General features: G+C 70.2%; 196 protein-coding genes and 14 pseudogenes (2 of these 210 cut by a window edge). 99 read left to right on the top strand and 111 right to left on the bottom strand.

The features are described from left to right. Positions 1-152: the end of an ADP-ribosylglycohydrolase family protein gene (locus tag AB5J50_RS41900; RefSeq protein ID WP_369263839.1), read on the top strand. It extends 922 nt beyond the left edge of the window; the window shows 152 of its 1,074 coding nt (coding positions 923-1,074); the start codon falls outside the window, past its left edge; the stop codon is at positions 150-152. Between the two features lie 14 nt (positions 153-166). Here the strand turns inward: AB5J50_RS41900 and AB5J50_RS41895 are convergent, their stop codons facing one another. Beyond that, positions 167-1,036 carry an SDR family NAD(P)-dependent oxidoreductase gene (locus AB5J50_RS41895; protein WP_369263838.1) on the bottom strand — a complete coding sequence of 290 codons (870 nt, stop codon included), beginning with the start codon at positions 1,034-1,036 and terminating at the stop codon, positions 167-169. 83 nt (positions 1,037-1,119) lie between these two features. Here AB5J50_RS41895 and AB5J50_RS41890 point away from each other — a divergent pair, with 83 nt between their 5' ends. Beyond that, positions 1,120-2,019 (top strand): helix-turn-helix transcriptional regulator, encoded by a 900-nt coding sequence (locus AB5J50_RS41890; protein ID WP_369263837.1) that lies wholly within the window; start codon positions 1,120-1,122, stop codon positions 2,017-2,019. A gap of 47 nt (positions 2,020-2,066) precedes the next feature. Next, positions 2,067-2,558, top strand: coding sequence for an NUDIX domain-containing protein (locus AB5J50_RS41885; RefSeq protein WP_369263836.1), 492 nt, complete (start codon positions 2,067-2,069; stop codon positions 2,556-2,558). Positions 2,559-2,593: 35 nt separating this feature from the next. Here AB5J50_RS41885 and AB5J50_RS41880 read toward each other — a convergent pair whose 3' ends face one another. Then, a complete protein-coding gene (locus AB5J50_RS41880) occupies positions 2,594-2,869 on the bottom strand; it encodes an SHOCT domain-containing protein (protein WP_369263835.1) in 276 nt (91 codons plus the stop codon). Between the two features lie 255 nt (positions 2,870-3,124). Between AB5J50_RS41880 and AB5J50_RS41875 the strand changes: the two genes are divergently transcribed. The 5 genes from AB5J50_RS41875 to AB5J50_RS41855 all read left to right on the top strand — a co-directional run bounded on the left by AB5J50_RS41875 (position 3,125) and on the right by AB5J50_RS41855 (position 7,643). After that, the gene (locus AB5J50_RS41875) at positions 3,125-3,541 is read left to right on the top strand and encodes a hypothetical protein (RefSeq protein WP_369263834.1); all 417 of its coding nucleotides are present in this window, start codon (positions 3,125-3,127) and stop codon (positions 3,539-3,541) included. Between the two features lie 174 nt (positions 3,542-3,715). Then, entirely contained in the window at positions 3,716-4,555 is an 840-nt protein-coding gene (locus tag AB5J50_RS41870) for an SDR family oxidoreductase (RefSeq protein ID WP_369263833.1), read from the top strand. 111 nt (positions 4,556-4,666) lie between these two features. Further along, positions 4,667-6,058, top strand: a complete 1,392-nt coding sequence (locus AB5J50_RS41865; protein WP_369265660.1) for a cytochrome ubiquinol oxidase subunit I — start codon at positions 4,667-4,669, stop codon at positions 6,056-6,058. Further along, positions 6,055-7,104 carry a cytochrome d ubiquinol oxidase subunit II gene (locus tag AB5J50_RS41860; RefSeq protein ID WP_369263832.1) on the top strand — a complete coding sequence of 350 codons (1,050 nt, stop codon included), beginning with the start codon at positions 6,055-6,057 and terminating at the stop codon, positions 7,102-7,104. Before AB5J50_RS41865 ends, AB5J50_RS41860 begins: the two co-directional genes overlap by 4 nt. Further along, positions 7,101-7,643: a gluconokinase gene (locus AB5J50_RS41855; RefSeq protein WP_369263831.1), complete on the top strand. Its 543-nt coding sequence runs from the start codon at positions 7,101-7,103 to the stop codon at positions 7,641-7,643. Before AB5J50_RS41860 ends, AB5J50_RS41855 begins: the two co-directional genes overlap by 4 nt. 4 nt (positions 7,644-7,647) lie before the next feature. Here AB5J50_RS41855 and AB5J50_RS41850 read toward each other — a convergent pair whose 3' ends face one another. Both AB5J50_RS41850 and AB5J50_RS41845 read right to left on the bottom strand, forming a co-directional pair. Further along, entirely contained in the window at positions 7,648-9,396 is a 1,749-nt protein-coding gene (locus tag AB5J50_RS41850; protein WP_369263830.1) for a cation:proton antiporter, read from the bottom strand. Between the two features lie 133 nt (positions 9,397-9,529). Continuing rightward, a complete protein-coding gene (locus AB5J50_RS41845) occupies positions 9,530-9,943 on the bottom strand; it encodes a DUF6325 family protein (RefSeq protein WP_369263829.1) in 414 nt (137 codons plus the stop codon). 191 nt (positions 9,944-10,134) lie between these two features. On the opposite strand from AB5J50_RS41845, the gene AB5J50_RS41840 reads away from it, so the two are divergent. Next, positions 10,135-11,523 (top strand): hypothetical protein, encoded by a 1,389-nt coding sequence (locus AB5J50_RS41840; protein WP_369263828.1) that lies wholly within the window; start codon positions 10,135-10,137, stop codon positions 11,521-11,523. Here the strand turns inward: AB5J50_RS41840 and AB5J50_RS41835 are convergent. Then, positions 11,507-12,469 carry a DUF389 domain-containing protein gene (locus AB5J50_RS41835; RefSeq protein WP_369263827.1) on the bottom strand — a complete coding sequence of 321 codons (963 nt, stop codon included), beginning with the start codon at positions 12,467-12,469 and terminating at the stop codon, positions 11,507-11,509. The two genes, AB5J50_RS41840 and AB5J50_RS41835, sit on opposite strands and share 17 nt — an antisense overlap. A 131-nt stretch (positions 12,470-12,600) precedes the next feature. Here AB5J50_RS41835 and AB5J50_RS41830 point away from each other — a divergent pair, with 131 nt between their 5' ends. Continuing rightward, positions 12,601-13,533 (top strand): cyclase family protein, encoded by a 933-nt coding sequence (locus tag AB5J50_RS41830; protein WP_369263826.1) that lies wholly within the window; start codon positions 12,601-12,603, stop codon positions 13,531-13,533. 13 nt (positions 13,534-13,546) lie between these two features. Here AB5J50_RS41830 and AB5J50_RS41825 read toward each other — a convergent pair whose 3' ends face one another. Next, entirely contained in the window at positions 13,547-14,191 is a 645-nt protein-coding gene (locus AB5J50_RS41825) for a GAP family protein (protein WP_369263825.1), read from the bottom strand. Between the two features lie 238 nt (positions 14,192-14,429). On the opposite strand from AB5J50_RS41825, the gene AB5J50_RS41820 reads away from it, so the two are divergent. The 5 genes from AB5J50_RS41820 (at position 14,430) to AB5J50_RS41800 (ending at position 21,076) form a co-directional block, all read left to right on the top strand. Next, complete coding sequence (locus tag AB5J50_RS41820) at positions 14,430-15,323, top strand: YhjD/YihY/BrkB family envelope integrity protein (RefSeq protein WP_369263824.1); 894 nt, start codon at positions 14,430-14,432, stop codon at positions 15,321-15,323. A gap of 101 nt (positions 15,324-15,424) precedes the next feature. Next, positions 15,425-17,011: a GMC oxidoreductase gene (locus tag AB5J50_RS41815; RefSeq protein WP_369263823.1), complete on the top strand. Its 1,587-nt coding sequence runs from the start codon at positions 15,425-15,427 to the stop codon at positions 17,009-17,011. Beyond that, entirely contained in the window at positions 17,008-18,426 is a 1,419-nt protein-coding gene (locus AB5J50_RS41810; RefSeq protein WP_369263822.1) for a DUF2252 domain-containing protein, read from the top strand. Before AB5J50_RS41815 ends, AB5J50_RS41810 begins: the two co-directional genes overlap by 4 nt. A 13-nt stretch (positions 18,427-18,439) precedes the next feature. Next, positions 18,440-20,269 (top strand): glycoside hydrolase family 15 protein, encoded by a 1,830-nt coding sequence (locus AB5J50_RS41805; RefSeq protein ID WP_369263821.1) that lies wholly within the window; start codon positions 18,440-18,442, stop codon positions 20,267-20,269. A gap of 78 nt (positions 20,270-20,347) precedes the next feature. Further along, positions 20,348-21,076: an NAD-dependent deacetylase gene (locus AB5J50_RS41800; RefSeq protein ID WP_369263820.1), complete on the top strand. Its 729-nt coding sequence runs from the start codon at positions 20,348-20,350 to the stop codon at positions 21,074-21,076. On the opposite strand, the gene AB5J50_RS41795 is transcribed toward AB5J50_RS41800, so the two are convergent. The 3 genes from AB5J50_RS41795 to AB5J50_RS41785 all read right to left on the bottom strand — a co-directional run bounded on the left by AB5J50_RS41795 (position 21,073) and on the right by AB5J50_RS41785 (position 25,082). After that, a complete protein-coding gene (locus tag AB5J50_RS41795) occupies positions 21,073-21,555 on the bottom strand; it encodes a methylated-DNA--[protein]-cysteine S-methyltransferase (RefSeq protein WP_369263819.1) in 483 nt (160 codons plus the stop codon). The two genes, AB5J50_RS41800 and AB5J50_RS41795, sit on opposite strands and share 4 nt — an antisense overlap. A 34-nt stretch (positions 21,556-21,589) precedes the next feature. Then, positions 21,590-23,086: an AlkA N-terminal domain-containing protein gene (locus tag AB5J50_RS41790; RefSeq protein ID WP_369263818.1), complete on the bottom strand. Its 1,497-nt coding sequence runs from the start codon at positions 23,084-23,086 to the stop codon at positions 21,590-21,592. A 70-nt stretch (positions 23,087-23,156) separates the two neighbouring features. Then, positions 23,157-25,082 carry a heavy metal translocating P-type ATPase gene (locus AB5J50_RS41785; RefSeq protein WP_369265659.1) on the bottom strand — a complete coding sequence of 642 codons (1,926 nt, stop codon included), beginning with the start codon at positions 25,080-25,082 and terminating at the stop codon, positions 23,157-23,159. Positions 25,083-25,139: 57 nt separating this feature from the next. Here AB5J50_RS41785 and AB5J50_RS41780 point away from each other — a divergent pair, with 57 nt between their 5' ends. Both AB5J50_RS41780 and AB5J50_RS41775 read left to right on the top strand, forming a co-directional pair. Beyond that, a complete protein-coding gene (locus AB5J50_RS41780; protein WP_327433226.1) occupies positions 25,140-25,502 on the top strand; it encodes a metalloregulator ArsR/SmtB family transcription factor in 363 nt (120 codons plus the stop codon). Positions 25,503-25,527: 25 nt separating this feature from the next. Next, complete coding sequence (locus AB5J50_RS41775) at positions 25,528-26,682, top strand: MFS transporter (protein WP_369265658.1); 1,155 nt, start codon at positions 25,528-25,530, stop codon at positions 26,680-26,682. Between the two features lie 234 nt (positions 26,683-26,916). Here AB5J50_RS41775 and AB5J50_RS41770 read toward each other — a convergent pair whose 3' ends face one another. Together AB5J50_RS41770 and AB5J50_RS41765 are read right to left on the bottom strand one after the other, a co-directional pair. Continuing rightward, entirely contained in the window at positions 26,917-27,849 is a 933-nt protein-coding gene (locus AB5J50_RS41770) for a M48 family metalloprotease (protein ID WP_369263817.1), read from the bottom strand. Then, positions 27,846-28,217, bottom strand: a complete 372-nt coding sequence (locus tag AB5J50_RS41765) for a BlaI/MecI/CopY family transcriptional regulator (RefSeq protein ID WP_327433224.1) — start codon at positions 28,215-28,217, stop codon at positions 27,846-27,848. The genes AB5J50_RS41770 and AB5J50_RS41765 overlap by 4 nt, the downstream gene beginning before the upstream one ends. A gap of 127 nt (positions 28,218-28,344) precedes the next feature. Between AB5J50_RS41765 and AB5J50_RS41760 the strand changes: the two genes are divergently transcribed. Genes AB5J50_RS41760 through AB5J50_RS41745 form a run of 4 tightly spaced genes read left to right on the top strand, consistent with a single transcriptional unit; the run spans position 28,345 to position 31,678 of the window. Then, positions 28,345-29,004 (top strand): DedA family protein, encoded by a 660-nt coding sequence (locus AB5J50_RS41760; RefSeq protein ID WP_369263816.1) that lies wholly within the window; start codon positions 28,345-28,347, stop codon positions 29,002-29,004. Next, the gene (locus AB5J50_RS41755; RefSeq protein WP_369263815.1) at positions 29,001-29,639 is read left to right on the top strand and encodes a phosphatase PAP2 family protein; all 639 of its coding nucleotides are present in this window, start codon (positions 29,001-29,003) and stop codon (positions 29,637-29,639) included. The genes AB5J50_RS41760 and AB5J50_RS41755 overlap by 4 nt, the downstream gene beginning before the upstream one ends. A 9-nt stretch (positions 29,640-29,648) precedes the next feature. Next, positions 29,649-30,311: a response regulator transcription factor gene (locus AB5J50_RS41750; protein ID WP_327433221.1), complete on the top strand. Its 663-nt coding sequence runs from the start codon at positions 29,649-29,651 to the stop codon at positions 30,309-30,311. Continuing rightward, positions 30,308-31,678 (top strand): sensor histidine kinase, encoded by a 1,371-nt coding sequence (locus AB5J50_RS41745; RefSeq protein WP_369263814.1) that lies wholly within the window; start codon positions 30,308-30,310, stop codon positions 31,676-31,678. Before AB5J50_RS41750 ends, AB5J50_RS41745 begins: the two co-directional genes overlap by 4 nt. Here AB5J50_RS41745 and AB5J50_RS41740 read toward each other — a convergent pair. From AB5J50_RS41740 to AB5J50_RS41730, 3 genes are all read right to left on the bottom strand, one after another. Continuing rightward, positions 31,659-32,489, bottom strand: coding sequence for a hypothetical protein (locus AB5J50_RS41740; protein ID WP_369263813.1), 831 nt, complete (start codon positions 32,487-32,489; stop codon positions 31,659-31,661). The two genes, AB5J50_RS41745 and AB5J50_RS41740, sit on opposite strands and share 20 nt — an antisense overlap. A gap of 121 nt (positions 32,490-32,610) precedes the next feature. Next, positions 32,611-33,582, bottom strand: coding sequence for a lysylphosphatidylglycerol synthase domain-containing protein (locus AB5J50_RS41735; protein WP_369263812.1), 972 nt, complete (start codon positions 33,580-33,582; stop codon positions 32,611-32,613). Continuing rightward, positions 33,579-35,081 (bottom strand): hypothetical protein, encoded by a 1,503-nt coding sequence (locus tag AB5J50_RS41730; RefSeq protein ID WP_369263811.1) that lies wholly within the window; start codon positions 35,079-35,081, stop codon positions 33,579-33,581. The genes AB5J50_RS41735 and AB5J50_RS41730 overlap by 4 nt, the downstream gene beginning before the upstream one ends. A 179-nt stretch (positions 35,082-35,260) precedes the next feature. Here AB5J50_RS41730 and AB5J50_RS41725 point away from each other — a divergent pair, with 179 nt between their 5' ends. Both AB5J50_RS41725 and AB5J50_RS41720 read left to right on the top strand, forming a co-directional pair. Continuing rightward, positions 35,261-35,644, top strand: a complete 384-nt coding sequence (locus AB5J50_RS41725; protein ID WP_369263810.1) for a BlaI/MecI/CopY family transcriptional regulator — start codon at positions 35,261-35,263, stop codon at positions 35,642-35,644. Beyond that, entirely contained in the window at positions 35,641-36,540 is a 900-nt protein-coding gene (locus tag AB5J50_RS41720) for a M48 family metalloprotease (RefSeq protein WP_369263809.1), read from the top strand. The genes AB5J50_RS41725 and AB5J50_RS41720 overlap by 4 nt, the downstream gene beginning before the upstream one ends. Before the next feature lie 7 nt (positions 36,541-36,547). Here the strand turns inward: AB5J50_RS41720 and AB5J50_RS41715 are convergent, their stop codons facing one another. Then, positions 36,548-37,405 (bottom strand): hypothetical protein, encoded by an 858-nt coding sequence (locus tag AB5J50_RS41715; protein ID WP_369263808.1) that lies wholly within the window; start codon positions 37,403-37,405, stop codon positions 36,548-36,550. Positions 37,406-37,558: 153 nt separating this feature from the next. Here AB5J50_RS41715 and AB5J50_RS41710 point away from each other — a divergent pair, with 153 nt between their 5' ends. Then, positions 37,559-38,179: a TetR/AcrR family transcriptional regulator gene (locus tag AB5J50_RS41710; protein WP_327433214.1), complete on the top strand. Its 621-nt coding sequence runs from the start codon at positions 37,559-37,561 to the stop codon at positions 38,177-38,179. Between the two features lie 100 nt (positions 38,180-38,279). On the opposite strand, the gene AB5J50_RS41705 is transcribed toward AB5J50_RS41710, so the two are convergent. The 3 genes and pseudogenes from AB5J50_RS41705 to AB5J50_RS41695 all read right to left on the bottom strand — a co-directional run bounded on the left by AB5J50_RS41705 (position 38,280) and on the right by AB5J50_RS41695 (position 39,638). Next, entirely contained in the window at positions 38,280-38,921 is a 642-nt protein-coding gene (locus tag AB5J50_RS41705) for a GPP34 family phosphoprotein (protein WP_369263807.1), read from the bottom strand. A 105-nt stretch (positions 38,922-39,026) separates the two neighbouring features. Further along, positions 39,027-39,314, bottom strand: a pseudogene (locus AB5J50_RS41700) (MFS transporter); the annotation flags it as partial. Positions 39,315-39,335: 21 nt separating this feature from the next. Then, complete coding sequence (locus AB5J50_RS41695) at positions 39,336-39,638, bottom strand: muconolactone Delta-isomerase family protein (RefSeq protein ID WP_327433212.1); 303 nt, start codon at positions 39,636-39,638, stop codon at positions 39,336-39,338. Positions 39,639-39,863: 225 nt separating this feature from the next. On the opposite strand from AB5J50_RS41695, the gene AB5J50_RS41690 reads away from it, so the two are divergent. The 3 genes from AB5J50_RS41690 to AB5J50_RS41680 all read left to right on the top strand — a co-directional run bounded on the left by AB5J50_RS41690 (position 39,864) and on the right by AB5J50_RS41680 (position 42,097). Next, entirely contained in the window at positions 39,864-40,790 is a 927-nt protein-coding gene (locus tag AB5J50_RS41690; RefSeq protein ID WP_369263806.1) for a LysR family transcriptional regulator, read from the top strand. A 195-nt stretch (positions 40,791-40,985) separates the two neighbouring features. Beyond that, positions 40,986-41,699 (top strand): SDR family oxidoreductase, encoded by a 714-nt coding sequence (locus tag AB5J50_RS41685; protein ID WP_327433210.1) that lies wholly within the window; start codon positions 40,986-40,988, stop codon positions 41,697-41,699. Between the two features lie 26 nt (positions 41,700-41,725). Then, positions 41,726-42,097 (top strand): SgcJ/EcaC family oxidoreductase, encoded by a 372-nt coding sequence (locus tag AB5J50_RS41680; RefSeq protein ID WP_369263805.1) that lies wholly within the window; start codon positions 41,726-41,728, stop codon positions 42,095-42,097. Positions 42,098-42,141: 44 nt separating this feature from the next. On the opposite strand, the gene AB5J50_RS41675 is transcribed toward AB5J50_RS41680, so the two are convergent. From AB5J50_RS41675 to AB5J50_RS41665, 3 genes are all read right to left on the bottom strand, one after another. Then, positions 42,142-43,662, bottom strand: a complete 1,521-nt coding sequence (locus AB5J50_RS41675; protein WP_369263804.1) for a hypothetical protein — start codon at positions 43,660-43,662, stop codon at positions 42,142-42,144. An 82-nt stretch (positions 43,663-43,744) separates the two neighbouring features. Next, positions 43,745-45,331, bottom strand: coding sequence for a serine/threonine-protein kinase (locus AB5J50_RS41670; RefSeq protein ID WP_369263803.1), 1,587 nt, complete (start codon positions 45,329-45,331; stop codon positions 43,745-43,747). Further along, entirely contained in the window at positions 45,328-47,073 is a 1,746-nt protein-coding gene (locus AB5J50_RS41665; RefSeq protein WP_369263802.1) for an FHA domain-containing protein, read from the bottom strand. The genes AB5J50_RS41670 and AB5J50_RS41665 overlap by 4 nt, the downstream gene beginning before the upstream one ends. Positions 47,074-47,174: 101 nt before the next feature. Between AB5J50_RS41665 and AB5J50_RS41660 the strand changes: the two genes are divergently transcribed. Continuing rightward, the gene (locus tag AB5J50_RS41660; protein ID WP_369263801.1) at positions 47,175-48,464 is read left to right on the top strand and encodes a hypothetical protein; all 1,290 of its coding nucleotides are present in this window, start codon (positions 47,175-47,177) and stop codon (positions 48,462-48,464) included. Positions 48,465-48,824: 360 nt separating this feature from the next. Here the strand turns inward: AB5J50_RS41660 and AB5J50_RS41655 are convergent, their stop codons facing one another. The 4 genes from AB5J50_RS41655 to AB5J50_RS41640 form a co-directional block, all read right to left on the bottom strand. Continuing rightward, entirely contained in the window at positions 48,825-49,334 is a 510-nt protein-coding gene (locus AB5J50_RS41655; protein ID WP_369263800.1) for an O-acetyl-ADP-ribose deacetylase, read from the bottom strand. Further along, complete coding sequence (locus AB5J50_RS41650) at positions 49,331-50,740, bottom strand: phytoene desaturase family protein (RefSeq protein ID WP_369263799.1); 1,410 nt, start codon at positions 50,738-50,740, stop codon at positions 49,331-49,333. The genes AB5J50_RS41655 and AB5J50_RS41650 overlap by 4 nt, the downstream gene beginning before the upstream one ends. Before the next feature lie 161 nt (positions 50,741-50,901). Continuing rightward, on the bottom strand, positions 50,902-51,747 hold the full coding sequence (locus tag AB5J50_RS41645; protein WP_327433202.1) for an inositol monophosphatase family protein: 846 nt from the start codon (positions 51,745-51,747) through the stop codon (positions 50,902-50,904). Between the two features lie 87 nt (positions 51,748-51,834). Beyond that, positions 51,835-53,655: a gamma-glutamyltransferase family protein gene (locus AB5J50_RS41640; RefSeq protein WP_369263798.1), complete on the bottom strand. Its 1,821-nt coding sequence runs from the start codon at positions 53,653-53,655 to the stop codon at positions 51,835-51,837. A 365-nt stretch (positions 53,656-54,020) separates the two neighbouring features. Between AB5J50_RS41640 and AB5J50_RS41635 the strand changes: the two genes are divergently transcribed. The 8 genes from AB5J50_RS41635 (at position 54,021) to AB5J50_RS41600 (ending at position 63,384) form a co-directional block, all read left to right on the top strand. Then, positions 54,021-55,283, top strand: a complete 1,263-nt coding sequence (locus AB5J50_RS41635) for an ATP-grasp domain-containing protein (RefSeq protein WP_369263797.1) — start codon at positions 54,021-54,023, stop codon at positions 55,281-55,283. 16 nt (positions 55,284-55,299) lie between these two features. Next, the gene (locus AB5J50_RS41630) at positions 55,300-56,538 is read left to right on the top strand and encodes a lysine N(6)-hydroxylase/L-ornithine N(5)-oxygenase family protein (protein ID WP_369263796.1); all 1,239 of its coding nucleotides are present in this window, start codon (positions 55,300-55,302) and stop codon (positions 56,536-56,538) included. Beyond that, positions 56,535-56,903: a cupin domain-containing protein gene (locus AB5J50_RS41625; protein WP_369263795.1), complete on the top strand. Its 369-nt coding sequence runs from the start codon at positions 56,535-56,537 to the stop codon at positions 56,901-56,903. The genes AB5J50_RS41630 and AB5J50_RS41625 overlap by 4 nt, the downstream gene beginning before the upstream one ends. Then, positions 56,896-57,990 (top strand): NAD(P)/FAD-dependent oxidoreductase, encoded by a 1,095-nt coding sequence (locus tag AB5J50_RS41620; RefSeq protein ID WP_369263794.1) that lies wholly within the window; start codon positions 56,896-56,898, stop codon positions 57,988-57,990. Before AB5J50_RS41625 ends, AB5J50_RS41620 begins: the two co-directional genes overlap by 8 nt. Continuing rightward, positions 57,987-59,621 carry a class I tRNA ligase family protein gene (locus AB5J50_RS41615; protein ID WP_369263793.1) on the top strand — a complete coding sequence of 545 codons (1,635 nt, stop codon included), beginning with the start codon at positions 57,987-57,989 and terminating at the stop codon, positions 59,619-59,621. Before AB5J50_RS41620 ends, AB5J50_RS41615 begins: the two co-directional genes overlap by 4 nt. Then, a complete protein-coding gene (locus AB5J50_RS41610) occupies positions 59,618-60,931 on the top strand; it encodes an acetyl-CoA carboxylase biotin carboxylase subunit family protein (RefSeq protein WP_369263792.1) in 1,314 nt (437 codons plus the stop codon). Before AB5J50_RS41615 ends, AB5J50_RS41610 begins: the two co-directional genes overlap by 4 nt. Next, positions 60,924-62,243: an MFS transporter gene (locus AB5J50_RS41605; RefSeq protein ID WP_369263791.1), complete on the top strand. Its 1,320-nt coding sequence runs from the start codon at positions 60,924-60,926 to the stop codon at positions 62,241-62,243. The genes AB5J50_RS41610 and AB5J50_RS41605 overlap by 8 nt, the downstream gene beginning before the upstream one ends. 85 nt (positions 62,244-62,328) lie before the next feature. Next, complete coding sequence (locus tag AB5J50_RS41600; protein ID WP_369263790.1) at positions 62,329-63,384, top strand: low specificity L-threonine aldolase; 1,056 nt, start codon at positions 62,329-62,331, stop codon at positions 63,382-63,384. Between the two features lies 1 nt (position 63,385). Here the strand turns inward: AB5J50_RS41600 and AB5J50_RS41595 are convergent, their stop codons facing one another. Both AB5J50_RS41595 and AB5J50_RS41590 read right to left on the bottom strand, forming a co-directional pair. Next, positions 63,386-64,099 (bottom strand): response regulator, encoded by a 714-nt coding sequence (locus tag AB5J50_RS41595; RefSeq protein ID WP_369263789.1) that lies wholly within the window; start codon positions 64,097-64,099, stop codon positions 63,386-63,388. After that, positions 64,096-65,208, bottom strand: a complete 1,113-nt coding sequence (locus AB5J50_RS41590) for a sensor histidine kinase (protein ID WP_369263788.1) — start codon at positions 65,206-65,208, stop codon at positions 64,096-64,098. The genes AB5J50_RS41595 and AB5J50_RS41590 overlap by 4 nt, the downstream gene beginning before the upstream one ends. A gap of 276 nt (positions 65,209-65,484) precedes the next feature. On the opposite strand from AB5J50_RS41590, the gene AB5J50_RS41585 reads away from it, so the two are divergent. Next, positions 65,485-66,480, top strand: coding sequence for a carboxymuconolactone decarboxylase family protein (locus tag AB5J50_RS41585; RefSeq protein ID WP_369263787.1), 996 nt, complete (start codon positions 65,485-65,487; stop codon positions 66,478-66,480). 195 nt (positions 66,481-66,675) lie between these two features. After that, positions 66,676-67,335, top strand: coding sequence for a hypothetical protein (locus AB5J50_RS41580; RefSeq protein WP_327433183.1), 660 nt, complete (start codon positions 66,676-66,678; stop codon positions 67,333-67,335). A gap of 98 nt (positions 67,336-67,433) precedes the next feature. Here AB5J50_RS41580 and AB5J50_RS41575 read toward each other — a convergent pair whose 3' ends face one another. The 15 genes and pseudogenes from AB5J50_RS41575 to AB5J50_RS41505 form a co-directional block, all read right to left on the bottom strand. After that, the gene (locus tag AB5J50_RS41575; protein ID WP_369263786.1) at positions 67,434-68,960 is read right to left on the bottom strand and encodes an NCS1 family nucleobase:cation symporter-1; all 1,527 of its coding nucleotides are present in this window, start codon (positions 68,958-68,960) and stop codon (positions 67,434-67,436) included. 176 nt (positions 68,961-69,136) lie between these two features. Beyond that, a complete protein-coding gene (locus AB5J50_RS41570; protein ID WP_327433181.1) occupies positions 69,137-70,156 on the bottom strand; it encodes a TIGR03842 family LLM class F420-dependent oxidoreductase in 1,020 nt (339 codons plus the stop codon). 18 nt (positions 70,157-70,174) lie between these two features. Continuing rightward, positions 70,175-71,575: a dihydropyrimidinase gene (hydA, locus tag AB5J50_RS41565; RefSeq protein ID WP_327433180.1), complete on the bottom strand. Its 1,401-nt coding sequence runs from the start codon at positions 71,573-71,575 to the stop codon at positions 70,175-70,177. 139 nt (positions 71,576-71,714) lie between these two features. Then, positions 71,715-72,557, bottom strand: a complete 843-nt coding sequence (locus AB5J50_RS41560) for a nitrilase-related carbon-nitrogen hydrolase (RefSeq protein ID WP_327433179.1) — start codon at positions 72,555-72,557, stop codon at positions 71,715-71,717. A 145-nt stretch (positions 72,558-72,702) separates the two neighbouring features. Further along, positions 72,703-74,259, bottom strand: a complete 1,557-nt coding sequence (locus AB5J50_RS41555; protein ID WP_369263785.1) for a PucR family transcriptional regulator — start codon at positions 74,257-74,259, stop codon at positions 72,703-72,705. A 24-nt stretch (positions 74,260-74,283) separates the two neighbouring features. Next, positions 74,284-75,567: an aspartate aminotransferase family protein gene (locus AB5J50_RS41550; RefSeq protein WP_369263784.1), complete on the bottom strand. Its 1,284-nt coding sequence runs from the start codon at positions 75,565-75,567 to the stop codon at positions 74,284-74,286. Further along, a complete protein-coding gene (locus tag AB5J50_RS41545; RefSeq protein ID WP_327433176.1) occupies positions 75,564-76,406 on the bottom strand; it encodes a nitrilase-related carbon-nitrogen hydrolase in 843 nt (280 codons plus the stop codon). Before AB5J50_RS41545 ends, AB5J50_RS41550 begins: the two co-directional genes overlap by 4 nt. Before the next feature lie 193 nt (positions 76,407-76,599). Beyond that, positions 76,600-78,390, bottom strand: coding sequence for a hypothetical protein (locus tag AB5J50_RS41540; protein ID WP_369263783.1), 1,791 nt, complete (start codon positions 78,388-78,390; stop codon positions 76,600-76,602). Between the two features lie 146 nt (positions 78,391-78,536). Next, entirely contained in the window at positions 78,537-79,730 is a 1,194-nt protein-coding gene (locus AB5J50_RS41535) for an MFS transporter (protein WP_369263782.1), read from the bottom strand. After that, positions 79,718-80,617 carry an HAD hydrolase family protein gene (locus AB5J50_RS41530; RefSeq protein ID WP_369263781.1) on the bottom strand — a complete coding sequence of 300 codons (900 nt, stop codon included), beginning with the start codon at positions 80,615-80,617 and terminating at the stop codon, positions 79,718-79,720. The genes AB5J50_RS41535 and AB5J50_RS41530 overlap by 13 nt, the downstream gene beginning before the upstream one ends. After that, positions 80,614-81,069 carry a hypothetical protein gene (locus AB5J50_RS41525; protein WP_369263780.1) on the bottom strand — a complete coding sequence of 152 codons (456 nt, stop codon included), beginning with the start codon at positions 81,067-81,069 and terminating at the stop codon, positions 80,614-80,616. Before AB5J50_RS41525 ends, AB5J50_RS41530 begins: the two co-directional genes overlap by 4 nt. Then, on the bottom strand, positions 81,070-81,777 hold the full coding sequence (locus AB5J50_RS41520; RefSeq protein WP_369263779.1) for an SDR family NAD(P)-dependent oxidoreductase: 708 nt from the start codon (positions 81,775-81,777) through the stop codon (positions 81,070-81,072). Further along, complete coding sequence (locus AB5J50_RS41515; protein WP_369265657.1) at positions 81,774-82,325, bottom strand: phosphoribosylaminoimidazolesuccinocarboxamide synthase; 552 nt, start codon at positions 82,323-82,325, stop codon at positions 81,774-81,776. The genes AB5J50_RS41520 and AB5J50_RS41515 overlap by 4 nt, the downstream gene beginning before the upstream one ends. Before the next feature lie 135 nt (positions 82,326-82,460). Further along, positions 82,461-83,591, bottom strand: a pseudogene (locus tag AB5J50_RS41510) (adenosine deaminase); the annotation flags it as partial. 74 nt (positions 83,592-83,665) lie between these two features. Further along, positions 83,666-83,920: a helix-turn-helix domain-containing protein gene (locus AB5J50_RS41505; protein WP_369263778.1), complete on the bottom strand. Its 255-nt coding sequence runs from the start codon at positions 83,918-83,920 to the stop codon at positions 83,666-83,668. 32 nt (positions 83,921-83,952) lie between these two features. Here AB5J50_RS41505 and map point away from each other — a divergent pair, with 32 nt between their 5' ends. Next, positions 83,953-84,720 (top strand): type I methionyl aminopeptidase, encoded by a 768-nt coding sequence (gene map / locus AB5J50_RS41500; RefSeq protein ID WP_369263777.1) that lies wholly within the window; start codon positions 83,953-83,955, stop codon positions 84,718-84,720. Positions 84,721-85,034: 314 nt separating this feature from the next. Here map and ggt read toward each other — a convergent pair whose 3' ends face one another. Next, entirely contained in the window at positions 85,035-86,837 is a 1,803-nt protein-coding gene (gene ggt, locus AB5J50_RS41495; protein WP_369263776.1) for a gamma-glutamyltransferase, read from the bottom strand. A gap of 104 nt (positions 86,838-86,941) precedes the next feature. On the opposite strand from ggt, the gene AB5J50_RS41490 reads away from it, so the two are divergent. From AB5J50_RS41490 to AB5J50_RS41480, 3 genes are all read left to right on the top strand, one after another. Beyond that, positions 86,942-87,703, top strand: coding sequence for a hypothetical protein (locus AB5J50_RS41490; RefSeq protein WP_369263775.1), 762 nt, complete (start codon positions 86,942-86,944; stop codon positions 87,701-87,703). Positions 87,704-87,802: 99 nt separating this feature from the next. Further along, entirely contained in the window at positions 87,803-88,762 is a 960-nt protein-coding gene (locus tag AB5J50_RS41485; protein ID WP_369263774.1) for an Ig-like domain-containing protein, read from the top strand. 225 nt (positions 88,763-88,987) lie between these two features. Then, positions 88,988-90,562: an alpha/beta fold hydrolase gene (locus tag AB5J50_RS41480; RefSeq protein WP_369263773.1), complete on the top strand. Its 1,575-nt coding sequence runs from the start codon at positions 88,988-88,990 to the stop codon at positions 90,560-90,562. Between the two features lie 48 nt (positions 90,563-90,610). Here AB5J50_RS41480 and AB5J50_RS41475 read toward each other — a convergent pair whose 3' ends face one another. The 5 genes from AB5J50_RS41475 to AB5J50_RS41455 form a co-directional block, all read right to left on the bottom strand. Beyond that, on the bottom strand, positions 90,611-91,501 hold the full coding sequence (locus tag AB5J50_RS41475) for an amino acid ABC transporter permease (protein ID WP_369263772.1): 891 nt from the start codon (positions 91,499-91,501) through the stop codon (positions 90,611-90,613). Then, the gene (locus tag AB5J50_RS41470) at positions 91,498-92,142 is read right to left on the bottom strand and encodes an amino acid ABC transporter permease (protein ID WP_369263771.1); all 645 of its coding nucleotides are present in this window, start codon (positions 92,140-92,142) and stop codon (positions 91,498-91,500) included. The genes AB5J50_RS41475 and AB5J50_RS41470 overlap by 4 nt, the downstream gene beginning before the upstream one ends. A 16-nt stretch (positions 92,143-92,158) precedes the next feature. Beyond that, positions 92,159-93,082 carry a glutamate ABC transporter substrate-binding protein gene (locus tag AB5J50_RS41465; protein ID WP_369263770.1) on the bottom strand — a complete coding sequence of 308 codons (924 nt, stop codon included), beginning with the start codon at positions 93,080-93,082 and terminating at the stop codon, positions 92,159-92,161. Between the two features lie 17 nt (positions 93,083-93,099). Next, positions 93,100-93,843, bottom strand: a complete 744-nt coding sequence (locus AB5J50_RS41460) for an amino acid ABC transporter ATP-binding protein (protein ID WP_369263769.1) — start codon at positions 93,841-93,843, stop codon at positions 93,100-93,102. Between the two features lie 134 nt (positions 93,844-93,977). Next, positions 93,978-94,418 (bottom strand): DUF6278 family protein, encoded by a 441-nt coding sequence (locus tag AB5J50_RS41455; RefSeq protein WP_327433162.1) that lies wholly within the window; start codon positions 94,416-94,418, stop codon positions 93,978-93,980. Positions 94,419-94,647: 229 nt separating this feature from the next. On the opposite strand from AB5J50_RS41455, the gene AB5J50_RS41450 reads away from it, so the two are divergent. The 9 genes from AB5J50_RS41450 to AB5J50_RS41410 all read left to right on the top strand — a co-directional run bounded on the left by AB5J50_RS41450 (position 94,648) and on the right by AB5J50_RS41410 (position 104,067). Then, positions 94,648-96,027: a radical SAM/SPASM domain-containing protein gene (locus AB5J50_RS41450; protein ID WP_369263768.1), complete on the top strand. Its 1,380-nt coding sequence runs from the start codon at positions 94,648-94,650 to the stop codon at positions 96,025-96,027. A 59-nt stretch (positions 96,028-96,086) separates the two neighbouring features. Beyond that, positions 96,087-96,245 (top strand): hypothetical protein, encoded by a 159-nt coding sequence (locus AB5J50_RS41445; RefSeq protein ID WP_327433160.1) that lies wholly within the window; start codon positions 96,087-96,089, stop codon positions 96,243-96,245. Between the two features lie 133 nt (positions 96,246-96,378). Continuing rightward, on the top strand, positions 96,379-97,899 hold the full coding sequence (locus AB5J50_RS41440; protein WP_369263767.1) for a coproporphyrinogen-III oxidase family protein: 1,521 nt from the start codon (positions 96,379-96,381) through the stop codon (positions 97,897-97,899). Positions 97,900-97,903: 4 nt separating this feature from the next. After that, positions 97,904-98,620, top strand: coding sequence for a hypothetical protein (locus AB5J50_RS41435; RefSeq protein WP_369263766.1), 717 nt, complete (start codon positions 97,904-97,906; stop codon positions 98,618-98,620). A 21-nt stretch (positions 98,621-98,641) separates the two neighbouring features. Continuing rightward, positions 98,642-99,460 carry a methyltransferase domain-containing protein gene (locus AB5J50_RS41430; protein WP_369263765.1) on the top strand — a complete coding sequence of 273 codons (819 nt, stop codon included), beginning with the start codon at positions 98,642-98,644 and terminating at the stop codon, positions 99,458-99,460. A gap of 1 nt (position 99,461) precedes the next feature. Then, a complete protein-coding gene (locus tag AB5J50_RS41425; protein WP_369263764.1) occupies positions 99,462-100,352 on the top strand; it encodes an SAM-dependent methyltransferase in 891 nt (296 codons plus the stop codon). A gap of 22 nt (positions 100,353-100,374) precedes the next feature. Next, a complete protein-coding gene (locus AB5J50_RS41420) occupies positions 100,375-101,688 on the top strand; it encodes an MFS transporter (protein ID WP_369263763.1) in 1,314 nt (437 codons plus the stop codon). After that, positions 101,672-103,237, top strand: coding sequence for an FAD-dependent oxidoreductase (locus AB5J50_RS41415; RefSeq protein WP_369263762.1), 1,566 nt, complete (start codon positions 101,672-101,674; stop codon positions 103,235-103,237). Before AB5J50_RS41420 ends, AB5J50_RS41415 begins: the two co-directional genes overlap by 17 nt. Positions 103,238-103,500: 263 nt before the next feature. Beyond that, entirely contained in the window at positions 103,501-104,067 is a 567-nt protein-coding gene (locus AB5J50_RS41410) for a TetR family transcriptional regulator (protein ID WP_369263761.1), read from the top strand. 57 nt (positions 104,068-104,124) lie between these two features. Here AB5J50_RS41410 and AB5J50_RS41405 read toward each other — a convergent pair whose 3' ends face one another. Genes AB5J50_RS41405 through AB5J50_RS41395 form a run of 3 tightly spaced genes read right to left on the bottom strand, consistent with a single transcriptional unit; the run spans position 104,125 to position 107,006 of the window. Then, on the bottom strand, positions 104,125-104,340 hold the full coding sequence (locus AB5J50_RS41405) for an acyl-CoA carboxylase subunit epsilon (RefSeq protein WP_369263760.1): 216 nt from the start codon (positions 104,338-104,340) through the stop codon (positions 104,125-104,127). Between the two features lie 15 nt (positions 104,341-104,355). After that, on the bottom strand, positions 104,356-105,930 hold the full coding sequence (locus tag AB5J50_RS41400) for an acyl-CoA carboxylase subunit beta (protein ID WP_327433151.1): 1,575 nt from the start codon (positions 105,928-105,930) through the stop codon (positions 104,356-104,358). Beyond that, a complete protein-coding gene (locus AB5J50_RS41395) occupies positions 105,927-107,006 on the bottom strand; it encodes a ketoacyl-ACP synthase III (RefSeq protein ID WP_327433150.1) in 1,080 nt (359 codons plus the stop codon). Before AB5J50_RS41395 ends, AB5J50_RS41400 begins: the two co-directional genes overlap by 4 nt. Positions 107,007-107,188: 182 nt before the next feature. On the opposite strand from AB5J50_RS41395, the gene AB5J50_RS41390 reads away from it, so the two are divergent. Further along, positions 107,189-107,794, top strand: coding sequence for a hypothetical protein (locus AB5J50_RS41390; RefSeq protein WP_369263759.1), 606 nt, complete (start codon positions 107,189-107,191; stop codon positions 107,792-107,794). A 336-nt stretch (positions 107,795-108,130) separates the two neighbouring features. Next, complete coding sequence (locus AB5J50_RS41385) at positions 108,131-108,703, top strand: TetR family transcriptional regulator (RefSeq protein ID WP_369263758.1); 573 nt, start codon at positions 108,131-108,133, stop codon at positions 108,701-108,703. A 117-nt stretch (positions 108,704-108,820) separates the two neighbouring features. On the opposite strand, the gene AB5J50_RS41380 is transcribed toward AB5J50_RS41385, so the two are convergent. Then, on the bottom strand, positions 108,821-109,885 hold the full coding sequence (locus AB5J50_RS41380; protein ID WP_369263757.1) for a PhlD: 1,065 nt from the start codon (positions 109,883-109,885) through the stop codon (positions 108,821-108,823). 577 nt (positions 109,886-110,462) lie between these two features. Between AB5J50_RS41380 and AB5J50_RS41375 the strand changes: the two are divergent. From AB5J50_RS41375 to AB5J50_RS41360, 4 genes and pseudogenes are all read left to right on the top strand, one after another. Further along, a pseudogene (locus tag AB5J50_RS41375) lies at positions 110,463-110,717 on the top strand (WhiB family transcriptional regulator); the annotation flags it as partial. A 302-nt stretch (positions 110,718-111,019) separates the two neighbouring features. Next, the gene (locus tag AB5J50_RS41370) at positions 111,020-112,021 is read left to right on the top strand and encodes an alpha/beta fold hydrolase (RefSeq protein WP_369263756.1); all 1,002 of its coding nucleotides are present in this window, start codon (positions 111,020-111,022) and stop codon (positions 112,019-112,021) included. Between the two features lie 14 nt (positions 112,022-112,035). After that, entirely contained in the window at positions 112,036-113,250 is a 1,215-nt protein-coding gene (gene proB, locus AB5J50_RS41365) for a glutamate 5-kinase (RefSeq protein ID WP_369265656.1), read from the top strand. A 235-nt stretch (positions 113,251-113,485) separates the two neighbouring features. Continuing rightward, positions 113,486-113,722: an FAD-dependent monooxygenase gene (locus AB5J50_RS41360; RefSeq protein WP_369263755.1), complete on the top strand. Its 237-nt coding sequence runs from the start codon at positions 113,486-113,488 to the stop codon at positions 113,720-113,722. 143 nt (positions 113,723-113,865) lie between these two features. Here AB5J50_RS41360 and AB5J50_RS41355 read toward each other — a convergent pair whose 3' ends face one another. Genes AB5J50_RS41355 through ccrA form a run of 5 tightly spaced genes read right to left on the bottom strand, consistent with a single transcriptional unit; the run spans position 113,866 to position 118,868 of the window. Beyond that, positions 113,866-114,030: a hypothetical protein gene (locus AB5J50_RS41355; protein WP_327433144.1), complete on the bottom strand. Its 165-nt coding sequence runs from the start codon at positions 114,028-114,030 to the stop codon at positions 113,866-113,868. A 16-nt stretch (positions 114,031-114,046) separates the two neighbouring features. Next, entirely contained in the window at positions 114,047-115,600 is a 1,554-nt protein-coding gene (locus tag AB5J50_RS41350; protein WP_369263754.1) for a glutamate-5-semialdehyde dehydrogenase, read from the bottom strand. Next, complete coding sequence (locus AB5J50_RS41345) at positions 115,597-115,761, bottom strand: hypothetical protein (RefSeq protein ID WP_369263753.1); 165 nt, start codon at positions 115,759-115,761, stop codon at positions 115,597-115,599. The genes AB5J50_RS41350 and AB5J50_RS41345 overlap by 4 nt, the downstream gene beginning before the upstream one ends. A 27-nt stretch (positions 115,762-115,788) precedes the next feature. After that, positions 115,789-117,492 (bottom strand): 3-hydroxyacyl-CoA dehydrogenase family protein, encoded by a 1,704-nt coding sequence (locus AB5J50_RS41340; protein WP_369263752.1) that lies wholly within the window; start codon positions 117,490-117,492, stop codon positions 115,789-115,791. Beyond that, positions 117,489-118,868, bottom strand: a complete 1,380-nt coding sequence (ccrA, locus tag AB5J50_RS41335; protein ID WP_369263751.1) for a crotonyl-CoA carboxylase/reductase — start codon at positions 118,866-118,868, stop codon at positions 117,489-117,491. Before ccrA ends, AB5J50_RS41340 begins: the two co-directional genes overlap by 4 nt. Before the next feature lie 242 nt (positions 118,869-119,110). On the opposite strand from ccrA, the gene AB5J50_RS41330 reads away from it, so the two are divergent. The 5 genes from AB5J50_RS41330 (at position 119,111) to AB5J50_RS41310 (ending at position 125,424) form a co-directional block, all read left to right on the top strand. Continuing rightward, a complete protein-coding gene (locus tag AB5J50_RS41330) occupies positions 119,111-120,463 on the top strand; it encodes a cation:proton antiporter (RefSeq protein ID WP_369263750.1) in 1,353 nt (450 codons plus the stop codon). Between the two features lie 151 nt (positions 120,464-120,614). Further along, positions 120,615-122,021: a citrate/2-methylcitrate synthase gene (locus AB5J50_RS41325; RefSeq protein WP_369263749.1), complete on the top strand. Its 1,407-nt coding sequence runs from the start codon at positions 120,615-120,617 to the stop codon at positions 122,019-122,021. 53 nt (positions 122,022-122,074) lie between these two features. Continuing rightward, complete coding sequence (locus tag AB5J50_RS41320) at positions 122,075-123,214, top strand: acyl-CoA dehydrogenase family protein (protein ID WP_327433138.1); 1,140 nt, start codon at positions 122,075-122,077, stop codon at positions 123,212-123,214. Beyond that, positions 123,211-124,686 carry an amino acid adenylation domain-containing protein gene (locus tag AB5J50_RS41315; protein ID WP_369263748.1) on the top strand — a complete coding sequence of 492 codons (1,476 nt, stop codon included), beginning with the start codon at positions 123,211-123,213 and terminating at the stop codon, positions 124,684-124,686. The genes AB5J50_RS41320 and AB5J50_RS41315 overlap by 4 nt, the downstream gene beginning before the upstream one ends. 207 nt (positions 124,687-124,893) lie before the next feature. Further along, positions 124,894-125,424, top strand: a complete 531-nt coding sequence (locus AB5J50_RS41310) for a flavin reductase family protein (protein ID WP_369263747.1) — start codon at positions 124,894-124,896, stop codon at positions 125,422-125,424. 291 nt (positions 125,425-125,715) lie between these two features. Here AB5J50_RS41310 and AB5J50_RS41305 read toward each other — a convergent pair whose 3' ends face one another. Continuing rightward, positions 125,716-126,531, bottom strand: coding sequence for a thioesterase II family protein (locus tag AB5J50_RS41305; RefSeq protein ID WP_369263746.1), 816 nt, complete (start codon positions 126,529-126,531; stop codon positions 125,716-125,718). Continuing rightward, positions 126,519-127,379 carry a 4'-phosphopantetheinyl transferase superfamily protein gene (locus tag AB5J50_RS41300; RefSeq protein ID WP_369263745.1) on the bottom strand — a complete coding sequence of 287 codons (861 nt, stop codon included), beginning with the start codon at positions 127,377-127,379 and terminating at the stop codon, positions 126,519-126,521. Before AB5J50_RS41300 ends, AB5J50_RS41305 begins: the two co-directional genes overlap by 13 nt. 183 nt (positions 127,380-127,562) lie before the next feature. Here AB5J50_RS41300 and AB5J50_RS41295 point away from each other — a divergent pair, with 183 nt between their 5' ends. The 7 genes from AB5J50_RS41295 (at position 127,563) to AB5J50_RS41265 (ending at position 148,193) form a co-directional block, all read left to right on the top strand. Beyond that, positions 127,563-127,832, top strand: a complete 270-nt coding sequence (locus AB5J50_RS41295) for an acyl carrier protein (RefSeq protein WP_327433133.1) — start codon at positions 127,563-127,565, stop codon at positions 127,830-127,832. A 76-nt stretch (positions 127,833-127,908) separates the two neighbouring features. Further along, a complete protein-coding gene (locus AB5J50_RS41290) occupies positions 127,909-129,267 on the top strand; it encodes an NAD(P)/FAD-dependent oxidoreductase (protein WP_327433132.1) in 1,359 nt (452 codons plus the stop codon). Between the two features lie 151 nt (positions 129,268-129,418). Continuing rightward, positions 129,419-138,124, top strand: a complete 8,706-nt coding sequence (locus tag AB5J50_RS41285; RefSeq protein ID WP_369263744.1) for a beta-ketoacyl synthase N-terminal-like domain-containing protein — start codon at positions 129,419-129,421, stop codon at positions 138,122-138,124. After that, positions 138,124-143,562 carry a beta-ketoacyl synthase N-terminal-like domain-containing protein gene (locus AB5J50_RS41280; protein WP_369263743.1) on the top strand — a complete coding sequence of 1,813 codons (5,439 nt, stop codon included), beginning with the start codon at positions 138,124-138,126 and terminating at the stop codon, positions 143,560-143,562. The genes AB5J50_RS41285 and AB5J50_RS41280 overlap by 1 nt, the downstream gene beginning before the upstream one ends. 92 nt (positions 143,563-143,654) lie before the next feature. Further along, positions 143,655-145,322 (top strand): NAD(P)/FAD-dependent oxidoreductase, encoded by a 1,668-nt coding sequence (locus tag AB5J50_RS41275; RefSeq protein ID WP_369263742.1) that lies wholly within the window; start codon positions 143,655-143,657, stop codon positions 145,320-145,322. A 14-nt stretch (positions 145,323-145,336) separates the two neighbouring features. Beyond that, positions 145,337-147,214 (top strand): NAD(P)/FAD-dependent oxidoreductase, encoded by a 1,878-nt coding sequence (locus AB5J50_RS41270; RefSeq protein ID WP_369263741.1) that lies wholly within the window; start codon positions 145,337-145,339, stop codon positions 147,212-147,214. Positions 147,215-147,503: 289 nt separating this feature from the next. Further along, a complete protein-coding gene (locus tag AB5J50_RS41265; protein ID WP_369263740.1) occupies positions 147,504-148,193 on the top strand; it encodes a TetR family transcriptional regulator in 690 nt (229 codons plus the stop codon). Between the two features lie 105 nt (positions 148,194-148,298). Here AB5J50_RS41265 and AB5J50_RS41260 read toward each other — a convergent pair. The 3 genes and pseudogenes from AB5J50_RS41260 to AB5J50_RS41250 form a co-directional block, all read right to left on the bottom strand. Next, positions 148,299-148,967, bottom strand: a pseudogene (locus AB5J50_RS41260) (DMT family transporter); the annotation flags it as partial. A gap of 383 nt (positions 148,968-149,350) precedes the next feature. Further along, on the bottom strand, positions 149,351-151,099 hold the full coding sequence (locus tag AB5J50_RS41255; RefSeq protein WP_369263739.1) for an MFS transporter: 1,749 nt from the start codon (positions 151,097-151,099) through the stop codon (positions 149,351-149,353). 650 nt (positions 151,100-151,749) lie between these two features. Continuing rightward, positions 151,750-152,337: a TetR family transcriptional regulator gene (locus tag AB5J50_RS41250; RefSeq protein ID WP_327433125.1), complete on the bottom strand. Its 588-nt coding sequence runs from the start codon at positions 152,335-152,337 to the stop codon at positions 151,750-151,752. A gap of 412 nt (positions 152,338-152,749) precedes the next feature. Between AB5J50_RS41250 and AB5J50_RS41245 the strand changes: the two genes are divergently transcribed. The 3 genes from AB5J50_RS41245 to fdxA are packed head-to-tail and all read left to right on the top strand — an operon-like array spanning position 152,750 to position 155,976. Continuing rightward, positions 152,750-154,612, top strand: a complete 1,863-nt coding sequence (locus AB5J50_RS41245) for a 2-oxoacid:acceptor oxidoreductase subunit alpha (protein WP_369263738.1) — start codon at positions 152,750-152,752, stop codon at positions 154,610-154,612. Continuing rightward, on the top strand, positions 154,602-155,687 hold the full coding sequence (locus AB5J50_RS41240; RefSeq protein WP_369263737.1) for a 2-oxoacid:ferredoxin oxidoreductase subunit beta: 1,086 nt from the start codon (positions 154,602-154,604) through the stop codon (positions 155,685-155,687). Before AB5J50_RS41245 ends, AB5J50_RS41240 begins: the two co-directional genes overlap by 11 nt. Next, the gene (gene fdxA, locus AB5J50_RS41235; protein ID WP_327433122.1) at positions 155,656-155,976 is read left to right on the top strand and encodes a ferredoxin; all 321 of its coding nucleotides are present in this window, start codon (positions 155,656-155,658) and stop codon (positions 155,974-155,976) included. Before AB5J50_RS41240 ends, fdxA begins: the two co-directional genes overlap by 32 nt. A 64-nt stretch (positions 155,977-156,040) precedes the next feature. On the opposite strand, the gene AB5J50_RS41230 is transcribed toward fdxA, so the two are convergent. From AB5J50_RS41230 to pcaC, 3 genes are all read right to left on the bottom strand, one after another. Continuing rightward, positions 156,041-156,820: an exodeoxyribonuclease III gene (locus AB5J50_RS41230; RefSeq protein WP_369263736.1), complete on the bottom strand. Its 780-nt coding sequence runs from the start codon at positions 156,818-156,820 to the stop codon at positions 156,041-156,043. A gap of 119 nt (positions 156,821-156,939) precedes the next feature. Next, a complete protein-coding gene (locus tag AB5J50_RS41225; protein ID WP_369263735.1) occupies positions 156,940-157,575 on the bottom strand; it encodes an MBL fold metallo-hydrolase in 636 nt (211 codons plus the stop codon). A 37-nt stretch (positions 157,576-157,612) separates the two neighbouring features. Further along, entirely contained in the window at positions 157,613-158,914 is a 1,302-nt protein-coding gene (gene pcaC / locus AB5J50_RS41220; protein WP_369263734.1) for a 4-carboxymuconolactone decarboxylase, read from the bottom strand. A gap of 795 nt (positions 158,915-159,709) precedes the next feature. On the opposite strand from pcaC, the gene AB5J50_RS41215 reads away from it, so the two are divergent. Further along, a complete protein-coding gene (locus AB5J50_RS41215; protein ID WP_369263733.1) occupies positions 159,710-160,177 on the top strand; it encodes a hypothetical protein in 468 nt (155 codons plus the stop codon). Between the two features lie 122 nt (positions 160,178-160,299). Here the strand turns inward: AB5J50_RS41215 and AB5J50_RS41210 are convergent, their stop codons facing one another. From AB5J50_RS41210 to AB5J50_RS41160, 11 genes are all read right to left on the bottom strand, one after another. After that, positions 160,300-160,998 carry an SDR family oxidoreductase gene (locus tag AB5J50_RS41210; protein WP_369263732.1) on the bottom strand — a complete coding sequence of 233 codons (699 nt, stop codon included), beginning with the start codon at positions 160,996-160,998 and terminating at the stop codon, positions 160,300-160,302. 91 nt (positions 160,999-161,089) lie between these two features. Beyond that, positions 161,090-161,377, bottom strand: coding sequence for a PaaI family thioesterase (locus AB5J50_RS41205; RefSeq protein ID WP_369265655.1), 288 nt, complete (start codon positions 161,375-161,377; stop codon positions 161,090-161,092). A gap of 7 nt (positions 161,378-161,384) precedes the next feature. After that, complete coding sequence (locus tag AB5J50_RS41200; protein ID WP_369263731.1) at positions 161,385-161,597, bottom strand: hypothetical protein; 213 nt, start codon at positions 161,595-161,597, stop codon at positions 161,385-161,387. Next, entirely contained in the window at positions 161,594-163,165 is a 1,572-nt protein-coding gene (locus tag AB5J50_RS41195; protein ID WP_369263730.1) for an MFS transporter, read from the bottom strand. The genes AB5J50_RS41200 and AB5J50_RS41195 overlap by 4 nt, the downstream gene beginning before the upstream one ends. A gap of 24 nt (positions 163,166-163,189) precedes the next feature. Further along, positions 163,190-164,023: an enoyl-CoA hydratase/isomerase family protein gene (locus tag AB5J50_RS41190; RefSeq protein WP_369263729.1), complete on the bottom strand. Its 834-nt coding sequence runs from the start codon at positions 164,021-164,023 to the stop codon at positions 163,190-163,192. Next, on the bottom strand, positions 164,020-164,637 hold the full coding sequence (locus AB5J50_RS41185; protein WP_369263728.1) for a class I SAM-dependent methyltransferase: 618 nt from the start codon (positions 164,635-164,637) through the stop codon (positions 164,020-164,022). Before AB5J50_RS41185 ends, AB5J50_RS41190 begins: the two co-directional genes overlap by 4 nt. A gap of 57 nt (positions 164,638-164,694) precedes the next feature. Next, entirely contained in the window at positions 164,695-165,354 is a 660-nt protein-coding gene (locus AB5J50_RS41180) for a response regulator transcription factor (RefSeq protein ID WP_351696696.1), read from the bottom strand. Between the two features lie 116 nt (positions 165,355-165,470). Beyond that, the gene (locus tag AB5J50_RS41175; protein ID WP_369263727.1) at positions 165,471-166,286 is read right to left on the bottom strand and encodes a low temperature requirement protein A; all 816 of its coding nucleotides are present in this window, start codon (positions 166,284-166,286) and stop codon (positions 165,471-165,473) included. Then, positions 166,187-166,633 (bottom strand): low temperature requirement protein A, encoded by a 447-nt coding sequence (locus tag AB5J50_RS41170; RefSeq protein ID WP_369263726.1) that lies wholly within the window; start codon positions 166,631-166,633, stop codon positions 166,187-166,189. The genes AB5J50_RS41175 and AB5J50_RS41170 overlap by 100 nt, the downstream gene beginning before the upstream one ends. A 32-nt stretch (positions 166,634-166,665) precedes the next feature. Next, positions 166,666-167,517, bottom strand: coding sequence for an alpha/beta fold hydrolase (locus tag AB5J50_RS41165; protein WP_369263725.1), 852 nt, complete (start codon positions 167,515-167,517; stop codon positions 166,666-166,668). 53 nt (positions 167,518-167,570) lie between these two features. Continuing rightward, the gene (locus AB5J50_RS41160) at positions 167,571-168,389 is read right to left on the bottom strand and encodes an oxidoreductase (protein WP_369263724.1); all 819 of its coding nucleotides are present in this window, start codon (positions 168,387-168,389) and stop codon (positions 167,571-167,573) included. Positions 168,390-168,876: 487 nt separating this feature from the next. On the opposite strand from AB5J50_RS41160, the gene AB5J50_RS41155 reads away from it, so the two are divergent. Further along, a complete protein-coding gene (locus AB5J50_RS41155) occupies positions 168,877-169,194 on the top strand; it encodes a hypothetical protein (protein WP_351696686.1) in 318 nt (105 codons plus the stop codon). Positions 169,195-169,697: 503 nt separating this feature from the next. Here the strand turns inward: AB5J50_RS41155 and AB5J50_RS41150 are convergent. Continuing rightward, positions 169,698-170,708 (bottom strand): alpha/beta fold hydrolase, encoded by a 1,011-nt coding sequence (locus AB5J50_RS41150; RefSeq protein ID WP_369263723.1) that lies wholly within the window; start codon positions 170,706-170,708, stop codon positions 169,698-169,700. Between the two features lie 235 nt (positions 170,709-170,943). On the opposite strand from AB5J50_RS41150, the gene AB5J50_RS41145 reads away from it, so the two are divergent. Both AB5J50_RS41145 and AB5J50_RS41140 read left to right on the top strand, forming a co-directional pair. After that, a complete protein-coding gene (locus AB5J50_RS41145; RefSeq protein ID WP_351696680.1) occupies positions 170,944-171,522 on the top strand; it encodes a helix-turn-helix domain-containing protein in 579 nt (192 codons plus the stop codon). Positions 171,523-171,763: 241 nt separating this feature from the next. Continuing rightward, positions 171,764-172,645 (top strand): NmrA/HSCARG family protein, encoded by an 882-nt coding sequence (locus AB5J50_RS41140; RefSeq protein WP_369263722.1) that lies wholly within the window; start codon positions 171,764-171,766, stop codon positions 172,643-172,645. A 78-nt stretch (positions 172,646-172,723) separates the two neighbouring features. Here AB5J50_RS41140 and AB5J50_RS41135 read toward each other — a convergent pair whose 3' ends face one another. After that, positions 172,724-173,893 (bottom strand): IS630 family transposase, encoded by a 1,170-nt coding sequence (locus AB5J50_RS41135; RefSeq protein ID WP_369263721.1) that lies wholly within the window; start codon positions 173,891-173,893, stop codon positions 172,724-172,726. A 72-nt stretch (positions 173,894-173,965) separates the two neighbouring features. On the opposite strand from AB5J50_RS41135, the gene AB5J50_RS41130 reads away from it, so the two are divergent. Continuing rightward, entirely contained in the window at positions 173,966-174,592 is a 627-nt protein-coding gene (locus AB5J50_RS41130; protein ID WP_369263720.1) for a hypothetical protein, read from the top strand. A gap of 14 nt (positions 174,593-174,606) precedes the next feature. Continuing rightward, positions 174,607-174,960: a hypothetical protein gene (locus AB5J50_RS41125; protein WP_369263719.1), complete on the top strand. Its 354-nt coding sequence runs from the start codon at positions 174,607-174,609 to the stop codon at positions 174,958-174,960. Positions 174,961-175,087: 127 nt separating this feature from the next. On the opposite strand, the gene AB5J50_RS41120 is transcribed toward AB5J50_RS41125, so the two are convergent. Further along, positions 175,088-176,098, bottom strand: a complete 1,011-nt coding sequence (locus AB5J50_RS41120; protein WP_369263718.1) for an IS110 family transposase — start codon at positions 176,096-176,098, stop codon at positions 175,088-175,090. A 701-nt stretch (positions 176,099-176,799) separates the two neighbouring features. Further along, complete coding sequence (locus AB5J50_RS41115) at positions 176,800-177,837, bottom strand: IS110 family transposase (RefSeq protein WP_369263717.1); 1,038 nt, start codon at positions 177,835-177,837, stop codon at positions 176,800-176,802. Here AB5J50_RS41115 and AB5J50_RS41110 point away from each other — a divergent pair. Continuing rightward, positions 177,830-177,973, top strand: a complete 144-nt coding sequence (locus AB5J50_RS41110) for a hypothetical protein (protein WP_369263716.1) — start codon at positions 177,830-177,832, stop codon at positions 177,971-177,973. The two genes, AB5J50_RS41115 and AB5J50_RS41110, sit on opposite strands and share 8 nt — an antisense overlap. A gap of 378 nt (positions 177,974-178,351) precedes the next feature. Here AB5J50_RS41110 and AB5J50_RS41105 read toward each other — a convergent pair whose 3' ends face one another. Beyond that, on the bottom strand, positions 178,352-178,510 hold the full coding sequence (locus AB5J50_RS41105; RefSeq protein ID WP_369263715.1) for a hypothetical protein: 159 nt from the start codon (positions 178,508-178,510) through the stop codon (positions 178,352-178,354). 169 nt (positions 178,511-178,679) lie between these two features. Here AB5J50_RS41105 and AB5J50_RS41100 point away from each other — a divergent pair, with 169 nt between their 5' ends. Together AB5J50_RS41100 and AB5J50_RS41095 are read left to right on the top strand one after the other, a co-directional pair. Next, entirely contained in the window at positions 178,680-179,087 is a 408-nt protein-coding gene (locus tag AB5J50_RS41100) for a hypothetical protein (RefSeq protein WP_369263714.1), read from the top strand. Between the two features lie 44 nt (positions 179,088-179,131). Then, positions 179,132-179,731, top strand: a complete 600-nt coding sequence (locus AB5J50_RS41095; protein WP_369263713.1) for an SMI1/KNR4 family protein — start codon at positions 179,132-179,134, stop codon at positions 179,729-179,731. A 72-nt stretch (positions 179,732-179,803) separates the two neighbouring features. On the opposite strand, the gene AB5J50_RS41090 is transcribed toward AB5J50_RS41095, so the two are convergent. The 4 genes from AB5J50_RS41090 to AB5J50_RS41075 are packed head-to-tail and all read right to left on the bottom strand — an operon-like array spanning position 179,804 to position 186,329. Next, a complete protein-coding gene (locus AB5J50_RS41090) occupies positions 179,804-184,297 on the bottom strand; it encodes a hypothetical protein (RefSeq protein WP_369263712.1) in 4,494 nt (1,497 codons plus the stop codon). A gap of 33 nt (positions 184,298-184,330) precedes the next feature. Beyond that, complete coding sequence (locus AB5J50_RS41085; RefSeq protein ID WP_369263711.1) at positions 184,331-184,798, bottom strand: hypothetical protein; 468 nt, start codon at positions 184,796-184,798, stop codon at positions 184,331-184,333. Between the two features lie 35 nt (positions 184,799-184,833). Further along, positions 184,834-185,772, bottom strand: coding sequence for a hypothetical protein (locus AB5J50_RS41080; protein WP_369263710.1), 939 nt, complete (start codon positions 185,770-185,772; stop codon positions 184,834-184,836). Between the two features lie 56 nt (positions 185,773-185,828). Continuing rightward, positions 185,829-186,329: a hypothetical protein gene (locus AB5J50_RS41075; protein WP_369263709.1), complete on the bottom strand. Its 501-nt coding sequence runs from the start codon at positions 186,327-186,329 to the stop codon at positions 185,829-185,831. Between the two features lie 490 nt (positions 186,330-186,819). Between AB5J50_RS41075 and AB5J50_RS41070 the strand changes: the two are divergent. Together AB5J50_RS41070 and AB5J50_RS41065 are read left to right on the top strand one after the other, a co-directional pair. Next, positions 186,820-187,806 (top strand): annotated as a pseudogene (locus AB5J50_RS41070) (tetratricopeptide repeat protein); the annotation flags it as partial. A 45-nt stretch (positions 187,807-187,851) separates the two neighbouring features. Next, positions 187,852-188,724 (top strand): annotated as a pseudogene (locus tag AB5J50_RS41065) (IS5 family transposase). A gap of 20 nt (positions 188,725-188,744) precedes the next feature. On the opposite strand, the gene AB5J50_RS41060 reads toward AB5J50_RS41065, so the two are convergent. Then, positions 188,745-189,392, bottom strand: a complete 648-nt coding sequence (locus tag AB5J50_RS41060) for a tetratricopeptide repeat protein (protein ID WP_369263708.1) — start codon at positions 189,390-189,392, stop codon at positions 188,745-188,747. Positions 189,393-189,626: 234 nt separating this feature from the next. Here AB5J50_RS41060 and AB5J50_RS41055 point away from each other — a divergent pair. Next, positions 189,627-190,713 (top strand): annotated as a pseudogene (locus tag AB5J50_RS41055) (CHAT domain-containing protein); the annotation flags it as partial. A 23-nt stretch (positions 190,714-190,736) separates the two neighbouring features. Here AB5J50_RS41055 and AB5J50_RS41050 read toward each other — a convergent pair. Beyond that, positions 190,737-191,631 (bottom strand): annotated as a pseudogene (locus tag AB5J50_RS41050) (IS982 family transposase). A 67-nt stretch (positions 191,632-191,698) separates the two neighbouring features. Continuing rightward, positions 191,699-192,079: a YrdB family protein gene (locus tag AB5J50_RS41045; protein WP_369263707.1), complete on the bottom strand. Its 381-nt coding sequence runs from the start codon at positions 192,077-192,079 to the stop codon at positions 191,699-191,701. Between the two features lie 395 nt (positions 192,080-192,474). Here AB5J50_RS41045 and AB5J50_RS41040 point away from each other — a divergent pair, with 395 nt between their 5' ends. Then, complete coding sequence (locus AB5J50_RS41040; protein ID WP_369263706.1) at positions 192,475-193,734, top strand: peptidase S8; 1,260 nt, start codon at positions 192,475-192,477, stop codon at positions 193,732-193,734. A 6-nt stretch (positions 193,735-193,740) separates the two neighbouring features. Here AB5J50_RS41040 and AB5J50_RS41035 read toward each other — a convergent pair. Together AB5J50_RS41035 and AB5J50_RS41030 are read right to left on the bottom strand one after the other, a co-directional pair. Beyond that, positions 193,741-194,316: pseudogene (locus AB5J50_RS41035) on the bottom strand (chorismate-binding protein); the annotation flags it as partial. Positions 194,317-194,807: 491 nt separating this feature from the next. Continuing rightward, positions 194,808-196,472: an ISAzo13 family transposase gene (locus AB5J50_RS41030; RefSeq protein ID WP_369265654.1), complete on the bottom strand. Its 1,665-nt coding sequence runs from the start codon at positions 196,470-196,472 to the stop codon at positions 194,808-194,810. Positions 196,473-196,728: 256 nt separating this feature from the next. Between AB5J50_RS41030 and AB5J50_RS41025 the strand changes: the two genes are divergently transcribed. Beyond that, positions 196,729-197,859, top strand: coding sequence for a PP2C family protein-serine/threonine phosphatase (locus AB5J50_RS41025; RefSeq protein WP_369263705.1), 1,131 nt, complete (start codon positions 196,729-196,731; stop codon positions 197,857-197,859). Between the two features lie 665 nt (positions 197,860-198,524). On the opposite strand, the pseudogene AB5J50_RS41020 reads toward AB5J50_RS41025, so the two are convergent. After that, positions 198,525-198,626, bottom strand: a pseudogene (locus tag AB5J50_RS41020) (3-oxoadipate enol-lactone hydrolase); the annotation flags it as partial. 795 nt (positions 198,627-199,421) lie between these two features. Here AB5J50_RS41020 and AB5J50_RS41015 point away from each other — a divergent pair. Next, positions 199,422-199,763: a zinc-binding dehydrogenase gene (locus AB5J50_RS41015; RefSeq protein ID WP_369263704.1), complete on the top strand. Its 342-nt coding sequence runs from the start codon at positions 199,422-199,424 to the stop codon at positions 199,761-199,763. A 103-nt stretch (positions 199,764-199,866) separates the two neighbouring features. Here the strand turns inward: AB5J50_RS41015 and AB5J50_RS41010 are convergent, their stop codons facing one another. Both AB5J50_RS41010 and AB5J50_RS41005 read right to left on the bottom strand, forming a co-directional pair. Then, a complete protein-coding gene (locus tag AB5J50_RS41010; protein ID WP_369263703.1) occupies positions 199,867-200,724 on the bottom strand; it encodes a glycoside hydrolase family 3 C-terminal domain-containing protein in 858 nt (285 codons plus the stop codon). Between the two features lie 8 nt (positions 200,725-200,732). Further along, positions 200,733-201,827 (bottom strand): Gfo/Idh/MocA family protein, encoded by a 1,095-nt coding sequence (locus AB5J50_RS41005; protein WP_369263702.1) that lies wholly within the window; start codon positions 201,825-201,827, stop codon positions 200,733-200,735. Between the two features lie 316 nt (positions 201,828-202,143). On the opposite strand from AB5J50_RS41005, the gene AB5J50_RS41000 reads away from it, so the two are divergent. The 5 genes and pseudogenes from AB5J50_RS41000 to AB5J50_RS40980 all read left to right on the top strand — a co-directional run bounded on the left by AB5J50_RS41000 (position 202,144) and on the right by AB5J50_RS40980 (position 208,107). Then, on the top strand, positions 202,144-203,019 hold the full coding sequence (locus AB5J50_RS41000) for an aldo/keto reductase (protein ID WP_369263701.1): 876 nt from the start codon (positions 202,144-202,146) through the stop codon (positions 203,017-203,019). A gap of 183 nt (positions 203,020-203,202) precedes the next feature. Continuing rightward, a complete protein-coding gene (locus AB5J50_RS40995) occupies positions 203,203-203,928 on the top strand; it encodes an enoyl-CoA hydratase/isomerase family protein (RefSeq protein WP_369263700.1) in 726 nt (241 codons plus the stop codon). Positions 203,929-204,359: 431 nt separating this feature from the next. Further along, positions 204,360-204,914 carry a TetR/AcrR family transcriptional regulator gene (locus AB5J50_RS40990; RefSeq protein ID WP_369263699.1) on the top strand — a complete coding sequence of 185 codons (555 nt, stop codon included), beginning with the start codon at positions 204,360-204,362 and terminating at the stop codon, positions 204,912-204,914. A gap of 421 nt (positions 204,915-205,335) precedes the next feature. Then, positions 205,336-206,399 (top strand): annotated as a pseudogene (locus AB5J50_RS40985) (IS701 family transposase); the annotation flags it as partial. A gap of 468 nt (positions 206,400-206,867) precedes the next feature. Continuing rightward, a pseudogene (locus AB5J50_RS40980) lies at positions 206,868-208,107 on the top strand (PP2C family protein-serine/threonine phosphatase). A 282-nt stretch (positions 208,108-208,389) separates the two neighbouring features. On the opposite strand, the gene AB5J50_RS40975 reads toward AB5J50_RS40980, so the two are convergent. From AB5J50_RS40975 to AB5J50_RS40960, 4 genes are all read right to left on the bottom strand, one after another. Further along, positions 208,390-208,746, bottom strand: coding sequence for a PRC-barrel domain-containing protein (locus AB5J50_RS40975; RefSeq protein WP_369263698.1), 357 nt, complete (start codon positions 208,744-208,746; stop codon positions 208,390-208,392). 221 nt (positions 208,747-208,967) lie between these two features. After that, positions 208,968-209,753: a hemolysin III family protein gene (locus AB5J50_RS40970; RefSeq protein WP_369265653.1), complete on the bottom strand. Its 786-nt coding sequence runs from the start codon at positions 209,751-209,753 to the stop codon at positions 208,968-208,970. 559 nt (positions 209,754-210,312) lie between these two features. After that, positions 210,313-210,516, bottom strand: coding sequence for a cold-shock protein (locus tag AB5J50_RS40965; RefSeq protein ID WP_008734837.1), 204 nt, complete (start codon positions 210,514-210,516; stop codon positions 210,313-210,315). 245 nt (positions 210,517-210,761) lie between these two features. Further along, positions 210,762-211,100, bottom strand: coding sequence for a MerR family transcriptional regulator (locus tag AB5J50_RS40960; RefSeq protein ID WP_359606597.1), 339 nt, complete (start codon positions 211,098-211,100; stop codon positions 210,762-210,764). Positions 211,101-211,985: 885 nt separating this feature from the next. On the opposite strand from AB5J50_RS40960, the gene AB5J50_RS40955 reads away from it, so the two are divergent. Together AB5J50_RS40955 and AB5J50_RS40950 are read left to right on the top strand one after the other, a co-directional pair. Further along, positions 211,986-212,429, top strand: coding sequence for an ATP-binding protein (locus AB5J50_RS40955; protein WP_369263697.1), 444 nt, complete (start codon positions 211,986-211,988; stop codon positions 212,427-212,429). Further along, on the top strand, positions 212,416-212,775 hold the full coding sequence (locus tag AB5J50_RS40950; protein WP_369263696.1) for a hypothetical protein: 360 nt from the start codon (positions 212,416-212,418) through the stop codon (positions 212,773-212,775). Before AB5J50_RS40955 ends, AB5J50_RS40950 begins: the two co-directional genes overlap by 14 nt. 117 nt (positions 212,776-212,892) lie before the next feature. Here the strand turns inward: AB5J50_RS40950 and AB5J50_RS40945 are convergent, their stop codons facing one another. From AB5J50_RS40945 to AB5J50_RS40930, 4 genes are all read right to left on the bottom strand, one after another. Further along, on the bottom strand, positions 212,893-213,201 hold the full coding sequence (locus AB5J50_RS40945) for an SCO5918 family protein (protein ID WP_369263695.1): 309 nt from the start codon (positions 213,199-213,201) through the stop codon (positions 212,893-212,895). Positions 213,202-213,251: 50 nt separating this feature from the next. After that, positions 213,252-213,656 carry a CBS domain-containing protein gene (locus tag AB5J50_RS40940; protein WP_369263694.1) on the bottom strand — a complete coding sequence of 135 codons (405 nt, stop codon included), beginning with the start codon at positions 213,654-213,656 and terminating at the stop codon, positions 213,252-213,254. Between the two features lie 46 nt (positions 213,657-213,702). Next, a complete protein-coding gene (locus AB5J50_RS40935; protein WP_369263693.1) occupies positions 213,703-215,196 on the bottom strand; it encodes a DEAD/DEAH box helicase in 1,494 nt (497 codons plus the stop codon). A gap of 357 nt (positions 215,197-215,553) precedes the next feature. Next, the gene (locus tag AB5J50_RS40930) at positions 215,554-215,757 is read right to left on the bottom strand and encodes a cold-shock protein (RefSeq protein WP_023586116.1); all 204 of its coding nucleotides are present in this window, start codon (positions 215,755-215,757) and stop codon (positions 215,554-215,556) included. A gap of 422 nt (positions 215,758-216,179) precedes the next feature. Between AB5J50_RS40930 and AB5J50_RS40925 the strand changes: the two genes are divergently transcribed. Further along, positions 216,180-216,308 carry an FAD-dependent monooxygenase gene (locus tag AB5J50_RS40925; RefSeq protein WP_369263692.1) on the top strand — a complete coding sequence of 43 codons (129 nt, stop codon included), beginning with the start codon at positions 216,180-216,182 and terminating at the stop codon, positions 216,306-216,308. 584 nt (positions 216,309-216,892) lie between these two features. Here AB5J50_RS40925 and AB5J50_RS40920 read toward each other — a convergent pair. From AB5J50_RS40920 to AB5J50_RS40905, 4 genes and pseudogenes are all read right to left on the bottom strand, one after another. After that, a pseudogene (locus AB5J50_RS40920) lies at positions 216,893-217,378 on the bottom strand (NAD(P)H-dependent oxidoreductase); the annotation flags it as partial. An 84-nt stretch (positions 217,379-217,462) separates the two neighbouring features. Then, positions 217,463-218,230: a transposase gene (locus AB5J50_RS40915; RefSeq protein WP_369263691.1), complete on the bottom strand. Its 768-nt coding sequence runs from the start codon at positions 218,228-218,230 to the stop codon at positions 217,463-217,465. Between the two features lie 43 nt (positions 218,231-218,273). Then, positions 218,274-218,693 carry a hypothetical protein gene (locus AB5J50_RS40910; protein WP_369263690.1) on the bottom strand — a complete coding sequence of 140 codons (420 nt, stop codon included), beginning with the start codon at positions 218,691-218,693 and terminating at the stop codon, positions 218,274-218,276. Positions 218,694-219,987: 1,294 nt separating this feature from the next. Next, complete coding sequence (locus AB5J50_RS40905; RefSeq protein WP_369263689.1) at positions 219,988-221,205, bottom strand: acetyl-CoA C-acetyltransferase; 1,218 nt, start codon at positions 221,203-221,205, stop codon at positions 219,988-219,990. 569 nt (positions 221,206-221,774) lie between these two features. Here AB5J50_RS40905 and AB5J50_RS40900 point away from each other — a divergent pair. From AB5J50_RS40900 to AB5J50_RS40885, 4 genes are read left to right on the top strand one after another with little or no spacing between them, the layout of a single operon-like run. Then, positions 221,775-222,920, top strand: a complete 1,146-nt coding sequence (locus AB5J50_RS40900; RefSeq protein WP_369263688.1) for an acyl-CoA dehydrogenase family protein — start codon at positions 221,775-221,777, stop codon at positions 222,918-222,920. Positions 222,921-222,962: 42 nt separating this feature from the next. After that, the gene (locus tag AB5J50_RS40895; RefSeq protein ID WP_369263687.1) at positions 222,963-223,700 is read left to right on the top strand and encodes an SDR family oxidoreductase; all 738 of its coding nucleotides are present in this window, start codon (positions 222,963-222,965) and stop codon (positions 223,698-223,700) included. Positions 223,701-223,716: 16 nt separating this feature from the next. Then, the gene (locus AB5J50_RS40890) at positions 223,717-224,475 is read left to right on the top strand and encodes an SDR family NAD(P)-dependent oxidoreductase (protein ID WP_369263686.1); all 759 of its coding nucleotides are present in this window, start codon (positions 223,717-223,719) and stop codon (positions 224,473-224,475) included. Between the two features lie 35 nt (positions 224,476-224,510). Beyond that, a complete protein-coding gene (locus AB5J50_RS40885) occupies positions 224,511-225,137 on the top strand; it encodes a TetR family transcriptional regulator (RefSeq protein ID WP_369263685.1) in 627 nt (208 codons plus the stop codon). Between the two features lie 483 nt (positions 225,138-225,620). On the opposite strand, the pseudogene AB5J50_RS40880 reads toward AB5J50_RS40885, so the two are convergent. The 6 genes and pseudogenes from AB5J50_RS40880 to AB5J50_RS40855 form a co-directional block, all read right to left on the bottom strand. After that, a pseudogene (locus AB5J50_RS40880) lies at positions 225,621-225,998 on the bottom strand (MFS transporter); the annotation flags it as partial. Between the two features lie 342 nt (positions 225,999-226,340). Continuing rightward, complete coding sequence (locus AB5J50_RS40875) at positions 226,341-227,885, bottom strand: class I adenylate-forming enzyme family protein (RefSeq protein WP_369263684.1); 1,545 nt, start codon at positions 227,883-227,885, stop codon at positions 226,341-226,343. Continuing rightward, positions 227,882-228,766 (bottom strand): MBL fold metallo-hydrolase, encoded by an 885-nt coding sequence (locus AB5J50_RS40870; RefSeq protein ID WP_369263683.1) that lies wholly within the window; start codon positions 228,764-228,766, stop codon positions 227,882-227,884. The genes AB5J50_RS40875 and AB5J50_RS40870 overlap by 4 nt, the downstream gene beginning before the upstream one ends. A 174-nt stretch (positions 228,767-228,940) precedes the next feature. Beyond that, entirely contained in the window at positions 228,941-229,771 is an 831-nt protein-coding gene (locus AB5J50_RS40865) for a hypothetical protein (RefSeq protein WP_369263682.1), read from the bottom strand. A gap of 98 nt (positions 229,772-229,869) precedes the next feature. Next, entirely contained in the window at positions 229,870-230,307 is a 438-nt protein-coding gene (locus AB5J50_RS40860) for a tautomerase family protein (protein WP_369263681.1), read from the bottom strand. 67 nt (positions 230,308-230,374) lie between these two features. After that, positions 230,375-230,686, bottom strand: partial view of an alpha/beta hydrolase gene (locus tag AB5J50_RS40855; RefSeq protein WP_369263680.1) — the 3' portion only. It continues 594 nt past the right edge of the window; 312 of the gene's 906 nt are visible here — the last part of the coding sequence; its start codon lies beyond the right edge, outside the window; its stop codon occupies positions 230,375-230,377.

Below are 230,686 nucleotides of genomic sequence, written 5' to 3'. Positions count from 1 at the left end.
TCGCGGGCGTCCTGTGCGGGGCCGAGGCGGTCCCCTCCCAGTGGAAGGACCCGCTGGAGGACACCGTCCGCAGTGCGGTGTTCGGCTTCGACGGGGTGCGGATCAGCGAGCTGGCATCGCGTACGGTCGCGCTGGTGGGGGCCGAGGCCTAGGGGCCCCTAGCCCCCTAGCCCACCGTTGCGGCCGTGCTCGTCCTGAACACCTCGGCCGTCACCCCCATCGCTCGCAGCATCAGGCGGTCGCGCAGGCCGTCCGGGAGGAAGCGGAGCAGGGCGAGGGCCCGTCCGTCGCGTCCGGTGGTGTAGAGGGTGCCGGGGCGGCGCGCGGTCAGGGCGCGTACGACGGCGTTGACGGCCGGGGCGACCGGTCCCAGGGGCTGGCGGGCCGCAGCGGCCTGTACGGCGTCCAGGGCGCCCGCGTACCGGTGCTGGGTCTCGGGTGTGCCCGCCCAGCCCATGTCGGCGCTCGCCTTGTCCGCCGTGCCGAAGATGGCGGTGTCCATGGCGCCGGGCTCGACCAGGGAGACCTTGACGCCCTGGTGGCGCAGTTCCATCCGCAGGGCCTGGGTGAGCGCCGCGAGGGCGGCCTTGGAGGCGGCGATCGGCCCGAAGAAGGGCGGTGCGACGCGGGCGGACACGGCACCGAGGTTCACGATCCGGCCGCCGGCCGCGCGCAGGGCGGGCAGGAAGACGCGGATCACCGCCGCCTGACCGATCACGTTGATCTCGAACTGGCGGCGCCAGGCCTCGGCCGGCACCAGCTCGACGGGGCCCTGCCCCATGATGCCCGCGCTGTTCACCAGACCGTCGAGACGGGGGCCGACGAGGTCCGCGGCGGCGGCGACGGACTCCTCGTCGGTCACGTCGAGGAGGACGGGGGTCAGCCCGGCGTCGCGCAGGGGTCCGGCATCCGCGGGCTTTCGATGGGCCGCGTACACGATCCAGCCGTCGGCGCTGAGCCTGCGCGCGAGGGCGCCGCCCACACCGCCGGTGGCGCCGGTGATCAGAACGGTTCGGGGAGGGGTCAGCTCAGCCACAAGGGCCGCCTTTCACAAGGGAGTTCGCTTCCCGCCCACCCTCCGCCAGGCCGCAGCCCCGTTGAAGAGTGCAGAATTTACTGGTGGCAGCGACACCAGGATCAGAACCAGGCACCGGCGATCACCACCGCAAGGCGCTCGCCGCCGCACCGCACGATCACGGCCGCAAGGCCCTCGCGGCGTTCCTGCGCTCCCGCCGGGAGCGCGCCGACCCCGCGGGAACCGGGCTGCCGCAGGGTGGCCGTCGCCGTACCCCCGGGCTGCGCCGCGAGGAGGTGTCCCTGCTCTCCGGCGTGAGCCTGACCTGGTACACCTGGCTCGAACAGGGCCGTGACATCAATGTCTCCCCGCAGATCCTGCTGGCCCTGGCCCGCGTCCTCCAGCTCGACGAGGTGGAGCGGTCCCATCTCTTCCGGCTGGCGGGCCTTCCGGCACCCGAGCCCGCCGAGCGCTCGCTGGAGGTCCCGGACGCCGTCCGCACCTTCCTGGCCAAGCTCATGCCCAACCCGGCGTTCGTCATCGACCGCTGCTTCGACATCCTCGCCTGGAACCCGGCGCAGGAGAGCATCCTCGGCCCGACCCTGCTGGACCGCCCGCGCCGCGAACTCAACAGCGCGTGGATGCTGTTCCGCGTGCCGGAGATCCGCGCCCTGATGCCGGAGTGGGAGCGGGAGGCCCGCTGGATGGCCGGACTGCTGCGCCAGCAGGCGGCGTACGAACTCGACAACCCGCGCTTCTCCGAACTGGTCGCCGACCTCCTCGAAACCAGCCCCTTCTTCGCGGAGGTCTGGGAGACCCATGACGTCGTGGAGTTCCGTTCCTCGGTACGCCGCTACCGGCACCCGAAGGTCGGCGACCTCGAAGTGTCTTACGTACGACTGGCGTTGGAGGAGGCGCCCCGCCTCAGCCTGATCTGCCACTTCGCCGAGCCGGGCAGCGAGTCCGAGGAACGGCTGCGCGAGCTCGTCACCCACGGTGGATGACCGCCTCGTTACCCTTCGTGAATGACCGCCCTCGTTACCCTTCGAGGATGACCACTCCAGACTTCGCCACGTACATCGCGGGCCTGCCCCGCGTCCTCGCCGGGGCCGCCGCCCTCTTCCGCGACGCCGAAGGGCGGGTGCTGCTCGTCGAGCCGAACTACCGCGAGGGCTGGGCCCTTCCGGGTGGCACCGTCGAGTCGGACGACGGGGAGACCCCGCGCCAGGGCGCCCGCCGCGAGACGGCCGAGGAGATCGGCCTCGACCTCGAACTCGGACGGCTCCTCGCGGTCGACTGGGTGCACGGCGCGGCGCGGCCGCCGGTGGTCGCCTACCTCTACGACGGCGGGGTCCTCGCCGAGGACGACTTCAAGTCGATCCGCCTCCAGGAGGAGGAGCTGCTGTCCTGGCGGCTGGTGCCGCGCGAGGAACTCGCCGAGTATCTGCCGGGCGCCTTGGGCCGGCGTGTCTTTGCCGGGCTCGACGTCCTCGCGTCGGGCTCGGGGACGGTGGAGCTGGAGAACGGCCACCGGGTTGGCTGACCAGGGGACGGTCCGCAGGATGAGGGCTGATTCGCTCAGCCGAGGATCCTGCGCTTCTGCTCCTCGAATTCGGCCCCGGTGAGGACGCCCTGGTCCTTGAGCTCCCCGAGTTGCTTCAGCTGCTCGATCTTGCTGCTCATATCGTCGGCCGGCGGGGCGGGGGCCGGCGGAGCAGGGGCCGGCGGCGCGGCCTCTTGAGCTTCCTGCTGGGCCCATCGCCCTTGCTGACGGCGTGACGCACGGCCTGATACGGCTGTCGCCGTACCGGCCACTACGGCTGTGCGGGCGACCCCGCGGAGGAGACCTGGCACGACGGTTCCTTTTCTCGCGAAAGGCTGGGAAATAGACAACGACTCCCTGACCGACGCGCAATTCTCGGCGCGCCGGATACTTCTATTGGAGCACCGTATGAATTCCCCCGCACACCGACCCTGGTGCTGCCCTGGGGAAATCCCTGAGTTCTGCCGGTAGGCCACTCTCGTGGCAAGCTGAAACGTGGGCCACCGACCGGTCCCAGGTCAGTGGCGAGGCCTACGCGGTAGGAGCTCGAAATGACGACAAGTGGTATGCACCGACACGAAACCGGAACCACCGAACGAGTGTGGGCGACCGGCTGGACCGCCTTCGCAGGGGTCATGATGATCTTCGGCGGAGCAATGGCGATATTCGAAGGAATCGCCGCCATTGCCGAGGACGACGTCTTCGTCACCACCCGGAACTACACCTACAGCTTCGACCTGACGAGCTGGGGCTGGATCCACATGCTCCTCGGCGTCCTGGTCGTCCTGGCGGGCATCGCGGTCTTCAGTGGACTCATGTGGGCGCGTGTGGTCGGTATCGCTCTGGCAGGCCTGTCGATGATCGCCAACTTCATGTGGCTGCCGTACTCCCCCGTGTGGGCCAGCGTGCTGATCGCCGTGGATGCCTTCGTCATCTGGGCGCTGTGCGTCGGAACCAGCCGGGACGCCGGCGCCACCGGCTAGCCGAACGCACCGTCCCCGGCAACCCGGCAGGTGGGAGTTGGTCCGTTCAGCCCGGGACAGCCCCACGACCGGCTGACAGGCGACGCGCCACCAGGCCGTAGGGACTCATCAGTGCTTTCGTTGTGGGGCGGATTCCTCCGAATAATCCGCGGCAGCACCCACAGGGAGACACGCGTGGAAACCAGCGGCACTGAAAGCCACCTGCCCCCCGCCCCCCAGGTCCTCAAGGGGCAGAAGGCTCTTGTGACAGGGGCGAATTCCGGCATCGGCAAGGCCACCGCGATCGGCCTGGGGCGGGTGGGCGCCGATGTGGTGGTGAACTACGTGGCCGGGCGGGACGCCGCAGAAGAGGTCGTGCGCGAGATCGAGGGCTTCGGCGTCCGCGCCTACGCACACGAGGCGGACGTGTCGCAGGAGGACCAGGTCACCGACATGGTCTCCCGTATGGTCAAGGAATTCGGCACCATCGACGTCATGGTGGCGAATGCGGGGCTCCAGCGCGATGCCCCCCTCACCGACATGACCATGGCGCAGTGGCACAAGGTGCTGGACGTCAATCTGACCGGCCAATTCCTGTGCGCCCGCGAAGCGGCCAAGGAATTCCTGCGGCGGGGTGTCGTCCCGGAGGTCTCCCGTTCCGCCGGGAAAATCATCTGCATGAGTTCCGTCCACCAGATCATCCCCTGGTCGGGCCACGTGAACTACGCGGCATCCAAGGGCGGGGTGCAGATGCTCATGGCGACCCTCGCACAAGAGCTCGCGCCTTACCGGATCCGGGTCAACGCCGTTGCTCCGGGAGCGATTCGCACACCCATCAACCGCAGTGCCTGGGACACCCCCGAGGCCGAGGCCGACCTTCTCCGGCTCGTCCCCTACCGCCGCGTCGGCGACCCGGACGACATCGCGAACGTCGTGGCCGCTCTGGCATCCGACCTCTTCGACTACGTCGTGGGGACCACGATCTACGTGGACGGCGGAATGACGCTGTTCCCCGGTTTCGCCACCGGTGGCTGAAGCCCGCACCTCCGAAGCCATCCGGTACGAGCCGCCGAGGCCCATGTGAACAGCGTGATCGACCACTTTCTGGCAGAGGGCCCACCACAACTGCTGCCCGCCCGGGAGCTGATGGCCTTCACTCTGGCCTCCCACATCCTGCTCGTGCCCTTCGGCGTGGCCCTGCCCGGCATCACCCTCCTGATGCACTACCGCGGGCTGCGCAAGGGCGATGCCGTCGCCCTGCTGCTCGCGCGGCGCTGGTCGGCGGTCATGGCCGTCCAGTTCGCCATCGGCATCGTGACGGGCACCGTGCTCTCCTTCGAATTCGGGCTGCTGTGGCCGGGGATGATGGGCCGCTGGGGCGATGTCTTCGGCCTCGGCTTCGGGGTCGAGGCATGGGCGTTCTTCCTCGAAGCGATCCTCATCGCCATCTATCTGTACGGCTGGCGCCGGCTCAAGCCGTGGACGCACTTCTGGCTCGGCCTGCCCCTGCCGCTGACCGCCCTGATGGGGGCGTTCGGCATCGTGGCCGCGAACGCCTGGATGAACACGCCCCGCGGCTTCACGCTCGACGCGTCGGGCAAGCCCGTGAACGTCAATGTGCGGCAGGCGGTCTTCACGCCGATGTTCGGCCCCGAGTACTGGCACTTCGTGGTCGGCGTGGTTCTGACCGCCGGGTATGTCGTCGCCGGGGTGTACGCGGTCGGCCTGCTGCGGGGCCGCCGGGACCGCTACCACCGGCTCGGCTTCACCGTGCCGTTCACCGTCGCCGCGATCCTCACCCCCGTGCAGTTCATGCTCGGGGACTCGATCGCCCGCTCCGTCTTCCACAAGCAGCCGGTGAAGTTCGCGGCCACCGAAATCGTCTGGAACACCGACACTCACGTGCCGGAGTACATGTTCGGGCGGCTGCATCCCGACGGGTCGATCTCCGGCGGGATCAAGATCCCCCAACTGGACTCGATCCTCGCCGGGTTCAGCCCGGACACCAAGGTCACCGGGCTGACATCGGTTCCCGCGAGCGACCGCCCGACGGCGACCCAGGCCACCATCGCCCACTGGGCGTTCGACATCATGGTGACCATCGGAAGCCTGCTCATCCTGCTCGCGCTCTGGTACGGCTGGTGCTGGCTGCGCAGCCGTGGCCTGCCCAAGTCGCGCTGGTTCTTCCGGTGCGCCGCTGTCGCGGGCGCCGCCTGCCTGCTGACCGTCGAGTGCGGCTGGATCACGACCGAAGTGGGCCGGCAGCCCTGGATCGTCTACCAGAACATGCGGGTCTCGGAGGCGGTGACGGGCACCCGCGCCGCGTCTCTGTGGACGATGTTCGGCATCGTCGTGGTGGTCTACGTCCTCGTCCTCGGCTCCTTCGTGGCCATCCTGCTGAAGATGAGCAGGCGGTGGCGGCTGGCCGACGAGGGCGTCCTCGCCGGAGCCTTGGCCGAGGACCTGGAGGGCGACACCCCCTACGGGCCCCGCCCGTTGTCCACGACCACGGGCGCGGACAGGGGTGGGGACGAATGATCGAGGATGTCGTCGCCTGGGTGCTGCTGGCCGCGGTGGCCGCCTACGCGTGCGCCGGTGGCACGGACTACGGCGCCGGATTCTGGGACCTCGTCGCCGGCGGCACCGAACGCGGAAAACGCCCCCGGTGGCTCATCGACCACGCCATGGAACCGGTGTGGGAGACCAACAACGTCTGGCTCATCTTCGTTCTGGTCATCACGTGGACCGGTTTCCCGGTCCTGTTCGAGACGGTCTTCTCGGCCATGTGGCTCCCCCTGGCCCTCGCGGCCGTGGGACTCGTCCTGCGCGGAGCCGGCTTCGCGCTGCGCAAACCGACACGGCGGCTCGCCCGGCGCAGGGTCTACGGCGCCGTCTTCGCCGTCTCCTCTCTCCTGACGCCCTTCTTCCTCGGCGCGGCGATCGGGGGGATCGCCACGGGCCAGGTGGCTCCCGGCACGAACGCATCCGCCCACGCATGGTCCAACGGGACCTCCGTGATCACCGGGCTGCTCACTGTCGCCGCGACCGCCTTCCTCGGGGCGGTGTTCCTGACCGCCGACGCCCAACGCTTCGATGCTCCCGACCTCGTCGGCTACTTCCGGCTGCGGGCCTGGTGCAGCCTCGGCGTCCTCGCCGTGCTGGCGGTCGTCGGCCTCGCCGTGACCCACAACGACGCGCCCTACGTGCACGACGGGCTGACCAGCGGAATCGGTCTCGCCCTCGTCCTGGTCGCCGTCGTCAGCGCGTTGGCCACCGCCGGACTGCTCTACCGCACCGCGACAGGCTGGGCGAGAGTCACCGCGGTCGGCAGCGTGGCCCTCGTCGTCCTGGCGTGGGGGCTGGCCCAGCGGCCCTACCTCATTCCCACCTCGCTGACCGTGTCCCAGGCGGCCGGAGCCTCGACGACGCTGCGCTGGCTGATGCTGGTCACAGTCATCGCGGTGGTGCTCGTCGGACCGCCCCTCGTCCTGCTCTACCGGCTGGACACCCGCGGCGTCCTCCAGCCGCTCACCGAGGCGGACTTGCGGCAGACGGCGGCCGGGCGGGAACCCGAGAACCCATGACCGGGGCCGGGGCCGGGGACAGGCCGCCGATCGTCCTGGTCCTGGGCGTATCGGGTTCCGGAAAAACCACCGTCGCCAAGGCGGTCTCCGAGCGGCTCGGCCTGCCGTTCGTGGAGGGCGACGACTTCCATCCCGCCGCGAATGTCGCCAAGATGGCCGCCGGCCACGCCCTGGACGACGCCGACCGCGAGCCCTGGCTGCGCAACCTCGCCGACCGCATCCGGCGCTCCATCGAGGCCGGCGAGGGGCTGGTCATGGCCTGTTCGGCCCTCAAGCGCCGGTACCGCGACGAGCTCCGGGCGGCCGCTGGCTCAAGGCTCTGGTGCCTGTACCTCGCCCTGGACCGGGACAGCGCGCGGGACCGTGTGTCCCGGCGCACCGGTCACTTCATGCCCGCCCGGCTGGTCGGCTCGCAGTTCGAGACGCTGGAGCCACTGGAACCGGACGAGCCGGGCCTGACCCTGGATGCCACAGCCGGCCTTCCCGCGAATCTCGCCCGGGTATGGGCCGCCGTCGAGCGCCCCGGCCAGGCCCCCTGACCGGTCAGGCGCTCAGGAGTACGGCGACGTCCCCGCCCTGCGGCGTCGGACCGCCGCTCCGCGTGACGGGAAGCAGCCGGCCGTCCCCGCGTACCAGGAACAGCACGGTGTGCCCCGCCGGGACGGGACCGTCGACGCGATGTGTCACGACACGGGCGCCCAGGGCGTAGCGGCGCGTCAGTTCGGGTCCGGTCAGTTCCGGGTCGAAGAGCACCTGGCCACCTGTGTAGGGGGCGATGACGCCCTGGCTCTCCGCGGGCGGCCCGAGACGGTACACCGTCCCCTCCACGCTGCCTTCGAGGTTCATCGACGCCAGCGCGTTGAAGTCGTCCTCGCCGGTGAGGAGCAGCACCCCGGTCAGGCCTTCGAGCTCCGCGCCTGCGCCCGTGGCCGCGGCGAACAGCTCTCCGGGGGCGAGTTCGATCCCGGCGGCCCTGATGCTGTCGCGCTCCGCCTCGTGCCCGGCCCACATGACCACGTCCAGCCCCGCCGAGCGCAGGGCCCGCCCCAGATCGATCACCCATGGATCGCCGCCCACGAGCAAGGGTCTGGAACGCGCCGAGCGCACCACGCCCAGCCGTCGGGCCACGGGCCCCGCGCTCAGCCCGTACAGCGTGACGGTGGCCACGATCACCACGAACGTGGCCGGGAGGATCTTGGCGGCGCCACCGATGCCCTTGTCGACCAGCGAGGACGAGAACGTCGAGGCGGTGGCCGCGGCCACGATTCCGCGGGGCGCCATCCACCCGAGGAAGCCCCGTTCCCCGGCCGTCAGATCGGTCCTCAGCGCTGACACAAGCGCCACAAGGGGCCGGACGACGAGTACGAGGACCGCCACGAGACCCAGCGTCGGCAGCAGTACATGCCGCAGGGACTGCGGGCTGACGGTGGCCGAGATGGAGATGAACAACAAGCCGATGACCAGATTCACGAGGGTCTCGAAGAACGGCCTTCGGGCAGCGACGTCCAAGCCGGGCAGGTTCGCCACCGCCAGCCCCATCAGAACGGCGGCGATGAGTCCCGTGTCGGCCCGGACCACGTCGCAGGCGGCCGCCACCCCGACCACCGCGGCGAGCTGCACGGTGGTGCCGAGCACCTCGCCGAGCCGGAGCCTGCGCAGCGCCCACGTCAGTACGGCCGCTCCGGCGACACCCCCCACCACTCCCACCGCGATACTGACGGCGAAGTGGCCGATCTCGCTTGCGAAGCCGCTGCGCCCTCCGGACATGACACCGTGAAAGACCAGCGCGCCCAGGATGCCGCCCAGCGGATCGATCAGCGACCCCTCCCAGATGAGGATCCGCTGCAAGCGTTCCGTGGGACGGACGAAGTTGAGCAGCGGGCCGACAACAGTCGGCCCGGACACGATCAGGATCGCTCCGAGCATCACGGCCGCGCCCTGTGACATCCCGAGCAGCGGCATGGCCAGGAGCGCCGCCGAAAAGCAGGTGCCCAGGCTGCCCCACCAGATCAGCCGCACCACGACCCGGCGTGTGTGGGCTCTGAACCTCTTCAGGTCCAGGCCGAGCCCGGCATCGTAGAGGATCAACGCGACGGCCAGCGAGACCAGTGGCGAGAAGGTGCTGCCCAGGAGCCGCTCGGGGTTGACGTCGTCCGTCAGCGCGCCGGCGGTGAATCCGACGGGCAGCAGAACGATCAGCGCGGGGATGTGCAGAAGGCTCGCGACCAGTTGAGAAGCGGCGGAGAGTACGACGATCAGGCCGAGGCCGACGAGCACTTGGTCTTCCGTCACCGCGATGCCTTCCGCGCTGCGGGACGGCAGCCGCCCGCGCCGACCTGTCGTTCTCCGGATGACGCCGCGGCGGATGACGCCGCGGCGGATGACGCCGAGGCGCGAATCGCGGCACCGTCGCTTCGAGCGGGGCCTAGTCCGTGGCGTCCAGCGCGGCCAGCACGGCCGGCACCGGGATCCGCCCGGAGGCGACCAGTTGCGCACCCCCGCGTCGCAGGGCGGTGGCGAAGGGCGCGGCCCACACGTTCTCGTAGATCAGGATTCCGGCGGAGTTGCCCGGCTCCAGGGCGTTGGCCGCCTCCTCGATGTCGTCCTGGCCGAGCAGGCCGGAGGAAGCGCCCTCGAAGACGGCCAGGTCCAGAGCTCCGTCGCCGGTGAGATCGGCAATTTCCAGGCCGGTCACGGATCCGTCCTCATCCTTCCTGACAAACATCAGATCGAGGATGCGGATGAGGCCGCGGTCCACCAGATCGACCAGCAGAGGAAAGCCCTCGCCGGTCATCCGGTTGCCGGGAAACTCGACGACCACGTAATCGATCGGTCCCATTTCATCGAATTCATCGCTCACGGCTTCACCCCTGGCTGGTAACGGAATTCCCCCTGTCCCCCATTGCCATGGATCCCTCGTCCCCGAATGCCATTGCATCACCGGACGGAAGCCGCCGCACTTCGATGCGGCATTCACCCGCCGGGCCGGTCCAGGTCGCGGGATCAGACCCGTACGAATCTCCTGTAACCATGACGAGCAGCCCGCCCCCACCCGACCCGGACAAGCACCCCGTAGAACCGTCCGGCGACCAGCAGCTTTCGGCGCGGGAGCGCAATGAGCTGGACGAACTGCGGCACCGGGTGAGCGCCCTGGAGAGCGCCGGGCCGCCGGGGGCCGCGCGGCACCACTGGCTCCGGTCGACGGGTTCGGTCCTGCTGATTCTCCTCGCCTCGCTGCTGTCGCTGCTGGCCGTCGTCGCGGTCTGGGCGAACAGCATCGTGCGGGACACGGACCGCTACGTCGCCACCGTGGGGCCGCTGGCGAGCAATCCGGATGTGCAGAAGGCGGTAACCAACCGGGTCACCGCCGAGGTCCTGGCTCAGATCGACGTGGAAGCGCTGGTCAAGCAGTTGGAGCAGGCGGCGTCCGAGAAGGGTGCCCCGCCGAGGGCGTCCCAGCTGCTCGGCGACCTGAAGGGCCCGATCACGAGCGGCCTGAAGAGTCTGGTCAGCGGCACCGTGGAGCGGGTGGTCTCCAGCAACGCCTTCGACACCGTCTGGGTGAACGCGAACCGCCGGGTCCACAGCGCCGTGGACAAGGCCCTCACGGGCGAGTCCGGCGGTGCGGTGTCCGTCAAGAACGGTCAGGTCGCCATCGATGTGGGACCGATCGTGGCCCAGGTCAAGGAGCAACTGGTCAGTGCCGGTTTCAAGCCGGCCGCTCGGATCCCGGCCGTCCACACGGACTTTGTGGTGTTCGCGTCCAAGGACGTCGGCAAGATCAAGACGTATCTGAGGCTGCTGGAGATCATCGGCACCTGGCTCCCCATCATCGCCGTACTGATCGCCGCCTTGGGTGTGTACCTGGCCGTCCACCGCCGCCGGGCGCTGATCGGGGTCGGGCTCGGGGTGTTCGTCGCCATGCTGGTGCTCGGCGTCGCACTCGCCCTCATGCGATCGGTCTATCTCGACCATCTGCCCGTCGGAGCGTCCGAGGCCGCCGCCGGTGCGGTGTTCGACGCACTGGTCAAGTTCCTGCGCTCCGGCGTCCGGGCGGTCGGTGCGCTCGCTCTCGCGACGGCCCTCGGCGCCTTCCTCATCGGCCCGTCCCGGGTCGCCGTCCTCACCCGTACGGGCTGCCGCAAGGGCATCGGCGCCCTGCGCGACGTCGCCGTGTCGGCGGGGCTCCCGCTGGGTGCGGTCGGCCGGTTCGTGCACCGCTTCAAGCGGTGGATCGGCGGCGTGATCCTTGCGGTCGCCGCGATCGTCCTGTTCGCCTGGAACTACCCGACGATGGCGGTCGTGCTGTGGACGGGGGTGATCGTGCTGATCGCCTTCGCGATCCGCGAGTTCCTGGACACCGGCACCCCTGCCACACCGTCCGCTCCCGCACCGTCCACTCCTAGGCCGTCGGTCTGACCGCGCGCTCGTGCCGGCGCTCGCTCACCCTCAGCCAGAGAGCCCGCTGGCACTTGAGTGTGCCGGTCCCGACCACGATCAGTACGACGATGTTGAGCAGCAGCTGGAGCAGGGAACCCCAGGCCTCGTCCCAGCTGGCGAACGCTGACGAAACCCCGATGTCGGCCGCCGCCGGAATAGTGGTCACCGAGATGAAGACGCCGAGCAGTGCGCTCGTGCGGGCCTCGGTCAGCGAGACGATGCCGACGATCCCGGCCAGCACCGCCACCACTGCCGAGAAGAAGTTGGGGGTGTTGATCAGACTCGAGACGGGCCGCAGTCCCAGCTCGAAGGCCTTCGGCTGCAGCCCGAAGCCCCGCACGAGGAGGGCGAAGAGGAAGGTCGCGACAACGGCCAGCAGGAAGCCCACCAGCAGGGCCATGAGACCCTGCCGGACCCTCGGCCGGGAGCGTTCGTCGATCCCGAGGGCGACGCTGGTGATGGCCCCGTACTCGGGCCCGACCACCATGGCCGCGACGATGAGGATCTGGGAGTTGGTGATGATGCCCACCGCGCCGATGATTCCGGCGATGACCAGGAAGAGATAGAAGCTCGGCGGGTACCTGCCCTCGGCCCGGATCCGGGCCTCCACCTGCTCCCACACCGGAGCGCGCGCCTGGGTCCCGAGCTCCTCGGCCCCGGCCCTGGCCGCGCGCTGCGAGAACGCGACGTCGACCGGCGCGAGGATGATCGAGCCACGGCGTTCCAGTCCGAGGTCCCGCAGTCCGCGCAGCACCTCGTTCGCGGCTCCGGTCAGGACGTCGCACTCGACGGCGTCGCCGTCGGGGTTGCGTACGCTGCCGCCGTGCTGCAGCAGGTTCAGGACGCACGGCTCGGCGCTCAGCAGGGCCATGGTGCGTTCCGTGAGGTCCGGCGGGCACACCGCGCGGACGTGGATCATGTCCATCCGGACCTCCGCGTATCGGTGCGGTGTGCGCCGGCATGTGGTCCGGACCGGTCGCTCATCCATTAACGCGGCGGCTTCCGAACCCGGCAACTCGGCGTGCCGGAATCCGCCGGCTGGCGGAGGGTGGAGGCATGGGGACGTCCGAGGATCTGAGCAAGGCCGAGTTCCGGTCGCTCTACCGACACCTGCGCGACACGGCCCCCGGCGGCGCCACGCACCGGGGCGCTCTGGACACGATCACCGAAGAACAGGTGCTGGCGGCCGTCCGCGAGGTGCGGTCGGGACGTACGGTGTCGCTCGCCGCCCCCGTGAACACCCGTACCGGACCCGACGACGCCGATCCCGCCGAGCACCGGCTCACCGCTCCGGCCGACGGTGAACCGGACCCGATCGGCCTGGAGTTCGCGCGGGACCGCTTCGCCATGAACGTTCACGGCGATGTGGACAGCCACCTCGACGCGCTGTGCCACGTCATCTACGACGGCACGCTGCACGGCGGCATACCGGCGGCGGACGTCCTGTCGCCGAACGGAGCGAGCGACCTGTCCGTCGACCTGGCCCGCGACGGCATCGTCGGACGCGGGGTGCTCCTGGACATCCCCCGGGTGCACGGCGTGTCCTGGCTCGAACCCGGAACTAACGTGACCGCCGAGGACCTCGTCGGCGCCGAGGCACGGCAGGGGCTCCGGGTGGGCCGGGGCGACATCCTGCTCGTACGGGTCGGGCACCGCCGGCGCCGTGAGGAGCTCGGCCCCTGGGACACGGCCGGCGCCCGTGCCGGACTCCATCCGACCGCCATGGAGTTCCTGGCCGAGCGGGAGGTGGCCGTACTCGGAAGTGACGGCAACAACGACACGGCCCCCAGCGCCGCGGAGGGAGTCGCGTTCCCGGTGCATGTGCTCGCCATCCACGCGATGGGACTGCATCTGCTCGACTATCTGCGGTTCGAGGACCTCGCCCCGATCTGCGCCCGGGAAGGCCGCTGGTCTTTCCTCTGCGTGATCGCCCCTCTCCGGCTGTCCGCGGCCACCGGCTCCCCGGTCAATCCCCTCGCGATCCTGTGACGGCCGAGCCGGCTCAGGAGGTCAGCTGGTAGATGCTCTTGCCCACCAGCCACAGGCCCAGCAGCAGCGACAGACCCACGATCGTCTGGTCCTGATGGCCTTCCATCCATGTGCGCAGCCTCCCGAGCCGTGCGGGGGCCGAGTCGGTGGCGAAGGTCGCGTAGATCTCCATCGTCAGCAGGCTGGAGCTGGCCAGCAGGCAGTAGCCCAGCAACGCGGCGACCGAGGCGGGTTGGGAGAGGTCGGCCTCTACCACCGTGGCGGCACCGGCGGCCACACAGCCCCACGGCTGGAGGAAGAACGCCAGCCCGGCCGCCGTCCACGGGGAGATCGTGTCAAGCCTCGACATCAGCCCGGAGGACTTGTGCCGCTTGCCCGCCGTGCGGCGGGTGTGCTCCGCGTACCAGACGAGTCCGACGCCGATGGCCAGTTTGGCGGCCAGCGCGGCTGTGGAGGGCGGCGACTTCGGCGGTGGCGGCTCCCCGCCGGTCATGAGCAGCACCACGGCGAGGATCCCGACGAAGCACGCCAGCCACGCGAGGATGAAGGCCAGCCCGTTCCAGATCCCGTTGCGTGCGGTCAGCACCAGGACGAATCCGGTGACCGGGAACGGGTTCAAGGCGATCGCCAGGCCGATGAGGAGCAGGTCAAGGACCATCGCAGCCCCCATGTGGCCTCGCAAGCCCCGCGGCGGCGCCGAGGGGCATGATCCCATCGTCACCGCCCCCGTCCGCACCCACAAATCCGCGGCTCCGCCCGGAACGCCACCGACGGCCTCTTCCCCCGTACGGCCCAACGGCGCCCGCGCCGCAGGGCAGGCGGCCGCCCCGGGCGGCACCCTGGTGGCGCGGGCACGCCTCGGGGGCGTGGAACCCAGGCCCGACCCGGGGAGCAGGATGCACGCAGGCAGAGGATCCGGCTCGCCCACGAACGGCAGGGCAGGCCGTTGGCGCGCGCGGTCGGCGCGTCTGCGGGCCCGGCTGCTGCGGCTGCGGAACACCGCCGAGGAGCGGTTCCCGGTGATCACCCGCCTCACCTCCCATCTGATCGCGGTGAACCTGCTGGACTCCGCGACGCGGCTGGCGGCCCAGGCCTTCCTGACCGCCGTTCCCCTGCTGTTCGTGGTCGCCTCCTTCGCGCCGGAAGGACTGCGCAACCAGATCGTCGACTCCGTGCACGACGTCCTCGGTATCAACGGCGCCGCCGACCAGCAGCTGAAGATGGTCTACGACGCCGATTCCGGAAGCCTGCGGCAGAGCACCGGGGTGGTCAGCGCGCTGATGGTGCTGCTCTCCGCCACCGCGTGCAGCCGTGCGATGCAGCGTCTCTGCCAGCGCGCTTGGCGGCTGCCGAAGACGAGCGCGCGGATCGCCGCATGGAGATGGCTCGTGTGGCTCGTGGCCTTCCTGGCCGTGCTCGCCCTGCAGGGACCGCTGCGGAACGGATTCGGCGCGGGGCTGTGGCTCGGCCTGCCGCTGGTGCTGGTCACCCAGGTGGGTGTCTGGTGGTGGACCCAGCACCTGCTGCTGGCCGCACGCGTCCCCTGGCTGCCGCTGCTGCCCGGTGCGCTCCTCACCGGGACGGCCCTGACCGTGCTGGCGGTGGTGGCCAAGCTGTACGTACCCGCCGCGCTCAACCACAGCCTGGACCGGTACGGGTCGCTGGGCGCGGTCTTCACCGTGCTGTCGTGGCTGATCGGACTCTGCGTCGTCGTCGCCGGCGGCATCACCACCGGCGCCGTCATCGCACGGGAACCTGCGGTGGCCCGGCGCCTCGGCTCACCCGACTAGCCCAACTCGCCGGAAACATCGCCCGGAGATACGTTGGTTGGTGGGGTTGATGCCCTCTTCACCCGGCAATACCGAACCATGTTCCAAGGACGGTGGCCGGCATGGCCGACGCGCAGCACTACGACGTCATCGTTATTGGCACCGGTGCGGGCGGTGGCACGATCGCCCACCGACTGGCGCCCACCGGGAAACGGATTCTCCTTCTGGAACGCGGTGGTTATCTGCCCCGCGAACGCGACAACTGGGATTCCACCGCGGTCTTCGTCAAAGGGAAATACCGCGCCCCGGAGTTCTGGTTCGACAAACACGGAAACCAGTTCCCGCCCGAGGTCAATTACTACGTGGGCGGCAACACCAAGTTCTACGGCGCCGCCCTCTTCCGTATGCGCCCCGAGGACTTCGGCGAACTCCGCCACCACGACGGCGTCTCCCCCGCCTGGCCGCTTCGTTACGAGGACCTGGAGCCGTACTACACACAGGCCGAACACCTCTATCTCGTCCATGGCCGACACGGCGAGGACCCGACCGAGGGTCCCACCAGCGGCCAGTACGCCTACCCGCCGGTCCAGCACGAGCCGCGTATCCAGCAACTCAGCCACGACCTGGAGAAGCAGGGGCTGCACCCCTTCCACCTCCCGATCGGGGTGAACCTCACCCAGGACGACCGGGGCCGGGCCCTACACACCAGCGCCTGTATCCGCTGCGACCGCGTCGACGGCTTCCCCTGTCTGGTCGGCGCGAAGTCCGACGCGCAGGTCATCTGTGTCGACCCCGCCCTCGAACACGCCAACGTCGAGATGGTCACCCACGCGGACGTGCGGCGCCTCGAAACGGATGCGACCGGCCGCAGTGTCACCACTGTCGTCGCGACGGTGGGCGACGGGGACCCCTCGACCGTGGAATTCAGCGCCGACATCGTGGTCGTCGCCTGCGGAGCCGTCAACTCCGCCGTCCTGCTGCTGCGTTCGGCCAATGACCGCCATCCGCAGGGCCTGGCCAACAGTTCGGACGTGGTGGGCCGGCACTACATGCGGCACAACAACCTGGCCCTGATGGCCGTCTCCAAGGAGCCGAACGACACCAGGTTCCAGAAGACGCTGGCGCTGCACGACTGGTACCTGGGATCCGACGACTGGGACTATCCCCTCGGCGGCATCCAGATGCTCGGCAAGTCCGACTCCGCGCAGATCCACGGCGAGGCGCCCCGCTGGGCCGGGGCCGTCACTCCCGATATGCCGTTCGAGGTACTCGCCCACCACGCGGTCGACTTCTGGCTGTGCGGAGAGGACCTGCCCGTCGCCGACAACCGCGTCACCCTGGACGGGGACGGCGGAATCCACCTGGCCCTCGACGAGAAGAACAACATCGCCGGGCTGCAACGCCTGCGGCACAAACTGCAGGGAATGCTCAGCCACTTGGGCATGCACGAACACCATCTGCTGTCGCGCAGCATCTACCTGCACAAGGGCATGCCCATCGGTGCCACCGCGCATCAGGCGGGCACGGTCCGCTTCGGGAACGACCCCGCCGGCTCCGCGCTCGACGTCAACTGCAAGGCCCACGACCTCGACAACCTGTACGTCGTCGACACGAGCTTCTTCCCGAGCATCGGAGCGGTCAACCCGTCGCTGACCGCCATCGCCAACGCTCTGCGCGTCGGTGACCACATCGCGGAGCGACTGCAGTGACCACCAACCACCCTGCCGACAGCCCCACCCCGCACCGCACACCGCAGGAGCGCGCCGCACTCGGCAAGGACGCCCGCTCTGCCGTACCCCGCTCCAGTCACGCCGAGTTTGCGCCCACGGACAAGCGGCCCGACCCGGTGGACGTCATCGAGGCGCAGTCGGCGGCGCGGGTGCCCGAGCTCGTACCGATCCGCTACGGCAGGATGACCGAGTCACCCTTCCGCTTCTACCGGGGGGCCGCCGCCATCATGGCCGGCGACCTCGCCGACACCCCACGGAGCGGGATCAGAGCGCAGTTGTGCGGCGACGCGCACCTGCTGAACTTCCGGCTGCTGGGCTCGCCCGAGCGCCGCATGATGTTCGACATCAACGACTTCGACGAGACACTGCCCGGCCCGTGGGAGTGGGACGTCAAGCGGCTGTCCGCCAGTCTCGTCATCGCGGGCCGGGCGAACGGCTTCAGCACCAGGGAGCGGACCGACATCGTGATGTCGGCCGTGCGGTCGTACCGCAAGTGGATGCGGCGCTTCGCCACCATGGGCAATCTCCCCGTGTGGTACTCCCAGTTCGACGAGGAGTGGGTGTGGGACCACTTCGTCCAGGACGTGAGCACGCGGGCCCGCCACCGCTGGACCCAGTCGGTGGCGAAGGCACGCACCCGGGACAGTCTCCAGGCCTTCAGCAAGCTCACCCACCTCGTCGACGGGAAGGCCCGCATCGCCCCGGATCCACCGCTGATCACGCCGCTCCAGGACCTGCTTCCGGACGTCGAACGCGCCGAGCTGGAGAAGCAGATCCGCCGCTTGATCGAACGGTACGGTCACAGCCTCCCGTCGGACCGGCGGTTCCTGCTGGAGCAGTACCGGGTGGTCGACGTGGCCCGCAAGGTGGTCGGGGTGGGGAGCGTCGGCACCCGCTGCTGGATCATTCTCCTGCTCGGCCGGGACGACATGGATCCGCTGCTTCTCCAGGCCAAGGAGGCCGACGAGTCGGTGCTGGCGCCGTTCGCCGGGGCCAGTGGCTACCGGACGCAGGGCGAGCGCGTGGTGTCCGGCCAGCGGCTCATGCAGGCCACCAGCGACATCTTCCTGGGCTGGGGGCAGGTCGAAGGCATCGACGGCCGTCGACGGGACTTCTACGTACGGCAGTTGCGGGACTGGAAGGGCATCGCCGAGCCCGAGACGATGGTGCCGAGGGGAATGCGGGCCTTCGGTTCGCTGTGCGGTGCCACGCTGGCCCGCGCGCACGCGAGGTCGGGCGACCGGATCGCGATCGCCGCGTATCTGGGCGGGGGCGACGTCTTCGACCGGGCGCTGGTGACGTTCGCCGAGCGGTATGCCGACCAGAACGAGATGGACCACCAGGCACTCGTCGACGCGGTCCGTTCGGGGCGGGTCAAGGCTGAGGCGACCTGACAAGGAGATCAGCATGGATCGCTATCCGCCCATCGCCGACCACGGGCTCATCGGGGACCTGCAGACCGCGGCGCTGGTGTCGTCCCAGGGTGTGATCGACTGGTTCGCGGCACCGCGCTTCGACTCGCCGAGTGTTTTCGCTGCCCTGCTCGACCACGACGGGGGCGGGTACTTCCTCCTCGCGCCCGAGCACCCCGAGGGAACCTGTAAGCAGCTCTACTACCCGGACACCGCCCTCGTGGTGACCCGCTTCATGTCACCCGACGGAGTCGGCGAGGTCATCGACCACATGCCGGTCCAAACGGGCCTGACGGCGACCGACCGGCACAGCCTGGTACGGGTCGTCCGCTCGGTGCGCGGCACCGTGCGCTTCACCCTCGAATGCCGGCCGCGGTTCGACTACGCGCGGGCCACCCACACACTCGGCCTCACGCCCGACACGAACACCGCGACGTTCCGGGCTCCGGGGACGACCGCCTACCTTCAGGGCAGCATCCCGCTCGAACAGGACGGGCAGGACGTCCGGGGCAGCATCACCCTCAACGCCGGAGAGACGGCGGGCGTGGTGTTCACCGTGTGCGCGCCGGGCGGGGAGATGCCGCCGCCACCCACCACCGAGCGGATCACGGAAGAACTCTGGGAGAACGTCGACTTCTGGCAGAAGTGGGTGCGCACTTCGCGCTACCAGGGCCGCTGGACGGAGATGGTGCACCGCTCCGCGATCACCCTCAAGCTCCTCACCTACGCCCCTACGGGCGCGCCCGTCGCCGCCGCCACCATGGGACTGCCCGAGCAGATCGGCGGTGAACGCAACTGGGACTACCGGTACACCTGGGTGCGGGACGGCTCCCTGTCGGTACGGGCCCTGCTCGACCTCGGTTTCGTGGAGGAGGCGACGCGCTTCACGCGCTGGCTCGGTGACCGCCTGCACGACCGCGAGGGTCCGGGCGACGAACCCCTCCAGATCATGTACCGGGTCGACGGCGACCCTCATCTGACGGAGGAGATCCTGGAGCACTTCGAGGGCTACCGCGGCTCCTACCCGGTCCGGGCCGGCAACGCCGCGACCGACCAGCTGCAGCTCGACATCTACGGCGAGGCCCTCTACGCCCTGGCCGAGGGCCGCACGGTCGGCGAACAGGCGGGCTATCACGGGTGGAAGGGGCTGGCCGCGACCCTGGACTGGCTCGCCGACTCCTGGGACCGGCCCGACGAGGGCATCTGGGAGACCCGGGGCGGACGCAAGGACTTCACCTACAGCCGGGTGATGTGCTGGGCCGCCTTCGACCGCGGTCTGAAGCTGGCGGCCGAGTTCAGCAGGCCGGCCGACACTGTGCGCTGGACCCGGGCCCGGGACGCGATCCTCGAGCAGGTCATGGAGCGCGGCTGGAGCGAGAAGCAGCAGGCCCTCGTCCAGTATTACGACGGCGATGTCCTGGACGCCTCTCTGCTGCTGGTCCCCCGGGTCGGATTCCTGTCCCCCCAGAGCCCCGGCTGGCTCAGCACCCTCGACGCCATGGACCGCGTCCTCGTGTCCGACAGCCTCGTCTACCGCTACGACCCCCAGGCCTCCCCCGACGGACTGCGCGGTTCCGAAGGAACGTTCAGCCTGTGTACGTTCCTGTACGTCGACGCCCTCGCCCGCGCGGGGCGCCTCCCCCAGGCCCGTTACGCCTTCGAGAAGATGCAGACATACGCCAACCACGTCGGCCTGTTCGCCGAGGAGATCGGCCCCAGCGGCGAGCAACTCGGCAACTTCCCACAGGCGTTCACCCATCTCTCCCTGATCATGGCCGCGACGACGCTGGACGAGGCGCTCGACGCGCTCCGGCTCCGTAGCTGAACGCCGGGATCCCCGCCAGAACGCGACCAGCGATATATCCATTCGCCGCCCCCTCGTCCCCGACCTACCCTCGGTGACATGACCAAGCCCCTCGTCGCCATTCTGAGCGGCGCCGGTATCTCCACCGACTCCGGGATCCCTGACTACCGCGGCCCCAACGGGCTGTGGCGGCGCGACCCGGAGGCCGAGAAGCTCGTCACGTACGAGTACTACATGGGGGATCCGGAGATCCGGCGCCGCTCGTGGCAGATGCGGCGGAAGAACCGGGCGCTGCAGGCGGAGCCGAACGCGGCGCATCGTGCCGTGGCCGAGTTGGAGCGGTCCGGGGTGCCGGTGCGGGTGATCACGCAGAACGTGGACGGGCTGCATCAGCTCGCCGGGATGCCGGCGCGGAAGGTGCTCGAACTGCATGGGAGCGCGCGGAGCGTGGTGTGCACCAAGTGCCATGCCAAGGCGCCGATGGAGGACGCGCTCGCGCGGGTCGAGGCCGGCGAGGCGGACCCGCCGTGTCTGGAGTGCGGGGGGATCCTGAAGTCGGCGACCGTCATGTTCGGGGAGCAGCTCGACCCCGTCGTCCTCGGCGAGGCCGTAGCCATCACCAAGGCCTGCCAGGTGTTCATCGCCGTCGGGAGCAGTCTCCAGGTGCAGCCCGCCGCCGGGCTCGCAGGTGTCGCCGCCGACCACGGGGCCCGCCTGATCATCGTCAACGCCGAGCCGACCCCGTACGACGAGCGGGCCGACGAGGTCGTACGGGAGCCGATCGGCACGGCGTTGCCCAAGCTGCTGCTCGGGCTGGGCAACAGCTAGAAGAGAGCCGCTCCGCCCTCGAAGTCCAGCAGCCGCTTCTTGCGGTCCAGGCCGCCGCCGTATCCCGTGAGGCTGCCGTTGGCGCCGACCACGCGGTGGCAGGGGACGATGATGCCGATGGGGTTCTTGCCGTTGGCGAGGCCGACCGCGCGGGAGGCGCCCACGTTGTCCAGGGCTTCGGCCAGTTCGCCGTACGTGCGGGTCTCGCCGTAGGGGATCTGGCGCAGTTGGTCCCAGACACTGCGCTGGAAGGGCGTGCCGGCCATCCGCAGTTCGAGGGTGAACTCTTTCAACTCGCCCGCGAAGTAGGCCTTCAGCTGGGCTTCCGCCTCGTCGAAGAGGGTGTCGTCGCGCTCGCCGAAGTTCTCCTCCTGCGGGCGGTGGCGCTGGCCGACCATGTAGAGGCCGCACAGGACTCCGTCGTCGGCGACGAGGGTGAGGGGGCCGTAGGGGCTGTCGATGACCGTGTGCTGTTTCACTGAGTGTCCTTGAATGAATGTCGACCCAACGGGCTCATACCGGCAGGAAGTTGATCGGGTGGCTGTCCGTCGCCCACAGGTACTGGACGGCGTACGCCCGCCACGGCCGCCATGCTGCCGCGCGTGCGGTGAGCGCGGACGGGGTCGAGGGCAGGCCCAACTCCTGTGCGGCGCGCCGGATTCCGAGGTCGGTGGCCAGGAAGGCGTCGGGGTCGCCGAGGGCGCGCATCGCGATGACGTCGACCGTCCAGGGGCCGAAGCCGGGCAGCGCCAGCAGTCGGGCGCGCGCCTCCGCCCAGTCACTCTCCACGCCCAAGTGGAGAGTGTGGTCCGCGAGTTGGCGTACGAGCGTGGTGAACGTGGTGCGGCGGGTGCGCGGCATCGCGAGCGACTCGGGGTCCAGTGCGGCGAGTGCCTCGGAGGACGGGAAGAGGTGGGTGAGGCCGCCCTCCGGGTCGTCGACCGGTTCGCCGTGCGCGGTGACCAGGCGGGCCGCGTGGGTGCGGGCCGCGGCCGTCGAGACCTGCTGGCCCAGCACGGCTCGTACGGCGAACTCGGCCTCGTCGACCGTGCGCGGCACCCGGCGGCCGGGCGCCTTGTCGACGAGCGGGGCGAGCAGCGGGTCGGTGCGCAGCTGGCCGTCGACCGCGACCGGGTCGGCGTCCAGGTCGAGCATGCGGCGGCAGCGGCTGATCGCGACGGGCAGGTCGCGCAGGTCGCTGAGGCTGAGACGGCAGGCGACGTGGTCGGCGTTCGGGGTGAGCGCGGCGATCCCGTGGCCGTAGGGCAGGCGCAGGGTGCGCCGGTACGCCCCGTCGCGCCACTCCTCGACGCCGGGTACGGCGGTCGCCGCGAGGTGGCCGAACAGGTTGTCCGGGTTGAGGGGGGCGCGGAAGGGGAGCCGGAGGCTCAGGACCCCCGGCGCGCCCGCTCCCGCGGTGCCCGCCGCCCGCTTCTTGGGCACGCGGGTGCGCAGCTCGCTCGGCGACAGTGCGAAGACCTCGCGCACGGTGTCGTTGAAGGTGCGAATGGAGGAGAACCCGGCCGCGAAGGCGATCTCCGCCATCGGGAGCGGGGTGGTCTCGATGAGCAGCCGCGCGGTCTGGGCGCGCTGGGCCCGGGCGAGCGCCAGCGGTCCCGCGCCCAGCTCGGCCAGCAGCTGCCGTTCGATCTGGCGGGTGCTGTAGCCGAGCCGGGTGGCCAGCCCCGGCACGCCCTCGCGGTCCACCACGCCGTCGCCGATCAGGCGCATCGCGCGGGCCACCAGGTCGGCGCGCTGGTTCCACTCGGGTGAGCCGGGGCTGGTGTCCGGGCGGCAGCGCTTGCAGGCCCGGAATCCGGCCTGCTGGCAGGCTGCCGCGCTCGGGAGGAACGTCATGTTCTCCGGCTTGGGCGGCACGACCGGGCAGCTGGGCCGGCAGTAGATCCTGGTGGTCAGCACCGCGGTGAAGAACCATCCGTCGAAGCGCGCGTCCTTCGACTGGACGGCGCGCACGCAGCGCTCGGTGTCCGTGTGCATCGCGTTCTGCATGCATCAAGCATCGGACACGCGCGAGGGCGGGGCTGGCGAGAATACGACATGTACGTGGCGCTGCCTGCGGCTAGCCGACGTCCGTCCTCCGCCACGCGGATTCCCGCAGCAGCCTCAGCCCGTTCAGGCCGACCAGGACGGTGGAGCCCTCGTGGCCCGCGACGCCCAGCGGGAGCGGCAGGTGGCCGAGGAGGTCCCACAGGACCAGGGCCGTGATGAACGTACCGGCGACGACGAGGTTCTGGGTGACCAGGCGGCGGGCGGCACGGGAGAGACGTACGACCGCGGGGATGGCGGCCAGCTCGTCGCGGACGAGGACGGCGTCGGCGGTCTCCAGGGCGAGGTCGGACCCGGCGCGGCCCATCGCGATCCCGGCGTGGGCGGCGGCCAGGGCGGGGGCGTCGTTGACTCCGTCGCCGACGAACAGCACCTTGCGGTCGGCGAGTTGGAGTACGGCCTCGACCTTGTCCTGCGGGAGGAGACCGGCGCGTACGTCGGTGATGCCGGTGGCGGTGGCCACCTGGGCGGCGGCGCGTGGGTTGTCGCCGGTGAGCAGCACGGGTGTGGTGCCGGTCAGGGCGGTGAGCGCGGAGACGGTTGCGGGGGCGTCGGGGCGGAGGCGGTCGGTGAGGGCGAGGGTGCCGACGGGGGTGCCGTCGCGTTCCACAAGGACGACCGTGCCGTCACCGGTGCCGGTGTGCGCGGCCGGGCGGCCGACCGTGACGGCGTGGCCGTCGACCGTGGCGGTGACGCCGTGCCCCGGCCGCGCCGTGAAGTCGTCGGCGGGCGCCAGGCGCAGGCCGCGGGACCGGGCGGCGGCGACGATCGCGCGGGCGAGCGGATGTTCGCTGGGGTGCTCGGCGGCGGCAGCCAGGGCCAGCAGGGCGTCCTCGTCCAGGCCCGAGCCCGGCGCCGGACGGACGGCCGTCAACTCGGGCGCGCCCTCGGTCAGCGTGCCGGTCTTGTCGAGCGCGGCCATGTCGATCTCGCCGAGGCGTTCCATGGCGAGGGCCGACTTGACCAGGACTCCGTGCCGTCCGGCGGTGGCGATGGCGGAAAGCAGCGGCGGCATGGTGGCCAGCACCACCGCGCACGGCGAGGCGACGATCATGAAGGTCATCGCCCGCAGCAGCGCACCGGTGAGGTCCGCGCCGAAGGCGAGCGGCACGGCGAAGACGGCGAGGGTGGCGGCCACCACGCCCACCGCGTACCGCTGTTCGACCTTCTCGATGAACAGCTGCGTCGGCGCCTTGGTGCGGGAGGCCTCCTCGACAAGGGTGACGATGCGGGCGATCACCGAGTCGCCGGGGTCGCGCTCGACGCGGACACGCAGCGCGCCGGTGCCGTTGAGGGTGCCCGCGAAGACCTCGTCGCCGGGGCGTTTGACGACCGGCAGCGGTTCGCCGGTGATGGTGGCCTGGTCGGCCTCACTCACCCCGTCCAGGACCTGCCCGTCGGCGCCGATCCGCTCCCCCGGGCGGATCAACAGCACGTCTCCCACGGCGAGTTCGGCAGTCGCCACGGTCTCCTCGCCCGTGTCCGCCAGCCGCGTCGCGGTCGTCGGCGCGAGGTCGAGCAGACCTCGTACGGAGTCGGCGGTACGGGCGGTGGCGAGGGCCTCCAGGGCTCCGGAGGTGGCGAAGATGACGATCAGCAGGGCGCCGTCCAGGACTTGCCCGATCGCGGCCGCGCCCAGCGCCGCGACGATCATCAGCAGGTCGACGTCCAGGGTCTTCTCGCGCAGCGCCCGCAGCCCTTCGAGGGCGGGTTCCCAGCCTCCCGCGGCGTATGCGATCGCGTAGAGCGGGCCGTACGTCCACCCGGGCGCGCCGCCGAGGTGCGGCGGGAGTGCGAGCAGGAAGGCGACGGTCGCGAGGAGCGCCCAGCGGGCCTCGGGCAGCGCGAGGAGGCGCGTGCGGCGGCTCAGGGGCGCCGGGGCGGGGGGCTCGGTGACGGGTGGTGGCGGGGCGAGAGTGGGAGTCACGCGGAGCACCATAGAGGAACACATGAAGACTCATTCATACCTTCATGTACGGTGGGTAAGATACCGCCCATGGGTCATGGAGCCGTCACCGCCGCGCAGGACGCCACCCCGCGCGTACGTCTGGACGCGGCCAACGTCGCGAAGGTGGCCACCACGCTCCAGGCCCTGTCGACCCCCTCCCGCCTGCTGATCCTCGCCCGGCTGCGCGAAGGACCGCTCCCGGCCACGGAGTTGGCCGCGGCGGTGGGCATGGAGCAGTCCGCCTGCTCGCATCAGCTGCGCCTGCTGCGCAACCTGGGCCTGGTCGTCGGCGAGCGGAGCGGCCGCTCGGTGGTGTACGCGCTCCACGACCACCATGTCGCCGAACTCCTCGACCAGGCGGTCTTCCACGTGGAGCATCTGCGGCTCGGCCTCAGCGACGCGCCCGAGTGAGGTGACGGCGGCGCCCGCGCGGCAGATGTGGCCGCTGTACGCCGCCGGGTTCACCACCGCGTTCGGGGCGCACGGCATCGCCGCGAACCTGGGCGGGCGCTCCGAGGACCGGGTCACCTCGCTCCTCGTCCTGGGCGGACTGCTCGCCCTCTACGACGGGGCCGAGGTGCTGCTGAAGCCGGTGTTCGGCACGCTCGCCGACCGGATCGGCGCCCGGCCCGTGCTGCTCGGCGGGCTCGTCGCCTTCGCCGCCGCGTCCGCGCTGTACGTCATGGTGGACCGGCCCGGCCTGCTGTGGGCGGCCCGGCTCGGTCAGGGCGCGGCGGCCTCCGCGTTCTCGCCGGCGGCCTCCGCGCTGGTCGCCCGGCTCAATCCGGCGGCGGGGCACGGGCGGGCGTACGGGAGTTACGGCTTCTACAAGTCCATCGGCTACACGCTGGGGCCGCTGCTGGGCGGTGTGCTCGTGTGGGCGGGCGGGCTGCGGCTGCTGTTCGGCGTGCTCACCGTGCTGGGCGCGGTCGTCGCCGTATGGGCGCTGCTCTCCGTGCCGCGCGTGCCGCCGCTGCCGCGTGCCCGGCAGACCGTGCTCGACCTGGCCCGGCGGCTGGCCGATCCCGCGTTTCTCACCCCGACGGCGGCGCTCGCGGGTGCGACGGCCGCGCTGTCCGTGGGGGTGGGGTTCCTGCCCGTCTCCGGGGCCGCGGCAGGGCTCGGCACGGTGGCGACCGGGGCCGCGGTGTCGGTCCTCGCGGCCTGTGCGGCGGTGGTCCAGCCGCGCGCCGGGCGGGCGTTGGACGCGGGCCGGCTGACCGCGCGCGCGGGGATCGGTGCCGGGCTGATGACCGCCGCCGCGGGGCTCGTCTGCGCGATGCTGCCCGGGCTGGCGGGCGTTCTGCTCGCGGCCGCGCTGATCGGCGTCGGTACGGGGCTGATCACTCCGCTGGGCTTTGCCGCGCTGGCGGGCGGCACGCCTCCGGAGCGGCTCGGGCAGACTATGGGGGCCGCTGAGCTGGGGCGCGAACTGGGTGATGCGGGTGGGCCGTTGCTCGTTGCGGTGGTCGCCACGGTGGGGACATTGGCGTACGGGTTCGGGGTGCTCGCCGTGCTGCTGGCGGTCGGGCCTGTTGTGGGGGTCGCGCTGGGGAGCCGGGTGGTAGAGAGGTGGCGGGGCCGGGGCTAGCCCCCGCAGGGTTTTTCGCCCCCGCCGCCCCTACCCGTCCCATCCCGTTCCTGGGGCTCCGCCCCAGACCCCGCGGGGTGGGTGGGGTTGTGTGTCGACTGCGGGTGGGTGGGGTTGCTCGCGCAGTTCCTCGCGCCCCTTGGTGGGGGTGGGTGGGGGCTGTGTGTCGGCTGCGGGTGGGTGGGCTGGTCGCGCAGTTCCCCGCGATCCCCAGGGAGCCGCACGCCGGAGGCGTCAGCGGGTCTCCTCGCCCTGGGCGATCTCCACCTCGTGGTGGAAGGCGAGGACGCCTGCCGCCGAGGCGCCTGCGGAGGTGGTCGCGGCGGCGGCGGCGAGGAGGAGGGCGATCCAGGGGGCGGCGCGGGGGCGGCGCGGGGGTGAGGCGAGGAGGGCCGCGACGCGTTGGGGTACGGGGCCCGAGGTGGCTGCGGGGGCGAAGTCGGGGCGGGTCGAATGGGACGCCGTGGTGGCCAGGGCGGCGCGGGCGATGGCGCGGGCTGTCAGGCGCCGGTCCCCCACCGCGGCGGCGGCGGCCTCGTCGGCGGCGCGCTCGGCGGCGAGCGCGATGACCGGGCGGACCGGGCGCAGGCCGGGGTGGCAGTGGGCGGCGAGTTCGGCCGCGAGGAGGAAGCGGTGGTGGCCGCCCGCGTTGTGGGCCCGTTCGTGGGCGAAGAGCGCCTCGCGTTCGTCGGCGCCGAGGCTGCGGAGCATCGCTGTCGTGACGACGATCCGGTGCGGGCGGCCCGGCAGGGCGTAAGCGTCCGGGTGTGGTGATTCGATGACGCACAGGTCACCCGCGGCGGGGCGGCGGTCGGCCTCGGTGCGGGCGGTGCGGAAGGCGCGGAGCTGGCGCAGGGCCGAACGCCCGAGGGTCCAGGCGCCGACGGTGAGCGCGCCGGTGGCGGCCGCCGCCGCGGGCAGGACGACCAGGTCCGAGGCGGTGCGCAGGGGGTGGACGAGATCGCCGAGGCCCGCGAAGACGGGCAGCTTGAACAGGCCGGTCAGAAGCAGCGCGCCCAGCGCGGCCACGGAGGCGCCGGCCAGCACCACGACGGCGAGCGTGAGCGTCCAGAGCGCGGTCACGGGTGCGAGACGGCCGAGGCAGCGGCGGGCCAGCGCCGGCACCGCGAAGGGCACCAGCAGAGGGATCAGCAGCAGAGCCGTCATGCCTCACCCGGTTCCAGCAGATCGCGCAGCAGGCGCTCGTCGTCGGGGCTGAGCTGGGCGACGAACCGGGCCAGGGCCGTCTCGCGGTCGTCGTCCCGGTCGAGTTCGCTGTGCATGCGCCGGGCGGTGAGACCGTGCGGGTCCTGGATGGGGAAGTACGCGTAGCCCCGGCCCTGCCGCTCGCGGCCGACGATGCCCTTCTCGTGCAGCCGGGACAGGATCGTCGTCACCGTCGTACGCGCCAGACCCGAGTCCAGCTCCAGCTGTACACGCCCGGGCGTGAGCGGTGCCCCTGCGGCCCAGAGAGCGGCCATCACACTGGCCTCGAGCTCGCCCGCCGGTCGGCGTTCGTCCTTCGCGCTGGTCATGGGAACGATCCTCACCCCGCCATCGTCTACAGTTCAGTAGACCGTCTACAGGATTGTAGTCACTCGGGTACGTGTCGACCGTACCCGCCCGTCCAGTATGAGAGGGCCCGCGACAATGGCCGCATCCATGTTCGCAGCGTCACAGCTCGCCGTGAATGTTCTCAGTGCGCAGTCCCTGCTCGCCGCCTTCGGTGTGCTGGGCGTGGGTGTCGTGATGTTCGCGGAGACCGGCCTGCTGATCGGCTTCTTCCTGCCCGGTGACTCCCTGCTGTTCACGGCGGGCCTGCTGTGCACGGGGTCCGGTCACGGCGGCCTGAAGCTGTCGCTGGGCCCGCTCCTGGTCGCCGCCGCGGTGGGCGCGCTGGCCGGCTCGCAGTGCGGTTACCTGCTCGGACGGAAGGCGGGCGGCGCCCTGCTCGCCCGCAGCGGCTCGCCCCGGCTGCACGCGGGGGCCCAGCGCGCCGAAGAGCTGCTGGAGCGCTACGGCCATGCGAAGGCGATCGTGCTGGCCCGCTTCGTCCCCGTGGTGCGTACGGTCCTGAACCCCATGGCGGGCGCGCTGCACGTGCCCGTGCGGACGTTCACCCTCTGGCAGGTGATCGGCGGACTCGTCTGGAGCCTGGGCCTCACACTCGGCGGATACGCACTGGGCTCGTCGATCCCGAACGTCGACCGGTATCTGCTCCCGATGATCGCCCTGATCGTCATCGTGTCCCTGCTCCCGCTCGCCGCCGAGTTCTACCGCTCCCGCCGGGCCGCCACCGCGGAGAAGGGGGTCCAGGGATGATCCTCGCGTTCGACGGCTCCTCGATCGACGGCTCCGCCTACACCTACGTGCTGGACCTCGCCCAGGACTCCCCCTCGTGGCTGGACAGACTGGTGTCCGCCTGGTCGACGTACGGGCTCGGGCTGTTCGCCGTGTTCATGCTCCTGGGCTGGTGGCAGGCGCGGCGGGTGAGCGCCCGGGCCGCGCTGATCGCGCTCGCCGTGCCGGTGATCGTGGTCGTGGCGTACGCGGTGAACTCCGTATTCAAGATGCTGGTGCGCGAGGACCGGCCCTGTCAGAGCCTGCGGGTGAAGACGCTGGAGGCGTGTCCGGCGCCGGGTGACTGGTCGTTCCCGAGCAATCACGCGGTCATCGCCGCCGCGGCCGCCGTCGCCCTGCTCTTCGTCTCCCGCCGCCTCGGCACCGTCGCGGTGGTGGCCGCCTGCGCGATGGCCGTGTCGCGCGTCTGGGTGGGCGTGCACTACCCGCACGATGTGGTGGCCGGGGTCCTGGTCGGCACACTGATCGCGATGCTGCTGACGGCGGCGCTGCGGCGGGTCCCCGAGACGCTGGCGCACCGCCTCACGGGATCACCGCTGAGACCCCTGCTGGTCGCGCCACAACTCGCCGGGGCAACGCCGTACGAGAAAAGGTGAGGGAGAGGCATGCGGCACCGGATCCTGGTCGTCGAGGACGATCACGCCCTGCGTGACGTCCTGTTGCGCGGACTGCGGGACGAGGATTTCGACACCGTGCCCGCGCAGGACGGCGCGACCGCGCTGCGGCTGGCCGGGGACGACGTCGACGCGGCCGTGCTCGACGTCGGGCTGCCCGACGCGGACGGACGCGACGTGTGCCAGGCGCTCCGGGCGGGTGGCTTCCTCTCCCCCGTCATCTTCCTGACGGCCCATCATCACCTCACGGACCGGCTGGCGGGCTTCTCGGCCGGGGGCGACGACTATCTGCCCAAACCGTTCCATCTCACGGAACTGGCCGCCCGGCTGCGGGCGGCCCTCAAGCGCACCGGCTCCGTCCCGACCGCGACGACCGGTGATCTGGTCCTGGATCCGGTCGGGCACAGCCTGACCGTGCAGGGCACCCGGGTCGGCCTGACTCCCACCGAGTTCCGGCTGCTGGCGGCGCTCATGGCGGCGTCCGGGGACATCGTGCGCAGACGGGAGCTGATCAGGGCGGGCTGGCCCGAGGGCGCCCAGGTCAGTGACAACACGCTCGACCAGTATCTGACCCGGCTGCGCCGCAAGCTCCGGGACAGCGGCAGCGAGCTGACCGTCACCACCGCGCGCGGTATCGGGCACCGCCTGTCATGAGGGCGTTCGTCTCCCGGTCGTGGCCGCGCACCCTGCGGGGCCGGCTCTCCCTGGTCGCGCTGACCACCGCCACGCTGCTGATGGTGATCCTCACCGTCACGTTCAACACCGTCGTCCAGCGCCACCTTCAGCACCAGGCGGACGACGAACTGCGTACGCGGGGCGCCGCCGTCGCCGCGACCATCGATGCCAGCGGTCCCAAGGTGCGTGTGCTGGAGACACCGGGCGAGGAACTCCTCGACACGAATGTATGGATCTACGCGGGCGACCGGCTCCTCGAAAAGCCCCCGTCCGCCACCGCCACCGGCCCGCTGACCCGCGCCGCCGACCGACTGGCCGCGCGCGCGGGCCGGCACTGCGTCACCGCCCACGCCCACGGCGCGGTCCGGCTGTGCTCGCGGCCGGTGCCCGGCGACCAGAGCGCCGCGACCGTCGTCACCGCGCTGGACCTGTCCCCCTACCGCAGCTCGGCCGACGCCCTGCTCCTCGCGTCGCTCGCGCTCGACGCCGTGATGCTGGCCTGTACGTACGCGCTGACACGTCTGGCGGTGGGGCGCGCGCTGCGTCCCGTGCGCACCATGACCGAGCACGCCACCCAGTGGAGCGCCATAGCCTCCGAGGAACGCTTCGGGAGCGTGGCCCGGCCCACCGAACTCGCCCAGCTGGGCGGGTCGCTGGACGCGCTCCTGGACCGCATCCGCGCGCTGCTGCGGCATGAGCAGCAGCTCACCCGGGAGCTGTCGCACGAGCTGCGCAATCCGCTCGCCCGGATCATCGCCGAGCTCGACTGGTGGCAGGCCCGGCCCCGTTCCGCCGCCGACACCCGGACCACGCACGAGGCCATCGCCGACGCCGCCCAGTCCATGCGCACGATCTGCGACACGCTGCTGGACGACGCCCGCGACAGCGCGGCCTCCGCCCCGGGCACGACCGACGTGCTGCCTGTGCTGAGACGGCTCGCGGACCGCGCGGCGAAGACGGAGGAGGCGGAGGAGGTGAAGGTCGTCGTCACCGGGCGGGCCACCGCACTGTCGGCCGGGGTGCCGGACGCCCTCCTGGAGCGCATCGTCAGCCCCCTGCTCGACAACGCGCTGCGGCACGCGCACAGCCGGGTGGAGATCCGGGCCGGCGCCCGCCCGGGCGGCGTACGCGTCGAGGTCATGGACGACGGTCCCGGCGTACCCGCGTCGTTCGCGGCGGAGCTCTTCCAGCCGGGGCGCCGCGCCGATCCCGGGGACGGACACGGCGGAGCGGGCCTCGGGCTGCCGCTCGCGCGACGCCTGGCCCGCTCCGCCGGCGGCGAGGTGCACCACGACGAGCGGCACACCTCGGGCGCGACGTTCGTGGTCAGCCTTCCCGCGGGGTGAGCCGGTCGGCGTCCGTGACGTCCCGGCGGGTGACCGAGAGGTACACGACCAGGCCGAGGATGACCGCGAGGAACAGCACGCTGGTGACCACGGTGCCGAAGCCCAGGCCGCCGTCGCCGGTCGGCTGCGACAGGTAGTCGCCGACGGAGGCGCCCAGCGGCCGGGTGAGGATGTACGCGATCCAGAAGCTGAGTACGGCGTTCAGGCCGAGCGCGAAGTGCGCGACGGCGACCGCGGCGATGGCGAGGCCGAACAGAACGGCGGAGACCCAGTAGCCGAGAGCCATCTTCTCGGCGACGAGGTCACCGGCCGCGGTGCCCAGCGCGAAGGTGAACAGCACCGCCAGCCAGTAGTAGGCCTCGCGGGAGGTCGTGTCGATGCTGTGGATCGACAGGGTCCGCTCGCGGCGGTACCAGACGAAGAAGACCACGGCGAGGGCGACGGCGAACACGGCGGTGCTGGTCTCCAGCGGCACGCCCAGGTTGTCGGTGAGGTTGTCGCTGATCAGCGTGCCGACGACGCTGATCAGGGCCACCGCGAGCCAGTAGACGCCGGCCTTGTAGGCCTTCGTACGGAACTGGACCACGAGGACCACCACCAGAAGCGCGCTCATCAGCAGCGACACGCCGGTCAGGCCCATGTTCAGCTTCTCGTTCAGAAGGTCCGCCGCAGTCTCGCCGACCGTCGTGCAGAGCACCTTGATGATCCAGAAGAACGCGGTGACCTCGGGAACCTTGTTCCAGCGCAGGCGGTGGCCGGGGGCGGCCTCGGTGCGGAGATACGCCCCGGACGTCTCAGAAGTCTCAGTCATGAGGCCGACCCTGGCAGCCGGAGTCTGAACACATCCTGACTGCGTGACCGCGTGCGGGATCACTCCTGGCATACGGCCGGGCACGGTGACCGCTTCGAACTCACCTGATCCGTACGGTGCTTCACAGCACCCGGCGGCGCACCAGCACTCCCAGCGCCAGCAGCCCAGGGAGCAGCGGCAGCCACACGGTCAGCAGCCGGTAGCCGAGGACCGCGGACGCCGCCGCGCTGCCCGGTGCTCCGGCGAGGGTGAGGGCCAGGGCGAGTGCGGCGTCCAGGGAGCCGAAGCCGCCGGGGGTGGGCAGCAGCACGGCGGCACTGCTCGCGGCGAGGTAGGCCAGTGCCACCTGGGCCGGGGGCAGCGGCAGGTCGATGGCCTGGGTGACGGCGATGACCACGGCGGCGTGCAGCGAGGCGAAGGCGAGGGAGCCGCCCCACAACGCGGCCGCCCGCGCGGGAACTTCGTGCACGGCCCTGACGTCCGCCAGCACGGCCCGCAGCGCGCGCCGCAGCGGCCCGGCCACAAGGACCACGACGGTGGCGGCCACCGCGACCGTCACCACCCATACCGTCGCGGAGACGTGCGGGAGGCGGAGCGCGCCGGGACAGGCCAGCGCGAGCGCGGCGATCAGACAGCCTCGCACCACGGTCCCGGCGGTGGCCTTGACCGCGAGCGCGGTCGCCGACCGGGTGACGGGCAGCCCGCACCGGGTCAGAAAGCGCAGGTTGACGGCGCCCGCCCCGATACCGGCGGGCAGCACGTGGTTGGCGGCGGAAGCCGCGAACTGCACCGCCACCAGGCGCCCGGTGGGCAACGGCCGGGCCACCGCGCCCTGCTGGGCGAGCGCCGAACACGCCCAGGTCGCCACGGTGGCGGCGGTCGCGACCAGCAGCCAGCCGCGGTCGGCGCCGGCGAGCCGGCCCGCTCCGGTCTCGATCACCGGCCAGTGACGCCGGGCGGCATACGCCGCGCACACCACCACGACGAGCGTGACTCCGGCGTGCCAGGAGAGCCGTCGGCCGACGGACACCGGGCCTCTGGTGGACGCCGGACCGGTGCCGGCTGTCGAAGGGGCGCTGGGCGGGAGGCTCATACCGTTCCGCCTCCGGCCCCTGGGGCGACGTAGACACGCAGGTCACCGGCGCGGTGCGGGGCCCAGTCGCGGGCGTACGCGGGCGGGCGTCCTGCCGGGGTGGTGAGCACGGCGACCGGTTCGCGCTGTCCGGCCCGCACGATGGCCGACGGGGTGGTGTTGGCGTTGTGGCCGCTGGTCGCGGCGGAGGAGCAGCCGGCGTAGAAGGCGATCGGGACGGCCTGATGGCCGGTCAGCAGACAGGGCGCCCGTACGCCGAACCGGTGCAGCTCGGCCGCCGTGCTCGCCCAGCCCCGGTGGGTGACGGTGGTGCGCTGCACGGTGGCTTGCAGCACCGCGAACTGCACCGCCAGATGTCCGGCGAGGCCGAGCGCCACCAGGGTCACGGCCACCGGGCGCCAGGCCCGGCCCGGGGCGGTGACCAGGTGGACGAGGGCGTCGGCGACCGGGATGGCGAGGAGGGCGTAGACCGGGAGCAGGAAGCGCGGGGCGGCGTATCCGATCATGAACAGATAGGGGACGCCCGCCGTCGTGGCGCAGGCCAGAAGCAGCAGGGTGCCCGCCGTGCGCCGGGCTTTGACGGCGATCACTAGTCCGAGGACGGCGAGCAGCGGCAGGACGAACCACCACGCCATCACCACCGGGTTCGGCATCGCCCCGGTGCAGGGGCGGCACAGCGCGCGTCCGCCCAGGCTGCGCATCTGGTCGCCGACGGCGATGTTCCAGCCGAGCCCGCCCTGGATGCGGGAGCCGTCGGCGAGCCGTTGGCCGAGGCCGCCGTAGCCGGCGTACGCCTCGACGATCCACTCGCCCGCTCCGGCCACCAGACCCGCGACGAGTGCGAGAAGCAGTCGTGGCCGGCGCCATCGGCGGACGGCCACGACGAGGACGAGGAGGGGCAGGGTCGCCCAGATCGCGTCGGTGGGCCGCATCCACGCCATCAGGGCGGTGCTCAGGCCCGCTCCCCACAGTGCCGCCCGGTCGAAGCGGTCCGCCTGGGCGCGCAGGAAGCAGCCGACGCCGGCCAGGGCGCCGATCGCGACCCAGTAGTTGGGCATGGCCTGCGGGCCGTAGAACAGGGTCACCCACAGCGTCGCGAACAGGGCGCCCGCCGACGCCAGGACGCGGATCGGGAACAGCCCCCGCCAGACGCGCAGCGCCAGGAACAGTCCGAGTCCGGACAGCAGGGCGAGGTAGACCCGCAGCAGCGTGGTGGACGACGACCAGGAGGCGATCGGCGCGACGAGCAGCGGGACGCCGCGGGCGCGCGGTGCGCTGAAGAACGCGGCGGGGGCGTGCGGGCTGATCTGGCTGACGTACACGGTCTCGTCCCAGCCGAGGCCCATTCCGGGGCGTACGAGGACGAGTTGGGCCAGGGTGAAGGCGGCCGCGACCAGGACCAGCCAGTGCTCGCCGCCGGGGCGTCTCGACCCACGGGCAGCCGGGGGCGGGCCGTGGCGCCTGGCGCCGACGAGCGGGACGTTCAAGGTCTTGACCATCGTCCACCCTTCAGCCCTACAAGATGTAGGGTTTCCCTCACCCTACAAGACGTAGGGTGAGGGAGGGAGTCGGGAAAACACCGCCAAATTAGCGCGTACCGCCCACCGGTGCAGGCCGGGAAGGCCATCCGGATGTCCGCATCGGTCCGCGTGCCCCTACGCGCTGTAAGGTGGCGGACATGGCTGGCACAGGCCCCCACAGCAGAGCGGAACGGCGCAGCGCGGGCGAGTTGGAGAGCGAAGTCCTCGCCACCCTGTGGGCCACCGACGACGCGCTGACGCCCGCCGAGATCCAGGCCGAGATCGGCGGTGGTCTCGCCTACAACACCGTGCACACCATCCTCAAGCGCCTGTACGACAAGGGGCTGGTCCTGCGTGACGTGGACGGACGGCGCGGCGCGTACCGGCCCGCCAAGAACGCGGCCGAGCTGACCGCCGAGGCCATGCACGAGGCACTCGACCGCGGACCCGACCCGATCGCGGCCCTCCAGCAGTTCGTCACCGGGCTGAGCCCCCAGGAGGAAGAGGCCCTGCGCGACCTCCTCGGGGGGAACGGGCCATGAGGATCGACGTCTACGTCCCGATCGTCCTGTCGCTGCTGCTCCCCGCCGTCGCGCCGCAGGTGGGCAGGCGCGTGTCGCCCGCACTGGCGGCCCGCGTCCTCACCGTCGCGGCCGTACTGACCGCGGCCGCCTCCACCTGGGCGCTGCTCCTGCTCTCCGCCACGCTGATCAACCGGGCCCCCTCGGTGGCCGCGGAGGCCAGCGAGGAAGGCCGCGCACTGCCCGAGCCCGTCCCGGAGACCATCGCCGTCGTGGCGGTCGCCGCCCTCGGCGTGATCGCCTTCCGGCTCTGCCATGCCGTACGAGCGCAACTCGCGACCCGCCGGGTCCTGCTCCGGCTGTGCGAAGGGCACCCGCCGGACAGCGAACTCATCGTCGCCGCCTCCTCGACGCCGCACGCCTTCGCGATCCCCGGGACGCCGGGCCGGATCCTGGTCACGGCCGCGATGCTCGGCGCGCTGGAGCCCGCGGAGCGGCGCGTCCTGCTGGCCCACGAGCGCGCTCATCTCACCCACCGCCACTCGGCTCTGTCCACCGCCGTCGCCCTGGCGGCCGTGGCCAACCCGCTGCTCGTGCCGGTGCGCACCACCGTCACGTTCCTGCTGGAGCGCTGGGCCGACGAGGTGGCCGCGGGCAGCGTCGGCGACCGCCGTACCACCGCGCGCGCCCTCGCCCGCGCCGCCCTCATCTCCCAGCGCGCCCGCACGGGCTGCGCCCTGCACTTCTCCGAACATGCCGTCACCCGCCGGATCGCGGCGCTGCAGACGGCTCCGCCGCCCGACCTGTGGCCCATCGGGGCGGCCGTCCTCGCCCTGGGCGCGCTGCCCACGCTCGGCGCGGTCGACGCCACCGGCGACCTGCTGCGACTGCTGGCCGAGACACTGCCCGACTGGTAGTCACCCGTTACGACCGCCGCTCCTTGACATGGGCGTAGCCCATGAGGCCGATGAGGATCGCGAAGAGCACGGCCGAGGAGCCCGCCGTGCCGAGGTCGAGACCACCCTTGGCGACGGGCTTGGTCAGGAAGTCACCCGCCGTGGCGCCGAGGGGGCGGGTGAGCACGAAGGCGAACCAGAACAGCAGGACATTCGGCACGACCGGCACGCGCGTCAGCGCCAGGAGCACCGCGAGTACGCCGCCCACCAGCAGCGCACCGCCCGCGTAGCCGAGTCCGGAACTGTCGGACAGGAAGTCGCCCATGGAGGTGCCGAGCGTGTTCGACACGAGGATCGCCGCCCAGAAGAGGGCCTCGCCCCGGAAGGTCACGATGTCGCGGATGACGAACGTCTGCCCGGTCATCCGCCAGACGGTGAAGATGACGATCAGCAGCGAGATCAGGATGGCGGCACCCGCGGGGTACCCGAGCCCGAGGCCCTGCGGCCCCCAGCCGAGCGAAGTGGCGCCGCCCGAGAGGTACTTGGCGCTGGCGTCACGGTTCATGAAGTCGGACATCGTGGTGCCGGCCATGCTGGTCGACAGGATCACGGTCCAGTAGAAGAACGGGTTGTACCGGCGTGACCTGAGCTGCACGACCAGCGTGATCACGAAGATCAGGAACAGCAGGATGGTGGTGAGGAAGTAGCCCAGCTTGAGGGTCTGGGCGAAGAGGTCGCCCGCCGTCTCGCCGAGTGTCGTCGCGGCGATCTTCATGACCCAGAAGGCCAGGGTCACCTCCGGCAGCTTCTTCATCACGTACGTGCCGGGATCGGCGACACTCGGACCGGTGACACTGGGATCGGTGAAGAGTTCCGACTTGTCCAATGTTCAATTCTCCTGTGGGGGGTGGCTCAGCGGTGCACAGCACATGCCTCGACGGCATGATGATCAACCTGGCAGTCACATCCTGAACGCATCCTGAACACACGGGCATACCAACCCATATGGGCGATAGACGACCGGTCGTACACTTGCCCCATGGGACGGACCAGCGACGCCAGGGAGAAGATCCTCAGCGCCGCGCAATCGCTCATCGAGCTGCGCGGCTACTCGGCCTTGGGCGTGGCCGAGATCTGCAAGACGGCAGGCGTACCCAAGGGCAGCTTCTACTACTTCTTCGCCTCCAAGGAAGCTCTCGCCCTGGCCGTGATCGACGAGCACTGGGCCGGCCAGCAGCGCACTTGGACACGCATCCTGAACAGCGGCGAGGAACCACTGCAACGGCTGCGCCTGCTGTTCGAGGAGACAGAGGCAGGCCAGCGCGCCGGCCAGCAGGGCTGCGGCACCGTCTCGGGCTGCCTGTTCGGGAACCTCACCCTGGAGTTGAGCAACCACACCGAGGCCATCCGTGCTCGGCTACAGGAGATCTTCGACGCGCAGGTCGAGTTGGTCGACTCGGTCATCGCCGAGGCCCTTGAGCGCAAGGAGATCACCGCGACCGACACCCGGGAGGCCGCACGGGCGGTGGTCGCCCAGCTGGAGGGCCAGGTGTTGTTCGCCAAGCTCTACAACAGCACCCATCGGCTCGGCCCCCTGTGGGCGAACTGCCTGGCCCTGCTCGGCGCGCGCGCACCGCGGGAGGCCGTGGCCGGCGTCTGACGGCTCCGGGTCGCGCCATGACCGCGCGGGCACGGGACGATCACCATCACCCGGTGGCCCGCCGCTGCGGGCGAAGGCATCGCGTCGACATGGCTGCGCCTCACTGGCCTCGCCAGATGTTGTCGAAGGCCGCATCTTCGACGCTTCGCCGTTGCCGTACGCCTTCCAGTTCCGTCACGGCGTGGTGGACGGCGGCCAGTACGGTCACGACCGCGTCGTCGGCGAGGTTCGCGGGCTCTTCCGTCGGCTCGGTCGGCTCGGTCGGCTCGGTCGGCTCGGTCGGCTCATGGTGGATGCCCACGGCGGCCGCGAAGCCTGCGAGGACGGGGTCGCCCGACGTCCAGCGGTCGGCGGCGTGGCGACGGGCCGGCGAGTCGACCAGAGCCGTGGGACCGGTCCGGACGGGAATCCAGCGGCGGCGTCGCCGGGTGACGTTTCCTTCCGCGTGCAGGACGGCGCGGTAGGCCGCCGAAAGGCCGCGGCCCCGCCGCCACAGCCAGTCTTCGACGGACTCGTACGGCGCCTGCCGGGTGAACGACGACACGGCCTCGCCCAACAGGGGGTCACTCATGGTCCAGTGCGGGCCGGGCACGATGCGGTCGCCGTCCAGGGTGATGGCCTGGGCGTCGAGGAGGTCGACCAGTTCGGCTCCCGCGAGGGCCAGCGACAGGTCGCCCGGATCGACAGGACGGCTGGACTCGACATCCATGGTGACGATCAACAGGTCCTGCGGTGTGGTCATGACGGGCTCCACGTCTGAGGCGTCGGTGGCGGGTCGGGGGCATCGGCGGCACGTCTCTCCGGGGACCGGAACCGCGAACGGCCGGCCGACCGCGGCTCGGCTCCGTCAGGCACCGCGCCCGTCCGCGTCCGGGACGGTTTCCGCCGGCGCGGACTGTCGTACGGGGGCGGCGTCTCGTACTACCACCATGTCGCGCGGGAAGCCGATACGCAGCACGGCGGCGGCCGTGGCTGCCGCGAGGACCACGACGGCGGCCAGGACCGGGGCCTGCTGGTATCCGCGGTGGAGCAGTGGCGTGACAGCCAGGGGGCCAAAGATCTGGCCGACGGACTATCCGGCGGTCAGGAGCCCGATGGAACGGGGGAACCGCAGGTGCGCCCCCGCTGCGAGGGCGGGAAACGGAAAGGCGTGCCGTCACTGCGTGGCGTCGCTTCGGCCCGGGTCGTTGGGGTGGGACTCCAGTGCGGTGACGGTGAGAGTCATCCACGGGCGCAGCGGGAGCGTGCCGAGCACCTTCTCGTGGAGCTCGTCCTCGTCGGCGGCCCGCCAGATGCCGATGCTGCGCAGCTCACCGACCGGGCGCCACAGCCGCGCCAGGTTGCCGGTGCCCGCCAGTTCCCCGGCACGGACGGCTTCTGCGGCGCGCCGCCGGTCGACCTCGTCCTGGCTGGTGCCCTCGGGGACGGTGGTGGTGATCTCGACCAGGAACTCTCGCATGGTCCCGCTCCGCTCGACGGGGCGTCCGGCGGGGACCGGAGCGCCGCTGGTGGTGATCGTTGACGGTGCCCTGTGTTGTCGGCGGTGGCCTGTGGTGTCCGAGAGGCGGTCAGCCGCCGCGGTCGGGCCGTCGGACTTCCCTGTCCTCATCGTCCGCCCGCACCAGGTGTGCCGCCATGACCGGCTTCCTCCTTGCTGGGAGGCGCGGCCTCGCACCGACGTAGCATGACGGGCGTGGAGCTGCGCCAACTGCGGTACTTCGTCGCGGTCGCCGAGGAACTGAACTTCGGCCGGGCCGCGGAGCGCCTGCTCATCGCGGGCCCCTCCCTGTCCCAGCAGATCAAGGCGCTTGAACGCGACTTCGGCGTACGGCTGTTCGACCGCGACCGCCGTTCGGTCTCCCTCACCCCGGCCGGTGCGGCCCTGCTCCCGCACACCCGCGCCCTGCTCGAACGGGCAGACGATCTCCAGCGGCGTGCCGGTCGGCTGTCCGGATCGGAACCGGTACGACTCGGCTACGTCAACTGGCTCCCGCCGGACCTGACCGCGCGCACCGCCGCGGTGGCCCAACTCCACATCGACGCCTGGATCGCCCCCTCGCACACGCAGGCCGCCCGAGTCGCCGCCGGCGGCCTGGACCTCGCGGTGTGCTGGGTACGGACCGAGGACCTGGAGCGAAGCGGCCTGCACGCCCGGCTCATCGGCGCCGACCGGCTCTACGCCGTTGCCACCGGCGACGACACGAGCGACGTGCCCGCCCGGGACACCGTCGTCCTCCTCGACGACGACACCACTTCCTGGTCGTCCTGGAACGTCTACGGGGAGCAGCTGGCCCGGGACACCGGAGCCCGCGCGGTACGCATCTCGGACGGCGGCATCACCGGACCCGCGTTCTTCGACCACGTCCGCCGCAGCGGCCGCCCGGTCGTCAACTCCCCCAAGGGCCAGACCACTCCCCTGCCGCACGACCTGGTCCAACGCCCGGTCGTCGCACCGGAGATCTACTGGACCTGGTCCCTGGTCTGGCGCGAGGGCGAGGACCGCCCCGCCGTGCTCGCCGTGATCGACGCCCTCTGCGACGGCGTGGGCGACCTCGGGATCCACGCCCCGGACGCCTGGCTGCCCGAGGGCGATCCGCACCGGTCCCGCTGACCTGCGCTGGAAGGCCACGCCTCACAGCAGGGAGGAAAGCGGTCCTGGGCTGGGCCCTTCCGACCTTTGACTTCGTCTCGCCGGGCGACCTACTTTCCACTTAGTCGACCGGTCGGCTAGTAATCGAGGAGCCGGTCGGGAGGCTCCGGCTCCCACTCCCTCTCGTTCATCTCGTTCATCTCGGAGAAGATCATCATGAGCTCTCAGGACCAGAAGGTCGCCGTCATCACCGGCGCCTCGCAGGGCATCGGCGCCGGCCTCGTCGACGCCTACCGCAAGCTCGGCCACGCCGTCGTCGCCATCTCGCGCACGATCGAACCCTCCGACGACGCGGGCATCCTGACCGTCCAGGGTGACATCGCCGACCCCGCCACCGCCGAACGCGCCGTCGCCGCCGGCATCGAGCGATTCGGCCGTATCGACACCCTGGTCAACAACGCGGGCGTCTTCGTCGCCAAGCCCTTCACCGATTACACCCAGGACGACTACGCCGCCGTGACCGGTGTGAACCTCGCCGGCTTCTTCCGCATCACCCAGCTGGCCATCGAGCACATGCTCGCCCACGGTGACGGCCATATCGTCAACGTCACCACCAGCCTGGTCGACAACGCCAACTCCAACGTCCCCTCCGTGCTTGCCTCGTTGACCAAGGGCGGACTGCAGTCCGCCACCAAGTCCCTCGCCATCGAGTACGCCACGCGCGGCATCCGCAGCAACGCCGTCTCACCCGGCACCATCAAGACGCCCATGCACCCCGAGGAGACCCATGAGGCTCTCGCCGCCCTGCATCCGGTCGGCCGGATGGGCGAGCCGAGCGACATCGTCGACGCGGTGATCTACCTGGAGAACGCCCCGTTCGTCACCGGCGAGATCCTCCACGTCGACGGTGGCATGAGCGCCGGCCACTGAAGACACACGCCGAGAGGAGAACCCCGATGAACAGAACGACAGACAGTGAGGCGATCCTGCGTGACGTCCTCGACCGGTGGAAGGCCGCCGTCGACGGGCACGAACCGCAGCGGGTCGCCGACCAGTTCACCGAAGACGCGATCTTCCAAGGACTGCACCCCTACAGCGTCGGAAGGCCGGGCATCGCCGCCTACTACGACTCCCAGCCCCTCGGAACGACGGCCACGTATCGGATTCTCGAAACCAGGCGCCCCGCCGACGACCTCGTACTGGGCTATCTGGACGTCGACTTCGCCTTCACCGACCGGCCCACCCTCGGCGTCAACCTCGGCGTACTGGTGACACGCCTGGAGGACGGCTGGTACATCAGCCACTACCAGGTCTCGAAGCTCGGCTAGCGGGACATGCGGTCCCCACCGTCGTGGAAGGGTTCACCCACGTCTCAGGGGCAGGAGTACCTGAAGCTGCCTTCCGCCTCGATCGGAGCGCTTCCGCTGTCCGAGCCGCTCCGGTGCAGGACCTGGAGGCGGGCGGTCCCCTGGAAGCTGCCGGAGCCGCGGACGGTCCAGCGCAGGTGAACGGTGAGGCTCCGGTCGCCACGGCGGGCCGTGTGGATCAGCTCACCGGAGTCATGACCGTCGCTGCGCAGCCAGCGGTAGGTCACCGGACCTCGGCGACCGTCGGTGGTCAGGACGCCCATGACGTCGGCGGTCTGGCCGCAGTGCAACTGCCGGGTGGGCGCTTGGACTTCGGCGGCCGTGACCGTCGGTCCGGCGGTCGGGCGCAGCAGCAACAGCCAGACCACGACGGCGAGGGCTGTCAGGACCACGGTCGCCCCGAACCAGGCGCGTCGCCGTCGTCGCTCACGGGCCGGTGCCGGGGCAGCGGCCCGCCACAGGGCGCGGAGGGTCTCCTGCTCGTCGGCCGGGACGCCGGGGCCGAAGCGCAGCAGGATGCCGTCGTCCCCGTCTCCTTCCGTGGCTGGTGCGCGAAACGCGTCGGGGGTGCGGTTTCGCTTGCCCAGGACGGTGGCCTGCTCGTCCGGAGCGGCGGGGCGTGGGACGCGGTCGGCCCGCCCCGGCACCGTGAGCTGTGTGTCCGGCACAGCGGGGAATCCGGCATGGTCGTCCCGCCCCGGGACCACGGTCTCGGGGTCCGGGGCAGTGGGTGCTTCGCCGGCCGTATCCCCCACGGCAGGCGGCGCGTCCCGCGTCACCGGCGGAGTGAGGTCCGCGGACGCGGCGGCTGCCGCCGCGCGGAGCGCGGTGCGCAGCAGGAAGTCCGCGGGGAGGACCTCGCGCCCGGCGACGAGGACCGCGCGGGCGGCGACGAGGCCGTCGGACACGGCGGTGGCGGCACAGCGGGCGAACAGGTCCGCCTCCGGAGTACCCGCCGCCGCCCAGGCGTCACCCAGTGTCCGGGCGACGGCGGCCCAGGCAGCGATGTCGGCGCGCTGGGCGGATGCCGAGGGCATGTCGTCGCCCAGCGCGATGCCCAGCGCCGACTCGGCGAGCAGGGCGGTGCCGTCCGGGGCGAGCACGACGTTGTCCACGGTGAGCGATCCGTGGGCCAGTCGGGTCGCGTGCAGGGCGAGCAGCGTCTGGGCGGTCTCGTTGAGGACGCTCGCCACGCTGCCCGCGTCCGGTCGGGGGCCTTCGGCGGCCAGAAGGTCGGCGAGCGTGGGAACCGGCGGCCGCGCGGTGATCAGCCACACCTCCCCGGCCTCCGCCACGAGGTCGACCGTGGCCGGCACACCGGGCAGCCGGAGCCTGCCCACGGCGAGCACCGCGCTCGCCAGCCGCTCGCGTGCTCCCTGCGGCGTCAGCAGCGCGCGGTCGATCCGCAACGCGCCGAGCGGCGGTGCGTCGGCGGACTCCGGGCACAGGGCGTACCAGGTGCCCCAGCGGGTGTCACGTGACCAGTCGGAAAGAGGACGCCCGGCGACCACGGCGGCTGTCGTCATGTCGATCCGCTCTCCTCGATGTGTCGATGTGTCGATCTGCTCTCCTCGATGTACGGCACCGGCGCCTCGACGTCGTCGCCGTTCAGCACGGCGGCGCGTCCACGGAAGCCGTCTGTGTCCCGTCCGCGGCCTGGGGACTGCTCGTGAGGGCGACGATCCACGTGCCCCTGCACGGGTGGTTCGAGAAGTCGGCCTCGAAGCTCACCGCGTACTGCGTGCTGCCCGACAGCGTCCGGGTCTGGGAACCGTAGGGATCGGCTGGCGTGTTGACATAGAAGTCCGCCGTCAGCGTCAGGGGTCCGGTACCGGTCGTTCCGACGGTGACGTCGGCGATCAGCGTGCCGGGGTTCTGTCCGCGGCTCCAGGAGCCGATGGTGACCGTGACCGTGCCCGGGGTCGGCGGGGCCGAGGTTCCGGTCGTCGGGGACGACGATGCGACGGGCGGTGTGACGCTCGTCGACGGGGTGGCCGGTGTTTCCCCCGGCGACAGGCCCACCGAAGGGGTACCGGACGGTGATCCGTCGGCCGCGGACGGGGTCGTCCCGGGCGAGCCGGACGGAGCGGCGGAGGGGGAGGAGAGAGAGGACGGGGTCGTACCGGAGGATCCCGTCGGTGTGGAACTGGCCGCGGTCGTCGTCGTGTCGTGCGGGCCGGCTGTCGCGGCGGTCACCGCGCCGGCGACCACCGCCAGCGCGGCGGCCCCGGCAGCCGCCTTCCAGCCGCCGCGCTTCAGCCGGCCCAGTACGGTCAGCGCGCGCGAGGCTTCGTAGACGGCCGGTGTGATGGCGAACGGGAACAACAGGGCTGCCAGGGCGGCAAGTTCAGCGAGCCGACGGCGTCCGCGCTCCTCCCAGCCGACGCCGTACCCCTCGGTGGCGGCCCGTTCGAGATCGGCGAGGAACGCCTCGATTCCGGGCCGGTCCGCCGGGTCCTTGGCCATGCCCCTGCGCAGCAGGGCACGGACCGGATCGGGTACGTCGTCCAGCGCCACGGGTGCCCTCAGGTGCTGCAGGCGCAGCGCCGTCACATCGTCACCGGCGAACGGCCGCCGACCGGTCAGGCATTCGAAGAACACCGCCGCCGCGGCGTACACGTCGCCCGCCGGTGCCGCGGGCTCACCACGCCACTGCTCGGGCGCCATATAGGCGGGCGTGCCCGCGGCCTCCGTCTCACGGCCGGCCCGTACGGCGATCCCGAAGTCGGCGAGCGCACTCGAACCGTCGGCACGCACCAGCACGTTCTCCGGCTTGTAGTCGCGGTGGACCACTCCCGCCGTATGGGCCGCACCGAGCCCCAGCAGCGAACCCTTGAGCAGGACCAGGGCGGCCTCCGGACCGGTCGCCCCCCGCGCGCGCAGCAGTTCACGGAGGCTGACTCCGTTCACCGCCTCCATCACGATCGCGGCACCCTGCCGTGCCTCGACGTACTCGTACAGCCGTACGACACACGGGTGCCGCAGATCGCCCAGCAGCCGCGCCTCGGCCCGGAAGCGGGCCAGGAACTCCTGGTCGTCACGGAGACGGTCACTCAGGTACTTGACGGCGACGGGTACGCCGGTCGCCGCGTGCCGGGCCAGTACGACGCGGCCGCCGGCGCCCTCGCCGAGCGTCCGCACTGCGAGGTAGCCGGGCACGGCCCACTCGCCGGCGCCGTCCGCACCTGCCGTCATGCCGCCCCCTCCACGGCCGCGCCGGCCGGCACGGACGCCGGACGGCCGCCGGCCTCGCGCCGCCGCTTCACCAGGCGTATCAGCCATCGCACCGGTGCGGCCCACACCGGGAAGGCCACCAGGGCGACCACGACCGCCTCGATCAGGGCGTCCCAGGGCGCGGACACCCGTCCGTCCAGCAGGTCCCCCATCCGGGAACGCCAGGCGAGCAGGGCGAGGACCAGGAAGCCGTACGTACCGGCGACGACCGCGAGACCGTAGGCGGCCATTCCCGTCTGGCGCGGTCCGGGCCGGCGGCCCGCCCGCAGGTCCTGCCAGAGCCCCCTGCGGAAGTAGGCGCTCGCCTCCTCGCGCAACCGTGGCACCCGCAGCGCGTCGGTCAGCGCCTGGTAACCGTCCAGCGGCATCAGGGGATTGAAGTTGTAGAGCGTGTTCAGGTACAGCCCGAAAGCCAGGTGGAACAGCACGGCCGAGGCCGGACCGGCCGGGAGGCAGGCGGCGCCCACCGCGCACCAGCCGGCCAGCGCCGCTGTCGAGACCGGTCCCGACAGCGCCACCACGACACGCGACCAGCGGGAGCCGAACCACATGTCGCTCGTGTCCACGAACGCGAAGGGCATCCCCATCATGAGCAGGAACCCGCCGCGCCGGACCTTGCGGCCGTACGACTTCACGGCCAGCGCGTGCGTCAGCTCATGCAGCATCAGGGCCGAGACGTACCCCGCGGCCAGCGTCACCGGGCCCCAGACGCCGGCTCCGCCGAAGTCCAGCAGGTGCTGGCGTCGTTGCGCCGTGAAGAACGCGACGAGACCGCCGACGACCGACAGCCAGACGAGCGTCACCCCGGTCCTGGTGAAGAACCGCCAGCCGAACGCGCTGTACAGGCGGGCCACGGCGCCGTCGAGGCCCGGTACGGACACCTCAAGTTTCAGCAAGGCCCGGTAGAGCGCACGCCCTGCCCGCCGCCAGCCCTTGGTCTGCTCCTCCCCGGGACGGCCGGGCAGGCCTCGCAGCAGTCCCGCGTCCGCGAACGCCGCCAGCGCGGCCTCGATCCGCGGCAGCGCGAGCTCACCGAAGCGGTCCGCGTAGGCGAACAGCAGATCCCGTACGGTGTTCTCGCCGTCGACGGCGTTCCAGAGGAACACCTCGCGCTCGTCCAGCCGCAGATATACGCCTGTCCGCGTGTTGTTCAGCACCCAGCCGGGTTCACCGCGGTCCGTGGGTACTTGCTTGAGCGCCCACCCCGAGCGGCGGCGGGGTCGCGCGGTGAGGGGCCCGGTCGCCTCCGGTACCTCCTCCTCGAGGGCGGTGGGCAGTTGGGTCAGCTGGGTGCCGACGACCATGGTGCGTGAGCCGACCCGGGCATCGCGGGGCTGCTCGAACACCAGGCGGACATCACCGACGGACAGGTGGGCGCCGTCGGCGAGGCGCGCCGAGCCTCCGTGCAGGTCGACTCCGCCGACCGCCGTGCCGTTGAACGAATCCAGGTCCTCGATCCGGAAGCCTGCCTCGGTGCGGACGATCCGGGCATGCCGGCGCGACACGCTGCCGTCGGAAAGGACGACGTCGTTGTCCGCGTCCCGGCCCAGCGTCGTCACCGGACCGGTCAGCGGTACGAGCAGTGCGGGATCGTCGACGCCGCGCAGCTGGGGCGCGGCGAACGACGTCGGCGCCGCACCCCGGCGGAGCGTGCCGCAGTGCAGGCAGTACGGGAAGTCGCGCCGTACGTGAACGCGACACACATGGCACAACATTCGGGTCAGCCCGCTCCGGAACCGCTGGTGAACGTGCCGTCGGAGAAGCCACCGCCGGGTGCGGCGGTGCCGGGGCCGGAAGGCGACAGATGCGTACTGATGCCACCCGCGCCAGGGGCGGTCACGCCGCCGCGGATGCTCTCGGAACCGCCGAGGACACCCCCGCGGCCGCCGCCTTCACCACCGCCGGGCTCACCACCGCCACCGGGGCGCCGGCCGGTGTTCTCCTGGCTGCCGCCGCCGTCTCCTTCACCGCCACCGCCGCCGGGCTCGCCACCGCCGCCCGGCCGACGGCCGGTGTTCTCCTGGCTGCCGCCGCCTCCGCCGTCTCCTTCGCCACCGCCACCGCCGCCACCGCCGGAGGGACCGTCGCCGTGTCCGTGGCCGCCGCCCTCCTCGCCGCCACCGCCGTCGCCGCCGCCCTCACCACCACCGCCGGAGGACCCGCCGTCGTGTCCGTGACCGGAGCCCTCGTCACCACCGCCCCCGCCGCCGCCCTCGCCTCCGCCGCCGCCTTCACCGCCGCCACCGCCGCCGCCTTCGCCACCGCCGGGTCGCCGGCCGGTGTTCTCCTGGTCGCCGCCGCCCCCGCTGCCGCCCTCGCCGCCGCCTCCTTCGCCGCCACCGCCTTCGCCGCCGCCCTCACCACCGCCGTCTCCGCCTTCGCCGCGCTCATAGATGCCGCCGTGGCCGAACTCACCGACGTCGCCCCCGCCGTGACCACCGCCGAAGCCGCCCTCGCCCCCGTCGTGCCCCCCGAAGCCGCCGAAGTTCCCCTCCGCCCCGCCGCCCCCACCGTCACCGAAGCCGCCGAAGCCACCTTCAGAGCCACCGCCGAAGCCCCCGAAGCCACCTTCAGAGCCACCGCCGGAACCCCCGAAGCCGCCCAGGCCGCCTTCACTTCCGCCGAACCCGTCCGCGCCCCCGGCGCCGAAGCCGTCTTCACCACCGCTGAAGCCGCCCGCACCTTCGCCGCCGAAGCCCCCGAACTCGCCGAACTCGCCCGCACCGGTGGGGTCGCCCAACAGGGCATCTCCGCTGCCCAGGGCCGTGTTGTCGAGCTGACCACCGATCAGACTGACGGAGTCGGACGCACCGTGGTCAAGCGCGCCGCTCCCGTCCCGATAGTCGCCCGGGTCGGCCTCACCCACGTGCGGCGCCGTGGCGTCGCCGGCCCCGGCATCGTGCGCCCCGTGCTCGACAGGCGCGTGGTCGACGGACGCGTCGTGGTGCGCCAGCGCGTGTGCCGCACTGCCGAAGAAGAGGGACGACTTGGACAGCCTCGCGTCGAGTGTGCCCGGCCCCTCGGCGGTGCCGGATTCGACACGAAGCCGACGGAGCTCGGCGACCTGCTCGGGCGTCAGGCCAAGTCTTCGTGAAATGTCGTCAGTGTCGCCGTCGAGTTGGGCCCTGAAAGCCGGGTCGACAGCAAGGCGGGTCATGGCATCGCGAAAGGCGTCGTCGGTCATGTCCTCATGTCTCCGTCGGTCTGCGCGTGTTGGTGCTGATCCCGGCGGAGCTGGGGACCCCCCTGGTCGGTGGCTGACTGCCATTTCCGGCCATCCCCACCGAACCATGCAGGATGGTTATAGGGGCGACACCCTGACCCGCGCAAGGCCTGGAGTGGCGCACCCTTGCTGGACAAGGCGTTGGCGCGCACCGGCCCTCGCGGCAGGCAGAGGGGGAACTCAGCTGGGCATCACGACAAAAGAGAACGGCAAAGACCGGCCATGTCGAGGTCAGCCGACCTGCGCGGCGAACGCCTCGTACGCCCGCTCGTCGAAGAGGACGAACCTGGCCTCCTCGACCGATGTTTCCGTCGCCCGCACCGTCTCCACGGCGATGCGTGCCGCGTCCTCCATGGGCCACCCGTAGATACCTGCGGAGACAGCCGGGAACGCCACGGTACGGGCGCCGAGCTCGTCGGCGATCCGCAGTGACTCCCGGTAGCAGGAGGCCAGCAGCGCCGAGCGGTCCTCCTCGTGGGAGTAACGCGGGCCGACGGTGTGGATCACCCAGCGCGCGTCCAGCTCGCCCGCGGTGGTGGGGACCGCCTGGCCGGTGCGCAGGCCCTTGCCGTAGTGGGAAGCGCGCAGTTTCCGGCACTCGGCGAGGATGGCGGGGCCGCCACGGCGGTGGATGGCTCCGTCGACTCCGCCGCCGCCGAGCAGCGAGGAGTTCGCCGCGTTGACGATGGCGTCGACGCTCTGCCGGGTGATGTCGCCCTGGACCAGCGTGATCGTGGTCATGGCTGCCTCAGCCTCCTCCAGACGGCCTTCGCCGCGTTGTGCCCCGACATGCCGTGCACGCCGGGCCCCGGCGGGGTGGCCGAGGAGCAGAGGAAGACGGCCGGGTGCGGGGTGCTGTACGGGGACAGGGACAGCTTGGGGCGCAGCAGGAGCTGAAGCCCGGAGGCGGCGCCGCAGGCGATGTCACCGCCCACATAGTTGGCGTTACGGGCGGCCAGCTCGCGCGGCCCCGCGGTCGCGCGGGCCAGTACGCGGTCACGGAAGCCCGGCGCGAAGCGCTCCAGCTGCCGCTCGACGGCGTCCGTGAGGTCCCCGGTCCAGCCGTTCGGAACATGCCCGTACACCCAGAAGACCTGCTTGCCGTCGGGCGCCCGGGAGGGGTCCACGACGCTGGGCTGCACGGTGATCAGGAAGGGCGCGTCGGGCGCCCGGCCCTCGCGGGAGGCCGCCCGCAGCGCGGTGCTGATCTCCGCGCTGCTCGCACCGACCTGCACGGTCCCGGCGGTGCGGGCCTCCTTGGCGGTCCAGGGCACGGGGCCGTCCAGCGCGTAGTCGATCTTGAAGACGCTCGCCCCGTAGCGGTAGCGCTCGTAGTACCGCCCGAAGCCCGCGATCCGGGCCAGTGCGGTGGGTGAGGTGTCGAAGACGTAGGCGCGCGCGGGCGGCAGGTCGTCCAGGCGCTTGACCTCGTAGTCGGTGTGGACGGTGCCGCCGAGATCCTTGAGGTACGCGGTGAGCGCGTCGGAGATGGACTGGGAGCCGCCGCGCGCGACCGGCCAGCCGCCGGCGTGCGCGGCCAGGGCGAAGACCAGGCCGACGGCGCCGGTGGCGATGCCGTCGAGCGGGGCGATGACGTGCGCCACGAGCCCGGCGAACAGGGCCTTGGCTCGCTCGTCGCGGAAGCGTCGCGTCAGCCACGTCGACGGCGGCAGTCCGACGAGGCCGAAGCGGGCGAGGGTGACCGGGTCGCGGGGCAGCGCCGTCAGCGGCAGCGACATGAAATCGTGGGCCAGCGTGTCCCACTTGGGCAGGAAGGGTGCGACCAGCCGACGGTACGCACCGGCGTCGCGTGGGCCGAACGAGGCCGCGGTCTCCGCCACCGACCGCGAGAGCACCGCCGCCGTGCCGTCGGGGAACGGGTGCGCCATGGGCAGCTCGGCGTGCAGCCACTGAAGGCCGTACCGCTCCAGGGGCATCGCCTTGAACGCGGGCGAGTTCACGCCCAGCGGATGCGCCGCCGAGCACGGGTCGTGCCGGAAACCGGGCAGTGTGAGCTCTTCGGTGCGCGCTCCCCCGCCCACGGTGTCCCGCGCCTCGAACACGGCCACGGAGAAGCCCCGGCGGGCCAGCTCCACGGCAGCGGTCAGTCCGTTGGGCCCCGCACCCACCACGACCACATCGAGCATCGACGGCACCTTCGGACTCCTTTGTCAGCCGATGGCCTCTGAAGTTCAGGATATGCCGGAGGACTGACAGCCTTGGCCGCGCGGGCGGTTGAGAACGCGGGGGCCGGTGACGCGCCGGGCTGGGTGGCGGGTCGAGCTCGGTGACGCGCCGGGCCCGGTGATCAGGCTCCGGCCGCCAGCAGCGCCACCACCCGGCGGGCCGTGGCCTCGTCCCGGGCCGCCGTGAACGGCAGCGCGTTGCCCCCGGTGATGCGGAAGGGCTCCCCCGTGAGAGTCAGATGCGCGCCGCCCGCCTCCTCGACCAGCAGCAGACCCGCGGCGTGGTCCCAGGCGGCCTCCCAGGAGAAGGCGACGCCGTCCAGCTCGCCGCGGGCGATGGCCAGATACTCCAGGCCGGCCGAGCCGCACGCGCGCGGGGCGACGCCCTCGACGCGCAGGCCCAGGAGCGCGCGCTTCTGCTCGTCCGTGGTGTAGTCCGGGTGGGACGTGGCGATGTCCAGGTCGCGGCCGGGCTCGGGCGAGCCGGAGCGCAGGGGCACGCCGTCGAGAACGGCGCCCCGACCGCGTATCGCGGTCGCGAACTCGTCGCGCGCGGGAGCGAACGTCCACGAGGCGCGCACCACGCCGTCCACCGCGAGCGCGACCAGCGTGCAGAATCCGGGGTCGCCGTGCACGAACTGCCTGGTCCCGTCGACAGGGTCGACGATCCAGACCGGCGCCGCGCCACGGATCGCGTCGTACGTCGCCGGATCGGCGTGCACCGCCTCTTCGCCGACGACGACCGAGCCGGGCAGCAGCGCCGTGAGGGCCTCGGTGAGGTACTCCTCGGCCTTGCGGTCGGCGTCCGTCACCAGGTCGTGCGGGCCGGATTTCTGGTCGATCTCGTGCGCGGCGAGCTGCCTGAAGCGCGGCATGATCTCGGCGGCGGCCGCCTTGCGTACTGCTTCTTCGACGTCTGACGTGCGGTGGGCGAGAAACTCGTCGATGGTTTCGATGTCTTCGATCATGGCTCCATGACAGCACGCGCCACTGACAATCCTCACCCGTCCGGTGCACTCCGGATGGAATCGCGATGAATTCAGGGGGTTCGGTGATCAGCGTCCGACCGCGTACCCCTGCATCCCGCGCGGGTTCGCCGCCGCCGACAGCACGCCCGTCCGCGGGTCCCGCGCGACCGCGCACAGCCGTCCCTCGGACCAGGCCTCGTCGACCAGGACGTCATGGCCGCGGCGGCGCAGCTCCTCGACGACAGCCTCGTCCATGCGGGACTCGACGGTGAGGCTGCCGGGGCGCATGCCGCGAGGGTAGAAGGAGCCGGGGAAGCTGTCGGTGTGCCAGTTCGGGGCGTCGATCGCGCCCTGGAGGTCGAGGCCGCCGCGCACCTCGGAGCGGAGCGCCACCGCCAGGAAGAAGTGCGTCTGCCACTGGTCCTGCTGGTCGCCGCCCGGGGTGCCGAAGGCCATGACCGGCACCCCGTCGCGCAGCGCGAGCGAGGGGGTCAGCGTGGTGCGCGGCCGGCGGCCCGGCGTCAGGGAGTTGGGCAGCCCCTTCTCCAGCCAGGCCATCTGGAGCCGGGTGCCGAGCGGGAAGCCCAGCTCGGGCACGACCGGGTTGGACTGCAGCCAGCCGCCGCTGGGGGTGGCGGCGACCATGTTGCCCCACCGGTCGACGACGTCGAGGTGGCAGGTGTCGCCCCGGGTTCCGCCGTCCGGTGCGACACCGGGTTCCGTGGCCGCCCGGGCCACGGTGGGTTCGCCCGCGCCCGGTACCGCCAGCGCGTCGAAGCCGGGCTCCCCGTCCGCCGCCACGCGCGCGTGCCCGCTCAGCCGCGGAGTGCGCCCACCTGGGCTGCCGGGGCACAGCTCGTACGACGCCTTGTCGCCGACGAGGGCGCGGCGGGCGGCGTTGTACGGCTCCGACAGCAGTTCGTCGAGCGGCACCTCCGCCGCGTCCCCGTACCAGGCCTCGCGGTCGGCCATGGCGAGCTTGCAGCCCTCGACCAGGAGGTGGACGTAGTCGGCGGAGCCGTAGTGCGGCAGCTCGGGCGGCAGCAGGGCCAGCTGTTGCAGGAGGACCGGGCCCTGGCTCCAGGGGCCCGCCTTGCACAGGGTCCAGCCCCTCCAGTCGTACGTCGCCGGGGCCTCGTACGTCGCGGACCAACCGGCCAGGTCAGCGGCCGTCAGCGTGCCGGTGTGGCGCTCGCCGCTGGTGTCCATGGCGGGCCGCTCGGCCTGGCGAACCAGGGCCTCGGCGATGAAGCCGGAGCGCCAGACCCTCCGCGCGGCCTCGATCTGAGCCACCCGGTCCGTCTCCGCGGAGACCTCGGCGAGCAGCCGTCGCCAGGTCGCGGCGAGGGCGGGATTGCGGAACAGCTCGCCGGGCCTCGGGGCCCTGCCGTCCGGCAGATACACCTGCGCCGACGAGGTCCACTCCGTCTCGAACAGCTCGCGTACGGTCTCGACCGTCTCGCCGACGCGCTCCACGGGCGCGTGGCCGTCCTCGGCGTACCCGATGGCGTACGTGAGGACATCGGCGAGCGACTTGGTTCCGTGGTCGCGCAGCAGGAGCATCCAGGCGTCGAACGCGCCCGGTACGGCGGCGGCGAGCGGCCCGGTACCGGGTACGAGATCCAAACCGAGTCCCTTGTAGTGGTCGATCGTCGCTCCTGCGGGCGCGACACCCTGCCCGCACAGCACCCGCACCTCGCCGCCCGCCGGGGCGAGGATGATCGGGACCTCGCCCGCGGGTCCGTTGAGGTGCGGCTCGACGACGTGCAGGACGAAACCGGCGGCGACGGCGGCGTCGTACGCGTTGCCGCCACCCTCCAGGACGGCCATCGCCGACTGCGAGGCGAGCCAGTGCGTGGAGGACACCATTCCGAAGGTGCCTTGGAGCGTCGGTCGGGTCGTAAACATGCCTGCCACCTCGCTGTGCGGAGCGATCAACCTCGGTCCCGACTATGGCACTTGCCATTTCGTGACCGGCCGCTGGACGCCGTCGACCACGCGCCGCACGGCTGGCGCTGCCGTCCCGCAAGGGCACGTTCACAGCCGAGAACATCAAAAATCCGGCCGGGCACAGGAGGTTATGCGGCTCACATGCCAATCGGCAGACATTCTTCCCGTCAGGCATTGACCGCGATCAAGCTCCCCGGATAGAAAGATCACGGCGCGACACACGAACGCCCCCGATGTCCGCCCCGCCGGAGAACAAACGGTTCGCCGGGCCCGTACAGCCCACAAGGCCGGCCCGGCCCTCCTCTGACCCGAGAGAATTCGCCTTGTCACGCATAGACCCCCTTCAGCCTGCGCGCATCGTCGTGGTCGAACCCGCTTCTTCCGGAGGCGCCACCCTGATCGGTGTCGCGGCCGAGATGGGGCTGCGGGTCGTGGTGGCTTCCGCCGACTCCGGTGACCGCCGGCTCTCCGACGCCGTGCGCGGCGCGGCCGAGACGGTGCTGACGGTGGAGACCAACGACCAGGCGGCGCTGGAAGCCGCGGTCCGCGAACTGCACGACCAGGAGCCCTTCGAGGCGGTGCTGGCCGGGTCCGACATCTATGTCTCGGCGACCGCTCGCGTCGCCGCCGCGCTCGGCCTGCCGGGCCTGCCCGTGGAGACGGTCGACCGTGTCCGCGACAAGAGCGTCATGCGGGCCGCGGTGGCCGAAGCGGGCCTGCGCACACCGCGCTTCGCCCAGGCCACCTCCGACGAGGAGTTGCGCGCCGCGGCCGCCCACGTCGGCTTTCCCTGTGTGATGAAGCCGGTGGCCTGCTCCGGCAGCATCCATGTCAGCCGGGCCGACGACATGGACCAGCTCACCGCCGCCTTCCAGCGCCTGGTCACCGACCCCGTCCCGGACATGGGCCAGTTGCACGAACACCGCGTGCTCGTCGAGGAGTACGTCACGGGCCCCGAGTTCAGCGCCGACGGCTACGTCCTGGACAGCGGTGAGGTGACCCTGGTGGCTCTCACCCGGACGCTTCTCGGCCCCGAGCCCGACTTCGTGGAGATGGGCCATCTCACCCCGGCCCAGGTCGACTCCGGCACCCTGGAGGCCGTCGAGGCGTACGTCGTCGACGTCGTCCGCGCCGTACATCTGACCAGTGGCCCGTTCCACTGCGAGCTGCGGCTGACCGCCGAGGGTCCTGTCCTCATCGAGATCGGCGCGCGCCTGCCCGGCGACCGGATCGTGGAACTTCTGCGGCTCGTCACCGGTGTCAGCCTCCCCAAGGTGGCGATCGCCACCTCCCTGGGACTGGGCCTCGACGAGGCGGGGGTTTTCGCCGACCCGCAGGCGAAGAGCGCCGGCATCCGTTTCTTCTCCGCCGGGGGCCGCTCCTCCTACCGTGAACTGACGGGCTGGCAGGAGATGGCGGCGCTGCCCGAAGTGACGGAGACCTCCGTGTACTTCGCGCCCGGCGAGCTCATCCCCGGCGTCGAGGACTGCCGATCGCGCCTCGGTCACGCCCTGTTCACCGCGGACTCGCCGCAGGGCGCACTCGACCGCTGGCAAGCTCTCGGCGACGCCGTCGTCGCCGTCTGACCCTCGGACTCGCACCGTGAGCGATCACATACTCGACTACGCCGCCGTCGGCGTCGGGCCCGCCAACATGAGCCTGGCCGCCCTCGCCCACCGCATCGACGGGCTGCAAGGCGCCTGCCTGGAACGCCGGGAGAGCTTCTCCTGGCACCCCGGTCTGCTGCTGCCCGAGGCCACTTTGCAGGTCTCGCTGCTCAAGGACCTGGTGACCCTCGTCGACCCCACCAGCCCGTTCTCCTTTCTGTCGTTCCTGTCCACCACGGGACGCCTCTACCGGTTCCTTGCGGCGGACTTCCCGGCCGTCCTGCGCACGGAGTTCAACCAGTACCTCCAGTGGGTCGCCGGACAGCTGCCGAATCTGACCTTCGGCGCCGATGTGCGGACCGTGGACTTCCACGGCGGGGCGTTCCATGTACGCACGGACGAGAGCGAAGTGACGGCACGTCATCTCGTGCTCGGCACCGGCCTCACCCCGAGCGTCCCTGAGCCGTTCCGCCCCTTCCTCGGGCCGACGGTCTTCCATTCCGGGGAGTTCCTGCTGCGCGCGCCGGACGTCACCGGCCGCCGCGTCGTCGTGGTGGGCGGCGGCCAGAGCGGGGCGGAGATCGTCCGCCACCTCGCCACCAACAGCCCGGCGCACAGCATCACTTGGGCCAGCAGGCGTCAGTCCTTCCTGCCCATGGACGACTCGCCGTTCGCCAACGACCTCTACAGCCCCGAGTACGTCCGCCACTTCCACGGGCTGCCCGCGGACCGCAAGGCCCGGCTGCTCGAACGGCAGAAGTACACCAGCGACGGCATCGACCTCCAAGTCCTCCAGGACATCTACCGGTTGAGCTACCGCGACGAGTTCATCGAGAACACCCCCGGCAGACTGCGCTTCCTGCCGGACTGCAGGGTGACCGCTCTCGAAGGCGGCCCCGACGAGTGGAAGCTGTTCACGGACTTCACGGACTCCTCCGGCCTCGACGCCCCCGCCGCACTCGCCGCGGACATCGTCATCCTGTGCACCGGATACGCCTATGAGCTGCCCGAGTTCATGGCATCCCTCGCCCCCCGGCTGCGGCGCACCGACGGGCTCCTCGACGTCCGTGACGACTTCTCCCTGGCCTGGGACGGGCCGTCGGAGAACCGGATCTACCTCCAGAACGGCGCGCGGCACTCCTGGGGAGTCGCCGACCCCAATCTGAGCCTGCTCGCGTGGCGCAGCGCGGTGATTCTGAACAGCATGCTCGGTGAGACGAGGTACACGGTATGACGGTCCATCAGCAGTCGACCGAGGCATACCGGGCTCTGCTGCCCTTCCTGCCCACCGAGGTCGAGCCGGACGGAGTCACCGTCGCCGAGGCGGACTTCGCGCGCTCGTGCTTCTCGTCGGTGCCGTTCAAGATGGCCCGCTTCACCGTGCCGCCCGGGGGAACCAGCTCCCCCGACCAGCACGCGGTGCGGGAGATCTGGGTGGTCCAGGCCGGCTCCGGCACGCTGGTGGTGGACGGGGAGCGGTCGTCCGTCGCCCCCGGCTCGGTGGTCGCCTTTCCCTCGCAGTCGGTCCACGAGGTGTTCGCCGACCGGGGCGAGGAACTGGTCATCTTCTCCTTCTGGTGGTCGGCGCCCGATGCGTGACCCGAACACCGCGATTCCCCACTACGACCTGGCCGTCGTCGGCAGCGGCGTGGTGGGCGCCCTGACCGCCCACTACGCGGTGCGGCGAAACCCCGGCCTGCGCGTCCTCGTCCTCACCCACGCCGCACGGGGAACGGGGGCCACCCGTCTGTCGGCCGGTTTCGACACGCCCACCGGGCACAGCGCCGCGCAGCGTGCCCTGGCCGCCCGCAGCACCGCCCTGTTCGCCGAACTCGCCGCCGAACTGCCCGACGTACAGCGCGAACCGGTGGACACCTACTGGCTGGTCAGCCGCGTCAACGCGGCGGCGCTCCACATGAGCATGGCCGACGGCGGGCGGACCTCCGCCGTGGACCAGGACGGGCAGCGGCTGCTCACCGAAACGTTCCCCGGGCTCGCCCACGGCGACGACGAGGTCGTGCGGGCGTCCGCCCCCATGACCGTAGGCCGTCCACAGGCGCTGGCCGACCAGCTGCTCGACCGGGTGCTCAGCCGTCCCGGCAGCACTCTGCTGGAGGGCTTCCGGGTCACGGCCGTACGCCGAGCGGGCGGGCACATCGAGCTGGACGCCGCCGACGGGAGCCGTGTCACGGCGGACAAGGCGGTTGTCGCGCCCGGACCGTGGGCCCTCGACGGTCCCGTGGCCCGGGCCGCCCGCGACCGGGGCGCCCGGGTGAAGAAGGTGGTGGCGTTCCACATCATGTCGCCGCCCCCGCCGCACGCGCCCGCGCTGGTCTTCGAGGACGCGGACGCGTTCCTGCTGCCCCATCACCCGGGCGGCCACTGGATCTTCAGCGTCACCTCGCCCGACTGGGACCGCGGCCCGGACGAGCCGCTGGCCATCGATGCCCGGGACCGCTCCCTCGCTCGTGCCCTGCTGGAACGGCACGTGCCGGGATTCCTGCCGCACCTGCTCGGCGGACGGGTCTTCAGCGACTGCTTCACTCCGGGCCATCTGCCCATCGTGGACACGGTCGATGACGACGACGTGGTGATGGCGATCGGCGGATCGGGCTCCGGCTACCGACTCGCTCCGGCCATGGCCGAGGACACACTGAATCTGCTCTACGGGAGTTCGCGGTCATGAGTCTGCTGCTGACGGGGGACGCGCACGTCCCGAAGCACTACCTTCTCGTGCCACCCGAGGCCACGCCGAACGGGCCCCTGCACCTGGGACACATCGGCGGCCCCTTCCTGTGGTCCGACATGATCGCCCGGCATCTGCGCGTCCGCGGCGACCTGCCGCTCGTGATCACCGGTAGCGATGTGTACGAGTCGTACGTCACGCTCAAGGCACACGCCGAAGGATCGGAACCCGGTGAGGTCGCGGCCCGCTACGGCCGGCGGATCCAGGACGACCTGGCCGCCCTGCGCATCGGCGTCGACGCCTTCATCAGCCCGGACCAGGAGCCGTGGCGCGACCTCTTCGAGCACGAGGTGGCCGGGTCGATCGAGCGCCTGAAGGACCGGGGCGCGGTGCTGACCCGGAAGGAGCGCGTGCCCTACTGCGACACGTCGGGCCGCTGGGTGGTGGGCGGCTGGCTGCTCGGCCGCTGTCCCGAGTGCGGTGCGGGGGTCGCCAGTTACTTCTGCGAGGAGTGCAGCGCGCACTTCCTGCCCGAGTCGGTCGTCGACCCGCGTCCCCTCCTCGACGAAGGCCCGCTGACCTGGCGGGAGATATCCAGCCTCTTCCTCCGGGTGCCGGAGCGCGACGTGCTCGACGCCCCTCTCGCCGAGCTGGGGATCGCCGACCGCTACCGGCAGACGGTGGCGCGGTTCCTGGAGCGGGACGGTCTGACCGTACGGCTCAGCGCCCCGCAGGAGTGGGGAGTGCCGCTGCCCGCACCCGAGCCGGACGTACCGCACGCCCTGTTCCCGTACGCCGGGATCTTCATGTTCGCCCGGCTCGCCGGAGCGGTCCACGGGCAGCTGTCCGGTACCGGCGTGAACGCCTTCGACCCGGACTCCGGCGTCACGACGATCACCACGCTGGGCATCGACAACGTGATCCCCACGCTGGTCTCCATCGTCGGCACCAGCCTGCTGCACGGCGACATGAAGCCGTACGACCGGTGTCTCATCAACCACTTCTACCAACTGGCCGGACGCAAGTTCTCCACCAGCGCCCGCCATGCGATCTGGGCCGCGGACGTCGCGGCGTCGCCCGCGATCAGCGCCGACGCGGTGCGGTACTTCCTCGCCCGTGCCGATCTGGAGTCCGGGCCGGCGAGTTTCGAGACCGCCGACTTCCTCACGACGGCCAACGCCACGCTCGCCGACGACCTCGGCAAGCGGATGGAGGCCGCCTGGACCCGGCTGGCCGACGGACCGCCGCACGCTCCGGCACCGGCCGTGGCCGAGCTTCTGGAGTCGCTGCTCGCCGAGCAGTCGGCGGCCCTGGACGCCACCCGCGTCGACACTCGGCGTGCGGTCGCGGCCCTGGACCGCTGGTGCGCCGACGAATCGGTGGCCCACTCGGCCGACGACGGCGCCTACTGGTGGCTCAAGGGCCTGTCCCTGCTCGCGTTCCCCGTGATGCCGGACCTCGCCGAACAGATCTGGCAGGCCCTCGGCGGCACCGGCGAGCCCCGCGCGGCAGCCTTCCTCGCCCCGACACCGGCCGACCGGCGCCCGGCCGCCCCCGCCTTCGGCCGGGTCGAGGCCGCCGACCTCGACGCCTGTCTGCCGGACTCGATGCGACCGGGAGCGGGCGCATGACCGTCGGCACCACACCCCCGGACAACGTCGGCACCACACCCCCGCACACCATCGGCAGCACTCCGCTGTACGTCGTACTCAACCGCTCCGGCGACGAGTTCGGCGAATACCACCGCTTCCTCGACGGCACGCCGTGCCGGACGGTGTACCTCACCACGCCCGGCGGCCTGCCCGCGCTCGACCAGGACGGCGCCACCGAGATCCGGGTGCTCGACAGCCTCGCCCACGAGGACGTCCTGCCCGTCGTACGCGAGATCGCGGGCCGGCACGGCACCCCCGACGCCGTCTTCGGGCAGTCCGAGTACGACATCCTCACCGCCGCCCGGCTCTCGGCGGACCTCGGTGTCACCGGCGGCTACGGCCTGGACCTGGTCCGGCGGTTCAAGGACAAGCCCGCCATGAAGCGGGCCGTGGGCGACGCCGGACTGCGGGTGCCGAGGTTCTGCCCACTGGACGACGGCTCGCGGGCCGAGGCGGTGGCCGAAGCACTCGGCGGTCTGCCCCTGGTCCTCAAGCCACGGGCCTCGGCGGGCTCCGAGGGCGTCACCATTGTCAGAAGCACGGCGGAACTGGAGCTGGCGCTGAGCGGCGTCGACCCCACCGCGTACGAGTGCGAGGAGTATGTCGAGGGCGACATCTTCCATGTCGACGGCGTGTACCGCTCCGGTTCCTTCCATTTCGTCAGCGCCTCCCAGTACGTCAACACCTGCCTGGACTACGCGCACGGCCGCCCCCTCGGGTCGGTGCTGCTCGACGAAGGTCCCGAGCGGGCCGAGCTCACCACTTTCGCCGGAAGCTGCCTGAAGGCCCTTGGGCTGCGCGACGGCGCCTTTCACCTGGAGGTGATCCGGCGCCCGGGCGGCGAGCTGGTGTTCCTGGAGGTCGGACTGCGGCCGGGCGGCGCCCAAGTGCCGTTCCTCCATGTCGACCTCTACGGCATCGACCTGTTCGCCGAGGCGTTCCGGGCGGCGATCGGCCTGCCCCCACTGTGGCGGGACACCGGTGCGCCCGCCTCCGGCGGAGGGTGGCTCATTTATCCGACGCCCGGGCAGCTGCCCAGCCGGGTGACGCACCGCGCCTCGCTTCGGGACGTCGTCCCGGAGGTCTACCACGAGGAACTGCCGCCGGTCGGGCACGTCATGACCGGCCCCGGCAGTTACGACGTAGGCACCGGGATCTTCCGGTTCCGGGGGGAGACCGCGGACGGTGTCCGGCGTGCCGTGCGGACGGTGATGGAAGGCTATGGCCTGCGGACCGAGCCCATCGAAGGCGGGGGCGGGCAACTCCCGTCGGAGCAGCCGCATGGCTGACACCCGCGGACCGGGTCCCGCGCTGCGCGCCTGGCTCCGCGAGACCCTCCCCGCCGCCGGGAACGCGCGCCGGCTCGGCGTGCTCACGCTCATCCAGTCCCTGGGGCTCGGGGTGTTCCTCACCTCCAGCGCGGTGTTCTTCACCCGGACCATCGGCATCCCCGCCCAGCGGGTGGGTCTCGCCCTGTCCGTCGCCGGTCTGTGCGGCCTGGTCTGCACCGTGCCGATCGGCAGGCTCGCCGACCGGCTCGGTGCGGGCAGGGTGCTGACGGCCAACTTTCTTCTCGCCTCGGCGGGCTTCACCGCGTACTGCATGGTGGACGGTTTCGCCGGATTCCTCGCGGTGGCCTGTGCCATCGCCGTGCTGGAGACCTCCGCGGGGGCGCTCCAGGCGTCGCTCACCCACGCCTTGGTGGGCGGGGAGGAGCGCGTCCGGGTCAGCGCGCAGATGCGCAGCTTGTTCAACCTGGGCTTTCTGGGCGGTGCCGCGCTGGCCGGGGCCGCCATCGCGGTCGGCACCTCGACCGCGCTGTACGCCACCGTCCTCACCAATGCGGCACTCCAACTGGTCTCCGTCGCCGTGCTGTCGGGGATGCGGCGGAGCGCGCGACGATCCGCGGACCCGGACCCGGACCCGGACCCGGAGCAGGTCAGCGAGGAGAGCACGGCCGGCGGGACGAGCACGGGTGTGCTGCGCAGCTCGGCGCTGCGGGACACGCGCTATGTGGCGATCGCCCTGGTGTGCGGGGCGCTGGAGCTCTACCACCCGCTGCTGACCGTGGGACTGCCCCTGTGGATCGTGACCAGCACCGACGCACCCGCCCTCACCGTGTCGGGCCTGCTGATCCTCGACACCGTCCTGGTGCTGCTGTTCCAGGTCAGGGTCAGCAGGGGCGCGCAGACCCCCGCGGGAGCGGCACGTATGCTGCGCTGGGCGGGCTGGTCGCTGGGGGCGTCCTGCCTGGTCTTCGCGCTCAGCGCGGGACATGGCACGCTGCTGGACAGCGCGGCTCTGCTGGGCGGCGCACTGGTCCTCGTACTGGGTGAGCTGTACCAGGCGTCGGCGGGCTGGGGACTGTCCTTCGGGCTCGCCCCGCCCGACCGGCAGGGCGAGTACCAGGCGGTCTTCTCCCTGGGACGCGGGCTCCAGCAGTTCGCCGGGCCGTGGCTGATGACGTCGCTGATCGTCGGCGCCGCGGTGACCGGCTGGGTGGTCCTGGCGGCGCTGTTCGTCCTGCTCGGACTGGCCGGTCCGCCCTTGGTGCGCGGGCTGGAGAAGTCCCGCGCCCGAACAGAGCCGGTCCCGTCCTGAACAGGTCCCGCCCTGAACCGGGTCCGGGCCCACTCCCGGCCCGGGCCACCATCCACACACCGCACGACCGAAACGAGTAAGCACGATGACCGTAGAGCGACGACACGACCCGGATGCCCGCGGTTTCGCCAGCGACAACTACGCGGGCGTGCACCCCGAGGTCCTGGAGGCGATCGCCCAGGCCAACCACGGCCATCAGGTCAGCTACGGCGGGGACGTCTACACCGAGCGCCTGCAGGACGTGATGCGCGGGCACTTCGGGCCCACCGCCCGTACCTTCCCGGTCTTCAACGGCACCGGGGCGAACGTGGTGGCTCTCCAGGCCATGCTCGACCGCTGGGAGGCCGTCGTCTGCGCCGAGTCGGCCCATATCAACGTCGACGAGTGCGGAGCGCCGGAGAAGGTCGCCGGCATCAAGCTGCTGACGGTGCCCGCCTGGGACGGCAAGCTGACCCCGGAGCTGATCGACCGTCAGGCCTGGGGCTTCGACGACGAGCACCGGGCCAAGCCCAAGGTCGTCTCGATCGCCCAGTCCACCGAGCTCGGCACCTGCTACACGCCCGACGAGATCCGCGCGATCTGCGACCACGCCCACAGCCTCGGCATGCTGGTCTACCTGGACGGCGCGCGCCTGGCGAACGCGGCGGCCACCCTCGGTGTACCGCTGCGCGAGATGACCACCGACGCGGGCGTGGACGTCCTGTCCTACGGCGGCACCAAGAACGGCCTGCTGTTCGGCGAGGCAGTGATCGTGCTCAACGAGGACGCCGTGCGCGGCATGGCCCACATACGCAAGGCCAGCATGCAGCTGGGCTCCAAGATGCGATTCATGTCGGTCCAGTTCGAGGCCCTGCTCAGCGGTGACCTCTGGCTGCGCTCGGCCGCCCGCTCGAACGCCATGACGCAGCGCCTGTACGAAGCGGTCCGTGACCTGCCGGGGCTGAAGATCGACCGCCCGGTGCAGGCCAACCAGATCTTCGCGGTCCTCCCGCCCGCCGTGACCGAGCGCCTCCAGAAGCGCTTCCGGTTCTACGTCTGGGACGAGCTGACCGGTGAGGTCCGCTGGATGACCTCCTTCGACACCACCGAGGCCGACGTGGACGCCTTCGCGGCGGCCATCGAGGAGGAGCTCGGCCGCTGACTCACTCGAACCGCTGATCTCCCTGCCGAACCGCCACCAGCCCCGACTCGTACGCGAACACCACCAGCTGTGCCCGGTCGCGGGCGCCCAGCTTCGTCATCGCGCGGCTGATGTGGGTCTTGGCCGTGAAAGGGCTGATGACCATGTGCGCGGCGATCTCCTCGTTGGTGAGGCCGCGTGCGGCGAGCGCCGTGACCTCGCGTTCGCGGCGCGTGAGGCACTCCAGGCCCGGCGCGGTGGCCCGGTCCGGTGGCCGGGCCACGAACTCGCCGATCAGGGTGCGGGTCACGGACGGGGAGAGCAGTGCCTCCCCGTGGGCGACGACCGCGATGGCCTGGAGCAGGTCGGCCGGCTCGGTGTCCTTGAGCAGGAAGCCGCTGGCGCCGGCCCGCAGCGCCTCGAAGACGTACTCGTCCAGGCCGTAGTTGGTGAGGATGACGACGCGTACGCCGGACAGCTCGGGGTCGGCGGCGATACGGCGGGTCGTCTCGATGCCCGTCATCACCGGCATCTGTACGTCGACGAGGGCGATGTCCGGCACCTCGGCCCGCACCAGGGCCAGCCCCTGTGCTCCGTCGGCGGCCTCGCCCACCACCTCGATGCCTTCCTCGGCGTCGAGCAGGGCGCGGAAGCCGGCGCGCATGAGGGCCTGGTCGTCGACGAGCGCGACCCGGATCAGCGGGCTCGTCGCTCTCGCCTCGCCCACGCCACTCATACCGCGTCCTCCGGTATCCCCAGCGGCAGTTCGGCCCGTACCGAGAAGCCGCCCTCCGCGCGCGGGCCGGCGTTCAGGGTGCCGCCGAGGGCCGTGACGCGTTCGCGCATGCCGGTGAGGCCGATGCCGGGCGTGGGCGGCCGGGACGGCTGGGCGACGCCGTTGTCGTCCACGCTGATCGTCAACTCGCCTGGCGTGTAGTCGAGTCCGACGGTGACCTTGGCGGGGCCGGCATGACGGGCGGCGTTCGTGAGGGCTTCCTGGACGATGCGGTACGCGGCGCGGTCCACGGTCGCCGTCAGTGCCCGTTCCTCGCCGCTCACCCTCAGATCGACGGCGAGACCGGCCGCGCGGGCCCGCTCCACGAGCAGCGCGGGTGTGCCGGTCGGCTCGTCGGTGCGCAACACCTCCAGCGTGGCCCGCAGTTCGCGCATCGCCTCGCCGCCCGCCTCCTGGATGGCGAGCAGCGCGGGCGGTACCTCCTCGCCTCTCTTGCGGGCGAGATGGACGGCAACGCCCGCCTGGAGCTTGACGATGGAAATGCTGTGCGTGAGCGAGTCGTGCAACTCCCTGGCGATACGCAGCCGTTCCTCGCCGGCGCGCCGCAGTGCCGCCTCCTCACGGGTGCGTTCCGCCTCCAGCGCGCGCTGTTCCGTCTGGCGCAGATACGCCTGCCAGTTCCGGTCGGCGAGACCCGTCACCAGGGCGCACAGGAACCAGCCCGCGAGCAGGAGGGCCCGCTCGACGATCTCCTGCTTCGTGGGTCCCGTCGCCATATATCCGGCCAGGAACACGGCACTTGCCGACGCCGCCACGGCTCTGTGACCCACGCGGGCCGCGGTGTGTACGGCGGCCAGGACGGGGAGGGCGGAGACAGGACCGGGATGGGCGTGCACGACGTACGCCGTCGTCGTGGTCGTGGTGATCGCCAGTACGGCGCGTGGTGCTGTGCGATAGGCCGCGAGGGTGAGGGAGCCGAGGGTGATCAGCGCGTAGTCGACGGTGGTTGTGCTGTCGTGGAACGCCGCCGCGGTCACGACGAGGGCGCCGATCACGACCGCGAGGGCCATGTCGGCCAGATGCCTTCGGGTGGCCTGGTCGAGCTGCATGTTCGGCACGATAGACGGCTGCCCGGACAGCCGCGTCAGACCTGTGGATGGATCCCGGGGTACTCCGCTTGGAGTAGGTCGCGCCAGGCGCGGGCCCGGTGGGGTAGCTCGCATTGCCTTCGGGTGTACGACGCCTGCGGATGGCTCTCTGCACCAGGGTTGCAACGGCACCCGGCGCCGGCGGCCACGCCCACCCGTTCCGCCCCGCGGAACGACTGCCCGCAGTGGTCGGCGGTCGCCAACCGGCATCAGCAGTAACCCACTTGGAGGAACCCCATGCCCAGCCCCTTCCGCTACACGACCCCGCCGCCACCCAAATCCGCCACCGGCCGCACCGCCGACGTCTACGCCCAGCTCACCGACGACTTCGGCATCGACCGCCCGTCCACCTTCGTCGTCCTCTCGTCCGCCCCCGAACTCCTCACCGCCACCTGGGCGTTGATGCGCGAGTCGCTGATCGCGGGCGAGGGGGACAGGACCGGGAAGGAGCTCGCGGCGCTCGGCGTGTCCGAAGCCAATCGGTGTCCCTTCTGCGTGGACGCGCACACGATGCTGCTGCACGCCACCGGGGACCACGCGCTCGCGGAGACGGTGGCGCGCGGCGAGACCCCCGCCGACGCCGAGCACGCGCGGCTGCTGGCCTGGGGCCGAGCGACCAGGACACCGGGCGCCCCGGAACTGACGCCTCTCCCCTTCCCCCGGGCTCACGCACCGGCCTACATCGGCACCGCGCTCTCCTTCCACTTCATCAACCGGATCGTGTCGGCGCTGCTGACCGAGAGCCTGCTGCCGGGCAACGTCCAACGTCTCCGGCCGGTCAGGAGTCTGGTGGGCCGCTCGGTGGCCAAGACGGTGCGCCGCCGCCCCTCCCCCGGCGCGAGCCTGGCGCTCCTCGACGACCCGGGGCCCGGACCGGACTGGGCGCGGGGAACCACTGTCGGCCCGGCCTACGCCGCGCTGCGCACCGCCGCCACCGCGGGAGCGGGACTTCTCGACGAGGCCGACCGGATCCTCGTACGGGAAACACTCCAGGGATGGGACGGCGCGCATCCGACGCTCGCGTGGGACGGCCTCCCGGACCGGTCGCGCCCCGGCGCGCGCCTCGCGCTGCTGGCCGCCCTCGCCCCGTACCGCATCACGGACGAGGACGTGACGGCGTGGCGCGAACCGGTTCATACCGACCACTGCCTCGTGCATCTCGTGGCGTACGGCGCGTTCGCCGCCGTCGACCGCATCGAGAGCGCGCTTCCCGTCCACACGCTGAACAACTGACGTCACGAAAGGGACGAACCGGGCCGCGGTGCGGCTCGTGACGGCGTGAGGGCCCACAGCCCGTCAACAGTGAGCCACTGTCACCACACAGGCACGGAGCGAGTTGGCACTTCCGCCCCACAGGGACTCATGTGACACTGGCGTCCCGTCCGCAGTGCGGACCACCTCCGCACCGTCCCCCACGAGAAGTGCGCCTTGCGTTCCCTTCCTCTGCCGCTCGCCCTCACCGCGCGCCTGCTGCCGGTCGCCGTGCTCGCCTCGGCGGGCTGGGCCCTGTCGTCCGGCCCGTTCGCCGCGACCCCCACCGCCGACCACAAAGCGACGCACAAGACGACGGCCACGGCATCCGCACCGTCCACGTCCGCGGCCACCAAGACGTACGCCGCCTCGCCCGCCCCCTGTGACGGAGTGACCGAGAAGACGGTCAAGTCCCTGGTCCCGGGCGCCAAGACGGCCGGCCAGGAGATCGCGTCCACCGACAAGGCCGTGCGCCGCACCTGCTCCTGGAACGCGCTCAAGGGGTTCGACTACCGCTGGCTCGACGTCTCGTACGAGATCAAGGAGTCGGACGCGGCGGCAGAGAAGTCCTATACGGAACGCATCGCGGACAAAAGCGGCGGAGGTGCGGTGCCCGGCCTCGGCGACTCGGGCTACTCCGTCGTGAACCTCACCACCGAGAAGAAGCAGCAGACCCGCGAGGGCGTGGTGATCGTCCGCGCGTCCAACGCGCTGGTGGTCGTCACGTACAACGGCAGCGACTTCGAGACGAAGAAGGCGCCCAGCACGGACGTGATCAACAAGGGGGCCATCAAGGCCGCCAAGGACGCGGTGGCCGCGCTGGAGAAGAACCAGTAGGGAAGAACCGGCAAGAGTCGGCAAGAGTCGGAACAAACCGGTAGAGCCGACCCCGACAAAGCGGTCGGCTCTACTCATGTACGGCTAAGTCGGGCACGTCAGACAGTGACCTTCTCCTTGCCCCGCAGCAGCATCAGCACCAGGTACAGCACCATCGACGTACCGAGTCCGACCGCCCACCCGTAGTCGGCCAGCGACTTCAGCGCGGGGATGGGCCGTCCGTCGATCAGCGGGTGGAAGTCGGCGCCGCCGACGGCCAGGACACCGCCGGTGACGAAGGCGACGACGGCCCGCCAGTTCCAGCCGCCGTCGTACCAGTAGCGGCCTCCGGTGCGGTACAGGTCGGCGAGGTCGAGCTTGGTGCGGCGCAGGATCCAGTAGTCGGCGATGAGGATGCCGGCGACCGTGCCGAGCAGACCGCCGACCAGGCCGAGCCAGGTGAAGATGTAGCCCTGCGGGTCGGAGTACAGCTTCCACGGGAAGATCAGCACGCCGAGAACGCAGGTGGCGAGCGCGCCGGTGCGGAAATTGATCTTCCGGGGTGCGATGTTGGAGAAGTCGAAGGCCGGGGAGACCAGGTTGGCCGCGATGTTCACGGACAGGGTCGCGACCAGCACGGTGACCAGGGCGAAGAGGATGCCGGCGACGTTGTCCGTCTTGGCGGCCAGCTGGACCGGGTCCCAGATCGCCGTGCCGTACACGGCCTGCGAGCCCGAGGTGACCATGACGGACAGGAAGGCGAAGAGCGTCATCGTGGTGGGCAGACCGAGCGCCTGACCCCAGGTCTGCGCCTTCTGGCTCTTGCCGTACCGGGTGAAGTCCGGGATGTTCAGCGACAGCGTGGACCAGAAGCCGATCATGCCCATGAGCGAGGGCCAGAACAGCTTCCAGAAGTCCCCGCCCCAGCCGAGCTTGGAGGGCTGGTCGAGCAGCGGGCCGAAGCCGCCCGCCTTGCTGCTCATCCACCACAGCATGACGCCGGCGCCGAGGAGGACGAAGGGCGCCGCCCAGTTCTCGAAGCGGCGGATCGTCTCCATGCCCCGGTAGATGATGGCGACCTGGAGCGCCCAGAAGATCGCGAAGGACAGCCACATGGTCCACGCGTAGCCGCCGACCTCGGAGGCGTTCTTCCAGCCGTCCCCGAAGAGCTTCCCGGCGAGGAAGTAGATCGCCTCACCGCCGATCCAGGTCTGGATGCCGAACCAGCCGCAGGCCACCAACGCCCGTACGACGGCAGGGAGGTTGGCGCCGCGCACGCCGAACGAAGCGCGGGCGAAGACCGGGAAGGGTATGCCGTACTTGGGTCCGGCGTGCCCGGTGAGCAGCATCGGGACCAGCACGATCAGGTTGGCGAGGGCGATGGTGAGGACGGCCTGCTTCCAGTCCATGCCGACGGCTATGAGACCTGAGGCGAGGGTCCAGGAAGCGGTGTTGTGGGCCATGCCGACCCACAGCGCCGAGAAGTTGTACGTGGTCCACGTGCGCTTCTCGACCGGGACCGGAAGCAGGTCCTCGTTGGCGTAGGGGCCGCTCGGCGCGGGCGCGTCGGGCGCGATCTCCACGCGGCCGTCGGCGAGCGTGACTTGAGCGGGGGGCGGGCTGTCGGTGGGGACGGTCTCAGTCATGGGCAGGCCAATCAGGTGAGGAGTGACGGGAAAGGCCGTGCGGGTGACGCCGTGGGGGGAGGTGCGGGTGCGGCCGGTCCCCTTCCCGGGACGGCGGGAAGGGGACGTTCTGGGGAGGAGGAGCGGGAGCCGCGGTGGTGCCGTGATGCTGTGAAGCTGTGGGGCTCTGGTGCGGGTCAGCCGTTGATCGCCGGGATGACCTTGGTCCCGTACGCGTCGATGGTGGCTTCCTGTGCGTCGTGCATGTCGTACACCGCGAACTGGTCGACGCCGAGCTCGCGCAGCGCGCTGAGCTTCTCGATGTGCCGCTCGGCCGTGCCGATCAGGCAGAACCGGTCGACGATCTCGTCGGGTACGAACGCGGTGTCGGGGTTGTCGGCGCGCCCGTGGTGCGAGTAGTCGTACCCCTCGCGGGCCTTGATGTAGTCGGTGAGTTCGTCGGGTACGGCGGCGGAGTGCTCGCCGTACTTGGAGACCAGGTCGGCGACGTGGTTGCCGACCATGCCGCCGAACCAGCGGCACTGCTCACGCGCGTGGGCGAGCGCCTCGGGCGAGTCGTCCTCGGTGATGTACGCGGGCGCGGCCACGCAGATCTTCACGTCGGACGGGTCGCGGCCGGCCTCGACCGCCGCGTCCTTCACGGCCTTGACCATGTACTCGGTCAGATAGAGATCGGCGAGCTGGAGGATGAAGCCGTCGGCCTCCTCGCCGGTCATCTTGAGGGCCTTCGGGCCGTACGCGGCCATCCAGACCGGGAGTTCGGCGCCGGGCTTGACCCACGGGAACTTGATGACGGTGCCGCCGAGGTCGGCCTCGTCGCCGCGCCCGAGAGCACGGATGACCTTCATCGCGCCGCTGATCCGGGCGAGGGTGTTCGGCGAGCGTCCGGCGACGCGCATCGCCGAGTCGCCGCGGCCGATGCCGCACACCGTGCGGTTGCCGTACATGTCGTTGAGCGTCGCGAAGGTGGAGGCGGTGACCTCCCAGGTGCGGGTGCCCGGGTTGGTGACCATCGGGCCCACCGTCAACTTCTCGGTGTTCGCGAGGATCTGACTGTAGATCACAAAGGGTTCCTGCCACAGCACGGCGGAGTCGAAGGTCCAGCCGTACGTGAAGCCGTTGCCCTCGGCCCGCTTCATCAGCTCGATGACGCGGGAGGCAGGGGGGTCGGTCTGCAGGACGAGTCCGAAGTCCATTGCGCCGCTCCTAGTCGCTCAGAGAAGGTACTGACAGGTGGAGCGGGGGGTGTAGACGCCGTGACCGGCGCGTCCGGTGAACTCCCGCTCGGTGATGACCAGTTCGCCGCGCGAGAGCACGGTCTCGACCCGGCCGGTGACACGCTTGCCCTCGTACGCCGAGTAGTCGACGTTCATGTGGTGCGTCTCGACCGACATGACCTGCTCGGCGTGCGGGTCGTAGATGACGATGTCGGCATCGGCGCCCGGCGCGATGGTGCCCTTCTTCGGGTACAGGCCGAACATCCGGGCCGGGGTCGCGCAGGCGATCTCGATCCAGCGGCGGCGCGAGATATGCCCGTCGACGACGGCCTGGTGGAGCAGGTCCATGCGGTTCTCGACACCCGGAAGGCCGTTGGGGATCTTCGAGAAGTCGCCGCGGCCGAGCTCCTTCTGGCCCACGAAGCAGAAGGGGCAGTGGTCCGTCGACACGACCTGGAGGTCGTTGGTGCGCAGGCCCCGCCACAGCGCGGCCTGGTGCTCCTTGGGCCGCAGCGGCGTCGAGCACACGTACTTCGAGCCCTCGAAGTCGGGCTCGGCGAGGTTGTCGGTCGACAGGAACAGGTACTGCGGGCAGGTCTCGCCGAAGACGTTCAGGCCCTCGTCGCGGGCCCGCGCCAGCTCGGCGACCGCTTCCTGCGCCGAGACGTGCACGACGTACAGCGGGGCGCCCGCGACCTGGGCGAGCTTGATGGCACGGTGTGTCGCCTCGGCCTCCAGCAGTGCCTTGCGTACTTCCCCGTGGAAGCGCGGGTCGGTCTCACCGCGGGCCAGCGCCTGCTCGACCAGCACGTCGATCGCGATGCCGTTCTCCGCGTGCATCATGATCAGGCCGCCGTTCTCGGCGGAGCGCTGCATGGCACGGAGGATCTGGCCGTCGTCGCTGTAGAAGACGCCCGGGTAGGCCATGAACTGCTTGAAGGAGGTGACGCCCTCCTCGACCAGCAGGTCCATCTCCTTGAGCGTCTCCTGGTTCACATCGGAGACGATCATGTGGAAGGCGTAGTCGATGGCGCACTTGCCGTCGGCCTTGGCGTTCCAGGCGTCGAGGCCCTCGCGCAGCGAGTGGCCGACGCTCTGCACCGCGAAGTCGATGATGGTGGTGGTGCCTCCCCAGGCCGCGGCCCGGGTGCCCGTCTCGAAGGTGTCCGAGGCGGAGGTGCCGCCGAACGGCAGCTCCATATGGGTGTGGGCGTCGACGCCGCCCGGAATCACGTACTTGCCGGTGGCGTCGATGGCCCGCTCGGCCGTCCAGGCCTCGGCCGCCGGGGTGCCGGTCGCGGCGAGGGCCGCGATCCGGCCGTCCTCGATCAGGACGTCGGCATGGATCTCGTCGGACGCGGTGATGACGAGACCACCACGGATGACGGTACGGCTCATGCTCCCTCTCCTTCCGGTCGTGCGTGCACTGAGGGAATACCGAAGCTGTTGAAAGCTGAGGTCAACGCTGTTTCCTTGAGAGGAATACGGTGCCGCGGGCCCGGCCCCCCGTGAGCCGGGCCCGCGGAGCTCGATGCGCTTACGGCGCGGTCAGCGGCCCGTACGTCCCCGGAGCGCGGTCGCGGTAGAACTGCCAGCGGTCGCGCACCTCGCGGAGCTTGGCCAGGTCCAGGTCGCGGACGACGAGTTCCGTCTCCTTGTCGCTGGCCACCTCGCCGACGAACTGGGCTTCGGGGTCCACGAAGTACGAGGTCCCGTAGAAGTCGTTGTCGCCGTACTCCTCGACGCCCACCCGGTTGATCGCGCCCACGAAGTACTCGTTGGCGGCGGCCGCGGCCGGCTGCTCCAGCTGCCAGAGGTAGCCGGACAGACCGCGCGAGGTGGCCGAGGGGTTGAAGACGATCTCGGCACCCGCGAGACCCAGCGCGCGCCAGCCCTCCGGGAAGTGCCGGTCGTAGCAGATGTATACGCCGATCTTGCCCACGGCGGTGTCGAAGATCGGCCAGCCGGAGTTGCCCGGCCGGAAGTAGAACTTCTCCCAGAATCCCGGCACTTGGGGGATGTGGGTCTTGCGGTACTTGCCCAGGTACGAACCGTCGGCGTCGATCACCGCCGCGGTGTTGTAGAGGACGCCGGGCTGCTCCTCCTCGTACATCGGCAGGATCAGGACGATGCCCAGTTCCTTGGCCAGCGCCTGGAAGCGCTGGACGATCGGGCCTTCGGGGATCTGCTCGGCGTACTCGTAGAACGCCTTGTCCTGGACCTGGCAGAAATAGGGCCCGTAGAAGAGCTCCTGGAAGCACAGGACCTGTGCGCCCTGTGCGGCCGCGTCGCGGGCCGCCTGCTCGTGGACCTGAATCATCGATTCTTTGTCGCCGGTCCATGCGGTCTGGAAGACGGCGGCTCGGATCACTCTGCTCATCGGGACCTCCGGTCGCTCGGTGTGCGAGGAGCCTAGAAAGCCCTGACGGCCGCTTTGAGTTGCACCGTGTCACGTCTGAGGCGCTGTGCCGTTCCACGGTGTCACCCCCGCGTTGTCCCATGTTTCACCTGAGTCGTCCTGTGTTTCACCGTTGTTGCGCGTCGTGCGCGAGCAGCGCGATGTGTACGGACGCCGCCTGTTCGAAGTCGTCGAGGTCGACGCCGAGGCGCGCCTCTATCGCCTCCAGGCGCCGGTACAGCGCGGGCCTGCTGACGTGGTGCAGCTGCGCGGTGCGCGACTTGTTGCGGCCCGTCGCGAGGTACGTCCGGAGCACGGGCAGCAGCTCGGACTCGGCGTCGGCCCCGCACAGCAGTCCGTCCAGCTCCCGCTCGGCGAAGGACTGGACGTGCGGGTCGTCGCGCAACAGCCGTACCAGGCCGCGCAGATGGACGTCACGCAGCCGTACGAGCACCGGCTGGTCCTGGTCGGCGGGTGCGTCGGCGGCGGCCTCGGCGACGTGCAGGGCCTCGCGCAGACCGCCGGGTACGTCGTCCCACGCGTCGCGTGCGGAGGCCGCCGCCACGGTTGTACGGACCCCGCTCTCGTTCCGCAGCCGCACGGCGAAGTGCGCGGCCAGCGCTTCCGCGTCCTGGTCGCGGGCGAGGCTGAGCAGCACGGCGGTGGCGCCGTCCGCGAGCTCCGCGACCAGCCCCGGAAGCCCCAACAGGCGCAGTACACGGTCGAGTTGGGCCGGGTCGCCGTCCCGGACCACCATCGGCACGAAGGCGCGCCGGTTGACGGGCAGCCCGGCCGCCCGCGCCCGCGGGAGAAGCTGCCGGGCCGGTACGACCCCGCTCACGAGGTCGGTGAGCAGGCTCTGCGCGGACTCCGCCTCCCAGCTGTGCACGGAGCCGCCGAGCATCCGGTGCAGGACCAGCGCCTCGGCCGCGCGGTCGGCGAGCAGCCGCCCGGTGGCGGCGTCACCGCGGTAGCCGCACAGCACGATGCGGCCCCAGCGTTCGCCGCGCCCGCCCAGCTCGGCCCGGATCCAGCCGTCACCCTCGCTGCCGCCCGCCTGCCGCGCTATGCGCTCCCAGTCACGCAGCACGTCGTCGACGGCGGACCGCTCCCCCGCCGTGGCGAGCACCCGGTGGGCGAGGTTGGTGACGACGACCGGACAGGCGGCGTGCCCGGCGATCTCGTCGAGCATCCGCTGCAACGGCGCGCCCGTGGTGATGAGCCCGGTGAGCGCCGTCCGTACCGCCTCGGACAGGCTCACGGCCGCGAACTTGCTGCGTACAAGCCGGGACTGGACCTCCTCCGTCAACTCCGCGAAGGGGAAGGGCCGGTGCAGCACCACCATGGGCAGCCCGCACCGCTCGGCGGCCCGGCGCATCACGTCCGGCGGCGCGGGGAAGGCGCGGCCGAGTCCGAGGACGACGGCCGCGGCCTCCGCGCGGTGCAGCGAACGGATGTACTCGGCCTGCGCGTCGGGGTCGCCGGCGAGCAGCACCCCGGTGGTGAGCACCATTTCGCCGCCGGTGAGCATCACGCCCACATCGGCGGCCTCGGCGACATGCACCCAGCGCACGGACCGGTCGAGATGGCCCGCACCGGCCACCACCTCGGGCTCTCCGGCCAGCACCCGGTCCAGGGCGAGGACCTGGCGTACTGACAGGGCGGGTTCCAAGGCGGTGGTCATTGACGCGTTCCCTTGCTCAGTTTCTTACTGCGTACACCTCAGCGCGCGCTCCAGGATCGCCGCGCCCTCCTCCGCCTCCGCGACGGTGAGGGACAGCGGCGGTGCGATGCGCAGCACGCTGGTGTTGTGACCGCCGCCCTTGCCGATCAACAGGCCTTCTTCGCGGGCCGCTTCGAGCACGGCCGCGGCGCCTTCGGGGTTCGCGTCGTCGCTGCCGGGCTTGACCAGCTCGACACCGATCATCAACCCGCGCCCGCGCACCTCCCGTACGCCGTCGAGCTGCGCGGCGATCGCCCGCAGCCGCTCGATGAGCAGACCGCCGACCCGCCGGGCGTTGCCCTGGAGGTCGTGTTCGAGGAGGTACGAGAGGTTCGCCAGGCCCGCCGCCATCGTTACCGGCGAGCCGCCGAAGGTCGAGATGGAGTTGGAGTCCAGGCAGTTCATGATCTCGGCGCGTGCGACGACCCCGCCGATGGACATCCCGTTGCCGATGCCCTTGGCGAAGGTGAGTATGTCCGGCGGGCCGGAGGCGGCGTGCGCCTGCCAGCCCCAGAAGTGCTCGCCGGTGCGTCCCCAGCCGGTCTGCACCTCGTCGGCGATCCAGAGGATGCCGTGCTGGTCCAGGACCTCGCGGAAGGCCGCGTAGAGGCCGTCGGGCGGCGCCGTGAAGCCGCCGACGCCCTGGATGGGTTCGGCGATCAGGGCCGCGGGCGGGCGGATGTGGCCGAGCAGGTCCTTGAGGTCCTCGACGCAGGCCGCGATGAACTCGGCGTCGCTCAGCTCGGCGAACGGGCCGCGGGTGCGGACGCCGCCATGGACGTACAGCGTCTGGAGCGGCGAGAGGGAGGTCGGCGACCAGCCCTTGTTGCCGGTGATGCCGACCGCGCTGAACGAGCGTCCGTGGTAGCTGTTGCGCATCGCCAAGATCTGGTTGCTCTGCCGGTAGGCGGTGGCGAGCAGCAGGGCGGTGTCGTTGGCCTCGGTGCCGGAGGTGGTGAAGAAGACGCGCGCGTCCGGGATGCCGGACAGCTGGGCGATCCGCTCGGCGAGGTCGACCATCGGGCGGTTGAGGTAGAGCGTCGAGGAGTGGATGATCCGCCCGGCCTGCTCGCTGACGGCCTTCGTCACCTCGGGGAGGGCGTGTGCGGTCATCGTGGTGAGGATGCCGCCGAAGAAGTCGAGGTACTTGTTGCCCTTGGCGTCCCAGACGTGGCGGCCCTCGCCGTGGGTGATCTCGATCGGGTCCTCGTAGTAGAGGGCGAGCCAGTCGGGCAGGACGGCCTTGTGGCGTGCGTACAGGTCGGTCACGGCTGCACCAGCCCTTCGTACGCGTCGGGACGGCGGTCACGGTAGAACGCCCACTGCTGGCGCACTTCCTCGATCAGGTCGAAGTCGAGGTCGCGGACGAGGAGTTCCTCGGCCTTGTCGCTCGCGGTCTCCCCCACGAACTGTCCGCGCGGGTCGACGAAGTACGAGGTCCCGTAGAAGTCGTTGTCCCCGTACTCCTCCTGCCCGACGCGGTTGATCGCGGCGATGTAGTACTCGTTGGCGACAGCCGCCGCGGGCTGCTCCAGCTGCCAGAGGTAGCCGGAGAGGCCGCGCGAGGTGGCGGACGGGTTGTAGACCAGCTGTGCGCCGTTCAGGCCGAGTTGCCGCCAGCCCTCGGGGAAGTGGCGGTCGTAACAGATGTATACGCCGATCTTCCCCACCGCGGTGTCGAAGACCGGCCAGCCCAGGTTGCCCGGTTTGAAGTAGTACTTCTCCCAGAAGCCCTTCACCTGGGGGATGTGGTGCTTGCGGTACTTGCCCAGGTACGTACCGTCGGCGTCGATCACGGCCGCGGTGTTGAAGTAGAAGCCGGACTGCTCGACCTCGAAGACGGGCACGACGATGACCATGCCGGTCTCGCGCGCGAGCTCCTGCATACGCGTGACGGTGGGCCCGTCGGGCACCGGCTCCGCCCAGCGGTAGTGCTCGGGCTCCTGGACCTGGCAGAAGTAGGGGGCGTTGAAGACTTCCTGGAATCCGATGACCTTGGCGCCCTGCCGGGCCGCCTCGCGGGCGTGCTCCTCGTGCTTGGCGACCATGGATGCGGTGTCGCCGGTCCAGGTGGCCTGGACCAGAGCGGCACGTACGACGTTGGCCATGAGCTGCTCCTTCGACGGGACGTCAGAGAGCCTCTACGCCCGTAGACAAAGGCTGTAGAGGCTCGAAAGTAAGCCCCCTGGAGAGCGTTGCCAAGACCATCGTCGTTAACCCGCTGAGTCGATCACGTTTCATACCCCTGCGGGTGAGTGACCGGACCGGCCGCCGCGGTGAGCCGCCGGCCGGGAAGACCGGTCACGCGGTGAAGCCCGCGACCCGCAGGGCGTGCACCAGGTCCCAGCGGCGCTGCTCCGAGACGCCCTGGGCGGCCTCCAGGAGGAGCGGCACGAGCCGCTGCGGGTCGGCTTCCGCGCTGCGGGCCGTCTCCTCAGGGGTGCGTACGCGGACGTACGCGCCGAGCAGCGCGCGGATCTCGCGGAGTCGGCCCTCCTCGGCGAGACCCAGTACGGCGGCCCCGATCTCGGGCGCGGGCCGGGCGACGCCCTGGCGCAGCATCTGCTGCCCGTCGGCAGTCCGGCCGGCCGCGACGAGCGCGTCCGCGGCGGCGACCAGGCGGTCGGCGGGGAGCGAGGCCGCCTCCCACAGCAGGGTGGCCCAGTCGGCGTCCAGGCCCGCACGGTGCAGCTCGGCGGCGAGCAGCGGGAAGCGGGCGGCCGGCCAGTACGCGGCCTCGACGAGCAGGGCGTGCGCCTCGCCGCTCCTGCCCTCGCCGCGCAGCCGTATCAGCGTGTCGACGGTCTCTGCGGTGGCCCGCCCCGCGCCCTCGTCCAGCGGCTCCGTCCGGGGCTGCGCGACCTCTTCGGCCGCCCCGGCGAAACGGGCGCCTCGGGGGGTACGGCCGCCCGTCGCGGCCGGAGCCGGGGCGGGCGGCGCCGCCTCGGGTGCGACCACGGGGGGCGCCTCGGGCTCCATCATTCCGGCGAAGCGGGCGCTGCCGCGGGGGCGGCGCTTGGAGCGTTGCTTGGGCGTGGCGGGCGCGGGGCGCTCGATGGCGGGCTGGGGGCTCGCGGACTGCTCGGCGGGCGCGCGGGAGGTGTCGGGTTGCGCGGAGGGGGCGTACGCGCCGTCGTGCGGGGCTTGAGCGGCGCGCGAGTCGTCGCGGTACTCGGCAGGGGTGTCGAAACCGCCGGGGCGCGCGGCAGGGGCGTACGCGCCGTCATGCGGGGCGCGCGGAGTGCCCGCGCCGTCGCGCGGGGCGTACACATCGGCGCCGGAGCCCGCGGCGGGGCGCGCGGCAGCCGGGTTGTACGAGCCGGGGCGGGAGGGCGCCCAATCGTCCGGCAGTCCGGGGTCCGCGAACGGTGAGCCCGGTCCGGTCTGCTCCGGGATCGTCGAGCGGCGGCGGGTGTCCGAGGACGCCCCCGGGGCGCCGGGGCGTGCGCCACCCGCGCCCGAATCCCGCCGTACGCCGCCTCGGCCGGACGGATCCGCCCCGCGCTCGGGCTCCTGTACCCGGAACACGTCCCCGGCCGCGCCGGCCGGGATGTTCAGGGCGCCCTGCGCGTGGGTGTGCAGGGCGCGGCGGTCGAGGTTCTCCATGCGGTGACGGAGCTCGGCGCAGCGGGCCGTGGCTCGCTCGTGGTCGTCGTGGGCCCAGGCGAGGTCGAGCCGGATCGACTCGGCCTCCTCCTGGGAACCGGCCGAGTGCAGCTGCCGGCTCAGCTCGGCCTGGCGCTCGGCCGCGTAGCGCTGTTCGCGGAGCATGACGTCGAGGCGGTCGCTGAGGGCGTCCCGGCCGCCGGGCCGGCCGTCGTACGCGGCGAGCGCGCCGCCGTGCAGGGCCCGGGCCCGCTCGGTCTCCTGGGCCGCTGCGCGGTCGCCGTACTCCGCGGCGGTGTCCTGGAGGAGCGCTTCCACGACGTCCCAGGGCGGCACTTCCCAGCCGTCCAGGCAGGCCCGCATGCCGTCGGGGTCGCGCTGCCAGAACACTCCGCACCAGCCGCCGCCCTGATCGAGCCGATCCATCAGCCCGTTCAGGTACTTCGCGAACTCCCGCACTTGACCCGGGAGTTGTTCTACAGCCATCACACGACTCCCCGCCCGAATGGAGTGCTCCGGTCCGGTAGAAAACACCAGCCGTGTTACGGGACGGCTACAGGGAGTTTTCGGGCCGGGCGCAGAGCGCTCCGGGATGGATGACACCGGTGTGCGGCCCGTGCGGGACGCAGCTGTCAGGAGACCCTACTCGCCTCCCCCGCCGGGTGGTTGGCGGCCAGTCCGCTTCGTGCGAGGGCGAGCACCAGCGCGCCCGCCGTCACCCCGCAGGCGCCGACCGCGGCGGCCGCCGTGAGTGTGGAGCCCGCGAGCAGCAGACCGGCGACCGCGGAACCGGCCGCGATACCGCCGCCGATGAGCGTCACCAGCCAGGCGAACGCCTCCGTCACGGTCCCCTCCGGCGCGAGTTCGCCGACCAGCCCGAAGGCCACGGTGAGCAGCGGCGCGAAGAACACCCCGGTGCCGACGGCCACCAGACAGGCGCCCGCGGGTCCGGGCACGAGGGCCACGAGCCAGTACGTCGCCGCCATCGAGGCGGCGAGCAGGACGGCCTTGTGCTGCGCCGCCGCGGCCCAGCCGAGCGCGCCGTAGGTGACCGCGCCGAGCAGCGCGCCGAACGCGGACAGCGCCATGAGGGTGCCCGCACCGCCCGGCACCGAGTGGGCCTCGGCGTACGCGACGCTGAAGACGTTGAAGGTGCCGACCGCCCAGCCGGCCCCGAACAGGGCGGTGAGCAGCAGGAGCAGGCCCGGGCTGCGCAGCGGCCCGAGCCAGTGCGCGTCGCGCACCTCGGTCCGCCAGGACCGGGAGGGCTCGGCGGTGGCCATCACGACGGAGCCCAGCAACCCGAGTCCGGCGGCCAGCCACAGGGCGAGCGGCGCCGGGCCGAGCGCGGCCACGCCCGCGACCGCCAACGGCCCGGCGATGAACATGACTTCCTGGGCCCCGGCGTCCACCGCGTACGCCGACTCCAGCTGGTCCTTGTCGACCAGGGCAGGCCACAGCGCGCGCAGACACGGCTCCAGCGGAGGAGCCGCCGCACCGGCGACCACCGCTCCGGCGACGATGGCGTACGCCGATCCGGGCGCGACGGCGAGCAGCGCGTACCCGGCGCCCGAGACGACGGCGGACACGATCAGGACCCGCGGCTGTCCCGTACGGTCGACGAGACGGCCGAGCAGCGGTCCGCCGACCGCGCCCGCCACGGCGAAGACGCCGGTCGCCACGCCCACGAGGCGGTAGCCGGAGCCGGCCTCGCGCAGGGTCAGGGCAATGGCGAGCGCGGCCATCGCGCCGGGCATCCTGCCGATCAGGGACCCGGTCAGCAGACTGGTGACGTAGGGGCGTCGGAGCAGTCTCAGATACAGCATGCCTCTCCTGTCAGGGTGCGGGGCAGGACGAGCCGGATCAGCGCGGCGACCCCCTCGTCGTCGTTGCTGGGCAGCACGATGTCGGCGGCCCGCAGGGTGTCCTCATGGGCGTTGGCCACGGCCGCGGCGAGCCCGGCCGCGCGCAGCATCGGGATGTCGTTGGGCATGTCGCCGACGGCTGCGGTGTTCTCCGGCGGGAGGCCGCGCTGCCGGGCGAGCCGGCGCAGCGCCTCCCCCTTGTCGACGCCGGGGGCGGACAGTTCCAGGAAGGCGCCGGTGGACCGGGTGATGACCGCCCGGTCGCCGACGACGGGGGCGAGCGCCTCCGACAGTTCGTCCACCGGCAGTTCCGGATGGGCGGCGAGGATCTTCACCACCGGATCCCCCTCCGCCGGCACGGCACCCTCCTCCAGGGGTACGTGGTCCCACGGGTCCGGCACCAGCCGCGCGAACCGGGTCTCCAGCCGGAGTCCGGCCACGGAGTCGACGCCCACTCCGATCCCGGGCACCGCGGCCCGCAGCGCCCGGAGCATGCCCACCGCGTCGGCGGGGCCGAAGCCCCGGCAGTCCAGCAGCCGCCCCGACCCGGCGTCGACGGTCACGGCTCCGTTGCTGCACACCACAGGACCGGTGAGCCCGTACCGGCGCGTGACGTCCAGGGTGTCGCGGACGGGCCGGCCGGTGACGCCGACCACGGCGACCCCGGCCCGCGCCGCCTCGGCGAGCGTGCCCAGGGTGCGCTCGCCGATTGCGCCGCCCGAGTCGAGCAGGGTGCCGTCGAGGTCGGTGCACAGGAGCCGTACGGCCGGGAGGGCACGGCGCCTGCGCCTGGTCGCCGGTGCCGGGCCGCTCGGAAGAGGCGCCGCCCCCGACTGCGTAGCGCTCATGGTGTCACCGTCACGGTCACCGACACCGCCGCCTTCCGGTCCGCGTCGAGCTGGATGTCCACGGCCCCTTCGCACTCCAGCCGTTCGGCCCGTGGGCCGCCGTCCGGCAGCGGCAGCCAGACCCAGTTGCTGTCCGTGTCGAGCAGCCAGGGCAGGCCGTCTCCGCCGTCCGTGCGGGGCCGGACGGGGACGAGGCGGGCGACCTCGTCCGGTACCTGATGCAGATCGAGCGCGATGGGAGTGTCCGTCGCGTCGAGGGTGATCCAGACGGTGCCTGTGTAGCCGATCCGTGGGCCAGGGCCGGGAGTTGCCGTGCGGATGCGTAGTTCGCCGTTCTCACGGTCCCAGTGGGCCCGTGCCTGCGCCGGTGTCCGCGCCTGTCTCTGGGTGGGCAGGTGGACGGGAGTGTCGTCGGGGTGGCCGGCGGGGATGTCAGCAGGGCTGTCGGCCATTCAGACCGCCTGCAGCCGGTCGAGGCCCGTCACCGGGAGGGAGCCGGGAAGCCGGGCCGGGCGCAGTTCGATCTCTCCCACCGCGAGGTCCGCGGGCGCTTCGAGGAGCCAGCGGACCGTGGAGCCGACCGACTCCGTCGACATCTTGAACTCCGATGCGTCTCCGGGCACGTTGGCGATCGCACCGGGGCTGACGAGTGTCGTCACGACGCCGTGCTCGCGCTCCTCCAGGAGCAGCACCTCGGCGAGTGCCTTGAGGGCGGCCTTGGTGGCGCAGTAGGACGCGCCACCCTCGAAGAAGCGGCTGCCCGCGTGGCTTCCCATCAGCACGATCCGCCCGCCCTCCCCGGCCCGCAGCCGGGGCAGGGCGGCCTGGACCAGGGCCACCACGGAGGTGAGGTTCACGTCGAGGGCCCGCTGCCACGCGGCCGGCGGCAGTGTGGCGACGGTCCCGAAGGCGCGGTCGACGGCGTTGGCGACGACCGCGTCGAGACCGTCCCCGTCCGCGAGTTCCGCGAGCAACTCGTCTACTGCCGCTGCCACTTCACCCGGGCGCCCGAGGTCCACGACCCGCTCGCGCAGCCAGGGCAGAGCGGCGGGCGTCCGGTTCAGCGCGAGGACCCGCCAGCCCGCGTCGTGCAGGGCGGTGGCGATGGCCAGCCCCGAGCCCCGGTTCGCTCCGGTGACCAGGGCGGTGCGCGCCGTCATCCGGTGATCCGGTGGACGAGGTCGGTCCAGACGGCGACGATCCGCTCGGGGGTGGCGCCCTGCCGGAACAGGTCCTTGTCGAGCGGGTTGCCCTCCGGGTCGCGCAGGCGCATGCAGTCCGGGGAGATCTCGGAGTTGATGACCGGCTCGCCGTCCGGGCCGTCGCCGATGACGAGGCAGAAGTCCCACAGGTCGAGCGGGGCCAGCCAGGAGCGCAGCGCGGCGTTGGTCTCCAGCGCGACGCGCCGGTAGGCGTCGGTGTCGACGCCGAGGGCTCGCAGGTAGTCCTCGCCGATCGGCTGGTCCTCGGGGTCGACGCGGAAGTCGAACTTCACCACGGGCGGGTCGAACCGGTGGCCCTCCTCGAACAGTCCCGGGTACTTGATCGTGGTCGACCCCGTGGCCAGGTTCTTCACGATGACCTCGAAGGGCGGGGCGGGCACGTAGTCGGCGCGGTAGGCGTTGTCGGCGAGCCGCTCGCGGAACACGGTGCGCACGCCCTGCTCGGCGAGGCGCGCGGCTGCGGCCTCGTAGAAGTCGAGCCGCAACTTGGCGGTGGCGGGGACCAGTTCGTCGCGATGGTACGTATAACTCCGCAGGCTCGGGATGAGCTCGATGTCGCAGGTGCCGTCCTGCCTGAGCCAGAGCCGCTTGCTGCGGCCGACGATGTCGGGCTCGCCGCTGCGCAGCCGCGCGTACCCCGGCCGGATGACGTCCTCGATGAGGGCGGTGCGCTCGTCCAGGGGCAGGAACGCCGACTCCATGGCGTCGACCGCGAACCGCTCCAGGTCGTCCAGGCCGTAGCCGAACGCCTCGACGAGATGACCGAGTTCGCGGCTCATGCTGGTGTCGCTCATGAGCCGGTTGTCGGTGTTGACGGTGACCCGGAAGCCGACGCGGGCCAGCAGTCCGAACGGGTGCTCCGCGTACGAAGGGGCGGCGCCCGTCTGGAGGTTGGAGGTCGGGCAGAGTTCGAGCGGGATGCGGGTGTCGCGTACGTAGGCGGCCAGGCGGCCCATCTTCACGCTGCCGTCGTCCGCTTCCTGGATGTCGTCGGCGATGCGTACGCCGTGCCCGAGCCGGTCGGCGCCGCAGCACTGCACGGCCTCCCAGATGGACGGCAGGCCGTACGCCTCGCCCGCGTGGATGGTGAAGCGGTTGTTCTCGCGCTTGAGGTACTCGAAGGCGTCGAGGTGCCGGGTGGGCGGGAAGCCGTCCTCGGCGCCCGCGATGTCGAACCCGACGACTCCCACGTCGCGGTACTTGTTGACGAGTTCGGCGATCTCGCGGGATCCGGCGGCATGGCGCATCGCGGTGACCAGGGCGCCGATCCGGATGCGGTGACCGGCCGCGGCGGCCCTTCGCTCGCCCTCGCGGAAGCCTTCGAGGACGGCCTGGACGACCTCGTCGAGGGTGAGGCCCTTGGCGGTGTGCAGTTCGGGGGCGTGCTTGACCTCGGCGTAGACGACGCCGTCGGCGGCGAGGTCCTCGGCGCATTCGGCGGCGACCCTGACCAGAGCCTCGCGGGTCTGCATCACGCCGACGGTGTGCGAGAAGGTCTCCAGGTAGCGCTCCAGCGAACCGGAGTCGGCGGCCTCGCGGAACCAGGCGCCGAGTTCGGCGGCATCGCTCTTGGGCAGGGCGTCGTATCCGGTCTCGCGGGCGAGTGCGAGGACCGTGGCGGGCCGCACACCGCCGTCGAGGTGGTCGTGCAGCAGCACCTTGGGCGCGCGCCGTATCTGTTCCGCAGTCGCGACGGAGGGGCCGGTCTGATCCGAAGTGGCCGCAGCGGGGCGGTCGTTGATGATCGACATGGCCGGAGATTAGTGACTACGCGCGTAGACGACAAGGGGTATTCCACCAACTGGAAACCCATGCACCTCACACGTCACGCCACCTGCGCCAACGCACATCGCACGACGAGGTCGTCCATCGACAGTCCGAGCGCCCGAGCCAGCGCCGCCACCGTGAAAAAGGCGGGGGTGGGCGCCCGTCCGGTCTCGATCTTGCGCAGCGTCTCGGCGGAGATCCCGGCCACCGCCGCGACCTCCGCCATGCTGCGGTCACCGCGCGCTTTGCGCAGCAACTGGCCGAGCCGCTCGCCGCGTTCGCGCTCTTCGGGGGTCAGGGGAGTACGTACCATGCCACCATTCTAATACCGGTATAGTAATTGGCATGGTGGAACTCAAGACAGACACATCGATCGACGAGATGTACGCGGCGGGCCAGGTCGTGGGCCGGGCGCTCACGGCGGTACGGGAAGCGGCCGACGTCGGCGTCTCGCTCCTGGAGCTGGACGAGGTGGCTCACCAGGTCCTGCGCGACGCGGGCGCGAGCTCCCCGTTCCTCGGCTATCGCCCCTCCTTCGCACCCACCCCGTTCCCCGCGGTCATCTGCGCCTCGGTGAACAACGCGATCGTGCACGGCATCCCGAACGGCTACCGGCTGCGCGACGGCGACCTGGTCTCCATGGACTTCGGCGCCGAACTGGGCGGCTGGGTGGGCGACTCGGCGATCAGCTTCATCGTGGGCGAGCCGCGCGCGGCCGACGTACGCCTCGTGGAGACCGCCGAGCGCGCCCTCGCGGCGGGCATCGCGGCGGCCGTCGTCGGCAACCGCATCGGCGACATCGCGCACGCCATCGGCACCGTCTGCCGCGCGGCCGGGTACGGCATCCCGGACGGCTTCGGCGGCCACGGCATCGGCCGCCGCATGCACGAGGACCCGGGCGTCCCCAACGAGGGCCGCCCCGGCCGCGGCCTCCCTCTCCGCCACGGCATGGTCCTCGCCATCGAGCCCATGCTCATCGGCGGCGGCACCGACGGATACCACGCCGCCCCCGACGGCTGGACCCTCCGCACCAACGACGGCTCCCGCGCGGCCCACGCGGAACACACGGTGGCGATCACGGCTGGGGGGCCACGCATCCTCACGGCGCGCTGACTCCCGGCCCGCTCGCTGTCTCGGCGCGCCCAGGCGGCCCTTCGTGTCGGAGTACGACTCGTACCGCGGGCCTGCCACGAGCATGCCGGTCAGGCCCGCGGCCGGCCCGGACCCGTCAGGGTCGGGTACCGCGGGACGGCGCTCCTCGACCATGCCGCCAGAAGGCACTCCCGTCCACGCCCGCAAGGATGGCGCACGGCACTGACATTCGGTCGGGCAGCGCCCTGAGCTGCCGGAACGCCGCCCGCACGACACCTGTCACTACGCCGCAGACACGACCACCGGTCGCTACGACGCCGGCGCTGCCACCGTCGCTACGACGCCGGCCGCACCACCATCGCCGAGCCGCCGCCGCGGCGCACCTTCTCCGCCGCCGCGAGCCACTTGCCGTTGGGCAGCCGTTGCACGCCGGTCGCCGCGCCGATCTCCGCGTTCTGGCGGAAGGCGTGGCCGAGGGACTCCAGTTGGGTCTTCAGCGTGCTGGTCCACAGGGCCGGTTCGAGTTCGGTGGTGGTCTGGTTGCGCTGGCTGGCGCGGGGCGCGGCGATCGCGTCCACCAGTGGCAGCCCGCGGTCCAGGAACTCGGTCAGCGTCTGCAGCACGGTCGTGATGATGGTCGCGCCGCCCGGCGAGCCGAGCGCCACCACCGGCCGGCTGTTGCGGTCGAGCACGATCGTCGGCGAGATGGACGAGCGCGGCCGCTTGCCGGGGCCGGGCAGGTTCGGGTCGTGGACGTCGGGGCTCGCGGGCGTGAAGGAGAAGTCCGTGAGCTCGTTGTTGAGGAGGAAGCCGCGGCCCGGGACGGTGATGCCGCTGCCGCCGGTCTGCTCGATGGTCAGCGTGTACGCGACGACGTTGCCCCATTTGTCGGCCACTGTCAGATGGGTGGTGTTCTCGCCCTCGTACGTCGTCGGGGCGGCCGTTCCGGCGGTGGAGCAGGCCGCGGGGTCGCTCGGGTCACCCGGCGCCAGCGGGCTCGTCAGCACCGCGTCGTCCTTGATCAGGCACTCCCGCGAGTCCGCGTACTTCTGCGAGAGCAGTCCCTTGGTGGGTACGTCCTCGAAGGCGGGGTCGCCCACCCAGCGCCCCCGGTCCGCGAACGCGATCCGGCTCGCCTCGATGTAGCGGTGCAGGTACTGGACCTCGCTCGCCTTCGAAAGGTCGGTCTTCTCAAGGATGTTGAGTGCCTCGCCGACCGTGGTACCGCCCGAGGAGGAGGGCGCGATCGAGTAGACCTTCAGCCCGCGGTACGAGGTTCTCGTGGGCGCCTGAAGCTTCGCCTCGTACGCCGCCAGGTCCTCCAGGGACAGCTTGCCGGGGCGGGCGTTGTAGCCCGAACCCGGATCCACCGGCGGCTTGTTCACGGTGTCGACGATCTCCTGGCCGAGGTCGCCGTCATAGATCGCGTCGGCGCCCTCCGTGCCCAACTCCTCGTATGTGCGCGCCAGATCGGGGTTCTTGAAGGTCGAGCCGACCACCGGGAGCGCGCCGTCCGGCAGGAACAGCCCGGCGGTGTCCGGGAAGTTCTTGAAGCGGGCCTGGTTGGACTCGGTCTGCGAGCGGAAGGTCGAGTCGACCGTGAAGCCGTCGCGGGCGATGCGCTCGGCGGGCTTCAGGACGCTGCCCAGGCCCCTGCTGCCCCACTCGTCCAGAGCCGTCTGCCAGGTGGCCGGGGTGCCGGGCGTGCCCACGCCCAGCCCGCTGGTCACCGCGTCCGCGAAGGCGAGCGGCTTGCCGTTCTCCAGGAACAGTCCGGAGTCGGCGGTCAGCGGTGCCGTCTCGCGGCCGTCGATCGTGTGCACCGTACGGGACTTGGCGTCGTAGTAGACGAAGTAGCCGCCTCCGCCGATGCCGGACGAGTAGGGCTCGGTGACGCCGAGAGCCGCCGCCGTGGCGACGGCCGCGTCCACGGCGTTGCCGCCCTTCTTCAGGACCTCGATCCCGGCGGCGGAGGCGTCCGCGTCGACGCTCGCGACGGCTCCGCCGTACCCGACGGCGACGGGCACCTTCTCCGCCGCCTGGGCGGCGGGTGCGGCGGGAGGCGCCGCCGCACCGACCGACACCACCGCGGCCGAAACCGCCAAGACCGCCAGATTCCGCGCAAGAGGGCGACGCATCCGTACCTCCAGTCAACAGCCGTCCGCGCAGCGTAACTTCACTGCCATGCCCGCGTCAGGACCCCCTCGAACGCCGGTCCGTACTGCCGCTAACATGCGCGCCCATGAATGACGACGTGCGCAACATCGTCCTCGGCGTGCTCGCGGCCGCCATCAGCGCCGCGCTCGGCTGGCTCGCCCGTACGTATCTGTGGAAGCGAAAGCTGCGGCGCAAGCAGGCGTTCTTCGGGCTGCCGGAGAACTCGGAGTCACTGCTCGTCGTCAACCGCGATCCCGCGACCTCCGAACCGGCCGTCCATCGCTTCGACGTGTTCGCGCTCCTGGAGCTCTCCGCACTGATCAAGGACTGCGGCGCGCACGTCCAGGTGGTCACTCAGGACACGGCTCAGCAGGGCTTCGGCGAACGCACGGAGTTCTGCGTGGGCGGCCCCGGCTCGAACCGGCGCATGGTGGCCCATATGCAGGCGATGCTGCCCGGCGTGCGGGTCAACGTCGACCCGGAGCCGGGCCCGGACCGGGGCGCCTTCCAGATCGGCACCGAGCACTACCGCCTGGAGCCGGGTGTCACGGAGTACGTCCTGCTGGCCCGGCTCACCGTCGGCCAGCACCGCCAGACTCGCCCCGTGTTCCTGTTCTGCGGCCAGCGGGCCATCACCAACCAGGCCGCGACCCGCTACCTGGCCCGCGATCACGAGCGCCTCGCCCGCAAGCACGGCAACAACACCTTCGTCCTGCTGCTGAAGGTGATCAATTCCCAGGCATACGGTCCCGACGTGGTCGAACTCGTCGCGGACGTCACCCGGATCGCCCAGACCCCGCTGCCCACACCCGCGCCGCCACGGAACTCGCATCGGGCGAACTCATAACGACCCCTATTAATGTGATCTAACTAGCACAGGGCAACCCAAAGGGGCGTTTCCCCCCTCTTTCCGTGCGGTCCACAGTCCGCACGGAGGTACGCCCCCTTGATTCGCATACGCCCGCTGATTCCGCTCGCCCTCGCCACGGCCGCGTCCGCCGCCGCCCTGAGCGCCTGCTCGGGCGGCTCCCCCTCCGCGGCGGACACCGTGGCGGACAAGCCGCAGCCCAAGGCGAGCCCGGGCAAGCGGCAGGCGAAGCCGTTCAGGCCGGACAAGGTCAACAAGCTCACGCTCGCCCCCGGGAAGGACACCACGGTCGGCGTCGCGCAGCCGCTGTCGATCGTCTTCGACCACCCGGTGAAGAACAAGGCGGCGGTGGAGCGGCACCTCAAGGTCACCACCTCGAACGACACCGTCGGATCATGGGGCTGGGTCCAGCACTACGACGGCCGGGACCGCGTCGACTGGCGCCCGAAGGAGTACTGGAAGTCCGGCACGAAGGTGACGCTGGAGGCTCACCTCAACCGCGTCGACTCCGGCGCGGAGGGCGGCTGGTTCGTCCGCGACTACGCCACGAGCTTCGTCGTCGGCAAGAGCCAGCGGGTCGACGTCGACCTCGACAGCAAGCACCTGACGCTGGTGCGCGACGGGCGCACGGTGCGGTCGGTGCCGATGTCCGCGGGCACACCGGGCGGCGAGAAGGCCTCCTGGGGCGGCACGTCCGTCCTGATGGCCAAGGAGGGCACGATCAACATGCGCTCCGAGACGGTGGGGCTCGGCAACGCCTACGACAAGATGGTCGACTACTCGATGCGGCTGACCTGGTCGGGCATGTACGCGCACGCGGCGCCCTGGAACGCGGCGTACTTCGGCACCGTCAACCACAGCTCGGGCTGCATCGGCATGAGCGACTCCGACGCCTCCTGGCTGTACGGAGAGGTCCAGGTCGGCGACCCGTTCGAGGTGACAGGCAGCGGCTCGAAGGGAAAGCCCGCAGCCGGGAACGGGTACGGCGAGTGGAACTTGTCGTGGGCCGACTGGCAGGCGAAGAGCGCACTCCCGTAGGGGCCGAAGCGGGCACGACCACCGCGGAGGCACCCCCGACGCATACTTCCGCGCGTTCCGCTAGAGCCTCACGCACACGGAACGCACGCTTCGGGGCGGCTATTGCTCACGAAATGAACACTTCAATAATCGTTACTCGCACGTAACTTACCGACGGGTTACTTCCGGTAAGTGATCAAGGTTACCGTCGGGTCACTTTGCACTGACACGAGTGAGGAGTGACCCGTGGGACACGGTCGCAACGCCCTGCGTACGTCCGCCGTCGGTGCCGTCTCCGCGACGCTGATCGCCACCGCCGGCCTCGGTCTGGCTCCGGCCGCCCAGGCCGCCACCAGCGCGGCAGGCATCCGCTTCGTCGACATCTCCGGAGACGGCGGCACGATCCTCAAGGCCAACGTCGTCACACCGGCGAGCGCCGACGGCACCCGCAGCTACCCGCTCATCGTGCTGCCGACCAGCTGGGGCCTGCCGCAGGTCGAGTACCTCGCACAGGCCCAGAAGCTCGCCGACTCCGGCTATGTGGTGGTCAGTTACAACGTCCGCGGCTTCTGGCAGTCCGGCGGCGAGATAGAAGTGGCGGGCCCGCCGGACGTGGCCGACGCGTCCAAGGTGATCGACTGGGCGCTGGCCAACACCCCGTCCGACGCACAGAAGGTCGGCATTGCGGGGATGTCGTACGGCGCCGGCATCAGCCTGCTCGCCGCCGCGCACGACAAGCGGATCAAGGCAGTCGCCGCCCTCAGCGGCTGGGCCGACCTCATCGAATCGATCTACTCGGGCCGCACCCAGCACGCCCAGGCGGCCGCCCTCCTGGACGGCGCCGGCACGCTCACCGGCCACCCCAGCGCCGAACTCCAGCAGATATTCAAGGACTTCTTCGCCTCCGACCTCTCCAAGGAACAGGAGATCCTCGCCTGGGGGAAGAAACGTTCCCCCGAAACCTACGTCGACCAGCTCAACGCCAACGGCGCGGCGATCATGCTGGCCAACGGCTGGGGCGACACGATCTTCTCGCCCAACCAGTACGCCAAGTTCTACGAGAAGCTGACCGGGCCCAAGAGGCTGGAGTTCCGCCCCGGCGACCATGCCACGGCCGAGGTGACCGGGCTGTTCGGGCTCCCCAACGACGTGTGGACGGACACGGGCCGCTGGTTCGACCACTACCTCAAGGGCGAGGACAACGCCATCGACCGCGAGCAGCCCGTCCAGCTCAAGCCCCGCACCACGGGCGCCTACGAGGGCTACCCGGACTGGAAGTCGGTCGGCGCGACCACCAGGAAGATCGCCCTCGCGGGCACCACCACGATCCACACGAACGTCGACTCGGGCGCCGACGGCGGGATCATCTTCCTCTCCAGCATCCTCGACCAGCTCGCCCAGCTGCCCCCGATGGCCTCCATCCCGCTGCTGCCGCGCTACTGGACGGCCGTCTGGCAGTCGGAGAAGTACGCGAGCGCCCAAAAGGTGCGCGGCACCGTCGCGTTGCACACCACGGTCACACCCACCAAGGAGAGCGGCACCTTCGTCGCGTACCTCTACGACGTGGGCCCGCTCGGCCTCGGCAAGCTGGTCAGCAACGCGCCGTACACCTTCCACGGGCGGACGCCGGGCAAGCCGTTCGGCGTCGACCTGGAGCTGAACTCCACGGCCTACGACGTCCCGGCAGGGCATCGGCTCGCCCTGGTCGTCGACACGGTCGACCCGCTCTACATCGAGCACAACCCGTCCGGCGCGCAGCTGACCTTCTCCTCGCCGGAGCACGACCCCTCGTATGTGTCGGTGCCCCTGCGCGAGCAGTGATCTCCGGCTGCCGCCGGCCGGGTCTGGCCCTGCGAGCCGCTGCTCCCCCTACAGTCTCGGGGCTGTGGGGGGACCCCCACCCGGCAGCAGCGTCCCTGGTTCGGCCGGTGCCACGTGCACGGCCTCGGTCTTGGGACTGCGCCGCTCCCACCGGGACACCCACTGGGCGAACCAGGAGAGCAGCATGCACATCCCGATGTAGATCGGTGAGATCACCATCACCACGGGGATGAACGGCAAATCGTAGTCGAGGTTCGACGCGATGAGCTTCCCGGCGTGGAGGAACTCCTCATAGGTGATCAGATAGCCGAGCGAGGTGTCCTTCAGGGCCACCACGAGCTGGCTGATGATGGTGGGCAGCATGGACCGTACGGCCTGCGGCACGAGGACGTACGTCATGACCTGGGTCTTGCGCATGCCGAGCGCGAACGCGGCCTCCCGCTGGCCGCGTTCGACGGCATTGACGCCCGAGCGGAAGACCTCGGCGAGCACCGAGCCGTTGTAGAGCGTCAGCCCGGCGACCAGCGCGGGCAGCGGCTGCACCTTCAGCGCCACGAAGATGAAGAAGATCATCACCAGCACGGGCATGGCGCGGAAGAACTCGACGACCAGCGTGGAGATCCAGCGCACCGGACGGTGGTCGGAGAGCCGTCCCGTCGCGAGCACGGTGCCGAGCGCAAGCGAGAGCACCGCGGCCATCACGAACGCCTTGAGCGTGTTGCCGAGGCCGCGCAGCAGCAGCTCCTGGATGCCCTTGTACTCGAAGGGCATCCACTTCGTGTATGTGAACTGGTCGGTGTCGAACAGGAGATACAGGATCCAGCCGATCAGGGCGAGGATCAGGACGGTGGACACGACCCCGTACATCCGGTGCCGTCTGCGGGTCCTGGGACCCGGGACGTCGTAGAGGGCGGTGGCTTCGAAGGCGGTGGCGGTCATCCGGGGACTCCCCAGCGCTTCTCGAGGACGATGAAGATCGCACTGATGGTGAGGGTGATGATCAGGTAGCCGACGGCGATCCAGAAGAAGGTCCAGACGATGTTGTAGCCGAGTTCGCTGAGCGTCTTGTAGGTGCCGAGCAGCTCGGTGACGCTGAACGCTCCCGCGATCGCGGAGTTCTTGGCGAGTGCGATGAGTGTGGAGCCGACCGGCGGGATCACCGAACGGAAGGCCTGCGGCAGGACGACCACGGACAGTGTCTGACTGAACGTCATACCGAGGCTGCGGGCCGCCTCGCCCTGCCCCTTGGGCACGGTGTTGATACCGGAACGCAGCGCCTCGCAGATGAAGGCCGAGGTGTAGCAGCCGAGTGCCAGGATCGCGAACACCTGGAAGGGCAGCACGAGTCCGAAGCGCGGCAGGCCGAGCAGCACCGCGAAGAACAGCAGAGTCAGCGGGGTGTTGCGCAGCACTGTGACCCACACCGTGCCGAAGACCCGCAGCGAGCCGACCGGCGCGACCCGGAACGAGGCCATCAGGAAGCCGAGCACGAGGGCCAATGCCGAGGCGTAGACGGTGAGTTGGACGGTTCCGAGGAATCCTTCGACGAATGTGTCGAAGTTGTCTGTCAGTACGTACATCGCGGCCGCTCGTCCTTCAGTTCGCCGGGTAGCGGTCGATCGGTGGCGGGGTGGGCGCGGGCACGCCGGACAGGCCGAGCGTCGCCTCGTACGCCTTCTTCCAGTCGCCGTTCATCTCGCGGGCCTCCAATGCGTCGTCGAGCGCGAACCGCAGCGCGTTGTCGCCGCGCGGTACCCCGATGCCGTACGGCTCCTCGGAGAACGGCTTGCCGACGACCTTGAGTTCGCCGGGCACCTTCGCCGCGTAGCCGATCAGGATCGCGTCGTCGGTGGTGACCGCGTCGACCTGGTAGGTGAGCAGGTTGTCGACGCACACCGAGTACGTGTCGTACGCGACGAGTGTCGCCTTCGGGTAGTCGGCCTTGATGCGCTGGTACGGGGTCGAACCGGCCGCCGAGCAGACGCGTTTGCCGGCGAGGTCCTGCGGGCCGTGGATGTCGTTCTCGTCCTTGCGCACCAGCAGGGACTGGCCCGCAAGGTAGTACGGGCCCGCGAAGCCGACGAGCTTCTTGCGCAGGTCGTTGATGGTGTAGGTGCCGACGTAGTAGTCGATCTGGCCGTTCTGCAGTGCGGTTTCGCGGTTGGCGGAGGCGATCGTCCTGAAGCGGATGCTCTTCGGGGCGAAGCCGAGCGAGGCCGACATCATCTTGGCGATCTCGATGTCGAAGCCGGAGTAGGTGCCGGTCGCCGGGTCCTTCTGGCCCAGGTACGGCTGGTCCTCCTTGGCGCCGACGGTGAAGTATCCGCGCTTCTCGGCCCGCTTCCAGGTGGGCGAGCTGGGCAGCTGAAAGCCTTGTGTCACTTGGTAGTTGGGGAGTTTCTCGGCGGCAGGGCCCTTGGTGGGCGGGCTGCCCTCCTTGCCGCAGGCGGCGGATGCGGCGGTGGCGGTCAGTGCCGCGAGCGCCACGAGGGCACGGCACACACGTGTCGTACGGATCATGCGGTGCGCTCCCCCGCTCAGTGCTTGAGGATCTTGGAGAGGAAGTCCTTGGCGCGGTCGCTGCGCGGGTTGGTGAAGAACTCCTCGGGGGTGCGGTCCTCGACGATGCGGCCGTCGGCCATGAAGACGACGCGGTTGGCGGCGGAGCGCGCGAAGCCCATCTCGTGGGTGACGACGACCATGGTCATGCCGTCGCGGGCGAGTTGCTGCATGACCTCCAGGACCTCGTTGATCATCTCGGGGTCGAGGGCCGAGGTCGGCTCGTCGAAGAGGAGCGCCTTGGGGTCCATGGCGAGGGCGCGGGCGATGGCCACACGCTGCTGCTGTCCGCCGGAGAGCTGCGCGGGGTACTTCGGGGCCTGGCTGGCGAGGCCCACCCGGTCCAGGAGTTCGCGGGAACGCTTGTCGGCCTCGTCCTTCTTGCGGCCGCGGACCTTGATCTGGGCCAGCGAGACGTTCTGCAGGACCGTCTTGTGGGCGAAGAGATTGAAAGACTGGAACACCATCCCGACCTCGGCGCGGAGCTTGGCGAGGCTCTTTCCCTCTTCCGGGAGCGGCCGGCCGTCGAGCTTGATCGTCCCCGACTCGATCGTCTCCAGACGGTTGATCGCCCTGCACAGGGTCGATTTGCCGGACCCCGACGGGCCGATGACCACGACCACCTCCCCCTTGCCGACGGTGAGGTTGATGTTCTGCAGAACATGCAGCTCCCCGAAGTACTTGTTCACGTCATGCAGCTCGATCAACGGATCGACAGCCATGCCCTGCCCTACCCACTCTCAGCTGTGTCGCAGTTGCCGCAAACTACCCAGACGATAACGGACTTAATACTCGACACGCACTTTTCGGGCATTAGCCGTATTTACGACGAATGAGCTGCCGTTGGGGTCGCGGACTAGGCTTCGGCGACCTCCGCATAGAACTGGGAGAGTTCGGGCGCACCGCTGGACGCCCAGGCGTGACCGCCCGCAACCACGTCGATCTCACGGCCGGAGGTCAGCTTCACCACCGGCTGGCCGTTGGGCCAGATCTCCCAGGCCGCACCGACGACCGTACGCACGATCACCGTGCCGAGATAGAGCCCCGCGTCATTGCCGAGCCAGGGCAGGCTCTCCTCGTCGTCGCGCCAGCGCGGAAGCAGTTGGTCGAGGGCTTCCAACGAGGCTACGGAGTCGTCGAGTTCGACTCCCACCTGGTGCGCCTGGGAGCGCAGCAGCTCGCACTCGGAGAGCAGTTCGGCGATGCCCTCGGGGTCGCTCTCGCCGTCGGAGAACACCGCGACGCCGAAGGCGAGGCCGCGCTTCTTGCGCCAGTTGCCCAGGAAAGGGATGTTCATACACCCAGCGTGTCACCCACTGCGCCGGTCGCACCACAGGCGCGCAGAGTCGCCTGGTCACAGCGGGCCGCGGCGCCCCAGCCGCCCCTTCCCCGTTCCGCCCGCCGGTCCGGCGCGCACGGCAGACCTTGCCAAGGTTATTCATCCTCCGTAGAGTTCAACACGGCATGAGTTCAACATCCGTTGACTTGCATGTTCCGCCATCCCATGACCAGGAGAGGCAGGGCCCGTGCAGAAGATTCCCTTCCAGGTGAACGAGGGCGGGATCGTCGCTCTGCTGCCGAACGGTCATGTCGAGTTCCTCGCCGCGTCCGCACGGGAGTTGATCGAGCGTCACAACTCCGGACGGGCGGTCGCCACCGCCGAGCTGATGGCCCACGCGCTCGCCGATCCGCTGGTGACGCTGGACCGGTTCCATCTGCCCGCCCCTGCCATCGCGTTCGTGGAGACCACGAACCTCTGCAATCTGCGCTGCCGCCACTGCTACGCCGACTCCGCGCTCAAGCGGCCCGACGAGATCTCCACGCACCGCGTCAAGCAACTCCTCGACGACTTCGCGGAGATGGGCGTGCTCCAGGTGTTTCTGACGGGTGGTGAGATCTTCTCGCACCGCGACGCGGTCGAGATCATCCAGCACGCCCGCAGCAAGCCCTTCAGCACCCAGATCTTCACCAACGGCCTGCTGGTCACCGAGGAGAAGCTGGCCCGGATCCCGGCAGGGCAGTCGTTCTTCATCAGCTTCGACACCGCCGACCCCGAACGCACCGTCCGCGGCAGGATGGACTTCCCCAAGCTCCAGCACGCCTTCGAGATGATGCGCAAGCACGGGCATGTGTTCCGCACCGCCATCTCCGTCCACCGCGACAACATCCAGGACGCCGAGGAGATCTTCGAGTGGTGCGCGGAGCGCGGGTACCCCCGGCCCCAGTGGCTGGAGACGCACCCGGTGGGCCGGGCGCTGCTCCACCCGGACATGCTGCTGCGCCCCGAGGACGTCGACGAGGTCTTCGAGGTCTACCAGCGGTGCATGGACCGGTACTCCACCGAGCCCGACCAGGAACCGACCGAGACGCCCACCGGCCCGGCCCGGCGCGCCGCCGACGAGATCCGCGGGGTGGACACCATCCAGTTCTGCCAGCGCCTGGAGCGCGCGGTGGGCCAGGAGAAGTGCGGCCGCTCGGTCGTCTACGTCAACAGCCGCGGTGACGTGTACCCGTGCAGCAACTGCATGTCGGGGCAGCTCTACAAGGCGGGCAACACCACGGAGAAGCCGTTCGCCGAGATCTGGGAGCACGGCTTCGACGAGTTCCGCGACATCCGCTTCAGTGACCACTCGGTGTGCGGCTCCTGTCCGGTGGCCGCGGAGGACATCTGGTGCCAGTTCCGGTGCCCGCCGCTGGCCAAGAACATCACCGGTGACCCGAAGGGCTGCGGCGCCACCGAGTATCTGCAGGAGTTCACCCTGCGCTCCGGCCGCTACTGGCGCGCCCGCAAACAGCGCAACGTACGACTGACCCTGACGCCCCGTCAGTCGGCGTCGGCCGGCCCGCAGGGCTCCACCCCGGCCGACGCGCCCGGCCCCATCCGACTCCCGCTCCCGACGAAGTGAGCGGGTCCCTGTCCCACGGCGGCGCGACCGTTGCCGCCTCCACCGAAGGGAAGACAGCCATGCCCGAAGAGAAGAAGGTCATCCGCATTCACCTGGAGCCGGGGCAGGAGGGCGTGACCCTGAGCGCCGTCGGAGCCGCCTCTGCCACCGCGCCCGCCGAGACCATCGTGGAGGCCACCAACATCACGGAGGCCACGGTCATCGAGGTCGAGGTCTGACCCCACGCCTTTGCCGGCAGGTGACGAAGCGGTGTACCACTTCCCGGCCCGTTGAGGGGCGGGCCGGGAAGGCCCGCCGACGGCAAAGGCTCGCTCGGCATCCGTTCTTCCCGATTCAGGAGACGAGGTCGCGATGAGCAAGACGGCTGCTTCGGCCGGCACCACAGCACTGCGCCCCGGCACGGGAACCGCACTGCGCCCCGGTACGGAAACCGCGCCGCGCCCGGGTACCGGACTCGCGCGGCTGCTCAACGAGAACCCCGCGCTGCGGATCGGCCAGGACGACTACAACATCAACGTGACGGCCAACTACGGTGAGCAGCTGTCGACTTCGCAGGTCGCCGACGCGCTGCGCAGTCATCCGGGAGCCGGCCGCCCCGCACATCTCTACTTCCATGTGCCGCTGTGCGCGTACATCTGTCACTTCTGCAACTACGTCAAGCGCAAGGTCGCGGACGGCCCCGAGGGCGAGGCCGCGCCACGGATCTGGACCGACCTGCTGCTCGACGAGTCCGGCCGGCGGCTCGCCCACTCCCCCTGGCTCGCGCACTCCTCGATCGAGTCCGTCTACCTGGGCGGCGGTACCGCCTCGCTGCTCGGCACGGAGCAATTACAGCGGCTGATGGACCACATACGCGCCCGCTACACCCTCACCGACGACTGCGAGATCTCCCTCGAAGGCAACCCCGACAACTTCCAGCACGACGAGCTCGCCGAGGCCTGCGCGATCGGCTTCAACCGGTTCAGTGTCGGCGTGCAGTCCCTGCAGAGCGAGGTCAACGCGTTCGCGGGGCGCGGCCACGACGCGGCCATGTCGCTGCGGGCCATCGACAAACTGCGGGCCACCGGGAAGCCGTTCAACGTCGACATGATGTTCGGGCTGCCCCACCAGAGCACCGCCACCGTCGCCGACGACATCCGGCGGCTGATCGACCTCGACGTCCCCACCATCACCATCTACCGGCTGCGCAACGCCGACCGGGCCAAGATGGGCATCGGCAACCGGGCGCTGTGGAACGTGGAGAGCGTCAAGACCCGGCTGCGCGAGCAGCACCTCTTCCCCTCGCTCGGCGAGACCTATGCGATGCGCGAGGCCATCGTGGAGCTGCTGCTCGACGGCGGCTACCACCCGAGCCCGTGCGGCTGGTGGAACCGGCCCGACGTCTACCCCGACGGCAACATCCCCCGCGTCTCCCGCAACAAGTGGCAGCGCCACGACTCCATGATCGCGTACGGCCCCGGCGCGTACGGCTGGCTGACCGGCGACGACGACACCGTGGTGCAGACGCACAACGTCGCCGACATCTCCGGGTACGCGCGCCGGCTCAAGGAGGGGCCGGGGCTGCCGCTCGCCTCCGGACGGCGGCTGGCCGGCTTCCAGGCGATCGGCATGGTGCTCGGCTTCGCGTTCAAGGCCAACCAGCCGATCGACGCGGGCCGGTTCCGGCGGCGGTTCGGCGTCGAGCTCTTCCGTGACGAGCCATTCGCGGCGGTCTTCGCCGAGCTCATGGAACGGGGGCTCGTCGAACCGGTGCCCGGCACCTTGGAGAGCGTCGCGCCCACGCTGGACGGCGAAGCGCTCCACGAGGAGATCATCAGCGTCTACTTCCACCAGCGCGTCGGCGGCTTCGCCGAGGCCGTCTGCCACAGGTGATCCGATGAACGTGCATCAGCGCACCCAGTGGCGCGGGGACCCGGACGGGACGCGGTACCGCACCCGGCGGTCCTTCCCGGCCGGTCCGGCGAACGCCACGGTACTGCTGGCCGGTCCCGGCAGCGTCTCCGTCCTGGACGGGGAGGGCCGCGACGACCGGCTGCTCGGCGAGCTGACCGGGCAACTGGTGGCCCGGGGCGCACAGGTACTCACCTGCGACATGCCCGTCCGGGAGCCGAACTCGCCCTCGACAGAGGCCGATCAGCTCGCCCGCGCCGGGCGCCTGTCCCACCTGCTCGACGCCCACCAGCACGTGCTGGTCCGGCCACTCGTCCTGGTGGGCTTCTCGCTGGGCGGGCTGGCCCTGCTGCATCTGCTGCGGTCCGGCCGGCCGGCCCGGACGGACACGGTGGTGCTGGTGGGCACGGTGATCGAGGAGGACGCCTTCCTGACGTCGCGCGTCCCCTCCCTCGACCTCGTGTACGGCGGCTTCGACCTGGTCGGATACGTGGCCGACGCCGACGACGAAACCCTGCCGCCCGCCGTGTTCGCGCCCGACATGTACGGCCAGTGGTCGGCGCGTCATCTGGTCGGACGGAACTCCATCGAGGTCCGGGTGCGGCTGTTCGAAGGCTTCGGGCACACGCTCCAGCCGTGCGGCAAGGGTCCCCACGGGGACGCGGTGTCGGCGCTCACCTCCCTTGTGGGCACGAAGAAGTGACAGTTGGTCAGCAGAAAAACAGTGAGTCAGCGGAAGAGGAAGAAGGCGGCGCAGGACATGCTCTCCAGCCAGCGATTCGACAAGATCGCCGAAAACTTCGCGACCAGTGAGGTGCACCGGTCCAGCCCCACGATGGAGGCCCTGCACGAGACGCTCGGTCCGCAGACGGGCAGCGCCATCTGCGATGTCGCCTGCGGCGCCGGCCACTTGGCGCTCTCGTTCGCCGGCGAACTCCCGGCCCGTCTCGTCGCTGTGGACCCCGCGCCCAACATGCTGGCGTCCGTCCGCAAACTCGCGGCCGAACGCGGCGTCTCCGTCGAGACGCAGGAGGCGTACGCCGAGGAACTCCCCTTCGCCGATGGCTCCTTCGACCTGGTGGTGTCCCGTCTCGCCCCGCACCACTTCCGTGACATGCCGGCGGCGGTGGGTGAGATGGCACGGCTGCTGCGCCCCGGCGGGCGGCTCGCCGTCATCGACCTGGAGGGCCACGGGAACCCCGAAATCGACGCGCTGAACCACGAGTTGGAGATGCTGCACGATCCCACGCACCAGCGCAGCTACACCCTCGACGAGTGGATCGGCTTCCTCCAGGGCGCCGGGCTCAACGTCCCGGTCGCCCGCGGTTCGCAGTCCGAGAGCCGCACCGGGGTGCCCATCAAGCGCTGGTGCGAGATCGCCTCGTCCGGCGCCGAGGCCGAGCGGGCGATCCGGCAGCGGCTCGCCGAGGCTTCCCCCGCGCACCGGGAGGCGCTGGGCATCCGCCAGGACGGCGACGAGTTCTTCATCCCCGTCCGCACCTGCATGGTGATCGGCGTCAAACCGCTCGGCGGGGTGCGCTGACATGCCGGTGATCAGGCTGTTCTCGCCCGCGCCCAGCCCCGGCGCGGCCGTACTCGGTGAACTGGCCGACTCCGTGACGGCGCTGCTCGGGCTCGACCGCGGCCACTGCTGGCTGTGGTGGCAGCGGTTGGAGCCCGACACCTTCCACCGGCCCGAGTGGCGCGACGGCTCCACGGCCCCGGCCCCGGTCGGCTTCGTCGTATGCAAGGAGAGCTACAGCAAGGCCCAGGTGCGTCAGCTGCTGCGACTGCTCCAGGTACGGCTCGGCGAGCTTCTCGGCGTACCCCGTGAGGAGGTCTATCTGGCCGTACAGCGCGCCTCCGAGGGGGAGTTGCTCGTTCGGGATCAGGTGTGGTCTCTGGACGGGAGCGCCGGGGGGACGGCCCTGTCCGGCGACGACGGAAGGACTGACACCGACATGAACGGTGATGCGATCACTGACCTGGTGCCCATCGCCCATGTGCGCAACGAGCGCCGCGAACTCATCGACGACGACTGGGGCCAGGTGGCTTCCGTCATCCGGCTGGACGCCGAACGGTTCACCACCGACGCCCTGCTCTCCCTCGACTCGTTCTCCCACCTCGAAGTCGTCTTCCACTTCCACCGCGTCCCGTTGGACAAGGTGCAGGAGGGCGCCCGCCATCCGCGCAACAACCCTCAGTGGCCACTGGCCGGCATCTTCGCCCAGCGCGGCAAGAACAGGCCCAACCGCATAGGGGTCTCCCGCTGCCGGCTGGTCAAGACGGACGGCCTCGATCTGCATGTCGTCGGGCTCGACGCCGTCGACGGCACTCCCGTGCTCGACATCAAGCCGTATCTGCGGCAGTTCGGGCCGCGCGAGGAGGTCGTCCAGCCGGAGTGGGTGGACGAGTTGATGCGCGACTACTACTGAACTCCTGACGAGTGAGGGCGACATGACACACGCAGCGGGACGGACGCGGCGCGGGCCGCGGGCCGGTGCGGCGGCCGTTCTGCTCGTCGCGGTGTTCGTCGACGCCCTCGGCAGCGGGCTGTACATGTCCGTGTCCGTCATCTTCTTCACCCGGTATCTGCATCTTGGCAGCGGGCAGGTGGGCGTAGGTCTGTCTGTCGCGGGCGGACTCTCCTTCCTGTCGCTGGTGCCGATCGGGATCCTCGCGGACCGGGTCGGCCCTCGGCGCATGCTGATCGGCGCCCATCTGGTCCGGGCCGCGCTGCTCACCTGCTATCCGTTCGTGTCGGGCTTCGCGCCGTTCCTGCTCGTGGTGTCGCTGCTCGCGGTGGCCGACCGCGGGGCATCGCCCTTGGTGCAGGGCCTGTTCGGTACGGCCGTCGGCAAGGAGCAGCGGGTACGGGCCATGGGGCGCGCGCGGTCGCTGCAGAACCTCGGGCTCGCGCTCGGCGGCCTCGCGGCCGGGGCGGTGCTGCTGCCGGACAGCGACGGGCTGTACGTGGGCATCGTGTACGCCAACTCGTTCTCGTTCGTGGTCGCCGCGGGGCTGGTCGCGCGGCTGCGGACCGTCGCCGGCGGCGCGCCGGGGGGTGGTGGTGAGGGCGGTGGTGAGGGCGGTGGCGGGCGGGCGCTGTCGTGGACGCAGCGGGTCAGTGTTTTCCGGGATCGTCGCTTCGCCCTGTTGACCGGGCTGAACTCGCTGGTGAGCCTGCATGTCACGGTGCTGACGGCCGGAGTCCCGCTGTGGGTGCTCGCCCATGACCGGATTCCGCGGGCGGCCATCGCCTGGACGCTGGTGCTGAACACGGTCGTCGTGGTGCTCTTCCAGGTCAGGGCCACCCGGGGCATCGAGAGCGCCGCCGACGGTGGACGGGCGCTGTGGCGCAGTGGGGTGCTGCTCGCTGTCTGCTGCTGCGGGCTCGCGGGCACCGGGGCGGTGCCGGCCGTGGCCGCCGTGGCGCTGCTGCTGGGCGCCGTCGCCTTCCAGGCGTTCGCCGAGATGTATCAGCAGGCCGGGGCCTGGGCGATCTCGTACGACCTGGCGCCCGAGGACCGGCGGCAGGTGTACCTCGCCTTCTTCGGCCTGGGGAACGCGGCGCGGAACACCTATGGGCCGCTGGTCATCACCTTTCTCGTGGTCCAACGGGGCGCGGTGGGCTGGCTGTTGCTCGGGGGGCTCGTGCTGGGTGCCGGCGCCTGGGCCGCGCGGTTCAGCCGGCTGGTGGCCGCTCCCCTTCTTGTGTCGTCTTCCGCTCTGCCCCACGTCCAAGGAGGAACTCGTGGCCAACGCTCCTGAACAGTCCGTCATCGTCGTCGGGGCCGGGCCCACCGGTCTCGCCCTGGCCTGTGAGCTCGCCGCCGCGGGCGTGTCCTGCACGGTCCTCGAACGCCGGCTCGCGGCGTCCACTCAGTCCCGTGCCATGGGTCTGTACAGCAGGACCATGGAAGTGCTCGATCTGCGCGGGCACGCCGACGCGCTGGTGGCCCTCGGCCGGCCGGTCAGCCGGATGGTGCCCGCGCGCGGCGCCCGCGTCGACTTCGCCGAACTCGACACCCGGTTCCCCTACCTCAACGTCATCCCGCAGAGCCGCACCGAACAGGTGCTCCAGCAGCGCGCCCTCGACCTCGGGGTCACCATCGAGCGCGGCACCGAGGTGTTCGGTCTGACGCAGGACGGCTCGGGCGTCACGCTCCAGGTGCGGGCCGGTGGCGGGGAGTGGGAGGAGAGCGCCGACTTCGTCGTCGGCTGCGACGGTGCCCACAGCGTCGTACGCGAACTCGCGGGCATCGCCTTCCGCGGCCGTACGTATGACATCGCGCCGGTCCTCGCCGATGTGCGGCTGCGGAAGCCGCCGCCGGACGATGTGCTGATCGTGTCCGGTGGGGGTGGGGTTGTCGTTTCGGTGCCGTACGGCGACGGGCTGTACCGGGTCGCGGTGGCGCGGCGGGACCGGCCGTGGACTCGGGAGCCTGTGACGCTGGACGAGCTGAGTGAGGTGCTGACCGGGGCGCTCGGGTTCGATCCCGGGCCGTACGAGCCCGAGTGGCTGGCCCGGTTCAAGATCCACCAGCGGATCGCGGACCAGTACCGGATCGGGCGGGTGCTGCTGGCCGGGGACGCGGCGCATCTGCACTCGCCGCTCGGTGGGCAGGGGTTGAACCTGGGGATCCAGGACGCGGTGAATCTCGGGTGGAAGCTCGCCGCGGAAGTGCAGGGGTGGGCGCCGGTGGGGCTGCTCGACTCGTATGAAGTGGAGCGGCGGCCGCAGGCTGAGCGGATTCTGCGGGCCACGGACCGGGCTACGCGGGCGGCCACCAGCGCGTCCGCGGGGGTGACCGCGGTGCGTCGGGCCGTGCTGGCGAAGGCGCTGTCGTATCGGCGGGTTCGGAAGGTTGCCGGGGAGACGATCTCGGGGTTGCGGAACGGGTACGTGCGGCGGGGGGCGCCCGGCGGTGGCTCCTCGGTGCGGGTCGGGCAGCGGGTGCCGGATCTGACGGTGCCGCGGGTTGGGGGTTCTCCGGTGCGGTTGTACTCGCTGATGCGTGATGGGCGGTTTCTGCTGCTCGATCTCGCTGAGGATGGGCGGCGTGCCGCGGTCACCGAGGCGTGGGGGTCGCGGGTGAGTCCGGTGCGGGTCGGTGTTCCGGTGCCCGAACTCCCGGGTGTGAGTGCCCTGTTGGTCCGTCCGGACGGGTATGCGGCCTGGGTGGACGGTGCGGAGGATGCTGACGGGGGTGAGGAGCGGCTTCGGAGGGCGCTGCATCATTGGTGCGGGGTTGAGGGGCCGGCGCCGGTGGTGGCGAGGGTTCGTTCGCAGGAGCCTGCGGGCGTCGAACGGACGTGAGCCGGTGGGTGTGGGGCGGGGCCGTGCCGGTACGTCCAGCCCGTCGCCGGTGGGCATTACTGCCTGCTGCCATGGCATGAACTTGCCCATAACCCCGTAAGCGACGGGCTGGACGTACCGACACGGCCCCTTCTGCGCGACGACGAGTGCACCGCCGTCTCGGCTGGGGGTGGGTGGCGCCGTCGTGCGTCGCCGGCTGCGGGTGGGGCCCTGTGTGTCGGTGGGTGTGGGTGGGTTGTTCGTGGCTGAGTAGGAGGGGCTTTGTGGAGCAGCGTGTGACATCTCGTTCTCAGCGGACGCGTGAGGCGATTCTGTATGCCGCGCGGCTGCACTTTGCTGCTGAGGGGTATCAGCGGGCGACGATACGGGCCATCGCGGCCAGCGCGTCGATCGATCCCTCCATGGTCATGCGGTACTTCGGGAGCAAGGAGCGGCTGTTCGATGCCGCCCTCGATGTTGATCTGGGGCTGCCCGATCTGACGGGGACGCCGGTGGAGCGGTTGCCGCATGCTCTTGTCGCGCATTTTCTCGCGCCGTGGGAGCAGGACGCGGCCGAGGGGTCGCTGCGGCTGCTGCTGCGTTCGGCGGCGACCAATGAGCGGGCGGCGGAGCGGCTGCGGCGGGTGCTGCACGAGCAGTTCACCAGCAGTCTGACGGGGGTGCTGGGCGCCGAACGTGCGGCTGCGGGGAGTGGGCTGGTCGCCGCTCAGTTGTTGGGGGTGGCGTTCGCTCGGTATTTGCTGCGGCTTCAGCCCATCGCCGAGTTGTCCGTCTCCGCCCTGGCCGACCTTGTCGCCCCATCGATGCGGGCTGCGCTCGCTGATCTTTGAGCCGATGTGCGAACGGGGCCCGTTGCCGCTATTGCGGCAACGGGCCCCGGCTGTCTGTCAGTTGCGCCAGCTGTGGGGGGAGCGGTAGGGGGCGGGGGGTGCTGGGCGCTCCCAGAGGGGGAGGACCGTCTTGGGTTTCGACTCTGCCTCTGTGGTGATGGGGGTGGTTCGGGACAGGAGGACCGCTGTCAGGGCTGCCAGGTCCTCTGTGGGTAGGTCGCCGCCCTTGATCACGCGGACCAGGGGCTGCGCCGGCTCGATGGCTGTGGTCATGGTGCTCCTTCGGTTCTACTGGGGCGGGTTGCCGTGTTTGCGGGGGGCCAGGTCGGCGTGTTTGGTGCGCAGCATGCGGAGGGAGTCGATGAGGATCCGTCGGGTGTCGGCGGGGTCGATGACGTCGTCGAGGAGGCCTCGTTCGGCGGCGTAGTACGGGTGCATCAGCTCGGTCTTGTACTCCTTGACGAGCTGACGCCGGGTGGCCTCGGGATCGTCGGCCGACTGGATGCGGCGGCGGAAGATGACGTTGGCGGCTCCCTCGGCGCCCATGACCGCGATCTCGTTGGAGGGCCAGGCGTATGAGAGGTCCGCGCCGACGGAGCGTGAGTCCATGACGATGTAGGCGCCGCCGTAGGCCTTGCGGAGGATCAGGGAGATGCGGGGAACGGTGGCGTTGCAGTAGGCGTAGAGGAGTTTGGCGCCGCGGCGGATGATGCCGTTGTGTTCCTGGTCGACGCCGGGGAGGAAGCCGGGGACGTCGACGAGGGTGACGAGGGGGATGTTGAACGCGTCGCACATCTGGACGAAGCGGGCCGCCTTCTCGCTGGCGTCGATGTCGAGCACGCCGGCCAGGACCAGGGGTTGGTTGGCCACGATGCCGACCACCTGGCCGCCCAGGCGGGCCAGCGCGACGATCACGTTGGCCGCCCAGCGTTCGTGGATCTCCAGGTACTCGCCGTCGTCGACTGTCTCTTCGATGACCTGGCGCATGTCGTACGGGCGGTGGCCGCCGGCGGGAACGAGGTCGAGGAGCCGGTCGCAGGGGCGGTCGGGCGGGTCCTCGGGGGGTGCGGCGGGGGCGGTCTCCCGGTTGTTCTGCGGGAGGAGGGAGAGGAGGTAGCGGACCTCTTCCAGGCATGTCGCTTCGTCGTCGTAAGCGAAGTGCGCCACGCCCGACACCTCTGCGTGCACATCGGCGCCGCCGAGGCCGCCCAGTGTGACCTTCTCGCCCGTGACCGTCTGGACGACGTCGGGGCCGGTGATGAACATCTGCGAGGTCTCTCGGACCATGAACACGAAGTCCGTGAGGGCGGGAGAGTAGGCGGCGCCGCCTGCGCAGGGGCCGAGCATCACGCTGATCTGCGGGATCACCCCGGAGGCGCGGGCGTTGCGGCTGAAGATGCCGCCGTAGCCGGAGAGCGCGGTGACGCCCTCCTGGATGCGGGCGCCCGCGCCGTCGTTGAGCGAGACGAGGGGGGCGCCGGCGGCTACCGCGCGGTCCATGACGCGGTGGATCTTCTCGGCGTGTGCCTCGCCGAGGGCGCCGCCGAAGATGCGGAAGTCGTGGGCGTAGACGAAGACGGTGCGGTCGTGGACCGTACCCCAGCCGGTGATCACGCCGTCGGTGTGGGGTCGGCGGTCCTCCAGGCCGAATCCGGTGGCGCGGTGGCGGCGCAGTGGCTCCAGTTCGGTGAAGGAGCCTTCGTCCAGGAGGAGTTCGATGCGTTCGCGGGCCGTGAGTTTGCCCTTGGCGTGCTGGGAGGCGGTCGCCTTCTCGTCCGGGCCCTGCCGGATCTGTTCGCGGAGTCCGTGCAGCTGGGCGACCCGTGCCCTGATGTCCGGGGCGGCCGCGTCGTCGGCGGTCACGGCGCGAGCGGGCCGACGCGGTCGCCGGCGGTGAGGAGGTGCGGGACCGCGGGGTGTGCGCCGAGGGCGTCCTCGCGGGTGTCCATGGACCAGTTCAGCAGGGCGATGCCGAGGCTCATCCCGCCGCCGAACGCGGCCAGCACGACCAGGTCGCCCGGCGCGGCCGCTCCCTTGCGGTTCATCTCGGCGAGGGTGATCGGGACGGAGGCGGCGCCGGTGTTGGCGTAGCGCTCCAGGGTGAGGTGGAGGGCGGCGCGGTGCAGGCCGAGGTCGGGCCAGAGTTCGGCGAGCATGATGCCGTTGGCCTGGTGCGGGACGAAGTGCTGTACGGCGTCCGGCCTGACCTCGGCGTGGCGCAGGAGCCTGCCGATCTCGTACGGGAGGGTGCGGGTGACGAAGCCGCGTACCCCCCTGCCGTCCATGCGGAAGTAGTGGTCGCCGTCGGTCAGTGTCTGGGTCGAGGGCGGGCGGCGGCTGCCTCCCGCGGTGACCTCGATCAGGCGGTGGGCGTCACCGCGCGAGACCAGGGAGATCTGCCGCAGGCCGAGGCCCGGGGCGACCGGGCCGAGGACCGTGGCACCGGCGCCGTCTCCGAAGAGGGCTGCCGTGCGGCGGTCGGTGTAGTCGAGGATGCGGGAGTAGATGTCGGCGCCGATGACCAGTCCGTGGCGGGGTTCGCCGTCGGCGGCGCCGGCCAGCAGCTTCTCCACCGTCTTGAGGGCGTAGACGAAGCCGCTGCACACCGCGTTGACGTCGAAGGCGGCGGCCCGGTGGGCGCCGATGCGGTGCTGGACGAGGGCGGCCGTGGCCGGTTGCGGATGGTCGGGGGTGGAGGTGGCGACGACCACGTAGGCGAGTTGATCCGCCGTCAGACCCGCGCTGTCCAGGGCGCGTTGGGCCGCCGCGACGGCCAGGTCCGAGGTGGCTTCGTGCGGGGCGGCGCGGCGCCGTTCACGGATTCCGGTTTTGCGGACGATCCACTCGTCGGTCACGCCGGCGCCGTGCCCGATCTCCGCGTTGCTGATGATGGCCTCGGGCAGATAGGAGCCCACTCCGATGATGCCGATGGACTGCACGATTCCTCCTCGGGCAGCGGCGAGCCACTACTTAACTCACCAGGCGTTGAAATCATCTTCGCAGAGCAGCTTGACTAATTCAACAGGGAGAGAGTTCACTTGGATGTGAATTAATCGGCGGTGCGCTGGCGCCGCGACCGTCACGCCGGCCGACACGCCTCACACCAACGGGAGTTGCAGCCATGACCGTCACCACCACCGGGAGCACGGCCGACGTGCGCACCGAGGCGACCCAGGCCCTGATCTCCGCCGGGCGCACCCTCTTCACGCAACTCGGCTACCGGCAGACCGACTTCGCCGCCCTGGCCAAGGCCGCAGGACTGGAGGAGGGGTTCGCCCGCGAGCTGCTGCCCGACAAGGCGGCGGTCTTCGGCGCGCTGATCGAGCGGACCGTCAGGGTGGCCGGAATACTCGGTCCGGCGGTGGCCGAGGGCGTCGACGAGGATCTGCCCGTCCGCCTCGCCCGCACGTATCTGGCATTGTGGGAGCCCAACGAGGAGGACTCCCCGATGATCGAGCTGTACCGGGTGGCACTGTCCGACCGGGAGGCCTCACAGGTGCTGCGCGAGCGCATCTCCAAGGCCCTGAACGGCCAGGTGGACCACGAACTGCCGGGTGGGGAAGCCGAGTTGCGTACCGCCCTCTTCGGCGCACAACTCGGCGGAGTAGCCTTCGCACGACACCTCTTGAAGGTGGACGCCGTCGCCTCGGCCGACCTGGAGACGGTGATCCAGACGATCACGCCGGGACTGCGGCAGACTCTGCTCGGGGGCGGCGGCGGGCGGTGACCGCGATCCGCGCGGTCAGGTGAACGGCAGCCGGCCTGGAGTAGAAATTCACACCAACGGCTGGACATCACCCTGTAGTTGCTGAGTGTCACCTGTGGATGGAATCTCGGGGAACCGACTGATAGGATTGTTTTCACTACGCAGTGAATTACCCCGCTCACGGAACCCCCGAAGTGCAGTGATCCCATGACATCCAGGTCCGCAGACGGTTCGCCCACCCCCGCCCGAAAGTCCGCCTCCCCTCGGCGGGCCGCCTCCCCGGCAGCCAAGAAGCCGCGTCCGGTGCGTGCGCGCAGCGGACGCCGGCCCGGAGACAGTGGCACGAGAGATCAGATCATGGAGTCGGCGCTCCACCTCTTCGCCGAACACGGTTACGCCAGGACGACCATTCGCGCGATCGCGGAGGACGCCCAGGTGGATCCGGCGCTGGTGCACCACTTCTTCGACAACAAGGAGGGGGTGTTCGACGCCGCGGTCAACTCGCCGCTCAGCGTCTCCTCCGTCTTCGACGAGTTGCCCCCGGACATGGCGGACGCCGGTACGGCAGAGGCCGCCTGGCTGGCCCGCGCGTATCTGTCGTTCTGGGAGAGCGAGGAAACCCGCTACGGCATGACGGCCATCTACCGGGCCGGTCTCGCCGACAGTGCCACCTCGGAAAGGCTCCGCGCCCGCGTGGAGGAAAGCACCAAGAACTGGGCGGCGAATTCCGGGTACCGGGACCATCCGGACGCCGAGACCCGCGCGGCCCTGGCCTCGGGTCACCTCGTCGGACTCGCCCTCATGCGCTATGTACTCAAGGTCCACCCACTGGCCGAGATGGACTTCGAGGAGTTCCTCGCCTGGGTCGTACCGGCCCTGGAGCTGCGTCTGTCCACCGAACTGGAACCCCGCAGCGCCCGGAAGGACTGACCCCTCGTCCGCGCGGCGCCCGCCGGGCAGCCAAGAGCCGGCGGCTCCCTACCGGGACCGCCGGCTCAGCCATCTGCGCGAGCAAGGCCGTTGTGCGGAATCATGCGATGTCCCGTGTCACCCCCACACACGCCAGACGGCGCGCACGGCGATCAGGGACACACCTGGGCCCGCCGCGATCAGCAGGCCGTGATCGCCGTCGGCGGGCGACTTGACGAAGGTCCGTTCCAGGACGTCGAGGACGGAGACCGAACCCACGTTGCCCAGCTCCCGCAACGAGTCACGGGCGAGGTCCACCATCGCGGGGTCGCAGCCCAGCCCCGCGACGACGGCGTCCAGGATTCTGGGGCCTCCGGTGTGCGAGACCACGAACCGCGGCGCGGGATCCGTACCGGGCGGCGCGGTGCGTTCCAGCCACTCCCGCAGACGGGGCATCGCACCCTCGACCACGTGCCGCAGTCTCGGCGAGTTGAAGGCGTGCAGCCCGTCGCAGTCCAGCCGGCTACCCACGATGTCATGGCTGTTGGGGTGGACGTACTCCCAGGAGTCGGTGAGCTCCATATGGGGTCCCTGCGTTTCGGTGCGCACCACACAGGCGCCGGCCGCATCGCCGAAAAGCCCCTTCAGGATCATGCCGTCCAGGCCGGAGTCACCCTGGTGCAGATAGTGGCTGAACACATCGGAACAGACCATGAGGATCGTGGATCCCGGGTGCGCGGTCACCATCTCCATGGCGCGGGTCAGCCCGAACACCCCTCCCGTACAACCCACTTGGCTCACCGGTATGCGGCGGACCGAAGGAGGCAGTCCGAGCTTCTCCATCAGCAGGACGTCGAGCCCCGGCATCGTGTGGCCCGTGGCGCTGAGGACGACGAGGCCGTCGATGTCGGACGCGGCAAGCCCCGCTTCGAAGAGCGCTCCGTGCGCGGCCTTCTCCGCCAGTTCCAGGCTGTCCATCAGATGGGTGCGCGTCCGCTCCGCGAGCGAGGGGGCGGGGGCGAACTGCCGCTCCAGCGGCCGGGAGTACCACCGCGTACGGACCGTGGTGCTCCTGATGACCCGCCGGACGACGGACAGGCTGGGGTCATCCGGGTACAACTCGGTGATCCGGTCGAGCAGTTCATCGGTGGTCACCTGGAAGCGAGGCAGTGACACGACAGGGGCGCTGACGACGACGGACATACGACCTCCAAGAGCTCTCGGACGGTTGCGAAGTGAGAACGAGCCCGTTGTGAACGGCGCGGCGCCGCCCGGATCATCCAGGTGCGACAACGACCGCCGGCCCGTTCGACAGCTCTGGCGAAGGAAGTCCGCGCACGCAAAACACCCCCCAGGTGTTGATCGTGCTCCCCCCGTTGGGAGCGCCGTACAGCCGCGGTTGAAGTACGTCGAGCTCGATGGCGCGTGACGATCAAGAGCGTGGGTCCGGGGCCTCCGCCGTACGGGCGCACTGCGGACGGTGGGGTTGACCGGGCTGGGCCCAGGGCACGTCCGTCGGCGCTTCCCGTGGCCCTTACCTGGGCCTTGCGGGTGAAGCCAACGTGACGGTACGCCAGCGGAGTTGGTGCCAGCAAGCCCCTATTTCAACAAGCGTGGAATCCACTGGACAGCCGTCGTACCTTCAACTTTCCACCACATCCAGCACCTTGGTGCACGAGCGCCGGGTCAGATATCAACAACCATTGAAATCATTGCGTGTTGAGTTTATTCTCGGTCTCTGAGAACCGTCCACGCCCACGCCGAGGAAGGGCCGACCGCCATGCACGCACCGGCGCACCACCGTGCGGACACCGACCCCTGGGTGGAGCGCGCGGCCTGCCGTGATGCCGACCCCGAGACCTTCTTTCCGCCCGCCGGAGGCACCGACGACGAACGGGAGGCGTCCGCCAAGCGGTTGTGCGCCGGGTGCCCCGTGACCGAGGAGTGCCTGCGCGAGGCATTGCTGAACGAGGAGAGCACCGGGATCTGGGGCGGTCTCAACGTCCGGGAGCGCCGGGAACTGCTCCGGGTCGCCGGAACCCTCGGCGCGATCAGCTCCGAGCTGGCGGCGTTCCTGGCGAACGGGAGCCGGCGGATCGATCCGCATCCGCGGCAGCGTCCGGCCTATGTGTGGTTCCTGCGTCGGCGCGGCTGGAGCCCCCAGCGGATCGCCGGCGCCCTGGGACTCACCTTCGGCCAGGTCCAACAGGCCTGGCGCATGGCCGAGTCGGCGTCCGCCTACGTCCGCTCCCCCGAGTCGCATGCTCCCCAGCCCCGTATCCGAAGGCCCCGTGCCCGCAGGGCGGAAGCGCTCGCCGCCGACCGTGGCCGGGTCTCATGACCGCCCTCGCCCTCGCCGAACCCCGTCGCCTGGTGCGCTCGGTGACCACCGACGACGGCGCCGAGATCGCCGTGTACACACATGGCGATCCCGACGCCCCGGTCACCGTCCTGCTGTGCCACGGGTGGACTATGTCCGCCCACAACTGGCGGCCGCACATCGACGCGCTGACCCGGCCGCGCCAGGGCTTCCCGGCGGTCCGCACGGTCAGCTACGACCAGCGGGGCCACGGCCGTTCCACCCGCGGCGCCGCCGCACTCGACATGGCGCTGCTCGGCCGCGACCTGGCCCGCGTGCTCGCCGAGGCGACCCGGGACGACGCCCCCGTGGTCGTGCTCGGTCATTCCATGGGAGGCATGGCCATCCAGCAGCTGGCCGCACGTCAACCCGTCCTGTTCGGGGGCCGGGTCGCGGGCGTGGGGCTGATCTCGACCTGTCTGAACGAGGTGGCCGAGGGGCTGACCGTCCCCGTCGACCGGCCCGGCGCGGCCGTACGACGGCTCAGCCGGGCCCGGCAGCGGGTCGCCGACGGGCTGATGCGTTCGCCCCGCTCGGCCCGGACGGTGCACCGGCTGCTCACCGGGCCGCTGTCGCACCCGAACACCGCCCCGCTGTGGCGCGCGGTGTTCGGGCCGGGACCGCACACCGACACGGTCCGCGAGGGCGCCCGCGCCTTCCGGGACATCCCCGCGATGGCCATCGCCGAGTTCTACGCCGCCCTGACCACCCACGACTGCGCGGGCCGCCTCGGTGCGCTGGCCCGGGTGCCCACCCGGATCCTGGTCGGCACCCTGGACTGTGTCACCCCGCCCGCACAGGCCCGGAGGCTGGCCGCCGAGATACCGGGGGCCGTGCTGCAGACCGTGCCGGGGCAGGGCCACGACCTGCCGTACGAACGGCCCGTCCTCGTCGTGGAGACCGTGCACGCGCTGCTGCGCGAGATGCCCCGGAGCCTGTCGTCCGGAGACCTCGCCCTGTCCGGCCCGGCAGCGCGGTGAACCGCCGCGATGGCATGGGGCCGAACGGCGAACCGCCGTTGCGCTCCGATGTTCTGACGGCCCGTCGGATCGTGGTCAAGGTCGGCTCCTCGTCCCTCACCACGGCCGCCGGAGGCCTCGACTCGGACCGGGTGGACGCCCTCGTGGACGTCCTCGCACGGACGCGGGCGACGGGCACCGAGGTCGTCCTCGTCTCCTCGGGCGCGATCGCCGCGGGGCTCGCGCCGCTGGGCCTGACCGAGCGGCCGCGGGACCTGGCCAGGCAGCAAGCGGCGGCCTGTGTGGGCCAGGGGCTCCTCGTCGCCCGCTACACCGCCTCCTTCGCCCGCTACGGACTGCGGGTCGGCCAGGTCCTGCTGACCGCGGACGACATCAGCCGTCGTACCCACTACCGCAACGCCTATCGCGCCCTCGCCCAGGTCCTCGCCATGGGCGCGGTGCCGGTGGTCAACGAGAACGACACGGTGGCCACCGCGGAGATCAGGTTCGGCGACAACGACCGGCTCGCCGCCCTGGTCGCGCATCTCGTCCGCGCCGACCTGCTGGTCCTGCTCTCGGACGTCGACGGACTCTACGACGGCGACCCGAGCAGGCCGGGATCGCAGCGGCTGCGGGAGGTCCGCGGCCGGCAGGATCTGGCGGGCGTGGAGGTCGGCAGCAGCGGCAGCTCGGGGGTCGGCACCGGCGGCATGGTGACCAAGGTGGAGGCCGCGCGCATCGCCACCGACGCCGGTATTCCCGTCGTGCTCACCGCCGCCCGCCACGCCACCGACGCGCTGGCCGGACGCGAGACCGGCACGTTCTTCCACCGCACCGGGGAGCGGGCCGCCGACCATCTGCTCTGGCTGGAGCACGCCAGCAGCCCGCGCGGCTCGGTCCGGCTCACCGCACACGCGGTCCGGACCGTCGCCCAGCGCCGCGGGCCACTGCTCGCGGCCGGGGTGACCCGGGTCGACGGGGACTTCGTCGCCGGAGATCCGGTGGAGCTGCAGGACGAGAGCGGCCGCGTGGTGGCCCGCGGGCTCGTCGGCCTCGACGCACGCGAACTGCCGAGGCTCCAGGGGCATTCCACGCGGGAGGTGGTCCACCAGGACGACCTGGTCCCCCTGGTGAGCGCCCCGCCGCCGGTGGACACGGCGCCGGTCGCGCCGACCCGCGTACGGATCCGGATCCGTACGGCGGAGGAGTACGCCCGGGCGGGCGCCGGGAGCGACTCGCCGGGCCGGTGAGCAGCCCGGCAGGGGCCTGTCCCCGACGCGCAGAACGCACACACCGGAGCGCGTGAGCACCGGAGGCAACGAGCCGTGACCGGCGAGCGGACCTCCGGAGCCCACGCCCCTGCCGCCGGCGCGCGGCCCCGCATGGGATGCGGTCGTCGGCACTGCACCATCCGGCTGCGCCCGGCGCCCTGTTCCTCCGCGCGTCCCACCCGGGTACACCGAGTCGGAGAAGGAAGTCCCCGTCATGGAAGATGTGCTGATCGTCGGTGCCGGGCCCGCGGGGCTGGTGACGGCGGCCGAGCTCGCGCTCGCGAGAGTACGGTGCCGGGTCCTGGAGCGCCGCGCCGAACGGTCCGGCTGGTCCCGCGCCTTCGGCCTGCACGCCCGCACGCTGGAGCTGCTGGACGCCCGGGGTCTTGCCGAGCCCCTGGTGGAGCCCTGGTGCGGCCCGCCGAAGACGGCGGCCACACCTCGGGCATGACCCTCAGGGGTGTTCGCCGAGGGGTGATCGCCGCCTTCCACAGCGTCTTTCGTTCTCGCGTCGGCGCCCGCCTCCGGATCGGGGGCGGGCGCCGACGCGAGAACGAAAGACCGAGCGATCCAAAGGACCGAGCGGCCCGACAACTAGTCGATGCCCCGGACGATGTGGAACTCGGCCGGGTCGTCGTCGACTCCGGCCAGTCCCGGCCAGGGGCGCGGAGCGGTCGCGGGTTTCCGTTCGCCGCGCGGCTCCTCCGCGTACAGAATCCGGCCGGACGGCTCCGTCGCGGTGATGATGCGTACGTACATGACCGGACCTCCTGATCTACGACAGCGGGGCGGCGGCTCCGCCCCGGATGTGCCCGTCGCCCACGAGGACGTACTTCGTGGTGGTCAGCGCGGTCAGCCCCATCGGGCCGCGCGCGTGCAACTTCTGTGTGGAGATGCCGAGTTCGGTGCCCAGCCCGAGTTCCCCGCCGTCGGCGAAGCGGGTGGAGGCGTTGACGGCGACGACAGCGGTGTCCAGGGCCGCGACGAACCGGCGCGCGGCGCTCTGCGAGTCGGTGACGATCGCCTCGGTGTGTCCGCTGCCGTACCGGCGGATGTGCTCGATCGCCGACTCCAGCGAGCCGACGACGGCGGCCGCGAGCTCCAGGGAGAGGTACTCCCGTCCCCAGTCCTCCTCGGTGGCGGGCACCACCGCGGGGTGGAAGGACCGCACCCGCTCGTCCCCGTGCACGGTCACTCCGTGGCCGGCCAGCGCGGACAGGGCCCGGGGCAGGAAGGCGGGCGCGACGCGCTCATGGACGAGCAGCGACTCGGCGGCGTTGCAGACGGACGGGCGCTGCGTCTTGGCGTTGAGCAGGATCGCCAACGCCTTGTCCAGGTCGGCGTGTTCGTCGACGTAGACATGGCAGTTGCCGACGCCCGTCTCGATGACGGGGACCATGGAGTCGCGCACGGTGGCCTGGATGAGGTCGTGGCCGCCGCGCGGGACGAGGACGTCCACCAGGCCGCGCAGGGACATGAGTTCGTGGACGGAGGCGTGGGTCGTGCCCGGGACCAGCTGTACGGCGTCGACCGGAACGGCGGTGTCCGCGAGGGCTTCCCGCATGACGTCGACAAGGGCCGCGTTGGTGTGCCGCGCGGTCGAAGAGCCGCGCAGAAGGGCCGCGTTGCCGCTCTTGAGGCAGAGGGCGGCGGCGTCGACGGTGACGTTCGGCCGGCCCTCGTAGATCACGCCGACGACGCCGAGGGGCACCCTGATCCGGCGTACCTCAAGGCCGTTCGGCATGACGGAGCCACTCGCGACCTCACCGACCGGGTCGGGCTCGGCCGCCAGGGCCCGCGCCGTCCCCGCGAGCGCTTCGAGCTGCTGCTCGGAGACGGTCAGGCGGTCCAGCACGGTCGCAGACCGCCCCGCCTCCCGGGCCGCCGCCACATCCTGCCGGTTCGCCGCGAGGATCCGGCCCGAACCAGCCGTCAGCCGGGCGGCGATGGCCGTCAGCGCGGCGTCCCGCTCGGCACCGGTCGTGGTGGACAGCCTGATCGCCGCGGCACGGGCGGCCAGGGCCGCGTCCCGCACGGTGGCTGTGGTCGTGGTGGCTTCGGAAGCGGCTGTCGTGGTGGGCGGGGTGGGTTCAGCAACGTCCGTCGCAGCGGTCGCGGCGCTTTCCGCGACAGCCGTTGCAGTGGTCGCTCTGAATTCAGCCGAGGCCCTCTCCACGGACACGGCGGCTTCAGTCGCGACCATCCCCGCGGACGCGCCGGCTTCAGCCGCGAGCGTCCCCGCGGACGCGGTAGCTTCAGCCCCGACCGCCTCCACGGAGGCGGCGGCCTCGGCCGTGGTCCTCGTGGTGGCTTTCGTCGTGGCCGTCACCGGTCGGCTCCGTCGTGCGGTGCGGAGTCGGTGCCGTCCGACGTGTCCCCCGGCGCCGGTCCCCCGAGGGCCCAGACCAGGTCGGCGCAGCCGGTCAGTTCCGCCAGCATGGCCCAGCCGAGGGCGTCGGCGGGGGCGGTTCGGTCGGCGTTGGTGTTCATCAGGTGCTTCCTCCTTGAGTCGGACGGTCAGCCGTAGACCCGGAACCCGGCGCCGGACTTGCGGCCCGCCCGGCCGGCAGCCACCAGGTGCCCCAGCAGGGGTGCCGGGACGCTACGGGGATGACGGTCCGCGTCGTGCAGCACGCGCTGGATGCTCAGCGAGATGTCGAGGCCGATGATGTCGAGCAGCTCGAACGGGCCGAGCGGATAGCCGCAGCCCAGCTTCATCACGTCGTCTATCTCGTCGGGGGTGGCGTAGTGACTCTCCGTCAGACGGACGGCGCCGTTGAGGTAGGGGAAGAGCAGCGCGTTGACGATGAAGCCCGGGCGGTCCATGCACTGCACCGGGTGCTTGCCGAGTCGGTGGCACAACTCCCTGGCGACGCTGATGTGTTGGGGTGCGGTTTCCAGTGAGGGGATCACCTCGACGAGCCGCATGAGCGGGGCCGGGTTGAAGAAGTGCAGCCCGATCACGTCCTCGGGGCGTCCGGAGGACAGACCGCATTCGATCACCGGCAGGCTGGAGGTGGTGGTGGCCAGCAGCGCGCCCGGCCGGCAGAGCTCGCCGAGCGTACGGAAGAGCTCCTTCTTCACGTCCAGGTCTTCCGCGATGGCCTCGATCACCAGGTCGCAGTCGGCCAGTTGGGCCAGAGCGCCGCTCGGGGTGAGCCGCTCCAGGGCGGCCTCGCGCTCCGCCTCGGCCAGCTTGCCGCGTCGTACGGCACGGGCTGTCGACGCGGCGACCGCCTCCCAGGCGGCCTTGGCGCGTTCGTCGGTGCGGCCGACCAGCACGGTGGCGACGCCGCCCTTGGCGAAGACCTCCGCGATGCCGGTGGCCATGGTGCCGGTGCCGACGATGCCGACCGTGCGGATCGGCGCTTCGTCGGGCGACCGCCGCTCAGGGGCGGGCGCGGCGCCTACGGGTTCGCGGTAGTCGTAGAAGCCGCGTCCGGACTTGCGGCCGAGGAGACCGGCGAGCGCCATGTGCCGTAGTCGGCGGGCGGGTTGGAGCGTCGGCTCGGACCAGCGCGCGGCGAGGACGTCGAGGATGTCGCAGGCGGTGTCCGTGCCGATGAGGTCGAGGAGTTCGAGGGGTCCCAGGGGCAGTCCGCAGCCGTGGCGCATCGCGGCGTCGATGTCGTCGCGCCCGGCGAGCCGCTGGTCGTACATCATGACGGCCTGGTTGAGGAAGCCGAAGAGGAGCGAGGTGGAGATCAGTCCCGCCCGGTCGCCGACGGTCACCCGGCTCAGCCCGATGCCGTCCACGAGGTCCCTCACCTGGGTGAGGGCGGACTCGTCGGTCATGACCGTACGGCCGATCTCCGCGAGGCCCGCCGTCGGCAGGGCCAGATGGAGGCCGACGAGCCGGCCCGGGCGTCCGGAGGCGGCGGCGAGGTCGGTGAGCGAGAGGGCCGCGGCGCTGCTGGCCAGGACGGTCTCGGGCGGGCAGGCCCGGTCGAGGGCGCGCAGCACGGCGACCTTGGTGTCGCGGCGTTCGGGCACTGCCTCCAACACCGTTGCCGCGGGGGCGAGTTCCTCCCAGCGGTCCACGAGCCGAATGCGTCCGCCGGCCTCGGGTGTCTCGTCGAGGAGTTGCCGCAGCCGCTCCCCCGCCCGCTGGTCGGAATCGAGTACGAGAACGGTGTGCCCGGCGGTCGCGGCCCTGCGGGCGAGCGCTCCGCCGATGGTCCCGAGGCCGACGACGCCCACCGTGCCGTGCCGCGCGCTCATGCGGCGACCTCGCTCAGGACGGGCGCCACGGCCTGGGGCGGCGGGGTGCGGAAGCGGTTGATGGCGCTCTCGTGGAGCGCGCGGAACTCGGGGGCCGTGATGCCCAGTCCCTCCGCGGGCGCGAGGCAGCGCACTCCGACCTTGCCGTGGTGTTCGTTGCGGTGGATGGACTGGACGGCCTGGGGCACGTCGTCGAGGGCGTACGTCCGCGACAGTGTCGGGTGGATACGGCCCTTGGCGACAAGACGGTTGGCCTCCCACGCCTCGCGGTAGTTGGCGCAGTGGGAGCCGACGATCCGCTTGAGGCTCATCCAGAGGTAGCGGTTGTCGTACTCGTGGGTGTAGCCGGCGGTGGAGGCACAGGTCACGATGGTGCCGCCCTTGCGGGTGACGTACACGGACGCGCCGAAGGTCTCCCGGCCCGGGTGCTCGAAGACGATGTCGACGTCCTCGCCGCCGGTCAACTCCCTGATGCGGGCGCCCAATCGGCGCCACTCCTTGGGGTCCTGGGTGTGCGGGTCCCGCCAGAAGCGGTAGCCCTCCTCCTTGCGGTCGATGATCAGCTCGGCGCCCAACTGGCGGGCCAGGGCGGCCTTTTCGGGCGAGGAGACCACGCAGATGGGGTTCGCTCCGCCGGCGAGGGCGAGCTGGGTGGCGTACGAGCCGAGTCCGCCGACGGCACCCCAGACGAGGACGTTGTCGCCCTGCTTCATGCCCGCGCCGTTCTGCGTGACGAGCTGGCGGTACGCGGTGGAGTTGACCAGTCCGGGCGAGGCGGCCTCCTCCCAGCTGAGGTGTGCGGCCTTCGGCAGCAGCTGGGTCGCCTTGACCAGGGCGAGTTCGGCGAGTCCGCCGTAGTTGGTCTCGTATCCCCAGATGCGCTGGTCGGGGTCGAGCATCGGGTCGCCGTGACCCTCGGCGTGTTCCAGCTCGACGGAGACGCAGTGCGCGACCACCCGGTCACCGACGCCCCAACGCCGTACGCCGGGCCCGCACTTGAGGACCACGCCGGCCAGGTCGGAGCCGATGACGTGGTACGGCTGGTCGTGCCGGGCGGCGAGGCCGCCGAGGCGTGCGTAGCGCTCCAGGAGGGCGAAGGTGGGCACCGGCGCGAAGAGGGCGCTCCAGACGGTGTTGTAGTTCACGGCGCTGGCCATGACCGCCACCAGCACTTCGCCGGGGCCCGGGGTGGGGGTCGGCACGTTCTGAAGGTGGATGGAGTCGGCGGGGCGCCGGTCGCGCAGCTCGACTCCTTCGAACATCCCCGCCTCCTCCTTGTGGAGGACGGCCGCCCGGAAGGACTCGGGGACTCCCAGGGCCGCCACATCGGCCGGCACCGAGTCCGGGGACTCGATCACCTCCACCAGTTCGCGCATGGTCAGGCACCACCTTCCGCGGTTCACGCTCGACAAGAAAACTCAACTATCAATGAACTCAACATGCGTTGAACTCAACAAGTAGGGAGTTTCGCACGAAGGTGTGACCCCGACAAGCCCCGACAGGCCCCGACGCCCCTTGTGCGCGCACCACGGCACATGCAAAACTCATCATCAGTTGAGTTCAACGCCTAGTGAATTAAGTTCAATATCTGACCAGTTTCGATGCCGGAGGAGATGCCGTGACGCATCCGCACACCGCCGAAGCACTGCAGGCCACCGCCATCGCCGGTATCGCCGGCATTCTGATCGCGGGTACGGTTCTCGCCCATCTCGCGCGACGCGTACGCCAGCCCGCCGTCATCGGTGAGATCACCGCGGGCATCCTGCTGGGCCCCAGCCTGCTGGGACTGCTCCCAGGGAACCCGACGCAGCGTCTGTTTCCCGACGAGGTACGCCCGTTACTCTCGATGGTCGCCCAACTCGGCCTGCTGCTCTTCATGTTCACCGTGGGCTGGGAGCTCGACTGGACGACCATGAAGCGCCGGAAGAGCTCGGTCGCCGGAGTGACCGCGGGCAGCATCCTCGCCCCGATGATCCTCGGCTTCGGGGTCGCCGCGCTGATCTACCACAGCCACTCGCACGTCAACGGCGAGAAGGTGCCGTTCAGTTCGTTCGCCCTGTACCTGGGTGTCAGCATGTCGATCACCGCGTTCCCGGTGCTCGCCCGCATCCTCAAGGACAACAACCTCGGCCGTACGAAGATCGGCGCGCTCGCGCTGACCTGCGCGGCCTTCGGCGACGTACTGGCCTGGTGCCTGCTCGCCGGAGTCGTCGCGATCGTGACCGCGTCCGGCCCCTCCGGCTTCACCGACACCCTCTGGATGTCCGCCGGTTACGGCGCCGCGATGATCGTCGTGGTCCGCCCGCTGCTGGCCCGCGGGGTCGCCTGGATATCCAAGCGCGGCACGGGCGTCTATCTGGCGACGCTGGTCACGGCGGGCCTGCTGCTCTCCGCGTACACCACGTCGAAGATCGGCATCCACCCCATCTTCGGCGCCTTCGCCTTCGGCCTGGTGATGCCCCGCAAGCCGGAGGCCCTGCTGGAGGAGAAGATGCTGCGCCCGCTCCAGCACGCAGGTGAACTGATGCTGCCCGTCTACTTCATCGTCACCGGGCTCTCGGTCGACGTCGCCGCCATGTCGCTCACCGCCTGGGGCGAGCTGGGCCTGATCCTCTCCGCCGCCATCCTCGGCAAGCTGCTCGGCGCCGGACTGCCGGCCAAGTCCTTCGGCCTCGGCTGGCGGGAGTCGACGGGCGTCGGTGTCCTGATGAACACCCGGGGCCTGACCGAGCTGATCATCCTCGGAGTGGGGCTCAACCTGGGGGTGCTCGACCACACCCTCTTCACCGAGATGGTCCTCATGGCGCTGATCACCACGGCCATGACCGGCCCGCTCCTCCCGTTCCTTTTCCCTCGCTCCCGGATGGATCTGATCGCCACACCCGCTACGCCCTCAACGCCGGCCTCGGCCTCCTCGGTGGTCCGGATGCCTGAGCCGGCCGGCGAGCAGGCCTCGGACCTGGCCGGATAGCCGGGTCCGGCAGCACGCGCGGCCTGCCTCGGGGCCGGCCCGGCTCCACGCAGGGCTCCGGCCGCGCACCCCGTCCGCGCCGCGACACCTCACCCCCCTCGTCGCTCGGCACCCACAGGAGAAGCGACGCTCAGACAAGGAGAAGGCCCAGGTGCACCCCGTCATCAGCACTCTTTCCCGCGTCTTCGACATGCCGTCGGAGTTCATCGGCGACGAGATGCAGCTTCGCGCCGTGGCCAGCTGGGACAACCTCACCGCCGTGGAACTCCAGGTCCATCTGGAGCACGAGTTGGGCACCACCCTCGACGACCACCTCATCGAACACATCGAGTCGGTGGGGCAGTTGCGTGCCTTCTATGACGAACGGCTCGCCGAACTCTCCCCGTTCAAGGTCCCCCCGGATGCCTCGTCCATTGCCCCCGCGCTGCCGGGCCCGGTGCCGGCGGGAATCGAGCAGGAGCTGACCGACATCTCCCAGGTGGTCGTCGGCGAGACGGGGATCTCCGAGGTGGACCCGGTCCACGGCCGGCTGGCCTACCGGGGTTATCCCATCGAGGAATTGATCGGCCGGGTGACCTTCGAGGAGGTCGTCCATCTGCTGATCCGCGGCTGGCTGCCGGACGCCGAGGAGCTCAGCGCCTTCAAAGCCCGGCTCGCCGCGGCCCGTGAACTGCCTCCCATGGTCGCGACGAACCTCGTGCTCAACGCCAACTCCAGTACGTCGTCCGTGCTGCGCACCGCGGTCCCCGCACTCGGCGTCGCCGCGGAGGCGAACGCCGACCCGGCGGCCCACATCGACCTGCGGGAACGCCTGATCGCGCGGATCCCGACGATCTTCGCCACCCAGCAGGCGGCCCGCGCCGGACGGCGGCTGCCGAGCCCCGCGCCCGAGCTGTCGCACGCCGAGAACATCCTCTACATGCTGGGCCTGCCCCGCGATCCGGAGCGGGTGCGGCTGGTCGACCTCTGCCTGGTCCTCCAGGCCGAACACGGCTGCAACGCCTCGGCCTTCGCGGCCCGGGTCGCGGCCGGCACCGGCGCCGACACCTTCGCCACCATCACCGTCGCGCTCGCCACCTTCACCGGACCGCTGCACGGCGGCGCCGCCCACCAGGTGATCGACGTGGCACGGGAGGACGGCGACCCGGACACCACCGCCGCCTATCTGCGCGGGCGGGCCGACCAGGCCTCCGCCACCCGCGCCAGGCCCGGCTCGCACGCCGAGGAGGACCCCCGGGTCAGGCCGCTGCGCGAAGCGGCCCGCCGGTTCAACGCGGGCCCCGGCAGCGATCGCATCCTCCAGGTCCTGGACGCCGTACGCGCCGCCGCCCATCCGTCGAAGGGGCCCCGCCCCTATCTGACCGTGGACTGCTACGCCGCCGCGATCTACCACCTGCTCGGCATGCCCTCCGACCTGTTCGTCCCGATGTTCGCGGCGGCCCGGGTCCCCGGCTGGCTCGCCCACGTCGAGGAGCAGCGGGCCCAGCAGGGGCGCATCCACCCCAGGCTGCGTTACGTGGGCCCGCGCAACCTGCGCCACGTCCCCGAGACCGACTGACCAGCGATCCGATGAGGGAGGGCGCCCCCTTCCCCCGTACCCCAGGAGCAGATGTGGAGTTCGGCTGGAACGAGGGCCAACAGGCCCGCTACGACGAGGTATTGGACGCGACGCGGGACGCGTTCCCCGCGGCGCCCGGCGCGGGCCACGGCTTCTACACCCGCAAGGACTGGCTGCGGCTCGCCGAGATCGGCATGCTCGGCTCCTGCCTGCCCAAGGAGTACGGCGGGCAGGGGCTCGGCGCGCTGGACACCGCGCGTGTCGTGGAGGCCGTGGGCCGTGGCTGCGCCGACACCGGTCTGGTGTTCGGCGCGGCGGCGCACACCTTCGCCTGCGCCGTACCCCTCGCACGGTTCGGCGGCGATGCCCTGCGCCGGCGGCTGCTGCCCGAGCTGGCGGCGGGCCGGCTGATCGCGGGCAACGCGATGACGGAGCCGGAGGCCGGCTCGGACTCCTCGCGGCTCGGCATGACCGCGACGCCCACCGACGGCGGGTTCGTGCTCAACGGCACGAAGAGCTTCGTCTCCAACGGACCGGCCGCCGATGTGTATGTGACGTACGCGACCGTCAATCCCAAGATGGGCTTCCTCGGGGTCACGGGTCTGGTCGTCGACCGGGACACGCCCGGCGTCGTCGTGGGCAAGCCCTACGAGAAGATGGGCCTGCACTCCTGCCCGGCCGGCCCGGTCACCTTCGAGGACTGTTTCGTGCCCGAGGAGCAGGTGCTCGGCGGCGTCGGCGCGGGCGCGGCGATCTTCCAGCACTCCATGGGCTGGGAGCGCGCCTGCCTCTTCGCCCTCTACCTCGGTCTGCTCGACCGGCTCCTGGAACAGTGCGTGGCGCACGCCCGGGAGCGCCGTCAGTTCGGGCGCAGGATCGGCGAGTTCCAGTCGGTGGCGAACCGCATCGCCGACATGAAGCTGCGCCTGGAAAGCGCCCGGCTGCTCCTCTACCGCGCCTGCTGGTCGATGGACCAGGGCGATGCGTCCGTGCTGGAGATCGCCCTGTCGAAGCTGGCCGTGTCCGAGGGCGTGCTGGCGTCCGCCGCCGACGCGGTCCGGGTCTTCGGGGGCCGCGGCTATCTGCGTGAGGACGGCATCGAGGCCGCGCTGCGCGACGCCGTGCCCAGCACGATCTTCTCGGGAACCTCGGACATCCAGCGTCAGTTGATAGTGAAGGAGATAGGCCTGTGAGGCTCCACCAGCTCGTCATCGACTCCGCCCGGCGCGCCCCGGACGCCCCGGCCGTGCGCTCGTCCCAGGGGGTGTTCAGCTACCGGGAGCTGGACGACCTCGCCGACCGGTACGCGGCGGCGCTGCACCGCCGCGGCGTGCGCCCCGGCGACCGGGTCGTGCTGTGGACCCACAAGACCCTCGACGCCATCGCCCTCATGCAGGGCGCGCTGCGCGTCGGCGCGATCTACGCACCGGTCAGCGCCAACAACCCGGCCGCCCGGGTCCGGCGGATCGCCGCGAGTTGCACGCCCGCCCTCGTCGTGGCCGATTCCGACGGCATCCGCCGCGCCACGGCCGCCGGCTGGGACGACTCCCTGCCGCTCGTCTCCTTCGACGAGGTGCGCGAGGAGGCCCCGGCGGCCGACGCCCCGGCGCCGTACGAGAACGAGCCCGACGAGCCGGCGTACATCCTCTACACCTCCGGCTCCACCGGCGAGCCCAAGGGCGTCTGCATCAGCCACAGGAACGCCCTCTCCTTCATCCGCTGGGCCGCCGACGAGGTGGGCGTCACCGCCGACGACCGGCTCTCCAACCATGCGCCGTTCAACTTCGACCTCTCCGTCTTCGACCTGTACGCCACCTTCCTGGCCGGCGCCTCGGTCGTCCTGGTCCCCGAGGGCCTGGCCTACGACCCCGCCCAGCTGGGCGCGCTGCTGCGCCGCGAGCGGATCTCCGTCTGGTACTCGGTGCCGTCCGCGCTGGTCCTGATGATGCAGCGCGGCGAGCTGCTCAGCGACGAGCCGCCGGCCGATCTGCGGGTGTGCGTCTTCGCCGGGGAGCCGTTCCCCATCCAGCAGGTCCACGAGCTGCGCAAGGCGTGGCCGGATGTGCGGATGCTCAACTGGTACGGGCCGACCGAGACCAATGTGTGCACCAGTTACGAGGTCACCGACCGCGATCTGGGCAGCACCCGTCCGCTGCCGATCGGCACCGCCGTCAGCGGCGACCGCATCCGGATACACCCGCCGCGCGAGCGTGAGGGCGAGATCGTGGTCAGCGGTCCGACGGTGATGCTCGGCTACTGGGGTCAGGAGCCGCACAAGGGCGCCTACTACACCGGTGACATCGGCCGGATGGGGCCCGACGGGATGCTGGAGTACGTGGGCCGGCGCGACCACATGGTCAAGGTGCGCGGGCATCGCATCGAGCTCGGCGACATCGAGACGGTGGTCTCCGCCCATCCCAAGGTGGCCTCCGCGTCGTGTGTCGTGGTGGGCGACGGTCTGGACGCGAAGATCCACGCCGTGGTGGTGCCGGAGGGCCCGGAGGCTCCCGGGCTGCTCGAACTCAAGCGCGAGTGTGCCGACCGGCTGCCCCTCTACATGGTGGTCGACGTGGTCCATGTCGTCCCCGAACTGCCCCTGACCGGCAACGGCAAGACGGACCGGCAGGCCCTGCTGAAGCAGATCACCGCCCTCGACGCGCGGTGAGCCATGATGCCCGGCCCACGGCCCACGGCCCGTCCGATGCCTGACATACGGCGATTCCCGGCGCCCGGCACACCGCGATTCCCTGTGCCGGGCGGACGGCGCTTCCCGATGCCCGGCGTACGGCGCTTCCCGATGACAGTCACCCGGTGAACCCCGATGACCTCCGCGGCCCTGACCCGCCTCGGCCTCAGAGACGAGGACCTGCCCATGCCTGAACGACTCAGCACCTCCGAGACCCTGCTGGACCAGGTGGACCTGCACACCTTCCGTTCGGTGATGGGTTCCCTGCCGACCGGGGTGAGCGTCGTCACCAGCCTCACGGCCGACGGCGAACCGCGTGGCCTCACCTGTAGCGCGGTGTGCAGCGTGTCGGCCTCGCCGCCGCTGCTGCTGGTCTGTGTCAAGCAGCCCAGCGCGACACTCGAAGCCATCCACCAGAGCTCGGTCTTCGCGGTGAACTTCCTCTCCGCCGGCATGGCCGAGACGGCCCGCACCTTCGCGTCGCCGGTGCCCGAGCGCTTCGCGGGCGTGCCCTGGACCCCGGGCAAGCGCACCTCCGCACCGCTGCTCGACAACACCGTGGCGTTCGCGGAGTGCATCCTGACGAGCAGTCATCTGGCGGGCGACCACCAGGTGCTGATCGGCCGTCTGGTGCACGGCGACATCTCCACCGGTCTTACGCCGCTGGCCTATTGGCGGGCCCAGTTCTCCGAGGTACGGGCGCACCCCGCCGCCTGACCCGGCCCCTTCCGCCTCCGGCCCTCCCCCCGTCCAGCAGGGGCGAGGGCCGGCGGCGTGGTGCGAACGCCTGCCGAAGGGCCGCGACGGGGTACGAGGGGGCCTGAGACGGCGGGTGGGAAGCCGGGGCACGCTTCCCACCCGGCCGGACTCAGGGTACGGATGTGGTGCCGAAGCGATACGGAGAGTGCGGCAGGCACCAGGCAAGCAGGCACCGGGGCGCGCGGGAATTCCCGCCCCCGGGCTCCGGGCCACCTGACGAGAAGACGGGTGCGGGCCGCAGCTCCGAGCTCAGGCCGTCGTCCCCGGTTCGGGCAACGCCCGCAGCACCCCCGCCACATACGCGTGGAACGCCGGGTCGTCGAGCAGGAAGTGGTTGCCCGGCAGCCACTCGATGGCGACGTCGCCGGCGCCGTGGTTCTCCCAGTCCCGCAGGCCCGGATCGTCCACCATCGGGTCGTCCACGCCGGCGCACACCCACAGCGGGCACGCCAGTGGCGGTCCGGGCAGTGGGGTGTACGTCTCCGAGATGGTGAAGTCGGCGCGCAGCACGGGGGTGAACAGCTTGACCAGTTCAGGGTGTTCGAAGAGCTGCGGCGGGGTGCCGCCGAGCCGGCGCACAGAGTCCAGGAACGCCGGTGCCGACAGGGTGTGCAGGTCGGGCAGGGTGCGCCGGGCTGTGGGGCCGTTGCGTCCCACCACGACGACACCGGCCGGAGGGCGGCCCAGGGCGCTCCAGTAGCGGCCCATCTCGTAGGCGAACGCCGCGCCCATGCTGTGCCCGAGCAGCACGTACTGCCCCGTGGTGTGCGGGGCGGAGCCGCGGATCAGGTCCTCCATGACGGCGCCGAAGTCCTCCCGGAGCGGCTCGGCCATCCTGCTGCCGTGCCCCGGCAGCTCCAGCAGCGTCATCCTCGCGGCCCTCGGCAGCGCGGCCTCCAGGCCGGCGAAGGCCCGAGCGGCACCGCCCGCGTGCGGCAGGCACAGCAGCGTGGGGCGGATCTGGCGGGCGCTGGCGGGCGCGGACGTGGTGGCGGCCCGTCCCGGCGTGGCGGTGCCCTGTCCCGGCGTGGTGGTGCCCGGTCCGGGGGTGCTCAACTGCTGCATGGCGGGATCTCCCTGGTGAAGTGAGTGCGAAGGCTTCCGGTGGGGGTCGTGGGTGTCGCGGGACTCGAAGGGAGCGGTGGCGGTTCGGGCCGCTCACCGGGTTCGAGCGGGTACACGCGTACGACGCCGCCGCCCCCGGCGACCGCCACTGCGGCCCTGAACTCGGTTCCTACGTCGATGAGTTGGAGGCTCCATGTCCGTGCGGCCGAGCCGGGGGCCGACTGCACCCGTACCGGACCCGCCCGTCGCGCGCCGGGCGTGACCCGCACCGCGGTCAGGTCCCCCGCCAGGCCGCTGCCGAGGGCCTTGAGGACCGCTTCTTTGCACGCCCAGTGGGTGAACAGGCCGCTGTTCAGGGGGCCTTCGCGGTCCACGGGCCACTGTGCCGCCTCGTGGTCGGAGAGCACCTGGCGGCGCAGGCCCGCCGGATCCCGGAGCGGTCTGATCCGTTCGACGTCGACGCCGGTGGGCCCGTCACGGCTCACCGCCACCAGGGACATCCCTTCCGTATGCGCCAGGCTGACCCGCAGACCCGGGTCCCCGGACACATAGGGCTTGCCCAACTTGCCTGCCGCGAAGGTGACTTGGGACGGGGTCAGTCCGGCGTACGCGGCCGTCACGGTGCGCAGCGCGGCATGCGCCGAGGCGTACAGCGTGCGCTGCGAGGGCACCATGTGCCGCCACCGCCGCAGCTCGTCCGGCGAGAGCAGGTCCAGGCAGCGCCACAGTGCCGTTTCCTGCCCGGGGCCGGGCTCCCGTACCGACCAGACGTGCACTTCTCCGGCCGGCGGTCCGGGCCGACGCACGGTCACCGGTCGGGCCGCCACTTGGGTCATGGCTTGGGTCATCGCTTCTCCAACCACTCGGTCATCACTGCCCGTTGACCTCTTGACGATGAACTCAACACTAGTAGAGTTCATCAGGAAATGACATCATCAGGTGTTGAAATCAACGGGCGTTGAACTCCGTTGGACACCCGTTGGATCCCGGCGGGACCGCCCGCCCCTCAACGCATCTCCAGGAGGTACGGCGTGGCCAGTGACCGCGACGAACTGATCGCCCAGCTCACCGAGTTCGTCCAGGACCGGCTTCTGGCGGAGCCCGACTCGCAGGGCATCGCCCCGGACACCCCGTTGCTCGAGTGGGGGATCCTCACCTCGATCAACACCGCTCAGCTGCTCACCTTCATCCGGGACGAGCTGGGAACCAACATCCCGCCGACCGAGCTGACCGGCACCAACTTCCAGAACCTGGACAGCATCACCGACCTGCTGCTGTCCCTGCGTACGCCCGCTCACTGACCAGGGCCTGCCCGCCGGACAGGTCCCAGCGGCCACGGCACGGCGTCACCCACCCGAATTCGCGACAGGAGATCACGTGTCCGAGACATCGGCGAACTACGACTACGACATCGGCATCATCGGCGGCGGTCCGGCCGGCTCCACCGCCGCCTCCTATCTCGCCAAGGAGGGGTTGTCCGTAGTGGTCTTCGAATCGGAGACCTTTCCGCGCGAGCACGTCGGCGAGTCGCTGGTCCCGGCCACGACGCCGGTGCTCATCGACACCGGGGCGATGGAGAAGGTCGAGGCCGCGGGCTTCCCCAAGAAGTACGGCGCCGCCTGGACCTCCGCGGAGGACCGGAACATCGACCACCTGGGCTTCCAGGGCCTGGACCACGACTTCCGCGCCGCCGAGGTCCTCTTCAGCGAGCGCGACCAGGCCGGCGTCGACCGCGACCACACCTTCCACGTCGACCGCGGCAAGTTCGACCAGATCCTGCTCCAGCACGCGGAGAGCCTGGGCGCGAAGGTCTACCACGGCGTACGCGTCAACCGCGTCGACTTCACCGACCGGGACCGCCCGGTCATCCAGGCGAAGGTCGGCAACCAGTCCGTCGGCGTCCCCGTCCGCATGGTCGTCGACGCCAGCGGCCGCCGCACCATGATGGGCAGCCAGCTCAAGGTCAAGGAGCCGGACCCGGTCTTCAACCAGTACGCGGTGCACACCTGGTTCGACGACTTCGACCGCAAGGCGCTCGCGGTCAACAAGGACCAGGCGGACTACATCTTCATCCACTTCCTCCCGCTGGAGGACACCTGGGTCTGGCAGATCCCGATCACGGACACCATCACGTCCATAGGTGTCGTGACCCAGAAGGCCCGCTTCAAGGAGGCCAAGAACGACCTGGAGACCTTCTTCTGGGACACCATCGGCAGCCGCCCGGCCCTCCAGGACGCGCTGAAGAACGCCAAGCGGGTCAAGGAGTTCAAGGCCGAGGGCGACTACAGCTACTCACTGAGCAAGGTCGCCGACGACTCGCTCGTGATGATCGGTGACGCGGCCCGGTTCGTGGACCCGATCTTCTCCAGCGGTGTCAGCGTCGCGCTCAACAGCGCCCGTCTGGCCGCCGCCGACATCATCGCGGCGCACAAGGCCGGGGACTTTCGCAAGGAGCGGTTCGACGGGTACGTCAACACGCTCCGTGGCGCGGTCAACAACTGGTACGAGTTCATCTCGATCTACTACCGCCTCAACATCCTCTTCACGGCGTTCGTCCAGGACCCGCGCTACCGCCTGGACGTCCTCAAGATGCTCCAGGGCGATGTGTACGACGGGGAGCCCAAGGCCCTCGCCGCGATGCGGGAGATCGTCGAGGCGGTCGAGGCCGACCCGAACCACCTCTGGCACAAGTACCTGGGGACGCTCAAGGCCCCCTCCGCGGCAGCCAAGTTCTGACGCCGCGGCACCGCGGCAGCCGATCGCTGCCGGGCACGACCCGGGTGGCGTGGACGCCCCTCCCGCCACCCGGACCCGGACTTCCGCCCGCACCGTCCGGCCCCGGACTTCCGCCCGCACCCACCGTCTGACGCACTCCTGGAGGGGATCCATGCCCGCCCGCAACGGAATCACCACCGATCCGGCCATAGCCCTTGTCGGCATCGGGTGCCGTTATCCGGGCGGGGTGACCGATCCCGCGTCCTTCTGGCACGTCCTGCGGGACGGCGTCGACGTGATCGGGGAGATACCCCCCGAGCGCTGGGGCCCGGAGTACATCAGCGAGGACGGGGCCGCACCGGGCACCGGGTACTGCCGCTACGCGGGAGTGCTGCCGGGGCTCGACCGGTTCGACGCCGACTTCTTCGGCATCTCGTTCCGCGAGGCACGCGAGATGGACCCGCAACAGCGGCTCCTGCTCGAAGTGTCCTGGGAGGCCCTGGAGCACGCGGGGCTCACCAAGCCCCAGCTCGCGGGCTCCCGCACCGGCGTGTTCTTCGGCATGCTCGGCATGGACTACACGCTGCTGCACTCCAAGACGCGCGGTGTGAAGGGCATCGACCCGTACTACGCGAGCGGCAAGGAGTTCAGCTTCGCGCCCGGCCGGGTCGCCTACACCCTGGGGCTGCACGGGCCGGCGCTCGCCGTGAACACCGCGTGCTCCTCGTCCCTGGTCGCCGTCCACCTGGCCTGCCGCGCGCTGGCCAGTGGCGAGGCCGATACCGCGCTCGCGGGTGGCGTCAACGTGCTCGCCGCCCCCGAGCTGTCCATCTTCATGAGCAAGGTGCAGGCCCTGTCCCCCACCGGACGGTGCAAGCCGTTCGCGGCCGACGCCGACGGCATCGTGCGCGGCGAGGGCTGCGGCGTCGTCGTACTGAAGCGGCTCGACGACGCGCTCGCCGACGGCGACCAGGTACTCGCGGTCATCCGGGGCAGCGCCTTCAACCACGACGGCCGCAGCGCCGGCCTGACCGTGCCCAACGCCTCCGCGCAGGAAGCCCTGTTGCGGGAGGCGCTGCGGCGCGCGGACGCCACCGCCGACGAGGTCGCGTTCGTCGAGACGCACGGCACCGGTACCCCGCTCGGCGACCCGATCGAGGCGTACGCGCTGTCGCAGGTGTTCGGCCCCGGCCGGGACGCCGGGCGCAGGCTCCACATCGGCTCGCACAAGGCCAACTTCGGGCACACGGACGCGGCCGCCGGTGTCGCCGCCCTGATCAAGACCGTCCTGACGGCACGGCACCGGGTGGTGCCGCCCCAGCTGCACCTCGGCACGCCCAACCCGGCGATCCCCTGGGCCGACGGCCCGCTGAGCATCTCGGCCGAGGCCAGGCCGCTGGACGCGACCGAGGACACCCTCTTCGGTGTGAGCGCCTTCGGCCTCAGCGGCACCAACGCCCATCTGCTGCTGTCCGCGCCCGCCGAGCAGCCGGCACCCGAGGCGAGCGCGCCCGAGGCGGACGCCCCGCGCGTGCTGCTGCTCTCCGGCTCCACGGAGGCCGCCCTCCAGGAACGCGCCCGCGACCTGGCCGGCACCCTCGACGGAGAGCGGTCCGTCGAGGACGTCCTGCACACCGCGGCGATCCGGCGCACCCACCACGAGGCGCGGGCCACCGTGATCGGCGCCGACGTCGAGGAGTTGCGCGCCTCGCTGCGCGAACTCGCCGAGGGCAACCCCGACGAGCGCACCGTCACCGGCACCGCCGAGCCCCGGCGCCGCCACCGCACCGTCTTCGTCTTCTCCGGGCAGGGCTCGCAGTGGCGGGGCATGGGACTGGACCTGTGGGACCGCGAGCCGGTCGCCGCGGCGAGCCTTGAGCACAGCGACGCGGTGCTGCGCGAGGCGGGCCTGCCGGGTCTGCGGGAGCTGCTGGGCGGCAGCGATCTCGCCGCCACCGAGCTGGCCCAACCGGCGGTCGTGGCTTTGCAGTTGGCGCTCGCCGAGGTCTGGCGCTCGCGCGGCGTGGAGCCGTCCAAGGTCGTCGGGCACAGCCTCGGCGAGATCTCCGCCGCCTGTTTCACCGGCGCCCTCGACCTGCCCACGGCGCTCGACCTCGCGGTGCGGCGCGGGCGCGTCATGGCCGCCGCCGCGGGCACCGGGCGGATGCTCGCGGTGGCCCTTCCCGAGGACGAGGCGGTCCAGGCCGCCGCCGGAACCGGGCGGGCGGTCACCGTCGCCACGGTCAACGGGCCCGCCTCGACGGTGCTCGCCGGCTCCGAGGACGATCTGACGGCGATCGCCTCGCTGCTGCGCGAGCGGTCCGTCACCGCGCGGTTCGTGCCCGGCGACTACGCCTTCCACAGCCCGGCGATGGCACCCTTCGCCGACCAACTCCGCGCCGAGCTGGGTGACTTGGCCCCGGCCGACCGGCCCTCCGCGTTCGTGTCCACCGTCTGGCCCGACGAGCCCCCGGCCACGCTGGACGCGGCGTACTGGGCCGCCAATGTGCTGCGCCCCGTCCGCTTCTGGCCCGCTGTGCGGGGCCTGCTCCAGGACATGGGCGCCGACTTCATCGAGATCGGCCCGCACCCCACCCTCGTACGCCCTCTGACGGAGGCACTGAAGTCGCTGCGGCGCCAGGGTGTCGCGGTCGGCTCGCTGCGCCGGGACGCCGACGGGCCCGCGACGCTGCTCTCCTCGCTCGCCGCACTGCACTGTGCCGGTGCCGAGGTCCGCTGGGACGATCTGGTTCCGGGCCGGCTCACCGAGCTGCCCCGGCATCCGTGGCAGCACGAGTCGTTCTGGCTGCCCGAGGTGACCCCGGGCACGCAGTACGCCCCGGGTGCCGTGCCGGGCGCGGAGGTCGCGCCCGCCCGGCTCGCCGTGCAGCTGCTCGACCCGTCGGGCAGGCCGCTCGGGCCCGCGCAGCAGCTCGAACTGAACGGCACGCCCAGCGGCGCGCCCACGACTCCGCCGGAGCCGCTCGGCTCCGGCGGTGCAGCCCCGGTCACGGTCCCGACCCCCCTGGGGACCGACCGGGAAGCCGCCTCGTCCGCCACCGCCCCGTTCCTTCCCCCTGCGGGAGCGGTGGCGGACGGGACCGGAACCCCCGCCGGTACGACGGAGTCCGCCGGCGCGCCCGTCGCTTCCGAACCGGCGAGCGCCGAGCGCGAGCGCAGGTCGCTGATGCGGCTGATGTCCGAGGTGCTGGCGGAGATCCTCGGCCAGGACCCGGGGCGGCGCATCCCGCCCCGGCGCGGCTTCGCCGACCTCGGTCTGGACTCGCTGAGCATCGTGGAGTTCGTCGACCGTCTCGGTCTGCGGCTCGGCCTGGACATCCCCCTGTCCACCCCCTTCGAACGCCCCTGCCTGGACGAGCTGGTCGACCATCTGCTGCCGCAGGTGATCGCACAGAAGGCACCGCGGCCGCCCGCCACCGCACCGGCACAGGCGCACGAGCGGGAGACCGTGCCCTCGGCATCGGGCGCCACCGCCGACGCCCGTGCCGACGACCCGATCGTCGTCGTCGGCATGAGTTGCCGCTTCCCCGGCAGCCCCTCCGTACGCGACTACTGGCAGCTCCTGCTGGACGGCCGCGAAGTCATCCGCGACGTGCCCTCGGACCGCTGGGACGGTCAGGCGTTCCTGTCCGACGGGCCGTGGACACCCGGCACCATGACCTCGCTGCGCGGCGGCTATCTCGACGACGTACGCGGCTTCGACGCGGCGTTCTTCCGTATCTCGCCCCGTGAGGCACGCAGCCTCGACCCGCAGCACCGGCTCTTCCTCGAAGTCGCCTACGAGGCACTGGAGGACGCCGGCGCGACCAGGGACCGGCTGCGCGGCTCCGCCACCGGTGTCTTCGTCGGCATGAACAGCGCGGACCACGCCCAGCACATCGGCAGCCACCTCCAGGACGTGGACCTCTACTACGGCACCGGCAACTCCTTCGCCGGGGCGTCCGGACGGCTCTCCTACTTCCTGGGCCTGACCGGACCCAGCATGGCCGTGGACACCGCCTGCTCGTCCTCGCTGACCGCCGTGCACCTGGCCATGCAGAGCCTGCGCCAGGGCGAGAGCGACCTCGCGGTGGCCGGTGGCGTCAACGTGATTCTCAGCCCGGTGATCCCGGTGGCGGTCTCGGCCGGCGGCGCCCTCTCCCCCAGCGGCCACTGCCGTACGTTCGACGAGGCGGCCGACGGCTATCTGCGGGGCGAGGGTTCCGGAGCGGTCGTACTGAAGCGGCTGTCGACCGCGCTCGCCGACGGTGACCGTATCTACGCCGTGCTGCCCGGCAGCGCGGTGAACCAGGACGGCGCCAGCAGCGGGCTGACCGTGCCGAACGGCACCGCGCAGCGCGCCCTGATCGAACAAGCCCTGGTACAGGCCGGATTGAGCGGCCGCGACGTCGGCTACGCCGAGGCGCACGGCACCGGCACCCCGCTCGGCGACCCCATCGAACTGCGGGCGCTCGCCCAGGCGTTGCGTCCCGAGGGGCCCGACGGAGCGCCTCTCCTTGTCGGCTCCGCCAAGCCCAACATCGGGCATCTGGAGGCCTCGGCCGGTATGGCCGGGCTCATCAAGGCGGTCCTGTCGGTGCACTCCGGGCGGATCGCCCCGCACATCGGGGTGACGACCACGCCGACCCGCCAAGTGCCGTGGGAGCGGCTGGGGCTGGCGATCGCCGAGGGTGCGGAGCAGTGGCCCGAGGACGGGCGGCGCCGGATCGCGGGCGTCAGCTCCTTCGGCTTCACCGGCACCAACGCGCACATCCTGGTGGCCGAGGCCCCGGCTCCCGGGGAGGCGGGCGGCGAACCCCCGGCGCGGTTCGCGCTGCCGCTGTCCGCCGCGCAGGAGTCGGCGCTGCCCGACGCGGCGAAGCAGTACCTCGCGGTGCTGGAGTCGGGAGACGCGACCGCCCTCGCCGACCTCGCGTACACGGCGTCCGCGCGGCGCAGTCATCTCGACCACCGGGCCGTCGTGGTGGGTCAGGACGTCGTCGGCGTCCGCTCGGCCCTGCGCGCCCTGACCAAGGGCGAGGAGCACCCCCAAGTCCTCACAGGGAAAGCGGAGTTGGAGCGCTCCTGCGTGTTCGTCTTCTCCGGGTTCGGCTCTCAGTGGGCCGGGATGGGGCGTCAGCTCCTGGAGAGCGAGCCGGTGTTCCGGGATGCCGTGCTGACCTGCGAGCAGGAGATGCGGAAGTGGATCGCCTGGTCCCCGCTGGCCTCGCTGCGCGGTGAGCCGGACAGCCGCCCCTTCGACGAGGGCGTCCCGCAGGAACTGATCTTCATGGTGCAGGTCGGCCTGGTCGAGCTGTGGCGCAGCTGGGGTGTGGTGCCGGCGGCGGTCGTCGGGCACAGCATGGGCGAGGTCGCCGCCGCCTGGGCTGCCGGGGCGCTGACCCTGGCGCAGGCCACCGAGATCCTGTGCCTGCGCTCGCGGCTTCTGGACACGCTGGTCGGGACGGGCGGTTCGATCGTCGTCGGGCTGTCGCGCGAGGGCCTCGCGCCGTATCTGGTGCTGTACGAGGACAAGTTGGGCATCGCCACGGTCAACGGCCCGCGCACCACGGTCGTCGCCGGTGATGTGGACGCCCTGGAGGAACTGGCCGAGGAGCTGACCGAGGCGAATGTGTTCGTCCGCCGGGTCAAGGTGCTGGTGGCGCCGCACTCGCCGCTGATGGAACCGCTGCGGGAGCGACTGGTGTCCGGCCTCGCGCACCTCGTGCCGTCCGAGGCCCGTGTCCCGCTGTACTCCTCGGTGGAGGGCGGCGAGGTCACGGGCTCCGCGCTCACCGCCGAGTACTGGGGCCGCAATCTGCGCAACACCGTGCTCTTCCAGGACGCGGTGAGCGCGGTCGAGGACCCGCAGGACCGGGTGTTCGTCGAGGTGTCCCCGCATCCGGTGCTGGTCTCCGGCACCGAGGAGTCCTTGCAGGCCGCCGGGGTGCAACGCCCCGTTGTGCTGCCCTCGCTGGTCCGCGACGAGGACGAGGTGGGCACCCTGCTCACCAGCCTCGGCACGCTGCATGCGCAGGGCGCCCCGGTCGACTGGGCGGCGTTCGCCGGACCCGGCCGCACCGTGGTGGATCTGCCCGGCTATCCCTGGCAGCGCAAGGAGCACTGGCTGCCGGACACCCCCGTGGACCGCCCCGCCGGCTCGGGCGCTCTCGTCGGGGCGCCGGTGCGGCCGACGACCGCCGCGTGGACGGCGCTGCTCCCGGTGACGGTGGACGGCACCCGCAGCCCCTGGCAGGTCAGCGGTTCCGGATCCCGTACGACGGTGTCGGCGCCCGCGCTGCTGGAGGCCGCGCTCGCGGGTGCCGCCGCGACGGGCTCCCCCGCGCCGGCACTGGACGACGTACGGTTCGGCACTCCGCCCCGCGCCGACGACGAAGGACGGGCCGGTCTTCAGGCCGTGGTCGACACCCGGCAGGGCACGGTCGTGCTGCGCCCACTGTCCGGGGACGGGAGCGGCGGGGACACGCCCGCGCTGAGCGCGTCGACCGACGTATCGGCCCGGCCCGCTTCGGACGCGGTCGGCCTCGGTCCGCTGGCCGACGACGAGCCCCTCCGGGCCGCGCTGGCCGACCGCTTCCCGGCGCTCGGGGTGCGGTCGGCCGGCAGTGGCCGGGGCGCTGCGGACGTCACCGTGGAGCTGCCCGACGGTGCCGCCCGCCACCGGCTGCCCGCCGAACTGCTGCGTCTGGCACTGCACTTGGTCGCGGACGTGCCGGGCGCCGAGGCGCCGGACGCCGAACCGCTGCCCGCCGGCCTCGCGTCGGTCCGGGTCAGGGCGGCCGTGGAGGGCACCGTACGAGTGTGCCGGGGTCCCGTCCGCGCGCGTGCGGACGGGCAGCCGGAGGCGGACGTGACCGTGCTCGACGCGGCGGGCCGTGCCGTGGTGGAGCTGACCGGGCTGCGCCTGGCCGCCGCCCCCGAACCGGCCTCGGCCGACACGGACGGGGACGGGGACGGCGACGGAGGCCGGATCGAGCGGCTGCTGTACCGGATGGTGTGGCACGCCGCGGGCCAGCGCCCGGCCGGCCGGGACGGTGCGCAGGTGGCGCCCGCGACGCGCTGGCTGGTGTGCGGTGACACCGAGCATCTGGCGGGTGCCGTGGCCGAGGGGCTGCGGGCGGCGGGCTGCGAGGTGCGCCGGGTGCGCTCGGTGGACGTACCGGGGAGCGAGGGGCTCGTCGTCGACCCGGCCGACCGGGAGGCGTGGGAGACGCTGCTCGCGGTGCACGCCAACGAGGCGACCACCGGTATCTGCGACCTGTGGCCGCTGGAGGACCTCGACTCGCGCCCCGACGGATGGCGTGTCACCACCGCGCTCACCGCCGCTCTCGCGGGCGCCGAGGGCACGGTGCCCCGGCTGTGGCTGGTCACCCGGCACGCCCTGCTGCCGTCCGGTCACGAGGGTTTCCCCGACGGCAACCAGGGGGCGCACGCCGGGCTCGGCCGGACGCTGGCGATGACCCGCCCCGAGGCCTGGGGCGGCCATGTCGACCTGAGCCGGGGCAGCGCGGAGGAACTGCGCACGCTGGTGACGCGGTTGTTGTGCGCACCGGGCGACGAGCACATCCGCGTGGAGCACTCGTCGGTGCAGGTCGGTTCGCTGGTGCGCGCCGACGCGCCGGACCGGGCCGGACAGCGGCCGCTGTCCGCCGAGCGCTGGCAGCTGGTGACCGGCGCGGGCGGCGCCCTGGTGCCGCCCGTGGTGGACTGGCTGGTCGGCGCGGGCGCCCGGCGGATCGTGCTCGCCGACACCGAACCCGGGCGGAGCGAGCGGCTGTCCGTCGAGGAGCGGATCGACGGGTGGCGTGCCGCGGGCGCCGAGGTCCGCACCGTGCGGACCCGGGGCTCGAGGGACGAACTGGCCGCGCTGGTCGAGGAGTTGCGGGCCGACTCCGGGATCGCGGGCGTGGTGTGCGCGGCGGCTCCGGAGCTGGCGGCCCCGCTGGAGGAGACCACCGAGGCCGCGCTGCGGGCCGAGTGGAACCGCGCCGAGACGGCCGAGCTGCTGCACCGGCTGACCGCCAAGGAGCCGGTGCGCCTCTTCGTCCTGCTGGGTTCGGTGCCGGGCACCTGGGGCGGCGCCGTCACGGGTGCGGCGGCGCCGGCCGACTGGTCGCTGCGGGCGCTGGCCGCGCGGCGCAGGGCCGGCGGGCTGCCGGTGGCGCACATCGAGCTGATGCCTCTCGAAGGCAGCCATCTCCTCGACGAACGGACGACTTTACTGCTCAAGTCGAGCGGGGTCGCCCCGCTGCGGGAGCGTGACCTGGTCACCGCCCTTGACCTGCTGGCCTGGGACCACACCGTGCACGCGTGCGTGGCCGACGTGGACTGGGAGCTGTTCGGCAGCGCGCTGGCCGACGCCCCGCACCGGGAGCTGTTCCGTACGGTCCTGGGGACGGCGAAGCAGACCGGCGGCACCGAGTTCGTGGCCGGGCTCAGCGGGCTCGACCCCGTGCAGCGCCGCGACCGGATGCTCGACTGGGTGTGCGCGCAGGTCGCCGCGGTGCTCGGCCTGCCGGAGGACGACCTCCGGGCCGACCAGGGCTTCTTCGAGCTCGGGATGGACTCGGTGATGTCGCTGACGCTGCGGCTGCGGCTGTCCCGCGAGCTGGAGACCGAGCTGTCCTCGACGGTCGCCTTCGAGCATCCGACCGCGCTGGCGCTCACCACGCACCTCCTGGAGCAGCTCGGCCACCCGGCCGCCGGCGCCGAGGACACCGCCGCGGATCCGGCCGGCCCCGACGAGTACCGGGCCGAGGCCGCCGACGACCTGGACGACCTCGACGACGACGAACTGCTACGCCAACTGGAGGCGGAGATCTCCGACTCACAGGCGCTTGGATTTGAGGAGAACTGATGACGAAGAGCCACGCCGAGCAGCCGAGCCAGGACGTTCTCCGCGGCCGGCTCAAGGACTCCCTCGGCACCATCCGCAGTCTGCGCGCGCGGGTCCAGGAGCTCTCCCAGCCACAGCCACTCGCGGTGATCGGTCTCTCCTGCCGGCTGCCGGGCGGCGACACGCCCGAGGAGTTCTGGCAGTCCCTGGCCGACGGCCGCGACGCGACGTCCCAGTTCCCCGAGGAGCGGCACTCCATCGCGGGTTTCTACAACCCGGACCCGGACCACCCGGGCACCGCGTACACCCTGTTGGGGAACTTCCTCGACGGCCCGGTGGACGCCTTCGACCCGACCGTCTTCGGCATCTCGCCGCGTGAGGCCGCGGGCATGGATCCGCAGCAGCGGCTGGTGCTCGAACTCGCCTGGGAGGCCATGGAGAACGCCTGCCTGCCGCCGAGCGAGCTGGAGGGCAGCCGGGTCGGGGTCTTCCTCGGTGCCAGTACGAGCGACTACGTGCGGATGCGGCAGCAGAAGGGCTCGATGGCGGACGTCGACGCCTACCAGCTGATCGGTGAGCCGAGCTTCCTGGCCGGCCGGATCTCGTACACCTTCGGTTTCCAGGGCCCCAGCATGGTGATCGACACGGCGTGCTCGTCCTCGCTGGTGGCACTGGAGCAGGCCGTCCTGTCGCTGCGCTCCGGCGCGTGCGACATGGCGCTGGTCGGCGGGGTGAACCTGATGCTGTCCCCGTACGGCTTCGTCCTGGTCAGCAAGTTGCGCGCGCTGTCGCCGGACGGGCGCTGCAAGACGTTCGACGCCTCCGCGGACGGCTACGCCCGTGGTGAGGGCGGCGCGCTGTTCGTGCTGAAGCGGCTGAACGAGGCGGAGGCCGCAGGGGACCGCGTCCTCGCGGTGGTCCGGGGCGTGGCGACGGAGCACGACGGGCGCAGCAGCGGTCTGACGGTTCCGAACCCGGCCGCGCAGCAGAACGTCATCACCTCCGCGCTCAAGGACGCCGGGGTCTCCCCCGCCGACCTCACCTATGTCGAGGCGCACGGCACCGGCACCCAGCTGGGAGACCCGATCGAGCTGAAGGCCCTGAACGCGGTCACCAGCACCGGGCGGCCGGCCGGCCGGCCGCTGCTCGTCGGTTCGGTGAAGACCAACATCGGCCATCTGGAGCCGGCCGCCGGTGCGGCGGGCCTGCTGAAGGTCGTTCTGGCCCTCCAGCACGACACGCTCCCCAAGCATCTGCACCTCGACAACCCGAACCCTCAAGTCCCTTGGGACGCCATCAACTTGAAGGTGACCAGCGAGGAGACCCGCTGGCCGGACGGGCCCAGGACCGCCGGGGTGAGCAGCTTCGGCGCCAGCGGCACCAACGCGCACACCGTGCTCGCCGAGGCGCCGCAGGCCGCACCCCGCGAGGGCACCCCGCGCGAGGTGGGTCTGCTCACCCTCAGCGCCAACAGCCCGGAGGCGCTGCGCGCGATGGCGGGCACGTACGAGAGCCGGGTGCGGGCGGCGGACGCGCGGACCCTGTCGGACATCTGCTACTCGTCGCACATCGGGCGGGCCCGGATGAAGCACGGTCTCAGTGTGACCGGCGACCGCGAGCAACTCGCCGCGGGCCTGGCCGCGTTCGCCGCCGGCGAGCGCGCCGACCAGGTCACCACACACGGCCCGACCGGGGCGAAGGCGCGCCGGCTCGGCTGGCTGTTCACCGGCCAGGGCTCGCAGTACGCCGGGATGGCCGCCTCGCTGACGGCCGCCGAGCCGGTCTTCGCCGACGCCCTCGCGCAGGTGGTCGAGGCCCTCGACCGTTACCTGGACGAGCCGCTCGGCCCCGTCCTGTCCGACGGCGAGCGCATCAACCGGACGGGATTCACCCAGCCCGCGCTGTTCGCCGTGGAGTACGCGCTGGCGAGGATGTGGGAGTCGTGGGGCATCCGGCCGACCGCGCTGATCGGGCACAGCCTGGGCGAGATCACCGCGGCGTGCGTCGCCGGGGTGCACTCGCTCGACGACGCCGCCCGGCTGGTCACGGCCCGCGCCCGGCTGATGGAGGCGCTGCCCTCGGGCGGTGTGATGGAGACCCTGGTCTGCGACGAGGAGTCCGTGCGCGCGGCGATCGCCGAGGCCGGTCCGGTGTCGCAGGTCGCGGTGGCGGCGGTCAACGGGCCGACGGACGTGGTCCTTTCGGGTCCCGAGGAGGAGGTCGCCAAGGTCGTCGGCGTCCTGGCCGGACGCGGTGTCAAGCACCGCCGGCTTGTCGTCTCGCACGCCTTCCACTCCCCGCTGATGGCCCCGATGATCGACGAATTCCGCAAGGTCACCGAGACCCTGACGTTCCATCAGCCCAAGTACCCGATCATCTCCAACGTCACGGGCCGCGAGTGGGGGCCCGAACAGCTGCGCCCCGCCTACTGGTCCGAGCATGTGCTGGCGCCGGTGCGTTTCTACGCGGGCGTCACCGCCCTGTACGAGACGGGCTGCCGCACCTTCCTCGAACTCGGCCCGGCCCCGGTGCTCCTCGGTCTCGGCGCCCGCTGCCTGCCCGAGGACGGCGTCGGCTGGATCCCGTCACTGCGCCGGGACCGCGAGGACACGCACATCGTGGGCCAGGCCCTGGGCACGCTGCACCACCGCGGCGTACCGGTCGACTGGAGCGCGGTGCACCGCGACGAAAAGCCGCGCCGCACCTCACTGCCCAGCTACCCGTGGCAGCGTGAGCGGTACTGGTTCAACGACGACGCGCCGGGCGGTTCCCCGGAGTTCGCCGCGGACGACGCGCCAGGGGCGCTCTTCGAGGGTCATCTGCTGTCCGGCGCACCCACCTTCTCGCCCCAGCTGAACGATCTGTCCGAGGTGTTCGTCCAGACGGGCCCCGACGGCCGGCGGTCCGTGTCGGCGGGCGGCTTCTGCAACTGGGCCCTGGCGGGCGCCGCCAAGCTGCCCGGCGCGCAGCCCCGGCTCGTGGACCGCTTCGTGGTGGGCGAACCGCTGCTTCTGGACCCCGAGCACCGGCCCGCGCAGATACGGGTCTACGTACTGCCCCAGGACGACGAGGGCCGTTCGCTGTTCCTCTGCTTCTCCCGGCACGGCGTCGACTCCGCCGAGAGCGGCAGCTGGCGGCTGCACGCCCGCGGTGTCCTGGTCCGGCGCCCCACGGACACCCGGCGGGCGGGCGGCGACCTCGACGCCGTACGGGCCCGCTGTGTGCCGGTCGACCCGGCCGACATCACGGTGCCCGGCTGGGCCGAGCCGGTCCTCAACGAGGTCTACCAGGGGCCCGGCGAGGTACTCGCCGAGGTCAACCGCGCCGCCGAGAAACTGCCCCGGGGCGCCCTGCTCGATCTGACGCTCGGGCTGCTGCGCCAGTCCGAGAGCGCCCCGCGCACCGGCGGGACCCGCACGCCCACGGCCGTCCCCGAGGGCACCCGCCGCTACATCCACGGCTGGCTGGACCCGGCCGAGGAGGACGGTGAACTGAGGGGCGGCCTGGAGATCCTGGGCTCCGACGGCAGTGTGCTGATCATGATGCGGGACGTCCATCTGCGGTCGTCGACGCCGCCTGTGCCGGACGTGCCGCGCAGCGCGCGGGCGGAGACCGTGTGGGAGCAGATCTGGCGGCCGGCCGGCCCGGAGGCGTTCGGCGAGCGGAGCCTGCTGGGCGAGCGGGTGCTGCTGATCGGCTCCGGCGCCGCCACGGCCGGCACGGACACCGGTCTGCTGGAGGACGTGTCCAAGCAACTCACGCAGCGCGGAGCGGTGGTGAGCCAGGCCGGGCCGTCCACGGAGTCGGTCCTGCGGGCCCTCGACGCGGGCCGGCCGTACGGGCATCTGGTCCTGCTGAGCGGCCTGGAGCTGCCGGTGGCCGGTTACGGCGCCGAGTCCGTGGGCCAGGCCAGGGCCGAGGCGGAACACGTCTTCCTGGCCGCCACCCGGCAGCTGGCCGTCGAGGGGGCCGCCACCCAGCTGTGGGTGGTGACCCGCGGCGCCCAGTGGACCGGGCCCGGGCAGCACGAGATCTGCCTGCCCGCGGCCCCGCTGTGGGGTCTGGGCAAGGTGGCCGCCCTGGAGCACCCCGAACTGTGGGGCGGCCTCCTCGACCTCGATCCGGCGGGCGAGCTCGACGAGGCGGAGCGGATCGCCGAGCTCCTCGCGACCCGCACCGCCGAGGACCTGACGGCCCGGCGCGACGGCACCGTCCTGGTGCCCCGGCTGGTGGCTGCCGGGTCGGGCGAGGGGAACGGGGAAAGCACAGCGCGTCCGGCGCCGCAGCTGAGCGACCTCGGCAGCTATCTCGTCACCGGCGGTCTGGGCAGCCTCGGCCTGCTGATGGGCGAGTGGCTCGCCCGCAATGGCGCGGGCACCGTCGTCCTCGTGGGCCGCACGGGTCTGCCGGACCGCTCCACCTGGGACGACCCGCACCACGACGACACCACCGCCGCCAGGATCGCCGGGGTCCGCCGGATCGAGGCCCAGGGCGCCGACGTACGCGTGGAGGCGCTGGACGCCGCCGACGAGACGGCGTTGCGTTCCCTGACCGACCAACTGGGTCTGTCGGGACGGCCGTTGCGCGGTGTGGTGCATGCGGCGGGCCTGTCGGAGCCGCAGTTCCTGCGGGAGAGCGACCCCCAGACGTACGACCGCTGCCTGCACGCGAAGGTGGACGGCACCTGGGCGCTGCACAACGCCACCGTCGACCAGGACCTGGACCTGTTCGTCGCCTTCTCGTCGATCGCCTCGGTCTGGGGCTCGCAGCACCTGGCGGGTTACTCGGCGGCCAACGCCTTCCTGGACTCCTTCGCGTACTACCGGCAGTCGAAGGGCCTGGCCGCCACGACCGTCAGCTGGGGGCCGTGGGCCGCCCGGTCGGGGCTCGCGGACGACTCGGTGATGGCGTTCCTGCGCTCCATCGGGCTGCACCAGCTCAACCCCGACCACGCGCTGGAGCTGCTCGGCGAGGCGGTGGTCGAGAAGGTCGCCCACCGTACGGTGTGCTCGGCGGACTGGGCCCTGTTCCGGGACCTGATGGAGGCGCGGCGGGAGCGGCCCATCCTCAGCGAGATCCGCAGCGCGCCCGCCGCCGACCAGGCCGAGGGCGCCGAACTGGGCGCGCTGACTGCCCGGTTGATGGGGCTGAGCCGCACCGAACGTCTCGCCGAGCTCAACGAGTACATCCGCGTCCAGCTCTCCGGGATCCTGCGTCTGGAGCTGGACACCCTCACCGAGGACACCCGGCTCGCCGACATGGGCCTGGACAGCCTCATGGTGATGGAGCTGATCAGCCGCTGCCGGGACGATCTGGGCCTGGAGATCAACAGCCGTGACTTCTTCGCCTGCCCCGGCATCCACTGGGGCTCCTTCCTCCACGAGCTGATCGAGGAGAGGTACCCGGCGACCACCAACGCGTCCGGCCCCGAGCGGCCGACGGTCCAGGACCAGGCATGACCGCCCGGGGCCCGGGTTCCGCGGCGGGCACCGCTCGCGGCCCGGGTCCCCGGCACCACCACTCCGCCCCGACCTCTGGAGGAACGAGCATCATGCAACCGCTGCCCGCGTCCGGCTCGCCCGACAAGGCCGTCCATGACGTCGCCATTCTGGGCGCCGGAATCGCCGGCTCCATCCTCGCGGCCATCCTGACCCGCAACGGGGTGAAGACGGTCCTGATCGACGCCGGCACCCACCCGCGCTTCGCGGTGGGCGAGTCCACCATCCCGTACACCTCGGTGATGCTGCGGATCCTCGCCGCTCGCTACGGGGTTCCGGAGATCGCGCATCTGAGCCACTTCTCCACGATGCGCTCCAAGGTGTCCTCGAACTCCGGCCAGAAGCGCAACTTCGGCTTCGTCTACCACCGCGAGGGTGAGCGCCAGGTCCCGGACGAGATCAACCAGTTCGTGATCCCGGTGGCCCTGTCCACCGAGTCCCACATGTTCCGTCAGGACGTCGACTCGTACATGTTCAACGTGGCGGTGCGCTACGGCGCCGTGCCGCGCCTGGGCACCCGGGTCTCGGACGTCGAGGTGGACGGCTCCGGGGTCACCCTCGCGGTGGAGAACGGGCCGGCGATCCGCGCCCGGTACGTGGTCGACGCGGGCGGTCACAACTCGCCGCTGGCCAAGAAGTTCGCGCTGCGCGACGAGGTGCCGCAGCAGCGCACGCACTCGCGGACTCTGTTCACCCACATGATCGGGGTGCGCCCGTACGACGACTGCCCGGCGGGGCGCGCGCACGGCAACCCGAGCCCCTGGCACCAGGGCACCCTGCACCACGTCTTCGACGGCGGCTGGGTGTGGGTCATCCCGTTCGACAACCACCGTGGCGCCACCAACCGGCTGTGCAGCGTCGGTCTGACCCTGGACCCGCGCAAGCACCCGAAGACGGATCTGCCGCCGGAGCAGGAGTTCGCGCAGTTCCTGGAGCGGTTCCCGGACATCGCCCCGCAGTTCAAGCACGCGAAGGCCGCCCGCCCCTGGGTGTCCACCGGGCGGCTGCAGTACTCCTCGCACCAGGTCGTCGGCGACCGCTACTGCCTGACCTCGCACGCCGCGGGATTCGTGGACGCGCTGTACTCGCGCGGTCTGACCAACACCACCGACGTGGTGAACTCACTGGCCTGGCGGCTGATCGAGGCGGCCAAGGACGACGACTTCTCCGCCGAGCGGTTCGGGCACATCGAGACGCTCCAGCAGGGTCTCGTACGGGCCCACGACGAGGTGGTGGCGTCCTCCTTCACCTCCTTCCGCGACTACGGCATGTGGAACGGCACGTTTCGTATGTGGGCGCTCGGCACGGTGCTCGGCACGCTCAACGCCCAGGACGCACTCGTCCGCTTCCAGCGCACCAAGGACCCGTTGATCTGGCGGGAGCTGGAAGCGCAGCCGCACCCCGGCGCGCTGTTCCCGGCGAGCATCGGCTTCAACAAGATCACCGATGCCGCCTGGGCGGCCTGCCGGGACGTCGAGGCCGGTCTGATGACACCCGACCGGGCCACCGGCGAGCTGTTCGACCTGTTGCAGGACGACGGCTACGCGCCGCCGCCGTTCGGTCTGCACGACCCGGCGAACCGCTTCTACAACCCCAACCCGGCCCGCATGATCCGCACCATGCTCTGGGCCAAGCGCGGGTCCGCCGCCGCGGACACCGGCCCCGTGGTGGCCGGCGCGCTCGGCGGCTTCCTGCGCTCCCGGCTGCGCAGGCACTCATGAGGGAGGACGAGCCCATGTCCCCGCACGAACCCACGGAACGACCACCCACCGCGGGCCCCGCGCGACCGGCGGACCCGGTCTGGGCGGAGGGCGCCGAGACGGTGACGGCGGCCGAGTCGGCACTGCCGTACGAGCCGACGGCCGCACCCTCGCCTGGTGAAGCCGGGAGCGGAACCGTGCCCCGTAAGGGGCACGGGGAACTGCGCGACCAGCCCCCACCGGCCCGCAGCGAACGAACCGCCTCACCGGCAGAGCGCTCGGCACGGCCCAAAAACGCGGCCCGCCACACCGTCGCCGTGCTCGGCGCCCACCTCGGCGGCGGCATGCTCGCCGCGATCCTGGCCCGCGCCGGGATCGACGTGGTCCTCGTGGACTCACCGCACGATGCCACGGCCCCGTCGGGCGAGACCACGGTCCCGTACACCGCGGAGGTCTTCGAACTGCTCGCGCGCCGCTACGGCGTACCGGAGCTGTCCGCGCTCGGGCACTTCGGGCAGCTGCCCGCCGAGGTCCGCAGAACCTCCGGGATCAAGTCGAGCATCGGCTTCGTGTACGCGCGCCCCGGCGCCCCCGTACGGCCGCACCACGTGGTGCAGTTCAACGTGCCCAGCGAGCACGGCGAATCGCATCTGTACCGGCCCGACGTCGACGCCTGGGTGCACCGGCTCGCCACGGGCTACGGCGCCAAGGTGCCGCAGGGCCGCCCCGTGTTCACCGAAGTACAGGGCGAGGCCGGCGACTTCACCATCGAGCTGGCGGACGGGAGCAGCGTCCCGGCGGCGTTCGTGGTCGACATGTCAGGACCCGACGCACCGATGCTGCGGCGCCTCGGCCCCGATCCGGCCCTGCGCCCGCTGCGCCACTCCTCGCGGGTGCTGACCGCGCATCTGCGGGGGGTACGGCCGCTGGAGCGGCGGGTGGCCCCGGGCACGGGCGGCACCCCCTGGACGGGCGGCACGACGCAGGTGGTCTTCCCCGGCGGGTGGATCCAGCTCGTCCCGTTCGGCGACCAGCGCACCGGCGAGACCTCGCTGACCAGCGTGTCGGTGAGCCTCGACGCCAAGCTGTGGCCGCAGCGCTCTGCGTCGCCGGAGGACGACTTCCAGCAGCTGATACGTCAATTCCCGGACCTGGAGTGGCAGTTCGGTGAGGCCACGGCGGTCCGGCCGTGGACGGGCTCGGAGCCGTGGCAGTACGGCGCCAACGCGGCCGCCGGTGACGGCTTCGTCGTCCTCGAACGCTCCGCCGTCCGCTGCGACTTCACGCTCTCCCGGGATGTCACCCTGACCGCGGAGCTGGTCCACGAGGCCGCCGCGCACCTCATCTCGGCGGCGGGCAGCGGCGATTGGTCGGTGGAGCGCTTCCGGCCCCTGGAGTCCTTCCAGGCCTCGCTGATCGAGCACGGGGACCGGCTGCTGCGTACGGCGCTGACGGCCACCACCGACTTCCGGCTCTGGAACGCCTTCTGCCGGGTCTGGCTGCTGCACTCCATGTTCGCCGCCCTGTCCCTCAAGCGGGCCCGCAACGACGCGCTGGCCACGCCCGGACGGCCGGACCAGTGGCGGGAGTTGGAGCGCTGCCGGGGCGCGGGGCTGTGGTTCCCCGTCTACCCCGGCTTCGTCGCCCTGTTCGACGACATGGAGCGGCTGGCGCGGCAGGTCGCGGACGGCCGGCTGGCGCCGGGTGCGGCGGCCGAGCGGATTTTCGGCCAGTTGCGCAGCGCGTCGTTCGTCCCGCCGCTCTTCGCCTTCGGCGACCCCACCGACCGCTACTACAACTTCACCCCGCTCAAACGGGTCAAGGTACTGCTGTGGGCCAAACGCCGGGCGCCGTACATGGTTCAGCGGGTTCTCACCCGGGGAGCCACCGTCCTGCCCGACGTCGAGCGATAGACACAGTCAATTCACGGGCCACTGAAAGGATTTCGGGCGAAGGAACCGCCGTCCCGCAAAGGCTCGCCCGCGCGGGCCCGGGACGGCGGTTCCTTGTCGCGCGGGCGCCCCGCGACACCCACGACGGCACGGGCCCTGATCGAATCCGGCCAGCCCCCGCACCGGTTCGCGAGGGGGCCTCGACACCGCGACGGACTGCCGGAATGCTCCCTACCGGGGAGTCTTCCCATGTGGGATGCTGATATCGTCGATTTCCTGCACCCATGAATTAATACCCGAAGGGGGACTGGTGAGCAGCGGAAACGGGATCCCCTGCGCCACGCAGGCCGACGCACAGCCGGGCGCTGCCACCCGCAGGGGCCGGTCACCGTCGCGCGGTGGCGGCCGGCGCCCGGGCCAGAGCAGCACCAAGGAGCAGATCCTCACGGCCGCGCTCGAACTCTTCGCGGCCAAGGGCTACTCGGGCACCACCATGCGCGGCATCGCCCAGCGGGCGCAGGTCGACCCGGCCCTCATCCACCACTTCTTCAGCAACAAGGAAGGCGTGTTCCAGGACGCGGTCTCGTCCCGGCTCGATGTGTCGGCCCTCTTCGACTCCCTGACGGACGACGACGCGGAGCCGGTCCCGGAGCGCCGCGGCGAGCGGGTCGCGCGGACGTTCCTGTCCTTCTGGGAGGACGAGTCGACCCGGCCCGCGCTGATCGCGATCTACCGGACCGGGCTGTCGGACGAGGCGACCTCGAAGACCTTCCGGGACCAGATCGAGGACAGCTTCGCGGACTGCGTCCAGCGGCTCGTGCCCGGGGAGAGCGACCACACCCCCGCCTTCGCCTCACTGGTGTCCGCGCAGCTTTCCGGCCTGGTGATGCTGCGGTACGTCCTGCGGATGGAGCCGCTGGCCTCGCTCGACTTCGAGGAACTCATCGAGTGGTTCGTGCCCGCCGTCGAAGTGCACTTCGACCGGTTGTCCCAGAGCTAGGACAGGCCCTGGCCGCCGTCCCCGAGCCTGCCGCCGCTCCGGAGCGGCGGCAGGCTCGGAGCGCGTGTGCGCCAGTACGAAGACGCCGCGTCCCGCCGCGGCCGCCGCGGCGAGTCCCGTCAGCGCGCCGGGGATTCCGGTGGCGTAGCGGTCCCCGAGGACGACGACGCCGATGAGCGCGGCGAACACGGGATTGACGAGCGTGAGAGTGGCGAGCGGGGCCTCCAGGCCGCCCCGGTAGGCGAGTTGGCACAGTACGAGGCCCGCCACCGCCAGGCAGATCACCCCGACCATGAGCAGGACGGCCGAGACCGGCAGCCGTAACGCGCCGCCGTCCGTCAGCTTCAGGACCGCGGTCTGGGTCAGCGCCGACGCGGCACCGAAGGCGACCCCGGCGGCGACCGCGTACCACAGGCTTGTGGTCATCCTGCTGCGGCCGACGGCGGCCGCCACCGTGGAGATCCCGAGCACCGCGACGGTCAGTCCGACGACACCCACCGTCTCCGGCGGCGCGAGCGTCCGGCTCGACTGCGCGGACCGGGTCAGGAAGAGCAGCCCGGCGACACCGGCCACGGTGAAGGCGATGCCGGAGCACTGAGCGGCGGTCGTACGACGCCGCAGCACGGCGGCGGACAACAGGGGCGCCGTCACCAGAGTGAGTACCCCGAGCATCTGCACGGCGACGAGCGAGCCGAAGCGCAGCGCCGCCGTGTGCAGCGCCGCACCCAGCAGGTTGAGCAGCAGCGACACCCACCAGGTCGCACCGCGCAGCACCCCTCGGCGCCCCCGCTCACTCGCGGAGGAGGCCACCGCCCGCTGCGCCACGGCCGCACCGGCGTACGCCAGGGCCGAGGCCACGCCGAGCGTGAGAACCGGGAACACGGTTCGTCCTTTCACCGCGAGGGGCGCGGGTGTTGGGGGCTTGGAGTCACGGCGGGCGGGCGGCCGGAGGCGGGGAGCGCGGGGCGCGATCGGTCAACAGGGAAACAGGGAAACAGGGCAACGGGGCAACGGGGCCGCAACGGACAGCCGGTGCCGAAAGGAGAGGGAGGACCGGGGCGCGCCTCCCCCGGCCCCCGGCCCTCGTTCTTCGTCTATTCGTTACGCGCCACTCGTTACTCGCTACTCGTTTGCGGCGCCCGGACGTACGGCCGAGGTCACGCGCCCCCGGGAACGTCCTGGACGTCCTCGGGACGGATCTTCGGCAGGGCGAGGACCAGCAGGCAGGACAGGCCGAAGCAGCCGATCTGCCAGTACACGACCTGCTCGAAGCTGTCACCGAAGTTGGCCTTGCGCGCCTCGGGCACAGCCTTGCCGAGCACCGCAGCCTGCACCTGCGCCTTGGTCTCCGCCGGCACGGGGGCGCTCGCCATCTCCTTCTCGATGCGCGCGCAGCTCGCCGGCGTCGCGGTGAGGTCCTTCTGATTCATCTTGTCGTGGAAGCAGGTCTGGAAACCGGTGGTGACCTGCGTCTGCTGAGCCTCGGAAAGACCGGCCGTCGCCAAGTCACTCCGTAGCTGCGGCAGCGCCGTCACGCTGGCTCCGTTGGCGTTCGAGCCGAGCAGACCGTAGAACAGGATGCCCGCGACCGCGATGCCGATGGCGATACCTACCTGCTGCGCGGTGGCGAGCATGCCGGACGCCGAACCGGCCTCACGGGAGCGGATGCCGGCCAGGATGATCCCGGTGCACGGAGCGAGGAAGAAGCCACCGCCGAGCCCGGCGAACATCAGCGAGGGAATCAACTGGTAGCCGTGCAGGTCCGATCCGGCCCAGTGCAGCGTGCCGATCACACCGGACATGCCGACCAGCGCCAGCCCGGTGCCGAGCGCGAGCGTCTTGGTGCCGAGCCGCTTGACCACGGCCGCCGAGCGGGCCGAGCCGACTGCGATGAGCAGGGCGAAGCCGAGGCTCACCAGGCCGGCCGAGATCGGGGTGTAGCCGAAGCCGATCTGCAGGCTCATGAAGAAGACCATGAAGAACGACGGGATGCCGGCGAAGAACACCACGCTGATCAAGAGCCCGACGGTGAACGACCGCTCCTTGAAGAGCCCGCTCGGCACCAGCGGTGACTTGTCGGCCAGCTTCGACAGCTTGCTCTCGTACACGAAGAACTCGGCGAGCACGAGCGGGCTCAGCACGAGGAGCACCAGGCTCCAGCCGGGCCAGTCGTGTTCACGGCCGATGACCAGCGGCAGGATCAGGCTGAAGAGCCCGGCACTCAGGATCACCGCACCGGTGACGTCGAGCCGCCGCGCGCCGTCCGCCGAGGACTCCGGGATCTTGGCCAGGCCGAGCAGCAGGGCGATCAGACCGACCGGCAGGTTGACGTAGAAGATCGCCCGCCAGTCGGTGTCCAGGATGTTCAGCTGGATCAGCCAGCCACCGAGCACCGGCCCGAGCACCGTACCGAGTCCCACCGAAGCCCCGTACATGGCAAGGGCCTTGGGGCGTTCCTTCGTGGAGAAGGTGACCTGGATGATCGACAGCACCTGGGGGAACATCAGGCCGGAGCACATGCCCTGGAGCACCCGGGACGCGATCAGGAAGGTCGAACTGGGGGCCGCGCCGCACAGCGCCGAGGCGAGCGTGAAGCCCAGCATGCCGATCAGGAAGACCTTGCGGCGGCCGTAGATGTCGCCGAGCCGCCCGCCGGTCACCAGCACACAGGCGAAGGCGAGCGAGTAGACCGCCACGACCAGCTGGATCTCGGCGAAGGTCGAGCCGAGGTCGCTCTGCAGCGAGGGCAGGGCAACCATCGTGATCGTGGTGTCCAGCATCTGCATGAAGATGGCGGACAGCGTGACGGCGAGGATCACCCAGCGCGCCGGGTTCGCGATGGCTCCCGGGCCGGGCGAAGTACCGGGCGGGGCTGCCGCCTTCACGCCCGTGTCAATCGATTCCATGTTTCCTCCTTGGGTCGCCGTCCGCTGACAGCACCCGCGAGTTATTCATTCTCCAATGAAGTCTACGAGCACTGAATTCCAAACCGCAAGCTCGATGACCGTGTTCCGGACAGGGCCGCACGCCCCAACAGCCGTACGACCACGACGTTTTGACGTGCGGCAATACCTGCGGGAAGGTCAGAAGCAGCTACACCCTGAGCAGTTCCGGATCAGGTGCTAGCGGCCCGATCGGACGTTCCGGCAACCACGTGCGGCACACACGGTCAACATCTGCCGAACCGGCGGCCACCGGGGGGCTGTTCGGCGTTCGGGTTCGCGAAGGGGTACGTCGATGAGGGCACCGTCAGACGCCTTGGCGACGATGGACACCTTGACGACGGCGAGCACCTTGACGACTGCGAGCACCGTGCCGACCGAGCGACACCTTGACGACCGATCGGCACCTTGACGACGGTGGCCAGAAGACGACGTTGAGCAGCAGACGAGGGGAAGCAGGGAGGCGCCGTGAACACCCAGGACACCTGCGGGCACCTGGCCCACTCATCGGGAATCGCGGCGCTCCAAGTAGGCGTCGATCAGGGCGAGTTGACCCCAAGCACGCCGAACATCAAGCCGCCGCCGTCACAGGCGGCAGTCGCCACGAACAGCAGTCACTCACCCGAATCAGGGCAAGCACCCCCGGCCGGACCGGCGGCAAGAAACGCGGCCACCGCCGGCGCGAGCGCACGCACCAGCTCGGTGGAGTCACCGTCCTTCGTCAACTCGGGTGGCAGCAGGCCCATGTGACGTGACGTCATGACCCCCACGAGCAGGCTGCTGATCAGCGCAAGCCTGACCTCGTCCGCCCCCGCGACGCCCTCCGGGACCAGTGACTGACTCAACCGCTCCCTGGCCGCGGGCAGATCGAGCGCGGAGCGCAGCACACCGAGGATGCGCCGCCGTTGCACGGGGTCGCCCCAGTCGGTCACCGCATGGCGCAGCAGCCACTCCGCCGCGTCCGGATCCCGCCGCCCGACCGCCTCCCGGAACACCTCGGCCGGCCTGACCGTCTCCGCGACGACGGCATCGTAGAGCGCTTCCTTGGAGGAGAAGTAGTGTCCGATCAGCGCGGGGTCACAGCCCGCGTCCGCGGCGATGGCGCGCAACGACGCGTTGCGGTAACCGAGTTCGGCGAAGAGATCCGCGGCGGACCGCATGATGGCCTGGCGGCTACCGGGCGTGCCCCTACTTTCGGCCATGGCGGCACTTCCTCTCGATCACGAGTCCCCCGAAGGACGTGCTTCCCGCCCGGCCTAGACACGGGTGTCCACGACGACGGGACAGCGTGACGCCGAGCCCTCACAGTAATTCACTCGGCCATGAAGTCTACACTCGGTGACTTCTCAGGTCAAAGCTTTCACGGCATCCGCGATGACCCTCAACACCCTTGCGCCGCCTGGCATTTGGCACGCTACCAGCACAGGTGAGCGAGATCCGGTGGGCTCACCGATCGGCGCGGCGCCGGCCCCTCCCGCACAATTCAACGCCCATTGAAATTCCTCTGCGATCCCCCTACGCTCGCAGCGGGCGCCCAACCCTCGTTCAGTGCGACGGCTCTGCGGGTGCATGCCCGCGCACGCGCATTTCCGCCCCAGGGAGAGGCACTTGCAGGTGACGAAACAGACGGATCAGCTCGACCGGGTCATCATCCGTTTCTCGGGTGACTCCGGCGACGGCATGCAACTCACTGGTGATCTGTTCACCTCACAGACGGCGTCCTTCGGGAACGACCTGGCGACGCTGCCCAACTTCCCGGCCGAGATCCGCGCCCCCGCAGGCACCCTGCCGGGCGTGTCCAGCTTCCAGCTGCACTTCGCCGACCACGACATCCTCACGCCCGGCGACGCGCCGAACGTCCTGGTCGCGATGAACCCCGCCGCCCTGAAGGCGAACATCGGCGACGTGCCGCGCGGCGGTGAACTCATCGTCAACACCGACGAGTTCACCAAGCGGGCGATGCAGAAGGTCGGCTACGGGACGAGTCCGCTGGAGGACGGTTCGCTGGACGGCTATCACGTCCATCCCGTCCCCCTGAACACGCTCACCGTGGAGGCCCTCGCCGGCTTCGGGCTGACACGGAAGGACGCGGACCGCTGCAAGAACATGTTCGCGCTGGGCCTGCTGAGCTGGATGTACCACCGCCCGACCGAGGGCACGGAGAGGTTCCTGCAAGCCAAGTTCGCGAAGAAGCCGGACATCGCGGCAGCGAACATCGCCGCGTTCCGGGCGGGCTGGAACTTCGGTGAGACCACCGAGGACTTCGCCGTCTCCTACGAGGTCGCGCCCGCGGCGGAGGCGTTCCCCGCCGGAACCTATCGGAACATCTCCGGGAACCTGGCCCTGTCGTACGGCCTGATCGCCGCTTCCCAGCAGGCGGATCTGCCCCTCTTCCTCGGTTCGTACCCGATCACGCCGGCCTCCGACATCCTGCACGAGCTCAGCAAGCACAAGAACTTCGGCGTACGCACCTTCCAGGCCGAGGACGAGATCGCGGCTGTGGGCGCGGCCCTCGGTGCGGCGTTCGGCGGCTCGCTGGCGGTCACCACCACCTCCGGCCCCGGCATCCTGCTCAAGGCGGAAACCATCGGTCTCGCGGTGTCGCTCGAACTGCCGCTGGTGATCGTCGACATCCAGCGCGGCGGCCCGTCCACCGGTCTGCCCACCAAGACGGAGCAGGCGGACCTGCTCCAGGCGATGTACGGCCGCAACGGCGAGGCCCCCGTACCGATCGTGGCCCCCAAGACCTCGGCCGACTGTTTCGACGCGGCTCTCGAGGCGGCCCGCATAGCGGTCACCTACCGCACCCCCGTGTTCCTGCTCTCGGACGGCTACCTCGCCAACGGCAGCGAGCCCTGGCGCATCCCCGACACCGACGAACTCCCGGACCTGCGCGTGCAGTTCGCCCAGGGACCCAACCACACCCTGGACGACGGCACCGAGGTGTTCTGGCCCTACAAGCGCGACCCGCAGACCCTCGCCCGCCCCTGGGCCATCCCGGGCACGCCCGGCCTGGAGCACCGCATCGGCGGCATCGAGAAACAGGACGGCACCGGCAACATCTCCTACGACCCCGCCAACCACGACTTCATGGTCCGCACCCGCCAGGCGAAGATCGACGGCATCGACGTCCCCGACATCGAGGTCGACGACCCCTCCGGCGAGGCCACCACCCTCGTCCTGGGCTGGGGCTCCACCTACGGACCCATCACCGCCGCCGTACGCCGGCTGCGCACCGCCGGGGAGAACATCGCGCAGGCCCATCTGCGCCACCTCAACCCCTTCCCGCGGAATCTGGGCACGGTGCTGAAGCGCTATGACCAGGTCGTGATCCCGGAGATGAACCTGGGGCAGCTGGCGAAGCTCATCCGGGCCGCCTATGTGGTCGACGCCCACAGCCACACGCAGATCAACGGCATGCCGTTCAAGGCCGAACAGCTCGCGCAGGCTCTCTCGGAGGCCCTCCATGCCCATTGAGGAACTGTCCCTGGTACCGAGGAGCGAAGTCGCCCTCACTGCCCGGGACTTCAAGTCCGATCAGGAAGTGCGCTGGTGCCCCGGCTGCGGTGACTACGCGATCCTCGCGGCGGTCCAGGGCTTCATGCCCGAGCTGGATCTGGCCAAGGAGAACATCGTCTTCATCTCGGGCATCGGCTGCTCGTCACGCTTCCCGTACTACATGAACACCTACGGCATGCACTCCATCCACGGCCGCGCACCCGCCATCGCCACCGGACTCGCCGCCAGCCGCCGGGACTTGAGCGTATGGGTCGTCACCGGTGACGGCGACGCGCTGTCCATCGGCGGCAACCACCTCATCCACGCCCTGCGCCGCAACGTCAACCTGAAGATCCTGCTCTTCAACAACCGGATCTACGGCCTCACCAAAGGCCAGTACTCCCCCACCTCCGAAGTCGGCAAGATCACCAAGTCGACGCCCATGGGCTCGCTGGACGCGCCCTTCAACCCCGTCTCCCTCGCCATCGGGGCCGGCGCCTCCTTCGTCGCCCGCACCGTCGACTCCGACCGCCAGCACCTCACCGGCGTGCTGCGCGAGGCCGCCGCCCACCGCGGCACAGCACTCGTGGAGATCTACCAGAACTGCAACATCTTCAACGACGGCGCCTTCGAGGCCCTCAAGGACAAGCAGCAGGCCGAGGAAGCCGTCATCCGCCTCCACCACGGCCAGCCCATCCGCTTCGGCGCGGACGGCGCGCGTGGTGTCGTACGGGATCAGCGCACCGGCGATCTGAAGGTCGTCACCGTCACCCCGGACAACAAGTCCCAGATCCTGGTCCACGACGCCCACTCCGCGTCCCCGACCACCGCCTTCGCGCTCAGCAGGCTCGCCGACCCCGACACCCTGCACCACACACCGATCGGTGTCTTCCACGACATCGAACGCCCGGCCTACGACGCGCTCATGGCCGCCCAGCTCGACACCGCCGTCGAGCAGTACGGCAAGGGCGATCTCGCCGCACTCCTGACCGGCAACGACACCTGGACCGTGGAGAGCACTCATGACCTACGTCATCGCGCAGCCCTGCGTTGATCTGAAGGACAAGGCCTGTGTCGACGAATGCCCCGTCGACTGCATCTACGAAGGCCCCCGCAAGATGTACATCAATCCGGACGAGTGCGTGGACTGCGGGGCCTGCGAACCCGTGTGCCCCGTCGAGGCCATCTTCTTCGAGGACGACACCCCTCAGGAGTGGGCGGACTTCCGCAGGGCGGACACCGAGTTCTTCGCCGAACTCGGCTCGCCGGGCGGCGCCTCGGGTCTCGGTCCGGTCGAGCGCGACCACCCCGTGGTCGCGGGGGCGCCCGTGCCAACGGTGTGACGCCGCCGACTCCGGCTCGGGGACCGGCGAAGCAGCTCCGCGTGGCGCGGAGATCGTCGGTCCCCTAGACGTCCAGGTCCACCACGACCGGCGCGTGGTCCGAGGCGCCCTTGCCCTTGCGCTCCTCGCGATCCACATAGGAGTCGGTGACCGCCTTCGAGAACGTCTCGTTGCCGTAGACGAGGTCGATGCGCATACCGCGGTTCTTGGGGAAGCAGAGCTGGCGGTAGTCCCAGTACGTGTACGGGTGGTCGTACTTGAGGGGGCGCGGGACCACGTCGGTCAGGCCCGCCTCGCGCAGGTCGGCCAGCGCGGCGCGCTCGGCCGGGGTGACGTGGGTGAGGCCCTCGAAGGCGGCCACGTCGTAGACGTCGTCGTCCGTGGGCGCCACGTTGTAGTCGCCCAGCACCGCGAACGGCCGGCTGCCCGTGGCGTCGCCCGCGACCGCCGTCCTGAGGGCGTCGAACCACTGCAGCTTGTAGGCGTAGTGGGGGTGGTCCACCTCGCGTCCGTTCGGCACGTACACCGACCAGACGCGGATCGGGCCGCATGTCGCGGAGATGGCACGGGGCTCCTCGACGCCCTCGTAGCCGGGGCCGCCGGGCAGGCCCTTGACGACGTCCTCCAGGCCTACGCGGGAGATCACCGCGACGCCGTTCCACCGCCCCGTCGCATGCACCGCCGCCTCATAGCCCAGCTCACGGAGCTGGTCGGTGGGGAACTGCTCGGCGGCGACCTTGGCCTCCTGGAGGCACAGCACGTCCGTGCCGCTGCTCTCCAGCCAGGCCAGCAGCCTTGGGAGGCGGGCGGTGATCGAGTTCACGTTCCAGGTCGCGATGCGCATGACTCACAACCTACCCGGCGGGTACGACAACGGGTCCGGCAGTGACCCGCGGGTGGTGGATTCGCACCGCCGGAACGGCGCCGGCCGACGAGGGGCCGACGCCGCTCAAAGGGTGACGCTCAGAGCTCGGCCGACGCTCCCGGTGTCAGCCGCAGGTGTTCGGAGCCGCCCAGGGCGCCGATCTGCCGGTCGTAGATCGGCCGGGCGAGGTCCGTGAGCAGGGCGTCGTGGATGTCGTACGCGCGTTGCGGCTTGACCTCGCGAACGTAGTCGATGACCTCGGCGATCTTGCTCCATGGGGCCATGACCGGGAGCATCAGCGTCTCGACCTGGTGGTCGGGGACGGTGAACGCGTCGCCGGGGTGGAAGACGCGGCCGCCGTCGATGAGGTAGCCGACATTGGTGATGCGCGGGATGTCCGGGTGGATCACGGCGTGCAGTTCGCCGTGCACCTGGACATCGAAGCCCGCGGCGCTGAACGTGTCGCCGTGGCCGACCGTGTGCACGCGGCCCGGGAAGGCGGCCGAGATCTTCTCCGCGACCGCCTTCAGGGTCCAGATCTCCGCCGCCGGGTTGGACTCCAGGCCCGCCCGCAGCTGCCCCTCGTCGAAGTGGTCGGCGTGCTCGTGCGTGACCAGGAGGACGTCCGCGCCCAGGGCGGCGTCCTTCTCGCTGAAACCGCCGGGGTCGATGACGAGTGTGCGCCCGTCCTTCTCAAGGCGGACACAGGCGTGCGACTTCTTCGTGAGCTTCATGGGTCCATCCTGCCTGCCCCTGCCCCGGTCCGGGGGCTCACTCCTGGGGTGTGGTCTCCTCCCGGATGACCTGCTGCGCCACCTTGAAGGCGCTGTTGGCGGCCGGTACGCCGCAATAGACGGCGGCCTGGAGGAGCACCTCCTTGATCTCCACCGGGGTGAGACCGTTGCGGAGGGCCGCGCGGGTGTGGAAGGCCAGCTCGTCGAGGTGGCCGCCGGCGACCAGCGCGGTGAGCGTGACACAGCTGCGCGAGCGCCGGTCGAGTCCGGGCCGGTCCCAGATCTCGCCCCACGCGTACCGGGTGATGAACTCCTGGAAGTCCCCCGAGAACTCGTCCGCCGTCGCCAGCGCCCGGTCGACGTGCGCGTCCCCGAGCACCTCGCGGCGGACCTTGATCCCGGCGTCGTACGGATCGGGGCGGCCCATGCCCATCGGCGCGGGCTGCGCGGCGGCCGGGGCGATCTCGGCGAGGGGTGCGACCGGCGGGGGCGCGGCCAGCACCGGCTTCACCGGCGCCGCGGGGATCGCCATCTGGCCGGTGGTCGAGTCGAAGGCGGGCTGCCATGCGGTGGAGAAGTGGCGTACGAGCAGGTCCATGACCGCGGCGGGCTGCTCCACGGGGACCAGATGCGAGGCTCCGGGCACCACCGCGAGCCGGGCGTCCGGTATCCCGGCGACCAGCGTGCGCGCCTCGGCCGGCCCGGTGACCTGGTCGTCGGAGCCGACGAGGACGAGGGTCGGCACGCCGATCCGGCCGAGTTCGGCGCGTACGTCGAACGCGGCGAGCGCCTCGCAGGCCGCGATGTAGCAGCCGGGGTCGGTGGTGCGCACCATCTGCACGGCCCACTCGGTGATCGCGGGCTGGGCCGCGGCGAACCCTCCCGTGAACCAGCGCTCGGGCGACGTACGCGCCATCGGGTCGAGCCCGTTCGTGCGCACGATCACGCCGCGCTGCCGGAACTCGTCGGCTGTACCGAACCGCGGTGAGGCGGCGATCACTGCGAGCGAGGCGATCCGCTCCGGATGGCGCAGGGCCAGCTCGATCCCGAGGGCCCCGCTGAACGCGCAGCCCGCGTACCCGAACCGCTGCACTCCGAGCCCGTCGAGCGTGGCCAGCAGCCGCCGGGCGAGTTCACCGACGGAACCCGACGGATACGCGGGCGCTCCGCCGTGTCCCGGCAGGTCGAACCGGAAGACCCGCCAGGTCTTGGCGAGCTCCGGGACCTGCCGGTCCCACATGTGCCATGTGGTACCCAGTGAGGGACCCAGGATCAGGACAGGGGCGTCTTCTGGCCCGTCAAAGCGGTATTGCAGGGTGCTCTTCGGTGTCTCACTCACTCGCCTGACCCTCTCATCTGTCACGACAGCCCCTATGAGCGGGGTCCTGGCTATAGCTGTCCGAGCAGGTGGAAGACCTCGCGGGCTGGCTTCGACGTCGGCAATCGGCCCCACCGACTTGGCCATCGCTGGCGCCGACAAGCGTTCGATGACGGTCCGCGATGGCCCCACCCAGTGGCCTTACCTGCAGGCGAGCGGCAGTGGGGCCGCTTGGATACGTTGCTCGCCGCTCGCTGGCCCAGGTGGGGCCAAGTGGCCAATATCGAGGGGCCGCTGAACAACGTCAGAGCCATCCCGGGCCGCCTCAGCGATTCACCACTTCCTGTCCCGATTGTGTATCCACTCCCAGCACCACCTCCCCCGCAGGGCGACGACGACGGGTCTGCGGAGCAGGCGGCGTACTGGACAGGGTCGAACTGGACATGCCCGTTCCCCTTGCGGTCCGACGGCGCGTCGCGTTGCCGGCACCGGGCCGCGTCGGGCGGTCAGAATCGTGAGGACGCCACAAGGAACGGCAGGCCCCTATCGGGACACGCCCCGCCGGCCCGGCACCGACAACGCACCATCCCAGGCCAACGGCCGACACTGTGTGACTCAGACACTCTGGTCAGGCGAATCATGAGTCAGACCCCGGACCCGGGACAGCACCCACCCATCCTCCCGCCCGTCACAGCATCCCCACCCACAAACACTGAGCATGTTCAGTCCCAGCCCTAGAGACATCCCGGATCTGACTCCGGCCGATCGTCATACGGCACACAGGCCGACCCCTTCGTTCAGGTTGCTCCACGACCGGTGCGGCATCTGGTGCGCAAGGAGATACCCGACGGAGTCGGCGGCCTCGTCGACACCGCGGGCATCGCAGCCCTCGCCATCCGCGCGGTACGCGACGGAGGCCACGTGGCGACGCCGGTCGGCGGCATCCAGCAGCCCGCCGAACGCGGCATCGAGACCCGGAACACTTTCGTTCTGCAGTACGCACGCGAGCACGCCAAGCTCGACCACCTGCGCAGCAGGTCCAGCAGCGAGGTCCGGTTGTCTGTCTCGGCGCTGTGCCGCTCACCGTTGACGGTCAGCGAGAGCCGACTGCTGGGCGGCGTATCGGCGGTCACTGCGGCTGCGGCCTCCTCGGCGGCGACGGGGGCTCCCGCGAGCAGGCCGCCCGACACGACGGCGCCCCCGACGGCGCTGGTCGTGGCGATGAACGTGCGGCGGGACGGGACGGCGGCCGGGGATTTAGGGGGATCAGGGGGAGAACCGTAGGACTCGGGACGGTCGGTGGATATGCCCGCTCTCTTCGGTCGGTGACAGTTTGGGCGGAGGTCGGTGGTGACCGGCCGGCTATGACGGTTGGTGGTCTCGGCTGAGTCCTGGGTGACTGCTCGTCAGGGCAGTTCGGAGTAGAGGGCGCTGACGCCTCCGGCCAGCCCGGCCTGCACCTGGCGGCTGACGTCGTCCGCGACGATCTCGTAGGCGCCCTCGGCGATGCCGTCGGCGGCGAGGCGGGCGACGTCGGAGGGGGCGGACTTCGGCGCGGTGACCGCTCGGGTCATGTCGGTGTCCATGTAGGCGACGTGCAGGCCGGCCACCCGGATGCCCTGGTCGGCAAGTTGGAGGCGCAGAGAGTTGGTGAGGGACCACTGTGCGGATTTCGCGGCGCAGTAGGCGCCGGACTCCGGGAAGCTGAACCAGGACAGGGCGGACAGGATGTTCAGGATGGCGCCGCCGCCATTGGCCGCTATCTGGGGCGCGAAACCGCGGACCACCGAGAGGGTGCCGTAGAAGTGGGTGTCCATCTCCAGGCGGATGTTGTCCAGGTCGCCTGCGAGCAGGCCGGTGCCAGTGGAGGAGCCGGCGTTGTTGATCAGAACCGTCACGTCACCCGTGGCCTTGGCGGCGGCCGCGACGGAGTCGGGGTCGGTGATGTCGAGCGCGATCGGCGTGACGCCCGGCAGGTCCACCTGGTTGGGGTTGCGGGCACCGGCGTAGACAGTGGCGCCGCGGCTGAGCAGCTCTGCCGCGAGGGCGCGGCCGAGGCCGCGGTTGGCTCCGGTGACGAGGACGGTGCTGGTGGAGAGGTCCATGAGAAGTCCCTGTTGCATTGAGTGGGGGGGAAGGGGTTGGTGATCGGATCGGGGATGCTTGTGCGTGCCTGGACGTGGTTGCGGCCGAAGGTCAGGCGGTCGGAGAGATGTCCTGGGCGTCGTGTTGACGGGTACGGGCGGGTTGCCGGCCGTCGGCCGGGAAGATCTGGCACGTGGTGGTGGCGTGGGCGAGCAGCCTGCCGGTGAGGTCGGTGATGGTGGCGGTCGCGTAGGCGGTGCGCCGGCCTACATGCACAGCGGTGCCTTCGCAGCGGATGCGGCCGGTGTCGATGGTGACCGGATGCAGGAAGGTGACGTTGATGCCCTGCGTGGTGTAGCCGGTTTTGGCGGGGAGGCGGGTGTAGACGCAGGCGCCCAGTGCGTTGTCAGCCGGCGGGGGTCAGCTCGAACACGACGCGGCCTGGTTCGACCTCGACGGGTTCGATCGCCAGCGTGATCATGGCCGGAGGGGTCGGCAGCGTCCCCTTTTCGATTCCCTGCAGCACCTCCAGCCCGCTCAGCCGCTCGATTGCCTCGGCGGTCGGGCGGGGATCGTGCCAGGTATAAGTGCGGTGCTGAGGCCCGGGGTTCGTGCTCATGAGGCAGTGGGGGTGGCCGAAGGGGTGGGCATGTGCGTTCCGTTCTGATGCGGTCGGTTGTGTACGGCCGTCAGGGCCAGCACGGCGGCGGCGAAGAACACCGCGACGACGACGGCCAGGCCGGTGTGCACGCCCGAGGTGAAGGCGTCCTCGATCGCCGCGCGTCCTGCGCCGGCGGGTGCTCGGGTTCCGGTGCTCCCGGAGGCGACGGCCGCCTCGATGGGTCCGCGGGCGGCTACGGGCACGCCGTGTGCGGCGAGCTGGTGGGGCAGGTCCGCGCTGACGCGGGCGGTGAACAGCGAGCCGAGCAGCGCGGTGCCCATGACCGAGCCCACCTGCCGGGCGGTGTTGACGGCGCCGGAGGCCATACCCGCCCGTTCGGGGGCAACGCTGACCAGCGCGGCGGCCGTGCTGGGCGCGATGACCAGGCCACTGGCGGCACCGAACAGGACGAACAGCGGCCAGACCTGGCTGTACGGCGTGTCCTGGCCGACCGTTGTCAGGCCGAGGACGGCGAGCGCGCCGAGCAGCAGGCCGAGCGTCAGGGGCGCCTTGAAGCCGGTACGGCGGATCACCCTGCCGGTGAGGAAAGCCGTGACGACGTACACGCCGAACAGAGGCAGCATGCGCCAGCTGGTGTCCAGCGCGTTCAGGTGCTGGACGTTGTTGTAGAACATCACGGTGAGGACGGCCACGCCGGTGAAGCCGAACAGCGACACCGCGGCGATGACCATCACGGCGCTGAACGAGCGCGAGGTGAACAGCCGCACGTCGAGCATCGGCGCCGCGACACGTAGTTCCACGACGACGAACGCCACCGCGCCGAATACCGCCACGATCCACGCGGCGAGGACGGGCGGGGCGGTGTATCCGTCCTGGCCGCCCTGGATGAGCGCGTAGACCAGAGCCGCGATCGTCACCGTGCCCAGCAGCGCACCGGCCATGTCCAGGCGTTCGCCGCGGGCCAGGGACTCCGTGGCGAACGGGACCGCGACCAGCAGCGTGATCACGCCCAGAACGGGGTTCGACACGAACACCGCGTGCCAGTCGGAGTGGTCGAGCAGGACACCGGCGAGCAGCGGGCCGATGGCCAGGCCGATGCCCGACGACGCCGCCCAGACGGTGATCACCTCGGTCCGCCGGTGCGGGTCGGTGAAGGTCGAACCGAGGATGGCCAGGCTGTTGGGCAGGATCAGCGCGCCGCCGAGGCCGGAGACCAGTTGTGCGGCGATCACCACAGTGGTGGTCTCGGCGGTCGCGGCGAGCAGCCCGCCCCCGATCATGATTACTACGCCGACGCAGAACATCCGCTTGCGGCCGAAGAGGTTGCCCAGTGTGCCGGCCGACAGCACCAGACTGGCCACGACCAGCGTGTACGCGCTGGGAATCCAGATCAGCGCGCTCGGGCTGACGTGCAGATCGTCCTGGATCGCCGACAGCGCCGAGATGGTGGCGGTGATGAGCAGGAACGTCATCATCACGCCCAGGCACATCGCCACCAGCGTGAGAAGGTCCCTGCGCTGCACGGCAGTTCGTCTGCCGGCCGAGGGGACACGGGCCCTGGTCATGGGGGTCCTTCCTCGTTCCCTGACCTATGCCTGCTGGTTGATGAGGCCGGCGTAGTAGCCGAGGTTCCGCTCGATCTCATCGAGGCCGACCTCGGCGATGGCCTTGCCCAGCTGCGGCACGCGTGCCTGGAATCCCGGCCAGTTGACCGAGTCCGCGAACTCCGCCCAGGACGCGCGCAGGTCGGCCACCGGCGGCAGGGTCGACCGGTTGATCTGTGCCTTGGCGCCCAGGACGGACGCCTTGTCGAAGGACGCGATGCGCGCTGCCACACCGTTGACGAGGTCGTCGAGTTCGGCGTCGGGGACGGCCCGGGTCACCCAGCCGTACTTCTCGGCGCGCTCGGCGTCGTAGTCCTCGCTGGTGAGGATCGCTTCGAGCGCGCGGTCCCGTCCCAGCAGCCGGGCCAGACGGTCGCTGCCGCCACCGCCCGGGACGATGCCGATCGCGACCTCGGGCTGGCAGAAGACCGCTTCCTCAAGGCTGGCGTAGCGCAGGTCGAAGGCCAGGGTGATCTCGTCGCCGCCGCCCCTGGTACGCCCGCGGATGGAGGCGATGCTGATGAAGGGGGCGCTGCTCAGGCGGGTGACGAGTTCGACCCACGTCGGGGTCCCGTCGGCGGCGTTCAGCGCCAGGAGTTCGGGCACCTGGCCGAGATCGGCGTGGTTGAAGAAGTATCCGGGCGTGCCGCTGTCGAAGACGACGACCTGAACCTTCTCGTCCTGACTCAACTCGTCGACGACGGCCAGGAGTTGTACGACGGTGTCCGCGTCGACGACGTTCACGGGCGCATTCGTGAAGGTGACCCGGCGGATCTTCGGCGCCACGGTCTCGATGCTGAACATGCTGTGCTTCGTCATGCTGTGCTCCGGTTCTGAAGTGTTCGAGTGGGGGTGGGAAGGGTTGTGTGGGCCGGCGTGAACGCGCGGTGCACGTACGCCGGCGGGAGATTCGGCCAGACGATCCGGCTGCGCTCCACGGTGGAGAACCGTGCGCTCAGCTCGGCGGCGAAGCGGCGGGCCGGGGGAGTCCAGGCCGCGTGGACGTAGGCGAAGGTGCTGAAACGGCCGTCCGCGCTCAGTACGCCGGTCACCGCGTCGAGGATCCGGCGCTGCCGCTCGTGCGGCATGACGGTCCACGGCAGACCGGACACGACGGCGTCGACCGGGTGGCGGACGAGCGTCGGCAGGTCCTCGGCGGAACCGTGGACCACCTCGACGGTGCTGTCCCGGTACCGGTCCGCGAGCCGTTGGGCGAAGACCGGGTTGAGTTCGACCGCGATCAGGCGCGTCCCCGGTGCCAGCCGTCGCCGTATCGCCTCGGTGATCGCTCCGGTGCCGGACCCCAACTCCACCACGACGTTGGCGCGTTCCAGGTCCAGGCCGGAGGTCATGGCCTGCGCCAGAGTGGCGGAACTGGGGGCGACGGCGCCGGTGAGCCGGGGGCGGCGAAGGAACTCGCGCATGATCGACATGCCCAGAAGCTAGGTATCGGTTGTGTCGTCGCAAACCGTCCCGAGCGCCCGACGGGGTCATCCGCCAGGACGAACCAGTCCGCTCTCGTAGGCCACGACGACGGCCTGAATCCGGTCGCGGAGGCGCAGCTTGCTGAGAATCCGGGCCACGTGGGTCTTGACCGTGGTCTCGCCGAGGAACAGCTTCCCGGCGATCTCCGCGTTGTTCAGCCCGCGGGCCACCAGGCTCAGCACCTCACGCTCGCGGTCGGAGAGCACGTCGAGGCGCGCGTCGGTGAGCGGAGCGAGGGCACCGGTGACGTACCGGTCGATCAGCCGCCGCGTCACTGAGGGGGCGATGACCTTGTCGCCGCGCAGGACGCTGCGGATGGCGACGAGCAGCTCGGCGGTCGGCGCGTCCTTGACGAGGAAGCCGCTCGCTCCCGCACGCAGCGCGGCGTAGGCGTACTCGTCTCGGTCGCACATGGTGAGGGCCAGTACCTGCGTCCCGGGCAACGCTGCCCGTACCTGCTCGATGGCCGAGATGCCGTCACGGCAGGGCAGCCGTACCTCCATGAGGACGAGGTCCGGGCGCAGGGTGAGCGCCTGGGCCACTGCCGCCTCGCCGTCCCCAGCCTCGCCGACGACCGTGAGGTCCGGCTGGCCGTCCACGACCATGCGCAGGCCGGCCCGCATCAGCTCCTGGTCGTCACAGATCAGCACGCCGGCCTGCGTCATGGCGCCCGGCCAAGACCCCGGTCGGCCCCGGTGACGAGGACGGTGTGGGTGAAGAGGTTCATCAAAAGCTCCGGTGAGTCGGTCGGTGAGTGGGTGAGTAAGCGCAGTGATGGAGGTCAGCGTGGTAGCAGGGGCTTCGCGCGCGCCCTCCCCGGCTGATGACGGTCTTCGAACACGGCCAGAGCGACGACGATCGTGGCCGCGACGATGGCCGACAGGTAGGCCGGTGCCGCCGTCGTGACCGCGCATCCGACGACCAGGGCGGACAGCGTGACCAGCCGTGCCGGGCTCAGTGCGTCGAACAGGGTTGCCCCGTGCCAGGTCTGCGCCCCGATGTAGAGGGCCGGCCCGCCGAAGAGGAGCAGGTTCGTGGTGATGCCGGCGTGCTCCACCGGATGTGCGATGACCCGTTCGTCGCCCGCGGCGGCGGCGATGATTCCGGCGACGGAGGCCATGAGGCTGATGACCCCGCTGCGCCCGGCCCTGATGGGGTCCTCGGTCTGCTCGTAGTGATGGACGACGTGTTCTGAGCGGCTGAAGAACAGCCAGAACAACGCGACCGTTCCGATGAGCGCCACACTGCTGGTCAGCAGGGTCATCGGCGCGTACGGCGCCGTGGTGAGTGCGGTGCCGGTGGTCATGATCGTCTCACCGAACGCGATGATCATGAACAGTCGGCCGCGTTCCAGCAGGTGGCCGCCGGCGAAGGCGACCTCTCGGGAGTCCAACCTGCGGCCGGGCAGCGGATGCGCCGCCCAGGTGCCGGCCAGCTCGACCAGGATCGCCGCGGCCCACCAGGTCAGCCGCGCGCCGCCGTCGACCGCCGCACCGATCAGCCACAGAGGTGCGGCCCCGACGAACCAGACCAGGACGCGGATGAAGTGCTCCTGATTAACCGGGTCGAGGCCGACGGGCCGACGGTCAGCAGCCATACGGTCCGGCCGATGTGAATGAGCAGGAAGGTGGCGACGAAGACCCAGCCGGCGTCGCCGAAGGCTCGTGGGATCGCGGCGTTCATGAACAGCCCCGCGAGCATGACCCCCAGCAGCATCCGCCTGGTCCGCGGGTCCTCGGCCGGGACGAGGGTGACCGCCCAGGTGGTGTACGCCCACGCCGCGTAGACGGCGAGGTAGAGCACGAGCGCCTGGGCGGCGCCGGTCCAGGTGGGGTGTACGAGGAGCCGGTGCGACAGCTGGCCGATCGCGAAGACGTAGACCAGGTCGAAGAACAGCTCCAGCGGCGTGACCTCCCGGCGCGCCGGGTCGCTGGTCAACTGCACGATGGCTCTCCTCGGGGTGTCCGTGTGAACGGTCAGTCGGCGAGGAAGGCGCTCACCTGACGGGCGAAGTCCTTGGCGTGCTGGAAGAGGAAGGCGTGCCCGGCGTCGCTGTAGGCGACGAGGGTGGCGTCGGGGATGTACTGGACAGCGGTGTAGGACGCCAGGGCCGGGATCATCGCGTCCTGCATGCCGGTGGCGTACAGAACGGGTTGCCGGATGCTCGCCAGGTCCGCGCGCACCTGCTCGAAGGGGATCGAGGCGTCCTTCTGGATCGCGGTGATCTGGCCCATGGCGGCGGCCTCGGACACGTCGGGGCGTCCGGTGGCCAGCCGGGTGGCCACCCTGGCGAGGTGCTCGTACCCGGCGGTGCGGCCGGTGTCCGTCTCGGGGAAGAAGAGGAACACCAGGTCGTCCCCGGTGACCTCGGGCTTGGTCATGGTGGCCCGCACCTTCGGGTCCGGGTCGGGAGCGCCGGGCACCGTCCCGCCGGGGTTGGCGGCCGCCACGACCAGCTTGCGGACCAGGTCGGGCCGTACGCGGGTGATGTGCTGGGCGACGGTGCCGCCCAGTGTCCAGCCCAGCAGGTCCACCTGCGGCAGACCGAGAGCCTCGATGAACTCGACGGTGCCGTCGGCCAGCCCCTCGACCGAGTCCCGCGGGGTGCCGGTGGTGTAGCCGGTGCCGACGTTGTCGAACACGATCACGTCATGGCCGGCGGCGAGGTGGTCCAGGAACTCGGGGTCCCACCAGTCGAGGGTCCCGCGGACCCGGTTCAGCAGGACCAGCGGGATGCCGCCGGTCGGGCCGATGCGCCGGTAGGTGAACGTCGCGGAGGGGCCGGTCACGGTGAGGTCCTCGGCCGCGTCTGCCAGATAGGTGCTCATGGCGGGCTTCGCTTTCCTGTCGCTGTGTCTCGTGGGGGTCTGGTGGGGCCGGGTCAGGCGGGCAGGTGGTTGAGCTTGCGCAGCTGCTGGTCGAAGATGCGGGAGGGGATCATGCGGCGCATGGTGCGAACCCGTCCGGTCATGGCGCCGGCGGTGTAGCGCAGCTTGGGCTTGTCGTCGGTGGCCGCCGCGACGATCTCCTTGGCGACGACGGCGGGGTCGTCGCCGTCCTTGACCGCTCCCGCCATGTACTCCTCGAAGACGTGGCGCTGCTTGGCGTAGATGTCCAGGGGCTGGTCGGGCCGCACGCTGGCCGCGTCGAACGCGGTGTTCGTCCAGGCGGGTTCGACGAGCAGGGACCGCACGCCGTACTCGCGGACCTCGTGATCGACGGACTCCGAGTAGCCCTCGACGGCGTGCTTGGAGGCGGCGTAGACGGCCATGTAGGGCTGCGGCATGAAGCCGACGATGGACGAGATGTTGATGATCCGTCCGCTGCGCCGGGCGCGCATGTGCGGCAGGACGGCGTTCGTCATCCGGATGACGCCGAAGACGTTGATGTCGAACAGGCCCTGCGCCTGCGCGGCGGAGCTCTCCTCGGCGGCGCCCGCCGAGCCGATGCCGGCGTTGTTGACCAGGACGTCGATCCGCCCGAACCGGTCGATCACCTCGCCGACCGCGGCGGTCACCGACGCGTCGCTGGTCACGTCCAGGTCGAGGAAGGTCACGCCCTTCACGGGGGTGACGTGCGCGGTGTTGCGGCTGGTGCCGACCACGTCGTAGCCCGCTGCGGCCAGCGCGAGCGCGGCTGCCTTTCCGATGCCGGAGGACGCACCCGTGATGAGGGCTACCGGTCGTGTTGTCGTTGCCATTTCGGACTCCTGACTCATGGGATCGCGTGTGCCTTGCCGTGGAGGGGATCGCTTCCGGCAATCCCCAATCGGTTTCACCAATGTATCAGGTTTGCCTGTAGTGGCAACATCAAAGCATCAATTAGTCAGCTATCCGTAGCGTCGACGTATCTTCTACGGAGGGTCAAGGGGTGGGTCGACGCTGCCGGGTGGGGCCTCGCCGAGGCGTCGACGACTCGATGAAGCAGACCGCAGGACAGCGGGGCCGACGATGCAACTGAGCTGCCATGACTGTTGGGTCGGGCGGACATACGGGTCGTCGCCGGGGCGACCAGGACGAGGCGCCGGACTTGCCGGGCGCGGCGCACACCGCAGAGCACGGGCCGCTGCCCTGCCGCCTACTGGGCCCAGGACGCTCGATGGCGGCACAGTCCCAGTGGCCGCAGTGATCAGCCGGCTGCCGACTTGGAGGAGGTACTCGAAGACTGGTCGAGCAGGACTCGGCGACGTGCAGCGCAAGCCGTCGGTCAGCGTCGTCCGGGTCGTAACCGAGGGGGCGGAGGCGTTCGAGGCGGGCTGTGACGGTGTGCGGTGCACGCTGGGCCGAGCGGCAGCGACGGACGGGGGTCGTGCCGACGTCCAGGAGGGCCGCGAGCGTCCTTGGGTGAGTTCGGTCCCGGTCAACGTGCAGCGGCGGCGCGACCAGCATTGCCGCCGGCATGCGCAGTGCCTCTTCCGGCAGGAGGGCCGGGAGTTGCGCGGCGTCCGCCCAGTCGGCGCGCGACTCCTGGCCGGAGCCGCCACCTGCACGGTGGCGCACGCGTGAGCGAACGTCCGGTCGAGGCCGACGAAGTCCGCCACCGGCTCGGCGACCGGACCCGCTGCCGCGCCCCGGCCGGACAGGCCGGTGATCGCGGAGTGCAAGACCTTCTCCATGCGGGCGACAGGCTCGTTTTGCGGCGGAGCTTCCTCCACTCGCCGCCGCCCTCCCGCAACGGCCGCCCATCCGACCCAGCAGTCCCCGTGGGTATCCTGCGGGCCACCGAACCCAAACCCCGCGCCCACCAGCCGGGCAACAGCGGTCCGAGGGACCCTGCCTGTGCAGACGCCTGGGGACTGGAAATGCCGGCAAGCCGCTCCCTGTCGATTCCACGGGGTCCCGCTCCCTTGGCGGCGGTTGGCGTGCGCCGTGGTGACGGCGGAGGTTACGAAGAGCGGTAAAACCCGCCGCGTGGCGCTGCCCCGCCGGGCTCGGCTCCGGCGGGGCAGGGCTGCTGATCGGCCGACACCATGCGTGTCGTCGGTGACCGTCTCGCGGCAGAAGGGCTGTCAGCGGTCGAGGAAGCCATTCACTTCGTTGCCGAACTTGACGGAGTACTGGAAGAGGAACCCGTGGCCGGCGTTCGGGTAGATGCTCAGCTCGGCGTTGGGGAGGTATTTGGCCAGCAGGTGGGAGTTCTTGGGGGGCATCAGGATGTCGCTGTCTCCGTCGGCGACCAGGACGGGCTGGAAGAGGGCGTTCAGGCGCACCAGCTTGGACTTGTCGGGGATGCCCCACTCGGACATCGCGGTGAGCTGCGCGTCGCGGGTTTGGAGGCTGGCGGGGGCGTCGTGGTCGGTGGTGCGCTGGCCGAGGCGCTGCAGGAACTCGGTTCCCGCGGCCTGGCTGGAGGCGGTGTTCTTGAAGAACAGGAAGAGGAAGTCGGCGGGACCGGGGTTGTCCGCCAGTGCGCTCGCCAGCACCTTGGGGTCGGATGCCCGCTGGTCCACCCCGCCCTGGGGGCCGGTGCCGGCCAGGACGACGCGACGGACCTGCCAGGGACGGCGCAGGGCGACCTCCTGAGCCACCTGGCCGCCGAGGGAGAAGCCGAACAGGTCGTAGCGGGGCAGCTTGAGGGCGTCGATAAAGTCGATGGCGTCCAGGCTCATCTGCTGGATGGTGCTGGGTGTGGTGCCGGTTGAGCCGCCGACGCCGACGTTGTCCACGAGGATGACCTCGTGCTTGGCGGCGATGGTGTCGATGAGCCTGGGGTCCCAGTTGTCGAGGGTGCCGCGGTAGTGCTGCAGGAAGACCAAGGGCACGCTGTCGGGGCTGGGGTTGCCGAAGCGGCGGTACTGGTAGGTGATGCCGTTGGCGGCCTTGACGCGCAGGTTGGGGGCGGTGGCGGCGCTCTGGGTGTTCTGCGTCTGAGTGACCGAGTGACGGGTGACGCTCGAGCTGTCGCTCACGGCGGTCGCCGCGCTCGGTGCAGCGCTTGCGACAGCAGCGACGACCGACATGGTGGCCAGCGCCACCGCGGTGCGACGGGAGATACGGGTACGGAGCTTGGTTGTGGGCATGCCAATTCCTTGAGTCAGGGCCGGGTCTAGCTCGGCACAGGGATCGGGATGCCGGTCGTAAGCGACGGCGCACAGAAGTCCACTCCGTCGGCACGGTGCGATCCCTTATCCGTTTCACCAACGTATCACCTACCGCTAGAGTGGCAACACTGGAGAATCAATTAATGGAATACCCGTAGCGTTCACGTATCCTCTACAAGGGGCCGGGTAGCGAACGACGAGACAGGAGACAGACATGGGCCGAGCACTGCGGGCAGATGCCGAGCGCAGTGTGCGCGCGATTCTGGAGGCGGCCGAGCAGGTCTTCGCCCAGGACGCCGGCGCCTCCATGGAGCAGGTCGCCGAGGCGGCGGGGCTGACCAGGATCACGGTTCACCGCCGGTTCGCGAACCGGCAGGCCCTGCTGGAGGCGCTCGCCGTCTCCGCGAAGCAGCAACTCGTCGACGCCATCGAGGAAGCCCGGCCGGACGCCGCTCCCGCACTCGTGGCGCTGCACCGGGTCACGGCGAACGTCCTGCGGGTCAAGAACACCTGGCGCTTCACCCTCAGCCACGCCACGGCCCACACCCCCGCCGCAGCCGCCCTGTGGGAAGAAATCAACACCCACACCGTCGAACTCCTGAACCGGGCACAGCGCGAAGGACTGCTCGCCCCGGACGCAGACCTGGAGTGGACGCGACAGGTGTACTACGCCCTCCTCAGCGAAGCCATCAACAGGCCCGGCGTGCAACAGGACCCTGCCGCACAAGACCCGGACGCACTGGCCACACTCGTCATCGACACACTCCTGCACGGCGCGGGGCCACGCGGCTAAGTGGTCAGCTCCGGAAGTCCTTCGGGGGTTGATTGTGACTGAGCGCTTCAGTTGGCCCTTTAGCGCCCAAGTTGGCCCGCTGAGCGTGATGGTTGACCCGTGGAGCGGGGCAACGAGCAGCCTGGCGGCCATGATGTAGATCACAGGGGCTGGACCTCAATCTCGGTTGAGGGAGCAGGGTTCTGGGCACCGAGGGATGCCACTTAAGGCACCCAGGACCTGCGCTATCGAGGAGCCTTAGATGTCTGACAACCGCGTCATTGTGGTGACTGGTGCGACTGGGAGGCAGGGTGGCGCCACCGCGCGCGCACTGCTGTCTCGCGGCTGGACGGTGCACGCACTGGTCCGTGACCCGAACAAGCCCGAGGCGCTGGCGCTGAAGGAGGCCGGCGCCGTCCTGGTCCGCGGTGACCTGGACGATGTGGCATCGCTGGATGCGGCCTTGCGCGGCGCGTACGGCGTGTTCAGCGTGCAGACCTTTGCTGGACCGGACGGCTTCGCCGGCGAGATCCGGCAGGGTGAGGCCGTCGCGGAGGCGGCCGCCCGCGCGGGTGTCGCGCACTTCGTCTACAGCTCGGTCGATGGCGCCGACCGCCCCGGCCAGGTGCAGCACTTCGCCAGTAAGGGCGAAGTCGAGCGGCACATCACGGCGCTCGGCCTGCCCGCGACGATGCTGCGGCCAACCTTCTTCATCACCAACTTCGAGCACCTGGGCCCCCAGTGGGTGGACGGCGAGCTCACGCTGACGATGGCGCTGGCCCCGGACACGAAGCTCCAGATGATCACCCCAGGCGACATTGGAGGCATCGCCGCCGACGCATTCGACACCCCGGCCAACTACCTGGGGCGCACCGTCGAGATCGCCGCAGACGAGCTGACCGGCCCGCAGTTGGCCGAAGCCTTCGCTCGCACCGCCGCCCGTCCGGTGCGCTTCACCTCCCAGCCGATCGAGCAGGTACGCGCGCACAGCGAGGAGCTGGCCGCCATGTTCGACTGGTTCAACACGGTCGGCTTCAAGGCCGACCTGGCGACGCTGCGTGCACAGCACCCCGGGCTGACGTCCCTGGAAGCGTGGGTGGGCGAGTACTGGTCAGCGCCTGCAGTACCGGCCATCGTGGCCTGAGACACGCGTAACCAAGGTTGTACAGACTGAGCGCTTCAGTTGGCCGATCGGGCCAACTGAAGCGCTCAGTCACATTGATCAGGCTGCCAGGCTGACGGAGGATTCTTCTTGTCGGTCGGCAGGTGTGTGTCGGTCGAGCAGGGCCAGCAGATCGTCCAGGTCGGAGGAGGTGAACCTCCACTGGAACGGCTGTGCGGTGGTGTTGTAGCGGTCTTCGAATGCTCGGAGCCGGTCCCGGACCTGGGTCAGGTCGGTGAAGTTGTTGGGCGCGACAACCTTGCGCTGGACGATCGAGAAGAAGATCTCGATCTGGTTCGTCCAGGACGCGTGCACGGGGGTATGGACCATGACCGTGTTCGGAAACGCTGTGGTCAGACGGTCGATGGCCTTCTTTCCTCGGTGGGAGGAGCCGTTGTCGACGATCCAGAAGACGCGTCTGGCACTGGCGTAGGGCTCGGTGGTCATGACCTGGTTGCCCAGGGCCATGAAGGGCACGATGCCGGTCTTCGGTTCGCAGCGGCCGAAGACCTTCGCGCGGTGGACGTCATAGGCGGCCAGGTAAGCCAGCGCACCGCCGCGGTCGTATTCGTGGTTGACGCGCATCACCCGGGCCTGCCCTGGCGCCAGGGTCGGGTGGCAACGGCAGCGCGCCTGGATGGAGGTCTTCTCGTCCGCGGAGATCACATACTCGTCCTCGCCCAGCGGGACGCCGTCGAAGATGCGGGCGTACAGGTCCAGCACGCGCGCGGCCTTCGGCTGGAAATCCAGGTCGCGCACGAAGATCCAGGACCGGTACTGCCAGGGCTTGATCGCGTCGTCCTTGAGCCAACGCCGCACGGTGGAGGGGGAGATCGACCCGGCGATGGACCGGGCAACCACCTCACGAGCCAGTTCCGGACACGACCAGCGCGACAGAGGCGCGCCCGCCTCGGCGGGTAACTGGCAAGCCAGCGCCTTGACCTCGGCAACCTGTAGCGGTGTGAACGAGACCGGCCGGCCGGACCGCCTACGGTCGGCGAGGGCCGGCAGGCCGCTGGCGGCGAACCGGCCCCGCCACGTGCGCACCGTGTCCACGTACATCCGGGTCTGCGCGGCTATCCGGGCGTTGGAGCGCCCCCGGGCCGCCAGCAGCACGATGGTTGCCCGCTGCCGGGCCTGATGCGGGGTCTTGCGGCCGTAGGCCATCTTCTTCAGCCGGTGGCGCTCGGCGGCGGTCAGGGCGACAGGCACGGCGGAGGTGGGGAGCACGGGATGAAGGCGGCCAATTCTTCGGGGGCGACGGGGATCGGGCCGACACCAGGCCGCACCCGTCCCCATATCTTGCAACGGCACGCCAACGCCCCAGGCACCGTCTCGCACGTTCCGCAGGCTCTCCGTCAACCCCCGAAGGACTTCGAGCGTCGACTACTAAGCCGCAACGGACGCGGGGACATCCTGGCCGCCAACCACCTCGGGCGCGCCCTGTTCTCCCCCGTCTACGCCGACCCGGTACGGCCACCGAACAACGCCCGGTTCGTCTTCCTCAGCCCGCACGCGACCGAGTTCTTCCGCCACTGGGACGAAGTCGCCAATGACACGGTCGCCATGCTGCGCGCCGAGGCCGGCCGCGACCTCTACGACCGACGGCTGACGGACCTGATCGGGGAACTGTCCACCCGCAGCGAGGAATTCCGCCGCCGCTGGGCGGCCCACAACGTCCGCATGCACACCACCGGGGTGAAGCTCCTCCACCACCCGGTCGTCGGCGACCTCGACCTGCCCTTCGAAACCTTCCCACTCCCCGACAGCCCCAGCCAGTTCCTCCTCACCTACACCGCCGAGCCCGACTCCCCCTCGCAGGACGCCCTCAACCTGCTGGCCAGCTGGGCCGCGACCAACGACGACACCGAGCGGTCCGCGCCGGCCAACGACTCCCAGTCGGCCGACTCGTCCGAGACACCCGACTGACCGACGAGCCACGCGTGTCGATCTACGGAAGTCGTCAACGGCTCTGGCAGGTGGTCGCGCACTTTGACGACTGGATGCGGCTGCACGAGTCGTGCCGGTACCGGAATGGGTGTCAGCGTGGCCAGGCGGCGTGGCAGCGTGCAGCGGGCCTCGTCGAGTACGTCGGCGCACTCCGACTTCATGCAGAGGGGCTGCCGCCCGGGCCGGCCAGGGAGGAAGCCGAGGCATGGATCGCATGGGCCGAGAGCCATGTGCAACGCCTGAATCCGCTCAACGGTTCACCGTCGCTAGCGGAAATCCCCGAGCCTCGCACCGAGGACCTCAAGCCGTTCATGCACGGCTGGAGCCCCTACGGACCCACCTATTGAGCGCCCACTCCGCCGGACTCCCGGTGCAGGCAACGGGTGATTCACCCGCCGCCGAGACTAGATACAGAAGCCGCGAGAGACGGCCCCGTGGACCGTGTCTCTCTTGCCTTCGCGTCACAAACAGCCCCTATGAGCGGGGTCCTGACTGTAACTGTCTGACCAGGTGGAAGACCTCCCGGGCCGCATAGCGCTTGAGGCAACGGACGATTTCGCGCCGGGTCTTCCCCTCCTTGATCCGGCGCTCGTAGTAGTCCTGCGTGCGCGGGTCGACCCGCAGACGCGTGAACACGATGCGATGGAGCGCGGCATTTGCCTGACGGTCGCCACCACGGTTGAGGCGACGGTACTGCCGGCGTCCCGAGGATCGCTCGACAGGGCTCACCCCACACAAAGCGGCGAAGGACGCCTCACTGTCCAGACGTTCCGGGTTGTCCCCCACCGTGATCAGCAAAGCGACAGCCGTGTCCGGACCGATCCCCACAACATCAAGCAGCTGCGGGGCATGACATTTCACGAGGCGGGCCAGACGAGCGTCCACATCCCGGATCTGCTCAGAGAGCTGGCCGATCCGGCAAGCCAGCAGACCCAGCGTGACGCGAGTGGCCTGCAGCACCCCCGCTTCACCGCCCTCCTCGTGACCGCTGACGTGGGTGAACCGCGCGCAGGCACGGAAGAGCTCGGTATTCCCCAGTCCGGCCAGTTCTTCCCGCAAAGCGGGGTCAGCAGTAATGAGAACGGACTTGAGCTGATTGATGGCCTGGGTGCGGGCTTTGACGGCCGACGCCTTCGTGAGTTTGTACATCCTCGCGATCTGCACCGGCCCGTCACCCGCTTTGGCCCTGGCGCGGGCCCGCCCGCTCAATACGGCTCGCGCCGCGTTCTGGGCATCGAGCGGATCTGATTTGCCGCGCTGACGGCGATCCGCCCGGTCCATCCGATTCACGTCGAACACGTCTATGCCCTGGGCCAGCAGAGAGCGGGACAGGGACGCCCCGAAGGAGCCGGTCCCCTCCACTCCGGCCCGCCTCACGGTTCCTAACTTCCTGGCCCACTTCAGCAGATCGCGGTATCCCGCAGCAGTGGCCGGGAACTCGCCGGTGGCCAGCACCGCCCCCGTCACGGAGAGCACCGCAGCCACATGGGCATCCCGGTGCGTGTCCACTCCCAAAACCACTTCCCCCGCAGGGCGACGACGACGGGTCTGCGGAGCAGGCGACGTACTGGAGGACATGGTCGATGTACTGGACATGCCCGTTCCCCTTCCGGTCCGATAGCGCGTCGCGTTGCCAGTACCGGGCCGCGTCGGGCGGTCAGAATCGTGAGGACGCCGCAACGAACGGCAGGCCCCTATCGGGACACGCTCCGCCGGCCCGGCACCGACAACGCACCATCCCCGGCCAACGGCCGACACTGTGAGACCGGGACACAATGGTCAGAGATGTCAGGAGTCAGGCCCGGACCCGGGACAGCACCCACCCATTCTCCCGCCCGTCACAGCCCCTCCCCCAGAAACACAGAGCATGCTCAGTGCCAGCTCCCGGAGCACCCTGGATCTGACACCGGCCGATCATTCCGCGGCACAGAGACCGACATCTTGGTTCAGGTTGCTTCACCACCAGTGCGGCGCCTCTCGACGGCTGTAAGACAGGGCGCCAACGAGCTGGTGTCCGGGTCGAGTCGGTGGCCGCGCGGCCCCGCCCGTTGTGGGCCCTCAAGAAGGCGTTCGCAGACGCCGCAGCAGGATCAAGGAGCGGACGCTCGCTGCCCAGGAAGACTGAAGCCCCCGCCATCATCTGCCCGGCAGGGGCCTCAGTGACCCATCACGTGTCATGGACGCCCCTATAACGGGGGGTCGGTAGAGACCATCCTGACCAGGTTGAAGACCTCGCGGGCGGCATATCGCTTGAGGCAACGGATGATCTCACGACGGGTCTTGCCCTCCTGGGTACGGCGTTCGTAGTACGCCTGGGTGCGCGGGTCGTGGCGCAGCCGGGTGAACACGATGCGGTGCAGAGCGGCGTTCGCCTGCCGGTCGCCGCCGTGGTTAAACCGGCGCGAACTCCGACCGCCTGAGGAGTACTCGATGGGGCTGACTCCGCACAGCGCGGCGAAAGACGCCTCGGTGCTCAGCCGCTCGGGATTGTCGCCCATGGTGATCAGGAGCGTGGCTGCGGAGTCCGGGCCGATACCAACCGGCGCGAGCAGCTGCGGGGCATGTCGTTCAACGAGCCCGGTCAGTCGCTGATTCAGCTCGTCGATCTGCCCGGTGAGCTGCTCGATGCGCTGCGCCAGCATGTTGAGGGTGATGCAGGTGGCCTGGGCGACGGTGTCCTCATCGTCTCCGTCGGCCTTGCCCTCGCGCGGACTGAGGCGTGCGCAGGTGCGGAACAGTTCGCGGTTGCCCAGGCTGGAGAGTCGTTCCCGCAGGGCCGGGTCGGCTATGACCAGGACGGCCTTGAGCTGGTTGATCGCCTGGGTACGGGCCTTGACCGCGGAATCCTTGGCGAGTTTGAACATCCGAGCACTCTGCACCGGACCGTCGCCGGTCTTGGCGCGGGCCCTGGCACGACCGCTGAGCACGGCCCGCGCGGCAGCCTGCGCATCGAGCGGATCCGACTTCCCCAGCAGACGACGGGCCGAGCGGTCGGGCCGATTCACCTCGAACACCACGACCTGCTGCGCCAGCAGGTAGCGCGACAGGCCCGCGCCGAAGGTACCGGTCCCCTCCACTCCGGCCCGCCGCACCACTCCCGACTTGCGAGCCCAGGCGAGCAACCGACGATAGCCGACCGCCGTGGCCGGAAAGGACTTGGTGCCCAGGATCTGGCCCAGCGGGCAGACCACTGCGGCAACATGAACCTCGCCGTGCGTGTCCACCCCCAGGACGACCTCGCCCCACGCGGGCGGGCCTGTGCTGGTGGAAGAGGTGCTGCGCTGTCTGGTCGTCATGCTGGTCCGCCTCCCGCGTGGTGATGTGCTGGGTGGCCGGCACCTGCCCGGTCGGGCGGTCTGAACCGTGATGGCGCCTGAAAGACGGCAAGGCCCCTATTGGGACACACCCTGTGGCTCGGTGACAGCAGGCACCATCCCGCAACGGCAGTCGACAGGCCCGTGACAAGACACTTCGGTCAAAGGTGTCATGAGTCAGACCCCCGTCCGGAACGGTGTTACGCAACCGTCCCACTACCCCCGGCGCAATCACATGCCCCGACCGCTCCCGAGAGACATCGTCCGGACCGGTACTGAACCTGCCCTGGACGGGATAACGATGAGTTGACTCCTCGTCCACCCGTGACCGGCATTGACGGACAGCCGAGCGTCGCACCACACAGGATGTTGCGATTCCCCACGAAGCGTGAGCTTGTGTCGGCGTAATTCCCCGACGTTACGGTCAGAGTCCCCCGCCAAGCAGGGCCTTGTTGGTGTTGACGGTCTGCATCGTCTTGTTCCGCTCCCGCGGTGCCAGCAGCCCGGCCAGATACTCACGAAACCCCCGCCGCTGTGCCAGGCTGAAGAAGAGGTCATCGAACCGGACCGCGTACTCCTCCAAGCGCCCCGGCGCAGGCGGACACGGACGGCGAGCAGTCATCTTCAGCCCCCAGCAAGCCAGTTGACTGCTACCACCGACCTACGGACAACCCGACCTGCCGTCAACCCGCACCACCGCCGGATTTAACGAACTACCGGTAGGCGGCGGGAAGTTTTGCTATCTCGCGACCGTGATCGACCTGTGCTCGCAGCGTCTGGCCCGCTGGGCGATTGCCGACCACATGCGCACCGAACTCGTCATCGATGCCCTCGCCGCGGCCGAGCGGACCCGCGGCAGCCTCAACTGCGCTGTGATGCACGCCGATCACGGAGCCCAAGTACACGAGCAGGGCCTTCGCGGACGCCTGCCTCCGGGCGGGCGTGCTGCAGAGCATGAGTGGTGTCGGAAGCTCGGCGGACAATGTTGCCACGGAGAGCTTCAACGCGACCTTCAAACGCGAGACGTTGAAAGGCCGAAGGGGTCAGGGCCCATTTTGTCTCTGCACCCCATCTTGATTCGACGGACTACCAGAAGCGGTGGAGAGGCACTCAGGACCTTGCGCGCCTTCCTGGTTGCGACACCTTACGTATTATCATAGTCACTCAGATCCGTTGTCATCGTTCGCGACATGGGGAGCATGAAATGTCTCAAGAGGTACGTGTTCGGCGTGCGTGGAAGCGAATCACGAAGTGGTTGGGCGAGAATGCGCCGAGCCAAGTTCAAGCAATCAATCCTGGAGTCGATCAGAGCATGATCGATGCAGCTGAGGAGGAAATGGCGATTGCGATCCCCGCCGAGCATCGGGTGTGGCTGCTGCTGAACAATGGCAGTACCGCTAAGGATGTGCTGGAGGGACACCTCTATCAACCGCACCAGGATTCGGTTTTCCTGCCTGGCAATAACGTCTTCCTCGACCTTCGCCAGATCGTGGACGTGTATCGGGATTTCCTCGCCGGTGAGGCGGGCTGGCAGCCCGAATGGATTCCCTTCGCCCAAAAATCCGACGCCCCCTTCGGGTATTTCCTTGACACCGGCGCGGGCTCGGCACAGGCTCCGGTGATGTACTTTGCGGAGGCATCGCTTCCGAAGCTCGCTTTCCCTTCTCTTGCAAAATTCCTTGAAGCCACAGCCGACGCCCTGGAGGGCGGGGACGGGATCCGCGCTCTGGGGAACCGGGTTCCGTACCGGCCGGTTACGGACGGGGGGGTGCTGCGCTGGAAGCGTGCGCAGACCGCCCCCTAGAACTGCGGCGGCAGGCAACGGCGAAGGGCCTGGAAGCGCGCTCGCGCTTCCAGGCCCTTCCCTATGCGTATGTCACCTGACGTCGCATACGTCGGCGGTCATCGCACAGTTGTCGAAGCCCGGCAGCCCGACCCAGTAGTCGTCCCCGTCCTGCAGTCGGTTTCGGTTGATGAAGCCCCCGAAGAACGACATGGACTGGCTGTTCTGGTTGAGGGAGATGCTGGAGCGGCCGCACACCTCCCCGCCGGTCGGCAGGTCGTAGTTGTCGTCGCTCAGAAGCGTCCAATGCCCACTCGACACCTTGACTGCGTAGGTCGACAGACACGTCGTTGGGTCCGTTACCTGGTTGGTGCCGCCCATGTTGGCTGGCATGCCCGCGCTCTGGTAGCTGTTGGCGAAGGCGAACTCGTCGCAGCTCGAGCTGTCCTGGTTGGACGAGCTCAGCTCCGGGGACAGGCCGATATCCGCACGCCGGATGTAGGCGGGCGTTTCTGGGCAGATCACATCCCGGCTGTCCGTGGAGGTCCAGTCATCGCGGTTCATGTACGTGAGTGGCGTCCCCCCGTTCTCGCGGCCGAAGTGCTTGCCGTTGCGCGTCTGGACCAGCCAGGCGTGCGCGGCGGCGGCCGGGAACTTCTTGGCGTTCAGCACATAGGTCGGCTTGTAGTACTCAAACACGCAGCCCGGTTTCGTGGTGACCGTCCTGTCACAGCGCAGCTCCGAGTACCGGTCCGTGCTGACGGCCACGACATTCTCCGATGGGTTCCCCGCCACGACGGCTCCGAGCTTCCAGCTCACGCCGACCAGGTCCGAGGTACGGGTCTGCCCCCAGAACAACGACGTCTGCACGTCACCGACATGCCGGTCGCCGGTCGCCCACTCCCAGGTGGACGGGGTTTTCCAGATGGAGTTGCTGGTGGTGCAGTCGAACTCGCAGGTCTCAGCGAAGGTAATGGTCACCGGAGCGGTCGTCGCCACTCCGGTGGCGGCGGTCGGCACGAGCTTCAGCTTGGTGTTCATGCCGTTCTCGTCGCTGTACGACTTGATCTCCGCCTGGACGTCGAAGTCCATGGTGCCAACGATCTTGCCGTCCTGGTCGCTGATGACAACGGGTATGTGCTCCTTCAGGCATGCCTGGTTGCGGTTGATCCACTGCACATGGTTGTTGAAGGGCTTCTCGTCACACCATTCGACGAAGCTCCCGGTACCGGCCGCCTGGACAGCCGCCACCGAGGCTGCCGACGTGGCAGAGGGTCCGGCCGGTCCAGTTCCGTTGAACACGCTCAGGCTGACGTCGGTCGGGGTGGTGATGTCATCGGGCTGATCGACGCTCAGGTCCGGGTCACCGAAGAGCACCTGCGGCAGCTTCGACTGATCGCCGGGCACGAAGGCCACCGCATCCCAGGCGATATCCTTGTCGCCGGTGCCGCCACTGTTGAAGTTGGACAGCCGTACCTCGGGCAGCTTGTCCTTGAAGCGGTAACCACCCAGGGAGACCCACTTGTTGGACTGGTTGGCGCCCTGGGAGATCGTCTTCTTCTTCGTGCCGAACGCGGTGACGATCTCGTAGATCGCCTCGGCGGTCTGCGCCCCGTGATCGGGGATATGTACGAAGACCTCGGCGTCGCCGCCGTGGCCGGGGATCGTGGTGTTCATTTTCCAGGCGCCAGTGACCTCCATGCGGTTAGCCGTACCCGTCGAGGACTCCGGCTGGCGGGTGTGGGCGAACCAGAAGTGGTTCCCGTATCCGGCACCGATCTGGTGAGTGTCGATCTTGCCCGGGTAGGTCGTGATGGTCTGCCCGGTGTCTGAGTCGATGATGTCGGAGGGCTGGTAGGTCAGGGTGAAGGTGCCGTCCGACTTCGCCGCGCCGCAGCCCCGCGAGTCCGAGCCCGCCGGTGTCGTGCCGTTGGCGATGTCATCGATGACCAGCGCGTTGGACGGGAGACCGGTGGAGCACCGGGGCGGGTAGGAGTTGGCGTCGGCCTGTTCCGGGTAGCTGGTGTTGAAGCGGTGCACCTGGTGGCCGCATTCGGCCAGCGTGGTGCAGTTCTTCCACTGGGCTGACTTGTTCCACCAGCAGTGCAGCCAGTGCGGGTTGGTGTCGCTGTCGCCGGAGTCGAGGGTGCAGGCACCCTGGCCGGGGTCGTTGGAGTCGTTGTCGCCGATCTTGGACGGATCGCAAGAGTTACTGCTGTCGCAGAACAGGTCGATCGGCGGTTTGACCGCGGTGCGTTGGGCGGTGCTGTTCCACCAGGCGGACAGGTAGCCGGGGCGGAAGTCGTTGACGCCGAACATGGCGGAGATGGGGCGTGCGGCCCAGCCGAGTACCTTCTCCTCGTATGGCCAGTCCTGTGGGTGCGCGGCGTGGCTGTAGTCGTCGCCGCCGGCTGCGTTTTCCAGGAAGGGGGTGCGGTTGGCCTTCCACAGGGGGTTGGCCGGATTGTTGGTCCAGCCCAGGCCCTGGTGGCCGGCGGAGTCCGGCGTGTTGTAGAACCCGGAGTTGTAGGCCCACAAGGCGTAGAACCAGTTCTCGATCCACTGCGGGTTGCCGCCGTTGACCTTCATCCCGGCGTAGTAGGTATCGTTCCACTTGTGGGACAGGATCTGCACGCCGTAGGCGATGTTGGCGGTGTAGTCCAGGGCGACGGCTTCCTGCGTGGTGGGCGGGAGGGCGGTTTCACCCTCCTTCGTCTTGCCCGCCAGACGCATGCCGTCGGTGGCCTGGGTGATGCCGTATCCGCAGTCGGCCTTGGAGAAGTTGATGCGCCAGGGGTCGGCCTGGGTGCCGTCGGCGGCGTATTGGGTGCCGTAGTAATTGCCGATGAGGCTGTTGGACGTCACGCCGGGGACGGCGGAGCGAGCGGCCTGCCACATGTTGGATTCCTGCGCGGTGACACCGAGCATCACCTGCGAGGGTATGTGCCACCGGTCGGTGACAGCGGGGTCCTCGTTGTCGAGAGTTCCGTTGGGGTCGCCGGCCAGCACGACCGGCGGGAACAGCCCGCCCGGGCTGTAGCTGTCCATGCCGGTGTTCTTCCAGTTCGCCGATCGGGTCAGGCGCAGTTCACCGACGACGGCCTGGTCCACGGCCCATTCGACCTGGCGCGGAGTGGGCTGGAAGGCCTGCTTCTTGACGTCGTTGCGGGCAACGGCGCAGTAGCGTTCGTCGGTGCCCTCGCTCGGGCCGGTCGGGGATGCGGACAGCGGCTGCGTGCGGGCCATTTGCGTGGAGACGCCGCCGCTGCCGTCACCGCTGCCGGTGGGGTCGCTGCTGGTCTTCTTGGCGGACTTCTTCTTCGACGGAACACCGAGGGCCGGTGACGGCTTGGTGCCGGTGCCGGCGTCCTTGCCCGTGGCCTTCGGGGTGGCGTCCAGGGTGACGGACGTGCCGGTGGCCAGCACACGCAGGGTGGTGCGGGCTGCCCGGACGGCGTCGGACTTGTCCGGGGTGATCAGGCTCGTCTTGCCGTCCGCCCATGTGGTGGAAAGAGCGGCGTGTCCGAGGCTGGACATGCGGGCACCCTTGGGCAGATGGCCCGGGTTGGCGACGGTCTTGGGCAGGGTGCCCTTGCTGGTGGCTTTTCCGGTGATGAACACCTTCCCCGCCGGGGTGCCGGTCAGGTCCCAGTCGGCGAGCTTTCCGGAGGCCACGGTGGCGGCGGTGGTCTTCTTCCCGCCGTGGACGTTCGCCGGGGTGAGGTGCTTGGCCCAGCTCGTTGTCTTCTTCGACGTCTTCTTGTCGGCGTCACGGTCGATGAAGGTGATGCCGCCGTCGGCGTCGGCGGTGATCTGGAACGGCGCGTGTCGGGCTACCGCCAGTTCTTTTTCGCTGCTGCCGTTGATACGGACGAGCTTGTTGCCGTGGGCGGCGATGATGCCGTCCTTGGCGGGGATCGCGGAGGTGACCTCGCCGGGACGCGTGATCGGCTTGTCCTGCTTGCCGGTGTGCGTGTCGATGGTTATCAGCCGGGTGCTCTGCGCCTTGTCGCCCTCGTAGGACAGTTGCGTGAACACGGCCTTCTCGCCGTTGCCGCAGCCAGGGCTAAAGTAGGCCAGCGAGGAGGTGAACGGCAGCTTGGTGACCTTGCCGGAGGCGAGGTCGACGACGGCGGTGAACGCGCCGCGTGCCATCAGCTCGGGCCGGTTGGTGAACGTGCGCGGCGCGTAGGCGACGGCCGCGTGCGTGCCGGAGGCGGTCAGGCAGGCGTTGCCGATCCAGGTGTCGGCGTCGAAGCCGTCCTCGCGCAGAGTGGCAGCCGTCTTCCACGCGTACCCGGCCGCCTCGTCGGCGACCAGCAGGTGGAAGCCGGTGGCGTCGCCGCTGGTGGTGAACGCGGTGTCCTTGGATGCCTTGTATCCGGAGCCCAGGGTCCGGGCACGGTCCTTGGCGGGAATCGCGGAGGGCTTGGCCGAGTCCTTCTGCGGCGTGCTCTTCCAGCCCTGCACCGATCCATTGGGCGGTGCGGGGTCAGCTGCCTGCGCGGGCAGGCTCAGCGGTATCGCGAGCACGGTGGCCACCGTGACGGTGACCAGCACACGCAGCCGCTTTATCGGTCTCTTCACACTCATCCTTATCTGATGAACGAGCAGTTGTGGTCAGGACTGACGGTCGACGGGCCGGATGGTCACCGTCAGCTCGTCGAGGGGGATGCTGTGCGCGCCCTGGACGCTGATGTCGGTGATCACGGTCGCGTCGGAGCCCAGAGGACCGTCCGAAGAGACGGTCCCCCGGTACAGATTCACGGGCTGACCGTTGGGGCTCGCGTCTACCTGGATGTCGGCCTGAAGGGCATGGGGCGCATCGAAGAGATTGGTGAGGGTGACCGGGATGGTCACCAAGTCGCCGTCCCGCAGCGGGGTGTAGGCGGCAACGCTCCCGTCCGACGAGACGGTGATCTGTTTGCCGAGCCGCTGCCGGTCCTCGGCGGTCAGCGGGCCCCCAACCAGATCGGGGCTTTGCACCGCCGTCGGATGGGGAGGAAACCCGTGCGCAAGATCCTCGTTCGCGCTGGTTGCCAGCGACACGCCGCCAAAGACGGCCGCGCCGAGGAACGCCGCCCCCACAGCGGCAACGACCCAGCTGCGCCCTATGCCCGGCATCAGCCCGCCAGCGTCTTGTTCGCTGCGGCCAGGGCCTTGGTGTTCTTGTCCTTCGCGGCGGTCAACTCGTCCTTGTGGTCGGCGATCTGCTGCTTCTGGATCGCGGTCTCTTCCTTGAACCAGATGTCCACCAGGTTGGTCTCCTGCTTGCAGTCGATCTCCGCCAGGGCGGTGTCGATCTCCTCCTGGGAGGCCGGGTCGGTGTGCTGGACCAGGGCCGCTGACTCAGTCGGCGTCGCAGCCGTGTAGCCCTTGCCCTTCATGCACTGCGACCACGCACCCAGCGCTTCCTTGACGGCCGGGGCCTTCATCGACTGCGTGAACGACTGCCCGTTCAGCTCTGAGGCGAGCTGGAAGTCGATGGCCGACTTGCCGATCTCCTCGTCCGCGTAGCCGATGCAGCCCTTGTCGTGGATCTTCTTGCCCTTGTAGGTGTCCGGGGCGGCCTTGGCGACGGGGACACTGTCGGGGCTGGCCTTGGTGGGCTTGCCGTGACCGGTCAGCACCTCCACCTGCTCCTCGCTCAGGTCCGGCACCTTCTGCCGGGGCTGGTCGGTCAGCGCCTCGGGCAGCCCATACCCGTACTTCTCGGCGGCCTCGCGGTCGGTCAGGCCGTAGCGGCGCTCCATGTTGGCGTCGTTGTCGTTCGGCGGCGGCGTGGCACCGGCCACCGTGAGCTGTATGTCGAAGCCGTAGTCGGCCATGCATCTTTCCTGGAGGTGCCGGGTGGCCTGGTCCAGGGTGACGGTGTCGGCGTAGGACTGCATGTAGTCCTCCAGCGGGAGCGACAGGCCCTTGGCCAGGCCGCGATCCGGGGTCGCCTTGGGCCAGTTGTCCTTGTTGACGAGCGGCTTGTTCTCCGCGACCGGCTTGGCGGCGTCCGGGCTGCCGACGGCGCCCGAGCCGCAGGCCGATAGCACTCCGGCTGTCGCGACCATGACAGTTGCGGTGAAAACGCGCTTGTTCCACATAGCGGTGACTCCTCAGGTTGAGATCAAGCGAAGTGCTGGGAGGCGTTGTTGTTCTTCAGCGCCGAGATCAGGTTGGTGAGGTTGCAGTCCCCGTACGGCTCGTTGTGCGCGAAGTACTGCGACGTGCCGCCGTAGCCGGAGTTGTAGTACACGCGGTAGTTGTCGGCCGGAGCACAGTTCTGCACCGAGGCCGCATTGTTCTTCATGTACTGCCAGGCTCCGTTGCCGTTGCCGTTGAACACGTACCGGTACGTGGTCAGCGTGGAGCCCTGATACTGACTGGTTCCCCAGTAGTCATTGACGTTGCCGTAGAACGACGACCAACTCGACACGTAGTAGCCGCCGCTGACCGCGTACTCCTTGGAGTTGTACAGCAGCCACAGATCACCCTCGGTGCAACTGATCCAGGGCACATCACAGTTGTCGGTGACCGTGTACTCGGCAGCGTGAGCCGGGGTGGCCGTCGCCAGGAGCGACGCGCTCACGGCGAACGCGGCAGCAACCGCGCCAAGCCTGGATCGCAACCGGGCATTCTTCATGCTGGGCATACCCTTCCCTCAAAGTGTGGTGATCATTTTCTCGCCCGGACCTTACATGCATCACACAGGTGGCGAACAGGTGTTTCACCCCCTGACGCGCCAAAGCTTCAGGCGCTTGCTTATGTGCCGAGTTGCCCAGAATTGGAAGTGTCCGGGTCTGGGCGCCGGTCGTAATGCGCAGGCAACTCACCACCGGTCAGTGGTAGTTCATCGAGAGCCGCCGACGTTCAGCCCTTAACTCGACCGGCTTCAGGAGTAGTTCGAGACCGCGCTCCCCCACCTCCACGACTGCCCGCAGTGCGCCTGTTGCGACGACATCCGTCTCAAGCATGGGAAGGCGGCCTCGGCGGCGGGTGCGTCTGCTTCAACGGCGACGGTTGCGCCAACGTCGAGTTGACCATGTCCCCAACGAGGTAATCGCCCGAGCCGCCGACGAAATCCGGCTCCTGCACTTCGACTACGCAGAGGGGCCGCAGTGCAAGGTGCCGCCGGGTACGTACGTTTACGAGTGCTCGACGCTGATCCGTCGCCGTTGGACGCCTCCGTTGCACACCAGGTGATCGGCACCTGGCAGCGGGACTGGGGCGACCTCAAGGTTGCGCTCCACCATCTGCGCCGGGCCCGCGATCTGGCGGCGCGCGCAGAGTCCGCGGACCGGGAGGCGGACGTCCTGTTCCGCGCTCGGGGTCGCGTTGGTCCGCGCGGGGCGCACTCGGCAGGGTCTGGACGCGCTGGAGCGCGGGGTCGCGATCGGCAGCGGGCACACCCGCGCGCGTGTCCTGTTCCGGCGGGCGTACGCGAGTTGGGTGCTGGGCCGCCATCGGAAGGCGCTGGAGGACGTGCGCAGGGCGATTCCGGTGCTGCGGCAGGCGGACGATGTCATCTGGACGGCGCGGGCGCTGACGCTGCGGGCGACCGTGCATGTGGCGCTGGGCGCGGTGGAGCGTGCGGAAGCCGACTTCACCGCGGCCGAGGCGCTGTGGGACACCACGGGGCAGGAGCTTGATAAGGCGGACACGGTGGAGAGCCGGGGTCTCGCGGCGTTCCGGTCGGGCGACATTCCGGGGGCGCTGCGGCTGCTCGACGAGGCCGATGAGCGGTACATCAAGCTCGGCACGCGATCGTTCATGCTGAACATCCGGCCCTGCGAGGTCCTGATGGCCGCCGGCCTTGCCCCCGAGGCGCTGGCCGAGGCCGATGCGGCGATCGGCCTGCTGGACCGCAACGGTGGGCGGTCCACTCTCAAGACGGAGCTGCTGCTGGTCGCGACGCGGGCCGCCCACCTCGCCGACGGCCCGCACACCGCGATCGCGCGGGCCGCGCTGGCGGTCCGGCTGTTCGCCGCGCAGCGCCGCCCCCGGTGGGAGACGCATGCGCGGCTGGTGCTGATCGAGGCGCGGGTCGCCGCCGGGCGCGGTTCGGGCCGGCTGGTTGAGATGCGGCTGAAGTGGAAGACCGGCTAGGGCCTGTTGCGAAAGTGGATCTTGATCGTGGATGATCACGTTCTGTGGGGCGTGGTGATCTGACGAACGGCCAGTGGGCCCGGCTGGAGCGGTTGTTGCCGCATGGCATCAAGCCGGGCCGTCCGCCTGTGTGGACGCGGCGGCAGCTGATAGACGGCATACGGTGGCGGACCCAGACCGGTGCCCCCTGGCGCGATGTGCCGGAACGCTACGGGCCCTGGGACCCGGTCTATAACCTGTTCCGCCGCTGGCAGCGGGATGGCACCCGGGCTCGGATCGTCACCCATCTCCAGGCTGAAGCCGACGCGAAGGGCCTGATCACCTGGGACGTGAACGTCGACTCCACCGTCTGCCGGGCCCATCAGCACGCGGCTGGGGCGGCGAAAAGGGGGACCTGCAAAAGGAGCCGCCCGGCGGTATTGCCACCGAGCCGGCCGACCACGGCCTCGGCCGTTCCCGGGGCGGCCTGACTACCAAAATCCACCTTGCCGTTGAGCAGGGGCAGAAGCCTCTGTCGGTGCTGATCACGGCTGGGCAGCGGGGCGATTCTCCGCAGTTCGAACCGGTCCTGGACGCGATCAGGGTGCCCCGGATCGGTACTGGCCGGCCCCGCAGGCGACCGGACCGGGTGCGGGCCGACAAGGCGTACGACTCCCGCCGCAACAGGGCCTACCTGCGAAGACGCGGTATCAAGGCGACCATCCCGGTCCCGGCGGACCGAGTCCGCAACCGCCAAAAACTCGGCTCCCGGGGGTCGGCCGCCGAAGTTCGACAAGACCGACTACCGCGAGCGCCACGCGGTCGAATGCGGCATCAACCGCCTGAAGCGCCACCGGGCCGTGGCCACGAGGTACGACAAACTTGCCGTCCGCTACGAGGCGACCGTGCTGGTCGCAGTTCTCAACGAGTGGCTGTGACCAGCACTTGTCCATAGAGCCTAGGGGTGGATGAGCGTGCGGGCATGGGCGATCCACCCCAACACGGCCTTGGCACCGCACCCCTCGGCGACCGACTCGGCCTCATCGAGGTGGTCGAGCGCCGCCGATCGGTCGCCGGTCTCGGCCGAGAGGTAGGCCAGCGCCACCAGGCCAGCCGCTTCCCCGGGCCTGAAGCCGATCTCCCGGCGCAGCGTCACCGATTCGGTCAAACGCTCGCGGGCCTGATGGAACCGGCCTGCGTCCTTGTCGGCAAAGCCGAGATGGCGTATCGCGTAGGACATCGTCATCCGGTCGTCGACGGATTTCGCCAGCGTGTATGACCGGTCGAAGTACGGCCTGCCAGTGGCGCCATCGCCCTTCACCACCTGATGCCAGCAGCCGACCCAGAACAACGCGTCCGCCTCACCCGACGCGTCCCCGAGACGCTGGTACAACTCGGCCGCGCGCTCGAACAGCACCAGTTCCTGGCTGTTCTCTTCGCGGTCGTTCAGGAAGCGGACGTGCAACACCTTTCCCCGCGCCATGGAGAGGGGTGCCTCGATCGCGTCCAGCGCGTCATCGGACCGATCCAGCGCGGACGTGTCCCCGCCGAACATCGCCGCTTCGAACAACTCTCCCGCACGTTCGATCCAGTCCTGCCCAGGCATGCCCTGCCCCTCCCCGTTGGACGATTCGCCTGGTGAGGCTATCTCCGCCCTCCCGCCGGGACTCGGCAATTTCCGAGGGCGGCCCTCAAGCGCCCCATCGCCTGCGACCTTGGGGAGTGCCCCGGGCGCGGTCCCGAGCTGTCAGCCTGCGCTGACGGCCTGTCCAGGCTTCCGGGTTCAGGCGTTCTTGACTGGGCGGACGAGTCGAGGCGTCCGCGACTTTCCCAACAGGCCCTAGCCGCGTTCGGCGCGCCGGCCGCGCCGGAGGCGTCGCTGCTGGCGGGCCGTATCGCGCTCGGGCTGGGCTGGACGGCGGACGCGGAGCGACATCTGGCCGTCTCGGCGCGCAGCCGGCACAGCGGCCCGCCGCTGGCTCGAACCGGGGTGTGCTGGAGGCGTGCCGACGCGGTCTGGACGTGCTCGACGACCACCGGATGACGCTGGGTGCCTCGGAGTTGCGGGCCCGGGCCACCGTGCAGGGCGCCGAACTCGCCGCGCTGGCCCAGCGGGTGAGCCTCGACTCCGGCAGTCAGCGGCGGCTGCTGGTGTGGAGCGAGCGCTGGCGGGCCATCGCGCTATCGACCCCGCCAACGCGACCGCCGTCCGACCCGGCGCTGCTGAGCGACCTCACCGCGTTCCGGGAGATCGCGGCCCGCGCGGAGGAAGCCCGGATGGCGGGGCGTCCCGTTTCGGCGCTGGAGCATGAACAGCGGCGTCTGGAGCGGGAGATACGCTCCCGGACTCTGCACACACGCGGCGACATGCACGGCGACAGGGATCGCTTCGACGTGAGTCGGCTGCTTGAGCAGCTGGTGCCGGCTCACGGCTGGCCGCACTGGCTGTACTGGACGGGCGTGTTCAGGTGCTGCTGTGCGGGCAGGGGCGGGTGCGCCGGTACGAGGCTGGGCTGCTGGCCGAGGCGGAGATCGAAGCTGAGCACGTTCAAGCCGGTCTGCGGCGGCTCGCCCACCCCGGCGCGGAGGCGCGGCTGCCGATCGTCGAGGCGGCGGGACGGCGGCTCGAAGAACTGCTGCTCGGTCCGGCGGCCGCGCATCTGGGAGACGGACCCGTGGTGGTCATCCCGCCAGCGAGGCTGCACCGCGTGCCGTGGGCCCTGCTGCCATCACTGCGCGAGCGCGTGCTCAGCGTGTCGCCGTCCGTCAGCAGCTGGCTGCGCGCCCGGGAGACCGAGCCGCCGCCGGAAGCCCGCCAAGTGCTGGTGCGTGGGCCTGGGCTGGCGACAGGCGGCGCAGAGTTGCCCGATCTGGCCAGCAGGTACGGCAGTGCGGTCGTCCTGGAGCACGCGGACGCGCGCGTGCCCCTAGACGAGCAAGTCCTATGTGCTCAGTGATCAAATGCGATGAGGGAGCGCATGATGGGTGCTCCGGTCTTGTGGTTGTGCCAGATCGTGGCGGCCATGGCGAGGATGCGCTGGGCGACGCGGACGGCAACTCCCTCGTGAGTGCGGCCGCCGTGCTGTTCCAGGCCCAACTGCCCCTTGAGCGTGTCGTTCACAGACTCGATCAGCTGGCGTACGGACTTGAGCAGTCTCTCGCCCTTGCGCTTCTTCTCCCGCTTGAACGACGGCCTCAGCAGCTCGATGCCCCGCATCGCGAGATCGTTCTCGAACTCCTTGGAGGCGAAGCCCTTGTCGGAGATCAGGAGGAGTCCGGGCCTGTCTGTGACCAGGCCGGCCTCGACGTCAAGCATGGACTGCAGTACTTCGCGCTCATCCATCTTCGGGTTCGCAAGGGCCCACAGGATCGGCATGCCAACCGGCGTGCAAACCAGGTACAGGCGTAGGCCCCAGAAGAACCGGGAGTGGGACGCGCAAATACCCATATCCGGCCCAGCCCACCATCTCTGAACGTTTCGCTGTCGGCCGGGACATCCCACACGGCACTGGTGTCGAGTCGACGATCCAGTGGTTGTCGAACCAGAAGTCCGTGTCCACGGCGAGCATCCGTATCGCCTTCTTCACCAGTGGCAATGCCGCCTTGAGGCGCTTGTTGTACCCGGACTGCTGCGGCAGGTACGGGAACATCGCGGCCAAGTGCGTGTGCGCGTAACGCAACCAGCGCGTCTCGGAATGGAAGCCGAGCAGCGCCTGCGCGACCGCGAGGGTGACCAGCTCGGCATCGGCCAGCTGCGGCGGCCTACCCATCCAACGGCTGGCTTCCAGCTCATCATCGACCTTCACGTACAGCGCGGTCAGCAGAGTGTCCAGGTCATTCGTCACGCGACGATCTTGGACACCCTCTGTGTGTTCCCGAACGCACCGCCAACCTGATACGGCTGGGGCGGACTCAATGCCTGACCAGCCACAAGACCCGGTCCCACGACAGAAAGTGGTACACGACCAGCACGCCGGCGAGCATCACGGCGAGAGTGCGGGATCCCGCCGCGTACAACGCCGCCGCACCGCCGAAGAACACAGCCAGCTCCAGCAGGAACCGCAGCGGACCAGGTGTCGCAATCACCGTCCCCCCGGACCGGGATGCATCGTCTGGGGTGGCGAAGACTCCCCACAGCACAGCCACGATCAGGGGAACGGCAACCACGCAGACATACCGCAGGGAACCAGGCACGACAGCCCATGCCCAGAGCCCGAAGCACACCAGAGCCACCAGCTCCAACACGAACCTCACACCGAGAGACAACGGGTGAAAGCCATACCCGGACGACATACGCGCAGTTCCCTCCGTAGCAGTCCCTCCAGGATCACAGACCGCCGCACGGGACGTTCAAGAACCACCAGATCAGACATCGGACTTATTCGTCTAGGCGGTGTGGCTGAGAGCGCTCGCAATGGCGGCGGTGTCGCCGGGGGCGGCCGCGGCCATCTCGTCGAGGGCGGAGCTGTCGCTCGAGCGCCGCGAAATCCGCTTCACCCGGGGCGTGTCAACCCATGATCGCGCCACCGTTCCGCCATGGACATCTCAGGAACAACACATGAGTTGACCAGGAACGGCAAAGGACAGTCACAGTTTCAACGATCTTCTTGTTGACATGTTCCAGCCACTCATAGGTTCTGCGCCGGTCAGGACGCGCATCACGCGTCTCGGCCGTCCAGCGCACCCGCATGTCTCCCCTGGTTCACCCACCTCTCGGAGGAAGTACGTTGCGCAGAACCGTTTCCCTCACCGCCGTGTCCTCTTTGGCCACGGCTGCTCTGGCCCTGGCAGCCCCGGCCGGCCAGGCGGCGCCCTCGGCCTCACCGTCGTCGAACGGCGTCACCGTCGCCCATTCCTGTGCGGCCCCGACGCAGAAGAACGTGATGGCGTGCAAGGCTCTGCACGTCACTGCGGGCACCCCCAAGTCCGCGCACGCCGAGAGCGACCTGACGGCGGCCGCCGCCCCGTCGGGCTACGGTCCCGCCTCGCTGCAGGCCGCGTACAACCTGCCTTCCTCCAGCGGCGGTTCGGGCCAGACCGTGGCCATCGTCGACGCGTACGACGACCCGAACGCCGAGGCCGACCTGGCTGTCTACCGCTCGCAGTACGGCCTGTCCGCCTGCACCACCGCCAACGGCTGCTTCAAGAAGGTCAACCAGACCGGCGGCACCAGCTATCCGCGCGGTGACTCCGGCTGGGCCGAGGAGATATCCCTCGACCTCGACATGGTCAGCGCGGCCTGCCCGAACTGCAAGATCCTTCTGGTGGAGGCCAGTTCGGCGACCATGACGAACCTCGGCACGGCAGTGAACACCGCTGTCAGCCTGGGCGCCAAGTACGTCTCCAACAGCTACGGCGGCAGCGAGTCCTCCAGCGACTCGACCTACGACTCGTCGTACTTCAACCACCCCGGGGTCGCCATCACCGTCAGCTCCGGCGACAACGGCTACGGCACCGAGTACCCGGCCGCGTCCAAGTACGTGACGGCCGTGGGCGGTACATCCCTGAAGACCTCGTCCACCGCACGCGGCTGGACCGACACGGTGTGGAGCGGGGCGGGCTCCGGCTGCTCCTCGTACGACGCCAAGCCCACCTGGCAGACCGACAGCGGCTGCGCCAAGCGGACCGTCGCGGACGTCTCCGCGGTCGCCGACCCGAACACCGGCGTCGCGGTCTACGACAGCTACCGGCAGGCCACCGGCTGGATGGTCTTCGGCGGCACCAGCGCCTCGGCCCCGCTGATCGCGGCGACCTACGCGCTGGCGGGCGCCCCGTCCTCCGGCTCGTACCCGGCGTCGTTCCCCTACGCCCACACCTCGGCGCTCTACGACGTGACCAGCGGCTCGAACGGCAGCTGCTCCGGCTCGTACCTGTGCACCGGCACCACCGGGTACGACGGCCCGACCGGCCTCGGCGTCCCGAACGGCACGGCGGCCTTCACGGGCTGAACGGCGCTATGAGGTAAGCCTGTTGGCTGTATGCACCGCGCGGAGGACGGCGGCCGCCTTGTTGCGGCACTCGTTGTCCTCCGCGACCGGGTCGGAGTCGGCGACAATGCCGGCTCCGGCCTGGACGTACGCCGTGCCGCCCCGCAACAGCGCCGTACGGATGGCGATGGCGGTGTCGGAGTTGCCGGCGAAGTCGAGATAGCCGACGCAGCCGCCGTACAAGCCCCGCCTGGACGGCTCGAGTTCGTCGATGATCTGCATCGCACGCGGCCTGGGCGCGCTGGAGAGCGTGCTGGCCGGGAAGCAGGCCGTGAGCACGTCGAAGGCCGTACGACCCGCCGCGACCCGTCCGGTCACGGTGGACACGATGTGCATCACGTGCGAGTAGCGCTCGATGGACATGAAATCGACGACCTCGACGGAGCCGGGCTCGCAGACACGTCCGAGGTCGTTGCGTCCCAGGTCGACGAGCATCAGGTGCTCGGCGCGCTCCTTGGGGTCGGCGATCAGCTCGTCGGCGAGGGCCTGGTCCTCCTGGACGGTGGCGCCGCTCGGCCGGGTGCCCGCGATGGGGTGCACCATGGGTGGGACGCAGGCTGAAGGCGAGCCAGGCTCCGGTGGCTTGGGCCTGTCCTTGGAGTTCGTCGCGGGCAAGTTCCTGGCGGACGGCCCGCTGGAGTCCGCCGTGGCATACCGCGGCGCCGGATTGGATGACCATTCCGGTACCGATGGCGATCTGCCCGCCGAGTCCGGGTCCGGCGAGGACCAGGGGGATTTGGGCGAGTGGGTTGAAGGCGAGGGCGTCGAGCATCACCGAGCCTGGGCCCCAGCGTCGTTCCAGGGGTTGCCAGACGAGGGCCCCGAGGATGCCGCCGGCTCCGCCAGCGCCCATGACAATCCCGAGGGCGGTCGGGCTCCAGAGCAGGTCGCGCAGCAGGTACAGCGACCAGAGGGCGCTACTGGCGGCCAGGATGAAGAAGGTGGCCGTGTTGGACAGCACGATGGACCGCACGACGGGTACGGAGGGTATGGGGCTTGGCCCAAGGCCGGGTAGTGAAAAAGCTTGCCGATTATTAACTCGCCGCCTTGATCTGTGGTGTTGGGGTGATGACGAGGCGTGTGGCGAGGTCTGCGAGGTCGTCCAGGGTGGCGAGGCGGTGGTCAGCGGGAGCGATGACGTGCCCGATCTGGTCGAGGAGTCGGTGGGTCTTGCGGATGCGTCGGTTGATGGTCTGGGGCGCGACCGCGAAGAGGCGGGCGATGGCGATCTGGGGAAGCTTGAATCGCTCGTAGAGGAGGGTGGCCAGGAGCCGGTCGACGAGGGTGAGGCCGGGGCGCCGGCCGGTGTAGAGGCCGGCCGCGGGTGTCTTCTGCCGGTCCCCGCCGCGCCGTTGCTGGAGGTCTTCTTCCCGCTGGGCCTCCCGGGCCGCCGCCAGCTCGCCGATCAGATGGCCCCACTGGTCGTGGCCCATGCCGGTCAGGGCCGGGTGGACCAGCCAAGCGCGGCCGGGGCCGGGCTCGAGCTGGGGCGGGATGGGAGGGATTCCGTCGCGGCGGTGTTCCTCGGGACGCAGGGTGTAGTTCCAGTCGCCGTGCCAGTCGTGGCGGTCCAGGGGCAGGGCGCCCATCTGCCCGTCGCTGACCCGGACTCCGGTCTCATAGGCGGTGGTGTCGAGTTCGGCGCGGACGGCGAGTCCGGTGCGGGTAGTGGTCGCGGCGATGCTGTTGACGATGACGTCGTGGCTGGTCAGCGGTCTGCCCCGCCAGTTCATCGTGATATGGGAGAACAGCCGGTGCTCGATTCTGTTCCACTTCGAAGTGCCCGGAGGAAAGTGACACACGGTGATCTCCAGGCCCGTCTCCACGGCCAGGGCGGCCAGTTCGAACTTCCAGGCGCGGGTGCGGTAGCCGTTGGAGCCGCCCGCGTCCGCGGTGATCAGCAGGCGGCGGGAGTGCGGGTAGGAGGCGCGTCCGGCCGCGTGCCACCAGCGGCGGATGGAGGCGACGGCGAAGGCGGCGGTGTCGTGATCGGTACCGACGTTGACCCAGCCTGAATCCGCCGTCAGGTCGTAGATACCGTACGGGATCGCCTTGCCCAGGTCGGCGTCGGGGAAGTCGTGGGTCTGCCCCCGGACCGGGTCGCCTTCACGGTGCCACTCGCGCCCGGCGTTCTTGTAGTTGCCGACGAGCTCCTTCTTCTTGGTGTCCACGCTGATCACAGGGTCCCCGGCCGCCTGGAAGTCCTTGGCGCATTCGTTGATATAACGGAACTGCCCGTCCCGGTCCGGGTGCTGGGTACCTTCGACAGTCTTGGCGTTGCCCTGAAGGCTGAAGCCCTCCTCACGCAGCACGGCGGCGACCGTGTCCGCCGAGACCCGGTGGCCCTGCCGGGTCAGCTCGGCGGCCAGCTGCCGGGTCGACTTCACCGTCCACCGCAGCGGCGACATCGGATCCCCGCGTACATCCGGCTCCACCAGGTCCAGCAGCGCGGGCCGCAACCCCGGATCCATGTCCACCGCCCGCTTGCGGCCCCCGCCCGCCCGGCGGACCCGCCCTAACGGCGCTTCACCAGACTCCAGTTCAGTTACCCCGCGCGACACGGTGCCCTCACGCACCCCCGCCGCGCGGGCGACGAGCCTGATCCCGCCATGGCCCAGCGACCGCGCCTCCGCCCCTATAGCCAGTCGGCGTTGACGCTCGTCCAAGTGCGGAAACAGCGCCTGGAACTTCGCCGCCAGTTCGGTCTCGATCCCCTCCGGTCTCCCCAATACCACAACAACGACGCTCGACGACGGAAGCGACGGCTTGTTCCCCGGCAAGCCCTAACTACCCGGCCTTGGGTCAAGCCCCCCCTTGGCTTGTTCCAGTTCGAGGGAGCCCAGGGGGCACCGGACGCGGGGCGGGCACGGCCGGTGCGGGTGCGGGCGGAATGAGGCGGGCCCTGGCCTGTGCCCCCCGCCGGCCCCGGACACGCCGCCGGACAGGGGCGCCTGGGTGGTCCGGCGGACCCATCCCTTCGGGACGCCGTACCTGCGGGCCCTGTCGGACCTGGCACCGGTACTGATCCGGAATCTGGACGAGGACACCGACTGGCCGGACCCGGCCCGCAAGCTCGACGCACGGCTCCTCACCGCCGGCGTGCACTCCGTGATGGTGACGCCGATGCGAGCCCGGGGAGTGGTGCTCGGACTGGCCTGCCTCCACCGCTGGCGCAACCCCACCCCGTTCGACCGCGACGACCTGGCCCTTTTGGAGCTGCTGACCTCCCGCGCCGCACTGAGCCTGGACAACGCCCGCGTGTACAGCCGCGAGCGGTCGGTGGCGCGGGTCCTACGACGCGAGCTGAGGCAACCCGAAGCAGCGGTCCGCTCCGCCGTGGAGACCGCGCACGCCTACGTGCCCGCGGGAGCCGGAGGCGGCTGGTTCGACATCCTCCCCTTGTCCGGGGCCAGCGTCGCCCTGGTCGTGGGTGACACCAGCGGTCGCCAGATCAGCGCCGCCGCGGCCATGGGACAGCTGCGCGCCGCCGTCGCGGCCCTGTCCGACCTCGACCTGTCACCCGACGAGATCCTGGCGCGGCTGCACGACCTGGCGAGCCGGCCCCTGCGCGAAACCGAGGCCGTCCCGCCGGGTGAAACACTCGACCACGTCTGGTCGGCGACCTGCCTGTACGCGGCCTACGACCCGGTGACCGGCAACTGCACGATCTCCAGTGCGGGGCACCCCCCACCGGTCGTCGTCCACGCAAACGGGGAGGCCGAGTTCCTCGACGTCCCCACGGGCCCGCCGCTCGGCCAGGGCATCGCGCGCTACACCGTCGCGGAACGCATCCTCCCGGAGGGCAGCATCCTGCTCCTTAGCAACACGGCACTGCTGAACACCGGCCAGGCCCCGGGTCACCCGCGCGTGCCGCTGGACCGACTGCGCGGACTGACGACCATGGCTCATGCCTCGCTTCAGGACATGTGCGACGCGATCGTCGACCCCCTGGCCCCGGAGCAGCCGTCCCGGGATGTCGCAGGGCGACGACGAGGGGGCTGCGGAGCAGGCGGCGTACTGGAGGACATGACCGATGTGCTGGACATGGTCGTACTGGACATGCCCGTTCCCCTTCCGGTCCGATGACGCGTCGCGTTGCCGGTACCGGGCCACGTCGTGCGGTCAGAATCGTGAGGACGCCACAACGATCGGCAAGCCCCTATCGGGACACACCCCCACCGGCCCGGCACCGACAACGCACCGTCCCGGCCAACAGCCGACACTGTGAGGCTGGGACACATTGGTCAGAGATGTCAGGAGTCAGGCCCGGACCCGGGACAGCACCCACCCATCCTCCCGCCCGTCACAGCAACCCCATCCAGAAACACAGAGCATGCTCAGTCCCAGCTATTGGGGCATCCCGGATCTGACACCGGCCGATCGTTGTGCGACCCACAGTCCGACATCTTCGTTCAGATTGCTTCACCACCGGTGCGGCGCCTCTCGACGGCTGCGGGACAGGGCACCAACGAGCTAGCGTTCGGGGCGAGTGACTCGCCGAGCGGCGGCGCCGCCCGTTGTGCGCACTCGAGGAGGCGTTCGCAGACGCCGCAGCAGGATCGAGGAGCGGACGCTCGCCGCTCAGGAACGCTGAGGCCCCCTGCCAGCACCTGCCCGGCGGGGGCCTCAGTGACCCATCACGTGTCACGTTGCTGTCACCAACACCGTCGACGCACCTGGACCATGAAAACCCCACCTGCATGAACAGCATCGATGTAGACCACGTGGACGCCTAAAGACGGTTCCTACGACATGTGCCAGGTGGTACCCAGTGAGGGACCCAAGATCAGGACAGGGGCGTCTTCTGGCCCGTCAAAGCGGTATTGCAGGGTGCTCTTCGGTGTCTCACTCACTCGCCTGACCCTCTCATCTGTCACGACAGCCCCTATGAGCGGGGTCCTGGCTATAGCTGTCCGAGCAGGTGGAAGACCTCGCGGGCTGGCTTCGACGTCGGCAATCGGCCCCACCGACTTGGCCATCGCTGGCGCCGACAAGCGTTCGATGACGGTCCGCGATGGCCCCACCCAGTGGCCTTACCTGCAGGCGAGCGGCAGTGGGGCCGCTTGGATACGTTGCTCGCCGCTCGCTGGCCCAGGTGGGGCCAAGTGGCCAATATCGAGGGGCCGCTGAACAACGTCAGAGCCATCCCGGGCCGCCTCAGCGATTCACCACTTCCTGGCCCGATTGTGTATCCACTCCCAGCACCACCTCCCCCGCAGGGCGACGACGACGGGTCTGCGGAGCAGGCGGCGTACTGGACAGGGTCGAACTGGACATGCCCGTTCCCCTTGCGGTCCGACGGCGCGTCGCGTTGCCGGCACCGGGCCGCGTCGGGCGGTCAGAATCGTGAGGACGCCACAAGGAACGGCAGGCCCCTATCGGGACACGCCCCGCCGGCCCGGCACCGACAACGCACCATCCCAGGCCAACGGCCGACACTGTGTGACTCAGACACTCTGGTCAGGCGAATCATGAGTCAGACCCCGGACCCGGGACAGTACCCACCCATCCTCCCGCCCGTCACAGCATCCCCACCCACAAACACTGAGCATGTTCAGTCCCAGCCCTAGAGACATCCCGGATCTGACTCCGGCCGATCGTCATACGGCACACAGGCCGACACCTTCGTTCAGGTTGCTCCACGACCGGTGCGGCATCTGGTGCGCAAGGAGATACCCGACGGAGTCGGCGGCCTCGTCGACACCGCGGGCATCGCAGCCCTCGCCATCCGCGCGGTACGCGACGGAGGCCACGTGGCGACGCCGGTCGGCGGCATCCAGCAGCCCGCCGAACGCGGCATCGAGACCCGGAACACCTTCGTTCTGCAGTACGCACGCGAGCACGCCAAGCTCGACCGCCTGCGCGAACTGGCGGAGAAGGGCAGCCTCACCCCGCGGGTCGCACGGACCCTGCCAGCCGAGCAGGCCCCCGAAGCACAGCGACTGCTGGAGGCCAGCGGCCTCCGGGGGCGAGTGGTGCTCACCTTCTGAGCATCCGATCGGGCTGGTGACCGCCGGACGAATCGAAGGTGCTTCCGCAGCGCGCCCAACCGACCACGAGTTCGTCGGCCAAGGGCCCCTCGCTGGTCGGGTGTCAGTGCAGGAGTGAGGGTGCGAGCCAGATGGTCTGGGCCGGGCCGTCCTCGTCGAGGGCGTGCGCCCCGATGCGGACCTCGTAGTCGCCGCCCGCGATACGGAAGGCTCCCTCGACGTCGTCCCATCGGGCGAGGAGGCGTGGTTCGAGGCGCAGTTCGACCGAGCGGCTCTGGCCGGCTTCGAGGTGTACCCGGTCGAACGCGGCGAGACGCGGGACGAAGTCTGCGCCGTCCCAGTGCGCTCGGCCGACGTAGACCTGCGGCACGGTCGCCCCGGCGCGGGTACCGGTGTTCGTGACGACTCCTCGCACCCGCACGTCCGCGCCGTCGGCGGTGACAGTGAGACCGCTGAACGCGAAGGTCGTGTACGAGAGCCCCCAGCCGAACGGGTAGCGCGGGGTGTGTTCTTCACGGGCGAACCAGCGGTAGCCGACGTCGCTGCCCTCGATGTCGTATGCCACCTCGAAGATCTCCCCGATCCGTTCCTGGTTCGGGTTCGATGTCGTCGTGGCCGGGTCCCGCTGCTCGGGGCGCGGCAACTGGCCGACCTGGGCGGGGAACGTGACGGGCAGGTGCCCGGAGGGGTTGACCCGGCCGAACAGGACGCCGGCGATCGCCTCCGCACCGCCGGAGCCCGGGTAGAACGCCGCGATGACGGCCGGGACCTTCGACGCCCACGGCACGCTGACGGCGCCGCCGGACTCGATGACGACGACGGTCCGCGGGTTCGCGGCGGCCACCCGCTCGATGAGGCCCTCCTGCCCGTCCGGAAGTCCAACGCCTTGCATGTCGAGGCCCTCCGCGTCGGGGAACCACAGGTCGCTCGGGGCCGGGCCGCCCAGCCGATGCGGTGCCACCCATCTCTCTATGCCGAGAACTGCTCGGACGACCGCTGGATCCGGTCGATCAGGTGGTGCTGCCGTACGGCGTCGGCGAACGTGGTCGCCTCGGTGGTGCCGTTGGCCTTGTCGCGGGCGAACGCGGCGTACAGGTGGGCCAGGTCCTGCACGCTCTCGTCGAGCGAGGCGTCCGGGAGGGACCGGTACTTCTCGGGAACGGGCAGCACCGCGAGCGCGGACCCGTTGCCGCTGTCCGCGTTGACGCCGTGGACGGTGTTGTCCTCGGTGTTCTCGAAGGCGCGGTCGTTCGTCAGCCGCAGGACGCCCTCGGTGCCGGTGATGTCGATCTGCAGGCCCGTCGGGAACTTCTGAGCGCCCTCCAGCTGGACCGAGAACAGCCCGCCGTTCTCCAGGGCGCCGATGGCCATGACCTCGTCGGGCTTGGCGGAGGACACGGTCTTGCCGGTCTCCAGGACGGTGAGCTCGGGGAACTGGGTCTCGGTGAGTGCGGTGAGGTTCTTGGGGGGTCCGACGATCTGGAACAGCACGTCGAGGAAGTGTCCGCCGTAGATGGAGAGCACGTGGGTGAAGGCGTCGGCGTCGAAGGTCCAGGCGACCTTCTCCGGCATGACGGGCGGGAAGGCGTCCACGCCGACCGAGACGCGGGCGGCACGTACGTCCCCCACATATCCCTGCGCCACCAGGTCACGTGCGTAGCGGACGGCGGGTCCCTGGCGGCGCTGGAGTCCGACGACGTGCCGGACGCCCTTCGCCTCGGCCAGGGCAAGCAGTTCCTCCGAGTCCGCCGTACGGGTGGTGAGCGGCCACTCGCTGTAGACATCCTTGCTGGCCTCGATGGCGGCCTTCACGAGCGGCACGCGCTGCGAGGTCGGGGTCAGTACCGCCACCAGGTCGACGTCGGGGTCCTTGATCAGGTCGTGGGCGTCCTCGTAGGCGTGCGGGATGCCGAACTTCTCGGCCGCCTGCTGCGCCGACTCCTTCCGGCGCGCCGATACGGCGACCACCTCGAACTCCGGCAATGTCCGCAACGCCGGGATGTGCCCGTAGCTGGCCCAGAAGCCGGTCCCGATGATCCCGACCCGGATTGCCTGCGCACTCATGCCCTGCTCCTTCGCCACGTCTGGTTCACTCGACCCCGCTCGCGGTAGCGGTGTCCGGGAGGCCGGAAGGCTGGACCGCGCGCTCGGGGTGTCGTGCTTTCGTCGTGATCCCAGGGTCGAACGTTGACACTGGTGGAAGGTCAAACGGGAAGGCGCACGCGTCCTGCGGAGAGGTGGGTCACCTCGGTCCGGCTTGACCTTGACATAGATGTCAAGGATGCATCGTGGGGTCATGGCACGCGGTCAGGTCATGGTGCCCCGCTCATGACTGGGTACGCGACCTGTCCGGACATCCGATCCGAAGGGACCACCCCCCATGAGCAAGGCAACCGACACCCGCCCGGCAGAGGCTTCGGGCACCTTCCGCCTCGGCGGCGACCTCGAGATCAACCGCCTCGGCTACGGCACGATGCAGCTGACCGGCACGGGCGTCTGGGGCGAGCCGAAGGACCGTGGCGAAGCCGTCCGCGTGATCAAGCGTGCCGTCGAGCTCGGCGTGAACTTCTTCGACACCGCCGACGCCTACGGCCCCGAAGTCACCGACAACCTCCTGCGCGAGGCCCTGCACCCCTACGGCGACGACATCATCGTCGCGACGAAGGTCGGCCAGACCCGCCAGGGACCCAACCTGTGGACGCCCCTCGGCCGCCCCGATTACCTCCGCCAGCAGGTCGAGATGAGCCTCCGCCGCCTCGGAGTCGAGCGCATCGACCTCCTCCAGCTCCACCGCATCGACCCCGACACCCCGTTCGAGGACCAGATCGGCGAGCTGAAGAAGCTCCAGGACGAGGGCAAGATCCGCCACATCGGCCTCAGCGAGGTCACCGTGGCGGAGGTGAAGGCGGCGCAGGAGATCGCGCCGGTCGTCTCCGTGCAGAACCTCTACAACCTCACCAACCGCTCCTCGGAAGGGCTGCTCGACTGGGCGACCGAGCAGGGCATCGGGTTCATCCCCTGGTTCCCGCTCGCCACCGGACAGCTCACCGGCGAAGGCAGCCCGCTCACCGAACTCGCCCGGCAGCACGACGCCTCACCGTCGCAGCTCGCCCTCGCCTGGCTCCTCAAGCGGTCCCCGGTCATGCTCCCGATCCCGGGGACGTCGAGCGTCGCCCACCTGGAGGACAACCTCGCCGGCGCGGCCATCGAGCTCACCGACGACGAGTTCGAGGCGCTGTCGAAGGCCGGCGCCTGAATCGGCCCTCCAGCCGGCGCACCCGCCCCAGTCCAGCGTCCGCAGGACGTCGGACCCGCGCGTACAGACACCGGGGCCGCCCTGCGACCGCAGCCGCTCCCCCAGGGCATCAGCTCGATCAACCTCCCCGGCGACCAGCGGCCTCCGCTGCGCCCCGGCAGTACCGCTTCGGTGGCCTGCTCCATGGCCACCCGCACCAACTCTCTGAACGGAGTACACATCATGGCCGTCACGAATCGACTCAGCGTCATCCGGCAATCGCCTGCCTACTGGCGCGTCGTCATCGACAATCCCCCGTTCAACCTCTTCGACCCGGAGATGTTCGCGGAACTGAACGTCCTGATGGACGAGTTTGAGCGCGACAGCGATCTCAAGATCGTCGTGTTCGAGAGCGGAGACGAGGACTTCTTCGTCAACCACCACGGCCTTGAGCGCGGCCATGGGGCAGCGGACCAGCCGGGTGGCGCGTCGTTCGACCACTGGCCGACCTTCGTGACCCGACTCGCACAGTCGTCCGTGATCAGCGTGGCCAAGGTGCGCGGCCGCGCCCGGGCGCAAGGGTTCGAGTTCGCCCTTGCCATGGACATGCGCTTCGCGTCGAGGGAACGGGCGGTGTTCTCCTTGATCGAGGTCGCCGGTTCCTCGATTCCGGGTGGCGGCGGCGTCGAATGGCTCGCCGCCCTGATCGGACGCTCGAGGACCCTCGAGGTCGTCCTCGGCGCGGACGACTTCGGCGCGGACATCGCCGAACGCTATGGCTGGGTCAACCGGCCCGTTCCCGACAGCGAACTCGACGCGTTCGTCGACGCCTTCGCCGAGCGCGTGAGCCGTTTCGAGAAGCGCGCACTGGAAGTCGGCAAGAAGCTGGTCAACGCGCGCGCCGGCGTCCCCTCGGAAGGGGATCTCTGAGTCTCGAACCATGTGCTCGCAGGGGTGGACGCCTGGCCCGAAGCGCAGGCGATGATGCCGAAGCTGAACGCCGCCGGCTTCAGCAAGGACAAGGACTTCGAGTTGAACATGGCCGAGCGTCTCGGCAACCTTCCATCCGCATGACCAGGATCCGGGCGACCGGACGGAGTGCGCGGCGGCCCTGCTGGCCGTGGTTCGTTGACTGCGGTTCAGGGCGGCAGTAGGCCAGACGGTGGGTGCTTCCCACTGTCTGGCCGCCGTGATGACCAAGCGTTTTGCCGTGTCCGCCCGATCCGGGGCCTCTGGAAGCCTGTGCCGCACGCTTCGATGACCTTTTCTCGATGCCGGCGCAGCGTGGGCGAGCTCTGCTAGCTGACGGGGACTTCCAGGGTGTTGGCCGCCGGGTGACATGGGCCGAGCACTGCGGGCAGATGCCGAGCGCAGTGTGCGCGATTCTGGAGGCGGCCGAGCAGGTCTTCGCCCAGGACGCCGGCGCCTCCATGGAGCAGGTCGCCGAGGCGGCGGGGCTGACCAGGATTACCGTTCACCGCCGGTTCGCGAACCGGCAGGCCCTGCTGGAGGCGCTCGCCGTCTCCGCGAAGGAGCAACTCGTCGACGCCATCGAGGAAGCCCGGCCGGACGCCGCTCCCGCACTCGTGGCGCTGCACCGGGTCACGGCGAACGTCCTGCGGGTCAAGAACACCTGGCGCTTCACCCTCAGCCACGCCACGGCCCACACCCCCGCCGCAGCCGCCCTGTGGGAAGAAATCAACACCCACACCGTCGAACTCCTGAACCGGGCACAGCACGAAGGACTGCTAGCCCCGGACGCAGACCTGGAGTGGACGCGACAGGTGTACTACGCCCTCCTCAGCGAAGCCATCAACAGGCCCGGCGTGCAACAGGACCCTGCCGCACAAGACCCGGACGCACTGGCCACACTCGTCATCGACACACTCCTGCACGGCGCGGGGCCACGCGGCTGAGCCGCAACGGATCAACAGAACGCGGAAGCCACCCATCGACTGCTGCCGCAGACGAAGCGCGTCTGCGGCCCTCACACCTGGCGCCCGGGCAGCCACACGGCCTGGCGTGAGAGCACACCAACAGCACGCTCCAGTGCCGCCATCGCGCGCGATCTCAATCCGCCAGTGCCTGTCCGGTGCAACCCCTGGCCGACCGGACCAGCTCCGGTACTAGTACTCCAGCAGGAGTTTGCTGTCTGACCTGGTCTTTTGCCGGGTGGCGGGAGTGTAGCGCGGCTCCGAAGGCGCGGGGGCGGTCTCACGGAGACCGCCCCTCGATCGTGCGACAACGCCGCAGGTAGTGACAGCGGCGGGGCAGCCTCTCAAGGTGATCACCGAGTATGTCGCCGCGCAGTGGGACCTCGAATTCGACGAACTCCTCCTGACCATCGGCCACCGCTTCCGGCGGGTCGAGCTGCGTCGTCGCATGCGTGACTACGTACGCGGGCTCCTTGCCCCGGTGGCCCGTAAGAACAGTTGGCAACTGGCCGAGAAGGCCGGCCACGCGACCCCCGATGGCCTGCAGCATCTGCTCGCCGGTGCAAAGTGGCAGCCCGATGACATCCGCGACGACCTGCAGCAATACATCGCCGACAAACTCGGCGAGGACAGCGGTGTCCTGATCGTCGACGACACCGGCTTCATCAAGAAGGGCATCACGTCCGCCGGGGTCCAGCGGCAGTACTCCGGGACCACCGGCCGGACGGAGAACTGCCAGATCGGCGTCTCCGCCGCCTACGCCTCCGTCCGCGGCCGCGCCCTGGTGGACCGCGAGCTCTACCTCCCCAAGTCCTGGACCGAGGACCGGGAACGCTGCCGCGCCGCAAAGGTCCCCGACGAACGGGAGTTCGCCACCAAGGGTGAACTGGCCCGCCACATGGTGTTGCGGGCCCTCGCCTCGCCGCTGCCCATCGCCTGGGTGACCGCGGACTCCGCCTACGGGCAGGACAATCGATTCCGCCGGCGGCTGGAACAGTCGGGCGCCGGCTACGTGCGGCAGTCCCCAAGTCCCAGTTCACCGTGGGCTGTCCCCGCATCGACGGCCTGTTCGCGCAAGCACCCAACGAGGCATGGGAGAGGATCTCGTGCGGTGACGGCGCGAAGGGCCCCCGTGTCTATCACTGGGCTGCGGTGCGGCTGCCTTCTGTCGCGGGGTTCGACTACCAGGGCGAAGTCCCTCACCGGATGCGGTGGGCACTGGCCCGGCGAAGCATCAGCAGGCCGGACGAGGTCGCCTACTACCTCGCCTACGCGCCCCTGGAAACAACGGTCCGGGAGTTGGTGCGGGTCGCCGGGGCACGCTGGGCGATCGAGGAGTGTTTCCAGGCTGCGAAGAACGAGTGTGACCTGGACCAGTACGAGGTCCGCCGTTACGTGGGTTGGTATCGACACGTCACCCTCGCCATGCTCGCGCACGCATTCCTGGCTGCCACGGCTTTTCAGGCCGAGGAAAAGGGGGCGCAACCGATGGGACCATCGAGCTCACAGTGGCGGAGGTTCGGCGACTCCTGGCAGCTTGTCGTCCCCGACCCCCGCACATGCGCGGACGTCGAGGACGACGTCACGCGCTGAGCTGGTCGAACTGGCGCCGCCAACGCCAGGCAATCGCCCGCCGCTGTCACTACCTGCGGCGTTGTCGCACGATCGAGGGGCGGTCTCCGTGAGACCGCCCCCGCACCTTCGGAGCCCCGCTACACTCCCGCCACCCGGCAAAAGACCAGGTCAGACAGCAAACTCCTGCTGGAGTACTAGCACCTCCCTGGCAGCGGGCTCGGCGCCAGCCCCTCGCGTACCTGGGCGAGAGCCCTGAGCACCAGCGAGCAGCGAGGAGTCACCGTGACCGTACACGAGCATGAAGGACACGGTGGGCCGACCATTCCCACTCCCGTGAACCGGGGTGGCCAGGGCAGGGTGATGACCCTGGCGGGGACACTGGCCGCAGCGGAGACAGCGGCACCCGTCGAGTCGCTCGACGTGGTCGCGCGGATGCTCAAGGAGCACCTCGGGGCCGCGTCGGTGTCGTTCCTCATCACCGACTTCACCGGCGGCTCGGTGGTACGGCTGGGTGCGGCGGGCAGCGTCGATACCGATGAACCCGCCCGGCGCATCACCCTGCGGGGCACCCTGTACGACGACGTGATCCGCACCCAGCGACCGAGCGTGGAGGACAAGGGCGAGGGCGCGCTGGTGCGGATCGTCGCCCCGGTGACCAACCGCGGGGACGCCATCGGGCTCCTCGAACTGTTCCTGCCCACGGCACCCGACGCGGAGACCATGCGGGAGGTCGGCGAGACCGCACACGCCCTGGCGTACATCGTCATCGCGAACCGGTCCTTCACCGACGTGTACCAGTGGGGCCGCCGTACCACTCCGCTGAGCCTGGCCGCGGAGATCCAGCATCGGCTGCTCCCGGCTTCGCTGGCGTGCGAGGCCGCGCAGTTCGCCGTGGCCGGGGCGCTGGAGCCGGCCGACCACGTGGGGGGTGACACCTTCGACTACGTCATAGACCGGGACACCGTTCAGCTCTCCGTCACCGACGCCATGGGCCACGATGTCGACGCTGCGCTGCTGGCCACTCTCCTGGTGGGCGCCCTACGCCGGGCACGGCGGTCCGGTGCCGACCTCGCCGAACAGGCCCGCCAGGCCGACCAGGCCATGCATGAGCACGGCCGTCAGAGCTACGTCACCGGTCAGCTTCTCCGCATCAGCCTGATCGACGGCACAACCGAGTTCATCAACGCCGGCCACCCCTGGCCGCTGCGCATGCGGAACGGCGAAGTGCAGGAGATCACTCCGAAGATCGATATGCCGTTCGGCTTCCACGCCCCTCACACCTACCGGGTCCAGTCGCTGGACCTGCAGCCGGGCGACCGGCTGGTGATGCTGACCGACGGCATGCTGGAGCGCAACGCCAACAGTCTCGATCTGTCGGACCTGATCGTGCGCACCAGCGCGCTGCACCCCCGTGAGGCGCGCCCGCACTCTCATCGGGGCGATCGTCGACGCCAACCACGGCCACCTACAGGACGACGCGACCGTCATGTGCCTGGACTGGCACGGCGTCGACCACTCGGAGCGGGACGCCAACACGGGCGCCGACCTCACCGATGCCTCCGCACCGTCACGGACAAGGCGGGCAACCTCTGCGCGATAGTCCGATGCCTGCTCCGGCATCCCGCTGCGTCCGGTCCCCGGGCGGGGCGGCCCGGGGCAGCTGCCCGGTTGACCGCGTCACCGGGGGAGATGCCTACGACGGCGGCCCAGGCGCAGGCCAAGGAGGACGAAGTCGGCGACCAGAACCACCACACCGATGACCAACAGGTAGAAAAGGCCCTTCGCCACCACACCGATGATGCCGAGCACGATGGCCACAAGGACCAGTAGGAGAAAGAGAGCCATCGGTGTCACCTCATGGTGGGGCGCATTGGTGGGGGCATCAGCGGCGGGCGAGGCGACGTTCGCCGCCCTCACCAGTTCGGTAGGCGAGCTCGTAGTGCGCGAAAACCGTCTTCTCGTCCTCCGCGAGCAGTTCGCCGTCCGTGCCGATCGAGGGCGCTTCCTTGACCTGCTTCTTGTCGTAGGCGACCTTCAGATAGCCGGGACCGACCGTCGCATCGCCCAGGGGGACGAACACCAGCCGGTGCCGGGTCGGCAGGCCGACCATGACCGTCGCGAACGCGGGTTGGTCTGTGGCCGTGTCCACGTAGACCGCCTCCAGGACGCCAATCTTGTGCTGCTCATGGTCGACCACGTCGTGGCCCCGCCATTCCCTGATGTCTTGCGCCTTGAACACGGCAGCCCCTCTGTCGCAGGTCAGTTGAAGACCGCTGGTGTCACGTTCTCCTCCCTCCTTACCTGTCTACGGAGCGTCACACCCTTCAGAGCAACCACCTTGTAGGCCGGACGGCGGACGACTTTCACGCGCGGCGCGATGCCTCGGCGACAGCCCGGCCCGTCGCGCACCAGCGCGGCGACGCGTGTGACGAGCCGCCGCAGCCAAGAACGCTGTCGCGGTCAGTAGGCGGCCAGGGAGATGGCGATGTAGTGCGCGGTGAAGGCCGCCACGGTCAGGGCGTGGAACACCTCGTGGAAGCCGAACCAGCGGGGTGAGGGGTCGGGGCGCTGGAGGGCGTAGACCACCGCGCCAGCGCTGTAGAGGAGCCCGCCGGCCACGATCAGGATGAGTACGGCCGCTCCCCCGGTGTGCAGGAAGTCGGGCAGGTAGCGCACCGGTGCCCATCCCAGGGCGAGGTAACACGGGGTGTACAGCCAGCGCGGAGCTCCGACCCAAAAGACCCGGAACGCGATACCGGCCAATGCGCCCGCCCACACGATCCACAGCAGCAGGGACCGCTGGTCCGGCGGGAGGAGAAGCACCGCCAGGGGTGTGCAGGTGCCGGCGATGATGAGGAAGATGTTGGCGTGGTCGAGACGTCGCAGGAGTGCCTCGCCGAGCCGCCCCCAAGTGCCACGGTGGTAGATCGCGCTCGTTGCGAACAGCATCCAGGCGGTGACCGAATACACGGCGCAGGCCAGGGCCGCCTGCGGGGTGCGGGCCAGGCAGACGAGAACGATGCCTGCGATCAGTGAGGCGGGAACCATCGCGGCATGGAGCCAGCCACGCAGCCTCGGCTTGATCGGTTCGGCCAGGTCGGCCGCCCGCTCGACCAGAGCGGCAACCAGATGAACTTCTTTTTCTGCTTCATCGTCTTCTGGTCCGACGGGCGGCCGGTCTTCCCGACTCTCTGCGCTCCGTGAGGCACCGTGAATGTATTCGGCTTCAGCGGCGTCGCGGGACACGGCTCCACGTCCCCTCTCGGACTCCTGGGCGTCACCGGCGATCATGGGGTCATGCTAGAAGACGGCACCCGGACGCCATTCCGGGAGGTCGGTCGCGAGCCTGCCGTCCACGTCGTCGGCATGGTGTTCCTCAGCCGTTTCAACTCCGGCCCTCGTTGATACTGCCGTCAATTGGGCCTGCCGAAGCCGAGTAGATCGGCCGGCCACGGGAACGATCAGGACTTCCGAACGGGCATTCCGCCCGGCTACGTCCAAGGATCGCGTCGTGGCCAGGCCCATCGGCAAAGCGAACGGCGAGGCGTGCGAACACGAGACGACGCTCGAAGCGGCCGGGTCTCGTGCCGGGCGTCGACAGGATCTGTGGTGCACAGGATCAGGGCCGCGCAGCAATGGCTGGGCGGCCCTGATCTGTTGAGTGAATCTGGGGTCGGCGTGACCTCGGCCGCAGAGTTCCTTAGGTCCGGTCCCCGTTCCCTGTGTCTGGGTGAGCAGCACGGCGCGCGCAGTCGGCGGCAGTCACGGACGCGGCGTGCGCGATCCCTCGGGCAGGGCTGCGAGGTCAGGCCGGGTTGATGTTTTCGGCCTGGGGGCCCTTCTGGCCCTGGGTGACGTCGAACGTCACGATCTGGCCCTCCTGGAGCTCACGGAAGCCCGAGGAGTTGATCGCCGAGTAGTGCGCGAAGACGTCCGGGCCGCCGCCGTCCTGGGCGATGAAGCCGAAGCCCTTCTCCGCGTTGAACCACTTCACAGTGCCCGTAGCCATGCCTCATGCCTTCCAGTCGATGAACGCCTCCCACTCCATGGGGAAGGCGGAGGTGATCGCCCTGGTCCCTGCGGCACAGCACAGCAAAACGCCCACGCCAGGAGCGTGGGCTTGGGGGACTCCGAACCACGACAGCTGACGCAGACGCTACACGCCCACACACCGCGTCACCAGAGAAAGCGATCACGCCGAACACCAGGACCGGGCGGGTACGGGGGTGCCCGCCGATGCCGACGGAACCCGTCTCAGGCCGTGGTCGTCGGGTTCGACGATTCTGCGGCGCGGCGGTGTTCTTCGTTGATGCGCTTGGCTTCTTCGAGCTGGTCTTCGAGGATGATGATGCGGCAGGCGGCCTCGATGGGGGTCCCGTGGTCCACGAGTTCCCGGGCACGGGCGGCGATGCGCAGCTGGTAGCGGGAGTAGCGGCGATGGCCGCCGGCGGAGCGGAGCGGAGTGATCAGGCGGGCTTCGCCGAGGGCGCGCAGGAAGCCCTGCGTGGTGCCGAGCAGCTCGGCGGCTCCGCCCATCGTGTAAGCGGGGTAGTCGTCGTCGTCGATACGGCCGAACGAGTCGTCTGCTGTCATTTGCACCTCTCTGTGGAACGCGTCGAGGGGCCTTGGTGCCATTTGGCACCAAGGCCCCGAAGGAACTGCTACACCATCTGCCGACCCTCGTACTGCGTCGGCCCTCTGTTTCCGCAGACCCGACCGGCATGCTGCCGGGGCTGCTGGGATCGCGGTTGCTTGACCGGAGACCACCTCACTATCGATGTCCTGCGGTACCCGGGTTCAAGATGTCGGCCCGGGCGATCCTGATGGCGCTCGGCTCCTCCGTTCTTCCCTCTGGGATCAACTGCTTACAAGTGGGGTACTGCGCACCGCTGGTGATACGAACTGCTCAGCGGCCTGTGACAGCGCCGCTCTTCGGCAGCCAGCCCCGTCGCCCGTCCTGCGTCTGCTCTGGCTTGGAACCCCACTGCCGAACCTCCCGGTGCGCGCGTCCGCAGCCGACGCCTTCACCGAGGTGCTGCTCACTGACTTCACTGCTGGGTACCGCGAACTGCACTTACGGGTACTGCCCTTGCGGTCCTGCTCACGGCGGCCCCTGATCACTGCGGGCCACCCGGTCCGGTCGCCAGTTCCGTCGCCGTCCTGCAACCGCTCTGGCTTCGGAACTCCACCACCGCACCGTCCTGCGAACTGCACTTGCATGTACTGCCGCCCGGCAGTTCGTGTCTGCCAGGCCCTGCTGTCTCTCTGGGCTACGAGAGAACCATAATCACGCCCCCATCCCAATGTCTACTCTGACAAACAGAGATTTCCGCGCGTTCGACAGAGAGGCAATCGGCCTCGAACAGCGGCAGGCGCAGGAGGAAGGGCTGTCAGCGCCTGGTTAACGGGCCACAGGCGGGGGAACGGGACACGGCAGGCAGAACCGGACATCGACGATCCAGAGACCGGGGAGACCCGATGAACACAACGAGCGTCAACGTCGCAACCCTCCGCTCCGCGACATCCGTCGCCGGCCCACGCGAAAGCGCCCGGGATTTCCTCAGAGGTCTCCTACGTCCGATCGCAGCCGAGGATGCCGACATCGTGGTCCTGGTCGTCTCGGAGCTCGTCACCAACGCCCTGCGTCACGGCGGCGGCACCTGCACCCTGGACCTGACCGCGCACCCGGACAGCATCGAGGTGGCCGTGCACGACCACAGCCCCGAGCTGCCGCGCATGCGCACCCTCGACCTGAACGACGGCACGGGAGGCTTCGGCTGGCCCATTGTCAACCGTCTCGCCCATGCCACCGCCGTGACCCGCCAGGCGGCCGGCGGCCGTAGGTGCCATCCTCGCCCGGTAACGCCACCGCTGAAGCAGACGGATGGCCGGCAATACAATCTGCCCCATGTCGAAGCCTGACGAGCTGCTCGTTGACGTCGCCACCGTGGTGGAGTCCGGGCAGAGCAACCAGATGTCCCTGACCGTGGTCACCGGTGGTGCTGTCATCACCGGCCGGCTGGCTCCCGAAGCCGTGTGGAGGCGGAGGGTGTCGGAGGTTCTGACGGATTCCGCCCGCCTGGGAGAGTTCTCCGCCGTGTTCGACACCCCCGCGAAGGGGGACGGGCCACCCACTCATCTGCACTTCCACGTCGCCCGAATTCTTCAGGGCACGGTGGGGATCCCGGAGACGGGCGGGATGTACCGGGTTGCGATCGACGACGTCAGCGCCTGGACCGTGGGCGACTTCAGCTATTCCGACCACTGATATTCCGGGCGCTGAGGAACCACGGCGACGGGAACCCGTCGCACGCAGTGGGCCCGGCCGACTTGCGTCGGCCGGGCCCACTGCTGTTCAGGTGTCGGCGCGTGCCTGTCGCGTCGGTCAGACAGACATGGGAGTGCCGAGCATCGCGGAAGCCTGCCGGAGCGAGCCGAGGATGCCTACGGGTACGGCCTTGGGGAGGGCGCGGCAGGTGAAGCCGAGCTTGGTCATCGCCCGGCGGACTTCGTCGGCGCTGAAGTCGCGGCGGTCCTGGCGGGTGATGACCTGGCCGACCTGCTTGACGGGGTAGTGACGGCGGCCGATGATCACGGACTCACCCATGACCTGCTCGGGCTTGATGCCCTTCATCGATTCCAGCACACCGCTCTTGGTGAGCTCGAAGGGGAAACGGGCGATGACGCAGCGCATGGGGCCTCACAGGGAGAAGGGGAGAACGGTTCGACCAAGGGTGAGGCGGATCAGCGGGGGAGGGCGAGGACGCCCAGGGCGCCGCCTTGCCCGACGACCACTGGCAAGGCACCGAGCCGACGGGAGCACATCGCGTGCTCGGCTTCGGCCATCGTCATCACGGGTGACGTGAACGACCGGTGGTCGCCGAGGATGTCGCGCAGGCGGACGCGGTCCGTGTAGGCGGAGTTGTCGCGCACGGCGGTGAGTTCGGTCCGGGTGACCAGGCCAGTGCACTGGCCGTCCTGGTCGCAGACGACCAGTCGGCCCGTGCGGGCGGCGGTCATGACGGACAGCGCCACCTCGACGCTCATGTCGTCCCAGACCTGTGGTCCGGCCGCCTCCATGACCTCAGCCGGCGTCCTGTGCACAGGGCCGGCGTTCGCCGGGCGGGGCTGCGTCTGAACCAGCGTCAAAAGATGCCTCCTGCAGAGATGGGTCAGCTTCCTGATCACGAAGGTTCTAGGCCGCCGCACCGACGACGGACTGGCGTACGGGCCCGCGCCGGGCTCCCGAGGAGGGGCGGCGCCGGCCCCTGGAGGAGGCGCTGCGCTTGGGGCGTTCGGCCACCGGTGCGGTGATGACGACCGGGATGCCGGACGGAGCCTGGGCACCGGTGATGCGGTTCAGTTCAGCCTCGCCGGAGCGGACCTCGGTGATCTGCGGCCGGATCCCGGCGTCCGACATGAGGCGGGCCATGCCGCGTCGCTGGCCGGGTGTCACGAGGGTGACGACGCTGCCGGACTCGCCGGCGCGGGCGGTACGGCCACCGCGGTGGAGGTAGTCCTTGTGGTCGGTCGGCGGGTCAACGTTGACGACCAGGTCGAGGTTGTCGACATGAATGCCTCGCGCCGCCACATTGGTTGCCACCAACACGCTGACGTGCCCCGTCTTGAACTGGGCGAGTGTGCGGGTGCGCTGCGGCTGCGACTTGCCGCCGTGCAGCGCGGCGGCCCGGACCCCGCTGTTGAGGAGGTCCTGGGTCAGCCGGTCGACGGCGTGCTTGGTGTCCAGGAACATGATCACCCGGCCCTCGCGGGCGGCGATCTCGGTCGTGGCGGCGTGCTTGTCGGCGCCGTGGACGTGCAGGACGTGGTGCTCCATCGTCGTGACCGCACCGGCCGACGGGTCGACCGAATGCACGACGGGGTCGGTGAGATAGCGGCGCACCAGCAGGTCGACGTTACGGTCCAAGGTGGCGGAGAACAGCATCCGCTGCCCCTCCGGACGCACCTGGTCCAGCAGTGCGGTGACCTGCGGCATGAAGCCCATGTCGGCCATCTGGTCGGCCTCGTCCAGCACCGTGATGCCCACCTGGTTCAGACGGCAGTCGCCACGGTCGATGAGGTCCTTGAGCCGGCCCGGGGTCGCGACGACGACCTCGGCACCGCCTCGCAGCGCACCGGCCTGCCTGCCAATCGACATCCCGCCCACCACCGTGGCCAGCCGCAGCCTGACCGAGCGGGCGTAGGGAGTGAGCGCGTCGGTCACCTGCTGCGCCAGCTCACGCGTCGGTACGAGGATCAGCCCCAGCGGCTGGCGGGGCTCGGCACGCTGTCCGGCCGTGCGGGCGAGCAGGGCGAGACCGAAGGCGAGGGTCTTGCCGGAACCGGTGCGCCCACGGCCCAGGACGTCACGGCCCGCCAGAGTGTTCGGCAACGTCGCACCCTGGATCGGGAACGGTGCGCTCACACCCTGCCTGCCGAGTTCAGCCAGCAGTTGCTCGGGCATGTCGAGATCGGCGAAGCCCTGGGCGGCAGGCAGCGCGGGGGTGATCGTCTCAGGAAGCGCGAACTCACCCTGCACCGCGGCGGGCCGACGGCCGTAACCGCCGGAACGGACAGGCCCGCCGGAACGGCGCGGTGCCGATGAGCCGAAGCGGCTGCCGCCCTTCCCGGCGTCGGCGCTGCCATTACGGGTGCGGGCAAAGCGGTCGTTCGTACGTGTGCGGTTCATGCGGAACCTTCCTCGATGTGGCACATATCAAGGAATTCCCGCAGCGTTGAGCAGCGCGGAGAACCACAAGTATGGACCGGCGGCAAAAGCAAAATGCAAAAGAAAGCAGATCTGGCCGACGGAAATCCACGCGGGCGCAGGTGCTGAAACGGGTGACGTGACAGGGACGCACAATCGGGGTGCCGACCGCGGTGCGGCCCTTCAGGGCGGGGCTGCATCTCTGAAGGATGAGCCGTGCCTGGTGAGACCGCGGATTCCTCCGAGCCGTCCCGCAGATGAATTCGCCACGGGAAACGCGTGTAGCTGGGGCCCACACCCCGAAGGATGCGGGCCCCAGCTACAGAGTGCTCGTCAGCGTCAGGCCGGAACGATGTTCTCGGCCGTCGGGCCCTTCTGGCCCTGCGCGATGTCGAAGGTCACCTTCTGGCCTTCCAGCAGCTCGCGGAATCCCTGGGCGGCGATGTTCGAGTAGTGGGCGAACACGTCAGCGCCGCCACCGTCCTGCTCGATGAAGCCGAAGCCCTTTTCCGCATTGAACCACTTCACGGTACCAGCAGCCATGCCATATCTCCTTCGGGGCAGTACATCGGAATCCGCACTGTGCGGAAACCGTGTCGCCGCAATGATTACCCCGCCCGGAAAACGACCGGAAAATACAAAAGCGCCCTCCCCGACCGAAGCCGAGTGGGAGCTCTTGAAGTTTCGGGAACCAAAACTGCAACTGAGATCAACAGTAGCACGCCGCCACGGCCCGCGCCGGTTAACTAATTCCACTCCACCCATTGCGACAAAAACTCTCGCTGCATGGTCCGGCAAACTCTCACCTCACAAGCACAGTTATTGACTCACTCACAGTGCAACGTTCCGGAAAAGCGGAGTCGCCAGCCGCAACCAGGGGCGCCCGAGCACGGGGAAGTACGCGACTGTCCGCAAGATCGAATTCAACAAGGTCACGTCCCCCTGTGATGCGGCACGAGTGCGTTATGAACCCGGCCGGTGGCGCCGGTGCCAACACCGCCCTCCGCGACGCCACAGCCCTGGCCGAAGCCCTCGCCCAGGCCGCCACCGGCGCACCGCTCATCCCCGAACTGCGCTTAGCAGCGGCCGTGTGAACCGCCCCGGCCCTGTCAGGCGCTTGTACTCGGGAAGTTGCCACCGAGGTGACCGGACTGGTCGCCCCCGGCACCGGCCACTTCGTGACCGAAGAAGCACCCGACGCCATCACCCAGGCGCTACTCGACTTCTTCCGCTGACCGACGCCGCCCGCGCCCCAGTGTGCCGGGCGGGGGCAGGAGCGGCGGTCGAGCGCGGAGTCGTGGACCACACAACCGTGACGAGTGACGACCTCCGGAAGTGAGTTCGGCGCCGTCTGACGGCCTCCGACCGACCTCCAGGAGGTCCCCATGTCCACATTGACGCGCCTTCGAACCCACGCGCCTGTCTACGGCAGGCGCATCTGGTCGTCGACGAGGTCGATCGCGCCCGCCGCAGACCGGCACCCGACGTCAGGGCCCTCGCCAGCTGGAGCGCCCTCGCCACCCATGCCAGCCCTGCCCCACGCGGAAGAGCACCGCTGAGGAGGCTGCACCCCAGATACGCCGAGTCAGCGGCGCTCGGCAACGAGCGACCAGAGACTGGTAGGACCCATCACCCCTGCGTCGAGATCGGCGAGGCGGCCGTTGCCGTGAGAGTGCGGTCAGGCGGCGAAGGAGGCGAGCAATTCGTTGTACTGCTTGCCAGCGGTGGCCAGATCCTGGTCGGAGAGACCGAAAGCGGTGCCGTACAGCTTGACCATCGGCTGGATGTCGAACTGGCACAGCCGCAGGGTCGCTTCCCAGCTGCTGAGGAGCGTCTCCAGGGTGGTCTTGTTCGCGCCTTCGGGGGTGTAGTGCTCGGCGGGGACGCCGGTGGTGACGGCCACGATGGCCTTCTTGCCGACCAGCTTGGAGGGCGAGCCGTCCATGGTGAAGGCCCAGCCGAGGGTGAAGACCTTGTCCTGCCACTGCTTGAGCAGAGGGGTGGTGTTGTACCAGAACACCGGGTGCTGGAAGACGATCACGTCGTGGTCGGCCAGCAGTGCCTGCTCGGCGTCGACGTCGATCTGGAAGTCGGGGTAGGTGGCGTAGAGGTCGTGCACGGTGACATGGGCCAGTTCGCGGACGGCGTCCACCAGGGCCTTGTTGGCCTTCGACTGGGACTAAGGCTTGTCCCGTAACGATCTTCGAGTCGGAAGAGGCAAGGCCGGTTGTGGGCCCCTTCTGTTCGCCTATCCGGCGAGGGTGAGGTTGTGCAGGCGGGCGATGCCGAGCATCGCGTGGTGGACACCATCGCCCTTGAGCCGGCAGTCGCGTAGGATCTTCCAGCCCTTCAGGTGGGCGAATGTGTGCTCGACGCGGGCCCTGACCTGCTTGTGGGACCGGTTGTGTTCCTTCTTCCAGGCCGGGAGTTCCTCGCCCTTGCGTCGACGGTGTGGCATAACCAGTCCGGTCCCTTGGTAGCCGCCGTCGGCAATGGTCATGGTGTTGCCGACGGCGCCCTTGGCGCCGGACTCCTCCCAGCCGCGGGAGTCGTGTCGGTTGCCCGGCAGGGGCCGGCCGACCACGACGACCAGGCGGGTGTCGGCATCGATGACGACCTGGTGGGCCGTGGAGTAGCGGTAGTTCTTTGACTGCTCGGCCACCGTATGGTCGCGGGTGGGCACCAGGGTTCCGTCCACGATCAGCACGGTGTCCTTGCGGAACCGCTTGCGCGGTTGCATGGCCAGCACTGGTCCGAGGTGGTTGATGATCCGGTCCGCCGCAGATTTTGAGATGCCGAACAGCGGAGCAATCTGTCGCATCGTCAAATTTGTGCGCCAATAGGTCGCGACCAACAGAATGCGGTCCTCGAGCGGGAGTCCCCAGGGTCGCCCACGCTGGAGCTCGGCAGCGGTCTTGCGCCGCACGGAGGTCACCAACTTGCCGAAGCAGCGCGCGCTCAGCCCGGTGAAGGGGCCTATCCAGGACGGCTCCGACGCCGTGATCACTGAAGTCACAGCAAGATCGTTCCATCCGGAGCCGACCGCGGTGGGCATTGGATCAGGTGCGGAGCTCGAGGTGCTGTTCAAGCCGACTGCGCAGACGCGCAGAAGCTCCACGAAGAGCCCCGAGTTGTCGCACTTCTGCCGCCGCAAGTTCCGTCCGTCCTGCCAGCGCAAGCACCGCGGCATAGGGCCGTTCGCCCTCGGCGAGCTTCGCCGCCACGGCGTCACGGACGGCTCGCAGCACTATTCGGTTCGCGCTCGGATGCTCCGCCAGCAGGCGAAGGAGCCTGTTGTCGTTCCAGGCACCGTCTTGGGCCGTGCTCAGCTCCAGCAGAGTGCCAGGCGCCGTGGCGGGATTGGCGGCCAGCGCCTGCCAGACAAAGGGGTACGGACAACGCGCGAGTCGATGCAGAACGGCGCTGTCGTTCTCGGCACGCGCCAGTTCGAGGTAGTCGGCAGGCGTGTGCACGGACATGGCCCCTCGGGTTCGTCGGGGCAATCATCCTGTCATCAGGACTCGGTCACCCGTGTGCGGGGGCTCTAACCCCAACCGGCCAAGATCGTTACGGGACAGCCCTTAGGCGGTGTGGCTGAGAGCGCTCGCAATGGCGGCGGTGTCGCCGGGGGCGGCCGCGGCCATCTCGTCGAGGGCGGAGCTGTCGCTCGAGCGCCGCGAAATCCGCTTCACCCGGGGCGTGTCAACCCATGATCGCGCCACCGTTCCGCCATGGACATCTCAGGAACAACACATGAGTTGACCAGGAACGGCAAAGGACAGTCACAGTTTCAACGATCTTCTTGTTGACATGTTCCAGCCACTCATAGGTTCTGCGCCGGTCAGGACGCGCATCACGCGTCTCGGCCGTCCAGCGCACCCGCATGTCTCCCCTGGTTCACCCACCTCTCGGAGGAAGTACGTTGCGCAGAACCGTTTCCCTCACCGCCGTGTCCTCTTTGGCCACGGCTGCTCTGGCCCTGGCAGCCCCGGCCGGCCAGGCGGCGCCCTCGGCCTCACCGTCGTCGAACGGCGTCACCGTCGCCCATTCCTGTGCGGCCCCGACGCAGAAGAACGTGATGGCGTGCAAGGCTCTGCACGTCACTGCGGGCACCCCCAAGTCCGCGCACGCCGAGAGCGGCTGCTCGAGCGTTTCCCGCAGGCCCGCGCGGTCGCACTGCCGTCGGTGGCTGCGGCGATCAAGGCAGGCAACGAGGCTGAGCGCAAACAGTGGCGGCAGTTCTTCGACGGCCAGGCACTGGACAACACTGTCGTCCCCGACCCCCTCGAGGGCGACACGATCCTGATCGACGGACAGGAGTCATCGGCAAGACCATCGTCAAGATCGCCAGGGCGCGCCGCCCGCGCACCCGCTACCGGGTGGGTTTCGGGGCCGCCCCCACCATGTCCTGCGCTGGCTGCTGCCGGACCGCGCCTTCGACTTCGTCATCCGCAGTGCCTTCGGCGTCTGATCCAATCTGGTTCCAGGAGAGATCGGTCCTCTGCGGCCCCGCGCCCACACCGGTGCGGCAGGTGGTCACGACGGCCGGAGGAGGGCTGCTCTTCAGCGGGGTCTCCCGGCTGATCGACAGCATCCACCGCCATGAGCTGCAGGACGATCTACTGACGGCCGTACACCAGCTTTGGTCCCCAGCCACGAAGTCGAAGGCCGACGCAATTACCGAGCGTCTGCCGTACGAACCTGCCGCCGAAACAGCGCAATGCGGCTGCGGGCGCGCCGGTTCACCGCCAGAGGCGACCCAGAATCTGAGATCTAGGCGAGCCGCTCGATCAGCATGGCCATGCCTTGCCCGCCGCCGACGCACATCGTCTCCAGGCCGATCTGTTTGTCATGGGCCTGAAGGTTGTTGATGAGCGATCCGGTGATCCGCGCTCCGGTCATCCCATAGGGGTGGCCCAACGCGATGGCCCCGCCCGAAACGTTGAGTTTGTCCTCGTCGATCTGCAGCGCCTGTGCAGAGCCGAGCACCTGCACGGCGAATGCTTCGTTGATCTCGACGAGGTCGACGTCGCTCATGGTCAGGCCTGCGTGGTCGAGTGCCTGACGGGTGGCCTCGATGGGGCCGAGGCCCATGATCTCCGGCGAGAGAGCGGTCACGCCGGTGGAGATGATGCGGGCCAGCGGCTGCAGGCCGAGTTCACGCGCCCTGACATCGGACATGATGACGAGGGCCGCCGCTCCGTCGTTGAGCGGGCACGAGTTGCCGGCGGTGACGGAGCCCTTCTCACGGAAGACCGGCTTGAGCGCGGAGACCGCATCGAGCGTCGTCCCGGGCCGCGGGCAGTCGTCCTCGGTCACGATCGAGCCGTCGGGCAGGGTGATCGGGGTGATCTCCATGCGGAAGTGGCCGCGCGCGATGGCCTCCTCGGCTCGGTGCTGCGAACGAACCGCCCACCGGTCCTGCTCTTCGCGACTGATGCCCGTGAGGGAGGCAACGTTCTCCGCGGTTTCACCCATGCTGATGTACACGTCGGGCACCACTCCCGACTCGCGAGGGTCGGTCCAAGCCTCGTGGCTCGCCTGCCTGGCGGCCGAGCGTGCCTGAGCGACGCGGAACGCGGGATTCTGCGTGTCCGGCCAGGAGTCCGAGTTGCCGTTGATATACCGGGACACGGCCTCTGTGCCCGCCGATATGTAGGCCGAACCTTCGCCTGCCTTGATCGCGTGGAAGGCCATCCGCGTCGTCTGCAGCGACGATGAGCAGTAGCGGGTCACCGTGGTGCCCGGAAGGTTGTCGTAGCCCAGTTGGACCGCGACGTTGCGCGCCAAGTTGAAGCCTTGTTCTCCACCGGGCAGACCGCAGCCGAGGATCAGGTCTCCGATCTCGTCGGGGTCGAGTCCCGGGACCTTGGCGAGCGCCGCAGCGATCACCTGGGTGGCGAGATCGTCGCTGCGCATCTCCTTCAGCGACCCCTTGAACGCCCGACCGATCGGCGAGCGGGCGTAGGACACAATCACGGCTTCGGGCATCTGAGTGCTCTTCTCGGAGATCTGGCGGTGGGTTCTGTCCGGGCGAGCGGCTCTCAAGCTCCGGCAGAACAGGGATTACGTCAGCAAGGTAGCCACCCGAAACAGGTACTCCATAGGACGATCGCGCCTCGCCGTGGTACGTCCGCGCCAGACGGCCCCTGCCCGTTTCGTCTTGGTTCGGGTACCTCGGTGAGCGCCTCGCCCCGGCCCGCCGTCCTCCCGCATGCCTTCGGCGACCGAGGCAATCGCATACAGACGTTCGGCGGCACTGCGGAGGGAGCACGCCACCGATCCGCGCCTGCCTGCGGGCATGGCCGCCCATCACCCCGCTCAACCAGACCCGTCAACACGGTTGATGTGTTGGGAGTTGATGGGGGAACCGCCGGCGGACTCCACTGCGCGCGATGGAGGACCCCCGTGGCGTACGTCATGTCCGCCTACCTCGCAGACGGGGTTGACGGAATCGACCCGCCTAAGAAAACTAAGCGCTCGCATAGTTACTATGCACTCGCTTACTTCCTACTTCCTGCTTCTTACTTCCTATTTCCGGCGAGCGACGAGGAGCTCCTGTGCGCCGTACTGTCTTCGATGCCGACCACGAGGCCTTCCGGACCTCCGTCCGGGCATTCGTGGAGCGCGAGCTGCGGCCGCGCCAGGAGGAGTTCATCCAGCAGCGGGCGATCGACCGCGCCGCGTGGAAGGCCGCTGGGCAGCAAGGACTGCTCGGGCTGCTGATACCGGGGCAGTACGGCGGCAGCGAGGCGGGCGACTATCGCTTCACCGCGGTTCTGCACGAGGAATTCGCCAGGCTGTCGGTGGCATTCGCCTCCTCGTTCACCATCCACTGCGAGGTCGTCGCCCCCTACCTGGTCGAGCTGACCACCGAGGAGCAGCGTGAGCGCTGGCTGCCGCGGTTCTGCGCGGGCGAGCTGGTCACCGCGATCGGTATGACCGAGCCCTCGGCAGGATCCGATCTTGCGGCCCTGCGGACCACTGCCGTACGCGACGGGGAGAACTGGACCCTCAACGGCTCCAAGACCTTCATCACCAACGGCTCCGGCGCCGACCTGGTGGTCGTCGCCGCTCGCACCAGCCCGGAGAAGGGCGCCAAGGGCATCACGCTGTTCGCCGTGGAGACGGACATGCCCGGTTTCGAGCGCGGGCGCAAGCTGGACAAGGTCGGTCAGCACGAAGCCGACACCGCCGAGCTGTTCTTCCATGACGTGCGCGTCCCGGGCGCCAACGTCATCGGCGAAGTCGACCGCGGCTTCATCCACATGATGGAGCGGCTCCCGCAGGAGCGGATCGGTGCCGCCGTGCTCAACCTGGCCCACGCCGCGCAGATCCTGGACGAGACGCTGGAGTATGTGAAGCAGCGGAAGGCCTTCGGCCAGTCCGTCGGCTCCTTCCAGTACAACAAGTTCCGGCTGGCCGAGATGGTCACCCAGATCGAGGTGACCCAGGCCTTCGTCGACCAGTGCGTCGCCGCCCACGTCACGGGCCGGCTCTCGGCGGTGGACGCGGCCAAGGCCAAGTGGTGGACCGCCCAGGTGCAGAACGAGGTCCTCGACGCCTGCGTCCAACTGCACGGCGGGTACGGCTACATGAACGAATACCGGGTCGCCCGAGCCTGGCAGGACGCCCGTGTCACCAAGATCTGGGCCGGCTCGAACGAAATCATGAAGGAACTCATCGGCCGCGACCTCGGCCTGTAAGGCCCTTGGACACGGACACCACTATCCGGATGGGAGCGCCCGATGGGCAACCTCAGCTTCGACTTCACCGGCCACACCGCGATCATCACCGGCGCAGCCCGCGGCATCGGCCTCGAACTCGGTCGCCACCTGCGCACTTCAGGCGCGGACGTGGTCCTGGTCGACCGAGACGAGGACGAACTCCGCGCGGTGGCGAAGGAGTTGGACGCTCTGTGGGTGGCCGCGGACGTCACCTCCAGCACTGACGTGGAGCGTGTCGTCGCCACCGCGCTGGCCGAGACCGGCCGCGTCGACGTCCTGGTCAACAACGCCGGGATCCTGCGCGACGGCGTCCTGTGGAAGCTCGCCGACGACGACTGGGACGCCGTACTGGCCGTTCACGCGGGCGGCGCCTTCCGGTTCACCCGGGCGTGCGTCCCCCACTTCCGCGCGCAGAGGTATGGCCGGGTCGTCAACGTCACCTCCTACTCCGGTCTGCACGGCAACATCGGCCAGGCCAACTACGCCACCGCCAAAGCCGGGATCATCGGCTTCACCCGCACCGCCGCCAAAGAGCTCGCCCGCTTCGGCGTCACCGTGAACGCCATCTCCCCCAACGCGGAGACCCGCATGGTCTCTTCTGTCCCCGCCGAGAAGCGCGCCGAGCTGACTGCCGGCATCCCGATGGGCCGCTTCGGCGACCCGAGCGAGATGTGCGCGGCTGTCGCCTTCCTCGTCTCTGAGGAGGCCGGCTACATCACCGGTGCCGTGCTGCCTGTCGACGGCGGCCTGTCCATCTGACCTCTCTGGAGCCCCTGTGAACATCCTCGACCGTTTCCGTCTCGACGACCGCGTCGCCATCGTCACCGGCGCTTCCTCCGGTCTCGGCGTCGCCTTCGCTCAGGCCCTCGCCGAAGCCGGGGCCGACGTCGTCCTGGCCGCCCGACGCACCGACCGGCTCGCCGAAACCGCCCGCCTCGTCGAGGCCGCGGGCCGCCGCGCCCTGTGCGTCAAGGCCGACGTCGCCTCGCCCGACGACTGTCATGCGGTCGCGGCGGCCGCCGCGGACTTCGGCCACGTCGGCGTCCTGGTCAACAACGCCGGCGTGGCCGATGCGGTCCCCGCCAGCCGGGAGACACCGGAGCACTTCCGGCGCATCATCGACATCAACCTCATGGGTGCCTACTGGATGGCCCGGGCGGCAGCCCGAGTGATGACCGGCGGCGGCTCCATCGTCAACATCGCCAGCGTCCTCGGCCTGGTCAACACCGGCCTGCCGCAGGCCGGCTACTCCTCCTCCAAGGCGGGCATGCTCGGTCTCACCCGCGACCTGGCCGCCCAGTGGAGCCACCGCAAGAACATCCGTGTCAACGCCCTCGCCCCCGGCTACTTCGCCTCCGAAATGACCGCCCGTCAGGACGCCGACAACATCGACGACATCGTCCGCCGCATCCCGCTTCCCCGCACCGGCGAACCCGAGGAACTCGCCGCCGCCGTGGTCTTCCTCGCCTCCGACGCCTCCAGCTACGTCACCGGCACCACCCTCACCGTCGACGGCGGCCTCATCATCAGCTGAGCAGACCGACAGACGTGATCCGCAAGAATGGGCGCGTGACAACCAGCGCAACCGACGACCTGTGGGGCGAGGCCGGCCCCGGCTCCCGGCGCATCCTCGAGGCGGCGCTCACGGCCTTCGCCGCCCGCGGCTACCACGGCGCCTCCACCCGCGACATCGCCGCCGCCGCCGGGATGAGCCCGTCGGCCGTCTACGCACACCACCGCACGAAAGAAGACCTCCTCTACGCGATCAGCCTCGCCGGCCACCGCAGCGCGCTGGCCGCAGTGGAACGCGCCCTGGCGGAGGAGGTGACGGCGGTCGGCCGGCTTCGGGCGCTGGTTCACGACTACACCGCCTGGCACGCCCGCCACCACCAGCTGGCCCGCGTCGTCCAGTACGAGCTCGGCGCACTCGCGCCGGACCACCGTGACGAGATCCTCCGGCTCCGCCGCCGCACCGAGGAAGTGGTGCTCGACGAGATCGCGGCCGGCATCGCGTCCGGGGCGTTCCGCACCGAGGACCCGGGCGGTGTCGCGCTGACGGTACTCTCCCTCGGCGTCGACGTCAGCCGCTGGTACACCCCCGGCGGCCACCACACTCCCGTCAGCCTCGGCCGCCGCTACGCGACGCTGGTGCTGGCCATGCTGGGCACCGACCACCGGTCCGCGACCGCAGGCTGACGAACGACGGCGGCTCTCTCCCATCACGGCTACGTCGTGCTTGGTCAGCCACGGGCGCCCCGGTTTCCCGGAGAAGTCGAGCACCCAGATGTCGAGTTGGGGATGGTCGGCCTGCCAGACCTCCCTGGGTGCGCCTGCCTCGCTCCGGCAGTTCGAACCCACGCCTCCCGGCGGCGCTTGGCGCTCCGGTGCGCCATCGCTATCGGCCCCGGATCGACAAAGGTGACGATCTCGTGCACTGTGCCTACCGGGGGCTCGGCCGATCCCGCCGGGCCGCGACGCCGGACGCCTGCCGTTGGATCGCCGCTGTCGGGAGACCAGGCGTCCTCAAGGCCAGGCCCTCGATGAAACATCCAAGGCATCGAAGCGGCCCGCGTGACAGGCAACCAGCCACCGCTGAGCGGCTCGGTACGGCACCTGCATCGCCGGCGGGGCCGCTGTGAGCGTCACCCGGTCGGGCGGGTAAGCACCCTGCTGCTTGGCACCCCTGCAGGCACGCGCCGCGAAGAGCAGGCCGGGGCCCGTCGCGGCGCCGCCAGGGCGGACGCTGCCGCGAAGCCGACCAGGCCCACAAGGAAGGTCCGCTCGCGTCCGACCAGGTCGGCGATCCGACCGCCCGCAGGCAGACTCCCGAACGCGAGCGTGTATGCGGTAATCACTCACTGGCGGCTGTCATCGAACGCCCCCAGTCCCCGCTGGGCCGAGGGCAGAGCGATGTTCACGATCGTGGTGTCCAAGACACCATCGGCTGCGCGAGGGCGATCACGTCCAGGCCCACCACCGATCCGGATCAGGAGACAGCTCGTCCGATCGGGCGTCGGCGGTGGCAGAAGTTCTGCCGGGGGTCTCACCGGCTCGCATGCGCTCAGTCTGGGTGAGCCGGCTCCTGACCGCCTCCGCGCCATCCCGTCGTGGGCGTCGCGATGGCCAATGTGCGCTGCCAAGATGCAGGCAGGGTCGTCGGTCGCGCAGGCCGTGGTGAGTTGCGGCGGTCGGACGCGGCGCGGGACGTAGAACCGTTCGCCAGATGCTCGCCCCTTGCCTCGCGGTCGTCCATCCGCACGAGCATGCCCCTGAAGCGTCACGCCGGCCCCTCCGGCCGGCACCTTCGAAGACGATCGGGTGGCGGGAGGGAATCTCGCCCCGCGGGCCACCCGACCTTCGAAGATGGCGGGCCCTCGATGACCGAGCATCTGCTGGTGGTCAATGGGATGACAGGGCTTTGGCGTGAGCGGCCCGCAACGAGGGCTTGTCGATCTTGCCGACAGCGTTCTTGGGGATGGCGTCGACCACGAGGAACGACGTCGGCCGCTTGTAGCCGCTGAGGTGTTGCGCAGTCAGCGCTTCCAGAGCCGCGGGGTGGACGGTCGTACCAGGTCGCGGCTGGACGTAGGCGACTACCACCTCTCCCCACTTGTCGTCAGGCACACCGATGACGGCGGCCTCGAGGACAGACGGGTCAGCCGTGAGGACGTCCTCGATCTCCTTGGGGTAGATGTTCTCGCCACCACGGATGATCATGTCTTTCGATCGCCCGACCAGGGTCAGGTAGCCGTCCGCGTCCAGGTGGCCCACGTCGCCGGTGTACAGCCATCCGTCCACGATCGTCTTCGTCGTGTCTTCCGGCCGGCCGAGATAACCACGCATGACATTGGGGCCACGCACGATGACCTCACCATCCATGCCGGTCGCCAGCTCGTTACCCTGCTCGTCGACGATCCGGAGCTCCTGCCCCGGGACGGCAACCCCCACGGTGCCTGCGCGGCGCGGACCCGCGACGGGGTTGACGGTGGAGAAGCAGGTTCCTTCGGACAGCCCGTAGCCCTCAATGATGGGGAAGCCGTACCGAGCCTCGAATCGGATCGGCAACTCGGCGGAGGCGGGTGCTGCGCCGCACGTGCCGTAACGCAGCGAGGACGTGTCGGGTCGAACGTCGGCCGGCAGCGCCTCGAGCACGTTGTAGATCGTGGGCACGGCACTGAAGTAGGTGGGTCGCTCCCGCTCGACGAGATCGAAGAAGGTCTTGGGGTCGAACCGGTCGGTGATGAAGACACTGCCGCCTGCGACCAGCGGCATGAGCACGCTGATCACGATGGCGTTGACGTGGAAGAGCGGCAGGATCAGCAAGCAGCGGTCGGTGGGCCCGGTCTCGATCACCTGGCACCCCATCGCCGCCATCGCGTCGATGTTGGAGTGGTCGAGCATCACGCCCTTCGGTACGCCCGTCGTTCCGCTGGTGTAGATCAGGAGTGCCGGCGCGGTCGAGTCCAGCTGCGGCGTCGGACCCGACGCCACCGCCTCTCCGTACAGGTCGTCGACGGCCAGCGTGGCGACGCCTGCAGCGGTCGTGCCGTCCTCGACGACCAGCACGCGTGCGCCCGAGTCGTGGAGCTGCCGTGCGACCTCACCCTCGGTCAGGCTCGGATTGACCGGGGTGACGGTCGCCCCGAGCCGCCAGGCCGCGAACAGCAGAAACACGAACTCGACGCGGTTCCTCAGCTTGAGCGCCACGACATCGCCAGTACCGATCCCAAGGTCCTGAAGGTGACGAGCAGCAGCCCGGACACGGGTCAGGAACTGGGCATTGGTGAGCGACTGACGTCCGTCGGCAACCGCGGGCCCATCCGGAGTGGATGCGGCGCGACGGTCGGGCAGAGAGGCGAATTTCATGGTGAGGTCACCTATCGTGGTGTGGCGCGTTTCAACGCGAAGGCAACAGTGCGGGCTTCGGGTGACAGGCTCGGTCACTCAGCAGCATCGCGCTTCGCGATCGCCTCGCCGGCGGAGAACTGGAGCGTCCAGACGTTGCCGTGGTGCGGGTACTTCTCCACCATGGTGGCCACCAGCTCTTCGGCGTCCTTCGCGACCTCGGAGGCAGCCGCGAAGTCCTGGATGTAGGCGCGGGTCTGGGCGATCATGGTCTCGACCGCGTAGTCGTCGCCGTCGGGCCTGCGGTGTCCGGACACGATCATGCGCGGGCGGAGGCTCTCCACGGTGTCGACGGTCTCGAGCCAGTCCTGCCACTCATCAGGCGTCGACAGGCCGAGCATCGGGTGGATCTCGTTGTAGACGGAGTCACCGGCCACGACGACGTCGATCTCGGGGATGTGCACGATGCTCGTGGGATGGATGTCGGCCTGCTTCACCTCGATGATGTGCAGGGGAGATCCGTCGACGTACAGCGTGTCGCCTTCGAGTGGCTCCGGAAGCGGCCCCGCCATGATGCAGGTGTCGCCGAACAGCATGCGCCACTGCTCGATCTGAAGCTGCATGTTCTGCTTCATGGACTCGACCACGTGGGGCAGCGCCACGGCCTTCGCCTCCGGGAACCGCTCCAGGAGTGGTCCGAAGCCCAGGTAGTGATCAGCGTGATCGTGGGTGATGTAGATCGTCGTGAGCTTCTTGCCGGTGCGCTCGATCAGGTCACCGAGGTCGCGGACGTCGTCCTTGAGGTAGAGCGCGTCGATCAGGACCACCTCGGTGGCGCCGCTCACGAGCGTGGCCGTGGTGGGCGAGAAGGTGCCGTTCGGTACGCCGGGGAACTCCTCGGCCGGGACATTCGGCCAGCGACCGACGAAGACCGTGGCGCGGATGGGTGCGGCCGGCGAGGAGTGGGTGTCCGTGGTCACGAGGTACCTCCGGTTGCGGTGTTGTCGGCCGACGCGGCATTTCGCACGTCGGCGGGCGAAGTCAAGTTATGAACGCACGCGCGGTGACTCATAGAACGAGTGCGCCGAGCGCTGGTATGCGAGCGCCACGTTGCTCTGAAGCACCACCGTGGCTGCTGGAGCGGTTGATACGGCTCACTGAAGGACAAGCAACCCCGCGGAGACAGCGGCAGCGCAGAGTGCCAGAGTGATCGCGACGGTCGGCGCGACGCGCCGTTCGCTCGGCAGGGAGCGGAAAAGTCTGGACAGCGTGATCATCGCTGCGACCGGTGGTGCGGCTCGCCAGAAATCGCGCAGGGCCCCGCGACCGGCAGCGGCGAGCGCGGTATCCGCATACGCCGTCATCCGCGTCAGTGCGCGTGTCGTCTGCCCCACATTCGTAGGCGAGGGTGCTCGGCCCGCGACGACGGCACGCAGCGCCTCCTCGAGCGGCTCCAGTCTGTTCGACCAATGTGCCCGGAACACGATGGTGCCTGAGGGGTCGATGATGTACGCCGAGCTGGGGCGCGTGCCGAACGCGCGGTGCACCGTGCCGTCGATGCCGTCGACGACGACCTCGAAGCCGAAGCCGTGGTGGCTCTTGAGAGCGCGCGCGTTACGCATCTTCTCGTCGATCATGCGTGGCTGCGGAGTGTCGGCGCCAGGGTGTGCCTCACGAACGTTCACCACCACGAATCGGATCGCGTCACCGTACGTGCGGTGCAGGTCGAGCAGCCCCCGCCCCGCACTCTCGGTGACCGGGCAGGTCAGCGAACCGAAGACGAGCAGGACGGCACGGCCGTCCGCGGCGATACTTTCGCTGCTGAAGCGGCCTGCGTCAGTTGTCGGCAGGTCGATGTGGGGAATCCTGTCCCCGGCTCCCAGGTCGCCCCCCGGGATCCGCAGATCGCGCATGATGTCCGCGAAGGTCGGCCGGTCGATGCGGTAGCGGGTGCCCTCGCCGCGGGTGGTACGTGCTGTGGTCATCATGCGCTCCTCAGACGGATCCTCCGGAGATGGATGAGGTCCCGGGGCCCGCACGGTGGACAGGACCCCCACGGTGCCTCGGGACCTCGGTCAGGGGGTCAGCCGGTCAGCTCGTAGGGGACGGGCCGGTTCTCCCTGGCCCAGAGCTTCTCGATGTCGGACTCCGGCGGAGGCGGAACGAGGCCCTGGACGCGCCAGAGGTCCATGGGGGTCTCGTCGATGTGGACCTCCCAGTCGTAGCCGCGGTCCTTGACGAGCGGCGCCAGCTTCTCCTCGATGACCTCCATGCACAGGAACCGAATCTGGGGGTCGTCCATCTGCCGGGCGATGTGGTCCGTGCGGATCCGTATGAAGTTGTTGTTCGCCTTGCCACCGACGTACATGGTGTTCGCCGGCATGTCCTTGAACAGGACGACGACATAGAACTTCGGCAGGTTGACGTAGTCCACGTAGAGCGAGGTGATCCGCTCGGACAGTTGTTCCTTGTCCTCCGGGGTGAAGGCGTTCTCGGGGGTGAAGATCTCCCAGTACGGCATTGCGGCTCCTTGACGAATGGATCGGTGACGGAAGGTGCGGCTCGTCGATGCGGCTCAGGAGGGGGGCTCAGCCCCGGAGGTGCTTGACGAAGTGGTCCCGTGCGGCTGCGGAGAGCTCGAGGAAGCCGGGGCCGCTGTAGAAGTCGAAGTGGCCGCCCTGCTTGACGATGATCTGCTTCGGCTCCCGGGCCTCCTCGTACGCGTCGAGGGCCAACTCGAACGGTGCCACCCTGTCGTTGTCGGCCACGATCATCAGGAGCGGGGTCGGCGCGATGCGGCTGATGAAGGTACCCGGGGCGTACTCGGTCACCATCTCCATGCTTCGAGCCGTCAGCTCGTTCTTCCAGTTGGGCGCCCGGTCCGCCGACGTCTTGCTGAA

The sequence above is a fragment of the Streptomyces sp. R35 genome, assembly GCF_041053035.1.
Lineage (GTDB): Bacteria > Actinomycetota > Actinomycetes > Streptomycetales > Streptomycetaceae > Streptomyces > Streptomyces lutosisoli.
This window is presented reverse-complemented; position numbering and strand designations above follow the sequence as displayed.

Bases quoted from the DNA above. Each gene is read 5' to 3' on its own strand.
- AB5J50_RS41885 (WP_369263836.1), top strand. From the start codon at position 2,067: ATGACCACTCCAGACTTCGCCACGTACATCGCGGGCCTGCCCCGCGTC.
- AB5J50_RS41875 (WP_369263834.1), top strand. From the start codon at position 3,125: ATGCACCGACACGAAACCGGAACCACCGAACGAGTGTGGGCGACCGGC.
- AB5J50_RS41865 (WP_369265660.1), top strand. From the start codon at position 4,667: ATGGCCTTCACTCTGGCCTCCCACATCCTGCTCGTGCCCTTCGGCGTG.
- AB5J50_RS41860 (WP_369263832.1), top strand. From the start codon at position 6,055: ATGATCGAGGATGTCGTCGCCTGGGTGCTGCTGGCCGCGGTGGCCGCC.
- AB5J50_RS41855 (WP_369263831.1), top strand. From the start codon at position 7,101: ATGACCGGGGCCGGGGCCGGGGACAGGCCGCCGATCGTCCTGGTCCTG.
- AB5J50_RS41845 (WP_369263829.1), bottom strand. From the start codon at position 9,943: ATGGGACCGATCGATTACGTGGTCGTCGAGTTTCCCGGCAACCGGATG.
- AB5J50_RS41840 (WP_369263828.1), top strand. From the start codon at position 10,135: ATGACGAGCAGCCCGCCCCCACCCGACCCGGACAAGCACCCCGTAGAA.
- AB5J50_RS41835 (WP_369263827.1), bottom strand. From the start codon at position 12,469: ATGGACATGATCCACGTCCGCGCGGTGTGCCCGCCGGACCTCACGGAA.
- AB5J50_RS41830 (WP_369263826.1), top strand. From the start codon at position 12,601: ATGGGGACGTCCGAGGATCTGAGCAAGGCCGAGTTCCGGTCGCTCTAC.
- AB5J50_RS41825 (WP_369263825.1), bottom strand. From the start codon at position 14,191: ATGGTCCTTGACCTGCTCCTCATCGGCCTGGCGATCGCCTTGAACCCG.
- AB5J50_RS41820 (WP_369263824.1), top strand. From the start codon at position 14,430: ATGCACGCAGGCAGAGGATCCGGCTCGCCCACGAACGGCAGGGCAGGC.
- AB5J50_RS41815 (WP_369263823.1), top strand. From the start codon at position 15,425: ATGGCCGACGCGCAGCACTACGACGTCATCGTTATTGGCACCGGTGCG.
- AB5J50_RS41805 (WP_369263821.1), top strand. From the start codon at position 18,440: ATGGATCGCTATCCGCCCATCGCCGACCACGGGCTCATCGGGGACCTG.
- AB5J50_RS41800 (WP_369263820.1), top strand. From the start codon at position 20,348: ATGACCAAGCCCCTCGTCGCCATTCTGAGCGGCGCCGGTATCTCCACC.
- AB5J50_RS41790 (WP_369263818.1), bottom strand. From the start codon at position 23,086: ATGCAGAACGCGATGCACACGGACACCGAGCGCTGCGTGCGCGCCGTC.
- AB5J50_RS41785 (WP_369265659.1), bottom strand. From the start codon at position 25,082: ATGGTGCTCCGCGTGACTCCCACTCTCGCCCCGCCACCACCCGTCACC.
- AB5J50_RS41780 (WP_327433226.1), top strand. From the start codon at position 25,140: ATGGGTCATGGAGCCGTCACCGCCGCGCAGGACGCCACCCCGCGCGTA.
- AB5J50_RS41775 (WP_369265658.1), top strand. From the start codon at position 25,528: ATGTGGCCGCTGTACGCCGCCGGGTTCACCACCGCGTTCGGGGCGCAC.
- AB5J50_RS41770 (WP_369263817.1), bottom strand. From the start codon at position 27,849: ATGACGGCTCTGCTGCTGATCCCTCTGCTGGTGCCCTTCGCGGTGCCG.
- AB5J50_RS41765 (WP_327433224.1), bottom strand. From the start codon at position 28,217: ATGACCAGCGCGAAGGACGAACGCCGACCGGCGGGCGAGCTCGAGGCC.
- AB5J50_RS41760 (WP_369263816.1), top strand. From the start codon at position 28,345: ATGTTCGCAGCGTCACAGCTCGCCGTGAATGTTCTCAGTGCGCAGTCC.
- AB5J50_RS41755 (WP_369263815.1), top strand. From the start codon at position 29,001: ATGATCCTCGCGTTCGACGGCTCCTCGATCGACGGCTCCGCCTACACC.
- AB5J50_RS41750 (WP_327433221.1), top strand. From the start codon at position 29,649: ATGCGGCACCGGATCCTGGTCGTCGAGGACGATCACGCCCTGCGTGAC.
- AB5J50_RS41745 (WP_369263814.1), top strand. From the start codon at position 30,308: ATGAGGGCGTTCGTCTCCCGGTCGTGGCCGCGCACCCTGCGGGGCCGG.
- AB5J50_RS41740 (WP_369263813.1), bottom strand. From the start codon at position 32,489: ATGACTGAGACTTCTGAGACGTCCGGGGCGTATCTCCGCACCGAGGCC.
- AB5J50_RS41735 (WP_369263812.1), bottom strand. From the start codon at position 33,582: ATGAGCCTCCCGCCCAGCGCCCCTTCGACAGCCGGCACCGGTCCGGCG.
- AB5J50_RS41730 (WP_369263811.1), bottom strand. From the start codon at position 35,081: ATGGTCAAGACCTTGAACGTCCCGCTCGTCGGCGCCAGGCGCCACGGC.
- AB5J50_RS41725 (WP_369263810.1), top strand. From the start codon at position 35,261: ATGGCTGGCACAGGCCCCCACAGCAGAGCGGAACGGCGCAGCGCGGGC.
- AB5J50_RS41720 (WP_369263809.1), top strand. From the start codon at position 35,641: ATGAGGATCGACGTCTACGTCCCGATCGTCCTGTCGCTGCTGCTCCCC.
- AB5J50_RS41710 (WP_327433214.1), top strand. From the start codon at position 37,559: ATGGGACGGACCAGCGACGCCAGGGAGAAGATCCTCAGCGCCGCGCAA.
- AB5J50_RS41705 (WP_369263807.1), bottom strand. From the start codon at position 38,921: ATGACCACACCGCAGGACCTGTTGATCGTCACCATGGATGTCGAGTCC.
- AB5J50_RS41695 (WP_327433212.1), bottom strand. From the start codon at position 39,638: ATGCGAGAGTTCCTGGTCGAGATCACCACCACCGTCCCCGAGGGCACC.
- AB5J50_RS41690 (WP_369263806.1), top strand. From the start codon at position 39,864: ATGACGGGCGTGGAGCTGCGCCAACTGCGGTACTTCGTCGCGGTCGCC.
- AB5J50_RS41685 (WP_327433210.1), top strand. From the start codon at position 40,986: ATGAGCTCTCAGGACCAGAAGGTCGCCGTCATCACCGGCGCCTCGCAG.
- AB5J50_RS41680 (WP_369263805.1), top strand. From the start codon at position 41,726: ATGAACAGAACGACAGACAGTGAGGCGATCCTGCGTGACGTCCTCGAC.
- AB5J50_RS41675 (WP_369263804.1), bottom strand. From the start codon at position 43,662: ATGACGACAGCCGCCGTGGTCGCCGGGCGTCCTCTTTCCGACTGGTCA.
- AB5J50_RS41670 (WP_369263803.1), bottom strand. From the start codon at position 45,331: ATGACGGCAGGTGCGGACGGCGCCGGCGAGTGGGCCGTGCCCGGCTAC.
- AB5J50_RS41660 (WP_369263801.1), top strand. From the start codon at position 47,175: ATGCGTACTGATGCCACCCGCGCCAGGGGCGGTCACGCCGCCGCGGAT.
- AB5J50_RS41655 (WP_369263800.1), bottom strand. From the start codon at position 49,334: ATGACCACGATCACGCTGGTCCAGGGCGACATCACCCGGCAGAGCGTC.
- AB5J50_RS41650 (WP_369263799.1), bottom strand. From the start codon at position 50,740: ATGCTCGATGTGGTCGTGGTGGGTGCGGGGCCCAACGGACTGACCGCT.
- AB5J50_RS41645 (WP_327433202.1), bottom strand. From the start codon at position 51,747: ATGATCGAAGACATCGAAACCATCGACGAGTTTCTCGCCCACCGCACG.
- AB5J50_RS41640 (WP_369263798.1), bottom strand. From the start codon at position 53,655: ATGTTTACGACCCGACCGACGCTCCAAGGCACCTTCGGAATGGTGTCC.
- AB5J50_RS41625 (WP_369263795.1), top strand. From the start codon at position 56,535: ATGACGGTCCATCAGCAGTCGACCGAGGCATACCGGGCTCTGCTGCCC.
- AB5J50_RS41620 (WP_369263794.1), top strand. From the start codon at position 56,896: ATGCGTGACCCGAACACCGCGATTCCCCACTACGACCTGGCCGTCGTC.
- AB5J50_RS41615 (WP_369263793.1), top strand. From the start codon at position 57,987: ATGAGTCTGCTGCTGACGGGGGACGCGCACGTCCCGAAGCACTACCTT.
- AB5J50_RS41610 (WP_369263792.1), top strand. From the start codon at position 59,618: ATGACCGTCGGCACCACACCCCCGGACAACGTCGGCACCACACCCCCG.
- AB5J50_RS41605 (WP_369263791.1), top strand. From the start codon at position 60,924: ATGGCTGACACCCGCGGACCGGGTCCCGCGCTGCGCGCCTGGCTCCGC.
- AB5J50_RS41600 (WP_369263790.1), top strand. From the start codon at position 62,329: ATGACCGTAGAGCGACGACACGACCCGGATGCCCGCGGTTTCGCCAGC.
- AB5J50_RS41595 (WP_369263789.1), bottom strand. From the start codon at position 64,099: ATGAGTGGCGTGGGCGAGGCGAGAGCGACGAGCCCGCTGATCCGGGTC.
- AB5J50_RS41590 (WP_369263788.1), bottom strand. From the start codon at position 65,208: ATGCAGCTCGACCAGGCCACCCGAAGGCATCTGGCCGACATGGCCCTC.
- AB5J50_RS41585 (WP_369263787.1), top strand. From the start codon at position 65,485: ATGCCCAGCCCCTTCCGCTACACGACCCCGCCGCCACCCAAATCCGCC.
- AB5J50_RS41575 (WP_369263786.1), bottom strand. From the start codon at position 68,960: ATGACTGAGACCGTCCCCACCGACAGCCCGCCCCCCGCTCAAGTCACG.
- AB5J50_RS41570 (WP_327433181.1), bottom strand. From the start codon at position 70,156: ATGGACTTCGGACTCGTCCTGCAGACCGACCCCCCTGCCTCCCGCGTC.
- hydA (WP_327433180.1), bottom strand. From the start codon at position 71,575: ATGAGCCGTACCGTCATCCGTGGTGGTCTCGTCATCACCGCGTCCGAC.
- AB5J50_RS41560 (WP_327433179.1), bottom strand. From the start codon at position 72,557: ATGAGCAGAGTGATCCGAGCCGCCGTCTTCCAGACCGCATGGACCGGC.
- AB5J50_RS41555 (WP_369263785.1), bottom strand. From the start codon at position 74,259: ATGACCACCGCCTTGGAACCCGCCCTGTCAGTACGCCAGGTCCTCGCC.
- AB5J50_RS41545 (WP_327433176.1), bottom strand. From the start codon at position 76,406: ATGGCCAACGTCGTACGTGCCGCTCTGGTCCAGGCCACCTGGACCGGC.
- AB5J50_RS41540 (WP_369263783.1), bottom strand. From the start codon at position 78,390: ATGGCTGTAGAACAACTCCCGGGTCAAGTGCGGGAGTTCGCGAAGTAC.
- AB5J50_RS41535 (WP_369263782.1), bottom strand. From the start codon at position 79,730: ATGCTGTATCTGAGACTGCTCCGACGCCCCTACGTCACCAGTCTGCTG.
- AB5J50_RS41530 (WP_369263781.1), bottom strand. From the start codon at position 80,617: ATGAGCGCTACGCAGTCGGGGGCGGCGCCTCTTCCGAGCGGCCCGGCA.
- AB5J50_RS41525 (WP_369263780.1), bottom strand. From the start codon at position 81,069: ATGGCCGACAGCCCTGCTGACATCCCCGCCGGCCACCCCGACGACACT.
- AB5J50_RS41520 (WP_369263779.1), bottom strand. From the start codon at position 81,777: ATGACGGCGCGCACCGCCCTGGTCACCGGAGCGAACCGGGGCTCGGGG.
- AB5J50_RS41505 (WP_369263778.1), bottom strand. From the start codon at position 83,920: ATGGTACGTACTCCCCTGACCCCCGAAGAGCGCGAACGCGGCGAGCGG.
- map (WP_369263777.1), top strand. From the start codon at position 83,953: ATGGTGGAACTCAAGACAGACACATCGATCGACGAGATGTACGCGGCG.
- ggt (WP_369263776.1), bottom strand. From the start codon at position 86,837: ATGCGTCGCCCTCTTGCGCGGAATCTGGCGGTCTTGGCGGTTTCGGCC.
- AB5J50_RS41490 (WP_369263775.1), top strand. From the start codon at position 86,942: ATGAATGACGACGTGCGCAACATCGTCCTCGGCGTGCTCGCGGCCGCC.
- AB5J50_RS41475 (WP_369263772.1), bottom strand. From the start codon at position 91,501: ATGACCGCCACCGCCTTCGAAGCCACCGCCCTCTACGACGTCCCGGGT.
- AB5J50_RS41470 (WP_369263771.1), bottom strand. From the start codon at position 92,142: ATGTACGTACTGACAGACAACTTCGACACATTCGTCGAAGGATTCCTC.
- AB5J50_RS41465 (WP_369263770.1), bottom strand. From the start codon at position 93,082: ATGATCCGTACGACACGTGTGTGCCGTGCCCTCGTGGCGCTCGCGGCA.
- AB5J50_RS41460 (WP_369263769.1), bottom strand. From the start codon at position 93,843: ATGGCTGTCGATCCGTTGATCGAGCTGCATGACGTGAACAAGTACTTC.
- AB5J50_RS41455 (WP_327433162.1), bottom strand. From the start codon at position 94,418: ATGAACATCCCTTTCCTGGGCAACTGGCGCAAGAAGCGCGGCCTCGCC.
- AB5J50_RS41445 (WP_327433160.1), top strand. From the start codon at position 96,087: ATGCCCGAAGAGAAGAAGGTCATCCGCATTCACCTGGAGCCGGGGCAG.
- AB5J50_RS41440 (WP_369263767.1), top strand. From the start codon at position 96,379: ATGAGCAAGACGGCTGCTTCGGCCGGCACCACAGCACTGCGCCCCGGC.
- AB5J50_RS41435 (WP_369263766.1), top strand. From the start codon at position 97,904: ATGAACGTGCATCAGCGCACCCAGTGGCGCGGGGACCCGGACGGGACG.
- AB5J50_RS41425 (WP_369263764.1), top strand. From the start codon at position 99,462: ATGCCGGTGATCAGGCTGTTCTCGCCCGCGCCCAGCCCCGGCGCGGCC.
- AB5J50_RS41420 (WP_369263763.1), top strand. From the start codon at position 100,375: ATGACACACGCAGCGGGACGGACGCGGCGCGGGCCGCGGGCCGGTGCG.
- AB5J50_RS41405 (WP_369263760.1), bottom strand. From the start codon at position 104,340: ATGACCACAGCCATCGAGCCGGCGCAGCCCCTGGTCCGCGTGATCAAG.
- AB5J50_RS41390 (WP_369263759.1), top strand. From the start codon at position 107,189: ATGACCGTCACCACCACCGGGAGCACGGCCGACGTGCGCACCGAGGCG.
- AB5J50_RS41385 (WP_369263758.1), top strand. From the start codon at position 108,131: ATGGAGTCGGCGCTCCACCTCTTCGCCGAACACGGTTACGCCAGGACG.
- AB5J50_RS41380 (WP_369263757.1), bottom strand. From the start codon at position 109,885: ATGTCCGTCGTCGTCAGCGCCCCTGTCGTGTCACTGCCTCGCTTCCAG.
- AB5J50_RS41370 (WP_369263756.1), top strand. From the start codon at position 111,020: ATGACCGCCCTCGCCCTCGCCGAACCCCGTCGCCTGGTGCGCTCGGTG.
- proB (WP_369265656.1), top strand. From the start codon at position 112,036: ATGGGGCCGAACGGCGAACCGCCGTTGCGCTCCGATGTTCTGACGGCC.
- AB5J50_RS41360 (WP_369263755.1), top strand. From the start codon at position 113,486: ATGGAAGATGTGCTGATCGTCGGTGCCGGGCCCGCGGGGCTGGTGACG.
- AB5J50_RS41355 (WP_327433144.1), bottom strand. From the start codon at position 114,030: ATGTACGTACGCATCATCACCGCGACGGAGCCGTCCGGCCGGATTCTG.
- AB5J50_RS41345 (WP_369263753.1), bottom strand. From the start codon at position 115,761: ATGAACACCAACGCCGACCGAACCGCCCCCGCCGACGCCCTCGGCTGG.
- AB5J50_RS41340 (WP_369263752.1), bottom strand. From the start codon at position 117,492: ATGAGCGCGCGGCACGGCACGGTGGGCGTCGTCGGCCTCGGGACCATC.
- ccrA (WP_369263751.1), bottom strand. From the start codon at position 118,868: ATGCGCGAACTGGTGGAGGTGATCGAGTCCCCGGACTCGGTGCCGGCC.
- AB5J50_RS41310 (WP_369263747.1), top strand. From the start codon at position 124,894: ATGCCTGAACGACTCAGCACCTCCGAGACCCTGCTGGACCAGGTGGAC.
- AB5J50_RS41305 (WP_369263746.1), bottom strand. From the start codon at position 126,531: ATGCAGCAGTTGAGCACCCCCGGACCGGGCACCACCACGCCGGGACAG.
- AB5J50_RS41300 (WP_369263745.1), bottom strand. From the start codon at position 127,379: ATGACCCAAGCCATGACCCAAGTGGCGGCCCGACCGGTGACCGTGCGT.
- AB5J50_RS41285 (WP_369263744.1), top strand. From the start codon at position 129,419: ATGCCCGCCCGCAACGGAATCACCACCGATCCGGCCATAGCCCTTGTC.
- AB5J50_RS41280 (WP_369263743.1), top strand. From the start codon at position 138,124: ATGACGAAGAGCCACGCCGAGCAGCCGAGCCAGGACGTTCTCCGCGGC.
- AB5J50_RS41275 (WP_369263742.1), top strand. From the start codon at position 143,655: ATGCAACCGCTGCCCGCGTCCGGCTCGCCCGACAAGGCCGTCCATGAC.
- AB5J50_RS41270 (WP_369263741.1), top strand. From the start codon at position 145,337: ATGTCCCCGCACGAACCCACGGAACGACCACCCACCGCGGGCCCCGCG.
- AB5J50_RS41255 (WP_369263739.1), bottom strand. From the start codon at position 151,099: ATGGAATCGATTGACACGGGCGTGAAGGCGGCAGCCCCGCCCGGTACT.
- AB5J50_RS41250 (WP_327433125.1), bottom strand. From the start codon at position 152,337: ATGGCCGAAAGTAGGGGCACGCCCGGTAGCCGCCAGGCCATCATGCGG.
- AB5J50_RS41240 (WP_369263737.1), top strand. From the start codon at position 154,602: ATGCCCATTGAGGAACTGTCCCTGGTACCGAGGAGCGAAGTCGCCCTC.
- fdxA (WP_327433122.1), top strand. From the start codon at position 155,656: ATGACCTACGTCATCGCGCAGCCCTGCGTTGATCTGAAGGACAAGGCC.
- AB5J50_RS41230 (WP_369263736.1), bottom strand. From the start codon at position 156,820: ATGCGCATCGCGACCTGGAACGTGAACTCGATCACCGCCCGCCTCCCA.
- AB5J50_RS41225 (WP_369263735.1), bottom strand. From the start codon at position 157,575: ATGAAGCTCACGAAGAAGTCGCACGCCTGTGTCCGCCTTGAGAAGGAC.
- AB5J50_RS41210 (WP_369263732.1), bottom strand. From the start codon at position 160,998: ATGGACCTCTCCACCAGCACCGTCCTCGTCACCGGAGCCAACCGCGGC.
- AB5J50_RS41200 (WP_369263731.1), bottom strand. From the start codon at position 161,597: ATGAGCACGAACCCCGGGCCTCAGCACCGCACTTATACCTGGCACGAT.
- AB5J50_RS41195 (WP_369263730.1), bottom strand. From the start codon at position 163,165: ATGACCAGGGCCCGTGTCCCCTCGGCCGGCAGACGAACTGCCGTGCAG.
- AB5J50_RS41190 (WP_369263729.1), bottom strand. From the start codon at position 164,023: ATGACGAAGCACAGCATGTTCAGCATCGAGACCGTGGCGCCGAAGATC.
- AB5J50_RS41185 (WP_369263728.1), bottom strand. From the start codon at position 164,637: ATGTCGATCATGCGCGAGTTCCTTCGCCGCCCCCGGCTCACCGGCGCC.
- AB5J50_RS41180 (WP_351696696.1), bottom strand. From the start codon at position 165,354: ATGACGCAGGCCGGCGTGCTGATCTGTGACGACCAGGAGCTGATGCGG.
- AB5J50_RS41175 (WP_369263727.1), bottom strand. From the start codon at position 166,286: ATGGCTGCTGACCGTCGGCCCGTCGGCCTCGACCCGGTTAATCAGGAG.
- AB5J50_RS41165 (WP_369263725.1), bottom strand. From the start codon at position 167,517: ATGAGCACCTATCTGGCAGACGCGGCCGAGGACCTCACCGTGACCGGC.
- AB5J50_RS41160 (WP_369263724.1), bottom strand. From the start codon at position 168,389: ATGGCAACGACAACACGACCGGTAGCCCTCATCACGGGTGCGTCCTCC.
- AB5J50_RS41150 (WP_369263723.1), bottom strand. From the start codon at position 170,708: ATGCCCACAACCAAGCTCCGTACCCGTATCTCCCGTCGCACCGCGGTG.
- AB5J50_RS41145 (WP_351696680.1), top strand. From the start codon at position 170,944: ATGGGCCGAGCACTGCGGGCAGATGCCGAGCGCAGTGTGCGCGCGATT.
- AB5J50_RS41140 (WP_369263722.1), top strand. From the start codon at position 171,764: ATGTCTGACAACCGCGTCATTGTGGTGACTGGTGCGACTGGGAGGCAG.
- AB5J50_RS41095 (WP_369263713.1), top strand. From the start codon at position 179,132: ATGTCTCAAGAGGTACGTGTTCGGCGTGCGTGGAAGCGAATCACGAAG.
- AB5J50_RS41080 (WP_369263710.1), bottom strand. From the start codon at position 185,772: ATGGTCGCGACAGCCGGAGTGCTATCGGCCTGCGGCTCGGGCGCCGTC.
- AB5J50_RS41060 (WP_369263708.1), bottom strand. From the start codon at position 189,392: ATGCCTGGGCAGGACTGGATCGAACGTGCGGGAGAGTTGTTCGAAGCG.
- AB5J50_RS41045 (WP_369263707.1), bottom strand. From the start codon at position 192,079: ATGTCGTCCGGGTATGGCTTTCACCCGTTGTCTCTCGGTGTGAGGTTC.
- AB5J50_RS41040 (WP_369263706.1), top strand. From the start codon at position 192,475: ATGTCTCCCCTGGTTCACCCACCTCTCGGAGGAAGTACGTTGCGCAGA.
- AB5J50_RS41005 (WP_369263702.1), bottom strand. From the start codon at position 201,827: ATGAGTGCGCAGGCAATCCGGGTCGGGATCATCGGGACCGGCTTCTGG.
- AB5J50_RS41000 (WP_369263701.1), top strand. From the start codon at position 202,144: ATGAGCAAGGCAACCGACACCCGCCCGGCAGAGGCTTCGGGCACCTTC.
- AB5J50_RS40995 (WP_369263700.1), top strand. From the start codon at position 203,203: ATGGCCACCCGCACCAACTCTCTGAACGGAGTACACATCATGGCCGTC.
- AB5J50_RS40990 (WP_369263699.1), top strand. From the start codon at position 204,360: ATGCCGAGCGCAGTGTGCGCGATTCTGGAGGCGGCCGAGCAGGTCTTC.
- AB5J50_RS40965 (WP_008734837.1), bottom strand. From the start codon at position 210,516: ATGGCTACGGGCACTGTGAAGTGGTTCAACGCGGAGAAGGGCTTCGGC.
- AB5J50_RS40960 (WP_359606597.1), bottom strand. From the start codon at position 211,100: ATGACAGCAGACGACTCGTTCGGCCGTATCGACGACGACGACTACCCC.
- AB5J50_RS40955 (WP_369263697.1), top strand. From the start codon at position 211,986: ATGAACACAACGAGCGTCAACGTCGCAACCCTCCGCTCCGCGACATCC.
- AB5J50_RS40950 (WP_369263696.1), top strand. From the start codon at position 212,416: ATGTCGAAGCCTGACGAGCTGCTCGTTGACGTCGCCACCGTGGTGGAG.
- AB5J50_RS40945 (WP_369263695.1), bottom strand. From the start codon at position 213,201: ATGCGCTGCGTCATCGCCCGTTTCCCCTTCGAGCTCACCAAGAGCGGT.
- AB5J50_RS40935 (WP_369263693.1), bottom strand. From the start codon at position 215,196: ATGAACCGCACACGTACGAACGACCGCTTTGCCCGCACCCGTAATGGC.
- AB5J50_RS40930 (WP_023586116.1), bottom strand. From the start codon at position 215,757: ATGGCTGCTGGTACCGTGAAGTGGTTCAATGCGGAAAAGGGCTTCGGC.
- AB5J50_RS40925 (WP_369263692.1), top strand. From the start codon at position 216,180: ATGAACCCGGCCGGTGGCGCCGGTGCCAACACCGCCCTCCGCGACGCC.
- AB5J50_RS40910 (WP_369263690.1), bottom strand. From the start codon at position 218,693: ATGTCCGTGCACACGCCTGCCGACTACCTCGAACTGGCGCGTGCCGAG.
- AB5J50_RS40905 (WP_369263689.1), bottom strand. From the start codon at position 221,205: ATGCCCGAAGCCGTGATTGTGTCCTACGCCCGCTCGCCGATCGGTCGG.
- AB5J50_RS40895 (WP_369263687.1), top strand. From the start codon at position 222,963: ATGGGCAACCTCAGCTTCGACTTCACCGGCCACACCGCGATCATCACC.
- AB5J50_RS40865 (WP_369263682.1), bottom strand. From the start codon at position 229,771: ATGACCACAGCACGTACCACCCGCGGCGAGGGCACCCGCTACCGCATC.
- AB5J50_RS40860 (WP_369263681.1), bottom strand. From the start codon at position 230,307: ATGCCGTACTGGGAGATCTTCACCCCCGAGAACGCCTTCACCCCGGAG.